This is a genomic window from Alteromonas gracilis (assembly GCF_036870955.2).
Taxonomy (GTDB): domain Bacteria; phylum Pseudomonadota; class Gammaproteobacteria; order Enterobacterales; family Alteromonadaceae; genus Alteromonas; species Alteromonas gracilis_A.
Map to the genome: position 1 here is coordinate 4094673 of NZ_CP145482.2, position 230686 is coordinate 4325358.

188 protein-coding genes and 29 pseudogenes (2 of these 217 only partly in view) are annotated in these 230686 nt (G+C 45.5%); 93 read left to right on the forward strand and 124 right to left on the reverse strand.

The window, feature by feature from the left end:
• A pseudogene (gene hemE / locus V6N89_RS19705) lies at positions 1-1023 on the reverse strand (uroporphyrinogen decarboxylase); it reaches 71 nt to the left of the window's first position.
• Positions 1024-1291: 268 nt separating this feature from the next.
• A complete protein-coding gene (gene nudC, locus V6N89_RS19710) occupies positions 1292-2125 on the reverse strand; it encodes an NAD(+) diphosphatase (RefSeq protein ID WP_338519087.1) in 834 nt (277 codons plus the stop codon).
• 255 nt (positions 2126-2380) lie between these two features.
• On the opposite strand from nudC, the gene rsd reads away from it, so the two are divergent.
• The 6 genes and pseudogenes from rsd to V6N89_RS21880 all read left to right on the forward strand — a co-directional run bounded on the left by rsd (position 2381) and on the right by V6N89_RS21880 (position 5542).
• Positions 2381-2833, forward strand: coding sequence for a sigma D regulator (gene rsd / locus V6N89_RS19715; RefSeq protein ID WP_338519088.1), 453 nt, complete (start codon positions 2381-2383; stop codon positions 2831-2833).
• A 54-nt stretch (positions 2834-2887) separates the two neighbouring features.
• A complete protein-coding gene (locus V6N89_RS19720; RefSeq protein WP_338519089.1) occupies positions 2888-3361 on the forward strand; it encodes a transcriptional repressor in 474 nt (157 codons plus the stop codon).
• A complete protein-coding gene (locus V6N89_RS19725; protein WP_338519090.1) occupies positions 3351-3815 on the forward strand; it encodes a chemotaxis protein CheX in 465 nt (154 codons plus the stop codon). Before V6N89_RS19720 ends, V6N89_RS19725 begins: the two co-directional genes overlap by 11 nt.
• Positions 3775-4243, forward strand: a pseudogene (locus V6N89_RS19730) (secondary thiamine-phosphate synthase enzyme YjbQ). The gene V6N89_RS19725 and the pseudogene V6N89_RS19730 overlap by 41 nt, the downstream one beginning before the upstream one ends.
• A 100-nt stretch (positions 4244-4343) precedes the next feature.
• Positions 4344-5039 carry a thrombospondin type 3 repeat-containing protein gene (locus V6N89_RS21875; RefSeq protein ID WP_338519091.1) on the forward strand — a complete coding sequence of 232 codons (696 nt, stop codon included), beginning with the start codon at positions 4344-4346 and terminating at the stop codon, positions 5037-5039.
• Positions 5018-5542: an OmpA family protein gene (locus V6N89_RS21880; RefSeq protein WP_431189741.1), complete on the forward strand. Its 525-nt coding sequence runs from the start codon at positions 5018-5020 to the stop codon at positions 5540-5542. Before V6N89_RS21875 ends, V6N89_RS21880 begins: the two co-directional genes overlap by 22 nt.
• 101 nt (positions 5543-5643) lie before the next feature.
• On the opposite strand, the gene dnaB is transcribed toward V6N89_RS21880, so the two are convergent.
• The 6 genes from dnaB to V6N89_RS19765 all read right to left on the reverse strand — a co-directional run bounded on the left by dnaB (position 5644) and on the right by V6N89_RS19765 (position 10039).
• On the reverse strand, positions 5644-7029 hold the full coding sequence (dnaB, locus tag V6N89_RS19740) for a replicative DNA helicase (RefSeq protein WP_338519093.1): 1386 nt from the start codon (positions 7027-7029) through the stop codon (positions 5644-5646).
• A 239-nt stretch (positions 7030-7268) separates the two neighbouring features.
• Positions 7269-7739, reverse strand: coding sequence for a hypothetical protein (locus V6N89_RS19745; protein ID WP_338519094.1), 471 nt, complete (start codon positions 7737-7739; stop codon positions 7269-7271).
• A 224-nt stretch (positions 7740-7963) separates the two neighbouring features.
• Positions 7964-8950, reverse strand: a complete 987-nt coding sequence (locus V6N89_RS19750) for a DUF4097 family beta strand repeat-containing protein (protein WP_338519095.1) — start codon at positions 8948-8950, stop codon at positions 7964-7966.
• 13 nt (positions 8951-8963) lie between these two features.
• The gene (locus V6N89_RS19755; protein ID WP_346993140.1) at positions 8964-9107 is read right to left on the reverse strand and encodes a hypothetical protein; all 144 of its coding nucleotides are present in this window, start codon (positions 9105-9107) and stop codon (positions 8964-8966) included.
• Positions 9100-9471 (reverse strand): hypothetical protein, encoded by a 372-nt coding sequence (locus tag V6N89_RS19760; RefSeq protein ID WP_346993141.1) that lies wholly within the window; start codon positions 9469-9471, stop codon positions 9100-9102. The genes V6N89_RS19755 and V6N89_RS19760 overlap by 8 nt, the downstream gene beginning before the upstream one ends.
• Complete coding sequence (locus tag V6N89_RS19765) at positions 9464-10039, reverse strand: RNA polymerase sigma factor (RefSeq protein ID WP_338519098.1); 576 nt, start codon at positions 10037-10039, stop codon at positions 9464-9466. The genes V6N89_RS19760 and V6N89_RS19765 overlap by 8 nt, the downstream gene beginning before the upstream one ends.
• Before the next feature lie 124 nt (positions 10040-10163).
• Here V6N89_RS19765 and V6N89_RS19770 point away from each other — a divergent pair, with 124 nt between their 5' ends.
• On the forward strand, positions 10164-10802 hold the full coding sequence (locus V6N89_RS19770; protein ID WP_338519099.1) for an MOSC domain-containing protein: 639 nt from the start codon (positions 10164-10166) through the stop codon (positions 10800-10802).
• Positions 10803-10808: 6 nt separating this feature from the next.
• Here the strand turns inward: V6N89_RS19770 and V6N89_RS19775 are convergent, their stop codons facing one another.
• The 7 genes and pseudogenes from V6N89_RS19775 to rpsF all read right to left on the reverse strand — a co-directional run bounded on the left by V6N89_RS19775 (position 10809) and on the right by rpsF (position 18126).
• Positions 10809-11189 carry a hypothetical protein gene (locus V6N89_RS19775; protein WP_346993142.1) on the reverse strand — a complete coding sequence of 127 codons (381 nt, stop codon included), beginning with the start codon at positions 11187-11189 and terminating at the stop codon, positions 10809-10811.
• Between the two features lie 75 nt (positions 11190-11264).
• Positions 11265-12397, reverse strand: a pseudogene (locus V6N89_RS19780) (MBL fold metallo-hydrolase).
• An 87-nt stretch (positions 12398-12484) separates the two neighbouring features.
• The gene (locus V6N89_RS19785) at positions 12485-13570 is read right to left on the reverse strand and encodes an efflux RND transporter periplasmic adaptor subunit (protein WP_338519100.1); all 1086 of its coding nucleotides are present in this window, start codon (positions 13568-13570) and stop codon (positions 12485-12487) included.
• 13 nt (positions 13571-13583) lie between these two features.
• A pseudogene (locus tag V6N89_RS21885) lies at positions 13584-16710 on the reverse strand (efflux RND transporter permease subunit).
• Between the two features lie 296 nt (positions 16711-17006).
• Positions 17007-17459: a 50S ribosomal protein L9 gene (gene rplI, locus V6N89_RS19810; RefSeq protein ID WP_202262762.1), complete on the reverse strand. Its 453-nt coding sequence runs from the start codon at positions 17457-17459 to the stop codon at positions 17007-17009.
• 26 nt (positions 17460-17485) lie between these two features.
• Positions 17486-17713: a 30S ribosomal protein S18 gene (rpsR, locus tag V6N89_RS19815; RefSeq protein WP_012519954.1), complete on the reverse strand. Its 228-nt coding sequence runs from the start codon at positions 17711-17713 to the stop codon at positions 17486-17488.
• Between the two features lie 11 nt (positions 17714-17724).
• On the reverse strand, positions 17725-18126 hold the full coding sequence (gene rpsF, locus V6N89_RS19820; RefSeq protein WP_014951120.1) for a 30S ribosomal protein S6: 402 nt from the start codon (positions 18124-18126) through the stop codon (positions 17725-17727).
• A 246-nt stretch (positions 18127-18372) separates the two neighbouring features.
• Here rpsF and V6N89_RS19825 point away from each other — a divergent pair, with 246 nt between their 5' ends.
• The 4 genes from V6N89_RS19825 (at position 18373) to V6N89_RS21890 (ending at position 20983) form a co-directional block, all read left to right on the forward strand.
• Positions 18373-18660 (forward strand): YebG family protein, encoded by a 288-nt coding sequence (locus V6N89_RS19825; RefSeq protein ID WP_014951121.1) that lies wholly within the window; start codon positions 18373-18375, stop codon positions 18658-18660.
• A 265-nt stretch (positions 18661-18925) separates the two neighbouring features.
• On the forward strand, positions 18926-19672 hold the full coding sequence (locus V6N89_RS19830; protein WP_338519104.1) for an ABC transporter ATP-binding protein: 747 nt from the start codon (positions 18926-18928) through the stop codon (positions 19670-19672).
• On the forward strand, positions 19666-20712 hold the full coding sequence (locus tag V6N89_RS19835; RefSeq protein WP_431189742.1) for an ABC transporter permease: 1047 nt from the start codon (positions 19666-19668) through the stop codon (positions 20710-20712). The genes V6N89_RS19830 and V6N89_RS19835 overlap by 7 nt, the downstream gene beginning before the upstream one ends.
• Positions 20705-20983 carry a hypothetical protein gene (locus V6N89_RS21890; RefSeq protein WP_431189743.1) on the forward strand — a complete coding sequence of 93 codons (279 nt, stop codon included), beginning with the start codon at positions 20705-20707 and terminating at the stop codon, positions 20981-20983. Before V6N89_RS19835 ends, V6N89_RS21890 begins: the two co-directional genes overlap by 8 nt.
• Positions 20984-21029: 46 nt before the next feature.
• On the opposite strand, the gene V6N89_RS19840 is transcribed toward V6N89_RS21890, so the two are convergent.
• The 10 genes and pseudogenes from V6N89_RS19840 to V6N89_RS19880 form a co-directional block, all read right to left on the reverse strand.
• Entirely contained in the window at positions 21030-22613 is a 1584-nt protein-coding gene (locus V6N89_RS19840) for a methyl-accepting chemotaxis protein (protein WP_338519105.1), read from the reverse strand.
• A gap of 154 nt (positions 22614-22767) precedes the next feature.
• Complete coding sequence (locus tag V6N89_RS19845) at positions 22768-24273, reverse strand: sensor histidine kinase (protein ID WP_338519106.1); 1506 nt, start codon at positions 24271-24273, stop codon at positions 22768-22770.
• Positions 24274-24319: 46 nt separating this feature from the next.
• Positions 24320-25399, reverse strand: coding sequence for a methyl-accepting chemotaxis protein (locus V6N89_RS19850; RefSeq protein WP_338519107.1), 1080 nt, complete (start codon positions 25397-25399; stop codon positions 24320-24322).
• A gap of 258 nt (positions 25400-25657) precedes the next feature.
• Positions 25658-26062, reverse strand: a complete 405-nt coding sequence (locus V6N89_RS19855) for a hypothetical protein (protein ID WP_431189744.1) — start codon at positions 26060-26062, stop codon at positions 25658-25660.
• A 3-nt stretch (positions 26063-26065) separates the two neighbouring features.
• The gene (locus tag V6N89_RS19860) at positions 26066-27322 is read right to left on the reverse strand and encodes a sulfite oxidase (protein WP_431189814.1); all 1257 of its coding nucleotides are present in this window, start codon (positions 27320-27322) and stop codon (positions 26066-26068) included.
• 53 nt (positions 27323-27375) lie between these two features.
• Positions 27376-28117: pseudogene (locus tag V6N89_RS19865) on the reverse strand (YeiH family protein).
• A complete protein-coding gene (locus tag V6N89_RS21895) occupies positions 28090-28383 on the reverse strand; it encodes a putative sulfate exporter family transporter (RefSeq protein WP_431189745.1) in 294 nt (97 codons plus the stop codon). Before V6N89_RS21895 ends, V6N89_RS19865 begins: the two are co-directional and overlap by 28 nt.
• A gap of 5 nt (positions 28384-28388) precedes the next feature.
• Complete coding sequence (locus V6N89_RS19870; RefSeq protein WP_346993145.1) at positions 28389-29396, reverse strand: TauD/TfdA family dioxygenase; 1008 nt, start codon at positions 29394-29396, stop codon at positions 28389-28391.
• Between the two features lie 9 nt (positions 29397-29405).
• Positions 29406-30359, reverse strand: a complete 954-nt coding sequence (locus tag V6N89_RS19875; RefSeq protein ID WP_338519110.1) for an aldo/keto reductase — start codon at positions 30357-30359, stop codon at positions 29406-29408.
• A gap of 329 nt (positions 30360-30688) precedes the next feature.
• Complete coding sequence (locus V6N89_RS19880; protein ID WP_338519111.1) at positions 30689-31438, reverse strand: GntR family transcriptional regulator; 750 nt, start codon at positions 31436-31438, stop codon at positions 30689-30691.
• A gap of 100 nt (positions 31439-31538) precedes the next feature.
• Between V6N89_RS19880 and V6N89_RS19885 the strand changes: the two genes are divergently transcribed.
• The 4 genes from V6N89_RS19885 to V6N89_RS19900 all read left to right on the forward strand — a co-directional run bounded on the left by V6N89_RS19885 (position 31539) and on the right by V6N89_RS19900 (position 38993).
• Entirely contained in the window at positions 31539-32291 is a 753-nt protein-coding gene (locus V6N89_RS19885) for a sulfite exporter TauE/SafE family protein (protein WP_338519112.1), read from the forward strand.
• Between the two features lie 102 nt (positions 32292-32393).
• The gene (locus V6N89_RS19890; RefSeq protein WP_338519113.1) at positions 32394-34463 is read left to right on the forward strand and encodes an alpha-xylosidase; all 2070 of its coding nucleotides are present in this window, start codon (positions 32394-32396) and stop codon (positions 34461-34463) included.
• A 156-nt stretch (positions 34464-34619) separates the two neighbouring features.
• On the forward strand, positions 34620-36212 hold the full coding sequence (locus V6N89_RS19895; RefSeq protein ID WP_431189746.1) for a solute:sodium symporter family transporter: 1593 nt from the start codon (positions 34620-34622) through the stop codon (positions 36210-36212).
• Between the two features lie 360 nt (positions 36213-36572).
• Positions 36573-38993, forward strand: coding sequence for a TonB-dependent receptor (locus tag V6N89_RS19900; protein WP_338519114.1), 2421 nt, complete (start codon positions 36573-36575; stop codon positions 38991-38993).
• Between the two features lie 50 nt (positions 38994-39043).
• On the opposite strand, the gene V6N89_RS19905 is transcribed toward V6N89_RS19900, so the two are convergent.
• Entirely contained in the window at positions 39044-39985 is a 942-nt protein-coding gene (locus V6N89_RS19905) for a cation diffusion facilitator family transporter (RefSeq protein ID WP_338519115.1), read from the reverse strand.
• Positions 39986-40371: 386 nt separating this feature from the next.
• Between V6N89_RS19905 and V6N89_RS19910 the strand changes: the two are divergent.
• The 5 genes and pseudogenes from V6N89_RS19910 (at position 40372) to V6N89_RS19930 (ending at position 48507) form a co-directional block, all read left to right on the forward strand.
• Positions 40372-43052 (forward strand): annotated as a pseudogene (locus V6N89_RS19910) (family 16 glycosylhydrolase).
• A 67-nt stretch (positions 43053-43119) separates the two neighbouring features.
• The gene (locus tag V6N89_RS19915) at positions 43120-46065 is read left to right on the forward strand and encodes a TonB-dependent receptor (RefSeq protein ID WP_346993146.1); all 2946 of its coding nucleotides are present in this window, start codon (positions 43120-43122) and stop codon (positions 46063-46065) included.
• Positions 46066-46221: 156 nt separating this feature from the next.
• Positions 46222-47721: an Lnb N-terminal periplasmic domain-containing protein gene (locus V6N89_RS19920; protein ID WP_346993147.1), complete on the forward strand. Its 1500-nt coding sequence runs from the start codon at positions 46222-46224 to the stop codon at positions 47719-47721.
• The gene (locus V6N89_RS19925) at positions 47684-48040 is read left to right on the forward strand and encodes a hypothetical protein (RefSeq protein ID WP_346993148.1); all 357 of its coding nucleotides are present in this window, start codon (positions 47684-47686) and stop codon (positions 48038-48040) included. Before V6N89_RS19920 ends, V6N89_RS19925 begins: the two co-directional genes overlap by 38 nt.
• 35 nt (positions 48041-48075) lie before the next feature.
• Positions 48076-48507 carry a DUF3015 family protein gene (locus tag V6N89_RS19930; RefSeq protein ID WP_338519118.1) on the forward strand — a complete coding sequence of 144 codons (432 nt, stop codon included), beginning with the start codon at positions 48076-48078 and terminating at the stop codon, positions 48505-48507.
• A gap of 85 nt (positions 48508-48592) precedes the next feature.
• Here the strand turns inward: V6N89_RS19930 and V6N89_RS19935 are convergent.
• Together V6N89_RS19935 and V6N89_RS19940 are read right to left on the reverse strand one after the other, a co-directional pair.
• A pseudogene (locus tag V6N89_RS19935) lies at positions 48593-51171 on the reverse strand (glycoside hydrolase family 3 protein).
• Between the two features lie 2 nt (positions 51172-51173).
• Positions 51174-52437, reverse strand: a pseudogene (locus V6N89_RS19940) (sugar MFS transporter).
• 207 nt (positions 52438-52644) lie between these two features.
• Between V6N89_RS19940 and V6N89_RS19945 the strand changes: the two are divergent.
• From V6N89_RS19945 to V6N89_RS19955, 3 genes and pseudogenes are all read left to right on the forward strand, one after another.
• Positions 52645-54003 (forward strand): GH1 family beta-glucosidase, encoded by a 1359-nt coding sequence (locus V6N89_RS19945; RefSeq protein ID WP_338519119.1) that lies wholly within the window; start codon positions 52645-52647, stop codon positions 54001-54003.
• Positions 54004-54021: 18 nt separating this feature from the next.
• A pseudogene (locus V6N89_RS19950) lies at positions 54022-55024 on the forward strand (LacI family DNA-binding transcriptional regulator).
• 1 nt (position 55025) lies between these two features.
• Positions 55026-56590: pseudogene (locus tag V6N89_RS19955) on the forward strand (sugar porter family MFS transporter).
• On the opposite strand, the gene V6N89_RS19960 reads toward V6N89_RS19955, so the two are convergent.
• From V6N89_RS19960 to V6N89_RS19985, 6 genes and pseudogenes are all read right to left on the reverse strand, one after another.
• Positions 56580-58211 (reverse strand): ATP-binding cassette domain-containing protein, encoded by a 1632-nt coding sequence (locus V6N89_RS19960; RefSeq protein WP_338519120.1) that lies wholly within the window; start codon positions 58209-58211, stop codon positions 56580-56582. The pseudogene V6N89_RS19955 and the gene V6N89_RS19960 sit on opposite strands and share 11 nt — an antisense overlap.
• Positions 58201-59940 carry an ATP-binding cassette domain-containing protein gene (locus tag V6N89_RS19965; protein ID WP_346993149.1) on the reverse strand — a complete coding sequence of 580 codons (1740 nt, stop codon included), beginning with the start codon at positions 59938-59940 and terminating at the stop codon, positions 58201-58203. Before V6N89_RS19965 ends, V6N89_RS19960 begins: the two co-directional genes overlap by 11 nt.
• A 144-nt stretch (positions 59941-60084) precedes the next feature.
• Positions 60085-60198: a cytochrome bd-I oxidase subunit CydX gene (cydX, locus tag V6N89_RS19970; RefSeq protein ID WP_032097673.1), complete on the reverse strand. Its 114-nt coding sequence runs from the start codon at positions 60196-60198 to the stop codon at positions 60085-60087.
• A gap of 10 nt (positions 60199-60208) precedes the next feature.
• Positions 60209-61347: pseudogene (gene cydB, locus V6N89_RS19975) on the reverse strand (cytochrome d ubiquinol oxidase subunit II).
• Positions 61344-62940, reverse strand: a pseudogene (locus tag V6N89_RS19980) (cytochrome ubiquinol oxidase subunit I). Before V6N89_RS19980 ends, cydB begins: the two co-directional pseudogenes overlap by 4 nt.
• A gap of 300 nt (positions 62941-63240) precedes the next feature.
• Positions 63241-63894: a Tll0287-like domain-containing protein gene (locus tag V6N89_RS19985; protein WP_338519123.1), complete on the reverse strand. Its 654-nt coding sequence runs from the start codon at positions 63892-63894 to the stop codon at positions 63241-63243.
• A 193-nt stretch (positions 63895-64087) separates the two neighbouring features.
• Here V6N89_RS19985 and V6N89_RS19990 point away from each other — a divergent pair, with 193 nt between their 5' ends.
• The 3 genes from V6N89_RS19990 to V6N89_RS20000 all read left to right on the forward strand — a co-directional run bounded on the left by V6N89_RS19990 (position 64088) and on the right by V6N89_RS20000 (position 68111).
• Complete coding sequence (locus tag V6N89_RS19990) at positions 64088-65434, forward strand: sigma-54 interaction domain-containing protein (protein ID WP_346993822.1); 1347 nt, start codon at positions 64088-64090, stop codon at positions 65432-65434.
• 88 nt (positions 65435-65522) lie between these two features.
• Positions 65523-65954 carry a hypothetical protein gene (locus V6N89_RS19995; RefSeq protein WP_338519124.1) on the forward strand — a complete coding sequence of 144 codons (432 nt, stop codon included), beginning with the start codon at positions 65523-65525 and terminating at the stop codon, positions 65952-65954.
• A gap of 48 nt (positions 65955-66002) precedes the next feature.
• Positions 66003-68111 (forward strand): TonB-dependent receptor, encoded by a 2109-nt coding sequence (locus tag V6N89_RS20000; RefSeq protein WP_346993150.1) that lies wholly within the window; start codon positions 66003-66005, stop codon positions 68109-68111.
• A gap of 20 nt (positions 68112-68131) precedes the next feature.
• Here V6N89_RS20000 and V6N89_RS20005 read toward each other — a convergent pair whose 3' ends face one another.
• Positions 68132-68902, reverse strand: a complete 771-nt coding sequence (locus V6N89_RS20005; protein WP_346993151.1) for a sulfite exporter TauE/SafE family protein — start codon at positions 68900-68902, stop codon at positions 68132-68134.
• A 160-nt stretch (positions 68903-69062) separates the two neighbouring features.
• Between V6N89_RS20005 and V6N89_RS20010 the strand changes: the two genes are divergently transcribed.
• The 7 genes from V6N89_RS20010 to V6N89_RS20040 all read left to right on the forward strand — a co-directional run bounded on the left by V6N89_RS20010 (position 69063) and on the right by V6N89_RS20040 (position 74410).
• Complete coding sequence (locus V6N89_RS20010; RefSeq protein WP_338519127.1) at positions 69063-69509, forward strand: hypothetical protein; 447 nt, start codon at positions 69063-69065, stop codon at positions 69507-69509.
• Between the two features lie 119 nt (positions 69510-69628).
• A complete protein-coding gene (locus V6N89_RS20015) occupies positions 69629-69817 on the forward strand; it encodes a hypothetical protein (protein ID WP_338519128.1) in 189 nt (62 codons plus the stop codon).
• A gap of 251 nt (positions 69818-70068) precedes the next feature.
• On the forward strand, positions 70069-70476 hold the full coding sequence (locus V6N89_RS20020) for a YybH family protein (RefSeq protein ID WP_338519129.1): 408 nt from the start codon (positions 70069-70071) through the stop codon (positions 70474-70476).
• A gap of 126 nt (positions 70477-70602) precedes the next feature.
• Positions 70603-71313 carry a hydrolase gene (locus V6N89_RS20025; RefSeq protein WP_338519130.1) on the forward strand — a complete coding sequence of 237 codons (711 nt, stop codon included), beginning with the start codon at positions 70603-70605 and terminating at the stop codon, positions 71311-71313.
• A 69-nt stretch (positions 71314-71382) separates the two neighbouring features.
• Entirely contained in the window at positions 71383-71736 is a 354-nt protein-coding gene (locus V6N89_RS20030) for a c-type cytochrome (protein WP_338519131.1), read from the forward strand.
• A 31-nt stretch (positions 71737-71767) separates the two neighbouring features.
• Positions 71768-73546: an amidohydrolase gene (locus V6N89_RS20035; RefSeq protein WP_346993152.1), complete on the forward strand. Its 1779-nt coding sequence runs from the start codon at positions 71768-71770 to the stop codon at positions 73544-73546.
• A 12-nt stretch (positions 73547-73558) separates the two neighbouring features.
• A complete protein-coding gene (locus V6N89_RS20040) occupies positions 73559-74410 on the forward strand; it encodes a pirin family protein (protein ID WP_346993153.1) in 852 nt (283 codons plus the stop codon).
• Between the two features lie 72 nt (positions 74411-74482).
• Here the strand turns inward: V6N89_RS20040 and V6N89_RS20045 are convergent, their stop codons facing one another.
• From V6N89_RS20045 to V6N89_RS20055, 3 genes are read right to left on the reverse strand one after another with little or no spacing between them, the layout of a single operon-like run.
• The gene (locus V6N89_RS20045) at positions 74483-74866 is read right to left on the reverse strand and encodes a hypothetical protein (RefSeq protein WP_346993154.1); all 384 of its coding nucleotides are present in this window, start codon (positions 74864-74866) and stop codon (positions 74483-74485) included.
• Positions 74857-75870 (reverse strand): 5-methyltetrahydrofolate--homocysteine methyltransferase, encoded by a 1014-nt coding sequence (locus V6N89_RS20050; RefSeq protein ID WP_346993155.1) that lies wholly within the window; start codon positions 75868-75870, stop codon positions 74857-74859. Before V6N89_RS20050 ends, V6N89_RS20045 begins: the two co-directional genes overlap by 10 nt.
• A gap of 38 nt (positions 75871-75908) precedes the next feature.
• Positions 75909-78386 carry a TonB-dependent receptor gene (locus V6N89_RS20055; protein ID WP_338519136.1) on the reverse strand — a complete coding sequence of 826 codons (2478 nt, stop codon included), beginning with the start codon at positions 78384-78386 and terminating at the stop codon, positions 75909-75911.
• A gap of 175 nt (positions 78387-78561) precedes the next feature.
• Between V6N89_RS20055 and V6N89_RS20060 the strand changes: the two genes are divergently transcribed.
• From V6N89_RS20060 to V6N89_RS20075, 4 genes are all read left to right on the forward strand, one after another.
• Positions 78562-79068, forward strand: coding sequence for a ZrgA family zinc uptake protein (locus V6N89_RS20060; protein ID WP_346993156.1), 507 nt, complete (start codon positions 78562-78564; stop codon positions 79066-79068).
• A gap of 49 nt (positions 79069-79117) precedes the next feature.
• On the forward strand, positions 79118-79546 hold the full coding sequence (locus tag V6N89_RS20065; RefSeq protein ID WP_338519138.1) for a MerC domain-containing protein: 429 nt from the start codon (positions 79118-79120) through the stop codon (positions 79544-79546).
• A 47-nt stretch (positions 79547-79593) separates the two neighbouring features.
• Positions 79594-80520 (forward strand): GTP cyclohydrolase FolE2, encoded by a 927-nt coding sequence (gene folE2, locus V6N89_RS20070; RefSeq protein ID WP_338519139.1) that lies wholly within the window; start codon positions 79594-79596, stop codon positions 80518-80520.
• Positions 80521-80581: 61 nt separating this feature from the next.
• Complete coding sequence (locus V6N89_RS20075) at positions 80582-81376, forward strand: HAD family acid phosphatase (RefSeq protein WP_346993157.1); 795 nt, start codon at positions 80582-80584, stop codon at positions 81374-81376.
• 30 nt (positions 81377-81406) lie between these two features.
• Here the strand turns inward: V6N89_RS20075 and V6N89_RS20080 are convergent, their stop codons facing one another.
• The 20 genes and pseudogenes from V6N89_RS20080 to V6N89_RS20180 form a co-directional block, all read right to left on the reverse strand.
• The gene (locus V6N89_RS20080) at positions 81407-82141 is read right to left on the reverse strand and encodes a DUF3299 domain-containing protein (RefSeq protein WP_338519142.1); all 735 of its coding nucleotides are present in this window, start codon (positions 82139-82141) and stop codon (positions 81407-81409) included.
• 48 nt (positions 82142-82189) lie between these two features.
• Positions 82190-82642 (reverse strand): hypothetical protein, encoded by a 453-nt coding sequence (locus V6N89_RS20085; protein WP_338519143.1) that lies wholly within the window; start codon positions 82640-82642, stop codon positions 82190-82192.
• Between the two features lie 7 nt (positions 82643-82649).
• Positions 82650-83195: a DUF3299 domain-containing protein gene (locus V6N89_RS20090; protein WP_338520176.1), complete on the reverse strand. Its 546-nt coding sequence runs from the start codon at positions 83193-83195 to the stop codon at positions 82650-82652.
• A 252-nt stretch (positions 83196-83447) separates the two neighbouring features.
• A complete protein-coding gene (locus tag V6N89_RS20095) occupies positions 83448-84428 on the reverse strand; it encodes an AgmX/PglI C-terminal domain-containing protein (protein WP_338519144.1) in 981 nt (326 codons plus the stop codon).
• A pseudogene (locus tag V6N89_RS20100) lies at positions 84425-84953 on the reverse strand (ExbD/TolR family protein). Before V6N89_RS20100 ends, V6N89_RS20095 begins: the two are co-directional and overlap by 4 nt.
• Positions 84950-85537, reverse strand: coding sequence for an ExbD/TolR family protein (locus V6N89_RS20110; protein ID WP_338520177.1), 588 nt, complete (start codon positions 85535-85537; stop codon positions 84950-84952). The pseudogene V6N89_RS20100 and the gene V6N89_RS20110 overlap by 4 nt, the downstream one beginning before the upstream one ends.
• A 6-nt stretch (positions 85538-85543) precedes the next feature.
• On the reverse strand, positions 85544-86209 hold the full coding sequence (locus tag V6N89_RS20115; RefSeq protein ID WP_338519147.1) for a MotA/TolQ/ExbB proton channel family protein: 666 nt from the start codon (positions 86207-86209) through the stop codon (positions 85544-85546).
• Between the two features lie 117 nt (positions 86210-86326).
• Positions 86327-86671 carry a hypothetical protein gene (locus V6N89_RS20120; protein ID WP_338519148.1) on the reverse strand — a complete coding sequence of 115 codons (345 nt, stop codon included), beginning with the start codon at positions 86669-86671 and terminating at the stop codon, positions 86327-86329.
• Positions 86664-87485 (reverse strand): tetratricopeptide repeat protein, encoded by an 822-nt coding sequence (locus V6N89_RS20125; protein ID WP_338519149.1) that lies wholly within the window; start codon positions 87483-87485, stop codon positions 86664-86666. The genes V6N89_RS20120 and V6N89_RS20125 overlap by 8 nt, the downstream gene beginning before the upstream one ends.
• On the reverse strand, positions 87469-88506 hold the full coding sequence (locus V6N89_RS20130) for a hypothetical protein (protein WP_338519150.1): 1038 nt from the start codon (positions 88504-88506) through the stop codon (positions 87469-87471). The genes V6N89_RS20125 and V6N89_RS20130 overlap by 17 nt, the downstream gene beginning before the upstream one ends.
• An 83-nt stretch (positions 88507-88589) precedes the next feature.
• A complete protein-coding gene (locus V6N89_RS20135) occupies positions 88590-90425 on the reverse strand; it encodes a tetratricopeptide repeat protein (RefSeq protein ID WP_338519151.1) in 1836 nt (611 codons plus the stop codon).
• Positions 90418-91182, reverse strand: coding sequence for a hypothetical protein (locus tag V6N89_RS20140; RefSeq protein ID WP_346993160.1), 765 nt, complete (start codon positions 91180-91182; stop codon positions 90418-90420). Before V6N89_RS20140 ends, V6N89_RS20135 begins: the two co-directional genes overlap by 8 nt.
• Entirely contained in the window at positions 91157-92638 is a 1482-nt protein-coding gene (locus tag V6N89_RS20145; protein WP_346993161.1) for a hypothetical protein, read from the reverse strand. The genes V6N89_RS20140 and V6N89_RS20145 overlap by 26 nt, the downstream gene beginning before the upstream one ends.
• A 120-nt stretch (positions 92639-92758) precedes the next feature.
• Positions 92759-93367: a hypothetical protein gene (locus tag V6N89_RS20150; protein ID WP_338519155.1), complete on the reverse strand. Its 609-nt coding sequence runs from the start codon at positions 93365-93367 to the stop codon at positions 92759-92761.
• Between the two features lie 13 nt (positions 93368-93380).
• The gene (locus tag V6N89_RS20155) at positions 93381-94541 is read right to left on the reverse strand and encodes a DUF3570 domain-containing protein (RefSeq protein WP_346993162.1); all 1161 of its coding nucleotides are present in this window, start codon (positions 94539-94541) and stop codon (positions 93381-93383) included.
• Positions 94528-94782, reverse strand: coding sequence for a DUF4266 domain-containing protein (locus tag V6N89_RS20160; protein ID WP_338519157.1), 255 nt, complete (start codon positions 94780-94782; stop codon positions 94528-94530). Before V6N89_RS20160 ends, V6N89_RS20155 begins: the two co-directional genes overlap by 14 nt.
• 2 nt (positions 94783-94784) lie before the next feature.
• The gene (locus tag V6N89_RS20165) at positions 94785-95309 is read right to left on the reverse strand and encodes a TlpA family protein disulfide reductase (protein ID WP_338519158.1); all 525 of its coding nucleotides are present in this window, start codon (positions 95307-95309) and stop codon (positions 94785-94787) included.
• Positions 95310-95319: 10 nt separating this feature from the next.
• The gene (locus V6N89_RS20170) at positions 95320-95949 is read right to left on the reverse strand and encodes an outer membrane beta-barrel domain-containing protein (protein WP_338519159.1); all 630 of its coding nucleotides are present in this window, start codon (positions 95947-95949) and stop codon (positions 95320-95322) included.
• The gene (locus V6N89_RS20175) at positions 95919-96671 is read right to left on the reverse strand and encodes an SH3 domain-containing protein (protein WP_338519160.1); all 753 of its coding nucleotides are present in this window, start codon (positions 96669-96671) and stop codon (positions 95919-95921) included. Before V6N89_RS20175 ends, V6N89_RS20170 begins: the two co-directional genes overlap by 31 nt.
• Before the next feature lie 4 nt (positions 96672-96675).
• Entirely contained in the window at positions 96676-99420 is a 2745-nt protein-coding gene (locus V6N89_RS20180; protein WP_346993163.1) for a hypothetical protein, read from the reverse strand.
• A 750-nt stretch (positions 99421-100170) separates the two neighbouring features.
• On the opposite strand from V6N89_RS20180, the gene V6N89_RS20185 reads away from it, so the two are divergent.
• The 3 genes and pseudogenes from V6N89_RS20185 to V6N89_RS20195 all read left to right on the forward strand — a co-directional run bounded on the left by V6N89_RS20185 (position 100171) and on the right by V6N89_RS20195 (position 105348).
• The gene (locus tag V6N89_RS20185; RefSeq protein WP_346993164.1) at positions 100171-101232 is read left to right on the forward strand and encodes a hypothetical protein; all 1062 of its coding nucleotides are present in this window, start codon (positions 100171-100173) and stop codon (positions 101230-101232) included.
• 2 nt (positions 101233-101234) lie between these two features.
• Entirely contained in the window at positions 101235-103715 is a 2481-nt protein-coding gene (locus V6N89_RS20190; RefSeq protein ID WP_346993165.1) for a LamG domain-containing protein, read from the forward strand.
• 10 nt (positions 103716-103725) lie between these two features.
• Positions 103726-105348: pseudogene (locus tag V6N89_RS20195) on the forward strand (hypothetical protein).
• Positions 105349-105485: 137 nt separating this feature from the next.
• Here the strand turns inward: V6N89_RS20195 and V6N89_RS20200 are convergent.
• The 5 genes and pseudogenes from V6N89_RS20200 to V6N89_RS20220 all read right to left on the reverse strand — a co-directional run bounded on the left by V6N89_RS20200 (position 105486) and on the right by V6N89_RS20220 (position 111806).
• On the reverse strand, positions 105486-106508 hold the full coding sequence (locus V6N89_RS20200; protein WP_346993166.1) for an FAD:protein FMN transferase: 1023 nt from the start codon (positions 106506-106508) through the stop codon (positions 105486-105488).
• 103 nt (positions 106509-106611) lie between these two features.
• Positions 106612-106824, reverse strand: coding sequence for a YgaP family membrane protein (locus V6N89_RS20205; RefSeq protein ID WP_338519166.1), 213 nt, complete (start codon positions 106822-106824; stop codon positions 106612-106614).
• An 80-nt stretch (positions 106825-106904) separates the two neighbouring features.
• Positions 106905-108338: a hypothetical protein gene (locus tag V6N89_RS20210; protein WP_346993167.1), complete on the reverse strand. Its 1434-nt coding sequence runs from the start codon at positions 108336-108338 to the stop codon at positions 106905-106907.
• A gap of 18 nt (positions 108339-108356) precedes the next feature.
• Positions 108357-109219: pseudogene (locus V6N89_RS20215) on the reverse strand (outer membrane lipoprotein-sorting protein).
• 1 nt (position 109220) lies between these two features.
• A complete protein-coding gene (locus tag V6N89_RS20220; protein ID WP_346993168.1) occupies positions 109221-111806 on the reverse strand; it encodes an efflux RND transporter permease subunit in 2586 nt (861 codons plus the stop codon).
• 868 nt (positions 111807-112674) lie between these two features.
• On the opposite strand from V6N89_RS20220, the gene V6N89_RS20225 reads away from it, so the two are divergent.
• From V6N89_RS20225 to V6N89_RS20240, 4 genes are all read left to right on the forward strand, one after another.
• Positions 112675-114012 carry an MFS transporter gene (locus tag V6N89_RS20225; protein WP_346993169.1) on the forward strand — a complete coding sequence of 446 codons (1338 nt, stop codon included), beginning with the start codon at positions 112675-112677 and terminating at the stop codon, positions 114010-114012.
• Positions 114013-114308: 296 nt separating this feature from the next.
• A complete protein-coding gene (locus V6N89_RS20230; protein ID WP_338519175.1) occupies positions 114309-114899 on the forward strand; it encodes a siderophore-interacting protein in 591 nt (196 codons plus the stop codon).
• Positions 114892-115089: an SIP domain-containing protein gene (locus V6N89_RS20235; RefSeq protein ID WP_338519176.1), complete on the forward strand. Its 198-nt coding sequence runs from the start codon at positions 114892-114894 to the stop codon at positions 115087-115089. Before V6N89_RS20230 ends, V6N89_RS20235 begins: the two co-directional genes overlap by 8 nt.
• Positions 115090-115286: 197 nt before the next feature.
• A complete protein-coding gene (locus tag V6N89_RS20240; protein WP_338519177.1) occupies positions 115287-115478 on the forward strand; it encodes a CsbD family protein in 192 nt (63 codons plus the stop codon).
• Between the two features lie 40 nt (positions 115479-115518).
• Here V6N89_RS20240 and V6N89_RS20245 read toward each other — a convergent pair whose 3' ends face one another.
• Complete coding sequence (locus V6N89_RS20245; RefSeq protein WP_338519178.1) at positions 115519-116196, reverse strand: hypothetical protein; 678 nt, start codon at positions 116194-116196, stop codon at positions 115519-115521.
• Positions 116197-116322: 126 nt separating this feature from the next.
• Positions 116323-116738 (reverse strand): annotated as a pseudogene (arfB, locus tag V6N89_RS20250) (alternative ribosome rescue aminoacyl-tRNA hydrolase ArfB).
• 232 nt (positions 116739-116970) lie between these two features.
• Between arfB and V6N89_RS20255 the strand changes: the two are divergent.
• Complete coding sequence (locus tag V6N89_RS20255) at positions 116971-117900, forward strand: alpha/beta fold hydrolase (RefSeq protein WP_338519180.1); 930 nt, start codon at positions 116971-116973, stop codon at positions 117898-117900.
• A gap of 63 nt (positions 117901-117963) precedes the next feature.
• Here the strand turns inward: V6N89_RS20255 and V6N89_RS20260 are convergent, their stop codons facing one another.
• From V6N89_RS20260 to V6N89_RS20280, 5 genes are all read right to left on the reverse strand, one after another.
• Positions 117964-118398 carry a hypothetical protein gene (locus V6N89_RS20260; protein ID WP_346993170.1) on the reverse strand — a complete coding sequence of 145 codons (435 nt, stop codon included), beginning with the start codon at positions 118396-118398 and terminating at the stop codon, positions 117964-117966.
• Between the two features lie 108 nt (positions 118399-118506).
• A complete protein-coding gene (locus V6N89_RS20265; RefSeq protein ID WP_346993171.1) occupies positions 118507-118956 on the reverse strand; it encodes a hypothetical protein in 450 nt (149 codons plus the stop codon).
• 219 nt (positions 118957-119175) lie between these two features.
• Positions 119176-119502 carry a hypothetical protein gene (locus V6N89_RS20270; protein ID WP_346993172.1) on the reverse strand — a complete coding sequence of 109 codons (327 nt, stop codon included), beginning with the start codon at positions 119500-119502 and terminating at the stop codon, positions 119176-119178.
• On the reverse strand, positions 119502-119675 hold the full coding sequence (locus V6N89_RS20275) for a hypothetical protein (protein ID WP_338519184.1): 174 nt from the start codon (positions 119673-119675) through the stop codon (positions 119502-119504). The genes V6N89_RS20270 and V6N89_RS20275 overlap by 1 nt, the downstream gene beginning before the upstream one ends.
• Before the next feature lie 41 nt (positions 119676-119716).
• Positions 119717-120040 (reverse strand): hypothetical protein, encoded by a 324-nt coding sequence (locus V6N89_RS20280; RefSeq protein WP_338519185.1) that lies wholly within the window; start codon positions 120038-120040, stop codon positions 119717-119719.
• A 245-nt stretch (positions 120041-120285) separates the two neighbouring features.
• Between V6N89_RS20280 and V6N89_RS20285 the strand changes: the two genes are divergently transcribed.
• Positions 120286-120813, forward strand: coding sequence for a cytochrome b (locus V6N89_RS20285; protein WP_338519186.1), 528 nt, complete (start codon positions 120286-120288; stop codon positions 120811-120813).
• 19 nt (positions 120814-120832) lie between these two features.
• Positions 120833-121399, forward strand: a complete 567-nt coding sequence (locus V6N89_RS20290) for a YceI family protein (protein WP_338520178.1) — start codon at positions 120833-120835, stop codon at positions 121397-121399.
• 51 nt (positions 121400-121450) lie between these two features.
• Here V6N89_RS20290 and V6N89_RS20295 read toward each other — a convergent pair.
• Together V6N89_RS20295 and V6N89_RS20300 are read right to left on the reverse strand one after the other, a co-directional pair.
• A pseudogene (locus V6N89_RS20295) lies at positions 121451-122744 on the reverse strand (NAD(P)/FAD-dependent oxidoreductase).
• A 197-nt stretch (positions 122745-122941) separates the two neighbouring features.
• Complete coding sequence (locus V6N89_RS20300) at positions 122942-125023, reverse strand: TonB-dependent receptor (RefSeq protein ID WP_346993173.1); 2082 nt, start codon at positions 125021-125023, stop codon at positions 122942-122944.
• Between the two features lie 201 nt (positions 125024-125224).
• Between V6N89_RS20300 and V6N89_RS20305 the strand changes: the two genes are divergently transcribed.
• On the forward strand, positions 125225-125668 hold the full coding sequence (locus tag V6N89_RS20305) for a DUF2721 domain-containing protein (protein ID WP_338519187.1): 444 nt from the start codon (positions 125225-125227) through the stop codon (positions 125666-125668).
• 81 nt (positions 125669-125749) lie between these two features.
• Here V6N89_RS20305 and V6N89_RS20310 read toward each other — a convergent pair whose 3' ends face one another.
• Complete coding sequence (locus V6N89_RS20310) at positions 125750-126775, reverse strand: 5'-methylthioadenosine/S-adenosylhomocysteine nucleosidase (RefSeq protein ID WP_338519188.1); 1026 nt, start codon at positions 126773-126775, stop codon at positions 125750-125752.
• Between the two features lie 401 nt (positions 126776-127176).
• On the opposite strand from V6N89_RS20310, the gene V6N89_RS20315 reads away from it, so the two are divergent.
• Positions 127177-128061, forward strand: a complete 885-nt coding sequence (locus tag V6N89_RS20315; protein WP_338519189.1) for a LysR family transcriptional regulator — start codon at positions 127177-127179, stop codon at positions 128059-128061.
• Positions 128062-128111: 50 nt separating this feature from the next.
• Here V6N89_RS20315 and V6N89_RS20320 read toward each other — a convergent pair whose 3' ends face one another.
• The 13 genes and pseudogenes from V6N89_RS20320 to V6N89_RS20380 all read right to left on the reverse strand — a co-directional run bounded on the left by V6N89_RS20320 (position 128112) and on the right by V6N89_RS20380 (position 140984).
• On the reverse strand, positions 128112-129011 hold the full coding sequence (locus V6N89_RS20320; protein ID WP_431189815.1) for an OmpP1/FadL family transporter: 900 nt from the start codon (positions 129009-129011) through the stop codon (positions 128112-128114).
• Positions 129012-129037: 26 nt separating this feature from the next.
• Entirely contained in the window at positions 129038-129421 is a 384-nt protein-coding gene (locus V6N89_RS20325) for an outer membrane protein transport protein (protein ID WP_346993174.1), read from the reverse strand.
• 214 nt (positions 129422-129635) lie between these two features.
• Positions 129636-130709 carry a GGDEF domain-containing protein gene (locus tag V6N89_RS20330; protein WP_338519191.1) on the reverse strand — a complete coding sequence of 358 codons (1074 nt, stop codon included), beginning with the start codon at positions 130707-130709 and terminating at the stop codon, positions 129636-129638.
• Between the two features lie 102 nt (positions 130710-130811).
• Positions 130812-131009 carry a response regulator gene (locus V6N89_RS20335; RefSeq protein WP_338519192.1) on the reverse strand — a complete coding sequence of 66 codons (198 nt, stop codon included), beginning with the start codon at positions 131007-131009 and terminating at the stop codon, positions 130812-130814.
• Positions 130996-132717: an ATP-binding response regulator gene (locus V6N89_RS20340; RefSeq protein ID WP_346993175.1), complete on the reverse strand. Its 1722-nt coding sequence runs from the start codon at positions 132715-132717 to the stop codon at positions 130996-130998. The genes V6N89_RS20335 and V6N89_RS20340 overlap by 14 nt, the downstream gene beginning before the upstream one ends.
• Before the next feature lie 18 nt (positions 132718-132735).
• On the reverse strand, positions 132736-133329 hold the full coding sequence (locus tag V6N89_RS20345; protein WP_346993176.1) for an ABC transporter substrate binding protein: 594 nt from the start codon (positions 133327-133329) through the stop codon (positions 132736-132738).
• Between the two features lie 38 nt (positions 133330-133367).
• A complete protein-coding gene (locus V6N89_RS20350; protein ID WP_346993177.1) occupies positions 133368-133712 on the reverse strand; it encodes a hypothetical protein in 345 nt (114 codons plus the stop codon).
• A 135-nt stretch (positions 133713-133847) separates the two neighbouring features.
• Entirely contained in the window at positions 133848-135137 is a 1290-nt protein-coding gene (locus V6N89_RS20355) for a sensor histidine kinase (RefSeq protein ID WP_338519198.1), read from the reverse strand.
• Entirely contained in the window at positions 135124-136521 is a 1398-nt protein-coding gene (locus tag V6N89_RS20360) for a sigma-54-dependent transcriptional regulator (protein WP_338519199.1), read from the reverse strand. Before V6N89_RS20360 ends, V6N89_RS20355 begins: the two co-directional genes overlap by 14 nt.
• Before the next feature lie 82 nt (positions 136522-136603).
• Positions 136604-137488, reverse strand: a complete 885-nt coding sequence (locus V6N89_RS20365; protein WP_346993178.1) for an FtsX-like permease family protein — start codon at positions 137486-137488, stop codon at positions 136604-136606.
• Positions 137463-139076 (reverse strand): FtsX-like permease family protein, encoded by a 1614-nt coding sequence (locus tag V6N89_RS20370; protein WP_338519200.1) that lies wholly within the window; start codon positions 139074-139076, stop codon positions 137463-137465. The genes V6N89_RS20365 and V6N89_RS20370 overlap by 26 nt, the downstream gene beginning before the upstream one ends.
• Positions 139073-139790, reverse strand: a pseudogene (locus tag V6N89_RS20375) (ABC transporter ATP-binding protein). The gene V6N89_RS20370 and the pseudogene V6N89_RS20375 overlap by 4 nt, the downstream one beginning before the upstream one ends.
• Before the next feature lie 3 nt (positions 139791-139793).
• A complete protein-coding gene (locus V6N89_RS20380) occupies positions 139794-140984 on the reverse strand; it encodes an efflux RND transporter periplasmic adaptor subunit (protein ID WP_346993179.1) in 1191 nt (396 codons plus the stop codon).
• Between the two features lie 305 nt (positions 140985-141289).
• Between V6N89_RS20380 and V6N89_RS20385 the strand changes: the two genes are divergently transcribed.
• Positions 141290-142075: a transporter substrate-binding domain-containing protein gene (locus tag V6N89_RS20385; protein WP_338519202.1), complete on the forward strand. Its 786-nt coding sequence runs from the start codon at positions 141290-141292 to the stop codon at positions 142073-142075.
• Here V6N89_RS20385 and V6N89_RS20390 read toward each other — a convergent pair.
• Positions 142059-142391 (reverse strand): hypothetical protein, encoded by a 333-nt coding sequence (locus V6N89_RS20390; protein WP_346993180.1) that lies wholly within the window; start codon positions 142389-142391, stop codon positions 142059-142061. The genes V6N89_RS20385 and V6N89_RS20390 overlap by 17 nt on opposite strands.
• Positions 142392-142432: 41 nt before the next feature.
• Positions 142433-144463 carry a serine hydrolase gene (locus tag V6N89_RS20395; RefSeq protein ID WP_338519204.1) on the reverse strand — a complete coding sequence of 677 codons (2031 nt, stop codon included), beginning with the start codon at positions 144461-144463 and terminating at the stop codon, positions 142433-142435.
• 106 nt (positions 144464-144569) lie between these two features.
• Between V6N89_RS20395 and V6N89_RS20400 the strand changes: the two genes are divergently transcribed.
• Together V6N89_RS20400 and V6N89_RS20405 are read left to right on the forward strand one after the other, a co-directional pair.
• On the forward strand, positions 144570-145880 hold the full coding sequence (locus V6N89_RS20400) for a winged helix-turn-helix domain-containing protein (RefSeq protein WP_346993181.1): 1311 nt from the start codon (positions 144570-144572) through the stop codon (positions 145878-145880).
• 97 nt (positions 145881-145977) lie between these two features.
• Positions 145978-146409 (forward strand): hypothetical protein, encoded by a 432-nt coding sequence (locus tag V6N89_RS20405; RefSeq protein ID WP_338519206.1) that lies wholly within the window; start codon positions 145978-145980, stop codon positions 146407-146409.
• Positions 146410-146453: 44 nt separating this feature from the next.
• On the opposite strand, the gene V6N89_RS20410 is transcribed toward V6N89_RS20405, so the two are convergent.
• A complete protein-coding gene (locus V6N89_RS20410) occupies positions 146454-146618 on the reverse strand; it encodes a hypothetical protein (RefSeq protein WP_346993182.1) in 165 nt (54 codons plus the stop codon).
• Positions 146619-146631: 13 nt separating this feature from the next.
• Between V6N89_RS20410 and V6N89_RS20415 the strand changes: the two genes are divergently transcribed.
• On the forward strand, positions 146632-147090 hold the full coding sequence (locus V6N89_RS20415) for a GGDEF domain-containing protein (protein WP_338520181.1): 459 nt from the start codon (positions 146632-146634) through the stop codon (positions 147088-147090).
• A gap of 105 nt (positions 147091-147195) precedes the next feature.
• On the opposite strand, the gene V6N89_RS20420 is transcribed toward V6N89_RS20415, so the two are convergent.
• The 5 genes and pseudogenes from V6N89_RS20420 to glmU all read right to left on the reverse strand — a co-directional run bounded on the left by V6N89_RS20420 (position 147196) and on the right by glmU (position 153442).
• The gene (locus V6N89_RS20420; protein WP_338519208.1) at positions 147196-147972 is read right to left on the reverse strand and encodes a hypothetical protein; all 777 of its coding nucleotides are present in this window, start codon (positions 147970-147972) and stop codon (positions 147196-147198) included.
• 191 nt (positions 147973-148163) lie between these two features.
• Positions 148164-149998 (reverse strand): annotated as a pseudogene (gene glmS, locus V6N89_RS20425) (glutamine--fructose-6-phosphate transaminase (isomerizing)).
• Positions 149999-150000: 2 nt separating this feature from the next.
• A pseudogene (locus tag V6N89_RS20430) lies at positions 150001-150784 on the reverse strand (DeoR/GlpR family DNA-binding transcription regulator).
• A gap of 156 nt (positions 150785-150940) precedes the next feature.
• Positions 150941-151966 carry a Gfo/Idh/MocA family oxidoreductase gene (locus V6N89_RS20435; protein ID WP_338519209.1) on the reverse strand — a complete coding sequence of 342 codons (1026 nt, stop codon included), beginning with the start codon at positions 151964-151966 and terminating at the stop codon, positions 150941-150943.
• Between the two features lie 114 nt (positions 151967-152080).
• Positions 152081-153442 carry a bifunctional UDP-N-acetylglucosamine diphosphorylase/glucosamine-1-phosphate N-acetyltransferase GlmU gene (gene glmU, locus V6N89_RS20440; RefSeq protein WP_338519210.1) on the reverse strand — a complete coding sequence of 454 codons (1362 nt, stop codon included), beginning with the start codon at positions 153440-153442 and terminating at the stop codon, positions 152081-152083.
• A gap of 232 nt (positions 153443-153674) precedes the next feature.
• On the opposite strand from glmU, the gene V6N89_RS20445 reads away from it, so the two are divergent.
• Positions 153675-155096: a sensor domain-containing diguanylate cyclase gene (locus tag V6N89_RS20445; RefSeq protein ID WP_338519211.1), complete on the forward strand. Its 1422-nt coding sequence runs from the start codon at positions 153675-153677 to the stop codon at positions 155094-155096.
• Here V6N89_RS20445 and V6N89_RS20450 read toward each other — a convergent pair.
• The 3 genes and pseudogenes from V6N89_RS20450 to V6N89_RS20460 form a co-directional block, all read right to left on the reverse strand.
• Positions 155086-155975: pseudogene (locus V6N89_RS20450) on the reverse strand (DMT family transporter). The gene V6N89_RS20445 and the pseudogene V6N89_RS20450 overlap by 11 nt on opposite strands.
• Entirely contained in the window at positions 155966-156451 is a 486-nt protein-coding gene (locus tag V6N89_RS20455; RefSeq protein ID WP_338519213.1) for a methylated-DNA--[protein]-cysteine S-methyltransferase, read from the reverse strand. The pseudogene V6N89_RS20450 and the gene V6N89_RS20455 overlap by 10 nt, the downstream one beginning before the upstream one ends.
• Before the next feature lie 18 nt (positions 156452-156469).
• The gene (locus V6N89_RS20460) at positions 156470-157918 is read right to left on the reverse strand and encodes an AlkA N-terminal domain-containing protein (RefSeq protein WP_338519214.1); all 1449 of its coding nucleotides are present in this window, start codon (positions 157916-157918) and stop codon (positions 156470-156472) included.
• Between the two features lie 213 nt (positions 157919-158131).
• Between V6N89_RS20460 and V6N89_RS20465 the strand changes: the two genes are divergently transcribed.
• The gene (locus V6N89_RS20465) at positions 158132-159283 is read left to right on the forward strand and encodes a serine hydrolase domain-containing protein (protein ID WP_346993183.1); all 1152 of its coding nucleotides are present in this window, start codon (positions 158132-158134) and stop codon (positions 159281-159283) included.
• A gap of 251 nt (positions 159284-159534) precedes the next feature.
• Here V6N89_RS20465 and speA read toward each other — a convergent pair whose 3' ends face one another.
• The 5 genes and pseudogenes from speA to V6N89_RS20490 form a co-directional block, all read right to left on the reverse strand.
• On the reverse strand, positions 159535-161448 hold the full coding sequence (speA, locus tag V6N89_RS20470; protein ID WP_338519216.1) for a biosynthetic arginine decarboxylase: 1914 nt from the start codon (positions 161446-161448) through the stop codon (positions 159535-159537).
• Positions 161449-161565: 117 nt separating this feature from the next.
• Entirely contained in the window at positions 161566-162012 is a 447-nt protein-coding gene (locus tag V6N89_RS20475) for an arginine decarboxylase (protein ID WP_346993184.1), read from the reverse strand.
• Between the two features lie 235 nt (positions 162013-162247).
• A pseudogene (locus tag V6N89_RS20480) lies at positions 162248-163637 on the reverse strand (NAD(P)(+) transhydrogenase (Re/Si-specific) subunit beta).
• Between the two features lie 11 nt (positions 163638-163648).
• Complete coding sequence (locus tag V6N89_RS20485; protein ID WP_014951245.1) at positions 163649-163930, reverse strand: NAD(P) transhydrogenase subunit alpha; 282 nt, start codon at positions 163928-163930, stop codon at positions 163649-163651.
• Between the two features lie 2 nt (positions 163931-163932).
• Positions 163933-165092: pseudogene (locus V6N89_RS20490) on the reverse strand (NAD(P) transhydrogenase subunit alpha).
• A 553-nt stretch (positions 165093-165645) separates the two neighbouring features.
• Between V6N89_RS20490 and V6N89_RS20495 the strand changes: the two are divergent.
• The 4 genes from V6N89_RS20495 (at position 165646) to V6N89_RS20510 (ending at position 171662) form a co-directional block, all read left to right on the forward strand.
• Positions 165646-168552, forward strand: a complete 2907-nt coding sequence (locus V6N89_RS20495) for a TonB-dependent receptor (RefSeq protein WP_338519220.1) — start codon at positions 165646-165648, stop codon at positions 168550-168552.
• An 84-nt stretch (positions 168553-168636) separates the two neighbouring features.
• Positions 168637-170205, forward strand: a complete 1569-nt coding sequence (locus V6N89_RS20500; protein WP_346993185.1) for a tryptophan halogenase family protein — start codon at positions 168637-168639, stop codon at positions 170203-170205.
• Positions 170206-170232: 27 nt separating this feature from the next.
• On the forward strand, positions 170233-170979 hold the full coding sequence (locus V6N89_RS20505) for a SapC family protein (RefSeq protein WP_338519222.1): 747 nt from the start codon (positions 170233-170235) through the stop codon (positions 170977-170979).
• Positions 170958-171662: a DUF6445 family protein gene (locus tag V6N89_RS20510; protein ID WP_346993186.1), complete on the forward strand. Its 705-nt coding sequence runs from the start codon at positions 170958-170960 to the stop codon at positions 171660-171662. Before V6N89_RS20505 ends, V6N89_RS20510 begins: the two co-directional genes overlap by 22 nt.
• Positions 171663-171693: 31 nt before the next feature.
• Here V6N89_RS20510 and V6N89_RS20515 read toward each other — a convergent pair whose 3' ends face one another.
• From V6N89_RS20515 to V6N89_RS20525, 3 genes are read right to left on the reverse strand one after another with little or no spacing between them, the layout of a single operon-like run.
• Positions 171694-173187 (reverse strand): DUF2271 domain-containing protein, encoded by a 1494-nt coding sequence (locus tag V6N89_RS20515; protein WP_431189747.1) that lies wholly within the window; start codon positions 173185-173187, stop codon positions 171694-171696.
• Complete coding sequence (locus tag V6N89_RS20520) at positions 173187-174104, reverse strand: calcium-binding protein (protein ID WP_338519230.1); 918 nt, start codon at positions 174102-174104, stop codon at positions 173187-173189. The genes V6N89_RS20515 and V6N89_RS20520 overlap by 1 nt, the downstream gene beginning before the upstream one ends.
• 27 nt (positions 174105-174131) lie before the next feature.
• Positions 174132-174926 (reverse strand): DUF4198 domain-containing protein, encoded by a 795-nt coding sequence (locus tag V6N89_RS20525; protein ID WP_346993188.1) that lies wholly within the window; start codon positions 174924-174926, stop codon positions 174132-174134.
• Between the two features lie 174 nt (positions 174927-175100).
• Between V6N89_RS20525 and V6N89_RS20530 the strand changes: the two genes are divergently transcribed.
• From V6N89_RS20530 to V6N89_RS20540, 3 genes are all read left to right on the forward strand, one after another.
• Positions 175101-176324, forward strand: coding sequence for a TonB-dependent receptor plug domain-containing protein (locus tag V6N89_RS20530; protein ID WP_346993189.1), 1224 nt, complete (start codon positions 175101-175103; stop codon positions 176322-176324).
• Positions 176269-177429, forward strand: a complete 1161-nt coding sequence (locus V6N89_RS20535) for a TonB-dependent receptor domain-containing protein (protein WP_346993190.1) — start codon at positions 176269-176271, stop codon at positions 177427-177429. The genes V6N89_RS20530 and V6N89_RS20535 overlap by 56 nt, the downstream gene beginning before the upstream one ends.
• A gap of 145 nt (positions 177430-177574) precedes the next feature.
• Positions 177575-177748: a DUF6435 family protein gene (locus tag V6N89_RS20540; protein WP_159625672.1), complete on the forward strand. Its 174-nt coding sequence runs from the start codon at positions 177575-177577 to the stop codon at positions 177746-177748.
• 3 nt (positions 177749-177751) lie between these two features.
• Here the strand turns inward: V6N89_RS20540 and V6N89_RS21900 are convergent.
• Positions 177752-180801, reverse strand: a pseudogene (locus V6N89_RS21900) (TonB-dependent receptor).
• A 411-nt stretch (positions 180802-181212) separates the two neighbouring features.
• Between V6N89_RS21900 and V6N89_RS20555 the strand changes: the two are divergent.
• From V6N89_RS20555 to V6N89_RS20575, 5 genes are all read left to right on the forward strand, one after another.
• Entirely contained in the window at positions 181213-181785 is a 573-nt protein-coding gene (locus V6N89_RS20555; RefSeq protein WP_431189748.1) for a sigma-70 family RNA polymerase sigma factor, read from the forward strand.
• A 10-nt stretch (positions 181786-181795) separates the two neighbouring features.
• Entirely contained in the window at positions 181796-182527 is a 732-nt protein-coding gene (locus tag V6N89_RS20560; RefSeq protein ID WP_338519244.1) for a FecR family protein, read from the forward strand.
• An 8-nt stretch (positions 182528-182535) separates the two neighbouring features.
• Positions 182536-182901 (forward strand): hypothetical protein, encoded by a 366-nt coding sequence (locus V6N89_RS20565; RefSeq protein WP_338519246.1) that lies wholly within the window; start codon positions 182536-182538, stop codon positions 182899-182901.
• A 100-nt stretch (positions 182902-183001) separates the two neighbouring features.
• Entirely contained in the window at positions 183002-183757 is a 756-nt protein-coding gene (locus tag V6N89_RS20570) for a hypothetical protein (RefSeq protein WP_338519247.1), read from the forward strand.
• A gap of 182 nt (positions 183758-183939) precedes the next feature.
• The gene (locus V6N89_RS20575; RefSeq protein ID WP_338519249.1) at positions 183940-185064 is read left to right on the forward strand and encodes a diguanylate cyclase domain-containing protein; all 1125 of its coding nucleotides are present in this window, start codon (positions 183940-183942) and stop codon (positions 185062-185064) included.
• Positions 185065-185077: 13 nt separating this feature from the next.
• Here V6N89_RS20575 and ppiC read toward each other — a convergent pair whose 3' ends face one another.
• Positions 185078-185359 carry a peptidylprolyl isomerase PpiC gene (gene ppiC, locus V6N89_RS20580; RefSeq protein ID WP_338519250.1) on the reverse strand — a complete coding sequence of 94 codons (282 nt, stop codon included), beginning with the start codon at positions 185357-185359 and terminating at the stop codon, positions 185078-185080.
• Between the two features lie 83 nt (positions 185360-185442).
• Complete coding sequence (locus V6N89_RS20585) at positions 185443-185781, reverse strand: ArsR/SmtB family transcription factor (RefSeq protein WP_338519252.1); 339 nt, start codon at positions 185779-185781, stop codon at positions 185443-185445.
• A gap of 171 nt (positions 185782-185952) precedes the next feature.
• On the opposite strand from V6N89_RS20585, the gene V6N89_RS20590 reads away from it, so the two are divergent.
• Positions 185953-186309 carry a hypothetical protein gene (locus V6N89_RS20590; protein WP_338519254.1) on the forward strand — a complete coding sequence of 119 codons (357 nt, stop codon included), beginning with the start codon at positions 185953-185955 and terminating at the stop codon, positions 186307-186309.
• A 126-nt stretch (positions 186310-186435) separates the two neighbouring features.
• Here the strand turns inward: V6N89_RS20590 and V6N89_RS20595 are convergent, their stop codons facing one another.
• A complete protein-coding gene (locus tag V6N89_RS20595) occupies positions 186436-187647 on the reverse strand; it encodes a serine hydrolase domain-containing protein (RefSeq protein WP_346993193.1) in 1212 nt (403 codons plus the stop codon).
• A 307-nt stretch (positions 187648-187954) separates the two neighbouring features.
• On the opposite strand from V6N89_RS20595, the gene V6N89_RS20600 reads away from it, so the two are divergent.
• Entirely contained in the window at positions 187955-190186 is a 2232-nt protein-coding gene (locus V6N89_RS20600) for a transcriptional regulator (protein WP_346993194.1), read from the forward strand.
• 265 nt (positions 190187-190451) lie between these two features.
• On the opposite strand, the gene V6N89_RS20605 is transcribed toward V6N89_RS20600, so the two are convergent.
• The 4 genes from V6N89_RS20605 to V6N89_RS20620 form a co-directional block, all read right to left on the reverse strand.
• The gene (locus V6N89_RS20605) at positions 190452-192170 is read right to left on the reverse strand and encodes an amidohydrolase (protein WP_338519259.1); all 1719 of its coding nucleotides are present in this window, start codon (positions 192168-192170) and stop codon (positions 190452-190454) included.
• A 436-nt stretch (positions 192171-192606) separates the two neighbouring features.
• Complete coding sequence (gene groL / locus V6N89_RS20610; protein ID WP_338519261.1) at positions 192607-194247, reverse strand: chaperonin GroEL; 1641 nt, start codon at positions 194245-194247, stop codon at positions 192607-192609.
• A 40-nt stretch (positions 194248-194287) separates the two neighbouring features.
• Positions 194288-194578: a co-chaperone GroES gene (locus V6N89_RS20615; protein WP_012520088.1), complete on the reverse strand. Its 291-nt coding sequence runs from the start codon at positions 194576-194578 to the stop codon at positions 194288-194290.
• 276 nt (positions 194579-194854) lie between these two features.
• Positions 194855-195391 carry an FxsA family protein gene (locus tag V6N89_RS20620; protein WP_338519264.1) on the reverse strand — a complete coding sequence of 179 codons (537 nt, stop codon included), beginning with the start codon at positions 195389-195391 and terminating at the stop codon, positions 194855-194857.
• Positions 195392-195619: 228 nt separating this feature from the next.
• On the opposite strand from V6N89_RS20620, the gene cutA reads away from it, so the two are divergent.
• From cutA to V6N89_RS20660, 8 genes and pseudogenes are all read left to right on the forward strand, one after another.
• Positions 195620-195928 (forward strand): divalent-cation tolerance protein CutA, encoded by a 309-nt coding sequence (gene cutA / locus V6N89_RS20625; protein ID WP_338519266.1) that lies wholly within the window; start codon positions 195620-195622, stop codon positions 195926-195928.
• A 95-nt stretch (positions 195929-196023) separates the two neighbouring features.
• Positions 196024-197887, forward strand: a pseudogene (locus tag V6N89_RS20630) (protein-disulfide reductase DsbD).
• Positions 197859-198749, forward strand: a complete 891-nt coding sequence (locus tag V6N89_RS20635; protein WP_431189749.1) for a M23 family metallopeptidase — start codon at positions 197859-197861, stop codon at positions 198747-198749. The pseudogene V6N89_RS20630 and the gene V6N89_RS20635 overlap by 29 nt, the downstream one beginning before the upstream one ends.
• 292 nt (positions 198750-199041) lie before the next feature.
• The gene (gene aroQ, locus V6N89_RS20640; protein WP_338519268.1) at positions 199042-199482 is read left to right on the forward strand and encodes a type II 3-dehydroquinate dehydratase; all 441 of its coding nucleotides are present in this window, start codon (positions 199042-199044) and stop codon (positions 199480-199482) included.
• Between the two features lie 14 nt (positions 199483-199496).
• Positions 199497-199961, forward strand: a complete 465-nt coding sequence (accB, locus tag V6N89_RS20645; protein ID WP_338519270.1) for an acetyl-CoA carboxylase biotin carboxyl carrier protein — start codon at positions 199497-199499, stop codon at positions 199959-199961.
• 14 nt (positions 199962-199975) lie between these two features.
• Positions 199976-201321: pseudogene (gene accC / locus V6N89_RS20650) on the forward strand (acetyl-CoA carboxylase biotin carboxylase subunit).
• Positions 201322-201721: 400 nt separating this feature from the next.
• On the forward strand, positions 201722-202345 hold the full coding sequence (locus V6N89_RS20655) for a hypothetical protein (protein ID WP_338519272.1): 624 nt from the start codon (positions 201722-201724) through the stop codon (positions 202343-202345).
• A gap of 10 nt (positions 202346-202355) precedes the next feature.
• Positions 202356-202670, forward strand: coding sequence for a hypothetical protein (locus V6N89_RS20660; protein ID WP_338519274.1), 315 nt, complete (start codon positions 202356-202358; stop codon positions 202668-202670).
• 23 nt (positions 202671-202693) lie between these two features.
• On the opposite strand, the gene V6N89_RS20665 is transcribed toward V6N89_RS20660, so the two are convergent.
• Positions 202694-203350 carry a substrate-binding periplasmic protein gene (locus V6N89_RS20665; RefSeq protein ID WP_346993195.1) on the reverse strand — a complete coding sequence of 219 codons (657 nt, stop codon included), beginning with the start codon at positions 203348-203350 and terminating at the stop codon, positions 202694-202696.
• A 634-nt stretch (positions 203351-203984) separates the two neighbouring features.
• Here V6N89_RS20665 and V6N89_RS20670 point away from each other — a divergent pair.
• Positions 203985-204431 carry a hypothetical protein gene (locus V6N89_RS20670; RefSeq protein WP_338519277.1) on the forward strand — a complete coding sequence of 149 codons (447 nt, stop codon included), beginning with the start codon at positions 203985-203987 and terminating at the stop codon, positions 204429-204431.
• 8 nt (positions 204432-204439) lie between these two features.
• Here the strand turns inward: V6N89_RS20670 and V6N89_RS20675 are convergent, their stop codons facing one another.
• The 4 genes from V6N89_RS20675 to V6N89_RS20690 all read right to left on the reverse strand — a co-directional run bounded on the left by V6N89_RS20675 (position 204440) and on the right by V6N89_RS20690 (position 208310).
• Positions 204440-204703, reverse strand: a complete 264-nt coding sequence (locus tag V6N89_RS20675; protein ID WP_338519279.1) for a TIGR03643 family protein — start codon at positions 204701-204703, stop codon at positions 204440-204442.
• Between the two features lie 79 nt (positions 204704-204782).
• On the reverse strand, positions 204783-206924 hold the full coding sequence (locus V6N89_RS20680) for an exonuclease domain-containing protein (RefSeq protein WP_338519281.1): 2142 nt from the start codon (positions 206922-206924) through the stop codon (positions 204783-204785).
• A 98-nt stretch (positions 206925-207022) separates the two neighbouring features.
• Positions 207023-207952, reverse strand: coding sequence for an IS1595 family transposase (locus V6N89_RS20685; protein ID WP_338518947.1), 930 nt, complete (start codon positions 207950-207952; stop codon positions 207023-207025).
• A 205-nt stretch (positions 207953-208157) separates the two neighbouring features.
• A complete protein-coding gene (locus tag V6N89_RS20690) occupies positions 208158-208310 on the reverse strand; it encodes a hypothetical protein (RefSeq protein ID WP_338519283.1) in 153 nt (50 codons plus the stop codon).
• 141 nt (positions 208311-208451) lie between these two features.
• Between V6N89_RS20690 and V6N89_RS20695 the strand changes: the two genes are divergently transcribed.
• The 3 genes from V6N89_RS20695 (at position 208452) to V6N89_RS20705 (ending at position 209874) form a co-directional block, all read left to right on the forward strand.
• Positions 208452-208643, forward strand: coding sequence for a CPXCG motif-containing cysteine-rich protein (locus V6N89_RS20695; RefSeq protein ID WP_338519285.1), 192 nt, complete (start codon positions 208452-208454; stop codon positions 208641-208643).
• The gene (locus tag V6N89_RS20700) at positions 208636-209265 is read left to right on the forward strand and encodes a flavin reductase family protein (protein WP_338519287.1); all 630 of its coding nucleotides are present in this window, start codon (positions 208636-208638) and stop codon (positions 209263-209265) included. Before V6N89_RS20695 ends, V6N89_RS20700 begins: the two co-directional genes overlap by 8 nt.
• A 315-nt stretch (positions 209266-209580) precedes the next feature.
• Entirely contained in the window at positions 209581-209874 is a 294-nt protein-coding gene (locus V6N89_RS20705; protein WP_338519289.1) for a high-potential iron-sulfur protein, read from the forward strand.
• Positions 209875-209958: 84 nt separating this feature from the next.
• Here the strand turns inward: V6N89_RS20705 and V6N89_RS20710 are convergent.
• Positions 209959-211579: pseudogene (locus tag V6N89_RS20710) on the reverse strand (amidase).
• Positions 211580-211689: 110 nt separating this feature from the next.
• Positions 211690-212463, reverse strand: a complete 774-nt coding sequence (locus V6N89_RS20720) for a substrate-binding periplasmic protein (protein ID WP_338519296.1) — start codon at positions 212461-212463, stop codon at positions 211690-211692.
• A 167-nt stretch (positions 212464-212630) separates the two neighbouring features.
• Here V6N89_RS20720 and prmA point away from each other — a divergent pair, with 167 nt between their 5' ends.
• The 6 genes and pseudogenes from prmA (at position 212631) to purD (ending at position 219131) form a co-directional block, all read left to right on the forward strand.
• On the forward strand, positions 212631-213509 hold the full coding sequence (gene prmA, locus V6N89_RS20725; protein WP_346993198.1) for a 50S ribosomal protein L11 methyltransferase: 879 nt from the start codon (positions 212631-212633) through the stop codon (positions 213507-213509).
• Positions 213510-213795: 286 nt separating this feature from the next.
• Positions 213796-214796: pseudogene (gene dusB / locus V6N89_RS20730) on the forward strand (tRNA dihydrouridine synthase DusB).
• A gap of 30 nt (positions 214797-214826) precedes the next feature.
• The gene (fis, locus tag V6N89_RS20735) at positions 214827-215120 is read left to right on the forward strand and encodes a DNA-binding transcriptional regulator Fis (RefSeq protein WP_012520109.1); all 294 of its coding nucleotides are present in this window, start codon (positions 214827-214829) and stop codon (positions 215118-215120) included.
• An 82-nt stretch (positions 215121-215202) separates the two neighbouring features.
• Positions 215203-216801 carry a bifunctional phosphoribosylaminoimidazolecarboxamide formyltransferase/IMP cyclohydrolase gene (purH, locus tag V6N89_RS20740; protein ID WP_338519300.1) on the forward strand — a complete coding sequence of 533 codons (1599 nt, stop codon included), beginning with the start codon at positions 215203-215205 and terminating at the stop codon, positions 216799-216801.
• 211 nt (positions 216802-217012) lie between these two features.
• Positions 217013-217822 (forward strand): class I SAM-dependent methyltransferase, encoded by an 810-nt coding sequence (locus V6N89_RS20745; RefSeq protein WP_346993199.1) that lies wholly within the window; start codon positions 217013-217015, stop codon positions 217820-217822.
• Between the two features lie 19 nt (positions 217823-217841).
• Entirely contained in the window at positions 217842-219131 is a 1290-nt protein-coding gene (gene purD / locus V6N89_RS20750; RefSeq protein WP_338519302.1) for a phosphoribosylamine--glycine ligase, read from the forward strand.
• Between the two features lie 162 nt (positions 219132-219293).
• Here the strand turns inward: purD and V6N89_RS20755 are convergent.
• From V6N89_RS20755 to V6N89_RS20770, 4 genes and pseudogenes are all read right to left on the reverse strand, one after another.
• Positions 219294-220038: pseudogene (locus V6N89_RS20755) on the reverse strand (CBM9 family sugar-binding protein).
• A 51-nt stretch (positions 220039-220089) separates the two neighbouring features.
• On the reverse strand, positions 220090-220536 hold the full coding sequence (locus V6N89_RS20760; RefSeq protein WP_346993200.1) for a gluconokinase: 447 nt from the start codon (positions 220534-220536) through the stop codon (positions 220090-220092).
• Positions 220529-222865 (reverse strand): GH36-type glycosyl hydrolase domain-containing protein, encoded by a 2337-nt coding sequence (locus tag V6N89_RS20765; protein WP_338519306.1) that lies wholly within the window; start codon positions 222863-222865, stop codon positions 220529-220531. The genes V6N89_RS20760 and V6N89_RS20765 overlap by 8 nt, the downstream gene beginning before the upstream one ends.
• Positions 222855-224216 (reverse strand): MFS transporter, encoded by a 1362-nt coding sequence (locus tag V6N89_RS20770; RefSeq protein WP_338519308.1) that lies wholly within the window; start codon positions 224214-224216, stop codon positions 222855-222857. Before V6N89_RS20770 ends, V6N89_RS20765 begins: the two co-directional genes overlap by 11 nt.
• Before the next feature lie 189 nt (positions 224217-224405).
• On the opposite strand from V6N89_RS20770, the gene V6N89_RS20775 reads away from it, so the two are divergent.
• From V6N89_RS20775 to ompR, 6 genes are all read left to right on the forward strand, one after another.
• On the forward strand, positions 224406-225422 hold the full coding sequence (locus V6N89_RS20775) for a LacI family DNA-binding transcriptional regulator (RefSeq protein WP_346993201.1): 1017 nt from the start codon (positions 224406-224408) through the stop codon (positions 225420-225422).
• Positions 225409-226533, forward strand: coding sequence for a glycoside hydrolase family 5 protein (locus tag V6N89_RS20780; protein ID WP_338519311.1), 1125 nt, complete (start codon positions 225409-225411; stop codon positions 226531-226533). The genes V6N89_RS20775 and V6N89_RS20780 overlap by 14 nt, the downstream gene beginning before the upstream one ends.
• Positions 226534-226636: 103 nt before the next feature.
• Positions 226637-227596, forward strand: coding sequence for an ion transporter (locus V6N89_RS20785; protein ID WP_338519313.1), 960 nt, complete (start codon positions 226637-226639; stop codon positions 227594-227596).
• 159 nt (positions 227597-227755) lie between these two features.
• The gene (locus V6N89_RS20790) at positions 227756-228661 is read left to right on the forward strand and encodes a phosphoribulokinase (RefSeq protein ID WP_338519315.1); all 906 of its coding nucleotides are present in this window, start codon (positions 227756-227758) and stop codon (positions 228659-228661) included.
• A 165-nt stretch (positions 228662-228826) separates the two neighbouring features.
• On the forward strand, positions 228827-229924 hold the full coding sequence (locus V6N89_RS20795; RefSeq protein ID WP_346993202.1) for a DUF2855 family protein: 1098 nt from the start codon (positions 228827-228829) through the stop codon (positions 229922-229924).
• Positions 229925-230078: 154 nt separating this feature from the next.
• Positions 230079-230686, forward strand: the 5' portion of a protein-coding gene (gene ompR, locus V6N89_RS20800) for an osmolarity response regulator transcription factor OmpR (protein WP_338519320.1). Its footprint extends 115 nt past the window's final position; the window shows 608 of its 723 coding nt (coding positions 1-608); its start codon is at positions 230079-230081; its stop codon lies off the right edge, out of view.

The following is a 230686-nucleotide window of genomic DNA, read 5'->3' on the forward strand; positions in this document are numbered from 1 at the left end:
ATCTAGGTGGATACCGTGCCCTAAATTAAAGACATGACCTGTTCCCTCACCATAGTAAGCGAGTATCGAACCCACTTCGTCTTCAATACGCTGTGCTGGCGCATAAAGCATTGACGGATCCATGTTGCCTTGTAACGCCACTTTGTCGCCGATGCGTGCGCGAGCCTCTTTGATATCGATCGTCCAATCAAGTCCTACCGCATCACACCCTGTCGCCGCAATCGACTCTAACCACATACCACCATTTTTAGTAAACAGTGTAACTGGGACCTTACGACCATCATTTTCACGAGTAAGGCCGCTAACGATACGCTCCATGTACTGCAGTGAAAATTCTTTGTAGTCTCGCGGTGACAACACACCGCCCCAGGTGTCGAATACCATAACAGATTGAGCACCAGCAGCGATTTGTGCATTTAAATATTCAGTCACTGAATCAGCAAGTTTCGCAAGTAGTGCGTGTAACGTAGCAGGCTCAGCAAATGCCATTTTCTTGATCTTTGTGAACGCTTTGCTAGACCCGCCTTCAACCATGTACGTCGCCAGTGTCCATGGGCTACCTGAGAATCCGATAAGCGGCACTTCACCTTTGAGTTCTCGACGAATAGTGCGAACCGCATTCATCACGTATTGAAGCTCGCCTTCAGGGTCAGGTAAACCAATTTTATCTACGTCAGCTTTGCAAGTTATTGGTTTTTTGAAGCGAGGACCTTCATAGGTCTCAAAATACAAACCCAGTCCCATCGCATCAGGGATAGTCAGGATATCTGAAAAAAGAATAGCTGCATCAAGAGGAAAACGACGCAATGGCTGCAGCGTAACTTCACACGCTAACTCTGCGTTCTTGCAAAGTGACATGAAGTCGCCAGCCTCAGCGCGAGTCGCTTTGTACTCAGGTAAGTAACGCCCCGCTTGGCGCATCATCCATACGGGTGTCATGTCCACTGGTTGTTTAAGTAACGCACGTAAATAGCGATCATTTTTCAACGCAGGTTTATCAACACTAGGAACATTTTGCGACATATAACTCACCTAAGTAACTGTAGATAGAATAGATAAAAAGCCACACTGGCTTAAGCGCCGGAGTATACCAGTATTCTTAACCACGTGGGTTAAAACCTCGCACAAAAAATTGATTTGCGACATACTGTCGACAAACAAAGACGAAGTTGACTTGAAATTGTAACTTGCGTTAGTAGTGAGTGTTTGCTATTACTATACACGTTAACAAAAAAGAAGCCCCTCAGGGGACCGTGCTAAACTTATTGAAACCCTGCTTCGGCAGGGTTTTTTATTTGTCGCTGATTAGCGACACCGTTTTTGCAATGAGTTGTCCTGCAATGGATACGCGAGGCGGAATATTGGGTAATTCATCGATGTTGAACCATTGTGCATCGTCAATCTCGTTCTCTTGACAGCGAATTTCACCACCCGCGTACTCCGCAATAAAGCCAACCATAAGCGAATGCGGGAAAGGCCAAGGTTGACTATTAAAGTACTGTAAGTTTTTTACCTTAACCCCAACTTCTTCGAATATTTCCCTGTGTACTGCCTCTTCAAGGCTTTCACCACTCTCAACAAACCCCGCAAGGGTAGAATACATATCGGCTTCTTTGTGACGTACGCCTTTCGCCAACAATATTTGTTCGTTGTTGTGAATCGAAACAATGACACAAGGAGAAACACGCGGATAACTTCGGTGTTGGCAACGATGGCAGTGGACTGCCATTTCCCAATCAACACGCTCGGTTTTGGCACCGCACTGTCCGCAATACTGATGGGTGCGTAAAAAGTGCGTATATTGCCACGCGCGTCCAATCACCGAAAAAGCAATGTCTTGCGCGCTAAATAGAAGTTGTCGAAGCGATATTCTTTCCCAACCCGGCTCATCAATATGTTCGCTTCCTAAATCAACAACAAATACTGGATACGAGAGATGTGCACTTTCGTTTAGTGGTGGTAGTTGATGGATATTGTCTGCGTAGGAAGATAAAAAGGGCAACTCTTCAAGATGACCTATAGGTAATGTTTGTGACGCTTCCTGGACCACCAATTTGCCACGACTAAATACTACCCACATTGCACGCTGTGCTTTTAGCATCACCTCTTCTTGCCTAATCATCATATTGCTACCTCGCGTTTTTTCGAAGACACAATAGCACAAAATAGTGAAGCGCTAACAAAACCTGCATCACTCACTACCATTTACACGTCGTAGATTTAGGCAAAATATTAAAGCGCGTATCTAACTAACAAGATAGAGTCGCCAATTTGAGACACCTTGTTACAACTAACCGAGCGAATTTAAGCCCAAAATTTGTGTCGCAAGTGCACAGTGTTATACTGAAAACTGATATCGCCAAGCAGGTGGCACATTATTATGTTGCAGCAATTAGAGAGCGCTAAGTCTAAGTGGGGCGGAAAAAGCCAAACTATTGATAAATGGTTGCAAGAAAGGCAAGCATTATTAGTAACTTATTGCGGTTTAGCAGGAATCAATAAGCAAAGTGAATGCTTGCCAGATGCCGATGAGATCGCTGACTTTTGTGGTGCGCTTTTAGATTATTTGTCAGCAGGCCATTTTGAAGTCTTCGAGATATTAACGGAAAACAACGGCGACCCTCAGGGTCAGGCGTTAAAAGAAGACCTTTACCCTAAGTTGACAAAAACCACTGACGCGGCACTCGCATTTAATGATAGATTTGGAGAAGCCATTACATCTGAGCAAGCTGCTGGATTTGACAGTGCTTTAGCTGAATTAGGAGAAACGCTAGAAGAACGTTTCGCATTAGAAGACGAGCTTATCGCACACGTTCACACGCACGACGCGTGATCCAGATAACGCGCTTTACTATAACAATGAAAGTCGAGTAAACGGTTTCAATTAATGAACAACACCACACTTATCAACAAAGCGCGTGCATATTGCGAACAACGCGGTGCACGCTTTACACCACTACGAGAAAAAGTGTTTGAGATTCTCGTTTTGAAACACGGTCCTATGGGGGCCTACGAATTGCTCGACACGCTAAAAGAAACTGAGTCGAGCGCAAAGCCCGCCACCGTTTATCGCGCTTTGGATTTCTTACTCGATTTTGGCTTTATACATCGCCTCGAGTCCACAAATGCCTTTGTTGCTTGCTACCACTTTGGTTGCAACCACCCTGTACAATTTCTTATTTGCGATAGTTGTGGTGATGTAGCGGAAATTCAATCTGAAGGCCTGCAGGAAACATTAGAGAACCAAGCGAAACAGCACGGTTTTCACGTATCAAAACAAACAATAGAGGCGCACGGCCTATGTGCCGACTGCCAAGAAACGGAAGGCTCACCTCTTAAGGAGAACACGCATGAATGCTGATTTTGTGAACCCGTTTATTAGTGGTTTACTCAATGTAATGGAAACAATGGCACAAACTAAGCTTACGCCTGGAAAGCCTAAACGTAAGCAAAGCGACGTCGCTAAAGGTGATGTTTCTGGTCTAATTGGCATGGTTGGACCCAACGTGCGCGGTTCAATGTCTATCACCTTTGATGAATCACTGGCGCTGACAATAATGGAGCGCATGGTAGGTGAAAGACCAGAAAAACTAGATGCCGAAGTAGGCGATATGGTGGGTGAAGTCACTAACATGATATGCGGTAACGCAAAGCGTGACCTAGCAGAACGTGGTTACGAATTTGGTATGGCAACACCTATTGTCGTTTCAGGTAAACAGCACACCATTAGCCATCAGGTTGACGGTGCAAAAATAATACTGCCGTTTATGTGTGATGAAGGGCTGGCGCATTTGGAAATCTGCTTTGACAAATAGTGTCTGGCAGTCTGAAAAAATTACACTGCGCAGCTACCCTCGAGGCTTTCATATCATTACTGATGAAGTTGTAGCGGCTATGCCAAGCATAAGAGCCGTCGAGGTTGGCCTACTTCATCTGTGGCTTCAGCACACTAGTGCGAGCCTTACTATTAATGAAAATGCCGATCCTACCGTGCGTCAGGATATGGAAGCGTTTTTCAACTACAGTGTAAGTGAAGATCTTTCCTTTTATAAACACATATATGAAGGGAAAGATGATATGCCAGCACACGTGAAATCAAGTATACTAGGGTGCCAGCTAACGATCCCTGTTCAACAAGGTCAAGCTTGCGCTAGGCACTTGGCAGGGTATTATATTAGGTGAACACCGCGACCACGGTGGTCAAAGAAAGATTGTAGCCACATTACAAGGGATAGCACCTTAGCCCACATTATAAATGGCACAATTTGTGCTGGTATTCTAAAAAGCACAAAATACAACATTATCAAAATCGATAATCACTCAACGTTAAACAGGATGTGACTATGAAACAACAATTCAAAATGGCAGCGCTATCCCTAGCTGTACTTGCCTCAACTAATGCATTTGCTCAAGAATCTTCAGAACCAGCGTACCAAAGCTGGGGTGGTATATCAGGCATGCATTACAATACTGATGCATCTCGTCCTCTTTCATTAACTGAAGGCGGCACAATCGATAACGGTCAAGGTATTTCATTTGAATACGGCTTCCGTTTCACACAGAGCTGGGCAGCGCGTGTAGAATTTACATCGCTTGACCTTGATTACTCTAACGCGGGTGATGAAAGTGGTGAGATGGTAGGTGTTGACGCCATGTACTTCTTACCAGAAGACGTATGGTATCTATTCGGTGGTGTTAAGCGTCAATCAGTAGGCGTTTCAACAACATTGGGTAACATCGGTATTGGTAAACACTGGGATATCCATGAAAACGTGAAGCTTATTACAGAAGTAGCGGCTTATCATGATTTCGGTGAAGACTATAATGACTACAGCTTCAAAGTTGGTGTTGCGATTCCATTTGGTGAGCGTACTACGTATGCACCAAAGGACAGTGACAACGACGGTGTAATGGACAGCAAAGATCAGTGTCCAATGACTGCGCCTGGCGTTCGTGTAGACGCTACAGGTTGTGCAGTTGATAACGACAACGACGGTGTGCTTAACAGCGTTGATAAATGTCCGAACACACCTGCTTAGGCACTAAAGTAGATGCAACAGGTTGCGCAATCAAAGATGCTGACAACGATGGCGTTATGGATAGCAAAGACATGTGTCCAGATACTCCAGCTGGCGTAAAAGTAGACGCAAAAGGCTGTACGTTGTTCGATGAGGAAACGGTAGAAATTACACTTCGTGTTCTTTTCGATAACGAAAGTGCGGTTGTAAAAATGCCAAAAGACCCTGAAATATCTGAGTTTGCGGCATTCATGAAAGAATACCCGTCGACAAGCGCTATCATTGAAGGTCACACTTCAGCGCCAGGTTCTGCGTCTTACAACATGGACCTATCTGAGCGTCGTGCAGCAAACTTCAAAGAAGTGATGGTTGATATGTATGGCATCGATTCATCGCGTCTAGAAACAGTAGGTTATGGCGAATCACAATTGCTTGATACTGCTAACAATGCTGAAGCACATCGCATTAACCGTCGAATCTCTGTAACGGTTAAAGGCACAGTAAAAGTTGCTGAAGAAAAATAATTTAGTTCACTAAATAGCTAAAAGGCGCCGCTCTTACCGAGACGGCGCCTTTTTTTATCTGTTAACCACAAAGCTGCAACAGTCCTTTTGGCGCAGTTTCATTAGTACTCGTCGGCGATGGCAGGACCCGCATAATTATCAAAGCGAGAGAATTGCCCTTGGAACGTCAATCGGCACGTACCGATAGGACCATTACGCTGCTTACCAATGATAATTTCTGCTATACCTTTATACTCGCTGTTCTCGTGGTACACCTCATCTCGATAAATGAACATAATAAGGTCGGCATCCTGCTCAATCGAGCCCGATTCACGAAGGTCAGAGTTAACGGGGCGTTTATCAGCACGCTGTTCCAATGTTCGGTTTAGCTGAGACAAGGCCACAACAGGCACTTCAAGTTCTTTTGCCAACGCTTTTAATGAACGCGATATCTCTGCAATTTCCAGCGTACGGTTATCACTTAATGAAGGTACACGCATTAGCTGGAGATAATCCACCATGATTAAGCTAATACCGCCTCGCTCACGGGCTAGTTTTCTCGCCCGAGAACGAACGTCCATTGGAGTCAGGCCTGATGAGTCATCAACAAATAGACAGTCTTTATCTTTCAGCATTGCCATCGTATTGGAAATACGCGCCCAATCTTCGTCATCGAGTTGTGCCGTACGAATCTTGGTTTGATCTACGCGACTTAACGACGCTAGCATACGCATCATGATTTGCTCTGACGGCATCTCAAGACTAAAAACCAACACAGGTTTATCTTCTGCCATCATCGCGTTTTCAACCAAGTTCATTGCAAAGGTCGTTTTTCCCATTGAGGGACGCGCTGCAACGATAATCAAATCAGATGGCTGCAAACCGCTGGTCATTTTATCAAGGTCGGTAAAACCTGACGTCACGCCCGTCACTTCTTTATTGGTCTTAACCAACTCTTCAAGGCGATCGATAGTTTTACTAAGAATAGACTCTACGCCACGCGGACCTTCATTCTCACCCGTGCGTCGTTCTGCTATTTCAAACACCTTGCTTTCTGCAAGGTCTAGAATATCAGCACTGTCTCTACCTTCTGGGTTATAACCGACCTCAGCGATTTCATGCGCAACACCAATAAGCTCACGGGTAATGGCACGTTCGCTAATGATTTGTGCGTAAGAAACAACGTTTGCTGAGCTAGGTGTATTCTTAGCTAACTCGCCTAGGTAGGCGAACCCCCCTGCATCATCTAACTCATCATGCTTTTCTAGCTCCTCAGATACAGTTATGAGGTCAATAGGATCGCTGCGGTTAAGTAGCCGAGTGATGGCGCGAAATATGATTTGATGAGAACGATTGTAAAAGTCGTTGTCCGTTACAAGCTCTGCTACTTTATCCCAGCTATCTGGGTCAATAAGCATGCTTCCTAAAACAGACTGTTCAGCCTCAATACTGTGAGGTGGAACCTTCAATTTTTCTACATTCTTATCGCCTTGAGGAGCAGATGCCACAGAACAACCCTTTACCAATTTTCAAAAGTCAGTTGGATATTATGCGCTTTAAACGCCTATTGCTCAACACGAGAACCATGAGAATTGAACTAAACCTACCAAATCAAACATAGGTCTGCTGCTTTTAGCCTTTCATATTGTACAGTGAATGGCATACCAAAAAGGTCTGCAATGGACCTAAGCATCGATACGGTGGTATCATTGAGTACGAACCTTATGCAATATTGCGGATTACCGTATTAAAGCGTTTTTTCTATTTTGAACAGACTACCGTCTACTGTGGTATAGGCTAGCGAGTGATCTTGAAATAAAAGCGTAGCGCCAATGCCATCGGCAGAGTTAACACACGCAAGTTTAATTTGAGTAATACTGCCAGTTGAAAAGCCAAGCTCTTGAGGTGATACGTGATACGACGTTTTCAGCGCATCAGGGGATACTTGCTTTGACGTATAGGTAGGCATTTCACAAAGCGCCTGGCCAAGTTTTGCATACTCACTTGAGTAGGTCATTGAACTTCCCAGTATAGGCTGCGTCTTGGTATCGATGTCATTGGTAGCATCTACCGAATAGCCCTCTGTCACAACCCACGTACCTTCGTAAAACGCGGGTTCGTGCACTGCACACCCGAGTGTGAGAAACGATACACTTAACGCGCCTATCACAAGGCTGTGAAAACGCCAAAACCGCCTTATGTGGCTTACTATATTCAAAATACTCTCCAAACTCGTTTCATACCTTCTCCAACATTCAGCGAAACGTGAGATATAGAGCGGTATAAGGAAGAAAACGTTTCATCATCACGACCAAGCGAACTATTCTTGCGACTAAAAACGCAAGAAGCTGCATAAGAGCAGCTTCTTTTTGCTTGATTAGTAAATGTGGTTAAAAATTAAGTTTTCAACCCAAATCAACGATTACGTTGCCTATAGCTTATTCACTTTTGGTCTATCACGATGCGACCATGCACAGTTGAGATATCAACATTTGCTGCACCACCGTTATTGATAAAGCGAAGCCAGCTACTTGGACCGTACTTAGGCTCTTTGGCCTTTTCATCGCTAATTTTGTTGATGATATCGCCACCTGCATGGGCCTCAATATCAAACTGTGCTGAAACATTGTTTTGAAGCACAAGTTCAATGGTGCCACCGACCGAGTTGGCTTTAACACTGCCGTTGTCATTAATATGCAAGTTGGCGAACGTGCGGCCATTAACTGTGTTGATTTGCAGTGTATCAACTTCTTGCAAGTTCAGTTCAATACGCCCATTCACTGTCTCTACTTGCACGTCTGGGCTGTTTGACGTCACTTCAACTTTGCCATTTACTGTTGCAACAGACACTTCTTCTTTGCCTGAATGCTTGGCTTCGATATCTCCATTTACCGCCTCTGCCTCAAGTCGACCTCGAACATTCATCATTGAGATGTCACCGTTTACGGACTCAACCTCGACTCTGTCACCAATATCGCTAAGCGACACATCACCGTTTACTACTTCAATATCAACTGAACGCTTTATGCCCTCAGCTTTTACATCAGCATTTACCGCTTCATAGTGCAAATCGCTATCGGCAGGAATGTAAATGGTTAAGTCATCACCGTCTTTACTCTTTTTGTACCAGCTCTTATTATTTCGCTCGACTTCCACATGGATAACCACAACATCACCACGTTTTTCGAACACAAACTCTTCGGTATCGTCACCTAATTCGCCCGTTACTCGCACTTGAGACTTATCCCACACGCGAATATCAGCTTTACCGTTCACGTGTTCGATATCCACTTTTGGCGACGATGACGTATCGAGAGTCTTATCTACTTTTTCGCCCGCATTAGCTGAAAAAGCGAATGCCAGTAATACCGTTGCGCCAACGGCTTTTGCCACTTTTTGAGACAGTTCCATCATATTGTTGCTCATCATTTTCTTACCCTTATTAAATTTGCTGCCACTTTGGCGCGTGCACTCGCTCAATTAAGGCAATTTGCTGTTGATATACGTGATGTAGCATTTTTATTAGCGCCGAGTTGTCAGGATCTTCCTTTAACGCGGTTTTAATTGCATCTGCTGCATCATCCAATTCTTTTAACTGCTGCTGCCAATCTTCGGTCAATGCTAGGTGTGCTCTGGTAGCTAGCCAGTAAACTACTCACTTGTTGCTGCTGCTGTGAACTCATCGCATCAACTAGTGCATAATTGTCGTTCTTCGATTCATCAGGCTTAAAAGCAAAAGGCGCTGATAACCACAATACCGTGACCAAGCACACACTAGCTGCTATTGCTAACCACTGATTAGAGCTAACACCTTGACCTTGTGTTTCTTCGTTACTTTCCCTTTGCGCTTCTATTCCCAACTCAATGCCGCGAAATAAGTCTCTCTCAGGCTGTTTTTCTTTGCTTAGTTCAGCGATATGTTTCGAGAGTTGCTCGTCAAAATTACTCATTGTCATACCCCATAAAATCTTTCAAAAGCTGCTTAGCGCGAAAAAACTGCGCTTTGCTAGAACCCACAGCCATGTTAAGCATGCTTGCAATGTCTTCGTGGCGGTACCCTTCTAATGCATGAAGAACAAACACCATGCGCGCACGTTCTGGTAACCTGACAATAAGCGCTTCTAGATCAATGTCAGTGCTCTGCGATTCGGCAGCCATCTCATGAATGCCACTACTTTCTAGATTGAACATGCGCTGCACCCACCCTTTTTGCTTACGCATGTAAGAGATAGTGATATTGGCCGTTACGCTGTGCAGCCATGTCGAGAATTGGCTTTGCCCGTCAAAGTTTTCAAGCTTGCGCCAAAGCTGAATAAACACTTCTTGAGAAGCATCTTCAGCCATTCCCTTGTCACCTGTCAGTCGATAGCACAGAGCGTAGACCCTTGAAATATGTTTGTCGTAAAGCTGGCGAAACGCATGTTTATTGCCTTGTTTTGCCGACATAATCAAACTGTCTTCGTCTTTGCTACCGAACACCACATTGGCGTGTACAACACGTTGTTGTGTGTGTTCCATCTTCATCTCTTATTCGTTGTCAGAATGAGTGCCTTTTTCATCACAGCACTTGTTAGTGTTATAAGGTTAGTCGTACCCTATAGTAGAAAGGTTTAAATGCACAAAAAATTTTTTTGGAGACACCATGCCGTCATCGTTTAAAGTAAGCGGGCTATTCGCCGGAAAGCCACAGCCATTGGGTCCAAGAGGGGCACCAAGCAGTATTGTCAAAAGTCCTGTTTCTTTCCTAACTGTCAATATCGATGGTACTGATGAAGACCAACAGGCCAATACGCGGCTGCACGGTGGACCAGAGAAGGTGCTGCATCAGTTCAGTCCAGCTCACTACTTCACACTTGCAAAGCACTTTCCTGATGGGAACTTCACTGTTGGTAGCATAGGCGAAAACCTAAGCGTGGAAGGAATGGACGATACCACTGTATATCTGGGAGATGTTTGGCAATTTGGTGATGTTGAACTTCAAATTAGCGCGCCAAGAGCTCCTTGCAGTAAAATTTCACAGCGCTACGGCATTCCTAATTTAGATCGTTTCGTCGGTGAGCGAGGAATGACTGGCTGGTATTATCGCGTAAAAAAAACAGGGGTTATCTCCCTTAATGATACGGTCACATTAGTGCATAGAGAGCCCGACACCATCAACGTGCATACACTTATGCAATGCGCGCACACCAAGACAGATAAGCAACTTGCCGCCAAACTAGCTTCGCTTCCTACGTTAGACGATGAATGGCGTCTAAAGTGCGAGAAAATAGCAAATAAATAGTGCTGTCTAGCCAATTTTGAGGCCCCCCGCGTCGTCTTTGATGAGCGGGGAAAACTGCTTATTAACCGCTCGTAATAGTGGTGCTAGTTGCGATGGTGAATTGACATAAACAGATAGGGCACAATACTGCTCAAAACATGATAGGTAGTATCCAACGTCTTCCTGGCGATATTTTTCAAACACCGATTTCACCGTACCTTTGAACACATATTGCTCTGAGGCACTTGAAACAGGGTATTCAATAGTGGCAGTACAGCGATTTACACACACGTTAAATGGCGCAGGCTGGATGACGGGCGCTTGCTTTATGAAATAACTGCAAGCACCGAAATACCCTAAGAGGCTAAACGCGAAAAAAAAGAACACTTCCTTGCGGGTTGTAAGCATATTCAATCCCTGAATGTATAGCTATGTAGTATTAGACTGCTGAAATATTAGTCTAATCTAAAGTGTTCTACAAGACTAAAAGCTCACCGAATCACCCTCATTGAGCACATACCAGGGTATGTCTGTCTTAAGCTGTTCTTTCATATGAAGCAGTCTAAATAGAGCAGAATGGGATGTCTTGTCGCCCATTTTCCAGCTGGCATTGCCGTAACCCCAAGGGATAACGACTTTGCAATTTAGCTCTTGTGCGGCAATAACCGCATCTTCAGGCGTAGTGTGCACTTTGCGATACCAACGTGGTGACTCCTCACTGAAATAGGAGGCGATAGGTAAGAGACAAATATCAATGGGTCCAAATCGCTTGTTTATGTCCTTAAAATGAGGCGAATATCCCGTGTCGCTAAGCAAAAAACAATATTTTACCGCTGTTTTCTAACACCCAGCCTCCCCATAGTGTTGCGTTATTGTCTTCGTGAATAAAGGGAACCCAAATGCGATTGCTAAAATGATGAGCAGGCACAAAATGCGCAGTTGTATTGTCAACGGCTTGCGATGAATACCACGCCATCTCCTTTATGTTAAAGCCACCTTTAGGGAATTGATCAGCAAAACCTAGCGGAACCAAATAAGCAGGTTCATTACCAAGTGCTTCGATATCAGCCTTGTTAAAATGATCGTAGTGAATATGGGAATAAAGCACTGCATCAGTTTGCGCAATGCTTTCAGGATTTATTGGCGCAGCAGGGTTGCGGTTAAACCCTTCAGCAAGCCTGAACGCCCAGTTTACTGGCCAATCAAACTGCTTAAACACCGGGTCGATCAGGAACTGTTCACCACTGCCCGTTGACACTAGAAAGGTAGCATGACCTAGCCACGTTATGTTAAAGCCAGCATCAAGCCTTACCGATGGATTCTCACTAGGTAAAAAGGCAATTCTCCATCTCCTTTTCGCAAGTAATTTCCTCAGAAGCTGGGTAGCAATTTTCTTCGCACGTTACCGGGTAGTCGCGAAAATCATCATAAATGTTGGTGTACCTATCCTCGTAACCTTCTACATCTGCGTAGTTAACAACAGAATCTTCATCAACGATTTTCTCTACATGATTCTGACTTGCACAACCCAGAAGGGTGCTTAAGAGTGCTGATAAGGCAAGGCCTCTTGTAAAAGTTGTACGACGTACACGTTGCTTTACTGCCGCTAATTGCATTATTTACTTTACCTGATGAATACCACTTATTAGCGAGCACTTTACCCAATTTGTGGGGCCGCTGCCCCACATAAGAGTAAGAAAATATTAATTTTTAGCGGTTAGCGTAGCGTCAGCTTCTTCGAAGCGTACTTTTTGCCCCTCGCGCAAGCGCTCAGCGCCGCGCACAACCACGTGTTGTTTGGGGTCAACTTCTCCGAATACTTCTATTCGCTCTCCAAGCCCAACGCCTGTGCGCACTTTCACTTGCTGGGCCTCATTGTTTTCGTTGAGCTGATAAATGAATGTACCTGACTTTCTTAGAACCAAGGCATCACGTGGGATAGTTACCCCGTCGTGAGCTTCGCTACTTGGTATAGCGACTCTTACCGCACTGCCGATTGGAAAGTCACCAGGTTTTATCGCGATACGCAGCTCCATCATTCTAGAGTTGGCATTACCGACGGGAACGATGGCGCGAATAGCCTCCTCAACTTGATGCGTTTTGCTTTGTACGTTTACCATCATGCCATTTTCCACATAAGGTAATACAGTAAGCGGAGCGCGTACCTGTACTTCGACATTGTCAGGATTCACAACGCGCAGAAGCGTCTGTCCTACGCCAGTGTATTCCCCTGGAGACTGCAGACGCTCAACAACCAGCGCTGTAAAAGGAGCACGCACTTGGCTTTGTTCCACTTGATACTGAGTAAACGCGAGGTCTAACTTCGCTTGCGCAAGTTCTTGCTTGGCATTTTCAAGATCAGCTTCTACCGCGTCTAGCTCACCTTGCGACATATTATTATTCGCCTTCAAGTTCTTAAAGCGCACAAGACGTTTCTCAAACAAGCGTACCTGCGACTGCCATTGCGCAATATTAGACTTATTTTGATTAAGGGTAATATTAAGACGGGTATCATCTAGCACCACAAGTGGCTCGCCAGCGTTGACGATATCTCCCACTTCCGCCATCCAAGTGATACGACCATCAACTTCAGACGCTAAGTTAGCATCCGTTTGACTTAAGATAGTACCTGGCACCCAGGTAAGTTGAGATATCGCTTGTTCTCGTGCTTCGTCAACCTGCACCAACACGGGCGGCACACTGCTGTCTTGCGCCCAAACCGCAGATGAAAAAGACATCGACACCAACGTCGACATGCTCAAAACCAGACTACGAGTAAATACTTTCATGAGACTAAAATCCTTATAAATGGTCACTGTGTTTGTTGAGTTTCACTGTGCTGGGCGATACTCCACCCACAGTGTCCTTAGAAGATATGTCGACAGTTTTGCTGGCTGTCATTCGCAACAATGTTGGAAGTAGTAACAAGGTAAACACGGTGCTTACCGACATCCCGCCCACTATTACTGCGGCAAGGCCGCGATAAATAACGCTGCCAGCGCCCGGCATAAGAAGCAGCGGTAACATGCCAAAAATGGACGTAAGCGTACTCATAAAAATAGGACGTAAACGAAGCTCTATCGCTTGTTCTACGGCCGCATCTCGCGATAGACCCTGCTGTTCGCCTAGACGTGTTTGATGCACGAGTAAAATAGCGTTATTAACCACTAACCCAAGCAAAATGATAAAGCCAATCATGGTTAGCAAGTCCATGGGCTGGAACATAAAGGTATTCATGATACGAATCGCAATAACCCCTCCCACGGTGGCTAGAGGAATTGAAAGTACTACCAGTACACTGTCTTTAAGCGATTTGAACAAGCCCGCCATCAACAAGAGCAATAAAACCATCGCGAATAAGAAGTTATCAGCCATCGATGAAATAGCCCCTTTTAGACTATCCGCACTTCCTCCATAATTAATGGCTCCGTCTGTGGGCATCATGGCCATGATCGCTGGCTCTACCTCGGTTTTGATCACATTCATCGCGTCTTCAAGGCTCATACCTTCTGGTGGATTGACATTCACCGTTAAAGTACGGCGCCCCTCAATACGCTGAATTCGGCTAGGCCCTACTGTGCGTTCTATATCAACCAATTCACCAAGCTGTACGACCTCACCCATAGGCGTCATGATAGGTGTTCCGCCTAAATCTTCTGGCGTATTCCACGGCTCAGAGCGAAAGATGATATTCATGCGTTTCACACCATCGAAATACTCACCCACGTACATACCGTCACCCATAGCACGTACTAGGTTACCCATGCTGCCCCGGTTCAAGCCCACTTCCATCATGCGACTATCGTTAGGGTAAAAACGCAATTCCGGTTCCGATTGTTCCAATGGCGGATTTGAACGTGCATTGGCATTTGGGAAAACTTCACGCAATTTGTCGAGGCCAGCTTGCGCTGCAATACCCAGCATATCTTGGTCTGTACCCTGCAAGTGAATAGCAATAGAACGCCCATTTCCAAATCCACCAAACAGATTGCCTTGTTGCGCAAATGCTTGAGTATCAGGCAGGTCTTTTAAAATCTCATCACGTACAATAGTTTCCAGCTCTTTGACTTTCGATTGGTCTTTTGCACGAACTCCCAAGGTGCCACCATTGGGCCACGTAATAATGTAGTAATTCTTAAGAGCAGGTTGCTTCTCACCATCCATGTATGGCTTTAAACGCTCGACTACAACGGGAATGACTTCTTCAGAGATAAAGTTCTCACTGGCCCCGGCAGGTAAACTCAGGAAAGCGTCAACCGCATCGCGTTTCACTGGAGGCAGATAATCCATCGACGGCATAAGCAGAAAGCTTCCCGTGATAGGCACGCCCATTAGCACCGCAACAAGCGTAACTCGTTTAAGCGGTGTAGAGGATACATGCATGATAGTGCGTGTTATTTTACCCCACAGCCTTTTGAGGCTATCCTCAGGCATTTCACCCTTTAGATAACGTGCTGCCACCACAGGTAAAACCGTAACAGCAACAATAAGTGACATGCATACTGCTATGGCAATAGTGAGTGCAAGATCTGCAAACAACTGCCCCTCTACGTCTTCTAGAAACATAACAGGAATGAATATGGCTACTGTGGTTGCAGTTGACGCCATCAGTGCACCAAACACCTCTTTTGTTCCCTTGTGAGCACTTTCCTCGTCACTGCCCGCATTTTTTCGGGTACGTACTATGTTTTCTAACACAACAATGGCGGCGTCTAGCACCATACCCACAGCAAAGGCTAGCCCCGCCAAAGAGATAATATTCAGTGAGCGGCTAGGTTAGCTGAAGCACGACAAAGGTACTTAATAGAGAAATAGGTATAGCTAGTGCGACAATTAAGGTCGCGCGTAGCTGTCGCATAAATAGCCACAGCACACCAATAGCGAGCAACACCCCAATAAACAAATTACTAGTAACCAACTGTACGGCGCGAAAGATAAATACTGACGCATCAAAACTTTGCACCATAACCAACTGCTGGGGTGCTAAATCGTTGCTGTTAATCTCAGCGACTTTGTCTTTAACTGCTTCCAACGTGGCTAACACGTTCGCATCGTTTTGTCTGTCGACGCGAATAGAAATGGCTGGGTTTCCGTTTTGAACACTGGCATTAGCGCCATCGGCACGGGTGATGTTAATGTCGGCGATATCATTCAACGTGATAGGGCTACCATCGCGCCACTCTAAAATCATTTCTCCCATTTGAGTAGGTTGATAGCGCCCTTCAAAGCGAAGCGTATAACGCCGACGACCCACGTCTACAAAGCCGCCAGAAATATCATTGGCGCGACCTAACTCATTAGCCACTGCACTTAAGTTAATTCCCAGTTGTGCTGCTTTGAAAGGGTCAAAAACAATTTGGAATTCTTCAACGCCACCAACGCCACTCTCCATTCTAGCTCTTGCGACACCTGGAATGGACTCTAACTGCGGCTTAATTACATCAGTAAAATAAGTAACATAGGTATTAATTTCATTAGGGTTACCGGGCAAGCGTTGTAAGAAGAAATAGGTAAGCGCGGGCGCATCGCCACCACTACCTGCAAGCATTATGTTGGGCGATAGGGCATCCCGTGGAAGGGGGGAACACGGTTCATGCGACTTATCACTTCAATAAGCGTTTTTTGCATGTCCGTACCTAAACCAAACTCAAGGTTTATCCATGCATTACCTTGGTTAGCCCATGCGCTCATCGACTCAAGCCCAGGTATACCCTGTAATACCTCTTCTTGAGGTTCAATAATCTCAGACTCTATTTCTTGCGGCGACGCCGCTCGCCACGATGTCTGAATATTAATATACGGCTAAGTCAATATCTGGGAACAATTGAACCGGAAGATTGAACAGACTGTATAGCCCAAGAAAGATCAGCAGTGTAATGCCAATACCTACCCCAGTTGCGTTTTTTATTGCTGCACGAGTGATGTCCATAACGTGGTACTTATGCTTTTTATTGTTCGATTTACTATAGGTCGCACGCATGACAGAAAAAGTTTAAAGCTGTAACAGGAAGATTTTTAGCGACCATTAACATTAAATTTAAGTGCTCCGCAAAAACCGTTATTTATCGCAGATAAGTGAACCTGAAATTTTGTTAATTTATCGTAAACGTAACTTATTCGTTACAAAAAAGGAGATGAAGCGGTTAGACGTGAAAGACGTTTTGGTATTATTAGCAGGCACAAAAAAGCCGCTCAAAAGAGCGGCTTTTTCAAATACGTCAGCGATTACGCTTCAGCAATGATGATCACTTTGATTGAAGTGATAACGTCAGAGTGAAGTTGTAAGTCGATGTCATACTCACCAGTCTCACGAAGAGTACCAGTAGGTAGTTTAACTTCTGCTTTTTGTACTTCAACGCCAGCTGCAGTGATTGCATCAGCGATGTCACGAGTACCAACAGAACCAAACAGTTTACCTTCGTCACCAGCTGGTGCTGCGATTGTAACTTCAGCAAGCTCAGCAATTTTCTCACCGCGTGCGTTAGCAGCAGCTAGTTGCTCAGCAATTTTCGCTTCAAGTTCAGCACGACGTGCTTCGAACTTTTCAACGTTGTCTTTAGTTGCAGGAACCGCTTTACCCTGTGGGAAAAGGAAGTTACGAGCGTAACCAGACTTTACAGTCACTTGGTCGCCCAGGCCGCCAAGGTTGGCGATTTTATCTAGTAGGATGATATTCATCTTAGCTAACCCTTATTTTCGCCAAATTACTTGTGTGAATCAGTGTACGGAAGCAACGCAAGGAAACGTGCGCGCTTGATCGCAGAAGACAGCTGACGCTGATATTTTGCGCTTGTACCAGTAATACGGCTAGGGACAATTTTACCGCTCTCAGTGATGTAGTTCTTAAGAGTAGCGATATCTTTGTAATCGATTTCAGTCACACCTTCTGCAGTGAAACGGCAGAACTTACGACGTCTGAAAAAACGAGCCATGGGTGATCTCCTTAAGCGTTGTCTTCAGTGGTTTCAGTTTTCTTTTCCGCGCGGTCTTGGCGAGGAGCAGAATCGTCACGACGCTCACGACGAGGCTCTTCTTTCATCATTGGAGAAGGCTCAGTCACAGCAGTCTTAGTGCGCATAACCATGTTACGTAGGATCACGTCGTTGAAACGGAAAGCATTTTCCAATTCATCAACAGCTTCTGCAGACGCTTCAGCATTGATTAGTACGTAGTGGGCTTTGTGCAGCTTTTCAATTGGGTAAGCCAGTTGACGACGGCCCCAATCTTCTAAACGATGAATCTGACCACCGTCTTGCTTTAGGATTGTGGTATAACGCTCGATCATACCAGGTACTTGTTCACTCTGATCAGGGTGAACCATAAATACGATTTCGTAATGACGCATTATAGCTCCTTACGGTTGTAGCCTCGACAGTACAGCCGACTGTATGGAGACAAGGAACGAATTGGGATGGCTGTAAGGGCGCGCATTATACGCAGCAGTTGCAAATTGCACAAGCATTAATCACCTTTAAAACGGCTTGTTACCCTTCTCTCACTAATCGAAATCAAACATTTAATTAAAATACTGTTTATTTATACAGTAAATTACTGTACAGTTTTTGTGTCTTTAATAAACAGGGGACCTACCATGGCCATTACCACACAGTATGTTGTTACGCACAAAGGGGTAGAAAAATTGGTAACTACCGACAAAAAAGAAGCCGATCAGTACGACAAAATGCTCGACGCAGCAGACAACCTTGCCGACTACATTCATGCGAAAGGCATCAAACTAGACGATAGCGTAGTAGAAGAACTAACAATTATGTTGTCTAAAAACAAAGATAAAATTAGCAAAATCTTCAAAGGCGCAACAGCAGAAAGCGTGTTAGAAGACGAAAGTGCGGAAGTGGTAAAACTTCAAGCAAACGGCTAATAAAAGCATGTTACTCGATAATAAGTCGGCAAATTGCGAGCAACAACAGCATTGACGCTATATTTGCGAAAGTGTTATTTGATAACATTACCGCGTTTGTTTGTACTGAGACATAAATAGTTAGTGTTCAAATACGAACAAGCGCTTATCTTACGCAAGCAGTCTTGCTGGCAATGGTATTAGCGATGCGATTAAATCGTGCGCTAAACTGGTTGAGCAGTAAGCTAGAGTGTAAGCGGTGTAATTAGTTACAGGTAGCAATAACGTGAGCGAAAGTGCGTCGTCAGACAGCCCATTACAACTTGCAATAGATGTGAGCGAATTAACGTTCTCATACAGCAAAACACAAAGCCCAGTGCTCGCCATTAAGAAATGGCAAGTACATAAAAGTGACCATGTGTTTTTGTCTGGTCCATCGGGTAGCGGCAAAAGTACACTACTTAATTTGCTCAGTGGCACCCTTGAACCTAGCACCGGTTCTATAGCGTTACTTGAAGAGCCCTTTTCCACACTATCACAACGCCAGCGCGATCGATTTAGATCTCGACATATCGGTGTAGTGTTTCAGCAATTCAACCTTATTCCCTACCTCACTGTAGAGCAAAACATCAAGGCGGCGGCTTATTTTGCCAAAGCTGATAAAGAAAGTGCTCAATCGCTTGGCCAACGTATTGTGCACTTGTTAGAAAAGCTCCAGCTTCCTACTTCAATTGCCCATGCAAAGGCAGACACACTTAGTATTGGACAGCAACAACGCGTAGCTATTGCTCGAGCACTAATTAACTCTCCACAGATACTAATTGTTGATGAGCCAACATCCGCACTCGATGTTGCAGCAAGAGATAGCTTTATGTCTCTACTAAAAGCAGTAGCAAAAGAAAGTACATTGATTTTTGTTAGCCACGACCCAGCAATGGCTGCGTATTTCGATAAGCATATTGATATATACACACTGCTTGATAAATCGTGTTCATCTCCTCAAAAAGAGTCACAGGGGGAAATGTCATGTTAGGCACTATTGCAATCGAAAGCTTGAAGCGCCGCAAACATACTGCACTGTTAACCTTGCTAAGTATCACTATCAGTATTTGCCTTTTGTTATCCGTAGACATCATTCGAACTCAGGTAAAAAGTAGCTTTACTCGAACGGTTTCCGGCGTTGACCTAATCGTTGGCGCGCCAAGCGGAGAACTAAATTTATTGCTTTCATCTGTGTTTAATATAGGTACACCAACTAAAGGAATAGCATGGGAGAGTGTTGCATCGCTCGCATCTAATAGGCAGGTGTCATGGACAATCCCTCTTTCGCTAGGTGATACCCACCGAGGTTTTCGCGTTGTGGGCACGAATAACGACTTCTTCGAGCACTTCAAGTATGGCGATATGCAGTCACTGCAATTTGCGCACGGAGCGAGTTTTGACCAGTCGCTCTCTACCGTTATAGGTGCAGATATTGCTGAAGATTTAGGCTATGCCGTTGGCGACAGCATTATTGTTTCACACGGGTTAGGTAATGTGTCTTTTAACAATCATGACGCTCACCCATTTGTGGTATCAGGTATTCTGGCAAAAACTGGCACTCCTGTAGACAAGGCGGTCTATGTCACGTTAGAAGGCCTTGAAGAAGCACACAGCACAGGAAGCTCTCATGGCAGTGTTCGTCGTCCAAGCGAGCATGAAGAACATGAGCATGAGCATGAGCATGAGCATGAGCATGAGCATGAAGAGCATAGCGATGTGGAAAACCACTACAACAGCCAAGCGTTTGAGCCTGAACAAGTATCTGTTGTTATGGTGGGCCTAAAGCACCGCGTGACTGCGCTTCAACTGCAATATCAAATAAATCAAAGTAAGGGCACGCCTTTAATGGCTATATTGCCAGGTATGGCACTTGCACAGCTATGGCAAATAATGGGCAATATCGAAGCTATGCTTTTAGGCTTGTCAGCATTAATTGTAGTGAGTGCACTTATCGGTCTTTCCACAATGCTTTTAGCATCGATGCGCGAGCGCTATCAAGAAATTGCTGTACTAAGAACGATAGGTGCTTAGCCCGTCTACACTGCTTTTATTAATTCAGCTTGAAGCTATGCTGATCACGCTTTCAAGTATTGCATTGAGTTTTGGCCTTGTAGCGGGATTGATTACGGCGCTTAAACCTTGGCTAAGTAGTGAGTACGGGTTGTTTATCAGTGGTGCGCTGTTCGGCCAAAGCAGTATCGTTATTGTCTCGTTGGTTCTGGCAAGCACGTACATAGTTTCGCTATTTCCCGCGATAGCTGCATATAAACGAGGCCTTCACGCAGGGCTTAATAGCAACTAATAAAAAAGGGCGAGTAGTCTCGCCCTTTCTATAGCCTATGTCTAAGCTACTCACCCACTCGCTTGTTTGTACTAAAGCGAACAATGAGCTCGTGAACCTCGCCCACGGTGCTTTTCAAATCATCACTCGCTTTTAACGACGCTTCAGAAGAACGCTGCGTTTCAGAGGCACCGTCTGCCACCTCAACCAACTGTTGATTGATATGTTCCGCCACCGTGCTTTGCTCTTCTACAGCAGACGACATCTCTACCGTTGCATCGGCAATGCCATTTACCGCGTTGTTAATTTCAAGCAGCGCACCACGTGTTTCTTCAACGATATTGCTGCCGTGCTCGGCTGAGGCCAGCCCCTCCGTTGACACACGTACCGCTCTGTCCGAACGCTCCGCAAGCTCGCTAATAATATTGTGAATTTTGTCTGTTGATTCACGGGTTTTGGACGCCAATGTGCGCACCTCATCAGCAACAACAGCAAAGCCACGTCCTTGCTCACCTGCACGCGCTGCTTCAATCGCCGCGTTTAGCGCCAATAGGTTTGTTTGTTCAGCTATGGTAGAAATAATATTGGCTGCTTCGCCGATATCACTGGTTGATTGCGCAAGTTCAGTAACCGTCTCTGATATCGATTCCACCGCCTTTCTCAACGACACAATAGCCTGCATTGCCTCTTCTGCTTTTTGATTGCCCGTAGTGACATTTTCCGCAGCTGAGCGAGCACTCTTTGCATTCGCTTCCACCCGCTCTGCGACTTCCTGAATTGCTTGACTCATTTGCGTAACAGCCGATGCTATTTGTTGCGTCGCCTGATTCTGCTGAACCACCGCTGCGCTTGTGTTTTCTGCTTGCTGATGTGTTGTGTTAGAAATGGATTCGAGGCCAGCCGATGCATCTTTAATTCGGGTCAACGCCGTGCGTGTTCTAGCAAGCTCACAGCCAAGCGCTAGCTTAGCTCTTGCAACATGCTTGGCATCGGCAAAATAGGTCTGAGCGACTACATCATTGCTATACGTTTCGGGGCTAAGGGCTAACACCCCACTCCACTCGCTACGCGATTTAATGTCTTGCGCTACAGCAGATACTACAAGTGCGCCTAACGCAATAAGTGCAGGCATTACACCGCTTGTTGCACCTAGAGCAAGCACGAGCAATATCCCTATAAGTAGCATTGGCCACACGCGGCTTACCGCCTGCATAGTTTGTGTTGTCAAAGAGATAGGTGACTTGCCACTTTGCATACGCTCATACACCGCAGTAGCTCGCGCTATTTCATCGGGAAGGGCTGGCACTCGTACTGACTCATAACCCGATATGTTACTCCCTTCATATACCGGGGTAACAAACGCCGACACCCAGTAATGGTCGCCATTTTTACGACGATTTTTGACTAACCCCAACCAACAGTTTCCCGACTCTAGTGTTTGCCACATCTCTTTAAATACTGCGGGCGGCATATCGGGGTGACGAATTAAATTGTGATTTTTGCCAATCAACTCTTCACGACTAAACCCACTTGCTTCAACAAACTCTTGATTACAATGCTTAATGACGCCCCGTCTATCCGTTGACGATATTAGCCTGTGATGTTTGGGAAACTTATATTCTTTTTGAGTAATTGGCTGGTTGTTTCTCATATGATGCTTTCTCCGTTCAGCAATGCCATATCCCGTCAGAAAACTGAACTATGTGCCTATCTAAGACTAGAACAAAAACTAGCCACGTCTAGTCAGAAAAAAAATTTGAGAAATACTACTTTTATTCAGAGATTTATAGCAAGCACTTTATACTTTAGACTAATGGAAGTTGAAGTGTTACTTCGGTACCGACCCCTTCTTCACTTTTAATGTCAATAAAGCCGCCATGCTCTTCCACAATAGTCATCGAAATTGACATACCAAGGCCAGTTCCATCACCAGGAGGTTTGGTTGTAAAAAATGGAGTAAACACTTTTTCAAGTACTACTTGGGACATACCAACACCTTCATCTTGCACAATAAGCAACGCTTTATCGCCTTTGCGTTCAACCCTAAGGTAGATGTGCTTACCCTCTTCAGTTGCATATATGGCATTGGTTAAGAAATTAACCAGAACTTGCTGAATTTGCCCAGCATTACCCATAAAAGACACATCGCCTTGTTCAGCGACTAAAGACACATGATTTTTGTATCGGTGAAGGTTACTTGTAAGCTTCATTGCAGAGTTTATGGCGTCAATAGCACTGAGTTTTACATGCTTGCCCGAACCGGGGTAAGAGAAGCTTCTCAGTGCTTTTACAATATCGATAATGCGTTCAATACCTTCAAGAGATTCGTCAAACATCTCGGCTATCTCAATGGCGCTTTCGTTTAATGAGTATCCCTTTGTACACGCATTGAATTTTTCGCTTATCTCGCCACCAGCTTCATCACAAAGTTTTCCAATCTCATCGAGTGCATGTTGATAATCACTAAAGATTTCTTTTGCTACCACCGTGTTACTTCTCACATAGCCGATGGGGTTATTGATTTCGTGAGCAATACCAGCTGCCAGTTGTCCGAGCATCGCCATTTTGTCTGCGCTAATGAGACGTTCTTCAAGCGAGTCTCTGTCTTTTTTCACCGAGCTAAGTTCATCTTGTTGAATAGAAAGCTTGCTTTTCTTGTGTTGATAGCGGGAATTAAAATTAATGTAGTGCTTTGTAGTGTCCAGCACGTACAACATTTCTTCATCAAGGTGGTCATCGTAGGTCAATAAAGCAAACCAAGCGTATTCGTCTTCGTTTACCTCATGCATAAAGTGAAGCACTCTCGCTTCCTGGTGCGTATCAGGCCTATCTACAACGTTAATGCACCAGTGCTCGTAGTTTTCCTCTAAATGAATAGGCAACTCATTTAGCAGTAACTTTGCAAGTTCAGGGTTACTCTGCCATTCACCGTCTTCCAGTAAAACTGTATCGTCATCGCCTGCTGTAAGTGCACCGTTCTTAACGATATACGCTTTACCACAGCATGCTCCAATAAACTCTACGGCAGACGCCAGTGCAGAAAAAATAAACCCTTTTCCACTTTGTGATTTAGTGAGCTGTGCCGCGGTGCGGTTGAGGTATAAAAGCTCTCGCTCGCGTTTTTTTGCATCGTTTAGTGATTTGCGCAGCGATTGGTTTGCAAGATAAGCATCTTGTGAGTAGGTATCTAGGAGAGATTCAGCGTTTTTGCGAGCTATTTTTTGGCGTTTTAGCTGTCGTTCTAACGACTTAACACGGGCCTCGAGTGAATCAATCTTCTCTTGTTCTGAAAAAGAATTCGAATCACTCACTCAAAGCCCACCTGCAATGATTTACGTAAACTGTGTCTATGCAGACCTAGCTTGCAAGCCTATCCAGTAGACCTAACACACGCTCACTTGCCTGTTCCATTTCAATCAGCTTAGCATCGGCCTGTGCGCTATCACCATTTAACTTGGCTTGCATAGCCGCCACACCACTTTTGTGAACTGCTGCATGAGGACCATCAAGCTCTCTAAAAGAGGTAGTTTGACCAATTGGCTTGCTCACGTTCTCGCTGTACCAACGGCCTAAACGGCAGCTTGTGTGATCGCCAAACTCCGATGGGGCTTTTTGGCTATACCCACACAACACAGCATATACCTCAGCTTTCCAAACAACATGATCTAACTTAACGGTCTGAATAAACGTACTAAAGGCACCATCGTTAATGGTATTTTTCATACTATCACAATGCTTAACCATGCTTTCATAGCTACCGTTAAGCTCATTAATACCTGCTTCAAGTTGCTCGTTGTTGCCGCGAAGCTCATTTACGCCAGAAACGGCTTTTGACGTTGATTGAATGATGCCATTAACCAACTCAGATACTTCTGTTGCCGACTTGTTAGTTTCAGTAGCAAGGGCACGAACTTCATCAGCAACAACGCTGAACCCGCGGCCAGCATCACCTGCGCGCGCAGCTTCGATCGCTGCGTTTAGCGCAAGTAGGTTTGTTTGGTCAGAAATACTGGTTATCGTGGTAACGAACTTATTAATGTTGTCGGCGGTTGTAGACAACCCTGAGATACGTTCGCTCATACTGCCCATTTGGACATTAAGCCCGCTCATATCGCTTACAATTTTTTTCAACGTAGCCGCAGACGTGCTGAAAATATCATTGATATCAGCCACTGATTGATTTTCGGCATCAATACGTTCGAACGTTGAAAGCACGGTTTCTCTGATACCTGCCATTTGCGAAAGCGCGTCTACTGCGCATTTCATAATTACAGAGTCGCTCTGGGTATTACTTTGCGACGCAGCCTCTACCGACGACATCAGCTCTGCATTTTCAGCCTCCAATGCCGCTACTTTGTCCATAGCCTCTTGAACACGCGCTTCTAGCTGTCGAACCTGCGCTTCTTTTTCATCATATTTACTGCGAGAAACAAACATAAATATTTACCAGTATTGTTGTCGTTATCATTTCTACATTTCAGATTAACAGACTTACCTGCATGTTAACTATTAGTCTGAAGTAGCGTTCTTCAAGCGAGTTGGTCTTTGTGAGCTTTATTAGTAACAAAAAATCCACATAAAAAGCCAGTAATAATTGGTATCGGCAGATGACAGAAAAACTGATGAATATTTTGTATTTAGCATTTCACCATTGACGTTGTTTGCTTCAATCAATGGCTTTTCTCTCAGAGTCTCTCACTTATCGGGCATCAGATGAGGCGCAAGAGGCTGACGCCTTGATGTCGTTCTCGGTCCATACCACTTAGAAAGATAGTCGAGAATTGGCGCTTCTGCATCCCCCAACGGCCACAGTTTTTGGGTTTCTTGCATCCAGCGAATAGTGTCTAGCCATCGTTCGCGGCTCATTGCATTTTGTGTAATGAGCGCGGGAGAATGACATGCACTGCAATGTGCCACCACTAGGTTCTTTCCTGTGGCTTCGAAAAGCCCTGACTGCGGGTCGATAGCGGGGGAAGACGCACTGTCAGCGCCATCAGCTTGCGCCACTGCGTTTTTTGCGACCGCAACAGGCATGCACAACAATACTAATAACACACATACAGTAATGAAGGACATAAATACACTAAACGGCGCTTTCACAACTCACACCACTTTCAGCGCAATTCTATGACACGCATTGTTTAAGTAACCTTTAGGATTCCAACCAGGCAGCACCATAGGCTGCGACTTGCCTTGTTTATCCACTGCCCTTGCCCACACTTCGTAGTAGCCATTTTGGGGAAAATTAAGTGCCGTTCTAAAATGCTGCCACGCGTGTTTGTTTACAGGTTGCGTTAGCGTTGTTTCTTGCCATGTTTGCCCAAAGTCTATGGATACCAACACTTTGTCAACTGCACTTTCGCCGCACCAAGCATGGCCACGAACGCTAAGCTCTTCTGACCGTTTATGCGTACCACCGGATTGCGGATAAGTAATAAGCGACTTGATAGGCATCGCCTCGATAATACACATATCTTCATCAGCGACTTTAGCACCGGGCGCAACGGGTTCACACGGCACTCGGTACGCTTTGCCAAGCATTTTAGCGCCATCGTGAACTTGGTTTCTGACCACGATTTTTTTCAGCCATTTTCCTGACGTTGACGCGGGCCAGCCACCGAAAACCAGACGCAAAGGATAACCATTCATCAATGGCAGCGGCTCGCCATTCATTTCCCACGCTATCAGCGATTCATCTTCTAATGCCTTGCTTATCGGCACACCACGCGAAATAGCTGCTTTGCCAGGGGTACGGCTCAAATGCTGATCATCACCATAGTAACCAATATAAACAGCATCATCTTTTATCCCCACCGCAGCCAATACGTCCTTCAAACGCACGCCTGTCCATCTCGGACAGCCCACGGCGCCTGTTGTCCATTGATTGCCTGTTGCAGCCGGTGAAAACTCAGCACGACCATTACCGCCACACTCTAACGTCAGCTGATAAGTGTAATGGGTAAATTGGGCCTTGAGCTCATCAAGACTAAAAGTACGCGACTGCTTTGCAGACTCGCCTTCAATAGTAAGTGTCCATGTTTTGGCATTAGGCGCTTTGGGCACAATGCCATTGTTTCGAACAAAAAAGTGTTTAGCGGGAGTGACCTCATCATCAAGCAAATGCGCTGGCGTCTCTGCATTGACGGGGCGGTCGTTGAGCACTATTAAGCCTTCTTTCCCTTCAATCTTAAACGGTGCGTCACTTTGTGCAAACGCGGCAGGAATAAGCCCAGCTGGCATAAACTGCCCGTACACAACTTCAGCCCCAAGCAATACTGATAGTGTCTTAAGGCCTGATAAAAATCCCCTGCGCGTCAACGAATCTGACGTTCTGTCAAACACGTGTTTGTCAGCATCTATCGGATTTTTTGCATAAAGCGCATGAAGGCCGCGTTTTTTCACAAGTCACACCTCTACATTAAAAACAGATAACCCAGTATGAGTAAGGCTATCCAGAGCGTTTCTGCAACAATCATGACAATCGGCAGCACACCAACTTCAACAAGCTTGCCCAAGTTTGATTTCATGCCAATGGCGGTGATGGATACGACTAAAAAGAAACGAGAGATTTGTGTGCCAGTTTCAATAACAAATGCGGGAAGTGATACAAAGCTATTAAGCAGCATTAACACGATAAAGCCTACTAAAAACAGTGGCATGCTAGGAATATCGCCTTCCCCTGCTTGCCCATTAGATTTATAGAAGCGCTTTATCACCAGCATCATAATGAGGACCATAAGCATTAACATAGCCACACGCACAAGTTTGGTTAGCGTGGCCATATCTCCGGCATTCTCAGAGACCGAATACCCCGCTCCCACCACTTGAGCGACGTCGTGAATGGTTCCCCCTAAAAATATGCTTAGCCTCGGTCTCGTTCATTCCAAGCTGCGACGATAAAATAGGGTAAACGATCATCGCAATAGTCGACATTGCCGTAACGCCAATCACAGTTAGCAGGGTGTCGCGCTCGTGATTTTTACCCTTGGGAAGAATAGTGGAAATAGCAAGCGCTGCCGACGCACCACATATCGCGACAGACCCGCCTGTTAGGGCACCAAAACGTTTTTGTAAACCCAGTGTTTTGGCGAGAAATACGCCCAAGATAATAGTTGTGAAAATGGCACCTAAGCAAGCATTAAGGCAGTTTGCCACCCCAAAATCGCGAGGTCGCCAAGTGCTATTCTCAAACCCAACAGCACTACACCTGCGCGAAGCAGCGTACTGGCAGTAAACTCTATACCACAGGCGCAAGGCGTGTCGTTTTGATACAAAAACGACACAGCCATACCTAGGAGCAAAGCAAACAACATGGCAGGCGCATTGTAATGCTCGCTTAAAAACAGCGCAGCCATGCCAGTGATGGTTGCGATACCTAAGCCCGGCCAGATGTTTTTACATTTTACTGCTAGGTCATTCATTATTGTTATCGCTCAGACGCCACGAGTGCCACTAATACAACACGCTTTCTGTCGCCAGAATAAGGGCGACGACCGTGCATTGCGCGGTAGTTATCGACAATGGCAACGTCACCGTCTTGCCACTCTAGGTCAAACGTAAAGTCTTGGGCAAGCTCACTTACGCGCTCAAGGCCCTCTTTAGGAATAGCGGAACCATCGCCGAAAGTAATGGCTGAAGAAGGGTTTTCTCTAACGCCTTTCCACCCCATGTACGCAGCGATCAGCTGGTTATAGAAAACCTCTGAACCATCATCTAGATCAATTACCGCAGGCAAGACCGGTGTTACCGCCTTTAAACTTCCGTCATCAAGCCATTCCCAGCTGTAGCCTAGCTCTTTTAATTTTGCCTCTGCTTCTTCTAGCGTTTCCACACTAAGCGTGCTCTTCCAGCTTCGACCCTGCCCAGAATTGGCGTCATTAGCGGCAGGCATGGTCGTTGTGTACTTGAGGCCTTTTTCTTTAAAATCGTTAGCAAGCGCTGGGTTTTCTGCTTTAAGCGCTTCAAACAGCTTATCAGAGCGGCATAATGGTGTAGCTCCGCCTTCATCGGCAGCGGATTGGCAGAAGAAAAACAGCTTACTTGGAGAGATAGGCGTTTGCGCCATTTCATGATGCAAAAATATTTCTACGTCCTTAGGCGCTTCGTTGGCGGTAAATACTCGCTCAGTAAAGTTAATGCGAACCGCGTTAGACAACGACTCTTGATACGTGAAATTGGGGTACTTAAACCCTGCTGAAAAAACGTCAAAGGCCTCTGCTGAGTCAATGGGGAAGCCTCGAAACAACAATGCACCTGCTTTGGCAAGTTTAGCTTCTAGCTCTGCTTGGTTAGCTTTCACAAACGCAACGGTCTCTGCCACTGTTTTGCACTGTGTATTGTTTACGACAATTTGTGGAAATACATCACCGTTGTAATGATGCTGTGTAGCAACACTTGCATACTCAACACTTGAGGTCTCATTGACGTTTTTCATGGTTTACTCCTAGTCGTAAATAGGGTGGAAGCGATTGAAGGCAGCTTCACAGAAGTGGCCCGGATCGTTAAATCGGCGGTTAACGTTAAGCGCAGAAATAGCTTGCATTTCTTCATCAGAAAGCGTGAAATCAAACAGTGCTAGGTTCTCTTTCATGCGCTCAACTTTAGAAGTTTTTGGAATAATGGCATTACCACGTTGAATGCCCCAGCGCAGCACCACTTGAGCGGGTGTTTTGCCATGAACATTTGCCGCGGCTTTAACCACACCTTGCTCTAGTACTGATTCAGTTTGATCTGCCATTTCAAGCTCTAAGTAAGACAAAGCACCAAGTGGTGAGAAAGCTGTAACGGCAAGACCATAGTCTTTCGCAAGGCGAATTAACCTTTCTTGGGTCAAGTATGGATGCGACTCAATCTGGAGCATGGCAGGTTTAATGCGTGCATAGCTCATCAAGTCATGAATAAGTCCGGTGTTGTAGTTACATACGCCTATTTGCTTTACCTTACCGCCGTCAACTAACGTCTCCATCGCTCCCCATGTTTTATACAGAGGAACTGGCGCTAGCTCCATTTTCGGCTCTGCTGCATCAGGGTCAGCAAACCACTCTGGGGGATAACGACTTTCAATAGGGACAAATTTTTGCGCAATTGGAAAGTGAATGAGATACAGGTCGAGATAGTCTAACTGTAAATCAGATAGGGTTTTATTCAGTGCCAGTTCTACATGTTCTGGCGCATGAAATGTATTCCACAGCTTCGACGTAACCCACAACTCTTCACGAGTACACAAGCCGTCTTCGATGGCGCGCTTAATGCCCTCACCGACTTCTTTTTCATTGCCGTAGTCAGATGCGCAATCTAAATGACGGTAACCTGCCTTAATCGCTTCATAAGCCGTATCAGCGCATATCGTTTTATCGACCTTCCAAAAGCCAAAGCCTACCTCTGGTATCTTTTCCATCGCGTTATCTACCTTTTAATCAATTGTTGAGACTAAATCTATTAAGTACTACACTTTAGTCTTGTATAAGACATAAGTTATTATAGAGACCAATGGATGTCAACAAAGTGTTAACAAACTTATAGAAATACGAAGATGAGGGCGTTTTAGAGTAAACACGAGCCAACGCTTCTAATATAGAAAGAGAGAGGTAGTCGCCGAGTAGAGGAAAAGGGCAAGCTAATACGGGGCTACAAACGCCTGTAGGCCTCAGGCGCAGAGTTCGCGTGTCTAGTTCGAGCGTCTAGTTCAGGTATTGAGGCCAGTTATTAGACTCAGAATCAAGCAAGCTAGTCTAGCTCGACTTGATAATGATAGTGATCAGTTCGGCATTTACTCTCGCGATACTCGATAAGCTTGCCGTCAATTGATTCCGTCACGCGAGTCACAAGGAGTAAAGGCGCACCTTTTTCGACGTTCAGCCCTTTTGCATCGCTCTTTGACGCCAACACAGCTTTAATGCTGTCGCGGGTCTTGAACACTGTTTGGTTGTAGTCTGTCTGATAGAAGTGATAAAGGGTATGAGGAATATCCTCTCTTTTATCAATATCGATGAATAACTTAGATGGCAGATAAATAGTCTCAAGCATACAGAATTCATTGTCTAAAATACGTCTGCGTTTTAGCTTGATGACTTTGTCTTTGGCCGATATCGACAGTGCTTGTTGCACTGTCTCAGAAGGCTCTATTTGCTCTTTACTGATAAGTTCTGCTTTAGGTAAATCGGCACCCTTACCGTCGGCTTGTAAAGGGAAAAAACGAAACAGCGCATCTTGAGCAGTGTGCTCTGATACAAACGTCCCGACGCCTTGGCGCCTGGTGACTATTTTTGTGTCAGTTAATAAAGTAAGCGCTTTTCTTACGGTACCTTGGCTTACTTTAAATTCATCAGCAAGTTTGAATTCACTTGGTAGCATTTCACCTGGCTGCCAACGACGCTCCACAATCAATTGCTTGATATACTCGGCAACTTGTTGGTAAAGAGGCTGAAAGGCAAGGCTTGGACCGCCAAGCTTGTGATCAAATTGAGATGAAGACATTAAACCGTAACCTGATGCTTATTATTCTGTTGTTATATCATACACAAGAGTTATAGCGCATTTTTGACTTAAATCACATACATGATAGGAATTACACTTAATGCCGCTTGAGACACTCGTGACAATGTTTGCACTTCTTGGCTTAGCCACCATTCTGCAAACCCTTAGCGGCTTTGGTTTTGGGCTAATGGTGGTGTCGAGTTTCACCTTATTTTCAATTATGCCGCTTACCGCCACAACATTTTTGGTAAGTTTTTTAAGCTTATTTAATTCTGTTTCACTTGTGGTAAAGAATACGACTCAGGTAAACAAGCGTGCTTTCACCATAATGTTGATAAGTGGCATACCTTTCATGGGCGTTGGCTACGCCTTACTTGAATATCTTTCATCAAACATGACAAACTGGCTCAACCTACTGCTTGGAATAGCTATATTAAGCTGTTGTTTGCTGCTGATTATCAAGCGAAAAAAGGCGCCACCCTCTGGACGAGACTCTGGTTTTGCCATTGCTGGCACGATTGGTGGGTTGCTCGGCGGTCTATTTTCCACATTCGGGCCACCTGTGGTCTTCCAATGCTATCGACAGCACTGGCCTATCAACGAAATACGGTTCACACTGCTGGCCGTTTTCAGCGTGACTGCACTTATTCGTTTGTGCATTGTTCCGTTTGGCACCTTGCCCACACAAGACGTACTTTTTGCCACTTTGTGTGCTATTCCGGTCATACTTATTTTCACCCGAATAGGTAGGCTGCTCGCTGCGAAAGTTGAGCCCCAAATTGTGCGCGCCCTTGCGCTAGCTATGCTCGCCACTAGTGGCTTAACGCTTATCACAAAGAACCTGCCCATATAAATATGATGATGCTTCTTTTTATAAAATGATAAATGCTGATTGACACCAAAGTTACATTTCATTAACTTATATCTTATATAAGACATGTAGAGTAATGTACTAATGAGCAATGCCTTTGATGTGAAAGAGCCTGACTGGAACGGTATAGAACCCGCGGATATTACCCAACTTCCTTACCTAGAAAACGGTGATGTACTCATAGTACCAACGCAGTTTGGACAACTGCGCTTCTCTATTAGCCAATTTGGTCTGCGTATTCAAAATACCACAGACAATCAAAGCGTGTACGGCATGTTAACAGGCACGCCTCAAAACCTCGCGCTCGTCTTTTCCGGTGATCAAACACATAGCACCCTCATTGGAGGCGACTATCGACTAGAGCTGTTTTCTTCACCGCTGCATTTTAAGTTATTCAAAGACGATGTACTCGTGCAGCAAACGGCTACCGACGGCCATTTTGTGCGACAGCACCGCTTACCCCCTTTCGCCAAAACAGCTGACGGCTGGATAGTCAGCCTTGAGCTTAGCTACGACGAAGCAATTTACGGGTTGGGGGAGAAATGGAGCAAACTGGATAAGCGCGGACAGCTTGTGCGCTCATACAACCATGATGCTCTTGGCGTAAACGCCGAAAAATCATATAAGAACACGCCTTACGCATGGAGCCCTCAAGGCTGGAACTTGTTTGTACACACACCTGCCCCTGTCACTCACGGTATTGGATATGCACCATGGTCGCAACGTGCCTATGTGTGTGTGGTTGAAGATGCCTTACTTGATATGTTTCTCTACCATGAAGCAACGCCGTCAAAAAGCATTAACACCTACAGTCAGTTAACAGGCTTTGCTCCAACACCGCCGACGTGGAGCCTGGGCGTAATATTGTCAAAGGCCTACTATAAAGATGCGCAAGAGCTGTTAGCCGTGGCGCGAGAAGTACGCGAAAAAGAAATGCCGTGCGATGTAATAACGTTAGACGGTAGAGCATGGCAAGATACCGATACGCGCTTTGCGTTTGAGTGGGACCCGAAACGCTATGCCGACCCGAAACCCATTATCGACGAATTAAAAGCCCTCGGCTTTAAGATATGCGTTTGGGAATACCCCATGATCTCTGTGAAAAACCCGCTGTTTAAAGAAGCCGCTGAGAAAGGTTGGCTAATTAAAGATAAGCGTACGGGAGAGGCTTATCGCTACGAGTGGGATTTAAGCCCTTTTGGCGAAGTGCTCACACCACTTCCTGACTCAGGTATTCTCGACTTTACACACCCAGATGCATACGCATTTTGGCGCGAGTCGCATAAACCATTGTTTGACCTTGGCATTGATATGATAAAGGCAGACTTTGGTGAGCAGCTAGAAGACGACAACATGCTTTCCTATAGCGAAGATTCGGGCGACAGACTACACAATGTATACAGCATGCTTTACAACCGCTGTGTCTACGAAGCGGCCGAGAAATACTGTAAAACAGGCCCGTTCTTGTTTAGCCGCTCGGCATGGACAGGCAGTCAACGCTTTCCGTCTCAATGGGGCGGTGACCCACAAGCAGACTGGCATGGCCTTTCAGCAAGCATCCGAGGCAGTTTATCTTGGGGCATGTCAGGAGGCCCATTCTTTGCGACCGATATCGGCGGTTTTTACAAAGATACTCGAGACGCAGAACTTTATGTGCGCTGGACGCAGGCATCAGTTTTTAGTGCACACATGCGTCTTCATGGCATTGGCCCTCGCGAACCTTGGTCCTATGGTGAAGCAGCGTCTGACGCAGTTTTCGAGGCGTTGAAACTTCGTTATCGCTTAGTTCCTTATCTTAAGAAAACCGCTGAGCAAGCATCAATATCAGGGCTGCCCGTGCAACGCGCAATGGCGCTAGCGTTTCCAGATGAGCCATTGTCGCACGGGTTTGAGCAACAATTTATGTGTGGTGATGATGTACTTGTTGTGCCATGTGTTGTGCCCGGTGGTAAGGTGAAGTATTACTTGCCTAAAGGTGAATGGGTGCGCCTTGGCACTGATGAAGTCTTGAACGGCGGCCAGTACAAAGAAGAAATTTTAGCCCTTAATGAAATGGCCGTGTTTGTGCCCAAAGGCAAACAGCTTGCCCTAGGCCCAGAGGTACAGCATACCGACACGGATATGTCGGATATCACATTATGGCCTGCACAATAATAGACTAGGAGTAGTACATGGACATCACCCTTACCCTTTTGTCGTGCACGGCATTTATGGCACTTGTCGCCGTTATTTCTTACATGAAAACAAAGGGCGAGGTAAATACTCAAGATGGGTATTTCCTTGCGGGGCGAGGGTTAACAGGCACATTTATTGCTTGGTTCGATGATCCTTACCAACTTATCAGCAGAGCAACTCATTGGTCTGAACGGTTCTGCGTTCGGCTATAACTTAAGTGCAATGGCATGGGAAGTAACGGCAGGTATTTCGACCATTATCATGGCCCTTATATTTTTGCCCCGCTATTTGGCGGGAGCTTTCTCTACGCTGCCTGAATTTTTGCGAGACCGCTTCGACGACAGCGTAAGGCGCATGACGGTTGTACTGTTTATGGTTGGGTACTCGCTCGTGACCATTCCTTCTGTACTCTACTCTGGCTCTATCGCGGTACTTCGTTTATTTGATGTTCCGGGGCTATTTAATATTAGCTACGAGGCAAGCCTTGTATTCACCATCGTAGTGGTTGGCACTATTGGTGCTTTATACGCCATTTTTGGAGGTTTAAAAGCCGTCGCAGTATCAGACACTATTAACGGTATTGGGTTGTTAATAGTTGGGTTACTTGTTCCCATTTTGGGCTTAATTGCTTTAGGCGATGGAAGTTTCAGTGATGGCCTAACCACAATATCAACTACGCAAACCGAAAAGCTCAACGCCATAGGTAGTAGTGATGACCCTGTGCCCTTTGGCACTATCTTCACTGGCATGATCTTAGCAAACCTCTTTTACTGGGGAACCAACCAATACGTGATTCAACGTACGTTAGGCGCGAAAAACTTAGTAGAGGGGCAAAAAGGCGTACTCTTCTCTGGATACTTCAAAGTGCTTGTGCCGTTTATGATGATGCTTCCAGGGGTTATTGCGTATCACCTTTATCAAAACGAAAACTTGCAAACGATCGATTTGGCCTACCCCCACCTAGTGAAAGACGTATTGCCACAATACCTCTCAGGTTTTTTCCTTGCCGTTTTATTAGGAGCTGTGTTTAGTTCTTTCAATTCGCTACTTAATAGCGCCGCTACGCTGTTCTGTTTAGATGTTTACAAACCCTTGAAGAAAGACAAAGTCAGTGACGAAAAGCTCATTCGTGTCGCCAAAATTACTAGCCTGGTCATTGCCGTACTGTCTTTTATAACCGCACCACTTCTGATGTTTGCACCAGAGGGATTATGGCAAATCATCCGTATTTTCACAGGCTTCTATAACATTCCAGTTATAACCATTGTATTGGTTGGCTTATTTACCAAACGCGTCCCTGCACTAGCGGCAAAAGTCGCCATCATATTCCACGTCATTGCCTACGGACTGTTAAAGTTTGTTTGGGATGTCGACATCAACTTCATTCACATCTACGCCATATTATTTGCCATAGAGCTTACTATTATGCTCGTTATTGGTCGGCTATATCCAATGGATAAAGCATGGCGCTTTACGCCCAAAGCCGAAGTCAATATGACACCTTGGCGGTATGCCATACCCTGCGCCATTGTGCTGGTGGGTCTTATTGCCACGCTATATTTAATGTTCTCTCCTATTGGCTTTGTTGGTGGGCTGAGCGATGCATTTGTTCCCATTTTGTTAACACTTTGGGCTACCTGCTTCGCTGCTGTAGGCTTAAGTCTTAAATGGTGGTCAGTTAAATACGAACGTAGCCTAAAGCGACTAGCGACTGTAGCTTCACACTAGCGCAGAGGCGCACAGCCAATGACGGAGCGCGTTCAAACACGGCGTCATTGTCTTGCGTATTTACGCTCGTACTGACTAAGAAAATTTGCCCACACATCCGCCGTATAGAAAAAACACAAAAAATTTAACATAGCGTTTGCAAATGGCTTAACAATTGTTTAACTTAATCACTCTTATATAAGACATTAGACGCAAGATAACTCTTATACATAAGACCGTTTATTTAAAAATGAAAATTGCGTAGCGCTGTACCCTACGCCGCGACAATAAAAACCAAGCCCTTGATCTGAATTGCATGAACATTTCGCTTAGCAATTTCAGTTAAAAGGGGCGATAAGCGAAATACCCCTGGAGAACAACATGAAAACAAGAAGGTCGATTGTAAGCCGAGCCGTTACGCTCGCAATGACATCTGGATTACTCGTCAGTGCACACGGTTTTGCGCAAGAAGCTGAGCAAACCGAAACGCAGGACGATGAAAAATCTTTTGAACAAATTGTCGTTACCTCGCAAAAACGCGTACAAAGCATTAGCGATGTCCCTGTTGCGGTATCGGTTTTACGCGGCGACCAGATTGATGCGGCCTTCGCAAACAATGTTGAGAATTTACAAGCACTGGTTCCTTCAGTGAGCTTTAGAAAAGGGACAACCACGCGAAACTCTGCGCTTACCGTGCGTGGTATCGGTACTATCTCCTTTAGTATCGCCGCTGAGCCAAGCGTAGCCACTGTCGTCGACGGCGTTGTATTAGGGCGTTCAGGGCAGGCCTTTGCTGATCTATACGATGTAGACCGAATTGAAGTGCTGCGTGGTCCTCAAGGTACACTATTTGGTAAAAATGCCTCTGCGGGTGTTGTTAATATCACAACAAAAGACCCGTCTCAAGAACTTACTGGCAGCTTGTCTACAGAGTTCTATCAAGACAATGAATATCGTTTGAAAGGCACCGTTAGTGGTGGTTTAACCGACGAGTTGTCGGCTAGCCTGACGGTATTCCAAGGCAAGTTCGACGGTTACATCGATAACGTTTATAACAACGAAAAAGTCAACGGCTACGATCGCGAAGGCGCACGGGCAGTTGTACTTTATGAACCAACAGACGATTTGACCGTGAAGTTTATCGGTGAATTCTACAGTGCAGATGATGATTGCTGTGCTGATTTAGAAGGCCTACCAAGCGGAAGAAACCCAGATTCGCAAGCCGCGCCAAACAGTAACGGCATTGTTGATGGCGTTGCCGACATCGACCTAGATCAGCGCCGTATCGATCACGATTTTGAGTCGCGCACAATTGACGATCATTCAGCCTTCTCTGTCCAAGTTGATAAAACAGTGGGCGACTATACTTACACATCAATTACTGCACAGCGCTCATGGGAAAACACTGAATTTCGTGAAGGTGATTTCACCTCTATTGCAGGTGACAGCAACGAACCTGTATTCGGCGTTCCGTTTCAGCTTCACGATGTCGGCCCGCAAGAGTGGAGTCAGTTTTCTCAAGAATTCCGGGTCGCGTCAAACCTAGATGGCCCGTTTAACTTCTTAGCAGGCTTATTCTATTGGAACATGGATTCTGAACGTAACTTTACTCGTGATGCCAGCTGTCAAAACAACAACGGTCAGCTAAACCAAGCATTAACGTTTTATGCTGAGAATAATTTGTCAGGAGACGCTTTATCAACCGCACTTGGCGACTTAGATGCTTATGCAGCTTCACTTGGCGTGACGTGTAATGCAAACGACATAGTATCTGCCACGGCGTTTATGAGCACCGAGTTTAATAACTGGGCGCTTTACGGTGATGGAACCTATGAGCTAAGTGACGATATGCGCCTTATCTTTGGTTTGCGCTACACAGATGATGAAGTGTCATACACTCACCGTCGTGTAAATAACGACGAGTTTGGTCGCCGTGGTGTAGGTGTGCGCCCTGCTACCGAGAATACTGATACCGAAGGTAGTGTTGACGAAACCAACCTGTCTGGTCGTATTGGTATTCAGTATGATATTGCACAAGGCCAGATGATTTACGGTATGTATTCGCAAGGATACAAAGGGCCAGGCTTTAACGTTTACTACAACTTCAACCCAGCAAATGATGGCCGACCTATTGGTTCGGAAGAATCAGATGCGTTCGAAATTGGTTATAAATATGCCAGCCGCGATGTACTTTTCAATGTGGCCTTATTTAGTACTGACATTGAAGGGTTCCAAGCGAACAACTTTGACTGCTCTGACGGTGCATGTATTACCCGCTTAACCAATGCGGGTAACGTAACAACCCAAGGTGTTGAAGTTGACTTCATGTGGAATGCCACGGAAAACTTAACGCTAATTGGTGGTGCTGCTTACACCAAAGCAGAGATTGACGAGTTCAATTGCCCGGTTGAGGTTGACCCAGCGAACTGTACTGACCGTTCAGGACTAGACGTTCCATTCTCACCTGACCTGAAATACTCGTTATCAGCCGAGTATTTCATGGAAACGTCTCACGGCTTTGATGTTTACTACAATGCATCATACGTTTATACCGATGAGCAATATTCTGATTTGCCAGGCAACACGGGTAATTTCAACCCTGCTTCATTGCTGCCAGATTACAACATGTTAAACGCTAGCGTGGGCTTGTCATTTAAGGATGATGCCTTCCGCGTGTCATTGATAGCTAAAAATCTGCTGGATGATAGCTACGCAACGACATATAGCGGAGATAACTTCCGTTATCAGATACCTCGTGATGCAGACCGTTATTTCGGCGTTGCGTTTAGAGCACAGTTCTAATCATTGTTTGTACTACGTGTGTTATTAGGGGCGGTTATCCGCCCCTTTTTTTATAATTCATCATGCACAAGAGTGTGTGAATGAGTATGAAGGTGATCACGCTGGTCTCGACAAGCTTCACCGGGCAATTCAAACTCAATCGTCGTGTGAGTTAAATTAAAGGGCGCCAGACAAGACCTTACTTTGCTTTTCAAGTCTCTAAGCTCACTGCTATTTACGCTATAGTCAAGAACAGCGTGAGCAGTAAATACGTGCTGCTCTCCATCTAACGACCAGAAATGTACATGATGAATCTCGTCAATGTGTTCAATGGATAATAACGCATGTCTAATATCATCTTGCATTTGCAAATCGGGGACGCTTTGCAAAAACAATCCCATCGTTTGAATCACATATTTCACGACATTGCTGAGAATAAATAGTGTGAACGCTATAGATAACAGCGGGTCCAAAATAGGCCAGTCCACGAAATGAAGGACAATCGCGACGATCAATACTGCAACCCACCCCATCGCATCTTCAATCAGGTGCCAATTTAGCACTTTTTCATTCATTGAATGACCGCCGTGCAATTTGTACGCTGCAAAACCGTTAACAACAATACCTAGTAGCGCAAGTCCAATCATCCCCTCGATCATAGGCATTTCGGGATTAATCAGACGAGGCAGGGCTTCACTGAGCACCCAAATCGAGCCGATGATAAGAATAACGCCGTTGAGCATCGCGCCCATAAGACTTAAACGCTTAAAACCGTATGAATATTTTTGTGTAGCTTTTTTCTTACCTAGCTTGCTCAAATACCACGCCAACCCGATAGACAGTGAGTCACCTAGGTCATGTACAGCATCTGCCATAATAGCAACGCTATTGGTTAACCAACCACCGACAAACTCGACAATCGTGAATAGAAAGTTTAGCCAAAATGCCCAGCCAATTCGTGTGCTGTCGCTATTATCAGTTACGTGTTGATGTGAATGATGATGGGTATGCATAACACTCTCTCCCTTAATAAAAAGCATACACCCATACAGTGGAAATAGGCTAACAGTTAGCACTGTTATATCGAGTTAACACGCACACTGTTATTTGTAAATAGCGCGTGAATTATGCACCACCAAAATTTATACTTAAGAACAACAACACCTTCAAACCCATATTTAACAAGCGCTCAACGCGAATAAACTAATTTTTTCGGCCCGTTCAAATGTTAAAAATTTGAGAACAGTATTGATCTTTACGTGTGGCTGACTTAATGTAATGTAAGCGCTTTCAAAAGGCGATTTTTATTTTTTTCAAATTGTAAGCGCTTACAAAACACTTTTTACGTGGCATCGCCGCAACATTACAACCTAATTTTTTTGGATCAGGGCTGAAAATAATGACTATAAAAGCATCTCAACTTACGCGGATAGCAGCCGCGTTATCAGTCACAACCCTATTTGGCTGCGGTGGTGGCTCAACGACGTCTACCGATGTTAATGTCGTCAATCCTGCAGAACCCGTGTCTGATTGGCAGTTGGTTTGGAGCGATGAATTCGACGGAACCAGCATTGATGATGACAACTGGACACATGAAGTTGATTGCAACGGTGGTGGTAACAATGAAGCACAGTGTTACACCGACAGCGCAGACAACTCGTTTGTTTCAGACGGCAGCTTGAAAATTGTCGCATTACCTGCCGAAGAAGGCGCACAAAAGCCTTATACTTCAGCGCGCTTAAACACACGCTATAAAGCCGATTTCAAATACGGCCGTATTGAAATGCGCGCAAAAATGCCATCAGGCCAAGGAAGCTGGCCAGCATTTTGGATGATGCCAACTGATGAAGTCTACGGTGGCTGGCCTCGTTCTGGCGAAATTGACATTGTAGAAGCGGTCAACCTTAAAGCCGCCGATATTGACGGCAATCCTGAAAATCATATCTACGGCACCCTACACTATGGCCAAGAGTGGCCAAATAACGATAGCTCGGGCCAAGCGTACTCGCTTCCAAGTGGCGCAAATCCTGCCGACAATTTCCATACTTACGCCATCGAATGGCAAGAAGGCGAAATTCGTTGGTACATGGATGGATACCTTTATGCCACACAACGACGCTCAGAAGTTCGCTTCAATGCTAACGGTGACGCCACAGGGCTTTCTCACCGCGGTTGGTATGCTGAGTATTTTGAGCAAGGTACAGGTGAGCTAACTACGTTTTGGGATAACGCACCGTTTGACCAAGAATTCTACCTAATTCTTAACTTTGCCGTTGGCGGTGCATGGCCAGAAGCGGTAAATGAAACAGGTATTGATGCCGAGGCATTTGCCAATGGGCAAACGTTCGAAGTTGACTATGTACGCGTTTATGAGTGTGCGTCAGACCCAGACACTGGTAAAGGTTGTGAAACTGTTCGACCTGGTTATGACTCACTAGAAGATGCACTTGTTGAAGGCGCAGCCCCAATTCCGTCTCCACCTTCAACGGGAATAGCGCAAGACCTAACAATCTTCGATGGCACACCTAACCCAAACTGGCCAGCATGGGATTGTTGTGGTGGCACTACACCTGTTCTTGTAGACGACGCAGACGAAGGCCAAGTTTATGAGTTCTCTATTGGTGAGGCGCCAACAGTAATGGGCTTCATTAGTCGTGGGCAGTTTATTACCGACCCGGAAGGTGAAGCATCACCATTTGACGCTTCGCCTATGGAAGAAACAGGCAGCGTTAAGTTTGATTTAAAAGTGGTATCGCTTCCTAACAACGCAACCACAACCTGGTTGTTTAAGATTGAAAGTAGCGAAGGATCAACAGCTGCCGAGCTTCCACTTATGAGTGGGTATGTTGGCCCTGCAGACACTGCTTAGGTGCAACACCAGAACAAGGCGTTTGGGAATCATATGAGTTTCCGTTAAGTACACTGGCAGCGGCTGGTCTTGATACTAGCGCTATAGATGTCGTCATGGTGTTCCCAGCGTGGGATACAGGAAATGGCGCAACTTATCGCATGACAAACGTTGAGATCTCTCAAGAAGGCGGTGCGAGCTACCCTGAGCTAGTTATCTTTGAAGATGGTCAAAACCCAGACTGGCCTATGTGGGATTGCTGTGGCGGATCGACGCCAACGGAAGAGATGGACGATGAGGAGCACGGTCTTACTGCAGAGTTCAGAATTGGTGCAGACCCAACTGTAATGGGCTTTATCACACGTCCTGCAGCGGGTGGTGGCGACACACCATTTGATGCAACAGCACTGACTGATGGTGGTCTTCTGCAATTCGAAATGCGCGTTGTAAACGCACCAAGTAATCCAGACTCTTCTTGGTTATTTAAAATCGAATCAAACGACGCTGCTACAGCCGTTGAACTTCCACTATCAGACAGTGTAGAAGGTCAAGCGCCTGTAGAAGGAGAGTGGCAAACCTATACATTTACGCTTTCTGACCTTCAAGCTCGTGGACTTGATGTAAGTGCTATCGACGTCATCATGGTCTTCCCGACATGGGGCACAGGCGAAGGCGCGGTGTATCGTTTAGATAACGTGAAGTTTTTCCACCCTGACAGCGGTGAAATGCCTGCTGGCGGTATCACTATATTTGCCGACACAGCTGCAGACCAATGGTCTATATGGGACTGCTGTGGTGGCTCTACGCCAACAGAAGAAGTTGACGATGCAGAGCACGGCACGGTAGCCGAATTCCGCATCGGCGGCGCGCCGACTGTTATGGGCTTTTTAGCTGACGAAGGGACTTCTTATGACGCCTCAGCATTGCTATCAAATGGTGTTGTTCGCTTTGAGATGAAGGTCAGCGCGATGCCAAATGACGCATCAGCACCATGGCTCTTTAAAATCGAATCGATTGGCGCTTCTACTGCGGTCGAATTGCCTATGTCGGCAAGTGTAGAGGGTGCAGAGCCCGTCGCAGGTGAATGGCAAACATACACATTCCCACTGCAAACACTGTATGACGCAGGTTTAGACATTAGTGCCATCAACGTCATCATGATGTTCCCAGCATGGGGACAAGGCGAAGGCGCAGTCTATCGCGTGGACAACCTAGAAATCACAGCACAATAACAAAGCAACTGCCGTCGGCATAACGCGCGGCGGCAGTATTGATTTGATAAGAATTAGTAGGGCAATTATGAAACGCACAACCTTTAAAAAGACCCAGCTTGCCACATCAATGGCTTTGTTGATGGGCTCATCCTTAGCATTTCCTACTTTCGCGCAAGAGGCAGAAACTGCCGAACCGACCGAAGGTGAAGTTGAAATTATTCAGGTCAGTGGTATCCGCGGCAGCATGATCCGTTCGATGGATTTAAAGCGCAGTTCAAGCGGTGTAGTTGACGCCATTTCGGCGGAAGAACTTGGTAAATTTCCAGACACAAACTTGGCCGAAGCGCTTCAGCGTATTACTGGTGTAACCATTAGCCGTAACAACGGTGAAGGTAGCCAAATCACCGTACGTGGTTTCGGCCCAGAGTTTAACTTGGTTACGCTAAATGGCCGTCAAATGCCGGGCACAGGTTTTACGCGCTCTTTTGATTTGGCAAACCTATCTTCAGAGGGTGTCAATACTTTAGAACTTCAAAAAACAGCACGCGCGGAGAACCCAAGTGGTGGTCTTGGTGCGACGGTTAACATCATTACGATGAAACCGCTGTCGCAACCTGGTCAGAACGCCACAATCTCAGTGAAAGGTATTTACGATACGTCAAATGAAGAAGGTGACGATGTAACACCAGAAATTGCAGGTGTTTACAGCAATACGTTTGCCGACGACATGTTTGGCTTTGGTTTGTCATTTTCTCACCAAGAGCGTGACTTTCAACAGCAGTCTGCCAACATTCAAGGCTGGCAGTTACAAGAAAATAGCGCACTTCCAGAATTAGGCGCGGCCAACGTTATCGACAACCGTACTAACATTACCGATGCTGCATTCTTTCCTAAAGATATGAATTACGGTATCAGCGATGTTCAACGTGAGCGTCAAAATGCGCAAGCGACATTCCAGTTCCGCCCCGTTGACAACTTCACGGCAACCGTAGACTATACGGCATCGCGTGCAACAACTGGCACTAATTCAGTAGGCTGGGGTATTTGGAATAACTTTGGTGCTAACATCAATGCTTATGAGCTTGATGAAAACGGTACTGCCGTTTATGCCGATATTAGTGGCGATGATGGTTCGTTTACTGCTAGCCGCAACACCACACGTGTTGATGCGCGTTCACTGGGTGTAAATCTTGATTGGATGGTAAACGACGACTGGCATTTCACGCTTGATTACCACGACTCATATAACAAAACTGACAACGGCTATGATGAAGGCTTAGGTAGCGCAGGTCAGGTGATTTTAGGCTCCAATCAGCTAGAATCGAAAGTATATGATTTCCGCTCGGGTGAAATTCCTCAAGTCTTCGTAAACTGGAACAACGGCACTAATGAAATTTTACCTAGTGAGATTGATTCAAACTTCAGTCAATTTATCTACTCACCAGGCCGTTCTGATATTGAACAACTACAGCTAGATGGTACTTGGTACAACTCTGCCTTTGACATTCCGCTAGTAAAAGTAGATTTTGGCGTTGCGCGCACAGAACAGGCGCTAAGCGGCTTTACTGCTTGGAGTGGTTTACGAGGCGGCCCTGGTTTTAATCCGTCATTTACGCAAATATTCCCTGACAGCATGTTTATTCGCAACGACACGTCGGGCTTCTTAGACGCGTTTGACGGTGGTGGCGCAAGCATGAACCCCGGCTACTTCTATACGTTCAACTTTGATGAAGCCATTGCTCGTCAGCTTGCATTTATCACTGCCGATGTCGTAGGCGAAGGTAACGCATATTCTATTGATCCATACTTTATGGGTGCTCCATCTGTTAGCAATGTTGAGGAAGTTACTGACTCGATTTACATTCAAACAGAATGGGATTTTGAATTAGGCGATTATTATGTCCAAATTAACGCAGGTGTGCGTTATGAGGAAACGGAAGTACCGAGCTCTGCAGAAGTTCGTGTACCGGTTCAAGTAAATTGGGTTGCCGCCTCTGAGTGGATCACTCAATTCGAAGACGATCTACAGCTACAAGACTTTACCTATGAATACGACGTCGTGTTACCTATGTTCGACGTAAAAGTTGACGTGACTGACGACATCGTTGCCCGCTTCTCTTGGGGTAAATCGATTACGCGTGCACCAATCGGCTTGCTTCAAGGTGGTTTGTCATTTAGCGGAAGCCCTAAAATTGGTGCGAGAACCGCGTCTGCAGGTAATACAAGCTTACTTCCTTTTGAGTCAAGCAACATAGACTTGTCTTTAGAGTGGTACTACGACGAAGCCAGCTACGCGGCCATTGGTTTGTTCAGAAAATCTGTGGACAACTACATTACAACAACAGGTCAAGACAGACAGTTTGATGGACTTCGCGACATCTATCAGGGCCCTCGTTGGAATGAAGCAGTAAGCGCGTTAGAAGCGGCTGGTGTACAAGCGACAGACAGCGCAATTTATGACTATTTTGTTGAGAATGGTTATGCGGACGAGAATGGTGTAGTTACGCCGAATAGCGATGACCCGCTAATTACATGGCGTACCACGCAGCCTGGAAACTCAAGCGATTCGAAAACGGTAGAAGGTATTGAGTTAGCTATTCAGCACACCTTCGGCCAAACAGGCTTCGGTTTTGGCGCAAACGCAACCTTAGTTGACGGTGACGTTGAGTATGACCCATACAATTTAGGTGAGCAGGACCCACTGGTTGGTATCAGTGACTCAGCTAACTTCCAGGTGTTCTACGAGAAGGAAGGACTGTCAGTAAAAGTGACCTACGCATGGCGTTCAGACTACGTAATTGGTATTGGCCAAGCACAAGGTTCATCTGACAACCCTGCGACTCAATTCGACGATTATGGTCAAATTGACGCCAGCATTAACTACGACGTTAACGACAACCTAACAGTCTTCCTTGAAGGCATTAATATTAACGATGAAACGGAGCGTGGCTTCGGACGTTTTGAGGAGCAATTCCTATTCGCTCGTCAATACGGTCCTCGTTATACATTAGGTGCTAGATACACTTTCTAAAACGTGTGAACTTGTGTGAGTTTTAGGCCGCTTTTACAGCGGCCTTTTTTTATTTACGCAGAACTCTCTCTGTATTATTCTAATAACCTTGATGTATTTCGTGTTTTTATTGGACAAAAATCACGGAAATTATAATTACGGACGTCCCCCTAGTTCATGGATAGAACAAAACTCATTCTCGCAGCTTGCCTATTTATTTTTTCTCACTTGGTTTGTGCAAGCGAAATACATATAGCTATCGAAGATGCAGCACAGTCTCATCAATGGCGAACATTACTGCACTACGAACGTTCTTTGTTTTTAGACGACAAATCCGCAATTAGTTCTTCAGACTTCTTTTTTTCAGATACTGGCAGCGTCGATCCGTTATCTGAATTAAACGCAAATTTAACCGCTTTTATTGATACCCCCGAATTGCAGTGTCAATTTCCTGCTCGCGCGCAATTTATTAAAAGAAAGGTTGCGGAGCTTCCTGAAGTTAAGTGCCCAGATTTTGAGGATTTCGTAGCAACAATTGGAGCTAAAAGTGTCAGCCTCATTTATGCGTCAGGTTATCTAGGCAACCCAGCCAGTATGTATGGTCATGTCTTTTTGAAATTTAACGGTACACGAAAAAGTGAGCTACTGGACAACACATACAATTATGGTGCGCGCTACCCTAAAAACGAACACCCCATTCGTTACATTATGAATGGTATCTTCGGTGGTTACGATGGTTACTTTGCTAACCAAAAGTTTCACCATCAGACGTTAACCTACAATGAATCTGAATTGCGCGATCTATGGGAATACTCGCTAGATTTTACACAAGACGATATAACATTTTTGTTGGGACACCTCTGGGAATTAGAACAAGTTCCCATGACATATTATTTCTTTAAACAAAACTGTGCCTATCAGATTGCCTATTTGCTTTCTATGTTGACAGGTACATCTTACATCCCAGAGTCTAAGCTATGGGTTATGCCATTCGATATTGTTACTCAAATAGAACGCGTTGACCCAACGCTGATAGATAAAGTATTTTTCCACCCTTCTAGACAAGAGACCCTATACTCTCGATTTTCGCAGTTATCATCGCATGAGAGATCTGTATTTGAAGACCTGCTTAAAGGCGTTTTAAAACCATCAGAAATCGTTACTCTGCTCAGCGAACACGAAGCAAAGCGAGTTATTGAGGCCGCCTTCGATTATTTTGCTTATATAGAACAGCACGACAGTTTGACATCGACAATGCAGTCGCTGCGAAAAGCACTCGTAAACATAAGGTTTTCATTGCCAGTAGGGCAAAGTCGCTTTGAAAAGCCCGCACCTAAAGCCCCCCATGAAGCTCAAGATACAAGCCTTTTGCAAATATCTACTTATTTCAATAACTCACTCAATAGCGGGCTAACTTTTCGCTTTCGCGCGAATTACTACGATTTTCTTACTCTTAATGCAGCTCGAATTCCTTTTTCTGAACTCAGCACAGTTGACATGAGCGTGCGGCTAGACGAAGACGCCAACCTACACCTTGCTGACTTAACCTTCCTACGTATATTCAACCTAAACGCAGCGCGAACCGAACTTACCCCACGATACAGGATATGCTTGGAAGCTTGCGACTGGGTATCGCGAAATGGACCTAAACCGCGAAACAGCTGCGTTTTACTTTGATGGGTTAATTGGGAAAAGTACACAACTCTTTCAAGATTTTGCCTTGTATGGCGGCCTTTCTGGCACGCTGACAAGTAAAGACAACCTTGGTGGCTACCTTGGGTTAGGTGCTGAGATTGGTGGTGTGACTTCGGTCACACCAGAATATGCTATGTCCTTTAGCGTGGGACATCAGAGGTATGCGAACGCTTTTGATAGAAGCCGAACCTATGCAACATGGGAGCAACGCTTCACGAATGATCAGACATTCGATATCAGAGCGTTATTACGCTATGACAATGCATTTGAGCTTTCAATTGCATTGTCACACTACTTTTAAAGTGAAAATAATAAATCTAAAAATGGAGTTAAAAAATGAAAAAAATTGCATCTATTGCATTAGCTGTAGCAGCATTCTCTTCAAGCGCGTTTGCACAAGATAAGGTTGAACCTGTTAACCCTTGGAAACACTGTGGTATTGGCGCAGCCATCTTTGATGACAACGGCACTGCTGCTGCATTGTCTAACGTCATTTGGGACTTAGGTACCACAGCTATTTCATCAAAAGTGTCTTCTGAAGACTCTTGTACTGGCAAGCGCACTAAAGTTGCAATGTTTATTCAAGACAACTTTGACGCAGTACTAGAGCAAACTGCTATGGGCGAAGGCGAACACGTTAATGCAATGCTAGATATCCTAGAAGTTGCAAACGAAAACAAGGCGGCAGTTGTAGCTGCGGTTCGCGGCTCAGTAAATGCTGAAACACAACCAGAAGCGTATTACAACGCAGTTATCGCTGCTATCTAATACGTTCTTATCGTAAACAAAAATGCCGCCTTGCTTTTTAGACTTGGCGGCATTTTTTTAACTTCGTATTAAAGGTAAAAGTTATCTACTGACAAGATATATCCGCATCCTTTGCCATATCAGGCGTAAATTGGATATCAGCTACACTTAAGCTTGCTTTACCACCACTGCCAAGCTCAAACGGCACGACGAGCCCGGTGAAATCAATACCTTGGTTCACGAAACATTGTAGATCAACACTGAGCGTTGACCATGTATCTTTAGGTAGCGCACGTAACTGTTCGCTAATATCAATATTAGTAGAACAACTACCCGCGGCATCCCCTTCACCTTCACAGTTCATCGAAAGATTCACTGGTGCAGAGATTTCAGAGTGACGATTTACGCTGAAGGTAAGCGTCGCATTGTTGAGCAATTGTGCACTTAAGTCTTCGCGGAAGAAGCTCTTACTCGCAAAACGCATTGCACCATATTCACTGCCATCAAAGGTCACTTTGCGCGCATCTTCTTGCACTTCTTTGTCTATGGTGCGATAGCTTACTGAACCTACTACATGAGTGCTGGCATTCACTGACAAAGCCTCATCGCCTGAATACAGCCACAACACCCAAGGTGCCTGCACTGAGCCGTTCAAGATTTGCATCGGCGCTTCATTTTCGCTGCTTACTTCTACTTTCGTATCTAGCGAATCACCCAACACATCTTCATCACTAAACGTAAGACCGAACCCGTAGGGCAATAGCGGGGCGTAGTCTTCATCACCTACATTTACAATCTGCTGTGGGGTGGCAGGCCACGAGAACGGTAATTTACCTTTAAAGTCATGCTGCCCAAACAATACATCGGCCACAGCTGCACCTTCTGAACCCGGCAGCCACGCAGCTACAAAGGCATCAGATGCATTCAATTCGGCATTAACCCACATAGGTCGACCGCTGATAAACACCGAAACCACTGGAATATCCTGCGCCTTCAACTTATTAAGCAGTGCTAGGTCGCGCTTGTTACCATATTGATAAATAAGGGTTTCTCTGTCGCCGTGGCCTTCGGCGTAGGGCTCCTCACCAAAGACAACAATGGCAACATCAGGTTTTGTATCAAACTCGCCGTCTACCGATAAGATGGCTTCACCACCCGCTTCTTCAGCATGCTGTTGTATGCCATCAAAAATTGACGTACCGCCTGGGAAATCATCATTGGTATTGTTGGTGCCCTGCCACGTAATGGACCAACCGCCTGATTGCTTTCCTATATTGTCAGCTGCATCACCTAAGCAACTAGTATGCGTTTTGCACCATCAAGTGGTAGCGTTTTCGACGTATTTTTTAGCAAGACAAGTGATTCTCTGACCGCCTGCTTAGCTACCTCTCTGTGGCTGTCTTTGCCAATAAGAGAACGGTCGCCAGATAGCGGCCTGTTTGCCGGACTTGGCTTTTCAAACAACCCAGCTCTTACTTTCACGCGCAAAATACGACGTACGGCATCATCGATACGCGACATCGCAATCGTGCCATCTCTAACTTGTGCTAGCGTGTTTTCGTACAATGCCTTCCAGTCGTTAGGCACCATAAAAATATCCAAACCTGCGTTAATAGCCTGTGCACAATCTGCGTTATTGCAACCCGCTACTTGACCGTGACCGTTCCAATCACCAACAACAAAACCATCAAAGCCCATTTGCTCTTTTAACACGTCTGTTAGCAGATACTTATGACCGTGAAGTTTTTCGCCGTGCCAGCTGTTAAACGACGCCATTACCGATTGAGCACCTGCGGTTAACCCACCCACATAGCCTTGAGCGTGAATATCAAACAACTCTTGTTCGGTTGCGATGTTGTCACCTTGGTCATCACCCGCAACCGTGCCACCATCACCAACAAAGTGTTTTACCGTACTTATAACACGTTGGTCGCTTAAGAAGTCCTTGTCAGCTGCACCTTGAAGACCTTTTACCACAGACGCCGCATAGGCACGCACAATGGCAGGATCTTCTGAATAGCTTTCATACGTTCGCCCCCAACGGTCATCTCGGACTACCGCTACTGTTGGCGCAAACACCCAGTCTATTCCCGTTGCCATCACTTCTTTTGCCGTTATATGCGCAATTTGCTCAACTAGCGCAGGGTTATTTGCAGCACCTAACCCGATGTTGTGGGGAAACAGCGTGGCACCAATCACATTATTGTGACCGTGTACCGCATCTGTTCCCCACATGGTGGGAATTGTCGACCCATCAACGCTGTCATCGACTGACGCTTGATAGAGTGCCTCGGCCAACGCTACCCAGTCGTCAGGCGTAGCGTGTTTGTCGTTGTTTGGAAATGCGCCCCCGCCATTTAGGTAAGAGCCAAAACCATATTTACGCATATCTTCAACGGTAATGTTGCGAATTTCTGGCTGTATCATTTGCGCAATTTTTTGCTCTAGTGTCATTTCAGCCATTATCTCTGACACTTTCTTTTCAACCGCTGAGCTAGCTTTTACTTCAATATCGAGCGCTGGCCAAATTTCAGCGGCCTTAGAAGTGGAAGTACCATTCACCGTATCTTGGTTCGCAGTTGAAGCAGCGGTAGTTTCAGGCGACGAGCAAGCGCTAAGTAGCGTACCCGTCAGGACGCCCAGTAAGGCTGACTTAACAATGTTGGCAACTTTGGTTTTTCGCATTGTTATTCCTTAGTTGATAGTGTTTGTGATACACGGCTGCCCACTAAACCGTAGTAAGCAATGTACAAATAACATGAAGCCGGAAGTAAGAAGGAAAGCGTCACGCCAATACTGTCGGCCAGCATGCCCTGAAGCAAAGGTACGATAGCGCCACCAACTATTGCTAAACACAAGATACCCGACCCCTGAGGCGTATCTTTTCCTAGCTGCTGCAGCGCAAGGCTGAAAATAGTGGGGAACATAATAGAGTTAAACAGGCCTACAGCTAAAACGCTGTAAAGGGCGATATCACCAGTACTAGAAATTGAAAGGATAACCAACGCAATGGCCATTATGGCGTTGAAAGCCAGGACAACGCCACCCGATACTTTCTGCATAACCAATGCGCCAATAAAGCGTCCGACCATAGCGCCGCCCCAATAATAAGCGAGAAGCTTAGACGCTTTTGCTTCAGTAAGGCCTGCTACGCTAGGGCTGGCTAGATAATTGACGAGCATGCTGCCAATAGCCACTTCAGCCCCCACGTACATAAAAATACCCACGGCGCCAAGTACTAGATGCTTATGCTGCCAAGCACCCCCTTTAAAAATACCGGTATTGGCGCTGGTATGGTTAAGCGTAGGTAGCTTGAGGAACAAAAATACCACTGCAAGCAGCAGTAGTGCTGCTGCAAGGATCAAATACGGCACCTGAACATCAGATGCCGAGGCCGTCGCTGCACTATGTTCGCCTGCAGCGCCATACATAAGATACGAGCCAAAGAAGGGCGCAACAGTCGTACCAAGTGAATTAAATGCTTGTGTCATCGTTAATCGCGAAGACGCCGTCTTAGGGTCGCCTAGCGCAGTAACATATGGGTTTGCAGAGACCTGTAAAATGGTTATCCCTGATGCAAGCACAAATAACGCAAGTAAGAAGATGCCGTACATTTGGCTTGCTGCTGCCGGGAAAAACAGCACGCAACCTAAACAGGCAATGCCTAACCCCAGCACAATGCCCTTTTGGTACCCTATACGCGACACCACCATACCCGCTCGGTAATGACACTATGAAATAGGCACTGAAAAAGCAAAACTGAATAAGCATTGCTTGTGTAAACGTTAAGTTAAAAGCGCCTTTCAGGTAGGGGATCAAGATATCGTTTAGACAAGTAATAAACCCCCACATGAAAAAAAGTGTGGTAAGAGAAATTAAAGCAAATCGGTATCCACCGTTGGCTTCAGCTTGGTAAGCATTTGACGTATTCGGTTGCGCTGGCGTTTCCACGAGTAACCTCTATTGCTATTTTTTTAATTAATGATAAATTTACATTTGAAAGCGCTTACATCATAATGCGAATAACTTTGTAAGCGCTTACATTTATCAAATAATTACACGAAGCGTTGCCGAATTCAATGTAAATATCATGTTATTTCGATAAACGTGAATGCGTTGCGAATTTAAAATGTTTGTTAATTGCAGGACAGAAGAACAATGCCAAAAATAACCCTCCCCGCTAACTCCTTGATGTTATCCAAGGATTTTGTATTCGGAGTAGCGACATCAAGCTTTCAAATCGAAGGCGACAGAAAAGGCCGACAGGACTGCATTTGGGATACATTTTGTTCACAACCTAACGCCATTGAAGATAGTAGCAACGGTGATATCGCGTGTGAGCACGTAGAATATTGGCAACAAGACATCGAACTTATCGATTCATTGGGTGTGGATGCGTACCGCCTCTCCATATCTTGGCCTCGCGTTATGAACGAAGATGGCAGCGTCAATGAATTAGGCATGCGCTTTTATGTGAACCTTGTAGACGAACTACTAAAGCGCAACATGAAAGTATTTGTCACGCTGTACCACTGGGATTTGCCGCAGTACCTTGAAGATCAAGGAGGCTGGCTCAACCGCGAAACGGCCTTTGCATTTCAAACCTACGCCGCAGCGGTAGCAAATGCACTCGGTGAAAAAGTATACGCCTACGCCACGCTTAACGAGCCATTCTGCTCAGCTTATTTAGGTTATGAAACCGGCGTACATGCGCCTGGCAAAACTGGTGTTGGCAACGGCAGAAAAGCGGCACATCATTTATTGCTAGCACATGGTTTAGCATTGAAGGTATTACGTCAACAGTGCCCTAACAGCTTGCATGGTATCGTTCTAAACTTCAGTACTTGCCATGCACAAAGCGAATCCGCGCAAGACAAACAGGCTGCAAAGTGGGCCGATGAATATCACAATCAGTGGTATCTGAAACCACTCATGCATGCAGAGTATCCCGAGATTATTGAAAAGCTGAGTGCAGATGAGCGACCCGACGTTATAGATGGTGACATGGACATCATCTCTCAGCCCATAGATTACCTGGGTATTAACTACTACACCCGCACTGTATACGAAGCCGACAACCAACAATGGTTTAAAGTTGTACCACCCGTTGATAAGCCTCTCACGGCAATGGGTTGGGAGATAACCCCCGACGCATTTACCGAAATTTTAGTAGATTTACACACGCAATATACCTTGCCGCCTATCTACATCACCGAGAATGGCGCTGCTATGAACGATGAACTTGTTGATGGACAAGTAAAAGACGATGACCGCATTGATTATTTCCGCACTCACTTAAACGCCGTTAATACCGCTATTGAAAAGGGTGTAAACATAAAAGGCTATTTTGCGTGGAGCCTAATGGATAATTTTGAGTGGGCTTTAGGTTATTCGAAGCGCTTTGGCATAGTGCATGTCGACTACAACACGCAAAAAAGAACGGTTAAGCAAAGCGGTCATGCCTATGCAGAACTGGTTAAGAGCAGAATTAATGGGTACATTAGCGGTATAAAGTAAGGAACAGTACCGAGAAGTATGGCAACAATATACGAAGTATCAGAAGCGGCGGGCGTATCACTTGCGACAGTCTCACGCGTTATGAATGGAAATGCTAAAGTCAGCGATCGCACGCGCAAGAAAGTCGAGGACGCAATGCTATCGCTGGGTTATCAACCTAACGCTATTGCACAATCGCTTGCCTCTAATCGCACCAACAGCGTAGGGTTGCTTGTATCTGAACTGCACGGTTCTTATTTTGGTGACCTGATGAGTACCGTCGAACAAGTACTCAAGCAAAATGGCAAGCATGTCATTATTACCGCTGGCCATACCGACGAAAAGCGCGAACATGACGCCATAGAGTTTCTCAAAAGCCATGCGGTGCGACGCGCTTATTTTGCATGCTGAAGCCGTTTCAGACGAATACCTACAAAAGCTAGTCAGTGAAAAGTTGCCCGTCGTTATTATTAACCGCAGGGTCGATAAACTCGACGAAAACTGTTTTGTTGTCGACAACGAGCAAGGCGGTTACCTTGCGACGCAAGCGGCTATTGAGCAAGGACATAAACACATAGGCTACATTAGTGGCCCGCTTTTTAAGAAAGACGCCAATGACCGCTTACTTGGTCACAAGCGAGCACTTTCTGAAGCTGGACTAACATTTTATGAAAGCGCATTGTTTGAAGGCGACTTTCACGAATCATCAGGTCAAGAAGGGATGCATCACATGTTAGCGCAATTCAAGGAAATGACAGCCTTGGTATGTGCTAACGATGAAATGGCTTCTGGCGCAATGACTGCGGCAAGAGAAGCCGGGTTTGATATTCCAACACAGCTGTCTATTGTTGGATTCGATAACGTGCTGTTTTCCCGCTACCTTTATCCTAAGCTAACAACAATTAATAACCCCATTCACGCGATGGGCGAAATGGCTGCGCATTGGGTACTTCAGCATGTTTACAACATAAAGAGTAGTTTACCTATAGAGCATTTATTTGTGCCTGAACTCGTGAATAGGGACACATTAGGCAAACTATAAAATGAATAAAGCGCTATCGCCGTCGTTGTATTACACCCTCATTGTCTCGTTAGGGGGCTTTATTTTTGGCTTTGATGCCAGTGTAATTTCAGGCGCGATAGGGTTTATTGATGCGCAATTTTCATTAAGTGAATGGGAACAAGGCTTTGTAGTCAGTTCTCCTACACTGGGCGCACTGCTTGCAATGTCAGTAGCTTAAGCGCAGTGAGTGATGCCATTGGCCGTCGCAAAGCACTCATCATTGTCGCTGCACTTTATTTGGTGTCATCAATATGTTCGGCACTGGCACCTAATTACCTTACGTTAGTCATAGCAAGATTTATCGGGGGCATTGCCTTTTGCTCGCTAATTATTGCTCCCGTTTATATTTCAGAAATCAGTTCACCTGAAAATCGTGGCAAGATGGTGTCGGTTAACCAACTCAATATCGTGTTTGGCTTTGCCCTTTCATATTTCACCAATTATTACTTTCTACAATTAAGTACAAGTGAACTTGATTGGGTATCGGCACTCAGTATTGATTCGCAGACTTGGCGCTACATGCTGGGGCTTGAGGCCATTCCTGCGATTCTATGGCTATGTCTGCTTTTTACTGTCCCTCGTAGCCCGCGCTGGCTGGTAATGAAAGGGTTAAAAAGTGAGGCAGAAAACACAATTAAAAGCCTTTTTTCACCACCTCAAGCTAACGCACAGCTTAGTGATATAACTGCTTCTCTCGAGCAAAAAGCGTGGTCACTAAAGGAGCGTCTGGGCTTTGTTACCGCAAAAAACATGCGCTATCCCCTTCTCGTTGGTGTCATATTAGCCATTGCTCAACAAATAACGGGGATTAATGTTATCTTTTTCTATGCCCCCACCATTTTTGAGCAAAGCGGCGTAGGTACTGATGCCGCTTTTATGCAGGCTGTATGGATAGGTTTGGTCAATGTTGCCTTTACCGTCATTGCAATGCTTACCATCGACAGATGGGGCAGAAAGCCCTTACTCATTATTGGATTGACTGGTGTCATAGTTAGCATGTCGATATGCGCTTATGGCTTCAAGCAGGCAACCTATCAACTAGACGCTAACGATATTGCCATTGTCAGTACCCAAGACAGCACGCTAGCAGACGCCCTTGATGAGATGAAAAATACCGTGTTCTATTCCGACGTGAAATTTAAGAACACACTCAAAGAAGCGTTAACTGAAACGCAGTATAGCGCGCATCAAAGCTCGCTATTAAATGCCGCTATTTCAATGAATGCGCCGCTTGTACTGTTTGGTATTATGGCATTTGTTGCGTCATTTGCTATGTCACTTGGCCCCGTTATGTGGGCCATGCTAGCCGAGATTTTCCCCAACCAAGCGCGAGCGCTCGCTATCTCACTGGTAGGGGTAATTAACTCTTTAACTAGCTTTTCTGTACAGCTAATTTTCCCTTGGGAGTTAGCAACATTAGGCGCAGCGACCACATTCGCTATTTATGGTGGTTTCGCCATTGTTAGCCTTATTTGTGTAATTACTCTCTTCCCCGAAACCAAAGGTCGCTCATTAGAGCAAATTGCAGATACTTTTAAATCTTAGCAAGGACAGCAAGTTTTTCTTGCGGGTCGGTATGCAGGGTAATAGTTTGCTCTGCATTCAAATGTCTGGGCAAGACATGTGATGCCACCACAACTAACGCATTTTGTGCGGCCCGCGTGATAACAAGACTCACGGCCCGTTGAGTCTCAATATCTAGCCCCTCAAACGGCTCGTCGAGAAGTAATACCGCCGGTTTTGCAAGAACGGCCCTCGCTAGCGCTAAGCGTTTACGCTCACCACCCGATAAGGGCTGACCTGCTTTGCCTACCCATGTGCTAAGCGATAGTGATTCAAGCGCAAGATCATCAAGTAACTTGCGCATAGCAGATTTATCAAAGCCCTGTCCCGCAACATCCAAATTCATCTGTACACTGGCGGCAAGTACTACAGGGTCTTGTTCGACGTAGAGCCAATTTTGAGGAATACCTTGAGCTAACCCATTACTATCTACGACTCGCTTTCCATGTGTGGGAAGCAAGCCTGCCATGCCTTGTAACATCGATGACTTCCCGCAGCCGGAGGGGCCTTTTAATACTACCACTCCCTTGTTCGGCAATGTGCACGATATCGGTGAGATATGACGATGCTTTACACGTAAAGACTGTAAACACAATGACTTTTCTAACGACTGTGCTGGCAGCGTTTGGATTGGCGTAGCGCTTAGACTTGACAGCTCGTGCTTGCTTTGGTGGTATTGCGCATACTTCGAAATGGCAGAAAATGAAGGGGAAACCCAATCAGGACCCGCCAGCAGAACCATGGGTACTACAATGCCAGCAGGCACAAATAACAATACCTGACCCAATATTGCCTGAAGCGCAGAGCCATTGGCAGTTGCACTCAGCCCCACTCCACCAAGCAGCAAGCTTATCGAAATATAGACAAAGCCTTGAAACCACCAGCTCGCATTTAGCGCCTGCTTTTTTTGATACAAGGTTGTTTGCCATGTGCGCTTGGCAGAAGGGCTATCGTGAACAAAGCGACCTTGTTGTTTGTTAGAATACAGATGCCATATTGCACTTGAATGAAAAAAACTGGCGCTGTCTTTTCTGAAGCGCGCGGCGTGTTGTGTGTTGGCATTAGCCACTCGCAATGCACCCAACGCTTGTAGGGTCACAATAACTAACCAAACTGTAAAAGCGATCAGAAGATAAAATGCACCGGGCAATCCCAACGCAGTGGAAATAACGCAAAGCGCGGTAAACACTAACGTGACACTAGTTAAAGGCGCTACCCAAGCTATCCACTTACTTGCAACAGCCTCGGTGTGTCTAGCTAGCGCTTCTGTCATGGTAGCATTGTCGTCTAGCTGCTGATTGTGCAACTGCCTAAAAACGTCAAGCCTAGTAGATGCTATGCGTGATAGTAAGTCGTAATGCCCTACCCACATGCTGGCATAACCGGAGGCAATACGAAGTAAGGCCAGCGCGCGAATGACAACGGCAGGAATCACATAATTAAAACCAATAGGGGCTACGGCACTTATTGCGATAAACCAACTTGATATCACTAAAATACTTAACCCAGTAATTCCATGGACGATGGCAAGGAAGAGCGCTGCGAGCGCGGAGTATTTTGTTGGATGCTGCTGTAATTGATGACTTGGCTCATTATTCATCATTAGCACTTTCCTCGCTAGCGACATACTTATCCCCTACCGAAGTAAAGGACTCTGATAACGTATGATTTTCAACCGTCCAGAAACCGTTGAACCAATTAGCTGGTAAGACTTTATGCGACGCCCATATAAGTGTTTTTCCCTGGCCTAAATGGTAAATGAGTTTGGCAAGGCGGTGATGCTGTTCATCGGGTAAGTGTGCAGTGGGCTCATCCAACAGCCATATATCGTGATCGCGGAGCAGCAGTCTTGCGAGTGCCAGCCTTTGTGCTTCTCCTCCGGATAATGGCGGATGTTCTGTCATCGCAGTGTCTAAGCCATTAGGTAAGCGGTAAAGCCAATCGATGAGCTCAACTGCACGTAACACGCTTTCCAAACGGCTATCTTCAAACTCATTATCAAGACATAAGTTCTCCCTAACCGTACCGGGTAAAATAACAGGGTGCTGAGTGAGCCAAGCTGGCTTAGCGTCAACACTGTGACTGGTCAGGCGCTGCCCTGCTAGCGCCTCTAGAAGTACCGTTTTTCCGCTGCCAGATCGCCCACTCAAAAGTATGCATGCTCCGGGAGCAACGGTCAGTGTCGGCGCATAAACAAGGGCGTCGCCACGTAATGGTTTTTCATCATTTCGCTGGTGTTTGAAATCGTACACATAAAACTCTTGAACACTAAAACCGGTAAAAGCGGCATGTTTATCACCTGTATATGTGCTGGCTGCTGTCTGTTTTTTAGATGCCGCGGCGAATATGGGCTCTAGTTCAGCGCAAGCCGCTTCCGCCTGTGCCTTTTGGTGGTAAATTTGTCCAAGCTTTTTCATCTCGCTAAGCAAAAGTGGCACAACCAAAAGCACCCATAGCCCCTCTTGCAAGCTAATAGGAGGCCCTATTTGTAGTTCTCCTAACAGCGTAAAACCAATAAACACCGCGACAAGAGCGACAGAAAGCGTAGCAAAAAAATCAAGCACACTGTTGGAAAGGAAGGCGACGCTCACCACTTTCATGGTGCGACTATTTAGGTTGTCGCTGGCTTGTGACAACAACGCAATTTGCCTCTCATGGGCGCGAAAACTCGTTAGCATGGACAGTGCACTCAACCGATCGGTGAACAAACTGCCTAAACGCTCTAGCGCAATAAAGTGTTTTTGGTGTAGTGCAGCCGCGCCTTTGCCCACAATAACCATAAATAAGGGCACCACAGGTAGCGTCACTACCAACCCTAACCCTATTACAGGGTTCACAAAAAAAATGCCGCTAAGAGCAATAAGCGGCACAACCACTGCTACACTCTGCTGCACTCTGTATTCCATCGCCCAATCAGCAAATGCTTCAAGCTGGTTTTGCCACAACGATTGCCAATAGTATGTTGAATGTTGGCGGACTACCGCATGCTGCCCAGTGGCCATTACCGACAAAAAAAGATGCTCTAGTTTCATGAGAAGAGACATCTTTCTTTGCATAAAGATGGCGTTGTACAACCCCTGAAACAGCCACGCTAAAACAAGCGACAGTGCCAATCCAGTCAAATCACGCTGATGGGCCTCAGCACTATCAACGACCCAACAGTGAGCAATACTGGCGAAGAAATAAAAGCCAATAAGCAAAGAAAAAAGAGACAAGCACTTAATCATTAATAGTGTAAAAAGCGACGAACGCAAACCAAGCTGATGCGCAGCGTCTAGCGCTTTACACCATGATTTAAGCACTTGCCTGTTGGGAAGCTTTTCTTTGCTCACTGATCACCCATATCACTGCCTACGGTTGCCATTATATTTCATCGCAGTCTTACATCGTATAGCTACGTGCAGAACCTATTAAAAGAGAAGTAGCGAGAGGGTTCAAATCACCAACCTGATGTAAATCCCTCTCGCTCACACGGGTTAGTCCGCGTCCTCTGGTCTATCCATGTTCTCTGTGGACTCCAACCACATTGCATTGATGATGCCAAAAGAGCACGCTAGCAACACACCTAAAATCCAAGCGAAATACCACATGACTCTCTCCTCAATAAATAGTGTGAGACTGATCTAAATCTTCATTTTTAATTCGGCCACGCATGACATAGAAGCTGTATGCGGTATAACTCAGCACGATTGGTACAAAGATACAGGCCACAATAAACATAACATTTAACGTAAGGTGACTTGATGTGGCATCCCATACCGTTAAACTTGCCTGAGGCATAGTGATACTTGGCATCAAGAATGGAAACATCGAGAAACCTGCAGTTAAAATAACGCCTGCAATAAACAGCGCACTTGAGACAAACGCCATTCCAGCATTGCCTTTATTAGAAAAGAAGGCGCACGCCAAGCCACTCACAACACCAAGTACAGGCGCAATCATCATCAATGGATATTTAGAATAGTTGTTCATCCATGCACCAGCTTCAACCGCGACTTCCTTTTTAAGCGGGTTAGAGGTTGCCAGCGTGTCAACGGTTGAGGTAATAACGAAACCATCTAGACCGTAAGCCACCCAAATACCGCCAATAACAAACAGTACAACACCCACTAAACTTAGCACCACCGATACGGCGCGAGCGCGAACTTCAATAAAGCCATCGGTTTTCATTTGCAGCCAGGTCGCACCATGGTTGAGCAAAATAGCGACCGAGAGTAACCCGGTTAACAGCGCAAAAGGTGTAAGCAGGCCAAAGAACGAGCCCGTGTAGGTTGATTTAAGCGTAGTGTCTAACTCAAAAGGTACACCTAGTAGCAGGTTTCCAAACGCAACACCAAAGATGAGTGACGGGATAATTCCGCTGTAGCGAAAAGCGCCCAGTCCCAAGCTTTACGCCATTGAGGGTTTGGCAATTTGCTACGATAGTCAAAACCAATAGGGCGCATCCAAAGCGCAATTAACGTTAGCGCCAATGCCAAGTAAAAGCCCGAGAATGCTGTGGCGTAAATCATCGGCCACGCAGCAAAAATAGCGCCACCAGCAGTAATGAACCACACTTGATTTCCATCCCAGTGAGGCCCCACCGTATTAATCATCACACGGCGTTCTTTGTCGTTTTTGCCAATTAATGTCAGTAAAGCACCAACGCCCAGATCAAAGCCATCTGTAACGGCAAAACCGATAAGTAATACACCTACCAAACACCACCAAATTACGCGTAGCAGTTCATAATCAATCATGCGTTTGCTCCTTGTCCGTCTTTACCAAGATACTCATTATCAATAAGGTCAAGTTCGCTTTCAGTAGGGTTGGCTGCGGGAGGAACCGGACCTTTTTTGGCAAACTTTTTCATTAAGTAGAAGCCAATAATGAACATCACGGTGTAGAACGCTGAATAAGCTACCAGAGTAATCACGACGTCACTGACGGCTAAGTTAGAAACCGAAGCATGCACTGGCAGGACTTCTGCGATAGACCAAGGCTGGCGACCATATTCTGCGACAAACCAACCTAGCCTCGCTGGCTACCCAAGGCAAAGGTAAGCTAAATAGTGATGCTTTTAGCAACCAACGTGGCTTGGTTATTCTGTGCTTAGTGCTGTAATAAAACGCACACAAGAATAACGCCAGCATGATGAAACCTGATGCCACCATAAGACGGAAGCTCCAAAACAGCGGCGCTACTGGTGGAATGCTATAGTCTACAGCTTGCTTAAGTGCCGCATCTGTAGGATTTGCTACATCAGTAGTGAAAGGCTCAAGCAACATGGCGTAGCCCAGGCTATCTTTGTGGGCCTCAAATGTGGCTCGCTCTGCTGCAGATGCTGTACCGTTGCGCACATCATCGAGTACTTCATATGCTTTGATGCCTTCAAGTATGCGCGCTTTGTTTTCTTCTTTAAGCGCCTTAATACCCTTCACTTCTTCTGTTAATGAACGGGTTGCAATGATCCCCATTGCCCACGGGATTTGAAGTGCATATTCGGTTTTTTCTTCTTCGTCATTTGGAATGCCAAAAACAGTAAATGGTGCTGGCGCGGGGTGCGTATCGTATTCAGCCTCAACCGCTGCCAATTTTACTTTTTGCACATCACCTAATTCGTAACCGCTCTCATCACCCAACACAATAACTGATAACGTTGCCGCTAACCCAAAGCTTGCCGCAATAGCAAACGAACGACGCGCAAAGGCGATATGCTTATGGTTTAAGAGGTAGTAACTTGAAATTGCCAGCACAAAGATAGCGCCAGTGACATACCCTGCCGATACCGTATGTACAAATTTGACTTGGGCAACTGGGTTAAAAATGACCTCAGCAAAGCTTGTCATTTCCATACGCATGGCTTCAAAGTTAAACTCAGCGCCTACTGGGTATTGCATCCACCCGTTTGCAATTAAGATCCATAGCGCAGAAAAGTTTGAACCAATAGCCACAAGCCAAGTGGTAGCTAAGTGCTTTTCCTTCGACATTTTGTCCCAGCCGAAGAAAAACAGACCAACAAACGTAGATTCTAGGAAGAACGCCATGAGGCCTTCTATGGCAAGCGGTGCACCAAAAATATCACCAACGTAATGAGAATAGTATGACCAGTTCATACCAAACTGGAATTCCATGGTTAAGCCCGTAGCAACACCAATGGCAAAGTTAATACCAAACAGTTTTCCCCAAAATTGGGTCATCTGCTTGTAGACTTCCTTACCAGTCATTACATAAACCGATTCCATAATGGCCAGCAAGAAACTTAACCCCAACGTGAGGGGGACAAATATAAAGTGGAACATTGCGGTTAACGCAAATTGCCACCGCGATAGTTCTATTAACGTATCGCTCATGGGTGCTCTCCCTTGTATCTTAAAGGCGGCGTAAGCGCCTGACAGTAAACAATAATATTCAAACCAACGGTAAACCCTGGCTAATACCAAACGCTTTCAGCATTGTTCATGCCAAGCGCATTGGGTGTGCAGAAAACACAAGGAATACCAGCAAACAGCAGAGATTTCTTACTGTGCGAGCACAATTATTTCATGGCGAAAAGTTGTTCACTTTGATCCAACGCAAGAGAATGGCCCAACAGCTTTGCCATTTTTGACACCGCAAAGACAAAAATGGCAAAAATAGGGGGCGTAATAGGATCACTGAGGGGAATAGGTAAGCGTAAATGCGCCTCGCAACTCACCTAGTGTAAAACCCGTAGCTTGGTCATGGGGGTAGTGTTTATCTATGCGGGCTTTAACCGATGGCGCAACAGTTTCACCGTGACAGGCCATACAAACTTGCTGTGTTGGTATAGCCCTCATGTAGCGAAATTCGCCCGTTATTTCATTGTATTGCGTCGCTTCCAGTGGCGCCATAGCGGGTACTTTCTCATTCTGTTGCAGCTGCTCGTTGAGTACTTGGGCAAACACTTCAAGCTGCTCACGCTCCCAGTCGTCGGGTGTGTTATTGGGGTTTCGGACTTTCAAGGCCGTGCGTCTAACCGTCCAACCGTTGTTACTCAAATCAAGTGCAATAGGCTCTGCGGCAATATGGCATTCATCAACTCCCGCTTCCAATCCACCACTTTTAATTGCCTGCTGCAAGCGATTTTTAAGTGCACCTCCTAACGATTTAGTATTCTTTCTCGCCTCTTCTATCAGCGTATTTTCTATTAACGTACTATCACTAGGTTTATCCATAATTTGCTGGGCGTGCAAATGTTCACCTAACAAACATGATGGCAGGGTCAATGAAGCCAAAAGCATAAACCTATTAAAGTGTTTTCGATTTGCCTTGTATGTAAAAGCCATATTGGTTCCTTACTCATTTAAATGCGCGACACTTTTTTCTATATGCGTTTCTGCGCACGCGCTTAAGTTGCGATTTTCAGTATTCTTTTTACTTTCTAAAACACGGTGTAACACTTTCTATGCCACTGTGATAATTTAATAAAGATTTTCTTATATATAGGAAAGCAGGATGAATATTTCCATCGTGCAAGCCATGATTGACGCAATCGATAAACCCGCCATTTTTATCAATCAGAGCTATATTATTGAAGCTGTCAATAAACCCTATCGCGACACTTACCCTGTGGATATAAAGCTCGGATATAGCACCTGCTACAGCGTTTCCCATCGCAATACAAAGCCTTGTGATCAATGCGGCGAGCAATGCCCCATAAAGGTCTGCCAAGATACTAAACGCCCCGCAAGCGTGGTGCATGTTCACGCTACGAATGAGGGGCAAAGCTATTGCGATATTCTCATGCGTCCTATCTATGACAGCACAGGTAGCTTACTGGGCTATCTTGAAGTATTAGACAAGCTATCATTTGCATCAAATCGTCCGGCATCAGGAAAGATGGTCGGTGAGTCAGATGCGTTTAAAATTATGCTTAACAAAATAAACCGTGCAGCCAGTGCAGATATTGCCGTGTTGCTTCACGGTGAGACTGGCACAGGAAAGGAACTCGTATCCCGGGCACTTCACGACACAAGCGCTCGGGCTGAAAAACCCTTTGTGGTTATTGAGTGCACAGGCTTAACAGACAGCCTATTTGAAAGCGAGTTATTCGGCTATGAAAAAGGGGCATTTACTGGCGCAACAACCAACAAAAAGGGGTTGGTGGAGGCAGCAGAAGGCGGCACCTTGTTTTTCGACGAGATAGGTGATGTACCGCTAACTATGCAAGTAAAGCTATTGCGTTTATTCGAAACCAAAACTTATCGTCCAGTCGGTAGCGTTAACGTAAAACAAGCTAACTTTCGTTTGGTATGCGCCACCCACAAGAATATTAAGGACATGGTGCAACAAGGTACGTTTAGACAAGACCTCTACTACCGCATCGCCGGCTTTCCTATTACGCTACCGGCATTGCGCGAACGACAAGGCGATATTGAACTTCTTGCCAATCATATTCTGGCGGCACTTTCACAACGTCACCCGCCCTATGCTAGTCGTTTGTCCACGAAGCGGTTCGACAAGGCAGCACTCGCAAAGCTAAAAACATACTCATTCCCGGGAAATATCAGAGAACTCAAAAACGTTATCGAGCAGGCGAGTTTACTGGCAGACGACAGTGTAATCTACGAAAAAGATTTGCCAGATTTACTGTTTGAGAAACAGGACATGTCAGATAGCGACGTAAACCAACAAATGCCCGTTCATTCACCACTGCTGACCCTTGAAGAGCAAGAGTCACAGTATATCAGCGATGCCTATTACCAATACCAAGGCGATATCGCAGGGCTTGCAAGCGCCTTGGATGTAAGTGCTCGTACGCTCTATCGGAAATTACATAAGGCTGGTGTAAAGGTTAAAGCCCCGTCGTTGAGGGGGCCTTTGTAAAAGGCTTCGCATTACCTAATTTTTTCGCTGGCATTTTACTTCAGGCTAACGCTATTATGAAAAAGCGCTAATTTTTTTACGGGTACCAATGCTAACTCGATATACCATCACCACCCTACTTTGCCTTACTCTGCTTATGCAAAATGCATTGGCATTGGGCCTTGCCGCGTTTTCTATGCAGCAAGCACAGGCTTTTACCTATGACGATATCGAGCTGATATGTACTGGCAAAACCATGCGCTACATTTCGATAAGCGCCACTGAGCTTGAGGGTAAGTTTGTTTTTATCAGTCCTGAACGACTCAAAAATAGCCCTGAACTACTAAAAGCCCCAACACAAAGCGTAGATTGTACCAACGGCACTTTAGCCGACCTACCTCAATCAGACGATATCTACACGTCAGACCTGGCAAACATTGAAGGCATTCGCTATCAAGCACTGGTTGCGCGTATCGCTCAGCAGCCATACACCGCTTTTGCTTATGCTGCACCGCTTAGCCGTGCGCCACCACGCTCATAACATACCTCCAATACACACAAATACTTATCAACACTAATTGGATTTGTTATGAAAAAATCAGTTGTCGCGCTGGCGCTTGCTAGCGCACTTTCTTCGCCTGTGGGGATTGCACAAACCCTACAACACGACAATAAAAACAGTACAGAAGTTATTACCGTTATTGGTTCACCTATTACCTTGAGTACTAGCGAGACTATTGCCCCGTTAACCAACAACCAGGCCGATTTTGGCGATCAACTTGTTACGCTTCCAGGGTTGAGTATTGCCCGCAATGGATCGGTAACAGCGTTAATTCAATATCGCGGTATGTTTGGCCCCCGCGTGGGCGTGACAATAGACGGCGTAAGTATCAACGGCGCGGGGCCCAATGCGATGGACTCGCCGCTGTCCCATGTATTACCGGAGCCTGGCATGACAGCCACCTTGTATCGCGGCATTGCCCCTGTAAGCGCAGGTATAGAAACCATTGGGGGTCAGCTTCATATCCAGTCTGACGCGCACAACCTGTTTAATTACGCCAATTTACCCAATGGCAATGAATTTCAAGGTAGCGTCAGCGCAAGCTTAGTGTCGCCGGGGAGTGGGCAGCAATATCAAGGCAGTGGATTATTTAATACCGACAATGCCTTTGTAAGCGCTGCATTTATCCATCAGCAGCGCGATGAGCGAGAGTCCGGAGATGGTATGTTGATCCCCAATGCTCACTACCAACGCAACGGGGTAAAGCTGCGTGCAGGTTACGAGTGGGGTAAACACCAAGTTGATATTAGCTATCAGAACCTCAACACCAATGAGAGCGGTACTCCAGCGCTGGCAATGGATATCGCCTTTATTGACGCTGCGTGGTATCGGTTTGGCTATCGCTACAACCAGTCAGATGCGTCTTATTTTACGTTAAGTGTATTCGGTAATGACAATCAACACATTATGGATAACTTTTCACAACGACCGCTGATGATGCCAGCGATGGCGCGCCAAAACGATACAGATTCGGTGGCCCAAGGTATAGATGCCACGTATGTTATGCCGTGGCAAGATGGCGAATTAACCCTTGGCACAAACCTACTGCACAATAGAAATAACTCCATCATTACCAACCCTAATAATGCCGCGTTCTTTGTAAACAATTTCATCAATACCGAGCGTGATACCGCAAGTATTTTTGCTCAATGGAATAAAGATACTGCACGTTACCTTACCACCCTTGGTACACGATTTACGCAGATAGATATGGACGCTGATCCTGTCAATTCAAACATGGTGATGATGAACAGTGCTATCGCTACATTAGTCGATAACTTTAACCAGTCATCACGAGATGAAACGTACAACATGCTAGATATTGCGGCGACGTTTCAATACCGCGTGAGTCGCAATACACACATCGTTATCGGTGCGTCTCAGAAAAATCGTGCCCCAACCTATTTTGAGCGTTATACCTGGCTACCATTGGGCATTACTGGTGGTATGGCAGATGGCTTTAATTACATTGGCAATCTTGATTTGGACAATGAAACCGCGCGCCAAATTGAATTGGGCATCGATGTGCACACGAATAAATGGACATTCTCACCGCGCTTTTTCTATCAAGATGTTGAAAACTATATTACTGGTATGCCAAGTACGAATATGGCGGCCAATATGGTATCGACCATGATGACAGGCATGGCACCTTTTCAATGGACTAACACGGATGCCGTTATTAAAGGGATAGATGTTGAACTGCACGGGCAGCTTACCGAAAGCGTGAGCGTGAATGCCATTGCAAGCGTTCAGCATGGTAACCGAGACGATATTGACGACGCGCTATTTCGCATTGCACCTGAACAGCTCATTACCACAGTGTCTTGGCAAACGTCGCTTGGCAACGCGCCATTATCTATGCAGCTAATATCAGAGCTCTCAGGTCGCCAAAGCCATGTATCTGCGCTGCAAAACGAACAAATTACGGCGGGTTTTGGTCTTATTCACATTAATGCGTCATGGCAAATTCTGCCAGAGCTCGTTGTAACTACACGAATCAACAATGCCTTTGATAAGTTTTATGCACCGCATACTGCAGGCATAAACCGAATTATGGGAAGCGAACTCCCTCAGGGCGAGAGAGTGCCGGGTGCGGGTCGAGAATGGCAGCTATCGATGCGTTATCAATTTTAACCGTCTTTGTGGCCTGTCTGTTACAGCAAGCTCGTTATTGCTTGAAAAATAAGACGGCAGGCCAATAACGTAACCACAACTTTAAACGCCAATATAAATTTGTCAGCGGGCACGCGCTTGAGTACTTTAAGCCCAATAAACGTACCCATCGCGCCGCTGGCAATCATGGCGATAATAATGCCGCCCCACTGCACAAACGAAAAACCCACAAACGTGAACACAAAGGCCTTTAACCCGTGTTGAAATGTCATGCAGCTGGCGAAAGTGCCCGTGATCTGCATTTTGCTATAGTTATTTCTATGCACAAATGCCGCCACAAGAGGGCCTGTCGCACCGACAAACATAGAAACAAGTGTTGTTATAAGGCTAGCTAACGCTCTACCTGCAGCAGACATTTCTTGTGCCTTAGGCTTGCTACCCCACACCAAAAACAAAATAAAGCCAGCAATCGCAAACTGAATAAACACCAGAGGCAATTGCACAACAATAAATGACGCCATCACAGCACCTATCAATGCGCCAATAGAGAAAAACTTCAGCATTTGCCAGTCAATAAACTTTAAAGTCATTAACGCTCTGTTTCCGTTAGAACCAAGCTGTACTAGTCCGTGCACCGGAATAAGTGCGCTGACAGGCATGGTCCCGGCCATAACGGCAAGTAGCAACACGCCGCCACCAATGCCTAGCGTCGCAGTCATCAGCGAAGTAAAAAAAGAAGTGAGAATAAGCAAGCAGCTTGATAAAGGGGTAAGTGCCCCTTCGGCGGTTATTAACGTAACCAGATAATTCATTTAACACCCTTTAAACAATTGTTACAGGCAAATGCGATTTACATTATAAAAACTAATGCTAAATTACAATTTTACTCAATTGTGCAATCCCAATTTATGATTAAAATGCGCACAACTTTTGATTATTATTTGTTTAACACTACTTGTTTTAGGAATTGTCATGCTTAAATTTGTTGCGCCACTACTTACTCTTGCTTTTATCGCTTCTACTGCTAACGCTCTAGAGTTCGAACTAAGCGATAACTCTCAATTTACAAAGGCTTGCGTAGCGGCTGTAGAATCTAACAGCTCGCTAGAAGACGTACTTCGCGACAACAACATCCGTACACTAAGTAAAGACGAAGTACTTTGTAACGACACGCCTATTGCAGAATTCGCTCGCACATACAAAAAGCAAGAATCTAGCAATACAAATATTAATGCAATTTTCGAAAATACAAATGCATCTAGCGAAAGCAAACTTTGCATTGCGGCTGCAACGTCTAACGAAGAATTTAACAAAACTAAGCGTCGTTTTCTTGCAAAAGTAAACCCTAAGCAAGTGGTATGTAACGGCATGGCTTTAGCTAAATTTGCAAAGCAATACAACAAGTCGTTCAACGGCTAATCAAGTAATAAACAATCAATATTAAAGGACGCCATCGAGCGTCCTTTTTTTGTCTTTATAAGTGATCATATCGCGGCTTAAGTGCGTTTAAAAATTGTACACTTTTGCGGTGACTTATTATGACCCCATCCACCAAGTTAGACAGCAACTTAAATAATGCGCTAAACACGCTTATTGACAAGCAAAGTACCAAGATTGCAAAAAGCATTGCGCACCAAGTCTTTTATAACCGTGGCTTTACCGACAAAGACATCACTTTGTGTGTTAAACAGCGAACGCTAGAAAGGCTTTTTGTTCTCGAGGCCTGAAACGAATAAAGTAGCGCTGAATGCCTTGACTTCGTGGTGTCAACGTTGAATACTCAAAGTATTGTATTATTCACTAGCTAACGTGATGCGCTTCAATTTGTTAAACGCCATATCAACGCTGAACATTATTATTCTCGCTATTATTCACCAATGGCGGGAAAGCTAGTGCGTAACTAAAAATTCCACAAAACCCGCCAACAAGGCGGGTTTTTTAATGGCTCGTTTTGGCGGATAACAAAGAGACGACAGCCATGAATACATCGATAAGTCAGGTATTGCAAACGCTCCATCACGCCGTCAATCAAGGTGACTATGATGCATTATCTAACTGCTACTCAAGCAGTGCTAAAGTAGTCACCACTCCTATGAGCGGTGCGGCAACAAACTCAACAAGTCAACACAACTGTGTAGTCGCACTACAACAATTTCAGCAGAAGTTTATGCCAGAGCATTTAGTAACTACAGGCGATGAAATTGTTATTGAAGCAGGTGACGTGGCACTGGTTATTGCCAAGCTATATTTGGTACCAAAAGCCACACCCAATGCATTACCTTGTGAGGGAAAAAAAGCGCTATATGTCATGCAAAAACAGTGCAGCGGCGAGTGGCGCTGCATTATAGATAACTTTTTTGGTACTGATTTGCTTGATTTCGCCTAACTCTATAATTCTATTTTATAGAATGTAATGTGTATTTTTTACGCATTTTAAATTAATTAAAACGAACATAATATTTATCTCGAGGTTTACGAAGTACCCAACACTTTTTACCAAGAGGAAAATACAATGTTCAATTTTAAAAAATCTGTGGCAACACTTGTGACTGGCTTAACCCTTATTGCTCCTTCTGTTCAAGCGGGGGAGCCAGCTAAGAGCTTACTTACGCCCGACAACCACACTGTTATTTTGATTGATCATCAGCCACAAATGGCTTTTGCAACTCGCTCTCATTCAATTGAAGACGTACGTAACAATGTGACTGGTCTGGCAAAATCAGCAAAGGCGTTCAACGTACCTACGATTTTGACGACGGTAGCTGAAAAGTCATTTAGCGGCCCATTGTTTCCAGAGCTAAAAGCCGTATTCCCAGAGCAACGTCCTATTGATCGTACCACGATGAATACATGGGAAGACAAACGTGTTACAGACAAAGTAAAACAATTTAAGAAAAATAAAATTGTTATTGCAGCACTTTGGACCGAAGTATGTGGCGTAGGCCCAGTACTATCGGCAATTGAAGAAGGTTACGACGTGTACTTTGTTACAGATGCATCAGGTGGTGTATCAAAAGAAGCCCATGACATGGCGGTTCAACGCATGATTCAAGCAGGCGCACAACCTATCACATGGTTGCAGTATTTACTTGAACTACAGCGTGACTGGGCTCGCACTGATACCTACGTTGACGTAACAAACATCGCCAAAGAGCATGCTGGCGGATACGGCTTAGGTCTTATCTACGCAGCAGAAATGTTCAACGCGAAAGAAGGTCAGTAGGCCTTATCAAACAGGTGGGCGGCTTTCGCTCACCTGATACGTACAATTAACTCATCCAAGGGGCTCGCCATGAAAACCTTATCGACTTTATCTTTAGCCACGCTGTTTGTACTTTCACCATTTTTATTTTCAAACGCTTACGCCAACTCAACCGCCACTGCTTACGATAAAGGCTACGCGCTTGCTCAATACTGTATGGGCTGTCATGGTGAAACGGGTATTTCACCAATAGAAAGCAACCCGAATTTAGCAGGTCAAAACAAAAAATATTTAGTTTATGCCTTAAAGGCCTATAGAGACGGCACGCGTAAAGGTGGAATGGCCAGCATTATGCGCCCAAATGTATCTGGGTTAAGTGATGACGACATCGACGCATTGGCCACCTACTTTTCATCCCAAAGTGGCAAAACTGCTACGCCCTAGCAACAGCCCCGATACTTAAGGACCCTTTAATATGAATACTTTTACTAATCGTTTTGCGGGTATAGCAAGTATCGCCAGCGTTGCCTTGGCATTGATAAGTACAGGCATAATGGCAGCGCCCGAACTCGTCGTAATTAATGCGAATATTACCGCAGCAGACGGAGAACAATACCGTGCACTTAGCGTTGAGAATGGCGTATTTAGCGAGTTCTCAAACCGTGCAGACGCACTATTATCGCAGGCAGATAACAACACTACTGTTATTGATGCTAAAGGAAAGCGCCTCATAGCAGGAATAAACGACTCTCACCTTCACGTAACACGAGGTGGGCGTTTTTACAATCTAGAAACCCGCTGGGAAGGCGTCACATCACTTAAGGCAGGACTAGCGATGCTAAAAGCGCAGGCTGAACGCACGCCTAAAGGCCAGTGGGTTCGCGTAGTCGGCGGTTTTAGCCCGTACCAATTTGAAGAAAAACGTTTGCCAACACCACAGGAGCTAACGGCGATTGCACCAGATACGCCCATATTCGTGCTACACCTATATTCCGGTGGCGTACTAAATCAAAAGGCATTGGAAGTACTTAACATTAACAAAGATACCAAAGCGCCTGAAGGCAGTGTGATAGAGCGTGATGCAGCAGGTAACCCTACCTATGTTTTACTTGCTCAGCCCAACCCGATGATTCTTTACAAGACCATTGCCGCACTACCTCAAATGACAACTGGCCAGCAGCTTAATTCAAGCCGCCAGTTTTATCGTAAGCTGTTAAGCCTTGGCGTAACCAGTGTGATTGATGCGGGAGGGGGTGGCCACACCTTTCCGGATGATTACATTGCCAGCGAGACATTAGCGAAACAAGGTGAATTGCCTCTTCGGGTATCTAACTATCTGTTTCCGCAGGTTCCAGCTAAAGAAATGCTTAACTTTATGCAGTGGATGCATGCGTTTGAAGCTGATGAAAACCATCATTCACACCTCGAAAATGGCTATGTGATAGAGGGAGGCGGGGAACTTTTGACTTATAGAGCATCAGATTACGAAAACTTTCGTGCACCAAGACCCGAACTTCCTGATGATGCAGAACATGCCCTTGAAGAAGTCATTCGCCTGCACCTGCTAGAGGGCTGGCCGTTTCGTTTGCACGCGACTTACGATGAGTCGATTACTCGTATTTTGAATGTACTTGAACATATTCATAACACGCAGCGCGTTGATGGCGTGCGCTGGATTATTGATCATGCCGAAACCGTGTCTGACGCAAACTTAGCGCGGATTAAAAAGCTGGGGGGCGCTATAGCGGTTCAAGGTCGCATGGCCTTTGCTGGTGAAGATTTTGTTTCGCGCTATGGCAAAGCTCAAGCCGCTCGTACGCCTCCCGTTCAAGCGATAATAGACGCCGGAATTATCGTAGGGCTTGGCACTGACGGTACAAGGGTATCTAGCTTTAACCCTTGGGCGACCTACTATTGGGCGGTTACCGGAAAAACCATAGGGGGTTTTGCATTAGGCAGTACACCTTTAGAAAGGCAAACCGCGCTTCAACTTTTTACATCGGGTAGTGCCGCACTTTCAGGAGAAGAAGCGCTTAAAGGGCAACTCAAGCCAGGCTTTTATGCTGACTTTGCTATTCTTAATCACGACATTTTACGTGTAGATGAAGACGCACTATTAAATACGCAATCGCAGTTAACGGTAGTAGGCGGCAAAATTGTATTTGCTGATAGGCAAGACTACCCTGAACATTACATTGCTCCTTTGAGAGCCGAACCAAGCTGGTCTCCAGTTAACTTCGACACACAACGTTAAGCGAGAAATAATATGGCAAAACAACTTTCATCTCACAAGAAAGATTTGGGTGGCTTTTCGGTAAGCCGAATAATCCCGCACGTTGAGGCAAGAAGTATAGGCCCATTTGTATTTGTTGATCACATGGGTCCAGCGCACTTTCCCGCTGGTTCTGGCATCAACGTTAGGCCTCACCCACACATTGGACTTGCTACCATTAGTTATCTGATGGAAGGCAGTATGCTGCACCGTGACAGCTTGGGTACTATTCAAGAAATTCAGCCGGGCGATGTAAACTGGATGACGGCGGGCAAAGGCATTGTGCACTCTGAACGTGAAACCATTGAAACCCGTGGAAGCGACCACGTATTAAACGGGCTTCAGTGCTGGATAGCACTCCCCGAAGAAAAGGCGGATATGGAGCCCAGCTTTATTCACATTAATAAAGCGCAGCTACCCTATATTCACAGAGAAAAGGTGCTTATGCGTTTGATAGCTGGTGAGGCTTATGGCTATACCTCGCCAGTAAAAACCTATTCGTCTATGTTCTATTTGGACGTTATCACCGAGGCAGGTGCTGCTATTGAGCGCCCTTGTGGCGACTCACAAACAGCCTGTTATGTCATTTCGGGGCGCGTCAAAATAGGCGAAAGCACATTTGAAGCGGGTTCATTTGTACTGCTTGATGATGAAAGTGAGATTGTAACGATAGAGAACAGTCGCTACTTTTTGTTAGGCGGCCAAAAGTTAGCAAAACAACCCATTTTAAAATGGAATTTCTTGGCCTATTCAAAAGAAAAGATTGCAGAGGCTGAGCAGCGCTGGGCAAATGGACAGTTTCCAACGATACCAGGGGACGACCGCGAGTTTATACCTTTACCATAAGATGCAAGCGCCATAGGATGCAACCACTAGCGCAATGTTAAAAGAGCAGGCTATGCCTGCTCTTTTATTAGGTTAGTCGTGATCGTGTGCCTCAGCAATACCTAACCACACTGCACCACTTGGAACGAAGTCTAATGATAGCAGTGGCGTTGCCGATTCATCTTCAAGGTCAACAGCCCAAATGGCCTGCGCAACCGGGTCAACCACAAACAACATATCCTCTACTTGAGATGCTGTCATGCTGAATGATTGGTCGTCGGTTAGGCTTTCAGCATTTGCACTTGCCACATCAATTTTGTGAGCAAACTCCCAGTGGGTATCACCCTCTTCTTCGTGTGCTTCAAGCAACGTCACATAGCCTTTATCATCAAGGATAGCGAAATACTCACCTTCGTGAGTAAAACCATACGACACCGCATGTGCGTCAGCTTCCGGCATCCAATCAATCACTTCCATCGAGCTGGTGACCGCGAAACATTGGCAAGAATGGCACTGCCGCCGCCGTGTTGTGATGCAACACCAATAAACGCGTCAGCGTGCTCGTGTCCGTATAGGTTTCCAATACGAAGACCGTTTAGACTATCAATATTTTCGACAAACGTGCTGGTAAATACTTCATCGTTCTCGTTTAAAACAAGTACGCCATTGCTGCACCCAAACGCGACAGCAAGTTCGTTTTGTGCCGCGCCATGCAAGTCAGCACATTCCCCATCAAAGCGTTGTTCTTCCTCATATTCACCATCGTGGTAGTGAAAAACGGCAACACTGTCTGGCAAAATTGGGTTAGACGATGTGCTTACAGCGTCATCGCGACGTACCGAACTTATCAACATGTCACCACGCGGCTCAGCAACGCCATGCATATTCACTGTGAAATCAAGCGAAGGAACGTCGTCAGTTTCACTAGCAATTTGCATATCTGTAACCACTTTCACACCTGCTGGCATGCTGGTTTCGGCGTCACCGTCATAAAATACGGCTAGCTGTCCATCATGTGCAACAACGTGAGTTGGCTTGCTGCCTTCAAGCGTAAAGTCAGACATCTCAGGCGCTTCTTCGTAGTCATGTAGATGGTCTACGTGATCTTCTCGCCACAGTCCACCGTCTAGGAATTCAGTAAGTCCATTGCTGCGTGAGTTAATCACAGCAAAACGATACCCTGCTGACGCACTTAAGCTACTGCCCTCAAAAGTTGAGGTGAACGTATCAAGTACACTGTTATCGTCTAAATCAACGACAGTCAGCGTGTTAGAAGCTGCATCAGCAACCACTAAACGACCTTCGCTTTCAATTTCAAAATCATCATGGTCGTGGTCGCCATCATCATGGTCATGGTCGTCGTGATCATGATCATCAGGTACTTCAATGGGAGGAAGTTCTACAATATTGGTTTCTGCATCGCCGCAACCTGCCAAAATAAGTGCGCTTGCGATAGCCGTAAGCATCAAACTGTTTTTCATGTGTTATGTCCTTTTAGAATTCTGTTTTTTAATCTTTTTTAGAAAAACCCGCGTACACCTAGCGCAAAGTTTCTTCCCGGGCGCGGTGCAATATTTTTCAAGAAAGAGGTATGAACTCGGGCTTCTTCATCAGTCAAATTTTCACCGCTCAGGTATACGGATAAATCGATGTCACCAAGAGGAATATTGTAGGTGATAGAGGCATCAACTAGCGTGTAACCATCTGTTGCCGTCTCAAAAGAAGAAATATTGTCTTGCTTGGCAAAATGCGTGATGTCTAGGTCAGCACGCAAACGGTCCAATGAATATTGAAGGTGTGTACCTACACGCATTGGTGATGTACGCGGTAGATCTCCGCCATCTTTTAAGCGCGCTTTTACATAGTCGGCGAACATGTCCACTTTAAGTGCATCCGTTGCTTGCCACGCAACTTGCAATTCGAAACCATGAAGAATGGCGTCAGCTGAGCGGAACAGATACACAGGCAGTTCATCGCTGTGATCATGCTCATCTCCATGTTCATCTTCATGAGCGTGTTCATCATCGTGAGCGTGCTCTTCCTCGTGGGCGTGTTCGTCGCCATGGTCATGGTCATGGCCGCTTTCAGCAAAAAGCCCTGTACCTTCTTGATAGTAGTAGTTGTCTACTTGGTTGTAGAAAATATTGAACACAAATCCAACGTCGCCCTGTGTTTTTCTAAACGTTAAATCAACGTTATTAGCCGTTTCTAGGTCAATTGGCGTTTGCGCAAGAATAAATTCATCGTCACTGGTTAAATCGAATAGTGCACCAACTTCATAAGTTCGCGTTCCGATGTGAGGACCAAAAGAGAGTAATTCAGAAGCAGAAGGAGCACGCTGTGAGCGAGACAATGAAATACCAACATTGTATTCGTCGTTAATCGTATAAACCGCCCCCGCTGAGAGAGAGACAGGTGTAAACTCTTGTGCCACATCGAACTGACGAATAAATTCGCTAGAACCATGATCGTGTTCATCGTCATGGTCATGTTCGTCGCCGTGATCGTGATCATCATCGTGGTCATGCTCGTCGCCGTGGTCGTGATCATGTTCATCGTCATGCTCGTGTGCATCTATATCAGGTAATAGCACACTCGCGGCATCCAGCGTAACGCGTTCAACACGCCCACCCAGCTGAACGAGCCAGTTGCCAAAATGGCGTTCTTCCATTAGTGCCAGAGCAAACATTTCCATTTCTGAAGGCGGTGTAAAGGCTTCTTCACCCTCGGCAAAAACATCGCTGCCTTTATAGTGCACGCTTAAACCACCACGCCAGCCCGCTAATGGTCTATGCAGAAATTCAACACGCACTTCTTCAGTTTCGTTGCTAAACTGAGTACCTGCGAAACTTCCCTCAATTTCTACGTGGTCGTAGTCGGTATAGCCCGCTCTAAAATGAATGCTTTGAAGCAAGCTATCTTGGAAGTTGTATTCACCCAATAGTTGATAACGAGTTTGCTCCAAGTCGGCAAAGACAGATTCTACGCCACCATGACTATGGCCTGGAATTCCATACTCACGATTGAACTGCTCAACAGCTACGCCAACGTACCCTTGGTCAAATAGATAACTTGTCCCTAAAGTGAACCCATGCGATTCCTCTGCACTGTTTTCCACCACATTCGGGCCATCTGGATCGTCGATATCTGGCGCAGATGGCGTTTCATAATCATCAGAATCACGATAGAAACCATCTGCATAAAATGCCACATTGTCCATACCAGTTGTAACGTTGAATGTAGCTAGACTCTGGTCATTAACAGTCTGGGTCTCAAGTAGAAACTCACCACGGGTATCATTAGATGTAGGTACACGTTTATCAACAACATTAACTACACCACCTATAGCACCACTACCAAAAAATAGTGTTGCAGGGCCTCTAAGCACTTCTATTTGTTGTGCTGTCGATGCTTCGCCTGCAACAGCATGGTCGGGACCAACGCGAGATACATCACTCACATCTAAGCCATTTTGCGTAATTAGCACGCGAGGACCACTTAACCCACGAATAATCGGAGTACTGGCAACATTACCATGAAAATTGGTTTGTACGCCTGGTAATTTCTCTAACGTATCGCCCAATGTTGCAGCTTGTTGGCGCCTAAGGTTGTCGCCTGAAAGCACGCTAACTGGCGTCGCAGATTCCATAACAGACAAGTGCATCGGTGTGACATAAATATCGATAACTTCGATAGCACTTCTCGCTAAAACGTAGACTCCGCTTTCTGATTGATTAGCCGCAACAGTAGCGTCCTTATGAAGATGCGCAAAGCCGGGAGAGAAAATATGGAGGTCGTAGTTTCCTTCTTTAATGTCCGAAAAAACAAACTGACCTTTTTCATTTGTCTTAGCCGTACGTTTTAACGACTCAATTTCAACAACCGCGCCTGAAATAGGCTGACCTGACGCATTCGTCACAGAGCCTGAAAGCGTTTGAGCCAAGATTGACGTAGGCATCAACAGCGAGAGTCCTAATGCCACCCGAGTGAGTTTCATTCTTTTTAACCCCTGATTTTTAATTTTAAAATGTGATAATGTAACAATATTGCGCCAATGATATGTTATAGTGTATCAATTTATCAAGGGATAATAATGATTGTCATTCCACACCCCCTAAAAAATGGGCTACTCAAAGTAGTAAGCGGTCTCTCGTTATTCGCAGCCGTTTCCGTTGCCGCTGCTCCTCATACGCATGGAGAGGGTACGCTTCAGGTATTGCAAGCTGAGCAGCGATTGGCAGTTAGTTTTACAACTTCCTGCCGCGGATGTGCTGGGGTTTGAACATAAACCGGAGACGAACGCTGAACGACGCCAATTTGAAAAGGCCGAAAGCACGCTTTCACATTTCAAAGATGTTTTCAGCATCGATGCAAGTTGTTCTGTTGTTGACACCACAATGGAATCGCCATGGCAAGAAGCCTTAGAACTTGAAAAGAATCATCATGACGCAGATGAGCATGATGAACACGAAGAACATGGAGAGGAAGATAAGCACGCAACGCACTCAGATTTCCGTGTTGCTTACTTGCTTACGTGTGAGTCACCTATTTCCAAGGTTGAAATAACTGGTTTTGAATTGTGGCCAAGTGTATCCATGCTAAGAGCAACCTGGATAACACAAATCAATCAACAGGCTTTTATCATCAAGGCCTCTGAACCGTCATTTGAGATTAAATAACCCCTTGCCTACAGGACTATTTATGACTTCAATTACACAAAGAAATGCAATGACAAAGACACAAGCATTTTCAGATAAGTTCGCGATGATCTTGTCTTCCCTATGCGTTGTGCACTGCCTGCTAACACCTTTACTTCTCATCGCTATTCCTTCTCTAGCGGGCGTAGCAATGCTGACCGATGAAACCTTTCATCATCTCTTGCTATATTTTGTTGTCCCCGTCGGCTTTGTGGCCTTGCTTATAGGCTTTACGCATCATCGTACGTTATGGGTAGTCTGTTTTGGCTTAACAGGGTTATTGGTATTGAGCGCTCCCTTAGTACTTGAAATGCTAGGGCTGGGCCATGAGGTTCTCGGTGAAAACGGCGAAACTGTGGTTACTGTGATAGGTTCGTTGTTTGTTGTCGCTGCACATATTGCCAACCTTCGTCTAAGCAAGAGAATCACCCCACAAGAGGCCTCATTTACCTCAGTCTAGCCCTATGACTGTATTTTTAATCTATTCTTTGTAGTAAGGACATTGTCTTGTCGAATCACGCTTTTTCACCTTCCTTGCCCGATATCGCTCGCGAGTCTTCAAACACCATTAGACCTCGTATTGACGAAGTCGGTATGCAAGGTATTGCGCTTCCATTGACCATTCTCGATAGCAAAGGCACCGTTATTGCCAGTACAGCAAAGGCGAATGTAACGGTGAGTCTTGACGACCTTCATGCTAAGGGTATTCATATGTCGCGATTGTACAATTTACTGCAAGAACACCTTAGTAATAAGATACTTGGCAACATACAACTGAGTGAGTTAATGGATACATTGGTATCTTCTCAGGCAGGACTAAGTATTTCTGCGACACTCTCTTTGCAATTTACACTTACCGTATCAAGACCAGCTCTTATCAGTAAAACTGCGGGCTATCAGCATTATGATGCAGCACTTACATTAAAGAACGACGAGGGAAAAATTCGAACACAGCTACGCATTAGTATTCCCTATTCAAGTACTTGTCCTTGCTCGGCATCGCTATCGAGGCAAGCGCTGGCAGAAGCATTCCAGGCGCAGTTTGAAAATAAACCACTTGAAACAAGCATGATCAGCGAATGGCTTGCGTCTAAACAGGCGAGCATTGCCACAGCGCATGCGCAGCGCTCTTTTGCACATATTACGCTAAACTTGATAGAGAGCAGGGTACCAGACTTTGTTGACATTATTGACCTAGCTGAAAATACGTTAGCGACACCGCTACAAACAGCGGTAAAACGGGAAGATGAACAGGAATTCGCTAGACGAAATGCGCAAAACTTAATGTTTGTAGAAGATGCGGTAAGACGACTACATGATGCGCTGTCTACGTATTTTCACGCCACCTATTTTCATGTAAAAGTAGAGCATCAAGAAAGTCTACACGCGCATGATGCTGTTGCGGAGATAAGCGGTGCGATTAATTCACGCTAGTGCGCTTAATACAGCAGTCATATAGCAGTGACAACTCATCAATTCAGTTAAGGAAACTACATTGACGTTAACATCTTCACATTCAAATTTAGTGCGCGCTGTGGTGGCAGCTGGCGTTGCAGCGACAATGGCAGCATGTACAAGCACAACTTCGACTTCACTGCAGGGCCCTAAAGAAAGCCCTTCTCTTTCCACCGCTGTGGTTTATCAAACAGAAAGTAAAGAGTACCCATTGTTAAGTCGATTTGTATACGCACAAGCTATTGACACACTCCCAGTCCAATTTAATGCCACAGACGTAGTGGTTATGGATGTAGATGAAACGGTACTCGACAACAGTCAGTATCAGCGTGAACGAGAGTCACAAGGTTTGGGTTATTCGCCGTCAAGTTGGGAAGCGTGGGTAAAGCGCAAAGAAGCCACGCTTGTGCCTGGTGTGGCTGAGTTTTTAAAAGAAGTCATTGCACGAGATGGCAAAGTCGCACTCATCACCAATAGAGACAAACGTCTAGACCGCTACACATGGGAAAACCTATTGGCGCAGTCGCTACCGTTAACGCCTCAAAATACCTGTGTAATGGGAAGAGTTCAGCGAGATAAGGACGCAGTTGGGCAAACCGATATTGTGAACGACAAAGACTTACGTAGACAGCAACTTACCAATGGTGAGGCAGTTTGCAGCATCGAGGATGCTAACCGTGGGTGGCAGAAACAACATGCGATCATCATGCAAATAGGGGACAACATTGAAGACTTTGCTGGTGTTACCCAAGAGTCTGCGGACGTTACTACACTGTCAACTGAGACAGGGACATCACTGTTCATCTTACCCAACCCAATGTACGGTTCTTGGTAGGCGTTCGAAAGACGTTTTAGTCAACGCGCTCTAGCGCACAGGCTTGGTAAAGGTGCTTTCTTTATGGAATGCACCTTCTTGTGCACTACCGACATATTCTGCAATTTCAATTACATCCATTATGTAAGCGGATGTACCTTGAACATCTTCATACATACCAACATGCAATACTCCTGAAAACGAATAGGCTTTTTGAATATCAATATTTCCTATACCTACTGAATCGTGGCTAAGCCCAGCTTCGCCATCACTATCAGGTTTTAGCGATATGTACACAATTTGGTTAGGGGGCGGGGGAGGATAATGAATACATGCTCCAAAATAAGGAACCACAAAGAACGCGGTTATTCTGCGCTGTGCATTCGCTTCTACAGGAACAATAAAGCCGTTGAGTGTTACTGGTTTTTGATCGAGTGCGGCAACGGTATTGGTTGAAACAAGCGCGCGTTGGTAGTCATCATCGAACGTGCGCTGAATAGAATTGAAAATTTGTTCGTGAAGTGGCGTAGATGTATCGTCGTTTTGTCCCTGGGCTGTGTTCCCTAAAAGGCCTCTTTCAGTCTCAGGCAACAATGCATCCCAATTGACATCTGGGTATGCTTTTCTATCAACGGTATCAGCTGCCTTGCTGTAGAGCACATTGTCATTACTGGTAAAAAGCGCAGACAAACTTGGAAACTTACCCCATAAATTTTCTGATAACTTGCCCGTTAGCCCTAACCCTACCGCTACTCCCAGCGCAAGAAAAAAGACGATAGATATCATCCAAAGCGCACTACGAGACGTGTTCATGCTCACTGGAGTGAATAATGCCTAGCTAACAACAACTTTTATTTTGCGTGTATAAGTAACAGGGACATTACTTTTTAACGCGTATACCTTCAATACCACTTCATGTGTGCCAGGTTCTAACGCTACAAAACTAATATCTTGCTTGCCCATCGCCTTATTAATTTTAAAGCGTTCATCAGAAAGCAGTGAAAGACCACTACTTGTTGTTACATCCACATTCACTTTTTCGTAGTTAGGTGGCACAGTAAAACGAAGCGGAACTGCCGCTTGCTCGTTTTTTGCCATCTCGCGTTTACGGTCTATTCTAAGGCCGATAATTGCCTCGCGCTTTGGCGTCATGTGCTGCTGCATCAAGGGATGTTGAAAACCAAACCCCATACCTTCCATCCCCGCATGTAGCTCACATGCGCTGCTGCTAAAAGCAAATAGTGTAAAAGCAACCGCTAGTGCTTTTCTCAGTGTTGATAAAAACATATTTTTATCACTCCTCATATAACATAACGTTATCTAACAATAACGAATATGCTGACGTGCCCAATGCACTTTCATGATTTTCTATTTTAATGGTACCTTCAAACCAGAAGGGATCATATAAATTCTCTACTTCAACACCTTCCTCAAATTCAACAAACAGAATTTGATTGGGTGGTGGTGGAGGCATATGTAAACACGCACCAAAATACGGAACTACAAAAAATGTCGTGGCTAACTGTTCAGCATTTTGCTCAAGCGGCACGATAAAACCGGGAATGCGAATAGCCTTGCCGTCGAACGCATCAATAACGCGTGTAGATACCAATGCCGATTGGTAACGTTGTGCTTGTTCGTCTTCTAACATCTGAGACGCAAAACTATCGAGAGAATCTTCCGCTGAACCATCTGCAATATCATTGAGAAATTCCGGCCTGTTCATCAATGCGCTTAAATCATCTTCCGGCATCAAAGCAACCCAATCGATTTCTTCGTACGATGATGTTGCCGACTCTTCTGCCACAGAAAACGTCGTACATGTCACATTGACCAGCATAATTGATAGCGCTAGCCAGCTCACCTGTTTCATTTTAGCCAACGTGTTAATCGCTGTTTTCATCACTAAATTTTAACTGTAAAACTTCATTACCTTATAACATATCACAGAGATTGCAGCCGAATTAGGCTTTTGTCGATACTTGCATACATTTAATCCCACTTTGAATAAAGAGAGTACGCAGCTAAGAACAAAAAACCTCACCACAAGAGGTAAGGTTTTTTATGAAAGAGGAGTCAGGGTAACGCTCAATTAATAGGGCAAGAAGTTAAACGCATACTCCAGCTTGGTTTGTTTAACATTGGCAGCACCGAAGTTAATCATTCTGATACGAGACAGTAACTTTTTCTCAAGCGCTTCGTTATCAAGCTCACTGCTTACTAGCGTGACTTCAGACAAACTTCCATCAGGCTCAATAGTAAGGGCAACCGTTACTTTTCCTTCAAGCGCTGGGTCTTGGCGTAAAGCACGACGATAAAGGGAGTAAACGGCCCCCTTATTGGCGTCCAACGTTTTGCGAATCAGCTCAACATCACGATCGCCTACTACCTGCGACTCTTGTTCAATGCGTTTCGTTGCTAGCGACGCAGCCCCCTCTTCTGGCGCGATGAACTCGGTGGTTTTACGCCCAGCAAGCTCACCACGGGAACCAATGTTCTGGCTGATTTCGGCATTTTGTAAACCACCACTTGTAGACGTCGCCACCTGCTGTCCGACCCGCTTGCGCCTTGTTTGCTCTTTTTTGCCAGCACCCTCTATAGTCTCAGTGTTCGCCATGTTGTTGAGACTTATATCATTGCGCATACTGGCGATGTCATCAGCAAAGGCAAGTAACCCCGTTTGCTTTGCATTTTCACGAGCTTGCTCCACTTTCTCCTCTTGCGTCACTTTCGGTGCTTGAGGTGCAGGTTTGGGCTTAACCTGCTCTACCTTTGGTTTTAGCTCTGGTTTAGGTTCAGGCGGCGTTTCAACAATAGGCGGCTTTTCTTTTACAACGGGCTCTGGCTTAATTTCCGGAGGAGGTTCAGGCGTAACGGGTTTAAGAATACGTGCTAGCTGAGGTGGCAACGCTGCTTTTTCTTCACGGGTTTGCTCTGGTAGCTGAACCCACCGAACAACAAGTGTAAGAATCAGTGTTAGGCCAAGACAAATATAGGTAATACGCGAAAACGTTTTATTTTCACCGTCGCTCGCAGCCCACGGCAACTGGGTTTGATAATAATGGCCACTCATACTTCGCCCTCACCCTCAAGGTGTTGCTCAACAGCCAGCGACACATCGGTATAACCCGCTTCTGCGCAGGTATACATAATTTTTTTCAACAAGGCATAGGGTACGGCTCTATCACCCATAATGGTAATGGCCTTGGCTGCCAACTCGCCCTCTACGGAGTCTGTAGCCCCCGCCAATTCTCCTTGCTTTTTATTGTGATAGGCAAGCTCTTGTTCCAAACCATCAATAATATCCCGACTACCTTCAAGGACAGTTTCGACATTAGCTACCTTTTGACCTTGTAAGACAATGTCATTGCTATTAACGAGTATAAGGAGCGTTTCTCGCGCTTGGTGTTTGAGATGTTGCCTCGGGCAAAGTAACAGATTTGTGATTATCCAGAACTTGTACATCAGATGCGTTTAGCATCAAGAAAAATACAAGGATCGTAAAAATATCCATCAGCGACACCAAACTCAACTTCGTTTGTTTTGAATGTCGCTTGTGATTTCTCGCCATACGTTTTGCGCGAACCGACTGTTTCATGGTCTCTCCTTGAGTGTCTCATCACTCTGATTTTGTTGAGCTTGAGACCAATCTATTTGCGCCATATGAGCAGGGACATCAGCAAACGAAACGTCGGGAAAAAGTGCAGCATCTACCTCTGAAGCTGCAACAACATCTTTGTATGAGCGGGTTCGCTCAAGCAGCGTTATCAATGTTTGATAGTCAACAGAGTCAGATACCATCAAGACAATGTCGTCCTTAGTAACACCTTTTGCTAACAAAGTTTGCTTAAGCTGTTTAAGAGTTTGCTGCAGTCCATCCCAGTCTTGCACAACATCGCCAGTCTCAATATTTTCAAGAGCAGGCAGTTGAGTAACCAGATAGCCCGTTGGAAAGTAAACTGCACTGCCCTGAGGGGTTACCACCAGCTCAAGCACCTGTTGCTCTATGCTTTCGCCTTCGGCCAGTGCGCCTAGCCCAGGCAACTTCAGTTCAACCACGGTAATGCGTGAAAATACCATCATCATTAGCAGAACCGGTACAAGCACAATCATGAGGTTTAAAAACGACGTGATATCAAGCTCTGCGTCCGCCTTAGGCAAGCGCTTACGTCTATTAAGCATCACACATTACTCATCAGATTGACGACTTAACGGCGTCACTGATTTCTTTGCCATAAGGGCATTGAGGCATTTCACGCCCGCCATTTCCATGCTATCGACAATTTCGGTCGTTTTAGTCTGCAGTATCGAGTGGAGACCTAATAACGGGATTGCCGCAATCAAACCAAACGCGGTTGTATTCATTGCCACCGATATACTTTGAGACAGTAAACTTGCTTTTTCTGAGGGGTCAGCATTGGCTACAGCAGAAAACGCAGCAATTAGACCAATAATGGTTCCAAGCAGACCGAGTAGCGTAGATATATTTGCCAACGTCCCCAAATAAGGCGTTCGCTTTTCAAGACGAGGGATAGTTTCCATCAAGCCCTCTTCCATTGCGTATTCAATGTCTTCACGACGTGGGCTAACTTGCAGCCTCGCAATACCTGCACCTATGACGCGGCTAATTGGCGCATTGCCTTGTTCTCCAAGACGACGTACTTGGTCGTACTTTTGTTGACTTAGCAGAGGCTCAAGCTCTGCAAACGCATGTCTATTAGTCCGTTTTGCTGATGACAGAAAAAAGTATCGCTCAATTGCGATGGCTATTCCCATCGCCAGTACAATTGCGATGGGGAACATAAAAGGGCCACCTTCTTGAAAGAAACGTACAATGATGTCGAAGACCTGCATGATTTTTCCTCTTAAACAATGGACAGCGAAAAACGCTTCGCTTCATAGTAATAGTTGTACCCGATTATTGCTGTCAGTAGGTTATCCAGCCCGTCACATTGTTGGTATAAAATATACCTAATCTCTTTCTATTACAGGACTATCTTGGTTTGTAAGTGCTTGCACACCAAATTGTTGAGACAGTTGCATTTGACGGAGAAACTGTGTTCTATCAAGAGGTTTCAGCGACACGGTTTGTGGCTTCCACGATAAGGTGCCTTCAATATTGCGATGAGTGGGTAATTGCCAAGGTACAATACTTAATACCCTTGGTTGCTCTTTGTCACCGCGAATTGTGGCTTCGAGCCGAAGAGGTTCGTCTGTTGATGGCGCGGATTGAATTTGTTGCGAGTGCGCAGGACTTGCGCACATGAACATCATGCTGCCAACGGCAATGACGCTAAAAAGAAGATGTTTACTCATTAGGTCTTCCTGTTGCTGTCGCTGTTGCAGATACTTGACGATTAACGTCTGCCATCCATCGCTCTATTTGCTTAACCAAACTTTCATCTACGTGGTGCGCAGGTTGCGACTCTGGATAGCTCACCAATGCGTGGTAGTCGCTATAGTGATTCAGGGCTGAAATTTTATCGCCTAGGTATAAATCAAGCAGAATACCCAAATTGTAATGTCCATTGGCATAACCCGGCCATGCGCTAAGCGCATCTATATAGCATTGTTTGGCTTGTTGGAAATCGCCTTGTTCACGAGCAATAGTGCCCAGTCGATTTAGCGCAAAGTAATTGGCGCTATTGACGGCGATAGCCTGTGTATAGTGCGTCGCGGCGAGGTTAATATCTTGTTTAGCTCTTGCGATGTCGCCTAACAATACCCACACCGCTGAGGGGGCATTGTTTGCCTTACTCAATAACTGGGCGAGATCCAAAGCTTGGTCAAAATCTTGCGCATTATAATGGCGAAGCGCTTTTTCAAAATGCTGTTTGGCGGCTTGATTAAAGACACGCTTTGTCGCCGCATACTGGTTCGTGGCACCGCGAAGTGTGGCGGCAAGTATCGCCTCTGCCGATAATTCGTTGTTTGTTTCAGGCGTTGCATCATCAGTATGGCCCGAAGTACTTGTGCCTGACGCACTTTTGCCTGACGCAGTAAGCGCGTTGCTTTCAGGCGCAGCATTATCACGTGGCGTATTTAGACACCCACTTAACATCAAACACAAAATCACAACGTGCGCCGCAGCGAACCTTGTAGTTAAAGACGTACTAGTAATTATCAACACTTAGCGCCTCCACTTTTTCAATTTTGCGATAGCGATTTGGCATGAGTTCAGCTAGCTGAGAAAAGCTAGATTTTACCCACTGATCGTATGTGCCATCCCAGCTGCGCTTAACGTTCACTTCGAACACTTGCATCGCCTGCTCTTCAAATGGGTAAGCTTGCTCTTCTAGCAATAAATCGTATTGCTCTAGCTCTAAAGCATTAAGGCCATCAGGACGCTGTGAGTCCATTAGGTCGTTAGCGAGTTGACGATAGAGTGCACCAAGTTGATGGTTGGCTTTGGTGGCATACTCTCTAACGCTATATGACAATACTTTGTTATGAGCCTGTACCGCCTTAGATAACGCTTCGCGCTTTTTGCTTAAACTCGTTTTAAGCGGTTGGGTAAGCTTTCGTTTATTGAAGGCATATTTTGCATCGTCAGCAAATACCATTGCCGACATTGCAGCTAGCGTTTGCGAACGTGATGTTGCCTTGTCACCAGCAGTATCATGCCCTTTTATTAACTTGTTTAACCAGAAGCGACGTTTCGCATCTTCACCGCTTTGCAGGTAGAACTCGCTCATAATAAATCGCGCTTCCATAACGGTATCGAAGGGCTCAGGATAGGCATGTGCATAAGTACGATACGCAGGCAGTGAAGCGGAGCGGTTGCCTGCCAACTCGAAGTACTCAGCTGCTTGAAGTAAGGCCTCACGTCCTTGGTCGGTAAGTTTTTCGCGCTGATATTGACCGTAAAGCACATTGGCAGCGGTTTCCCATTGCTGCGTTTTTTCATAAACAAATAGCCGCTTGTTTTCTATAGTTGGCGTTAGTTCATGTTCAGGGAAGCGACGCTCAAAGTCTTCTAACAGAGCTTGAGCCTCATCAAATCGTTCGAGTGACATCAAGTAGCTCGCAGCATCGTATTGCGCATTCACGCGGATATCCACATTGGGGGTACGTTGCATTAGTCTGTTTAAATGAGATACCGCTTGCGATAAATCACTTTGTGCAGCTGCTAACTCAGCTTGCTTAAACATACTAATAGCAAGGTTTTTCGTCAGTGTTTGTGTTAGCTGTCCTTGCCTTGAAGCCTCAAGACCAAAAGACTTCTTTTCTATGCTTAGGCTAAAAGTGCGACGTATGCCACCTCAGCATCGTCGTAGTGCGCAAGGCCAAACTGACTGTGCGCGTTAACTAGCAACGCTGATAAACGCATATCGTCCGATACAATAGCGGTGACACTCTCAGGAGGAGTTAACAGCCAGTTGCTGTAACCAAGCGCTTGTTCATACTGCGTCTCATCAAACGTTTCTTGCATTAATGTTTGTACAACAGGCACTACACGACTATCACTAGCGAAACGAGCGATAAAACGCTGCTGGCTTTGGCGTTGTTTTGCTTTTATATCTTCTACTTGTGCTCCTGCACTTTCACTGAGCAGCGCGGTATATGCCAACAGCGCGCTATATGCACCATCACTTGCTCGCTCGTGCTCAGTATGGTTATAAGCAAAATGCTCATAATGCGTAATGGCCTTTTCAAATTGTGCTGACTCAAAATAACTCTCTGCAAGATTAAACTGTATTTGTGCAGCCAGTTCATCACTAGGGAACATCTCTATAAACGCAAGGTAGTACTCTTGCGCCTTCTCGTACGCATGGGCCGCCTCAGTCTCAAGTGCGTCGACATCAAGTTCGCGCAGTGCCGCTGGCAACGCATTTTGCTTGTCTGGGTTAGAAAGCTGTTGTGCAAAGCTGTGCTGAGTTTGCGCTAACTCGCGCAAATATTGATGAAGATAAGGGCGTGCATTTTGTTGTACGTACTCTGGCAGTGAATAGTAAAGCCCAGGCGCTGCTCCGAAGGTGCTGACAAAGCCCGCTTTGGCGTTTAGCACTTCACTGGGAAAATCTCCCAAGATAAATGCGTCTATGTGTTTGACATAAAAAGACACCGCTTCGCTATGCGAAGGAAAATGACTGGCAAAGGCATGATATGCTTCAGCCGCATCAAGATAACGATCGTTGTCCAAATGCTGCTGTGCAAGCTCGTTGTATACCAAATAGCTATGGGGCGCATTGCCTTGCGTTTGGTAAAACTCGACAATAGCTTGCCCATTTCCCTTATAGGAAAAGAGCCTCCCCATAATCCTTAGGCTGTCTTGCACCAGCTTTTGTTGTCCCTTTGACAGTTGATTTATCTTTGGTAGTGCTGCCGATGAAGTCGACGTTATGGGAGCTGGGTTGAAGCTGGCCGCCAGCATGCTATCAAACGACATCAACGCTTTATCATAGGCTTCTAGCTTGTAGTGCGCCCAACCTTGCATATAGGCCGCCATGGTGTAAAAGCTATTGCCCTGGTCGTGAGAAAGCACCTCTTCATAGGCACGGGCCGCTTTTGCATATTGCTCCTGACTATAAAACGCTTCGCCCTGTCGAAACCACGCCTCAGGTGCATGCACCGACTGAGGGTATTGCGCCAACAGCGTATTGAGAACAGCAACACTTTTTTCGTTATCACCCTGTAACTCATAGGCACGCGACAATTGATAAAGTATTGCTTCTTTTGAAGCCTCATTCGAGTACTTAGCCAAAACACGTTGATACGCGCTGATCGCTTCTTGATAAGCCGTCTCAGGCGCACTCGAATTAAGTGCAACTTGTCTCTCTTCAGCTAGCAACATCTCTACGTCGGCAAGACGAAGGTCGAGTTGCTGCGCGAGCGACTCATTTGAAAACTGGCCAACCAAGTCAGCATAACCATTGCGAATTTCATCCAGCGCTGCGGGCTCAAGCCGCGTTTTATCAACCACTACCCGTTTAATACCTAGTGACGTTACCAGGGCGTTTTGCGGTGTTTCGACACTGTCATTTTGCATTTCAAAAGGCGCAAAGGCGCAGCCTGTAACGATAGTGCTAGCCAGCGCCATGTATGCTACACGTCGAAAAGATTTATTCACTTTTACTCTCCTCGCTATCGCGAGCCACGGGTGCATGCATGTTGCCATCTCTTAGCTGAAGCATCGCCAGCTGACTTAATGCATACTGCTCTGCAAGGTAGGCTTTACGTGCTTGGATAAGCGCTAAGGCCTTATCTGTTAATGTCACTTCTAGCTGAACGATTAACTGGGATGTGTTTTCTAAGTGCATGTCGATGCGTGCTTGCAGTGCACTAACGCTATCGCGTTGTTCATAGGTTAGTTTTGGCGTGCTAAGCAGAGTATTAAAACCATTTTGTGCACTTTGAGCGTTTGCGAGTAGTTTTTCAGTCTCAATCAGTGCTTGCTTGCTTTTCCATTTTTCGCTTAGGTACTGCTGCGAAAGCTGCCACGCCAAGACTCCTTTTACTCTGGCCAAGCGTTCGCCATAAGATGGACGCATAGTGCGCTGTTGCGAAAGCAGCTTAAGACGCTGCTCAGCATTCGTGACGCGAGCCAGCCATGCAAGCTGCTCTTCGCTAGCGAAAGTAGCAAGCCCTGCCATCCACGACTCTTTGGTTCCTTCGCCGACAGGAATATCGACTAGCTGCTCGGCGTTTGATACTCGCTGTTGTAGGGTGGCAAATTGCGCTGACAAGCGGCGCAGTAGATTTTCTGATTGGGTTGACTGATAGTTTGCCACACGAGACTGATGAGCTTGTTCTCTCTCATCAAGCAACACGTTATACGTATCAATGAGCGCCCGTTGTTCACTAAGTTGACCTTGTATTTGATACAAGGATGATAAGTTCTCTAAATTGTGCTGCTGAGCGTTGCCCGTGTCTTGACTGGTGATAAGGTCGAATAAAAGGTCTTTTTGGGATGCTTAGCCATAGCGACTGCCATGGTGTTTTATCATCAGCTGCATCACCATTTATCACCTCGCGGCTTTCACTTTCTTGTTGCTCGACACGCAAGTATCCTGAACCTAGTGCCACGCTTTGCCAATAGCGTTCCTGCTCTACTTGTTGTGACAACACATCGAGTTCAGCTATTACCACCGACAGTTTATCAATAAGGCGTTGAAGGGTGTCATAGGCTTGTACCTCCCCTCCAAGCTCTGCATAACCATAAGCTAGGGCATGTGTAGCTTGGAGCGTAAAAAGATTGTTGTCTTGGTCGGATAGAAACGTCCAGACTCCCATCGCCAGCGGCCAATCGCCAGATTGAGCCAACCCCCAGCCATAATGTAATAGCGCTTCGTCGCGAACCAATGATTGAGAGCGGGTGCCTCGTGAAGGAACTTGGTTGTTGCCGTTTTCCAACGTAGTATCTATGGCATACGCATCCGTATCGATACTGTCAAACACGGTAAGTGCCTCATCTTGCCGAGCCAACATTAACAGCGTTTGCCCCCTTGAAAGCAATACCTCGTTTAGCAGCGCTTTAGTTTCACGTTGGGTTTCACTCTCATCAATATCGTCTTGCCACCAGTTAAACCAAGAAAGCCAGCCACTGTCATTTGGCTTATTCTCCAGCTTTTGCATTAGTGCATTTTGTAATGCTAAGAAGTGTTGATTCGCGTCATCGTAATCGCCACGAGCAAACGCATTTACCGCTTGGTTATACCCCAAGTATTGTCGCGATATATGATGTTGAGGTAGCACGGCGAGAAAGCGTTCAATACCGACAGTCTGTGTCTTAGCTTCTGATTGTGATTGAAAAGACGTTGAGGCCTTTAACGCCATAGACGCTTGCGCTGCTTGATAATTTAGCTCGTACCACTGCGCTGGAGTCAAAATCTCATCTAAGTCACGCTCTGACGACTCCAGGCTTGTTACAAACGTGTTGTAGGCTTCAAGCCCGCGTTGTAAACCGCGCACTACACTGTTTTCATCTAAAGACTTTGAAAGTGACTGTGAAAAGTGCAGTCTCGCAAGCCAGTACCATGCTACATGGCGCTGCTCATTGGATAACGACTGAGAGTGAGACGATAAATTTCGCTGAGCCATTCGCGGCATACCATAACCAAGCCCCACACCACCTTCGAGTAACCTCAATGCCTCATTGTATGACTTACCTGTGTTGCTATGCCCAATCTGCTGTTTTGCTAGTGCCATTTTGCTCAGCGTAGTCAATGCATCATCAACATAAAGCGAATACACCACCTCGCCAAATTGTAACGCGTGCTGTTTTTGCTCACTGGCTGACATATCTAGTGCCTGCACGCTCTCATCAGCACTAGCGTCAGCCATACTTGTTAATCCTAGCGCCAAGGCACACATTACCGGGCCTATCAATGCGTTTAGCCGAATGCATGATAGTTTGTTCAGCCATGTTGATGTGAAAAACAATTTTGTCATGATGCGCGCGACCTATATCACCGTCGCCGTAAATTCAGGTTGGTGTTTAGCGGTAGAGTCGGTAATTCGTAGCTCCACCGCCTGCGCATCTTCGTCTTTATCGAACGTCAGCGTTACGGCGCGTTTATAAGGGCGTTTTTCAGGGCCTATACCGATGAAAAACGCAGTAAGCTCATGTGCGCCTTGGTTGATATTGCCCATATATAAGCGCTGAACACCGCCGCGTTTCAACGCATTGACTTGACGCTCTGTATACAAATAGTAGGTCGCGGTTTCATCGTCAATGACAAGCTCTACGGCATCCAATTGAAAGTACACACCTACATCTAAAGACAAATACACCGCGACTTGCGTACTTGATGGAAACAACAAATCTTCCTCAAGGATAAATAAATCACGGTTGAGGTTAATCAGCGCTTTCTTTAAGTCTTCTATTTGTGCGTTAAGCGATGTGTTTTCTGATGAAGTATCACCCGCTTCGTGGCTTTGAGCCTTAGCGGCAAATGAAGCAACGTTAAGGAAAATAGCAATAACAAGCGCAACAATCATTGCGCAATGTCCTGCACCTATACGCGTTAGAAAAGAGGGTTTTGAGGACTTAGTTTTGGCTTTCTGGAACATTATCGCTTTCTCCCTAATACCAAATTGACACATATGCACGCACTACGTTGGCAGAGAAGCCGAACAATGCCTCTTCACCCACTTCGCCGTCGACTGTGGCATCGCGGAAGTTATCGTAATCGAACTGCATGTAGTCGTATTCAAGGTTGAAGGTGCTTTTTTCTAAATAATTATCAGAAGAGAAAGCCCACTCGTATGTCACACCGACACCCGCAGCAACGCCGGAATATGTCGATAGTTCTTTGTCTCTCGCCATGAAAGTGAATTCATCAGCACGATTAAAGATATCTTGGTAAAAATCGGCTTGATCTTGCTGGTAAAAGCGTACGTGAGCGTCAACAATCCACGCTTTTCCAAAGGTATGGATGTAACCTAACTTAAGGTTAGTTGCACTTACGCCCCAGGTGTCAGAGTAATAGCGCATATCGCCATAAACACTGGCTCTATACGGCAGGTAATAATTCCCGTTAAGCGAAAATGCATTACTAACACGGGTGTTGGGATACACTTCGGTGATAAATGAAAACCCTCGCGCGCTGTCTGGATCTAGATAACGAATAGCGCGATAAGGGTTGTTCAGGTAGCCCTCATCCGAGATATTTTCAGCATTAAAACCAATGATGAGATTCTTGGTGAGCACTTGCGTTAACCCAAACCCGAACTTTTGGCGTGTGGCCTCTTCTAGAAAGCTTTCATCTCCGCGACGGCGAATCTCGTCTTCTCCGCGAGAGTAGCTCAGTGCAAGCGTGGTTAAGTCGCCGAAAAAATCTTGGCTGAAACTCAAATGAAAAGAGTTGGCTTCAAAGTCATTTTCACTGGAGTTGGTGTAGCTGACATTCATCAGTGTTTTGTTGTGAAGAAAGTCAGCGCCCACAGTGGTTTCAGTGCGCTCTTCGCGATATTCACTTGCTTGAGCACGCACGTCAATTGACGCCCCAGAGATAGTATCAACATAGTAATTTGCAGACAGAGATACCTTGTTACCCACTTTTTTGCGCAGTAACACTGAAGGACCGTCAATGGTTACCCCATCGCCAGAATAGCTGTGATACATGGCATCAGAACGGTCCTGAGGTAAAACCGCAGCGAATGCACTTGTAGACACTACGATGACACTAAGAAAAAGTTGCGCGAGCGCATGAAGGGCGTACACCTTGTATTTAGTTGCAGCCACAACCGCCTCCTGCACCACCATCAGCACCTCGCGCACCTTCACGGGCTTCAAACACGTGCTTGATGTACGCGGTAGCAATGGGGTTCCTATTCATACTCATGATAGGGTCAGCCAAGTTGCTTCGCTCATAGGGTTTAACCCAAGGTTCGATGTCAGCGAGGGTATCGAGTGTGCTAACGCAACCTGAACTTATGAAAGTGCTTAATAGAACAAGTGCTCCAATACGTGATGACTTTTTCATTCTTACTCTCGCAACAGTGACTTAATGGCTTTTTCGTAGTGTTTTTCATCGCCAGACTTGTACCCCTTGTGGATGAGGCGAGTGTTACCGTTGCGGTCAACCATAACGGTCGTTGGCATTGCTGATACGTCGTACAGCTCACTCACCGTGCCATCAGGGTCGTAAAGGACGGGAAAGGACACGTTGATATCTTTAAGCAACACATTCGCTTTACTCGAGTCGTCATCGACATTGACGCCAAGTACAGTCACACCTAGGTCGGCGTACTCTTGATAAAGGGTTTCAAAGGCAGGTAACTCTTCGCGGCAAGGGCCGCACCATGACGCCCAAAAATTAACGATAACGATGTTGCCTATCTCTTCGCTTAAACGATGATTCGCGCCATCCTTTCCCTTGAGCGTAAAGTCGATGGCAGGGGCATTAATAGCGGGCTGTTCAGCACGCGTGGCCGTGGTCACGGCTAAACCCAGTAAAATAGTGACGAAGGCGATAAGGCAAGAAATAAAATCAAAGTGTTTTACTTTCATAATCGATTACTCAAAAGAAATAGGTCGCGCCAAGGGTGTACTGAATGTTGTGGGTGTCTTTTTCTTCACCAATGATTTCACTGTTGAAAATTCGATCACGGACATCTATTCGAAGAGCAAAGTAGTCGGTAATTAATACCCGATACCCCGCGCCCAAACTCAATGTAAACTGGCTTTCACCGCCGAAGTCTGTGCTTCCGCCCCCCACAGTGACAAAGAAGTCCGTGTTAAAAACGGTGTTCTGAGTAACAAATAGCTCGCCGTTAAAGTTGTAACCAACCGACAGGTCGTAATAGGTATACTCACGCTCATCATCAGTTAAAAACGGAGCGCCACCAGAGAGGATTTCAAAGCTCGTCTCACCCGCGTCCGCTTGCGCATAAGTGGCTTCGGCGAAAATATTTTCAGTGATGTGGTAGCCAAAACTCACTCCAACAATGGAAGAACTTGAGAAGTCTTCAATACTCACCTGGCCCGCAAACACACCAATTTCGAAGTTTTCGCTGTCAATATCTGCTTCGCGTATATCGCGACGTTCAAGGTTTGGCTCGATGATAGGACCTTGCTGTGCAAAAACACTGCCTGATACCAATAAAGCGGTTAAGCTTGTTAAAAGAAGACGGATAGACCTAGCGTCCATAAATTTAACTCCTCAAATTCGTCACGCTCAGTTAGCGCCGTTAAGCGTTTGTATTCAGCGCGAACTACAAAGTTCTTCTGTAGGTAATAGCGCGCACCCACTCCTACTTCGAGGAGGTCGTTTGTTCTTGACTCTGCACCGCTTTGCACAAGCGTGGCGCTGGGTTCGGTGCGAATTTGCCCAGCTCCCAATGTGAAATAAGGCGACAATCGCCATTCTGGAAAGGTGTAGTGCTGCATACGCACCAACCACATTCTGTTGTCTGAAAAATCGCCCAAAGCCTGTGTTGCACTTATTTCTGCTGCGATATTGTCGGTCAATATCCATGCTGCGCTTACCGACATGGTAGTAACACCGTCTAGCTGCCCAGCATGTACACCAAACTCCCAAGTACGGTGCTGATAACCGTCAAAATTACTTTGCGCAATCAACACTTCGGCATTGTCGAGGTGCAGCGTTGCGGCTAATGCCGTTTTGGCAATCCAGCCTTCTATTCCCTCTGAGGTGCGCACCTTGTACCAGCCAGTGTGAGATTTAAGCACGGTGATAGTTTCGCCTTTCTCAATGGCATGAAAGATGGGAAAAGCACTCGCCGGGCCGGAATGCATATCCGCATAAGGCTCAACGACTTTCACCACCAACTCATCAGCCTTTACGTGGCCACTTCGCCCACATAAGCAAATACAAGACAAGGCTATTAACACCGCGGAAAACCATTTCATAGATTCAGTCCTGCGGTGTATCAAACGGATTGTTGTAATATTGAGCGCCAAGATCTAGCCACTCTGCCATTAGCTTTAACTCTGCATTGTTCAGCCAGTTTGCATGTGACCCGGTTTCAAACAGCGAGAAAAACCGCTCGCTCGCCAATGCACTTGACGCGCGAGCAGAGGGCGCAACAGACACGGTTACCATCACAGGGATTGGGTTACCTTCGGGGTCGAGGATTAATTCGCCATCCTCATCTCGTTCGAAAATAGGGTTGCCGTTACCATCAAGCGCTTCAACTAATCTATCGAGCAGCACTCCATCAACAAGCTCAACTTCAGCATCATTAAATAGCAGTTCGCGGTAGCCTGTCAGTTGGTCTGGGTTATCTAGCGACGGTTGGTTTGTTAAATCGAGTTGGGCCACTGGCACCTGTGTCAAACCATCAGCATCAACCGGGCTGTGGCAGCTAACACACGTGGTGTCGCTTATTAACATGCCGGTTTCATCAAATATGCGGCGATCAGCCTCAAACAACGGCTGAATGTGGTCCGGATAGTTAATCGTAATGCGACATAAGCTAGTCCAAGTTTGCGCACAGCTTTGTGAGATAGGGATTGCTGAGCGCATGTCGCCATAGGCGTAGACAAAAGCGTCTGATAGCGTTGTGTCTGCGGGGTTACTCCAGATGTCTTCATAGCGAATATCGGGTGAAGGGAAAGTGCGGCCTAACACACGATTCTTTGTTTGTGCCATAGTTTCACCCATATCAGCAAACAAAGCGGGGTTGGCACCTGGGTGTGCGACACCCGTCGATGGTGCGCCTAAATTTATAGAGGGATATTCAGCATCAAGTCGACCGTGAGGCAAGGTGCTATCTTGGTTGTGACAGCCATTGCAGGTTTTGACTTCTCCAGGCACCAACTGCACCCAGTTGTCATGACGCGGCCAAACTCGCTTGCCTTTGACATCGAGAAATTCGAACGACAGCGGAATATTGGCGGGCAAATCTAATAGCACTGAACCGTCAGGTTCAACCGTTGAATAGCCAATAATGTCGCGCATCAGTAAATTGCGCGATGGGCCAAAGTCGCTGCGTTCTACTTCAACGATATTTTCGTCGGGAATAGACACACTTTTCACCACGCGAACAAAGCGCACAGGACGCTCATCGGCAGCGGTCAAGCTGGGGTTAGCCATTACATCAATGCCCGCTGGCGTAACATCTTCTCCGGCAAAATCGTAAACACTGCGAATATGGATGCGACCAAGACCTTCGCTGGCCAGTACATCGTCAAAGTCTTCCCCTGGTGTGTAGTCAGCCGGAAACGATCGTTGCTCCATCGACACAAGTTCTGTGTAGGCTATTCCTTCTTGCGGTGTGGCAATAACCTGCTGTGTATTGGTTTGCGGGTCATACATCCACAAGCCGTATAACAGCGGCGCAGCTTCAATATCTTCATTAGCAAGTAGGGCGTCGCTGCACGGCAAAATGGTGCGTGTTTCACCTTCAACTATCTCTTGTTCAGGATCATAGACACGGCATTGGCTCCAAGCGAACAACTGACGATTACTGCCATCAAATAGTGGATATAGCGCCCCCACATATCCACCCGCAGAAATTGGCGCTTGGGTATCGATGTTGTCAAACAGGGCCGCAATCTGTCCAGGCCCTGATAAACTATCGCTAGCCGCCGTTGGCGTATCATTGTCTATGTAGTTTTGTACGTCTAAGCGATAATAATTTCCACCTAATGTATCGCGCGTATATTCGCGAACTGCCGCTAATACTTGCCCATCAGGTGTAACCCGACTTTGTACAAAATGCACGTTGTCGCCATTTAAGTCATGACTGTGACGACCATATACAATTTCTAACTCACTGCCGTCCGGATTCATTTGATAAAGATGCATTCCTTTATCACCTGCCGCCTGATCCCATCGTGTAAATAGGATTTTGCCGTTTGGCATCACTAACGGGTCGATATCGTGGCTTTGATTAAACGATATTTGCGTAATACCACTGCCGTTAGCATCCATAACATGAAGTACTGACGCTTCTACGTCTAACCCCTCTTCCAAAGCAGAGTACTGCGCCTTACCCTCATCGATTAAGATAGCTTGATTGGTTCGCTGTCTGGTGGAACTAAATACAATCCGCCCATCAGGTAAATAGACTGGGCTAGTGTCCTCACCAGCTTGAGCCACGATATCAGAGGCTATAACCCGACGAAGCTCGTCTGTAGTAATGTCGTATTCCCAAATGTTCCACGTAGGCTGCTCGTCTTCATCGGCGTCTGCAATTTCTGGCGCACGCATGGCAAATAGTAGCTTGCTGCCGTCGTACGACACCTCAATATCTTTTACATCGTACTGAGGTGGCTGTGTCTCCTCTTCGGCGTTATCTTCATAGGTGCTATCGACAAAAGCGCGATCGGTAATATTGATTTCTTCACTACTAACGGCGGCACGCCTTTTAATAAAAAGTGCAGCACCAGGCACAAATTCAGCAGGTGTTCTTAAGTCACTTTCGATAGGCATCCCCTCTTCATCCACGGGCAGTGTGCGCTTGACAAAAGCCACGGGGATATCGACAACAACGGGGTCTGGCTCATCATTGCTTTGCGATAAAACAGACTCACCGCAAGCAGAAAGTGCAGCGACACCGACAATCAGCATTGCCTTTCGCACAGCATTTTGTGTCCATGCTTCTTTCAGCATAGATACCGGCAAAGATTCTGGATGCGTAGTATTAACTGCCACTGTCGCCATACCTCTTAAGTACAAAATGACGTTGGTTAATGGGGTTTTGCCACAGTGAATAGTCTTGCGGTGAAGGATCACTTACCTACGACTTAAAACTGTAAATGCCTTATCAGCATTTCACCGAGGCATAAATGTCACAAGTTGCAAGTTCATAAAAGGGGATGCAAATTCATACCTGAAGCTAATAGCAGAGGGCGTGGTTAATTTGATTTTTACGAAAACCCATTCGCATGAAGGCGTCTTGATATGCGGGAACTCAATAAAAAACGAAAAAGCAGCCTTCCGGCAGGAATAACGTTGACTGTATGGCAAAAATTAAACGTAGCCCTACAGATACTCTAATTAGTAATCATAGACTTAGCGTAAGAACTCATTGTCTATTTGGTATATCTCAACGCATCAAAATAAAGGCTTTCAACCCACCCAAACTGCACACTTAGTTATAATTTTTAAGACCTATAGACTTTTGTGAGTATTTAATTGGCTGTGACTGATTGGTTTCATTTGCGACACTGCGAATTAAAGGATCACAGACCGTGCGAAACTATTTCTGCCTTTTTTCCCGACTACCTATCCCTGCGTATTCGGCTAACACTATTTCACGGTACGCTGTTCAAAAAACCTTGATAGGACTGAGCTGTGCACTTGTGCTATCTACTGGTGCCCAAGCGGGTCCCCGAGAACAAGCGGCCCGCATGCACGAGCGTTTAGTCGGTGTACCTAGCCTCAGAAAGTGTACTTAGCACCATGCAAAGCTACATAGAGGATGGCAACACTGAAAGTGCGGCATTTCTGGCTATGGAGAACCCTGCGTTCTACAACGTCACTATCAAAACGTGGGTGGCCCCTTGGACAAACGAAGCCTTTGACAAGTTCGAACCACTTAACGATTACACCGCGACTGTTATCGGCATAGTTAGAGATGACGTTGATTTTCGTGAGGTATTAAGCGGCGACATTTTATATGTAGGGGCGCCGTCATTGGGTCTACCACCTTACAGCAATAGTAATAACGATCACTACTTGGCCATGGAAGATACCGTTACTGATTTGCATGCAAACCTAGTCAGAACCACGCAGTCAGCAACAACGGGACTTCCTGCAGATGCTACAGCAGGTGTTATGACCACGCGCGCAGCAGCAAAAGCCTTTTTCAAAGACGGAACTAATCGCGCCATGTTTCGTTTTACTCTAATGAACCATATGTGCACCGATTTAGAAGGTGTTGCTGATATTACCCGCGCACCAGATCGCATTCGACAAGACGTTAGCCGAAGTCCGGGCGGTGACAGTAGGCTATTCCACAACAACTGCGTAAGTTGTCACTCTGGTATGGACCCATTGGCGCAAGCGTTTGCTTATTACAACTATCAATACGATGTAGACAACGACCCAGACGGCGAGCGCGGCGCACTGCAGTATAACGCACAAGGTCAAACTGACTCTGTGACAGGCTCTCGCGTTCAAGAAAAATATCGCATCAACGGTAACAACTTTATTCACGGTTTTGTGACATTAGATGATAGCTGGGACAACTACTGGCGAAACGGACCCAACTTTAATCTTGGCTGGTCAAACGCCCTTTCGGGTTCTGGGAACGGTGCTAAATCAATGGGACAAGAACTGGCAAATAGCCAACAGTTTGCTAAATGCCAGGTCACAAAAGTATTCGAGGAAGTGTGTCTGCGCAAACCTCAAGACAGTGAAGATCGCACGCAGATTAGCGCGATGCAAACTCAATTTGCAGCCTCTGGCTATCAAATGAAGTCTGTGTTCGCCAATGCTGCGAACTATTGCAAAGGAGAATAAATATGGCGCACTTTCTCTTCAACCCTAACCGTTTTCGCGCTGTTGCCATTGGAACACTTGCAGCGCTGTTAAGCGCATGTGGTGGCAGTGATGTTGAGGTACAACCCACGCCTCTACCGCCACCAACTGAACAGCCTGTGGTTAACTATGCAGGACCTGCTGCAAGCACAGATGATGTAGCGAATTTCAAACGTGCACTATGGGATAACATTGCCACGGCCGACCGCTGCGGCGCGTGTCATACTCAAGGCGCACAGTCGCCAACCTTTGCCCGCAATGATGATATTAATCTCGCCTATGCCGACACGGGTTCCTTGGTAGATTTAGCACAGCCTAGTGACTCTCGCTTGGTCACTAAGGTTGGTGGCGGTCATAACTGCTGGCTCACCAGCGACAGCGCTTGCGCTGACATTATGACGACATGGATTAGCGATTGGGCCAACGACTCTGATGCGCAAAACCAAGCCACCGAAATAGAGCTGCAAGCCCCTGTTGCTCGAGCACCGGGCTCGACCAAAAACTTTCCAGAAAGCCCTGCGCTTTTTGAAAGTACAGTGTATCCCATACTGCAAACGCATTGCGCTAGCTGTCACACCAATAGTGCCACTATTCCTATTTCACCTTACTTTTCATCCAGCGATATTAATGAAGCCTATGAAGCCGCGAAGGACCGAATGAACCTTGACGTACCGGACGATTCACGTTTTGTGGTGCGTTTGCGCGATGAGTTTCACAATTGCTGGAGTGATTGCCAGCAAGATGGCAGTGCCGTTAGCATGGCGATTGCACAGATGTCAGATAATATTGAACTCACTGAGCTTGATGGAAACCTTGTTAACTCTGATGCTCTATCGTTATTTGACGGAACCCTAGCCAGTGGTGGCGGACGATTCGAGCAATATGTAATTGCAAAATGGGAATTTAAAACCAGTAGCGGGAACACGGCATTTGACACGTCAGGCGTAGATCCGGCACTCGATTTGACACTCTCGGGCAGCTACAACTGGGTAGGCGGTTACGGCGTGCAGTTTGCTAATGGAAAAGCACAAGGCAGCACCACCAACAGCCGAAAACTGTATGATCTCATTCTAGGTAGTGGCGAATTTGCGATTGAAGCTTGGGTAGCACCAGCGAATGTTACTCAAGAAGGCCCAGCGCGTATTGTGAGCTACTCTGGCGGGCGCGACCGCCGTAACTTCACGCTCGGCCAAACCCTATACAATTACGATGTGCTGCTACGCAATGAAAACACCGATGTAAATGGCGAACCCGCCTTATCAACTGCCGATGCCGACGAAGATTTACAAGCGGCCTTACAACATGTTGTGGTAAATATTGACGCCAATAATCGTCGTAGAATTTACGTTAACGGCGAGTTTACTGACGATATAGATGATGTTGAGGGTGGCAACTTCCTTGACTGGGATGACAGCTTTGCCTTTGTACTGGGCAGCGAAGTATCAGGCGACTCTCCATGGGCAGGCACACTGCGTATGGTTGCGGTTCACAACCGTACATTAACCGATGATGAAATTACCAAAAACTTCGATGCGGGCGTTGGCCAGCAATACTTCTTGCTGTTTGGCATTAGTGACCTTATCAACGTACCACAAAGCTATATTGTTTTTGAGGTAAGCCAATTTGATAGCTACAGCTACCTTTTTGCTCAGCCATTCTTTATTTCTCTTGATAGCTATGCGCAGATTCCAGACATAGCCATAGAAGGTATTCGCATAGGCATAAACGGCAGAGAGTCTTTCGCGGGACAAGTGTTTTCAACGCTTAGTACTTCGATTAACGCAGCGTCGTATTCGGCACAGTCAGGCCAACCGTTGTCACGACAAGGTACCATTATTCCTTTAGAGAAAGGGCCCGAGCTAGACGAGTTCTTTTTGACCTTTGAAGTACTCGGCGATAATACTGATGTACGTGTTGAGGCAACACCACCTGCCCCTGCAGAAACGGCAGACCTCGAGGCACAACCCGATATTGGCACCAAGCACTTCGCTGAGATAAACGCGAGCATGTCAGCAATGACGACCGTGCCGATGAGTACACCGTCAGTTAATCAGACCTTTAGCCAGTTGAAACAACAACTACCGTCTGTCACCGACATCACCAGCTTTTTAGCGGCAAATCAGATGGCCGTTACTCAGCTTGCTATTAAATACTGCGATACTTTGGTTGAAAGTGACAGCTTACGCCAAGCCTATTTTCCGCAATTTGACTTCTCGCAACCGGCAGACACAGCGTTTAACGGCGCGGCTCGCGATGGCGTCATCAAACCTATTATTACGACAATGCTAGGCACTGATATTGGTACTCAAGCCGATGCCGCTCTAGTGCGTAGTGAAGTCGAGCAGCTTATCGACCGTTTAACGCAATGCTCAAGTACTAGTAGCTGCGACGCGCAATATACGCGCACCGTGACTAAAGCAAGTTGTGCCGCCGTGCTTGGCAGCGCCACTATGCTGATACAGTAGGACAACAATTATGGCAAAACTTACATCACACTTTTTTAAGAAACGCCCTAAGCAAGCAGCAAGTGCAGATGCTCCTTTGTATCACCTTGATCACAGCCGCCCAATGAGTCGCCGCGAGTTTATCGCACAAGGTTTTTGTACGGGGGCAGCCACGGTTATGGGGGGCTCAGTAATGAGCCTATTTGCCAACCCTAAAATGGCACACGCCACGCTATCAGCCGATTTAGAAGCCTTAAAAGCAACCTGTGGTATTGCATCCCAAGGTGCGGGGAAAATACCCTTTATCGTTTTTGATCTTGCAGGCGGTGCGAATATAGCAGGCTCGAATGTACTGATAGGTGGTCGCGGCGGACAACTCGACTTTTTGAGCACCGCTGGCTACTCTCGCCAAGGCCTGCCGGGTGATATGGTGCCGTCCATTGCTAATCCTGACACTGGTCTATCTGACTTTGTGAATAACGAATTAGGCCTAGCGTTTCACAGCGACAGTGCTTTTTTACAGGGCATTCTCGATAAAGTCAGCGTAACTAATCGCGCCAACATTAATGGCGCTGTCATTCCCGCACGCTCAGAAAATGATACGGGTAACAACCCGCACAACCCCATGTACGGTATTAATCGCGCAGGCGCGGATGGGTCACTGCTTACCTTGATAGGTAGCCGCAACAGCGACTCAGGCGGTAATTCAATGGCGCTAAGCAGCCATGATTGACGCTGCCGTCAGACCCACCAAAATTGACAGACCGTCTGATGTAACTGGGCTTGTAGACACCGGCGATTTAGTTGGCTTATTAAGTCAGCAAGACTCGGTGGCGGTGATGGAGTCGATTCAGCGTATTAGCGATATGAAGCTAAATAACGTCAACACACAAATTACTGCTGACGAAGTCGTCAAAGACATGGTGCGCTGTGGATATGTGAAAAGCGCAGACATTACCGACCGATTTGGCGACCCTTCAACACTAGACCCTGCACTCGACCCCGTTATTGTGGGCAGCGACGGCATATTCGGTGAAGAAGAATTCAGCGGTGACGGTGAGTTTAGAAAAACCGCTTCTGTTATGAAGTTGGTAATTAATGGCTTTGCTTAGGTGCTGGCACAATTACAATGGGCGGATATGATTATCACGACGGTAGCCGCGCCACCGGTGAAGTGCGCGACCGCCGAGCAGGACGCTGCATGGGTGCATGCTTAGAATACGCAGCACGAGTGGGCATGCCGCTTATGATGTATGTCTGCAGTGATGGTTCGGTATTCAGTAACGGTATGGTGGATGACTCAGAAAACGGCCGTGGCAAAGGAGTGTGGACGGGTGACAACTCATCAACGTCCGCCTCATTTTTCTTGGTGTACAACCCCGGCGGCGCACCGCAGCTCATAGGCGCAACGCCAGATATGCAGGCGCAGCATCAGCAGCTTGGCTTTATGCGCAGCGACGGTTCAGTAGAAACAGCGTCAACACCAGCAGCAAACAATGTTAATTTGCTGGTTGAAACCATTATTCTGAATTATTTAGCTCTGCATGGAGAGCAAGGACAGTTCGCGTCGACGTTTCCTAATCACGGGTTGGGTAACAGTGCGTTAATGGACAGCCTAACTGCCTTTGAACCTATCGTCAGTGGCACTATTTGATAGTGCGCTTTTTAATTGGGCTTATATACCATTAATAATGGTGAATGAAGGTTAAAGGGTAAAGGATAAAGGGGCTGATAAGCGCAGCGCCCCTTTTCTAGCTAACGTTTTCGTTTTGCTGTGCGAACACGTTAACTCTACTGCGTTAATCCCGCCGAGTAGTGGAGCTTTCGTTCATTATCCAAAATGATAGCTTCATAGTCAGGTAAGGTATTAATTAGATTAATGCCGTCGACCACGCCCAACACAAATACAGTAGTAGAAAGAGCATCGTTAATCGTACTTGATGGCCCAATGATCGACACTGACTGCACTTCATACACTGACTTGCCTGTTTTAGGTGACAGAATATGATGGTATCGGTTGCCATCTTCTTCGAAATAACGCTCATAATCGCCGGATGTCGAAATGGCGATACTCTCAAGGGGTAACCTTACTGCTTGCTTGTCGTCGTTACGCGGGTCGCGAATGCCCACTACCCAAGGCCTACCGCGTCGGTCTCCCAGAAGACGGGTATCGCCTCCTGCAGTGACCAGCGCATGTTCAATCCCCATCGCAATCAGTGCTTCTATCGATTTATCAACAGCGTAGCCTTTTCCTATACCACCAAGGTCAATTTTAACGTCGGGATGGTTAAAGAAAACGGTGTTTTCTTCATTATCTAGCGCAATATGGCGATAATTTACGGCGTTCAGCTGCTTATCAATACGGTCTTGATCGGGTTTTGCGTGGTTGCGATAGTCGTACATAAAGCCAACGCTAGCGAAGGTAATATCAAAGGCACCATGGCTCATCGCGCTAAAGGTGTTGGCTTTTTCGATAAGTTCAAACAAAGCGGTATCGACTTTTACAGGGTGCTGGGCTGCCTCGCGATTAAGCATGGCAAGCTGACTCGTTTCAATGTAAGGGCTCATAAGTTGGTTAACCGCCTCCATTTGAGTGAAGACGGTTTCAATAGCAGCGTCACCTTGGGCTTTGTTATCAGCCCACACTTGCACCTCGATATTGGTACCCATAATGCTAGCATTGCCCCAAAACCAATCTGCTAATAGTGTGTTGGGTGAACATACTCCCCAAAATGCCAATAGTACTAGCCACTTTTTCATACTGTCAGTTCGCATAGCTTTGAAAAAAATTGCATGTAACGATAGCACTACCATAGCACACCCCTTTTAAATGGCGGGTGTTGACATTTATATCTGGGTATTTTTTATATCCGGGCCTTTTTACTGAACATTTTTAAAGGGCCTTGAGTGAGCCCTGCTACCGATTTGCCAATTCGCGCTCGCTTTTAAGCCCTAAGACCTTTTTAAAGAAAAGCGTGGCTGGGCAAAATCCTGTAAAGCTTTGCTGGAATAAATTGGCACCGATAAACACGGTAAACCACAGGAAATTAGGGTGCACAAAGTGGGTAAGCGCCACCGACAGTAACACCATAAAACCTGCAAATGCAGTTAGAGCTTTTTCTTGAGACATGATAATTCCTCTTCACTTTACTTATGTGATGACTGTCAGAAACACCAAACGATTGACCTGACAGTCTTTTCAAACTGACGTTAATAAAAATAGCGATACGCAACATACGCATTGCTGGCGTCTTCAAACTGCCCCCAAAAAGTGGATGGATTGTCACCGACAAACAGGTTAATTCCACTTCGAATTTGCCATTTATCGGTAGGCGAATAAGTGACGGTTGCCTTTAGGTAAGCATCATTGTCGCTGGGGGAATAAAAAATAAAGCCGTTTACGTTAAGTGTTTGACGAAGGGCCATCCATGTCAGGCGCGCCGTAGCCCAATGACGATATTTTTCTTGTAGGGTTTCCAATGTGCCCATGGTGCGATCTAGCCTTGCGGCATCATGGGTATACTCGGTATACCACTGCACACCCGCGTTAACGTTGGCCACAAGCTCTTGGCTGTAACCTAAAAGAAAACGGCTTTGATCATTAGGTATAAACGGGTTGCTGCCAGCGGTGTCTTCTGTGCTGTTGTAAAATACGTATTCGGCGTTGGCAATTCCGCTTCCAATGGAAGCAACTGCACTCAAGCCATACGCGTTCATTTTGCTATAGCGAGGGCGACCGCTTATATCAAACGCGGTAGGTTGTTTGCTGTAACCCACATAGCCATATGCCGCAAACTCTATGCTTGATACAGTTTTATAAACGCGCAGTGCTATTTCTCGATTGGTAGGGCGATTTTCATCAACAACACTAAAGGCTGGGGCAATGTTTTGCTGAGTCTGTGGGCTGTAGAATGAGAACACCTCGTCGGTTATACCGATATCAGGCTCAAACTGCGGCATATAAACAACGTCCACGTTGGCCAGTTCAAAATAGCCCGATAGCTTTAATGCTGTACTGGGCGCTTTCAGATATTCGTCATCGCGACCTGAAAAAAACGATTGGTAGTCTTTAGGGAAGAGATCGTTTAGAAAAACATAATCGCCTGTGCCCCACGTGAGTACCTGTCGGCCAACTTTCATATCAAAGGCATTAGCCCATGAAGTATTGCCTCCCACACTCTGTGGTAATAACTCACGTAAGCTACCCTGCCACGCCAGTTCTCTCACTTGGCTTTGCCAGTGCTTTTTAACCCCGTCGTAAAAAACATCCACTTTTGATGAAAATGACGACGCACTTAGTGCATAGTCTGCACGCAGCTGTAACCGTGCATCACGCAATGTGCCTTGCGTATTAAGGGCCGTGTCACGCTGCATTCTGTTACCAATGGCGATTTCGCCAAAGCCGCTTATATTAAGCGCGTTTGACTCAGTTTCTGTCCAATCACTCTCATCCCAAACATCGTTTTCCCAACCGTCGCTTTGCCATTCGCTTTGTTCTTCTGGAGGCAGAGCACCTTGAGCAGCACTTTGGTCCGCATTTTGTGGCGTGTTTTGAGTTTGTTGTGAAAACGCCATTTGGCTATGCATTATCGGTAGCAATACTAGCAAAAGAAAAGGCATTTTCTTGGCATGTTTAATTGGCATCGTCAAACAACTCACATACTAGTTGATGTATGCCTGAGGCGGCACACGCAAACTGCGCTCGCTAAAGATGCTATCGGGTAAGTCAACGTCGTACTGCACACCTTTAAACTCCATTAGGGTATACCCCCTGAAGCTAAATCTGACACCTTACTGCGCACCACTGTAGGGTAGCCTTGAATAGTTTCCACGCTTACCGCTTCAACACGACGATAATTGTTATCACCTTTATAAAAATTAATGGTGGTTGGTAAGAAAGTACGCTTGTCGATTTCAACGATATAGTGGGTGAACTCAACGCTTTGAGGCTTCTTAGGGGTGGCCTTAAGCACATAATGCGTATCAGTTCGAGAAACCAAGGTAAAATCATCCTGCGCGATTGCGCGCCCCGACACATCTTCATAGAAAAAATGAGAGCCTACGAAAGACGTACGCTTATCACCTGCGGCAATACGCTTCACTAAATCAAGCGCAGGAAGATATAGCCAGCGGTCGTCATCAGTATTAAGGTCAGCATGCTTTTCAACACGAAAAACCGTGCCTTGTACCTCTGTAGGACGGCTAAAAAACACCAGCATACGTTGGTCACCCGTATCTGCGCCTTCTTCAGTGGTTACGTCTTTACGCAAAATAGTAAACTGACGCATTTGTTTACGGCCTTGTTCGTCCACAATGAGCATGCGCGCCATAGACTTACCGTCTTTGCCAGAGTAGTACGCCACCTGCTCGGCTTTTTTGACAAGTGCATCGACATCGAGTGCCATGTCTGTATTAGCTTGCAGCTCTGATGGCTGTGCAGCGAGCGCAGTGGCTGATACAAGCAGTGCTATCCCCCATACCGTGAATAACTTTATATTCTTAGAAAGAACAGTTGTAACGCGCATTTTAGGCCTCCTTGAAAACCCAACGTTTGAACATGATCATGGCCGCGGGTAACACCAACAAGGTGACCAGCGCCGAAATAAACATAATACTGGCGAGAAAAATGCCCACCGTGATGTAAGGCACCAGTGGCGCCAGTAGTAGTGGTGTAAACCCAAGCGCAATAACCAACGCATTTCGGGTAATCGCACTAGCGGGCTCGTCGAACATAGCGTTTAAGGTGGCGTTTACATTGCCCGTTTCTTTGTATATTTCTTTTGCCCTTGCCAAAAAGTGAATAGCGAAGTCTACCGATAGCCCCAGTGTCAGCGCAGACAGCACGGCAATTGGCATATCGTAGTCTTTGCCTACAATGCCGATTGCGCCATAAATAAACGTGATGGTGATGGTCAATGGCAACATGGCAAGTACGCCAAATACCAGTGAGCGGAACAGTAGTACCATCATCAAGAACACAATAATGAATGCGCTTAGCAAGCTTTCGAGCATGCCTGCCACCATATTTTCTTGCCATACCACGTTAAGATAGGCTTTGCCTGCCCACTGATAGCGCAAGCCTTCTGGCAACGGATTCTGCGCAAAGTAATTTTCCACCAGTTTGATTACTTGGGTCATATCTTGGTTGTCACCACTGGTTAGTTGCAGCCATACCAGCGTTTTCTGATAGTCAGGCGTTACAAAATGCCATAAGTCTTGCGGGCGGTGTGAAGACTGGTATTGCAAAAGTGTTTGTGCAATTGCCGCTTGTGTTGTGGGTAGTACGTAGTCTTTGTCTTGCCCCGAACGAAGCTCTCGGTTGACCACTTTAACAATGTCGCTAAGCGATTGAGATTTACCGACCAACGCTTGATCACTAAGGTAGGCCTGTAAGTTAGCTAGCAGTGCTACGTTCTCAGGTTGTTGGAATACTTTGCTTTCTCGCTTAATCGTTTCTACGCGTTTAGACAGCGCTTCCAATGCCGTTATTGCGCTATCGTCAGTTATTTCAAAAAGCGCATCATCTATACGTAATGAAAGCTGGCTAAGTCGATTATCTTCAGTTTCTTGTCGCAGCAGTGTCAGCGTTTCTTGTTTCCATTGATTAAGCGAACCCGGTAATTGCGACGTTGCTAAAATACGCTCTACGCCCTCTGCCTCGCGACTACTCTCAATCACGATATAAGCATTATAAGTACCCGCAAACGCTTGATTCAGCGCCCGGTCTGCCACACGAATTTCATGATCAGATTTAAACCAACGCACGGGATTATCGTTTATTTGAATTTGCGTAATGCCCCACACCGACACAGCCGACACCATCGCAAACGTTATTATCAGCACACTTTTATAGTTAAGTGCGACATAACGAACACGGTCTATGCCGCGCTGTAGCAAAGTGTCACTTTTACCTTTATGAAGTGATTGCTGAAGTTTTTGTAGTGATGCACCTGACATGCGCGAGATGTATGCTGGTATAAACGTGAGGGTAATCACAAACGCTAATAAAATACCAAAGCCAATGTAAGCACCAAATATCTGCACTGGCGGAATGGGCGTTAGCATGAGAGAGAAGAAACCCGCCGACGATGTCAGTGACGTGAACAGCATGGGTTTAAATAGATGCTCAACAACGGTAGTAATGACCTCATTTGCCTTTTGACCGGGCTTATAGCGGTCTGAAAATTCTGAAAGAATGTGTACAGAATCTACGACAGCTATGGGCATAAGAAAAATCGCAATCATGGATGACATGATATGCACCGTAAACCCCATACCAATAAGCGCGCCCATGGTTATGATTACGGTTGCCATCGCCACTACCATAGGGGCACTAATCAAGGTGAGATTGCGGAAAAACACAAACAAAAGAACAAAAATCATCAAGCCCGCCGCAGGCGCTGCAATGCCCATCTGAACGAACATTTCAACGCCAAATTGGTCTTCGGCTACCGGAAGACCCGTAATGTGCCACTGCAACGCACTACTTGAGTCTCGACTATCTGCATTACTGTTACTCGTATCACTGTTTTCTAAGAACAGTCGAATATCTTGTGCAATGCGATAACTTTCGTTTTTGTCTTTTATTGGTACATAAATAGCCGCCGCGTTGCCTGACGACGAGGCCAGCGTGCCCTCTAGCATAGGCAGTCGCGAAATTGCAGAGGCAATGTCTTTTGCCTCGACATCTGATTCGGGAGGTGCTGACATCATCCAAGAAAAAACCAACTCGCCCTGATCACCTTGCGATATGTTATCTACCGTGGAAAACGACATCACATCCCGTTCTACAACACCGTCTATAGATAAAATATGCTGCGTAAGATTATCGATAGCTACTAGGCTTTGTTGTGTGAAGATGTCCCCTGTTGGGGCAATCACGCCAACAACAATGGCATCAAACATGGCGAAGGTTTGTTTTGTCTCATTGTGAAAAGTACGCGCAGGATGAGAGCGTTCGAGCATGTTCTCTGGGTCGGTATCAATCGCGATAAGACGCATTTGGAATGCACAAAATAGCACTATCGCAAGCAATGCGGCATATACCCATTTTCCTTTATGCGTAGATATCCACAATAACTTTTCGACGATGCGAGTACTTAGTGCTGTCATAAAAACTCCAAAGAACCAACTTAACTTAAGACAAGACAAATCAAATAAGATTAACCTTATATATAAATAATCTTATATTAATGTGCTAAGATCAAGCTACTTTTTAAACAGTACCGAGCCAGCACATTTTGTTGTTTGTAAAACGCGACACACACATTGAAAAAACTACATATCTTTTTTCAATGTGTGTGTATCAGCTTTTTATACGACGTAAAAGAAAACAAAAAAACACATAAAAATCATAAACATATAAACATTTTTTCAGAAATTAACTTCTGGCACAGATAAAGCATAGTTAAGACTAACGGATAAAGACAGAATGCAATGTGTAGCTAGGAAGGCTTTAGTAACGGAGAGACCAGATTGCATGGGTGATTGATATTGATGTTGACGACATTGAATGTAAATGGACTCGGTCAACAAGGAAACTGGAGTGTTTTAATATCGATGCTAAGGACAAGGTGTTTTGTATTCGTTAAGCGCTGGTCGATGATGAGGCTAGGTTAAAGACAACCTAGTAAAACTCGCAGGATGCAAAGAACTTGTTTCATAAGGAATGCAGACAAGTCCTAGAGTGCCTACATCGAAAGCACCGACAGTGATGTCTTGTACAGCAAGGGATTGTTGACCCAATTTGGATTCGTTGGATGACTTTGTGTGTTGCTTCAGCGAGACCATTGTGAGGACACTAATAATGTCGTCGACATTGTTAGTGAGTTGTCACCCGACGACTACCCTCTCCCCTCAAAGGCCCATCCCGGCCTTTATACACCTCTGATTTTGGCCCGCCTTTGGCGGGCATTTTTTTAGTATCACTATGATATACTGACTGTTGTCCAACTTGCCTAGCGTTTAAGGGCTTTACTACGTGTTACTGGCTTCCACTACACCCATTGTTTTTCGCATTTTGTTCTGTGCGCTACTTGCTACCTCTGTTGGTCAAAGCGTAATGCTTACGACGTTGCCGTCTATGGGTAGAGAAGCCGCTCTGACGGAATTCCACATTGCGACCATCATGTCGAGTTCTGCTTTCATATTCGCTCTAGGGACTAACGTATGGAGTAAAGTTGCCAAGCGGGCAGGTTTTAAACGTATTCTAATGGTAGGCTTAACGGGGTATAGCTTAGGGACGTTTGCGTTCGCAAGCGCTTGGATGGCAGGCTTTTCAGGCATTATAAGCGGCACTAATCTGTTTTTAGCGCTGTTATTAAGTAGGAGTTTGCAATCTACTATAATGTCAGCCACACCGCCTTCAGCAGTGGGGTATGCCGTTGCCATCAGTTCGGTACAAGGTCGGGTTAGTGCAATTAGCAAGGTAACCTCAGCAAGCAACGTAGGTCAAATCATTGGGCTTAAGATACGCAGGGTTGCTTGTAGGGTTTGGCTTACTTGCCCCCTTTACAGCATCGTACTACTCACATTATTGGCACTTGTGTTGGTTTACTTGAAGCTACCTGCACTCCCAACAGTTTCACAGCACACGACTACTACATCAACGAATTTACCGGAAACCGCTCACTCGCGGGTACCTTACGTCTTTGTTGCTGCCTGTATTTGCATATTTTGCGCTATGGCAATGATGCAACAATCCCTAGGCTTTTTCTTTATCGACTTTTACCAACTCAGTCCTGTCGATGCAGCACGACAAGTTGGCTTTGCTATGATGTGCAGTGCAGCAGCCTCACTTTCTGTGCAGTTTGCCGTAGTGCAGAAAGCCAGGATCAGCAAAGAAGCAATGATATCAATAGCGCTTCCGCTGCTTACTCTCGCGTATTTAGTCTTGTTCTTGCATAGCACCATGTGGATGATGTTTCTTGCAATGACGATTATGGGCATTGGCATGGGCATGGCATATCCAGCTTTAGCCGCTGCGGCGACAACCTATTGCTCTGATGCTCAACAGTCTTCAATCACCAAGCCTAATAACAGCGACTACCGCTATGGGCTATATTGTCGGCCCACCGCTAGCAGCCTTTGCATACCAGCAGCAGATTGCTTTTCCTTTTGCCATTGCATCACTACTTATTGCCGTTACCACGTGCATTATCTTTATGACATTGCGCTTCGTAAACAAGCAATCAAACACCGATCACCCCGTCACTTGATAACAAACAGCGCATTACAAAGCACTGCTTTAATACCAAGCCACTCTCAACGCTTAACATGCCACGCTGTTAGGTATTTATTTTTTTACCTAATAATTTGAACAAACGCGGAACCTTTTCAGTTTTCCGCTATCTTACTTAATACATAAAGTCGTTGAGTGTGCGTCTTTGTGGTGTGTAAATGTGTTTTCCAAGTTATGTTGTGTTTTTTTGAAGGGGCTTCTAGCCCCTTTTTCTTTTCTAAACGCTACCTTACCTATATCTATCCATACACGCGAATGTATTAAATATGAAAAGAGCCAATGCTTGCTCACGTCACTATTCTGATATCACACCACACAAATAGAAATAATTATCATTTACATGTATAATGTGTAGTTTTACACTGGAGTGGTATATGGCTAACACATCACCTTACAATGTCGTCGTGAAAAGTACTTCACGTGTTTCACCTAACATGCAAAGGGTTCGCCTAGCTGGAGACTCACTTCACGCTTTCCCAAAAGTATCGCCAGGCGCCTACATCAAGCTACTCTTTGACACTAGTGGCAATCCAGTTGAGTCGCTATCAATGATGCCTAAAGAAGACGTGGTAATGCGAACTTACACAGTAAGTTCGTTTGATGATGGCAACTATGAGCTTGAGTTAGATATGGTACTACACAGTGATAATGGAATTACTGGTCCAGCATCGTCATGGGCCGCTACGACAAAGCCTGGTGATACCGTACTTATTGCAGGACCAGGCTCAAGCAAAGCGCTTGCACCCAATTATGACTGGGTACTATTCGCCGGAGATATGACAGCTTTACCCAGTATTAAGAATCATCTCACGTCTCTACCTAAAGAGACGCTTGGGTATGCTGTCATTGCTATTGAGCACGAACAAGATAAGCAAGTGATGGATAAACCAGACGGTGTAACCATCATATGGACAGTCTCCAGCGAATTATTGAAAACAATAAATGAATGTCACTGGCATGCTTAAGACACCTGCGGTATGGGTTGCCTGTGAGTTTTCTGAAATGCGTGCCATAAGGACGTGGCTTAAAGACATCAAAGCAGTACCACACAAACAGGTTTACATCAGCAGCTATTGGAAAAAAGGGCGAAGCGAAGACCAGCATAAGATAGAAAAAAGGCTGGATAGCGATGCTTTTGAGAAGACACTGCGATAATCAACTCACACGTGTAGGGTTTGCAATAGCTTGTAAATACTGCATTTAAATTGCCTGTATAAAACAAGCTAGTAAGCCATAAACCATTCTTATTCAATATGTTATGTAATGGAACAGCTATTGCTTTTTTTTAGATGACTGGTTAACGATTTTTCGCCAGTTGTTTTAACCAAATGCTTGGATAAGGAGAGCAAGTTATGAACAGTGATCGTATTGAAGGTAATTGGAAAGAAATGAAAGGTAAGGTACAGCAAAAGTGGGGCAAATTTACCGATGACGACTTAGATGTCATTGACGGCCGACGTGAAGAATTAGTAGGTAAGATTCAACAGGCTTACGGCAAAAGCCGAGATGAAGCAGAAAAAGAAGTAGATAAATACTTCAACTAATTAAAGTTACTAGGGCCGCCTCGTGTGATATGCGGCCCAACTATTTGTCTGAGGCTGTCATACTTTTTTCCCACCATGGTAGGGAAAAGTCGATATTGTCTTGGTCATACGTGTTCGCATATTTCATGCGAACCGAAGACCAAAAAGCGGCTTTGAATACGGGATCGTAAATAACGAATTCGCCTTTTTCACGATATTGCTCAAAAAGCTTCTGATAAGCCCCAACTGGCGTGAGTGGGTTATCCTGCTGAAAGACTACGTCACCACCGTAGGCCTCATACAGGGCCTTTGATACTTTCCAGCTTTTTGCCATTCCCTGAGCCATTGCGAGGCGGTAACGTTCTAGTTCGTCTTCTTCAAAGTTGCCGTTGTCGTCTAAATCAACGGTCCACAGTTTAATCACCGAATAAGCTGACTGTATCTCACTGTCGTTTGGCTCTATTTCGTTTTTGTTTGCGAAGTCAGCCAACACTGATTCTGTAATTTTGATACCAAGCGCTCGCTGTGCCAACAAGGTTCGCACTTCTTTTTCAGACTTGTCCGTGAGAATTGATTGAAAGCGATCAACATCAGCACCTGTAGGCTGAAGCTCGCTATTAGAGATAGACTTGTTGAACAAACGAGCGATAATCTCGTTTGCTGCTTGAGGTGTGTTGATGCCAAGCGATACTACGATGGCCGCAAAGAGCACCATAGGGATAACGTCTGAACGAGTCACTTTGTATGCTTTCCTAAGTTCCGATGTTGAGCACAAGCACAAGACATATTCATTGAGTGCCTTAAGAATTTTCCGTTGTCTTGATAAATGACATCTTAATAGCCTCATACTTTAGGCTATTTGTTGTTAAAATTCCACTTTCTTACGTAGTGATTTTTTCACACTTTGTTGTTTTTTTACTTCGCCTCTGCGCACTTTCACAGACCGACTTACTTTTGTTGCCCTTCTTGGTTTTTTTCCACTGTCGCCGCTTTAATCCACGCGACCAGTCTGTTAATTGCATCTTCTCTATTTTGCTCTTGTGTCCTGAAGTTTTGCGCTTTAAGAACAAACACACCATCGTTCGTCACGCGACTATCTTTCAATTCAAGCAAAGTATTTTTGAGCCTATCTGGTAATGAAGAGGCGTAAATGTCAAAACGCAAATGGATAGCACTGCTCACCTTATTAACATTCTGGCCGCCACTACCTTGTGCTCGTATTGCCTGCATATCAATTTCGTTTTCATCGATAGTAATCGATGAAGTTATTTCCAATACCATTACTCGCTACTCATTTTGAGACACATCTCGTAAGCTATTAATATTCAAAAAGCACCTAGCCCAACCCACGCCGCTACCTGTTAGTGTAACAGGTTATCTTGAGTAACCTAAAGCGGGCTAGCTCTAGATACCTTGTGCATGCTTTATTTATTTTGATCGATAACCAAGAGTTTGTTGACCTTATTCAAGGGAATAGATAGGTTAAAAATTACACGTTGGTTAGGGAAGTCCCATGGTTATACTCTTTATTGTACTTGTCGCGCTATTGGTCGCTGGCCTCTTTTTTACGAGCAAAATTGACAAAGGCATTGAGCAGAGCTTTTCACCGAGCGGCAAACTCACAACCGTCAGCGGCGGTATAATTCACTGGCACGTCAAAGGAAAAGGACCCAATGTAATCCTTATTCACGGATTGCTAGGTAACAGCAAGAACTTTGATGAGCTCGCAGACATACTTTCTGACGACTTCACCGTATATAGCATAGACAGACCTGGTAGCGGATTCTCTAGTCGCTACGGTCATACCTCAGCCACGTTTGAACAGCAAAGCAAAATGATTATTGAGTGGATGGATAAGGAAAATATCGATAAAGCAGCACTTGTAGGTCATTCTATGGGTGGAGGAATTTCATTGCGTTTAGCCCTTGATGCACCTTCTCGCATTTCATCCGTTTCTTTGCTCTGCCCCCTTACCACACCGCTTAAGGGCGGCGCTGGGCCGCTAACCATGCTGTATATTCCAAACGATCCTATAAGAAAAACTGTGTCTTCAGCGTTTGCTAGCCCACTACGGGTCAAGTTTGGACAAAAACAAGTGAACCAGATATTTCATCCCGAAGCTGTACCCAATGACTTTGCAGTTAATGGAGGTGGAATACTGGCGCTGCACTCAAGAAGCTTTTACGAAGGTAGTAGAGATACCGTATCTGCCCAAGGCAGTTTGCACCGTCAGAGAACGCGATACAATGAAATTACCTGTCCCGTTGGCGTTTTATATGGACAGGACGATGTCATTTTGGACCCAGACCAGCACACTAGAGCGGTAATAGAAAAACTTCCCAACGCTAAAGCGCATACATTAAAGGGGGCAGGTCACATGATCCCCATAACCCAACCTGGGGAATGTGCCGAGTTTATAAAGAGTATTGTATCACTCGCTTAATTAGAGCGTGTTGACCTTTCCGTACACTTTACTGCAAAAACGTACGGCAAAGGTCAACACGCTCTAGTGAATAGCAACACATGGAGTGGCATCAGAGGCAGCCATGTTTTGGCCCAAATTCTCGATAGACCCCATACCGCCGGCTTTATTCTGTTTCATGAGACGTAATTGGTCAGTAACTTGCTCAATTCCGCTCCTACGCGTGCACAATAACAAAGGGGATGTTTCAAGGTCACCATTGTACTTATTGAACCACACCTGCATTTGATCACTGTCCCCTTCTGACACAGTAATGAGTAAATGATACATTCGAATAAAGGCAAGCTGGATTCGGTACTCTTGCGTGCCACTTTCAAAACCTAACAAAGTAGTTTGCGCGAGAGAAGAAGGAGAAATTCCAAGAATATCAGATGCTTGTTTGATATTTAGACCAAGCTCTTGATAAGCCCATGTAAATGCCTTAGTGACTACACTGGTTGGAAATAGCGTTCTGTTCATAATTCTATCTCTATGTTTTGCACTATTGTTTGTCCATATTGATAGTTTGAATGCTATTTACGTACCATTCATGCTCTGCATAACACTAAGGCCAGTTGTCGCTGTAACTTAATTCGGGTTTGTAGGGGATTTGAGATAATGAATTGCAAGTGCTCTTTTATCGACCAAATAACCTTCACTTTCTAGCCAGTGTACGGCCTGGTCATTAGTTTCAACAAAAACGTGGGCAATCCCGAGACTATTGTATATTTTTTCTAATTGCATTTTAGTGGATGAACGCACAGTAGAGTTACCCAACACCACCGCAATATGACTTAAGCCCAGTTTCATAACACTCTTCACTAAAGACTTAAGTGCGTCGGCAGCGTCTGGAACGAATAGTGATTCGCCTGTCACGAAAACAATATCTCCCCATCGATTTCCAGCTAGGCCCTCTCTTTCTGATAAGTAATCTTCAGCAAATTTAACTACGCACTCAAGATTCCAAGGTCCTTGTGCCTGAACTGCCATTATCGCTCCACAACGGCTTACCACATACTCACCATGAGCGTACTTCATAATTTCGCCTCTACTTAATTCCTTATTGCATTCACCAAGCTTTTTCAGGCCTGGTTAATATAACAAAAAACATCGAAGTCGGCGTAAAACCGCACTTTGAATGCAGATAATGTCACTGCACTCAAAGTATGGTCCACTTCAAAAAAATAGCCAACTAGGCAGCGAGGATAGTAATTAGCTCAGCAAACGTTGGACGCCCCTGTATATCAAGGGGAAGTTTCAGCTCACGTGCAATATCACTAACACTGATGACCCCCTTACTTCGTGAGAATCTCTGTCCATCACCAAACAATGTTGTTGGCCATAATCTTTTAATGTTTCGACAACATCTCCCACTGTTGAGCGTGCAAGTTCCGTAAAATCAAACGACATTAAAGACGTTTTCGGTCTTAAAAAGTCATTTACCGTCAACTCATCACGTAAAAGGTTTAACTCGGTCATTCGCTTAATCAACTGCTGCTCACCGACATCGTGGCTAGTCACTATACCCATGAACCGATTCTGACTATTAACCACCAGCATCATTCTCACATGGGACTGCCGCATTATTGCTTCCACTTTAGTTGTTTAAGCGTCCGCCCATCTAAAACATGAGGCAGATGCTTTTTAAAGTCGGTAAATACCGTCATCGCTGATGAATCAATAGTTATGGTGTTTTCAACCACAGGCCAGGCCAACGTATCTATGGTTTCAGTTTTATATAGATTTAAGGCATGCATACCTAATTCTCCTAATCAAAAATTGTAAGACGATGATTTGATTAAGTATGCAAAGGTGGCGCTCGAATAGGGCTAGATGAAAATGCGTAATAACGCACGCTACGTAACGACGCAATATCGTTACCGCTATTTAAAAAAGCGGTGAAAGAACGAAACGAAATAAAAGCAGCATTATCGATATCATCGTAGTGTGACTCATCCGCCTCGAAATCCCATTGTGCGGTGAAAAACGATATCGAGCTTGCCGACTTCACTTTACTGCTATGTTTGGCCGCGCGGAGCTCTTCTCCAAGTTCTGAGAATGTGACGAGTGATGACAGTAACAGAGGCACAATTAAGGCCAATACAACTAACGGTACACGCACAACTGAGCGCCTTATTGCGTTTAAAAACACGCAGTGTTTTTGATACACATTAAACTATAGGAGCTTTTCTCACGTTTAACACCCTAACTTAACCGAATTAACGTGTCGTTAAACGCCAAAGTCTGTTTACAGACCCTGCCCAGAACATTCTGGAAAATAGGATGGTTGCTCGGAAAATTTGCAATGTTTAATTCACCGTTTAAGACATACACTAGTGAACACTGAATAAAGAAATGAGTTACACAATGAAAACCAAGTGGTCTTTCACCATTATCATCGTGCATTGGGTAAGTGCCATTGTTGTCATTGGCATGTTTTCATCAGGTTTGTGGATGGTTGACCTCACCTATTACAGTGATTGGTACAAAACCGCACCACATTGGCACAAAAGCGTTGGCCTTTTACTGTTGTTTGTTACTGTTTTTCGCTTGCTTACTCGCCTTATGTCGGCCCGGCCACCTTCATATGGGAGTAAAGCCGAGAAGATGTTAAGCAAAGTAGGTCACGGCTTAATTTACGTACTTTTACTGGCGTTGTTTGCATCGGGCTATTTAATTTCGACCGCTGACGGGCGCGGTATAGAGATATTCAATTGGTTCTCTGTCCCCTCGCTGGGCGAATTTTTTGATAATCAAGAGGACTTAGCGGGTGAAGTGCATTTTTACTTGGCGTGGTCTCTCATTGGTCTAGCTGTGCTTCATGCAGGCGCAGCATTAAAACACCACTTTTTTAACAAAGACGACACGATGAAGCAGATGTTACGGCTTCGATAGAAACAATTGAGGAGAAATGATGAAGAAGTTAACACTTGCCTTAGCGGCAGCACTGTCTTTAAGCACCGTACAAGCGGCTGATTACGTTATTGATAGCAAAGGCGCGCACGCGTCTATCAATTTCAAAATTCAGCATTTGGGCTATTCATGGCTAACAGGTCGATTTAATGACTTTGAAGGCACGTTTACTTATGATGACAAAATGCCAAGCAATGCCAAAATCATGGTAACGATTGATACTGACAGTATCGATTCAAACCATGCAGAGAGAGATAAGCACCTAAAAAGTGACGATTTTCTAAACGTCAGTGACTTCCCTGAAGCCAAGTTTGTTAGTACAAAGATAACCGACAAGGGTAACGGCATGATGGATGTTATGGGTAATTTCACCTTACACGGCGTGACTAAGCCTATTACCATTGAAGCCAAAAAGATTGGTGAAGGTAAAGATCCGTGGGGTGGCTACCGTGCAGGTTTCGAAGGCACCACGACAATTGCACTAAAAGACTACGGCATTGATTATGACTTAGGTCCTGCGTCACAAACCGTAGAACTTGAGCTACATGTTGAAGGCGTTAAGCAATAATTATTGCAAAGCAAAATATAAAGCCCCTTTTGTGAAGGGGCTTTTTTATTTCTAGTGAAGCTTTAATTTAGGGCTAATAGCATGGCTGAGCTTTTTCACCAACAGCTTTAGCGCCCCCTTGGTTTTTCCATGCACTGCAAATTGATGCATGTTGTACAACGATACATACACCAGCTTTGCAAGACGCCCTTCAATAAACATACTGCTGTTTGATAGCGACCCCATCAAGCTGCCCACTGTACTGTATTTGCTAAGATGCACCAGTGAACCATAGTCTTGATAAACAAAAGCTTTTGGCTCTTTATTACTGAACAGCGCTTTAATATTGTAACTGACAATATCCGCCATTTGATGCGCTGACTGTGCTCTAGGCGGCACCCATTTTCCATTTTCTTGCTGGAAGCCACAGCAATCACCCAGCACCCATATGTTTTTATGCGATGAACTTCTCAAGGTTTTATCGACAAGAATTTGATTGGCGCGATTCGTTTCAAAAAGCCCCATACGGGTGATGAAATCAGGGGCCTTCACACCCGCAGCCCACACCATAAGGTCGGCATCGATACGACTGCCATCTTTAGTGATCAAACCTCGCTCGTCAGCCTCAGCCACCATGGTTTGCTCTTTGATGTCGACGCCAAGTTTATAGAGGGCTTTGCGTGCAGAGTTAGCTATACGCTCAGGTAATGCTGGCAAAATACGCTCACCGGCTTCCACAATCGTAATTTTTAACCGTGATGCCGACATATCCGGCATACCGTACGCTTTTGACAAGTTAGCAACATGGTGAAGCTGCGCAGCAAGCTCGGTACCCGTTGCGCCAGCGCCAACAATGGCTACATCAATGCGTGCATCTTTATCTTCTTGCTGATTTATTCGAATAAGCTGATTTAGAAGCGCGCGATGGAATCGTTCCGCTTGTAGCAAAGAATCCAAAAAGTAGCAGTTTTCGGCTACACCTGGCGTACCAAAGTCGTTACTAACGCTGCCTATGGCTAGCACCAATTGATCATAATGAATGTGACGTTCAGGCAACACTTGTGCCCCCTCTTCATCAAAAAGAGGTTTTAACGTGATGGTTTGTGAGTCGGCATCGAGTGCGCACATTTCACCAAGCTGAAAGCGATAATGATGCGCCGCAGCGTGAATTGCGTAATCCACACCGTCTGAATGCTTATCAATGACACCGCATGGCCACTTCGTGCAATAGCGGCTTCCAGATATGGGTTCGACTTCGGTCGACAAGGGTTATTTCGGCTTGTTTTTTTCTCCCGAGGGTGCGGCTTAAACGACTGGCTAGCTCTAGACCACCAGCACCGCCACCAACTATAACTATTTTCTGCATGGGTTTTACCTATTTACAATCATTCCACGTATAACCACTGCTTGTGACACTTAAAACGTGCAAAAGCTATACGTGGTATGACTGCAACCCATGCGCTAGAGTAGTTAGTTCATTAATACAGTAAGGTCTAATACCTTAAGATTACGCCTGTCTATGAACTAGCACAAGCGCTTACCATCAAGGCCTAAAAGTAAGTGCTATAAGTCAAACGTTGCGCTGACCATAAAATTGCGCGGCCTTCCTGGAAAATATCGTGGCCCAGTAAAGCTTGTAAAATCAGCACGGTCGGCATATTCGGTATCAAGCAAATTGTTAACACGTGCAGCTATAACCACGCCATCAGTTAGTGCAAAGCTTACTCTTGCATGCAATAGTTCGTGGCCTTCATACTCGTTCGCGTTTTCTGCATCGGTAAAATAACTGTCAATGTGCTGCCACTCTAGCTGAGCACGCACAGCACTGCTGAAGTCATAATTCAGTCTGGTATTCATCTGTAGTTTAGGTGCGGTATCAATATCATTACCTTGGATATCCGTTTCGCCTTGCAGCTGGCTATGTTCATAAGTGTGTCGCGCATAGCTACCTGCTATATCTACAGACCATTTATCGGTTATAGCTTGGCTTAGCGTGAGCTCAACACCGCGGTGCCAAGTTTCGCCATTGCTAATATTGAAAAAATCGCTATTGCGGTAGATGACGTTATCTTTTCTAAGACTGTAAACTGCCAATGAGTAGCGCCCATTGTTCGTTAGTCCATTGATACCAACCTCGTAGTTTGTGGCAGTTACGGCATCAAGGTCAGCCACTTGTTGCGCCCGTTGCAAGCGATAAAGCTCTGTCGCTTGTGGCGCGCGATACCCCCTCGATACACCTAGATAAAGCTGCGTGGTATCGTCTAATTGGTAGCTTGCAGACAGTTTAGGGCTGAAGTTGTCAAAATCGTTTTTGCCACTTTCTGGTCTCGAGTAGCGGCATCCGCCAAAACCACATTCTGTGCCGTCTTCTCTTACACGACCAACATTCATGTTGTTGATATAATCGTATTGCATACTTTCAAATCGACCACCAACAGACACATCCCAATTTCCTTTTTGCCAGTTCAACGCAAAAAATGGTGCCAGAAGTGTAGCCTCAACGTCGTAGTCGTAATGCCTGCCCACGGGTACGGTTTCGACCAAAAAAGCTGACCCGACTGTTGGCGCGTTTTGTGATTGCATGAGTTCACCTTCGGTGTACTCAGCATCCACGCCTACATCAATGTTAAATGTGGAACTCACGATATAATTAAACTGAGAGAGAACACCCACGCCTTTTTGTGCATTTTCTTCCAACGGTTTTCCAGGCAAGAAGTGCATCAAAAAATCCATGCTTTGGTCACGCAAGTAAGGCGTAACTGACAGTTGGTGCCCGCCTTCAAAGCCCATTTCAACCTTGCTCCAAAGCCTCATGCTTCTCGCTTTTCGAAAGGCCTCAGGATTAGGGTTAGACTGGGCAATATCCTCGTCTTTGTAACTCTCAAATCCGGTAATATAACCCGCTGTATCTTGGTCCAAATTAGTATAAGTAAGGCCAGTGGTTACTGTTGTGTTTTCTAGGTTAAGACGATGGCGCAAGTTCACCTTTTCTTGATCAACGCCTTCACCATCGCGATAACCATTGTCTCGCGTCATGCTAGCGTTTATACCAATTCCGCTGTTAGTGAAATCTTTACCACTGCGAAGTTTAATCCTGTTAAAGCCAAACGAACCGTAGTCATAGCTTAGAAGCCCTTGGCCTGTTGTTGTATCTGGCGTGATAACATTAATGACCCCATGTATAGCATTAGAGCCATAAAGCGGTGAAGCAGGGCCTTTCAACACATCAATTCGCTCTGCCATTTCACCATGTGCTTCGAACAGTTCGTTTATGTTGCAAAAGCCCGCCGCGCGAAGTGCAATACCATCTTCTGCAGCCAAAATTCCGCCGCATGCGCCCGCGCCTGTAAGTACGGGGGAGCGCAATGCCGGTAAGTATTCCTGCCCATTGCCTCGTTGCACACCCGCGCCCGCTACATAATTTAAGGCTTCTTGAATATGCTGAAGCGAAAGCAAAGATAATGTTTCATCTGTTATCGAAGACACTAAATAACCCTGTGCACCAGCCTTTGCCGTGATGCGGCTAGACGTTGTCTCAATCCGCTCTATTTTTGCTGTTTGTTCATCTGCAGCATTTACCATAGCAGAATGCAGTGCTACTGCGGTTGCTAGTAGCGACAACGGGGATAACGGCTTTAAGGTCATTTTTTATCCTCAGATTTTAAAAACTGGCGTAGTATAGAGTATTGTACCGTGTAAGCCCCTGAACATACGTTAAAAACCGATAATTTAAAGACCAGCACCGCACTTCCGTAAATCACGCTTACCCGTGGCATAGTGTTTGCTGCGACAGAAAACCCAAAAAAATAATGATGACGTAAACAAAACTTCACTTGGAGGATACCGTTGGATACGCTTATACCCAGCCTCTCTCAACTTATCGAATTTGCTGTTGCCCCTGTATTTCTTCTCACTGGGATTGCAGGCTTTTTGAATGTAATGTCTTCGCGCTTGGGCCGTATATCAGATAGGGTTCGGGTTGCTGAACAACAAATACATACACTTTCAGACCCAATCATTGTTGACCGCTCAAAAGCTGAAATCAAAGTATTGTGGCGCAGGGTTCAGGTCATCAACTGGGCAATAGGCTTGTGTGTGGCGGCAGGACTTATGGTGTGCACCGTTATCATGGCCTTGTTTTCAGGTTCACTTTGGGTGGTAGATTTGAAAACACCCGTCATTGTTTTGTTTGTGCTAGCGATGATGTTTCTTATCAGTGCGCTCGTGGTGTTTCTTATAGAAGTAAAATTGGCAACCAATACCATCAAACTGGTTCGTACCATTCGTTGAGCACCATTGCCTTTTAACCAAAACGTAAAATGCGAAAAGGCATTATCCCCGCTCGCATTTTACGGTGCTTGGCGTTATATGTTAGCGCTCGTCATCCGCAATGGTGTCTAATACTGAAAATAGAACATTGGCGCCAATGCGAGACACCTCTTTGTCGTACTTGTTCTCAACGTTCACGCCTTCTTGACCTCCTGCCAAGTCACTTATCGCACGAACAATTACCCAATCGACATTATTTACCGTGCAGACCTGGCCAATGGCGGCAGACTCCATCTCAGTTACTTCGGCATTAAATACTTCCCTAGTCCATTTACGATACTCGCGGTTATCCATAAACACAGAGCCTGTAATGCCGTTTCCACCCACAAACAGTTTTGCATCTCGCTCATCTAACACTCGCTGTTGAGGCATTGTCTTTATCGCTTTTTTAGCTGCCGCTAATAGTCGAGTGGTGGCACTAAAGTAGGCCGTATCTTTTGGTTTATCCATACCTTCCTTAACAATTAGCACTTCATCTGGGTGAATAAATTGGAAAGGCTTATAGTGCGGTAGATGGGGGTCCACAGCGCGGCGCGCTTCCTGTTCTTCCATGAACTTCGCGTAGTATTCAGGCAAAATATACTTGCCCGGATTATTTGGGTCTTCGTTGGTGTATACACTCTCATCGTGATAGTACCAGCGTGCAGGGACAATCACGTCCCCCGGCTGCCACTTAGGATTTACAGCCCCAGCTATACCCATGTACACCACTTGTTTTACCGGAAAGTAGTCAAGCGCCATCTGCATTGTCATTGCTGCATTCGCGATACTCATTCCCGTCGCGAATACCAAAATCGGCTCATCGTGATAAGTACCTAAGCGGTAGGTCACGCCCTTAATCGTTGTAGTGGTATGAATAAACGCATCGGGATCACTCTCTATTCTGTTAAGAATCCCTTCCATTTCAGGCGCGTAAGCAACAGTAATGGCGGTAAAGGCAGGTTCTTCAAAGCTGGCAGGGCCAAATTGAGGGCTTTGCTCTTCTAAGACGTCTTTTTGAATAATTACGCAGCCACTAAGCCATAGCGAACTCAATATCATCAAAAATATTACGCGACACTGTTTCATTTTTAACACGCTCTGTTTGGTTTTTTCATTAATCTATCACTTTGATTCGACTTTAAAAGAAGAAAAATGCGGTTTTACTTTTTTAAAACAAAAGGAACACAAATTAGCTACAAATTCACAAAAAGCACATTAATTGTGCATGAATATTCATTAAAAACACATAAAACAAAAAACGAAGATCGGGTAAAGACAAAATAAAAAGCGGTCAATCGCGATAAAATGCGGTGGTTATAGCTACTTCAACGCAAAATTTTAATAGAATAAAAGACTGTCAGCTTTTTGCTACATGCAAGAGTGCGTCCGCTTATTCAAATTGTTACAGTTATGAGTGTCGGCTCACGTTAGAATAAAAATGGAAGCGACAGTGAAAAAAAGGCCATTGAAAGGATGAAGAAGGCGCCATGAATTCAAAATTAATACGCTCACTACAGGTGTTCGTTACTGTAACTGATAGCGGGAGCATGAGTGTTGCAGCACGCGAACTCGAAATGACAGTGTCCGCAATAAGCCAACAGCTCAGAAAATTAGAAGAAGACATTGGACTCAGTCTGTTTAATAGAAACACGCGTAACATGAGCCTAACTGAAGCAGGTCGAATTTATTACGATAACTGTAAAAAAATGCTCGACAATGCGTTGCTTGCACAGCAGCAAATAGAAAGTTTGCAAGACAACCCAACAGGTAAAATAAATATTGTCGCGCCAGAGGGATTTGGGGGTGGTTTGCTAAGTGGACCTTTAAATATGCTTTGCAAAACGTTTCCACAGCTTTCCGTTTCACTCACGCTGACCGACGAGCTTAAAGATATCATTACCCATGGAGCAGATTTGGTATTGTGCTTCGAGCCCGTTTCAGACACCAATTTCAGCAGCCTGCCCTTAGCAACATGGCAGCGCAAGCTCTGTGTCTCAGCTTCACACCCGCTTGCCAACACACCATTAAACTCGCCTGAACAATTAAAGTCACATACCTACATTAGCCACCGCAATATCGATGCTTACACAATGCGACATGATGAAGAGGTAGACTTTGATCTGAATGCGTCGCGAATCGACGTCAATTCAATGCAAACCTTGATTCAATTAACTCGCGATGGTGTGGGTTTCGCCGTGTTACCAGAGCCTGAAGTTAGGCACTTGCTTAGCACAGGAGAAATGAAAACGCTCTTAGACGACTGGTCACTACCCGATTACACTGTGTATGCCGTTACGCCTAAGCGTGACCGGATCCCGAAAAAAATTAGTGCTGCAATAGACTGCTTACAAAACCTCTTTGCGCAAATATAAAAAAATGGCAGCCAACGGCTGCCATTTTTCTTAGTTAGCTTATGCTTTTATTAGAAACGCGTGTTTAACTGAACACTTAGAATGTGAGCAGTAGCAGACTGAGAACCAACAAACGTTGAAGTAAACGAGCCATCAGCATTAAGTGCTCGGGTTTTATCAATGTCAGCTTTGCGACCATCAATAAACACGTAAGCAGCATCAATCGATGTATTGTCACTCATTGTGTAAGTTAAGCCACCAGACACCCAATGACGGTCAGTGTCAGGAATACTTAGCGAACGGTTTTCTACGGTTACTACACCATCATCATAGGCATAACCTGCACGAAGCGTAATTTCATCATTCATGATGTAAGTAACACCGAATGCTGCACGCATTGAGTCATCAAAGTTTTCTTGTTTGATAAGAAAATCGGTGCCATCTGCTAGGTTAGCTTCAAGTTTCTCAAAGGTGCTCCAATCAGTGAATACAACGCTCGCCTGCACTGACCACTGTTGGTTAATTTTTTGATTAACAGCAAGCTCTGTCGTTGCCGCTAAGTTTAGATCTAAACTTCCCGGCTGATTTAAACTAGCGGTTAAGCTTGAACTTACTGCACCACTCAGCTCAAGCTTAGTTTCTGCGCGATGAGAAAATGCAATGTTTGTCATGTCAGTTGGTTGCCAGAAAATACCCGCGTTCCAACCGTAGCCCCAATCATCTCCTTCAAGCTTAAAAATAGACGTTGTAGACGGTACCGTAGTTTGAAGTGCACCACTTAAGATAGGCGACAAACTAGGTGATACCGCAGAGCTAATTTCAGCATCGGCAAAGGTTGCGCTTAACCCAAAACCTACCATTAGTGTTTCATTAACTTTGTATGAAACTGCTGGATTAAACGAGACAGTTTTTACCTCTGCTGTATCAGCAAAGTGAAGCGCATTGAAATCGTCGCCATAATCTGAGCGCAGACCATACGTTGTGAAAACACCAAAACCTAAGCAGACACTTTCTCGTTCACTGGGCGAGTGTAAAAGAAGCCAGGGACAAAAGCAGTATCCGCTATATCCGCTTCACTGGCGTCTGCCATTCCCACAGTTTGACCGCCTAATTGATAGTCAACTGAACCACTGATATCCACATTAGGATCGATAAAGCTAACAGAAGCACTAAACTCAGCTTCTTCGAATACGCCAATGGCGGCCGGATTTGTAGCAAGGATAGAGGCGTTTTCAGGCGTTGCGGCTTGACCTGCCATAGCACGACCGAGGCCATTTGCACTGTGTTCGTTAACTTGGAAACCCGCAGCCAGCGCTGAAGAAGAGGCTAAAGTAGCAAGCGCTAAACAAACTGAGGCACGTAAAGAAAACTGTTGCTTCATAAGATACTCATAATAATAGGGGAAAATTGCAGCGGGGCATTCTACGGATGTGAGTACTTTTGTTCAATGCAAGTAAACGCTATTTACGCACTTTTATCTCATTTTTTACAATTATACGAACACGTTCGACGCATTTATAAACAAGTTTGATAAAATTGAGTTAACGCAAGATCATCAACTTGTTAACAGCCGCCGCAACGATCTTTGCTGTGGCCTATAAATTAGCAAGCTCCTGAAGCTCGAAGCAGGCTTTTCCTTTTTCTTTTGCTTCATAGAGTGCTTGGTCAGCCTTATCAATTAGGGTATCTAATTTGACGTCTTTGACGTCCATTGCCAGCACTGCGCCAATTGAACAGCTCATAATACTGTGTTTAGCGTCTTTGGCGTGGGGCAGTTTAGCCTCCTTCCATTGCGCTAATAGCGCGTTACACAAGGATACCACTCGCTGCTTATCTACTTCACTGACAACTACAATAAACTCTTCACCACCATAGCGCCCTAGGATATCAGTCTCGCGTTTGAAAACGGTACGCATCATGTCTGCTTGTAGCTTAATTGCTTCATCGCCTTCTTGGTGACCAAAGCTGTCGTTGTATTTTTTGAAGTCGTCTAAGTCCAACATAAAGACCGCCATTGAGACTTTATGGCGCTTACTTACTGATAGAAGCTTTACGCTTAATTCTCGCAATGCTCGACGATTTAGGAGATCAGATAAGGGGTCAAACTTACTCAACTTAAGTAATCTGTTGTTACTTTGCTCAAGTAAGCTGACGCTACGGTCTAGCCGATACTTAGCATATGCACATATGAAGAGAGAGCCGCAAACAAATGCAATAGAAATACCGACCCTGTCACCATAGACGGGTGCCACCCACATCAAAGACAAAAAGCCCATAATGTTGAGTGTGGCGGCAAAGAAGGCAAGTTTAAAAGGTATTCCCAATGCAAACACGCAAAAAAACGCGTACAAGATAGTGCCTTCATAGGGAAACACAAACTGAAAGTCTCGCCAGCATGCCCAAATAAGCCAATAGTTACTGTAGGTCAAAGACAGAAGCAGAAAGGTGAATAGGTAGTGTTTGCAACTGGCAAATTGTCGCCAAAAAGACGCAACCACCATTATAAGAATAATAGGTAGCTGAAGCAGTAATCGGTCGAAAATATAAAGCTTGTGCATGACATCAGGTAGCAATATGAAGTCAGCCACCATAAAGCCGAGTACAAGACATGCACCAATAATAAGTGCTACGCGTAGGCGAATTACCTCACTGGCTTTATTTAGCTTCACGTACTTCACCCATAACTAATGCTAGTTTCTATATCGACGAATATTGTCTTTCCCTTAGCTTAGTATAACGTGCACGTTTCGCTTTTGCGTCCACAGAAAACGTCAATGGGCCCACAAAACCTGCAAACTTGCTTTTAGGGCTTCAAGCGTTACTGGTTTGGTCACGATGTTATCCATACCAGCTTCTTTAAACAACTTATGGCGCTCTTTGAATGCTTCCGCTGTTAGTCCAATAATGGGTACCATGGCATTATCACCGCTAATTTTACGAATTCGGCGAGTGGCCTCAATACCATCCATGACTAAGCATATGGACATCCATAAAGACAACGTCGATGCCGCCCTCTTCCACTCGAGTAGCCGCTTTTAAGCCGTTGTCTACGTGCTCTACCTCGCAATTTAGCTGCTCTAGCAGTGCTTGCGCTACCACAGCGTTGATGGCATTGTCTTCCGCCAACAACACGCGAAGCCCATCGGGGATATGCTTTAAGCCACTAACATTATTCTCAGACCCCGAGGGCAAGGCTTCAGGAACAGTACGCGTTTGCACAACTGCTGTAACAGTGAAGCATGAGCCTTCACCGACAGTGCTAACAACCTTAATATCCCCACCCAATAACTGTGCAAGCTGTTTTGCAATAGACAAACCAAGACCCGTTCCACCGTATTTGCGCGTGATGGAAGAATCAGACTGGGTAAACTTATCAAATATATGATTTAGACGTTCAGGCTCTATGCCAATACCCGTATCTTTTACTGAGATAACGAGATTATTTTCTGCGGTGGCAGCTGTTGATGGCTTTTTCAGTTTTGCCGTTACCGTGACGCTACCTTTGTGCGAGAACTTAATGGCATTGCTCACTAAGTTGATCACAATTTGACGCAGCTTAGTGATATCACTCGTCACCAAGACTGACGACAGCTGCTTACTTTTGTAACTCAGCGAGGTATTGTTTGCGCTAGCATTGGTGCCCAATAGTGTAATTAGATCTGACAACATGCTGTCTAAATCAAACTCAGTAACGTCAACTTCAGACATACCTGACTCAATTTTTGATAAATCGAGTACGTCATTAATGACATTGGCAAGGATAGTAGCTGACGCTCGCAAGTCAGTGGCGTATCGGTGCTGTTTGTCAGACAACGGTGTATCGAGCAGCAATGTGGCTAAGCCCTGAATGCCGTTTAGCGGTGTTCTAATCTCATGACTCATTACGGCTAAGAAGTCAGTCTTCGCTTTATTGGCTTGCTGAGCTTGAGCAACATACTGTTCAATCTTCCCAGACATAAGCTCAACATCACGCGCTAACTCTCCTAATTCATCGTCTTGTTCTAAGGCAATGTCTACCGCTTTATGTTCTTTGGCAATGCGACTTGCAGCCGACTTTATCTTTTCGATGGGGGACAAGACCAATACTTGAGTGACGCGCCCCATAATCAAACTTACCGTGGCAACTGCAAATAAGATGACCAGCGCAGTCATCCAGGCTATTTTTGACAACGAGCTTTGTAATGCATTCGCTGGCTGTATTACGGTCACTTTCCATTGCCAAGGTTCGAACTTTGCACAAGCAAACAATACACGCTGATTATTCGAATATGACTCGCCAAACGCCACTAATAAGCCAGCTATTGTCGACTTTTGTGCATCGTCGGTATCGGGCACAGCACTTTCACTGAGCGTGCTGAAAACAATATCACCCGTGCCTTGATTACTAACAGAAAAATGCCTTCCCGTTGTCTGATTAAGCAGCTTTAACTCTTCAAACACTTCGTTCTGATAAGCGTTGGTAAAAACAGGTTCATTCTCTAAGCCGGTGTCAATCAAAAGTTCCCTGCGCTCTTCGATCATTTTAAGCACAGACAGGGTGAGCGTTTGGGTTAACAGTTTATATTCACGCTCTTTGACCGACTCGTAAGCTGTGAGGTATGCCCAATAGCCAGTCAGTGCCATCCCAAGCAATAGAATAGGGATGTAAATAACAAGAAGCTTTGACTTAATACGCATGAGTACTTTTTGATGGCCTTATTGGTAGATATGATTCTTAGACAACTTCAAATAGTTCGAAGGAATTGGCAGCTGTAACTTAATGGCAGTTGAAACGTTGACTGCCACGGTGTAAGCGTCCATTTTAGTCACAGGAATATCTCTTGCCGACTTTCTTTCTAGAATTAACTTTGCTTTTTGTGCCGCGGATTTACCGATACTTTCAGGCTCAGATACTACACCAATTAAGGCGCCTTCCTTCACGGCCTCAATATTTTCTGCAAAAAGTGGAAGCAATTGGTTTTCTTCAAACAGTTTTTCAACTAAGCCGTCCAATTCCACAAGGGGCCCCGATGAGAGCCAGTAACCATCTAGCGTCCCTTCATATTCATGTAACGACGTGGCAATGTCCGATGCCATTTCTAGCAATCCGTCACGCCCCTCAATAAAAGGTGTACTTACCGCAACCAGATTAATATTTTCGTAGTCATCTTCCAATGCCATCAGGTGATTCACCGCATTGGTCGAAGAAGGGTAAGTTGAATGCACCAATGCAATGGTAAGGGGCTCTGGAACGTTTGATGCTCTTAGAATGCCGTCTAGCATATCCAGTTTCACTTTTGCATCGAGCACATGAGATTCACCGGTAATATTTCGAGGGCTAACTTCACCTAATGCCTAAGCACAATGCCTTCCTCAACAGGTGCAGATACCACCATAAATAGCTTAGGCGTCTCAAGAAACGCGTCGGACTTATACAGTGCACGCGTTGCTAACGTCGCCACAGAAACAATTAAATCAGGCGGTGATAATGTTTCAAGAGAGGTAAGAATGTCTGCGGCAGTTTGCTCTGATGCTTGTGCATTATAGACAGAAAACTCTATCTGCTGATTAGGTAGTAACCGACGTAGCTCTTCTGTAAACGCTAGACGAGACTCTGTAACAATATTGACAGGCAAGGTTTCAATTACCGCTATATTCAGCGTCTCTTTTGCCAGTAGCAGGGAACTGAACAAAAAAAGAACAAGGCACTACACATCCTCACCATTGCTTACCTAATCACTTAAACATCATCAATCAAACTTGCATGACATCATATGTTGATTCGTTTTGATTTCATAGGAAGTTGGTGGCAAATATTCGGCGATTGCTCATAACTGTGCGCGGTGCAGTGGCCAAATAAGTTCTACTTCAGCGCCACGGTCCATTTTGTTTGATAACTTAAGTTTTCCACCGTGCTTGCTGATAACAGATTCTACAAAAGTAAGCCCTATGCCTGCACCGTGGAGCTTCGTTGTGAAAAGTGGGGTAACGGCATTCTCAATATTGGAAAAACCTTCGCCATTGTCAGAGACGATTAAATGTTGTTGGGTGCCTTTCATATAGCATTGAATTTCTATTTCAGCGGGGCCAGATTCCACCGATTCTATGGCATTTTTAACCAGATTAATCAGCACCTGGGCTAATAGTTGTGGGTCACCGCTACAGCTATTTTGCCCGACAAAGCGTAGCGTATCTTTCTCTCTCAACAAAGATTTCAGTTGCTCAATCAGCCCATCTAATGCAAATCGCTCCATACGAGGTTCGGGAATTTTGGCCACCTCAGCAAATCGCTCAACAAAGTTTAAAAGCCCATCCGATCGGGTTTTGACCCTTGTCAGCACCTTTCTAACTTGCTCGATATCCCATTGCGGCATCGATAGCAGCGTCTGTGCCATTGACGACATTGGCGTTAACGTATTGCGCAACTCATGACTAAGTACCCTAACAAGGTTCTTTTGCACCGCCTGCTCACTTTGCTTTAATTCATTTGCAATGTTGACTGCCGTGAATAAATAAGCAGTTTGCTGCATGTAGTTAAGTGCGCTCGACTGACAACGCCAATTTTTCGCAAGTGCCGGATGATAAATTTGCTCTTTGCTAACGGTAAAACCTAGTTGGGTAGCCTGCATACCTTGCAACAGGCTTATCTCGTTTATGGCATAGGCTTCGCGATTTGCGTATATAAGCGAAAAATCGTCATCAAAAGCGATAACTGCAAGAGGAGTATCTTCAAATAGTTGAGTAAACAATATAGAAAGTAATTGGTTAGACGCATTGTTCGCATGGCTTTTCGAATGTAAATGCTCTATCTCAACGACTAACTCATCGATAAGGGAAGAATGACCTCGCTCTGCTAATCCAACGCCAGACTCCCCCATGTTGATACTCTGTACATACGCTGTCATGCGCATCAATGAACTACGCCAGAACTGCCACACTTTCCACGCCCCCCAGCATAGTGGGTAGGACAAGAAAAAAAGTAAGGTTAAAACAGCAAGGAAAGACCAGTCTAGCAGCATCCCAATAGCTGCCGCCAAGCCAAGCAGAACAATAACCAGACAGCAAAGAGTAAGTTTTATTTTCGACTCGGTTGAATAACGGCCATTATTCAATTTCAAAGTCCTCTTTCTTTAGCTGATACTTTTCTAATCTGCGGTAAAGTGCGTTTCGAGAAATACCTAATGCTGCAGCGGCTTTACTGACATGACCTTGATACTTTTTAAGTGCCTGCGTGATCATTTCAAACTCTACATCATCTAACGCTCTGAGCGTATTAGGAGATGTTTCTGAAGATGGCGCGTTGCCCTCTGGCAACATGATATGCGAAGGCAAAATGGTGTTTTCTCGACACAATATCACTGCCCTTTCGATGACGTGACCTAGCTCTCTCACGTTGCCGGGCCACCAATAATTTACTAGCAACTTTTCCACGTCTTCACTCAGTACCAGATTTTCCTTTTGATACTTTGCGGCAAATGTATCAACAAAATGACGGGAAAGGGGTGAAATGTCGTCTTGTCGCTCGCGAAGAGGAGGGAGTGACAGAATAAAGGTGTTCAGACGAAACATAAGATCACGACGAAACGCCCCGGTTTCTACCATGTCGTTTAAATCTGCGTTAGTTGCGCTAATAATTCTGACATCGGCACTTTGCGTGGCACTTGAACCCACTGCCTCAAACTCATTATTTTCTAGCACGCGTAAAAGTTTAGGTTGAACGCCATGGGGAAGCGCTCCAATTTCATCAAAAAATAGCGTGCCATGCTGAGCAAGTTCAAAGCGACCTGTTCGCGCCTCTTTAGCGTCTGTAAACGCTCCTTTCACATGCCCAAAAAGCTCGCTTTCAAAAAGGTTTTCTGGAATAGCCCCCATATTTACCGACACAAATGGCGCATTGCGTCGACCCGACAAGTAATGAAGGCGCTCGGCCAATAGCGATTTGCCTGTGCCATTTTCGCCTAAGATAAGAACGCTTGCCTGCGTGTCAGCCACTTGCTCTATCATGGCTTCAAGCGCTTGCATACTCGGTGAATGGGCTACCCATGCACTAGACTTGGTACGATTAATTGTAGTTTTACGAGACGTTTTACCCGTAGACGCGAGTTTATTGGAAGAAGATGCACTCGCATAAATATGCTTATCCACCAGGTCGACAAGCTTTTGATTATCCCAAGGTTTTTCAATAAAGTCGGCTGCGCCTAACTGCATACCTTTTACCGCAAGCTCAATGTTTCCCCATGCCGTCATTAACACGGTAGGGATGTGTTGCTGCGTTAACAACGTAAGAATTTCCAACCCTTCCCCACCACTTGTGGTGTCTCTGCTGAAATTCATATCGAGCAACACAAGGCTTGGCCTTTGTTGCGCAACAACGCGCGCTAAAGCACTAGGATCAGGTGCTTCTAACACTTGATATCCCTGATTGGTCAGTAACATAGACAGCGCTAGACGAATATCCTCATCATCGTCAACGACAACCACGAGCCCTTTTGTAACTGGCATATTACTCCTTTAAAACTGGGCCCCGCGCTATCTCTATGCTGGGGCCTCTCGAGGTTTATAAATGCAAATACAACGGTGGTATTTACAACTCTCTTAGCGCTCGAATGGGGTCTTTACGAATGACGCGCCAGCCAGGAATAGCGACAGACACCAACATCGCCAACGCCAGAACAACGTTAATTGTTGCTGCAGCAGTCCAATCAAGTGATGGTGCACTTTCAAACAAACCCAGCATGTAATCGTAGGCAACAACACCTGCAATTGCACCAAGACTTAAACCAACCACCAGCATCCATAGTGATTCTTTCATTAAGAGCTTCAGTAACCTAAACTGCTTAGCGCCCGTGGCCATTCTAACCGCAAGTTCATAACTTCTCTGAGCAGCGGTCATCTGGCTTAAACCCGAGACACCGATAACAGCAAGCATAAGTGTAAGCACAGCTAACCCGGCGATCACCACCATATTCAACCGAGTGGCTTGCGTGACGGCTTCCCAACGCTCGTCCATGGACTCTACACTAACCTCACCCAGTCTTGGATCTAAGCCGTTTAATACGCCAGCCACTTGCTCAACGTCAAGGGTTTCACCGTTAGGCATAATAACCACAGCAGATAGCGTGTTAAAGCTTAATCTTGTAGGGCTACTATAGTAAATCTCGGGTGCCCCCACATTTTGACTGCTTGAAGGCATAGGAACAGTATCTTGAACTATGCCCACTACTGTGAAGATATCATCGTCATCTTCCCCTAATTTAACCTCACTACCAACAATTGACATCCATTCAGTATCGTTGGAATGCTCCATTGCAAATGATTGCGACACAAGTACATTGGGCAAACCCATGTCCTCTTTAGTTAAGTCTCGTCCGACAATCACTGGAATTCCAAAAGCATCAAGCATTCCTTCATCCCACATCATGGGACGAATCATCACAGATTCACTAGGTTTCAGAATCAGGAAAAACACTTATCGACACGTTATTTGTAAGCGGAAGTGCGTTGATATCAAAAATATCACCTCCAAGTGTTGATAGACGCTCCACCATCTCACTTCTCAACTGCTGCCATTCACTTCCCTGATAAGTTTCGTACTCTTCAAGAGATGCCTGCCATGTTTCGTCTGTCACTGGCATACTGACTTCATATGCGTTAAGCATATTGTAACCAAGACTCCTATATGCATTGTTATAGCTATCCTTCACCGAAACACTCGCTGTTGTAAGTAAAACGCATGCCAACGACAACTGTACAACCATTAGCAGTTTACTTACCGTTTGCTTTTGCTGTGCAGGTGTTCCTTTACCACTAGAGTTCAGGCTTTCAGTGAGCGCCGTTTTATCCACGTAGAGTAATGCTACAGCCGCGAATACAATATTAATAAGTATGATAAAAGCCAGCGCTATAAATACACTTCCCATATTCACCGAAATTTGGTCGAGTAAAGGTAGGTTATCGCCTGCAAGTATTGGTAAGGCTTCAATTAACCAGCCTGCAGAAATAAGGCCAAGCAAGCTCGCCATAAGAAACATCGGAAGATTTTCAACGAAAATAAGTGCCCTAAGTTTGCTGAGCGATGCACCCATGCATATTTGAATGGCAAACTCTTTGTTTCGACTTTGATAGTGGGCGATAAACATATTGAGCAAATTCAAACACGCCATTACAAGCAAGCTGATCATCGCAATAATCAAAACAAAAACCAGCTGTTCACTATCGCCGATAAACGCATCACGATAGGTAGATGTATGAGCAGTTACCTGTTTGCTTTTGAAAAATTCTCTAGCGCCATCAACGGTAATTGCCTCATCAACATAGTCTGAAAACCATTGAACGATTTCGTCAGCCTTAGGCAGGGCACTCTCGGGTCCTCGCACAACTGTGAGTGGACCAAGATTCAAGTTGAGAGAATCTGGAGAAGCCAAACTATTTTCTAGTGACCGAAATCGCCATACTTGGTTACTTGCAACATCGCCTCTTAAACTAGGTGAATTAATACTCTTAAAATTATCGTAAACACCTAATACGGGATATTCATTTCCTTCAAGCCTTAGTCGTGTATTAGATAAATCGGTAACGCTTGCAAAAGACGATTGCCACAAACCTTTCGATATCCATACGCCTTCTTCTGCGTTATCAGCTTTGCTGCTAGCACCACTCAATAATGTAAGCCCAAGTACCTCGGGGGTTCCCATAGAGGCATTAATCATTGTTACTTCGAGCTCGCTATTTACAATGCTTACGTTCGTATTTCGCGGCGAAAAATAGGCCCAATCTAACTGTTCTCCAAAGTACTCTTGCATTGATGCAATCCTTCGCAGATCGCTAAGAAACGGAACATCAAAGCCCTTTTGAAATGCTAGCTGTAAATCCACGTTATGGAGATTATTTTCATCCACATCAGGCAAAGGCTTAAACAGCAGTGTATTAGCAACCGCTACTACGGTAAGTACTGCAGCCAGCGTTAACCCTAAGGTAGAAATAAGTGGCAGACTTAAGCGAGGAAGGGTAAAAATCCGCGCTATGCCTTGTTTAAATGCGTTGATATAGAGTTTCATGCAACCCCCTGCTCACGCTCGAATTGCACCTGCTTTTCACCCACTATTTTGCCGTCAAGCAACTGTATTTGTCGGTTAACTAGGCCGCTATATCGGCTATCGTGAGTCACCATAACAATGGTCGAGCCTTGCTGATTAAGCTCCATCAATAACTTCATCACCGCATCACCGTTTTTGGTATCAAGGTTACCGGTAGGTTCATCAACTAACATTAAGTCAGGCTTTCCTACCAGCGCTCTAGCAATTGCCACGCGCTGCTGCTGTCCACCCGACAATTGATTAGGCTTGTAGTTGATTCTGTGCTGCATGCCCACTTTATCTAGCGCATCCACAACAGCAGCCTTTATAACATCAGGCTTTTCGCCTCTGTGCTCTAGAGGAAGCGCGACATTCTCAAATACTGTCATGCTGTCAATTAGGTTAAATGACTGAAACACATACCCAATATGCTGGTTTCGCACCTGCGTTCTTTGGTCTACCGTCAAACCTTGCGTATTAATGCCACTGATCTGGAAATTACCGTCTGTTGCACTGTCAAGCAGCCCCATGATGGTAAGTAGTGTGGATTTTCCGCAACCAGACGGGCTTAGTGATAGCAACAAATTCGCCGCTATAAATGTTAAGTGAAACGCCTTGTAAGGCATGCGTTTCAATTTCTGAACCTACGTACTTTTTATGAATGTTTTCCATGCTAACTACAGCTTGATTACTCATTGCTTATCCCTCTTGTCTGATTGTCATTGTGTCGTGTGTTGTCCACGCGTCTTGCATTTGTGAGACAAAGCGCTCTTCTGCGGCTATGCCCGATTGTATGATGAGCTTGCCTTTTGTAAGGTCGCCCAATTGAATTCGTCGTTTTTCTGCTTGGTTTTGGTCATTGGTTACAACAAACCTGTCTAGCTGTGACAGCGGCCTTAGTCCGGCGAGCTGGGTCACATAAAGCGCATCGTGTTGCGTTTTTATAAAAATTTGTCCGGTGACTGGGGCTAGGGGTCTTGCATCAGAGGGAAGTGCGCTGGTCAGTCGCACTTCTGCGATAACCACACCGTTGTTAACTACCGATTCAATAAGGTTGACCTCACCGGAAATTTGCCCTTTACGCGTGGTTAATTCGACGGGAGCACCAACGGTGATTTGGTCAGCTTGATGCTGTGGTACGCGCAACCTAGCCAATAACTTATCAACTGACCCCACTCTGCCTAACACGCTACCCTGTGGCAGAGTTTGACCTATCTCTACGTCCAAACTTTGAAGCGTTCCATGGATACCAGCTTTTACCTGCATGTCGTCCAGCTGGTGTTGTAACAAGGCTACTTGCTGATTTAGTTGCTCAAGTTCAATTTGGCGTTGCTTAAGCTGAAATGCCTGCACTTTGAGGAAGTGTTCGTACTTTTGCTTTTCAAATTCTAACTTTTTCGCTTCTTGCTTTACCGCTAATTCTGCACGCTGAATTTCAAGCTTAGCTGATACACCACGTTCGGATAGCTGTGTATTTACACTCAAGTCAAGCTGGGCACGCTCTAAGGCGGCCTCAATGTCGGCCATTCGGCTTCTGTAATCTAATCGCTCGTTTTGTTGTTCTAATTCAAACGATTCAAGCTGAACTTTTCTCGCGTTATAATCACCTAACGCTGATTGATAGGACTGGTTTAACTCTGGGTTAGTAAGTGACAAGATAACCGTATCTGGCTGAACTTGAGTGCCTGGCCGAAGGTAAATCTCTGCAACTTTCCCTGCCGCTTGCGAGGTTAGCAAGCGCTCTTGCTCTGAAAACAGTTCGCCAAATGCTTGGCTAAACAAATCTACATTCCCTTGCTCTACTTTCAAAATATCAACATCGTTAGCAGAAACGACAAGCGCATTTTCATCATCGAGAAAAAAGTAACGCAAGCGATGGCAGTTATGCATAAGCCTATTGCATACCAGCGTTTAAACGACTTTTTCTGTGCTATTTCAATTTTCATATTGCTCTTCCCTTTTCATTTACAGCAGACAATGAAAAAGGCATGCCAATATAAAAAAGGGATATATTTCATAAACTTAAATCTATCGAGCAAGGTACGCAATCTACGCTGAGTTCGATATCGAACAATACTGTTCGCTAATGCTCTCTTTTGTTTTAGCAGCACTCCCTTTTCGCGGTTAAGTTGCGCTTTATCAACTATACTTAGCGTCAAGGTAGTTAAAGACGATCGTTAAGAGACAAGATGTTTATGTCCACATACGTTTTTATAATACAGCGCATGACAGGGCTTTCACGCTTACTTAAGCTCACTGTATGTTTGCATGCTGTGTGGGTTGCTGCATTGTTAAACGTACTAGGGGCGCAATGTGCGTATGCAGAAGCCTCATTAGTGCCGCCTACAATAACCTACTATTACTCCAACCAGCCTCCTTTTGAATTTATAGACGAAGAAGGGCAAGCTTCAGGCATCGCTATTACTCGTGCTCTTGCGCTTTTTCAGCAGTCAAACTACAAGATTGCATTTGCTTTTGACTCAATAAATAGAGGCGTGGATAACCTACACGCTGGGCGCTACGACATCAGCACGGCGGTAAGCCCAACAAAAGCACTGCAACGTCAATTTTTAGTCAGCGAAGAAGCTCTTTACAGCATTAACTTAAGCGCAATTCGAAAACAAGCAACGCCGCCCATAACGCAGATTGAGCAAATGCGTTCCGTGGCATATGCGGCCATAACAGACAACACATTTTCGTATATCGAGCGCTTTTTGCAGACACAACATCCACTTTCAAAACGCTACAATGTGGCGACTTTTTCTCAAGGAATGCGCCTCGTTGAACTAGACAAACTTCCTTACTTCCTTACCTATCTTAACGAGCGCTCAGACGCTTTTGATGAAACACTTACCGTAGACTTACTGATGGAGCTGCCTGTGCACATCATCATTTCTAAGCGCCATCCTAATGCCAACGAGCTTATGTCTATCATTGATGATCAAATGTCGCTACGAGAACCACCTAAAGGTGCTTTTTAAGAAACGGTACAATGTGCGCAATAGCGCGGTCATGGATATCGCGGCGAGTCACTTTTTCGCTGTCGTGGCAAAGGTGTTCAAGAGTTGTCTTACCAAAGTCTGTGCATGTCGACAAAAAACTGTAATGGCCAGCGTGCTCAATGCTTTTAACCTCACTTTGTTGCAATAGTGCGTTGGCGTAAATAGCATTGGGTTCACTTGGCGCAATGGTATCTTGTGTTCCTGTAATAAACAGCGTTGGCGTCTCAATAGCAGTCATTGATTCAGGCTCGAAAGCGTGAAGTATTGCGGGAGCGATTACCACGCCCGCTTTCACGTTTGCTAATAAAAAACGTTTTTTTTGGCGCTGTTGGCTTGCTAAAACCTGTTCATTTTTTTTATCTTTTCAAACGCATCAAGCACCGTTAGGAATTCTGGCTGAGGCTGACAAGAGAAGTCGTTAGTGGCCTTTTGACAATACGCATCAAACTGCTCCTTGTTAGTAATGCCTCCTAGTGCCGAAAGTGCAGTATAGCCCCCTAAACTGAAACCGATGACAGCCACTCGCTCGTGATCAATCAACTTACTCCAATTCTGACTATTAGCCAGTTTAGCCTGTACCGATACTAAGTCGTGGGCACGCTCCCACCACAACAAGAAACCTTCTGGGTATTTGATATCTTCAATAGCTGTATTGCCATGATGGTTGACCGCAGCGACTACATACCCTTGTTTTACCAAGGCTTCAGCAAGCCACAACATTTGAAGGGCAGAACCTCCGGTGCCATGAGACATCATGACAAGCGGATACTTACCCGATAGTGGCGTGCCATTTTTTACGACGTGCCCTGCATTAAAGACGGGCGCTTGAGACGAACCAAGTGTAACTTGCTCTACGCAGCCCTCGCCGGACGGATAAAATAGGTGCGTAGTCATAGGGCGGGCAAGTTGGTTTCGCCACGCGTGCCTTGTCTCATCTTTAAACGGCAATACCTGCATACCCACATTGGCACTTTCGGGCTTATTGCAACGTTTCGCTTTTGGCGTTCGTACACATGCTTTATCAAGCCTTTGTTTCAAACCTTCATGATAAGGAAAGCTCCTCACCAGCCATTGAAACAAGTCAATAGCTTTGTCGGCATGTGCAGACCAATTTAGTTGCATAGCAAGGTCGTTGACTAATAAAGCCTGTTCCGGCTGCACTAAGGACACCGTTGATAACCTGTCAAAGGTCTCGTCCCACCGCTGTTCTAGTAGCGCTTTATTGAGTAGAAGTGACGGAGAAGGAAACGGTGATTTTGTTTCATTATGGGAGCCCGTTTCCAAAACCGCACCCTGCTCCAAAAACGCTTCAAGCACGCTTTCAACTAACAGCCGTTTGTGCTCAAAACCCATTGATGTATTGTTAAGTAAAGCAATGCTTATATTGTTATCCACAACATAATAAATAAAGCTGCTGTATCCTTGAAGTTGTCCGTTGTAGTAATGAACACGCAGTGTTTCACCTGTAGCAAGACGCTTGTCATCTATGTTCCATCCATACGGCGTCTCATCGTCAAACATTTCAGCCCTACTTTGGGTAGATAGAGAGTTGCCTTGGTGCAAGGTATCGACAAAGCGATGCAGATCATCGGATGTGGAAACAATACCAGCACCAGCGTTAAATACTTGCATATTGAGTGAGGTGTTAGCTTTCCAACCACCGTGTGCCCCCCATAAATACTCGTTAACGATTTTGTCTTTTCCATCAGACCACAGTCCCGAATGCGTCATGCCTAAAGGCGCGAATACCACTTTTTCTAAGCTTTCACTTAAGCTTACATTCGTCACCGACTTGATTACTTCACCCAATAACAAATAGCCCAAATTGGAGTACAAATACGTTGATCCGGGCTCATGCAGCAACGTCATCTTTGCAATGTCATTAAGCAGCGTTTCGTGTGGTATAGGTTGTTTGTATTTACCTTGAGGCCATTCAGGTAGTGCAAAATGATTGGCTAGTCCTGAACGGTTTGACAATAGATGGTGCAACGTAACACTGTCAGCCCACGGCGCATCAAAATGAGGCAAATGCTTAGCTAGGGTATCCTTTGTCGACAACGCCCCTACTTCTTGGAGTTTGAGAATTAGGCTGGCCACGATAGGCTTGCTCAATGACGCTACAGGAAACACAGCATCCCGCTTTATTGCTTGAATAGAATAACCGTTTGCGCGCACATCTGCGCTTACACGGCACACCACCTTACCGTTTTGAGACAGTGACAGGTTCCCAGCAAATACCCCATTTTCAATAAAGGGTTTAACGGCATTATGAATACTAGCGCAGCGAAAACTCGTATCAGTACCAGCAAAAGCAATAGAAATTGGCAGCAATAGCAGTACCAAAAGATACATTATGGGATGTTTCATGTTGTCCTTACATCGTAAAATTGAATTCGTTAATGCATGCTAGTATTGTTAGTCGAAACAAGTCCTTAAGAAATTCTATTATTTTTCTAACAGCAGCTGATAAGCCATGGAAAACGACAATAATACAGCCCAAGCCTACCAGCTCGGTCCCTTAAAAATAAAGGTGAAAGAGAATGTGGTAAGCAGTGAACAAGGTGATATTGTTTTACTGCCTAAAGTAATGGCCTTGCTGGTTTATCTTTGCAAAAACGCACAACAAGTCGTAACGTTTGATGAGCTTAATCAAGCTATCTGGCCCAAAGAAATCGTCGGCGACAATGCTATTTACAACCTAGTAGGGCAACTGCGAAAAGCCCTTGGGGATAAAGCGAGCAAGCCAACGTATATCCAAACCGTATCTAAAGTTGGTTATCGTCTGTTGGTTCCTGCTACACCATTATTTTCAGATATTGAAGAACCTACAGGCAATAACGAGGCAAGTTCGTTTGCACCAAAGAGTCCTGTGCATCGAAACAAACCAAAGAAAAAGAGGGGCATGTTAGGGTTTCTCTTTTTCATAATCGCGATAAGTACCACTACCGCTATTGTGAGTAGTAAAAAGCGTTACCAAGCGCCCAATGAAGATGCCGCAACACAGATAAAACTAGCACGTTATCAGCTTTATAGAGACGACAGTGACGGCATTGATCAGGCAATTGAAAGGCTGCAATTGCTTATTGCTGCAAACCCCAAGTGGGTTATTCCCAAAATAGAATTAGCCTATAGTTATTTAAGAAAGGCCGCACTTGCTCCTGATGACAGTGAGTTCTGGAGTAACAAAGCCTTTGCTATTGCGTCTGAGAGCAAGCTTGGCGACGCGGGCAAGCGCTTAATCGAGGTTATCAATGCAAAACACCAATTACACCATATCGACGATTCTTTATTTGAGGCTACTGATGTACTAACTAGTGCACGCTTGGCTTACAGCGATATACTTTTTGCAGAAGGAAAGATTAAAAATGCGCTCGAGCAAGCCTCACTCGCTAAAACACAATGTGTAGATTGCCCTTATGTTTATCGTAAGATCGCCACAATTAAAATGGTGCTTGGACAAGTGCAAGAAGGCTTTCGCAGCTTTTCCCAATATCGCCAACTTATTAACAATAAAAGTAACCATCCGGCTAATAATGCAGGCTACATAAAATTAACCAAGCAGAGCTTGGCGGCAATGGCCAACTGGCACTTTGAAACTCCACTTCCAACGAAGCTACTTGGACACCAACGCAATGCATTAGCCTTATTTTATTTGAGTTTGGGAGTGGTTGAACTCGCCGAGGAAACAGTTGAACCAATGCTTGACCAGCGTCCTAACTTTTATGACTTATACACCCATGCAGCCATAGCTAAGCGCAAATGGAGATATAAACACAAGCTATGATCTTCTGTTACAGCGCCAACGCGATTACCCAGACAATGAAAGATTTAAGCTATCTGTTGTTTACGCTCTTTGGCAATTAGGGAAGTATGAAGACGCAATGTCGTTGACGCATCAATTTGCGTTGGTACCTTCTTCATCCCCACTTCCTGACCATTTGTCGTTTGAAAAATGGAGTGTATATGCCGCATTGTTGAATCAAACAGGGAAGAAAAAAGACGCTAATGCCATTTTTGACAAACTCGAACAGCAGCTTTTAGCTAGCTATTCCGCAGGCAGTCAAGAAGCTGATATTCGTTTAGCATCGCTATATGCGCTACAAGGCAAAGCCAATGAAGCACTGTCTGAACTGGAAACGGCAATTGCTCAAGGGTGGGTGAGCGACTTCAATCAAAATTGGTGGTATTTACAAGATTCCCCTTATTTTGCTCCGCTTGCAGACAATAAAACGTTTCAACGTATTGTTGCTAACTATCACCAAAGCGTTAACGAGGTGTTCGAGACTGCGAAACAATTAGCATCACAGCGATAAGCTAATTGGGCGTTTTTGGGTGCCCGAACACGTCTATTTCCAACCTAGCTGGGCTTGTGAACGTGATACCCCTGAAAGTAGTCAATTCCTATCTCAGCAAGCTTATTTAGCGTTAATTCATCTTCACAAATATTATTGACGAAAACTCCATCTATTTTTAGGTAGTCTACCTTCAAGTCTTTTAGGTATGCGTTTGAGCTGATTGACAAGCAAATCTCTTTCATCAAGCGTAAGAAAAGTAAAGCATCTGTAATAATGACTGACATAGACCACTTCAAGCATGTTAATGATACGTATGGCCACCAGGCGGGTGATGTGACAATCAAACACTTTGCTGACATCATCAACAGCGAGGTTAGGGAGTATGACGTTGTGTGCAGGTATGGCGGTGAAGAATTCCTGATTTTCTTGCCGGAGGCAAAAGGTGATGAGGCAAAAAAGATTGCTGACCGAACACGAACTAAGCTAAGCAACTCGCCTATCGTGTATGAGAAGCAAGAATTTTCAATTACATCGAGCTTTGGCATCGTTTGCGGAATACCAGAAGCCAGATTAGAAGATGTGATTAAGTCGGCAGATATAGCATTGTATCAAGCAAAAAAATGTGGAAGAAATAGAACGGAAGTATTCGTGCAATCGAGTGAAAAAATGCAATTGAACGATGCCACTACGCATTCGTAGAACCAAACCAATATCGGTATTTCAAAATGAATAGATCATTTATGTTATTCGCTCTTGCGACACTTTTATTACTTGTTCTCATGCCAATACATGGAAGGGAGGGGGCTAATCGAGCTTAAGTATGTTTTTACTTTGAACAAACGCTTTGTATGCGCCAAATTTCTGCGCGAAATCCACTACAGTTTGCCCACTAGGGCTTTGATCATAAAGCTTCCGGTAGTCTCCTGCGACAAAGACTGATCGAAGAAAATTCACGTTCAAGCCTTCGAAAACATAACTTCCCTCAAGTTTTTTTAGGCTTGCATAAAGCGGGAATTCCTCACTGAACCCTTTCGCTTGAACTTGAACTTTAATCTTCTCTTTAAAGCTAATGTCCAAATACGGCATAACCAAGGAGGTTATTCCAACCCAATGGAAATAGCTGTCTCGAATAATCGGTAATGTATAGCCAATTTTGGTGGGATCTAAACTGCTAGCCGCCACTGGCTCTAAATCATACCTAATTTGTATATCTTGAAACGGCATGTGAGTTAACTCAATTTGGGTACTACCATTTTTTGTTGACGCAACAGTCGAAGGTAAAACTTGTAGATTCTTTACGCCCAAATGAGCTGAAGTTGCATTTGCCCAGGATAATGGGAGGGTTAAATACGAGGTTGTTTTGTCTCCTACGTTGTAGTCTACAACGATAGAATATGTCGAGTTCGATGATTTCACGAAAGTGTAGTGAATTTCCAACTCAGATGATTGCGCGCTAAATGTAAAAAAGGCGATGAGAGAAAGTAGGTGTTTAAAGTACTTTTTAAAGGCTTTTGTGAAGAAAACAATGCATACCAATTTAGATGTAATTTGGCATACTTTTCTAGGCATTTTGTAACTCATTACGTATCCATCGTTTATGAATTGCTACTACAAAACAATAAATTATCTGCGGTATCAGTGAATGCATCGCCTCTGCTCGTCATTCTCCTTGACGAGAAAAAGGCAATGGGATTAGTGAACAAATGTGACGTTGTGGTTTCTATAAACTTGAAAGTTACTTAACCACAATCGTCACTGTATTCGTTTTAAATCTACTCAACCGTTACTGATTTAGCCAAGTTACGGGGCTGGTCTACATCGGTGCCTTTAATAAGCGCAACATAGTACGACAATAGCTGTAGTGGCAATGTGTAAATAATTGGCGCAATAGGCTCTTCACAGTGCGGTACGTCGATAACGCGCATGGTTTCATCACCTTCAAAGGCTGCATCTTTATCAGCAAACACATACATGATGCCACCACGAGCACGCACTTCTTCCACGTTAGACTTAAGCTTTTCCAATAGCTCGTTGTTTGGTGCTACAACAATTACCTAAGCATTTCATCGTCAATAAGCGCCAATGGACCGTGCTTAAGTTCACCTGATGCATAGGCCTCAGCATGAATATAAGAGATTTCCTTAAGCTTAAGCGCGCCTTCCATTGCAATTGGATATTGGTCGCCTCGGCCTAAAAACAAACTGTGGTGTTTGTCAGCAAATTCTTCTGCAAGGTCTTCAATGCCCCCTGTAATGGCTAGCGTTTCTTCAAGCTTCGCTGGCAGACTATGTAGCGCAGAGATAATGGCACGTCGGTCTGTTTCAGACATACCATTTTCCTCACCCAAAGCCAGTGTCAGCATCAAAAATGCGGTTAACTGAGTCGTGAATGCTTTGGTTGATGCCACGCCAATTTCGGCTCCTGCGCGCGTCATAAAGGCGAGATCAGATTCACGTACCAACGATGAACCAGGTACGTTGCAAATTGTCAGGCTCGACATGTAGCCCAATTCTTTTGCTAGACGAAGGGCTGCCAAAGTATCAGCTGTTTCGCCCGACTGAGAAATTGTTATAAGCAAGCTGTTCGGGTGCACCACTGATTTGCGATAACGGAACTCTGACGCAATTTCTACATTGCACGACACGTTAGCGTATTGCTCTAGCCAATAGCGCGCTGTCATGCCCGCATGGTAGCTCGTTCCACAGGCAATAATTTGTACGTGTTTCACTTTACTAAAGATATCTGCCGCGCCGTCGCCAAAGATCCCTGACACCAGCCCATTCTCGTCAACACGATTTTGCAGCGCATTACGCACAACTGTTGGCTGTTCGTGAATCTCTTTGAGCATATAGTGGCGATAGCCTGCTTTGTCACCCGCGTCATGCTCTACATTTGACTCGATAATTTCACGCTCAACTGACGCACCGTCTTTGTCAAAAATGCTCACTTCACGACGAGTGATTTCGGCTACATCACCTTCTTCTAAAAAGATAAAGCGGCGAGTTACAGGTAAAAGCGCCATTTGGTCAGATGCGATAAAGTTTTCACCCAAACCTAAACCGATAACAAGTGGACTGCCTGAACGCGCAACTACAACGCGACTTGGATCTTCTTTATCCATAATCACCGTACCGTAGGCACCATGGAAGGTTTTTACGGCGCTTTGAACCGCATTAAGCAAAGATTTGTAGGTTTTTAATTCTTCGTGAACGGTATGGGCAATGGTCTCGGTATCTGTGTCGCTGGTAAAGGTATAGCCTTTTTCAGCAAGCTGCGCTTTGAGCGTGACATAGTTCTCGATAATACCGTTGTGCACAACGGCTACGCGCTCTGTTGAGAAATGTGGGTGCGCATTGGCTTCGGTTACACCACCGTGGGTTGCCCAGCGCGTGTGTGCAATGCCTGTACCGCCAAGCGCTTCTTCCTGCGCCACAGCGTCAGCAAGCTCTTGAACTTTACCCGTGCGACGAATGCGTTTTAACGTGCCGTCTTGCTGCAAAAGCGCTACGCCAGCCGAGTCATAGCCGCGATACTCAAGGCGTTTAAGTCCTTCTAATAGAATTTCTACCACATTACGTTCGGCAACAGCGCCTACAATTCCACACATAGTTATTCTCCATTGAGCGCAGCAACGATAACCGCGACGCCCTGATTTTCAATACGTTGTTTGTCTTGTTCACTAATACCGTCATCAGTGATCAAAACCGAAATAGTGTTCCAACCTAGCTCTAGGTTTGGCATTTTATGCGTTAGTTTTTTTGAGCTCGCCATTACAACCACTTTACTGGCCGCTGCTGCCATAGCTCGCGTCACCCCAGTTAGCTCATTAAATGTTGTTGTACCACGGTCCACATCAATACCCGCAGCACCAATAAAGGCCAAATCAAAGCTATAGGCACTGACAAGTTGCTCGGCCATGGCGCCTTGAAAAGATTGAGACTGCGCATCCCAAGTGCCACTCGGTCATTAACACCGTAGGCTCTTTCTCACACTGTGTAAGGTAGTTAGCGGTGGCAAGCGCATTCGTCATGACGACCAAGCCACTAATGTTTGATAAAAATGGCAGCAGCGTCGATGTTGTTGATCCACAGTCGATAACAAGTTTACTGCCAGGTTTAACTAGGGATGCCGCACATTCACCAATTGGAGACAGCGAGACTGATGAAGGGAATGGCAAGATTTCAGATGTCGACGTTGCGGGTACAGCGGGCACCGCACCGCCAAATTGGCGAATAATGAGACCCTGCGCATCGAGCGCAGCAAGGTCTTTTCTAATCGTAACTTCTGATGTAGAAAAGCGTGACGCTAGCGCCTCAACCTGGGTGTGCCCATTGTCATTGATCCATGAAACAATGGCTTGGCGTCTATCATCTACTGATTTACTGCTTTTCAAATATCTCGCCCCGCAGGTGAATACGATATAGCCATTATTACTGATGATGCTTGTAGTAGCTAACGCATTTTTTACCCATAACTTTCAAAACGAAAGTTATTATTTATATTTTGAAAGCATACTATGTTATCGCGTAAGCCAATTCAAGGTTTTTGTTTATTTTAACATCAACTTCTGTTGTTGCTCGCTCGCCGAAATAGCCAATTCGATGACGTGAATAACCTCAACAACACTCTCAGCATCTGCAGGTAAATCGGCGTCTTCATTAATAGCCAGCGCAAGCTGAGCAAAGAACGTTAGATACTGCCCACGCTCTGTTTTAACAACGTCTTGTGAGGTTTCGTTAGCCAACATGCCATGTTCTTTTTCTTTCGTTATCGCCCACTGAGCGTCATCAAGTGGAAGCGCTGCTCTTAACTGATCTTCTTGCGGGTCTAAATGAAACTTCCGATAGCTGGCTTTTGTTCCTTGCACATCAAAGCGAAGAGTGGGCCCACCTTGGAAGGCCGAACTGCCAAGCTTAACTACCTTGTCGGCATAATGCAGTGTGACGTCGAAACAATCATCGGATTGGCCGCCTTCTCTTAGCGTGAGTATGTCGGCTGACACCGCCTCTGGCGCCCCAAAAAGTTGGAGTGCTTGGTCAATTAGGTGTGGGCCTAAATCCCAAAAAATCCCGCTACCTGGTCCTGCATTTTCGCGCCAGCGGTTTCGCGGCATTGGACGAAAACGATCAAAGCGGCTTTCAAGCCGTTTTACATCGCCTAAAGCACCTGCATTTATCAGCTTTTTGATAGTCAGAAAATCACCGTCGAAACGCCTGTTATGATAAACACAAAGCTTCTTTTCTTTTTGATTTGCAAGCTGCACCAAAGACTGTGCATCACTCTCATTCAAGGTAAAGGGTTTTTCAACTAGTGCGTGGCATCCGCTTTCTAGCGCAAGCTTGGCCTGGTGAGCGTGTAAATGGTTAGGCGTTGTGATCACAACCAAGTCATACAAGCCTGTACTAAGCGCTTCTTCAAGAGAGGAATAGACTTTCGCTTCTGGAAGTTCAGCGCGCACCGTTTCGTTTTTTGAAGACACAACCCCATCAAGACTGAAATCTGGTAGGAACGAAAGAAAAGGTAAGTGGAATGTCTTGGCAGAAAAGCCGAAACCCACAAGTAGCGTTGAAATCATATACACCTCTAGTAAAGCCACCACAGCTTTTAGAAAAGTCATTAAGCTAAAAAAAAGCGAGGCTACGAAAAATTTCAAAGCCCCGCTTTCATTATTTTATTGCTACCGCCCGAACTACGACTTTTTAGTTGGTCTTGGCCAATTTGCAATGTTGCGCTGCTTGCCGCGAGCTACAGCAAGGGCATTATCTTCCACCGCCGAAGTAATGACTGAACCAGCGCCTACCGTTGCGCCATCACCTACCGATACTGGCGCAACTAACGAAGAGTTAGAGCCTATGAAAGCATTCTCGCCAATCACGGTTTTCGACTTATTAACGCCATCGTAATTGCACGTAATGGTACCAGCGCCAATATTGGCATTTGCCCCCACTTGTGCATCACCCAAGTAAGTTAAATGGTTTGCTTTCGCCCCTTCTCCCAACACGGCTTTCTTCATTTCAACAAAATTGCCCACTTTGGCATTTTTGTGCATCACCGCGCCTGGGCGCAACCTTGCATAGGGACCAACAACACAAGCTTCACCAACTTGTGCATCTTCAATAATAGAATTTGCTTCAATGACCGCATTATCCGCGATGGTGCAGTTGCGTAAAATGCAATTAGCCCCAATGGTCACGTTGTTGCCAATTGTGACATCCCCTTCAACAATCACGTTAACGTCGATAACAATGTCGTTGCCTGTTTCAAGCGTACCTCGCAAATCAAAACGCGACGGATCTAAAAGTGTGACACCGTTTGTCATCAGCGCATTTGCCTGTCGCTGCTGAAGGGCTCGCTCGAGATTTGCAAGCTGAAGGCGGTTATTAACTCCTTCAACTTCTACCGCAGATTCAGGTTGCGCAGATTGGATGCGTTTACCTTCTGACGCAGCCATGGCAATTACGTCAGTTAAATAGTACTCGCCCTGCGCATTATCATTGCTTAAATCTCCCAACCACCGTTTTAGGTCGGCGCCTGACATCATCATCATTCCAGTGTTTATTTCTTTGATGTCGCGCTGAGCGTCAGTGGCATCTTTATGCTCAACTATCGCGGTAATATTGTCGTTCTCGCGCACAATGCGTCCCATACCGGTAGGATCGTCTAACTCTACTGTCAACAAGGCTAGGTCGCATTGCGCTTTGACCGCTTTAAGAGCACTTAGCGTTTGCTCTTGAATAAGCGGCGCATCTCCTACCAGTACCAGTACATCTTCTTGGTCATTGATATGAGGAACCGCTTGTTGGACAGCATGGCCTGTTCCCAATTGTTCGGCTTGTAAACACCAATTCAGGTTGTCCGCAGCAATTGACGCTTTCAGTTGGTCGCCACCGTGACCATAAACCAAATGGATATTCTCAGCCCCTAACGACTGCACGGTATTAATGATTCTTTGTACCATAGGTACGCCCCCCACTTTGTGGAGCACCTTTGGCAACGATGACTTCATGCGGGTACCCTTACCCGCAGCAAGAATGACGACTGAAAAAGCCATAAGTTTCCTTTAGATCGCAAAGCTATAAAATAAGTATAAGTAATTTGTAGTGTAACTAAGGACTGATAAGAAGTCAGCGACTCATTGTCTGCAAATAAAAATGGTTGTGCAGATTCTGCTCCTTGTTATTTAGTCTAAATTTACAGCACACGCTCTAGCGGTTACCACATGCAGCAGTTATACTTAAGCCATTGGCTTAGGACTCGGTCACGCAAGGGAGCATGCGCAGTCTGTGAATACATTTAGAACATTACATCGAAGTATACTGGTGCTGTTTGCGGTGGTGGTTATTGCCATCGTCACTCTAGTTCACTTTAGTATTTCAAAAATTGTTGCCGAGCAAAGCCGCGCACAGCAACAATCTCTGTCACCCGCCATATCGCTTATCGTAGAGCAGCTACTTAAACCACTGCATATTTCTGAGGCATTGGGTCACTCTACTGAATTGGTCGATCTTATGATTGGCGACGAAATTGACGAAGAAGCCGTATTTAAGACATTGGATCGTCTTGAAAATGAGTTTGGCCTTTCCTTTTTTATTGCTAGTGAAAACGATCGTAAGCAATACAATTCTGACGGCTCTATTATTGACTTAGTTGAAGGCGAAGTAAGTTGGTACTTCAAATATCGAGACCACCCAGCTGATGCTGTGGCGGATATTGGTAAATGGGAAGACACACACTTCTACATCGATATAAAAATCCACGACCAAACCGGGCGCTTTTTGGGCTTCTTTGGTGTGGGTAAAAGCCTAAGAAGCTTTATAGAAGTGTTTGATACTTACAAACAAGAATACGGCTATGACTTCCTGTTTGTCGACGGGCAGGGCGACATTATGCTGTCATCAGACCCTAACCTCATTGCGTCTTATTCAGAGTTTACCAACCTATCCGAACTGCCATGGTATGCAAGCTTGCCGTTGGCCATTCAAAGTGAGCAGGCCTTAAACAACAAACTTGTCACCATTGACCAGAAAGACTTCCTTATTGCAGAGGTAAAACTTAATCAATTTGGCTGGACAGTTTTCTTGTTAAGCCCGCTCGAAGATAGACAGGCTGAAATTTCACAAGCGTTTATTTTCAGTGTTGTGACCCTGCTCGTTATTGTGTTCTCACTCTTTTTGCTTATCTACAATTTGCTGTATTACTTTAGAAAAGACATGCAGCCAGATTTAGTTGTGCGTCACACTACGCGTCTTCCCGAGAAGGACAATTTGCAGCTCATATACAAAAGCTTACTTGCAGAACACAAGTCACTTAGCCTTATGCTTATCAGTGTGGATGACTTTTCTAATATTGTTGACGCGCATGGCAGAAACACAGGTGACGATATCTTAGACAAGATTGTGGCGTATCTTGCCGAGCGGTTGCGTGAACAAGATATTCTCGGGCGCTGGAGTAGTGAAGAGTTTGTAGTATTGCTGCCTAACACTGGCCCCCACGTAGCATTTGATACTGCGCAGAATATTCGTCACGGTATTGCAACACTGCCGCCACTGCCCGAATTTCCTGACCTACAAGTGACCGCTTCCATCGGCATATCTTACACCGCGTCAAACCGAGCGATGCACGAAGTAACCGCACACGCTGAAGACGCCTTGTACCAAGCAAAGCGCGACGGAAGCAACTTAGTGAGAATGCAGCTTATTGAGTAGCGGCGCTAATTTTAGGCCGCTTACGTTTCAGCACACCTGTTGTTAACGCTACACCAAATAAAATCATTAAACCGCCAATAATGGTTTGCGCAGAAAGGTGTTCTTGTAAAAAAAGTACACCCCAAATAATGCCAAAAAGCGGTACAAGATAAGCGACGGTTATGGCTTTAGCTGGGCCTACATTGGCAATGAGTTTAAAATACAGAATGTAAGCAATGCCCGTTCCCGCTATTGCTAGCGCCACGGCATTCATCCATGCGTTAGTGCTTGGCATGGTTGCAGGTAGCGTTGCCAGTGCAAAGGGCGCCAACATAATGCTTGCCATAGCTTGGCTTCCTGTGGCAACAACGAGCGGTTTAACGCCTTGTAGCCATTTTTTCATCATACTTGCAGCTATACCATAGCCAAGCGTGGCAAGCAGCGCAGTAAGTATGGGAAGAAAGCTAATTTCACCTTCGCCAAGCTTTTGTTGACTAATCACGGCAACACCGACAAAGCCGATAAACAGCCCTATAACAGCCGATTTGGTCAGTTTATCCCCAAGCCATAGCCACGCCACAATAGCGCCAAACATGGGTGCTGTAGCATTAAGAATGGCGTTAACTCCCGCCTCTAAATGCAGGCTACTATAGTTAAACAACACAAAGGGCACAGCTGTGTTGGCAAGGCCTACTAACCCTATTGCAAGCCAGTGTCTTCTAATGTCGTTAACTGAGCCGCTTAGCAATAACAAAGGCAGCAACACAGCCGTTGCCAACAGGGTTCGAATGGCGACCAGAACATAAATGCCAAATTCGGGTGCAGCCACGCGCATGAAGATAAACGAGCCCCCCAAATACCCGCTAATACCAATAAAGCAATTAGATCTTTTATTGCCATAATACGCCTTGGGCTCCTTCTAAATTTAGTAAGAATTGCTTTATTGGTAATCCACCAGCATACCCCGTTAATGTTTTATTACTGCCGATAATACGGTGGCAGGGCACAACGATTGCAATAGGATTCCTGCCATTGGCCATGCCTACCGCACGCACCGCTTTAGGGTTGCCAATAGCATTTGCAATGTCTAAATAGCTAGCAGTTTCGCCGTAAGGAATCTGAAGTAATGCCTGCCATACTTTATGCTGAAACTGAGTGCCCTTCGCTGCAAGCGGCAAGTCGAATTCCATCAGCGTTTTATTAAAGTAGGCTGTAAGTTGCCTAGCCGCTTCCTCGGTTATCGGGTTTTTATTTTCTGCAGGTTGCCCTGTAACCGTTTCGCGCTCTTCGACAAAGTTCACTGAGGTAACACCTTGTTGGCTGGCAGATATCAATAAGTGCCCCTGCGGCGTTTCGATGTATTGTATGTATTCCATTTATTGTTACCTTTAGCGTTAAGACTGCTCGATAAGATCGCTGAGTTGCCACAGCTGCAAGGTTAAGTAGCTTCTCCAAGGTGCAGCTTGCTCCGGGAAAATCGGTAGACGTTCAGCGGTTTTTCGCACAATTAAATCTCCCCCAAGGTATATATCAGGATTGCGCTCACCGCGCATTTGCAGGTAGTCAAGGGTCCACGGCCCTATTCCCTTGATAGCCAAAATCTCATCATGGGAAGGCGTTGAATGCTGGCAGAAAAGTTGGGCGAACTGTTTAATAGCCGCTTTTCTTGCCGCAGGCATTCGCAAAAAAGCTAAGTCACTGTTTGCTACGACATCGGGCAGTGGAAAGTTAAATTGCGCATTCTCCTTACCTTTGCCTATCTCACTATTGCTTTGCTCATTAAGAGAAGCCGATACCGGGTTTCCCAAGTGATGGACGAGAAGTGTCACCTGACCTATGGCGGCTTTCACGCTAACCTGCTGTCCAACAATGGCTCGACAACCGCTTTCAAACACACTCCAAGCACTTGGCAATCGCAAACCTTGCGTTAATTGTTTTTGAAGTAACCCTGCTTTTTGTAGGCTATCAGAAATCAAAGCGGGGTCAGCATGCAAATCTAACATCGCTTTTATGTTTTCGATAACTCGGTGTAACACCCGCAGATTTGTTAACCGTAGCGTCACCGCAAAACCACGGCGTTCAGCATCGTGCTTTGCACTAAAATGTCCGCTTTCTCCTTCCCATTCAAACCATCGCGAGTAGGTGTCATCAGTCACCTTTTCCATACCATCGATAGCTCGCGTAAGCAGGAATTGTCGAACGTACTCCCAGTTATAAGGTGGACGATAGGATAAAAACAATTGGACATCTTTTTGTACTACCACATTTTGCTTGCGTAGCTTTGAAGGCGTGGTATTACAGTATTGTTCAACGGCGCGCTGCAACTGCCGCAAAGATTGATAACCAACGGTGAAAGCAATATCTGTCATAGACAAATGAGACTGCTGAATAAGCTGCTTTGCAAACAGTGCGCGATTCATGCTTTGAAACTGCTTAGGCGACATGCCTAACTCTTCCACAAGAAGCTTGTTTAGGTAACGTTCACTAATACCAAGTCGAGCCGCAATAACCGAAATAGACTCCACAGGTATTGCCGACAGCAGAGATATGGCTCTATTTACGGTTGCATTCACACCTAACCAGGCAGCTGACTGAGGAGCGCTATCAGGTCGGCATCTCAGGCAAGGGCGATATCCGTCAGCCATTGCCGCTGTAGCATGCTGATAGTAAGACACATTTTCTTCTTTTGGCAGCTTGGCCGGGCAAATGGGTCGACAAAAAATACCCGTCGTTTTGACCGCAACGAAAAATGTTCCATCAAAACGTGGATCGCGGCTAAGGCGTGCCTTTGTATACATAGCATTTTCTATGCTGTGAGCGTGCGAAGCAGGTTGAGCTGACATTGTTGTAGCGCCTTGTAAAACACATTATGTGTAGTCTATCGCGCATCGCTTCGTGACGCGCGACAAAATCGGAACTCACTATATTATTTGTTTATTTAATCACAGACTTTGTCATCTATTTGATCATTGGGCACGCTATCCGCATAATGTTGGCATAAGAATAACGACCGCCACAGCGTAACTCAGCGCCGTGCGGCCTAATGAGCTTTCTGTATGCTGAATTCATTGCGCAAATTGACGTCGCGCATGTCCCTAACATGGCTACTACTTGTACTCATTGCCCAGGCGTTTCCTGTCAGCGCAGATTGGCTCGATGACTACGCTAAGTATGTGCAAAGTGAGGCGAATAAATACAACGTCCCTGGCTATGCCTTTGTGTTTTATGAGCAAGGTAGAGCACCTCGGGTATACGTGCACGGCAAAACGATAAAGAGAAAAGGCGAGAAAATCACTGAAGACACTGTGTTTCGTTTAGCCTCTGTGTCTAAAACCTTTACCGCGTTACTTTCAGCCAAACTAGTAGAACAAAACCGACTGTCGTGGAACACCCCTATTAGCACGCTTCTACCTGATATCCCGTTTAAGGGTGACGGTATGCAAGCGCTGCAATTACAACATATTGTTGGTCAGTCTAGTGGGTTTATGCCAAACGCCTATGACAATCTTATTGAAGCTGATTATTCTCTTGAACGCGTGCTTAAATCTCTAGGCGAACTTGAGCCCTTGTGTAAGCCAGGTGATTGCTACACTTACCAGAACGCGCTATTTGGTGCACTTGAATATTATTTCAGCAACCATAACACGTCGTACTCTGCGCAAATGCAAAATCAACTTTTTGCACCATTGGGGATGAAAACCGCAAGTGTAGGTAAAGGCGGGCTTCTAGCCTCCTCATCATGGGCACACCCACATATCGCTATTGCACGAAATAAATGGCGAGAGGGCAATGTCGAGAGTAACTACTATCGTTTCTCTCCCGCTGCGGGCGTAAATGCAAGCATTAACGACATGACCATTTATTTGCAGGCTTTGTTAGGGGAGTTTCCCACTATTATTTCGCCAGAAATGGTTGAATATGTTACTGCCGAACGCGTGAAAACAAAGCGAGAAACCTACCGGCGTGGCTGGCGAGGCATGATTGATGATGCCCATTATGGGTTGGGCTGGCGTATTTATGATATTGACGGCATTAAGCTGAATTATCATGGCGGCTGGGTTAAAGGCTATCGTGCTGATGTAGCCTTTTCACCAGAGCACAAAGTGGGTTATGTCATGCTGATGAATGCAGAGTCTAATATGATCAACACCACCACGGCTCAACTGTGGAAGCGCTATTTCAACCAGCAAGCCAAAAAGGCCCTTTAGTCCGCCGTCGGCAAACCCGGACCACTATCTATGATGCGGATCCTCGACCTGATGACATTGACGTCGCTAGAAAGTGGCGAAAATCATGTCGTATAAACAGGAATAGCGAAGACTATGCCAACAAGAGAATAAAAATTAAGATATTGATTTTATGAGATAAAATGCAATTGGCGCGGGGAGATTTGAAAATAAGAGAGAGTTTGCTGTCCGCTATCATAAATGGCATTTACGATAACGGACAGACGCGGTAACTAGTTTTGTTTTAAGTAGGTATAGCCGTTTAAGCAACCTTCGTAGAAGTCAGTCCAACGTACACCTTCTCGCGGATTAAGCTTACCGTCCCATACCTGCTTGTCGATAAGACGTTTAACGTCTGACGCCATAGCACGCGGGTTGTATTGCATAACGTTGAGTACGTCTTCAACCGATGAGCCTTTCACAACCTCTTCAATATAGAAGTCTTCTGGGTCGTCATCATAGCTATAAATATGCACTTCATTTAAGCGACCAAACAAATTATGCATATCGCCCATAACGTCTTGATATGCGCCCGTCAGGAACAAACCAACATAGTAGGGTTCGTCTTTTTTCAACGGGTGCATTGGCAGTACATCGGTAATTTCGCGCCCAATAGTAAACTGATCTATTTTACCATCGCTGTCACAAGTAATATCTACCAATGAACAATTAACTGATGGCTCTTCGTTCATTCGAGTAAGCGGCACTACAGGCAATAATTGGTCGATCGCCCACGTATCAGCCGCTGACTGGAAAATGGAAAAGTTACACAAATACTGCGACGACAAACTGTAATCTAGTTCTTGCAGTTCTTCTGGCACATACTCTTCGTTGCGATACCACTTCTGCAAGCGCTCCATAATTTGCCAGTACAGTGTCTCAATCTTTCCTAGCTCTTCAAGCGGCAAAACGCGAAGCTTGAACGCATCAAGCGCTTGCTCTTTGTATTGCGATGCATCGTTGTATATTTCGTGCATGTTGGTTTGTTCGTCAAATGTGTCTGCGAGCTCGCGCATATTTTTCAAGAAAATATGCTCGCCTTCTTTTGCCGAGGTATCCATTTGCGCAGCGTTTGACTTAATCTCACCCACTATTTCAGTGATAACACAGCTATGGTGAGCGGTTATTGCACGGCCACTCTCACTGACTAAATGAGGATGAGGCACACCTTCTAAATCGCACATTTCTTTCATGCCATACACAACGTCTGCTACGTATTCTTGCATGCTGTAGTTGCGCGAAGACTCATTGGTCGAGTTGCTACCGTCGTAGTCAATGCCAAGACCACCACCTACATCAACATAGTCTAATTCAAATCCCATCTTGTGCAGATCCGCATAAATACGCGCACCTTCAGTAATGGCTTCTTTAACAGCACGAATATCCGTTAATTGACTACCAATATGGAAGTGCAAAAGCTTCAAGCAATGTGCCATGCCTTGCTCTTCAAGATAACGCGCGGCATTAATAATTTCAGTAATGGTCAAACCGAACTTTGCACGCTCTCCGCCGGAACTTTCCCACTTACCACGGCCTTTCACCGTCATCTTTGAGCGCACACCAATAATTGGGTCAATATCAAGCTCTTTGGCTATCTTTACGAGCAGCAATAGTTCAGTAAATTTTTCAACAACCACAACCACTTTGCGGCCTAGCTTGCGACCTAAAAGCGCAAGGCGCATTACTTCATCGTCTTTGTAACCGTTCAAAATGGTTAAAGACTCTTCATTGGTGTTCATTGCCAATACGGTTAAAAGCTCAGCTTTTGACCCGGCTTCTAAACCGTAATTGTAGGCCTTGCCTGCATCGACAATCTCTTCTACAACTTCGCGCATCTGGTTTACTTTAACCGGATAAACACCTTGATACTCGCCTGCATACTCGGCTTCTTCAATGGTGCTTCTAAATGCCTTGTTGAGGCCTGCCACTTGCGAACGCAAGATATCATGAAAACGCACTACAACAGGAAATTGCACGCCTTCTTTGCGAATGTCTTCAATTACCGAATTAAAGTCGATTTGGATGCTAGGATCCTCTGGCACTGGGGTAATATGAACGTTGCCATTTTCACCAACTTTGAAATAGCCGCCACCCCATTGAGACACGCCATAGACGCGCTCTGCTTCTTCGATGCTCCAATCTGACAATGTATTCACCTATATGTAATGAGCTAAGCGCTAAGCCTAGCGTAGTAAGTGCAAAATTAAGACGCGTATTATAGACAACACAACATTTGTTGCGATGTAAAATATCGATTGTCGCGACTAATTTTGTTTATCGACCTCATCGCGTTCTGTGTTCCTCGACACCCACGATTTAATGTAGTCAACAACAATAAGCTCTGCCTTTGTTTCACACAGTGCTATAAACGTTGAAAAATGTTTTGTTCGGTCTAGCGTGAACGCAATATCAGTAAAGAAATTCTCAACAATATGATCGGTCTCACTGTTGTCATCTTCCAGCCACAGCTCGCTTAATTGATTTCGTCTATCAAGCTTAATCGTTGACTTCATTTTGATGTTCGAGTCCGACCGTGGATCTTGCCACACACGCATATCCACAATGAGATGAAACGGTTTGCCACTGCGTTTCTCCAAACAGTCAGACAACTCGCCCAAATACCGAATATTGGTCGCCATATCCCATTCTCCGCGAAGGGTGACTAATATACAGTTCTTAAGCTGTTCGATGTGATACGGAGCCATGGGCATTTGTGTTTACTTCTTTTAACGAATATCCAAATTCAATGTAACGCCATCAAATAGTCGACGCTAAATGAAAGCCTACATTGAGGGTAGTAGTCGCACCATACGACGACAACACCTGACGTCAGAATTAATATAAGCGCGCTTTTGCCATCTAAGTACGACTTATTTGCTAGAAACAAAAAAGGAAGCACAACGGCTTCCTTTTCCAGTATTTTACTACAGATTCTAAGCCATTTGCTTAGTCATCGCCAAATTCCCGAATAATGCTGTTAATCGTATCCTTCGCATCTCCCAACACCATGCGGGTGTTATCTTTAAAGAACAGAGGGTTATCAACACCAGCAAAACCTGCATTGGCAGAACGCTTAAGCACAAACACGGTTTTCGCGCGATACGCTTCTATCACCGGCATGCCGTAAATAGGGCTTCCCTTCATTTCTTTTGCCGCAGGGTTAACCACATCGTTTGCACCTATCACAATCACCACATCATAGTTTTCCATGCGCGGATTCACATCGTCCATTTCATAAAGCTGGTCGTAAGGCACATCAGCCTCAGCGAGCAGCACGTTCATATGACCGGGCATACGACCCGCTACAGCATGAATTGCATAATCAACCGTACAGCCATTTTCTTCTAACAAAGACTGCATTTCTCGCACGGCATGCTGTGCCTGTGCTACCGCCATACCGTAGCCTGGGACCACAAGCACCGCTTGTGCCGCTTCGAGTACATAAAAGGCGTCTTGCGCCGACAACACTTTTATTTCGCCTTCAATTTTCTCATAAGCTTCAACAGGCTTAGCAAAACCAGATAACAGCACGTTCATTAACGAACGGTTCATGGCCTTACACATGATATTGGTAAGGATGAGGCCTGACGCGCCAACTAAAAGACTAGGTCACGATCAAAATAGTGTTTTCGGTGGCAAGGCCAGCCGCAGACGCAGCGACGCCCGAGTAACTATTAAGCAATGCAATAACCATAAGCATATCTGCACCACCAATGGAAATAGTAGCCCACAGCCCAAAGCTAAGCGATAGCGCAATGGCACAATAAATCCAAAGAGTATTGCTCGGGTCGGTGGTAAACAAGTACCCCACAACACCCATACCGATAAGATGCAGTACGCTAAGCTCTCTTAAGCCAGTAAACACGACGGCCTTAGAACTCATTTTTCCTGACAATTTACCCCATGCGACCACAGAACCAGAGAAAGTAATGCCACCCACTAAGATAGTGAAAAACAGCGTAATGAACGTAAATGCGCTTTGAGTTTTCAGCGCCACTACACTCATTCCAGCCAATGTGGCCCACCCCAACAGAAGCGACGCCGCGCCGCCAAAACCGTTGAACAACGAAACCATTTCAGGCATTGCCGTCATTTCTACGGTTTTAGCCTTCCACGCGCCAAATGCGCCGCCAAGCACAAAACCTAATAGTATGTAGTGATAGCTGATGATTTGTTGATCGAGTAGGGTAACTACAACAGCGATCAGCATACCCACAGCCGACACAAAGTTGCCTTTTTTAGCGGTATCTGGGTGACTTAATAATTTTAAACCTATGATAAATAGTGCCGCAGCAGCTACATACGCAAGGTTGATAATGGTTGCGATATCGTTCACTTGCGTACTCCTTATTTATCTTTTTTCTTAAACATACCGAGCATGCGGTCTGTTACTAAATAGCCACCCACCACGTTAATGCTTGCCAAAGCCACCGCAGCGGTACCTAAAATAGTAGTAAGTAAGTTGTTGTCGCTGCCCGAGGCTACCAACGCGCCCACCAGCGTAATCCCTGATATCGCATTTGAACCAGACATAAGCGGGGTGTGTAACGTTGCAGGGACTTTTCTAATAAGCTCAAAGCCTAAAAAAGCAGCCAGTAATACAATGAAAAGTAAGTAAATGATTTCCATGATTAAGCCCCTTTGTATGCATTAATGAGCATGTCATTGGTAACCTTGCCATCATGTGTTATCACACAGCTAAGCAAGAATGTCGTCTTCTAAATTCAGTTCAAACGATTTGCTCTCATCGTTAAAAAACTCATCAACAAGGTTATAAATGTTATTGGCGTACATGTCGGTCGCGGCTTTTGCCACATATTGGCTCCAGTACCCATTGCCAATCACCTTTACACCATTTATTTCTACCGTTTCACCTGGCTTTGAACCTTCTACGTTACCGCCAGATGTGGCGGCCATGTCTACCACAACGCTTCCTGGCTTCATCAATGCTAAGGTTTCCTTGGAAATTAGTACCGGAGGCTTGCGGCCAAAGAGCTGAGCGGTAGTAATAACAATGTCAGAGTCTGCAATGGCGTCACGCTGCGCATCTTGCTGCTTAGCTTTTTGCTCGTCGGTCAACTCTTTGGCATAGCCGTCTTTGGTTTGGCTAGGTTTCGCCGATATCAATCTTTAGGAACTTGCCTCCTAAGGACTCTACTTGTTCTGCCACCACAGGACGAGTGTCGTACGCCAACACATTGGCACCTAAGCGTTTCGCTGTGGCTATTGCTTGAAGGCCCGCAACGCCCGCGCCGATAATAAACACCTTAGCGGGTTTTATCGTGCCAGAGGGCGTCATCATCATGGGCAATATAGAAGGCAGTAGGTTTGCCGCCTGCATCACCATGACATAGCCTGCGAGGCTTGCTTGTGAGCTTAGCGCATCCATTTTTTGGGCTCTTGACGAGCGGGGAATCATTTCAACAGAAATGGCGGTTAGCTCTTTTCGAGCGATGTTCTCAACCAGCGGTTGCTGAAAGAAAGGGTCAAGATGGCCTACCACAATGGCCCCTTTTTTCATCAACGCCAGTTGGGCGTCGGTAGGCTTGTTTACCGCGACTACCATATCTGCTGATGATAAAGACTCATTCACATCATCAATAACAGTCACCCCAACTTCTTCATATTGTTTATCTGAATAGCCAGAGGACTGACCAGCTCCGGCTTCTAGCAGCAGTGTCGCCCCTTTTTTAATCAGCCTTTGCGCACTACTTGGCGTAGCGGCGCAGCGCTTTTCCACATTGTTTAGTGGATCTGGCGCCTTTGATTCATTGAGTATTATGATTTTCACACGCTTCTCCTCACAGTTGGCATTTTCGAGAATGACACTCTTCATGCGGTCTACAGCCATTTAATTCGCTTATACCTACCATTCCCTGTCGAAATTAAAAGCAGATTCACTAATAATTTCATTTATAGTTCGACATCAAAAATACTTCAATTCGTTTATTTTTCGCCCTATAACGAAGCAAAATTACGCGATAACCCTATACACCACCAGTATCATTTACTTAAAAGTCATAGCTAATATTTATATAAAAACATCATAATACCCATCAATACGATGCATCATTTTCTATCCATTAGATGAATACAGAGAAAAACGAACAAAAAATAACCACACGTAAAGGCATAGAGAAGCAAAAAAGAAGAAGCGGTGGTGTTGGAATCGACTTAACCAAATGCTTTAAAAAAGCCGATGTTTAAAAATTTGTTAAAAAAATATGGGGGATTTTACAAACAGGTTCGTCTTGAAGAGTTAACAGCGAAATGCTGTAAGAAAAGGTTTTATGGGGTGCACACCATAAAGCGCATTAAAACTAACTTTTAGGACACACACCATCATGTATAGGAAAACCAAGCTTGCATGCTCAGTGGCAGCAGTTTTAGCGTCAGCTATTTCTGCCAATAGTGCATTTGCCCAAGACGCGCAACCCAACAAAGACGTAGAAGTGATTGAGGTAAGTGGTATTCGTTCATCGGTAGCAAAATCGATGGATGTTAAACGCAGTTCCGCAGGTGTTGTAGATGCGATAAGTGCTGAAGACATTGGTGCTTTTCCCGATACCAACTTAGCTGAATCACTTCAACGTATAACAGGCGTTTCCATTGACCGTTCTGGCGGTGAAGGGCAGCTTATCACCGTTCGTGGTTTTGGCCCGCAGTTCAATACGGTGCTTGTCAACGGCCGTCAAATGGCATCAGAGAATGATTCGCGCGCGTTTAGCTTCGACACGATTGCCTCTGAGCTTGTCAGTAGTCTTGACGTACATAAAACGTCTACGGCCACTATGCAATCAGGTGGTGTGGGTTCAACGATCAATATTAATACAGCACGTCCTTTCGCACTGAACGGCTTCAAAATGGCTGGTTCAGTAAAAGGTGTTTATGACGAAAACAGTGAAGAAACCACGCCACAGTTTTCAGGGCTAATTAGCAACACCTTTAACGATGATACCTTTGGTGTTTTGCTAGCCGTATCGCACCAAGAACGTAAAACACGTCTTAACCAGGCGCAAATGGACGGTTGGCTTGAAAACGTTGGTGTACCAAACCCTGTGACCGAATCGGGCCAAGCATGGACAGGCAATGTGTTCTCGCCACGCAACTACGATCATAAAGTGACTTTTGAAGAGCGAACGCGTACCAACGCCAATCTAGTGCTTCAATACGCACCTAACGATAAACTTGTGGTTACTGCTGATGCGCTTTATTCCGACTTTGATGTGGAATCAGAAGCCACCTCTTACGGACACTGGTTTACTGCGCCAAACATTCAAGGTGTAGGCGATGACGGTAGTCTGTTTGACGAAAACGGCAACCGCCGCAGCCCAACGGTTGATGCAAACGGTACAGTTATAGATTTGTACCAAGAAGTGGGTTTGGCAACAGACATGCACGCCAAAACCTTCGACCGTTTAACCGAAACCTATGCAGTGGGGCTTAACTTCGACTATCAGTATTCTGATAACCTGAACTTGTCATTCGATCTTAGCCACTCAGAAGCAGAGCGTGAAGCCAACAATGGAGGCGGCGATCAATTATCACTTATTGGTTACGCAAACCGTGTACGTTTTCAGGTCGACGACAATATATTGCCATTGGCAAGCATGTTTGCTTCACCTAACGCTGGCATATACAGCGGACAACAAGAGCTAGACGGCGCTATCATTTCAGGCCCAGACGGTTTCCCCATGTATAACCCAGCACTTTCTCCGGCTGGCGTAAGCAATCACCTTGATGAAGCCAACAGCCGCGCCCACGTAATGCTGCGTCGTGGATGGGCAGTAGAAGATGAAGTTAGCCAGCTACGTTTTGACGGCGAATATGTCACAGACGGTAGCGGTCTGACAGAGATTCGCTTTGGCGCGCAGTACAGCACAGAGACCAAATCGCTAACGCGCTGGGACAACGAAGGCGTCGGTATTCACTGTACTTACTGTGGTTATCCTGACTTACCTGAAATTCCAGCAGGCAGCCAATACATTTTTAACGCTGGTAGCGACTTCCTGTCTGACGTGAGTGGCAGCGGACGTATGCCAACTTCTTGGTTAGCCCACGATGGTGAAGCGAACTTTGCGTTTCTAGAGTCTTATTACCAAGACGTAAATGGCGAAGCCATTAGTTTTGATGCGGTGCGTCGCAACAACAGCTTTGAGGTAGAAGAGGACATTATCTCTACTTACCTCGAGTTCGACTTTGAAGGCGAAGTGGCAGACATGTTCTTAAGTGCAACAGCAGGTGTGCGCTACGAAATGACAGACGTTACCGTAAACGGCACTCAAGCCCCCATTACTGGCCTGACTATTTTGGATCAAACCGAAATGCTGGCTGGTTTCGGTGACGCGCAAAGCATCGCGACTGAATCAGACTATGACGTACTGCTGCCTAACTTCAGTGTGCGTTTAGAAATTACTGATGACTTAATCGCACGCTTTGCCGCGAGTTCAACCATTACTCGACCAACGCTTAATAGCATGTCGCCAGTAACGGTTATTACCACCACGCGTCAGGGCGGTGATTTAACCTCAACCAGCGGTAACCCAGCACTTGAACCGTTTAAGTCAGATAACCTCGACTTATCGCTTGAATACTATTACGACGAAGCAAGCTATGCCTCAATTGGCTACTTCAGAAAGCTGGTTTCGAACTTCATCGTGAACAGTCAAGAAGACAAAACGTTTGAGCTTACCGATGGCAGCTTGCTGACTGACCCGTCAACGGGCAGCAATACGGGCGCGCCAGATGCCAGTGATGCCGTAGCGGTATTTACAAACACGTTACCAAACAACGGTGAAGACGCCACGGTAGACGGTTTTGAGATTGCGCTTCAGCACACGTTCGACAGCGGCTTTGGTGTACTTGCCAACGGTACGATTGTTGACAGTGATGCCGAACTAGATCCGTTCGATATTAACCAAGTATTTGCGCTAACTGGGTTGAGTGATTCTTACAACTTAGTGGCTTTTTATGAAACTGACGACTATCAAATTCGCCTTGCCTACAACTGGCGTGACGAATTTGTTCAGTCGTTAACACAAGGGCAGGGTGACGGCCCAACCATTGTTGAGTCTTATCAACAACTTGACATTAGCGGTAGCTACAGCGTGACAGACAATGTAGAAATTTTCTTTGAAGGTATTAACCTTACTGAAGAATTTGTACACAAACGCGGTCGCTTCGCTAATCACTTGTTGTTGGTTGAAGACAGCGGCAGACGTTGGGCTCTCGGTGTGCGCGGAAACTTTTAATTTCGCGTAATTAGGGCCAGCGTTTGTTGGCTCTATATTCGTGGCTACCACTTGGTAGCCACAGTTTTTAATTAGGAAAGCAATATGACAGCAACAACACCTATCACGCACATTGTAGTAGTTGGAGGTGGCAGCGCTGGGTGGCTGACCGCAGGTCGTATTGCGGCGCAGCATCACTGCGCCACACGCAAGAACATTAAAGTTACCTTGGTTGAAAGCCCCAACGTACCCATCATTGGCGTAGGTGAAGGCACATGGCCAACCATGCGCTCAACACTTATTGCGCTGGGCATAAGTGAAACCACCTTTATCAAAGAATGCGATGCCACCTTTAAACAAGGGGCCAAATTTGCGAAGTGGACGACCGGAGAAGAAGACGACTTCTACTATCATCCATTGATGCTGCCGCAAGGTTTTTCACAAGGGAATTTGGGGCCTTACTGGCAAACGGTAGCGCCCGATTTAAATGAGTCATTCTCACAAGCCGTATGCGTTCAAGAAGCCATATGCGAAGCAGGCTGTGCACCTAAGAGTATTCGCCACGCAGAATTCGCAGGCACGGCAAACTATGCCTACCATTTGGACGCGGGAAAGTTCACTTCCTTTTTAACCAAACATTGCACTGAAAACCTAGGCGTTAACCATGTTTTAGCCGATGTGAGCCAAGTGCAAAGCGCAGATAATGGCGACATTAAGGCACTTCATACGCAGCAAGGTGTCGTTATTAATGGCGATTTGTTTGTAGACTGCACGGGCTTTAAATCGCTCTTGTTGGGCGAACACTACAAAGTGCCCTTTATCCCTTGCGACGATGTGTTATTTATCGACCAAGCGCTAGCGGTACATGTACCTTACGAGAACGCGCAAAGCCCTATTGCGTCACACACCATTTCCACTGCAAAAGACGCTGGTTGGGTGTGGGATATTGGGTTACAGTCCCGTCGTGGTGTAGGCCACGTATATTCAAGCCGTCATCAGAGTAAAGACGACGCCTATGCACGACTAGACGCCTACGTACGCCAAACCAGTGCGTTAGATGGGATTGATGGTTTGAATGTAAAGGACATTACTATTCAAAGTGGTCACAGACAGCGCTTTTGGCAAAACAACTGTGTTGCCGTTGGCTTGGCAGCAGGCTTTTTAGAGCCCCTTGAAGCATCAGCGCTGGTATTAGTGGAACTGTCCGCGTCAATGATTGCCGAGCAACTGCTAGCAAACCGCGCGGTTATGGATATTGTGGCTAAACGCTTTAACGATACTTTTTCGTATCGCTGGGCACGCATTATCGACTTTTTAAAGCTGCACTATATGTTAAGCAAGCGCGATGACAGCGCGTTTTGGCGAGACAACCGTGATAGCCAGACTATCCCTGACTCACTCAAAGAGCTATTGGCACTGTGGCAATACCACCCGCCAAGCGATAAAGATTTCACCAGTAACAATGAAGTATTCCCAGCAGCAAGCTATCAGTATGTACTCTACGGCATGGGCTTTACCTCTGAGCTTGGTGCACATCAGCAGTGGGTGAATGCCGACTTTGCTTACCAACAGCTATTGCAAAATAGAAAAGCACGCGCCATGGCCGTAGAAAAGCTGCCACAACATCGCGAGCTAATTAATAAAATTCACCAGTTCGGCTTACAAGCCGTTTAATCGACTAACCAGAAAAAGGACCCGCGTATGACAAACATGGTTGCTATTAATAATAAAGAGCATGCAGGCCTTAAAGTCACTAACGACGCTTTGAACCTTAGCGCTAATCAGCACCTAGTGCCCGTCGTAGTGTCTGAGCTAAACAAACTTGTGGTGCACTATCCTGTTGTGATCACCAAATCAGATGACTCGGGTCAATTTGGCTTTTCGGCGTTACTTGGGTTTGAAGAAAACGAGAATTTATTTTGGCAACAAGGCCAGTGGGATGGGGTTTATGTTCCTGCACAGTTTGAGCGCCTGCCTTTTTATGTGGGCACAGAGCCGTCAAATACAAACGCACAGGCTAACCGCGTGCTGTGCATCGATATGGACAATTCATCGGTCAATGAACAAGACGGTAGCTCACTTTTTGATAACATGGGTGAACCAACGTCTTACCTTGTAGAAAAACAGCAAATATTGGCACAGCTGCTTGATGGCGAAACGCAAAATCAACGTTTTATCGCCGCGCTAGTGCAACACAATCTTATTACGCCATTTACTCTCGACATTACGTTTGAAAACGAAAGCAAAACCTCAATTACCGGGCTGTACACCATAGACGAAGACAAGCTTGCGGCACTAAGCTCACACGCCATTGCCGATTTACATGCGCAAAATATGTTGCAAAGTATATATACGCTGGTAGCGTCAAATGCACAGATTTACGCGCTTATTGATAAAAAGAATAAAGCGAACAAAAACGCAGACGCATGGTTTCAAACTACCAACTAATTAACGTGGGCGAACACGCCACGCCGGTCATTGTTATAGATGACTTTTTGCCTGATGCGCAAAGCATGGTCGACGTTATCGCGAAGCATCATCGCTTTGAGAAAAAAACAGATGACTTTTACCCTGGTGTAAGAAGTCATGCGCCCGATGCGTATGTCGCTCACCTGCATCGCACGTTGCCCGCACTGTTCGCTGGAATAAACGGGGCTTTGGTCGATACCTCTCAGCCTCAGCTGGCAATGGCGCAGCTTTCTATTGCCAACCAACATCCAAGCCAGCTATCTCCCATTCAGTGTATTCCTCATATTGATACTCAACGCGATAATGAATGGGCGTTAGTTCACTATTTGTTTTGTGCTCCTTTAGGGGGCACAGCCTTCTATCGACACAAAGAAACGGGGCTAGAACGGGTTAATGCCAACCAATATCATCACTATTTTTCTACACTAAAGCGCCAAGCCACCTCTGTGGGCTTGCCTGCTAAAGCGTACATCAATGGTGATACCGCGATGTTTAAACAAATCGCCTGTGTAGAGGCGCAGTTTAATCGTGCGCTACTCTACCCCGCGAACTTGCTGCATAGCGGCTGTTTACCTAATGACATAGACCAAACGGCTTCACATGGTCGTCATCTCGATATCAAACATACGAGGCTCACTGCCAATGCCAGCATTCTTTTTTAACTAGCATTCTGTTGCTGTGTAGTCAGAATGCTTATTGAGAAACGCCTTTAGCTGACAACTTAATAGAAGCAATCTCGTTGTCACCCTTCACTTCTATTGGCTGCATTAACCCATCAATAGCGAAGGAGATTTTTTCATAGCTTCTACCACCATGCTCTCTGGCTACTTCCACATGCAAAACTAGCGGTTTGTCGATGGCTGTATTGCCGTAATCATCCAGCCCATCCCATACGATGTGAAGCGGCGTGTTTTTCTTCGTTGCACCGGAAAAGCCATCAATCAAGCTTTCGTAGTTGCCATCTGCTTCTTTTCGACCAATCTCTTTTCTTCCAATTCTCCGCCACCACGTGCGCAGTTCGCTTAGCCAACGTTCACTGGTACCTCGAAGCGCTAAGCTTTTGACTAGTCGATTTTTGTCATCGCTTATCCACACACTCACGTATGGCCCGCGATAATCCGCAATGTCAAACACAGGTAGCGCGACATCTATTATTATTCCATTACTCGCAGCACCCGTTTTATCACTTACGGCTGTGCGAGAGGCAAAGGTATCGCTTGTAAATACCCGTCCATTTGCATCGACTAGCTTTAGGGCAAGCGAGGGCTGCGAATTCACTAGATCTAGCGACTGCTGCGCCGTTTTCGTTGCGCCAAAATGTAGCAGCAATGCAGCATCAAACGCGTTACTAGCAAGTGCCGTCACTTCAAAACGCGCGCTTGGCCAGCCATCGCTATGGCTTATCACGCCTTTTTCTTGCGATGCAACATGCGTATCTGAATAGGCAGACCTTTGCCACGGCTTCAAGTGTGCCAACGTTGCGTTAGATAAACCCATCGCATGCCCATCAACCTGACTTTGCCACTTCGCATTGTTTGCAGAGAAATGCGTTTGCAGCGCATCCACACTTATATGAAATTCAGAAACCCCAGCCGACGAGAGAAAATCAGCAATGCGCTCTACCACAAGTGCTGATGCAAAGGTGGTTAAATCCCACTGAATAGGCGCTGAAAACGCGATAGTATTGTTTTTGTGAAACGCTACTTCGGCAATTCTGGCCACGCGTGCAAGGCGCCTGACTTCGCGACGCGAGAGCGACTTACCCGTCTTATCGTTGTCTGTAATTAAACTTGTGCTTGAAACGCCGCTTTTACCCTGGCTGTAGTCACGCCAATAATCATACAATGCGCCATTACGACAGCTTATATTTCCTTCGGTTTTTTGGAACCATTTTTCGCACCGCTCAATGGCGTTATAAAGCCATGTTGGCAATGGCGTAGAATCGCCTTGGTTTAACGCGTAAAGCGCACCATGAATGTTGTTTCTGTCTAATGAAAGATAAGTATCTCTTATCAGCACTTCAATGTTAGTTCGCTGAACTTCATTTAGCGTGCTATTGCCATCAAACGTGATAACAGGGGCAGACTGGCCGTTGGGCGCGGGAAATGTATATGACTCGGCAAAAGCCGAAACACTAGCAGCCAACGCCGCTAGTGCTGTTATTAATAATAAACTACGCAAGGCCATTATTCGCTAACTTGTGCCGTAGCGGTCGTATTTTGCTCACGCTCTCGCGGCTTAGGAGCAGGATCTGCAAGCGTTAGAAAGCCATCGCCATTTGTGTCATAGCGATTAAATGCTGCAAAGCCCGATACCATATACTCGGCAAAGGTCATCTTCTTGTTTTCGTCAGTATCTAACACACCAAAGCGTACATAGGTTTGCTTAATTTGCCCGTCGTACGTTTTCTTAATTTGAGCATCAAGCCTATCTTCAAACTCTAGTACATACTCTTGCTCGGTAAGCATCCCGTCACTGTTTTCGTCTGTACGCTGAAACTGTGCTTCGCGAACAGCATTAAACTCGTCTTTAGTCACAACATCATCGCCATTTTGATCATAAAGCGTCACAAAGCCTTCAATATTGTGGCTTGTTGGCATACGTAACATAGGGCGCTGCTTAAGTGTAGGCGCGCTATCGGCATCACTTTGCGAGGTGCGACGTGGGACTGGCTCAGGGTCACCTTTCGCAACAACGCCATCTTTGTCGGTATCCATACGGGCAAAGCTGAGCTCGCCCACGGCTTCAACTTCGTCTAAGGTAATGTGATCATCGTCATTTTTGTCTACCGCATGAAAACGGATATGCGTTTGCTTCACCGAGGCTTTTCTGTCTTTAGCCAAGCGCGTTTCCATTTTGCCTTCCCACTCGTACACATACTCGCTCTCATCAAGCACGCCATCACCATTCTTGTCAGAGGCAGCAAATCGCGCACGGCGTGCATCAACAAATTCCTCTAAAGGCAGAGACTGATCTTTGTTTAAGTCGTAGGTAAGAATAATGCCGCTCGCGCTGTGCGGGGCCGCCGTAACGGTGCCTCCTAAAGCCACTGCGCCTGCCGCGATAAGGAGTGCAGTTTTCACTGCTGTGGTTACTTGTTTCATTGTTGTTGTCTCCGGTCTGCGTTGTGATTAAAAGGCTTCGAAAGAAAGTGTGGTGGTATAGCTATACGTAGGCACATCAGCGCCTTTTGGCGCATCGGTACGCAAGCGAACCTGCATCAAATAAACGCCTTGTTTTTCAGGGGTAAACGACGCTTCTCCGGCGTTGTTCGTAGTGACTTTTTCCACATCCGACTCTTCGGCAAACTGGTCTTTGCCTTCATAAAATGCCACTTCGTGATTCGCAACTGGTTCGCCGTTGTAAAGCACGTTAAAGTCGAAACTCTCGCCGCTAAAAAGGCTGTTAGGGTGCATAACGGGGACTATCTCAAGCCCTTCGTTGCGCGGTTTGAGGGCAGTCTCAGTCGGGCCTTTTTTGGTGACATAGGTACTAGCGAAGGTAACGGACTGAAAGTGTTCAGTAAGCTCTGCACCTTCTGGCAATGGTTCATCGTTACCGCGCACTGAACCTCGTTCACCATCTTTCATGTAAACACGAAACACTGCGCCCATTCGCTTACCGGTAGAAAAGTGATACGTACCCTCTTCTTCTAGGGTGTGCTCAAGCACATTGCGCGTAGACAAGTTAACCACCTCATCCACATTCTGTTTTTTACCACTTGGCGTTATCACTTCAAATGACGCGTTGGAAACGGCCGCTTCTGGCACGAAAAACTGTTCTGCGAACGAAGCGTCTAGCGTTATTTTGCCGCCGCGAACAGGTTCAAACTGAAGTGGCTTTAGGTAAGCAACGTGAGCCAATGCACTGCCACTAAGACAGCTGGCAAGCAACAAGTTAAGGCTGATAAGCGAGTGTTTTTTCATGGTGTTTTTTTGTTCTGGTAGTGAAAAAGTGAAAATATACTATTGCAAATGATAATTGTTATCAATAGTATTTAGATCAAATTTTGACACCGGAATGTGTCGGGTCTCGTTTTGACAGGCACGAGAAAACAACACGAAACATTTCATTCACACTCTAGATTATTTGGGAAAGACATGACTTTTAGACTCTCTTTAGTTTCTATTGCATTAGGCTGTGCGCTATCACTACCCGCTGCTGCACAACAAACTGAACTGGCGGTGACCAAAGCAGAAAGCGAAGAGACGCTTACCACCACAGTTGAGGCTGTACTTGATGCTGACGCCCTGTCAAAGCGTTCTATTACTAATATAGAAGACACCGCGCGCTATATTCCGGGTGTTCAAGTAAGCGATACTGGCAACCGTTTTGGTAACGATGGCTTCAATATTCGCGGTTTAGAAGGCGACGCCGTCGCTATCACCATTGACGGTGTAAACCAGGGTGAAACACTCAACCCAGGCTCATTTGCCGCCTATGGCATGTTTGGTTCGAGTCGAGGCGAAGTAGAAATTGAACACGTAAAAGCCGTAACCATCACCAAAGGGCCCAGCGCTGTAGCACAAGGCTCAGGCTCGCTTGCTGGCTCAGTGACTTATGTTACTAACGATGCTGCTGACTTTTTACCAGACGCTGGCGATGATACAACGTACAAGCTGAAAACTGGCTTTGACGCACGCTCGGACGAATGGTTAGTACATGGCACTTTAGCAAATAGAACGGGCAAACTAGACTCGCTCATTCAATACACCATGCGAGACAGCAATGAAGTACAAGCCCACGACAACGGTGCGGATATTGACGGGCCGGGCCGCGGTCAAGCCGACCCGATGGACAGTCAAGTTGACGCATTACTCTTAAAGTTCGCTTACAACCTTTCAGATACCCAACAAGTGGGCGTGGTGTACGAAAACACCGAGCGCGAAACTGATGGTATCCCACTATCACGTCAAAGCAGCGTGTACTTCGACTTCACGTCTCAAGACGAGAATAACCGTGAGCGCATTGGTGCATTTTATACCGATACCAACCTGAATACGCTACTAGCAGACAGCGTTGATATTCGCGTTAATTACCAAGAACTTTACACTTCAGGCGTGACTAACTTTTTATTCGTAAGTGGTGGCGCTGACCCCATTTTGCGCTCTGAAGACCGCAACTTTACCCAAGAGCAGTTGAGCTTCAACATCGATTTTGCCAAGTCGATTAACGGCGACGTGAACCACGAAGTTATTTATGGCGTGAGCTATCAGCGCGTTGATGCGATTGCAGAAATGTTTGACCGCCGCTTTGCAGGCACAACGGTTGACAGCCGGTATTTTAGATGGCTACCCCATTCGCGACCAAAGCTTTGTGCCTGAGTCAGAAAAAACAGTGTTTACCGCTTATCTTGCTGACACGGTTACCTTAAGCGATGTACTCACCGTGAACGCAGGTCTTAGATACGATACGACAGAATACACGCCAACCATTGACGATACGTTTTCGGACCCGACAGGCCTAAGTATTCAAGACGCTGACTTTAGTGCTGTTGTAGGTGAACTAGGTGCGACCTACACCTTTGCGCCAGGTCATTCACTTAATGCGCGAATTTCGCAAGGCTACCAAGCCCCTACTCTTCAAGACCTATACTTTGGCACCAACTCAGGTGACGAAGCAGTAGACATAGTGACGGGCGATACATTTATTGACCTTGACCGTATTGCCAACGGTGAACTAGATGCCCAAGAGTCAATGAACTATGAGCTAACCTACATAGGTAATTTTGAAAAAGGTAACGTGAGTGTGTCTGTATTTAGAACCGACTACACCAACATGATTCAAGATGAAACCTTCTCAAACCCATATGATGCGGTACTTACGCAGCAAGTTTGTAGCCGCTTCGGCTGCACTATAGAAGTAAGCAGTGAAGATACGTTCACCCAGCCACAAAACACGGGCGAAATTACCGTTGATGGCATTGAAGTATCTGCGTCTTATGACTTCACATCTAATTGGCGCGGGCAATTTGCGTACACTGCGTTAAACGGTGAATACGACACGGCGTCGAGCTTTAATGATATTGACGATGACTTAGAAACGATCGCACCTGACACCGCAACCATGGCTTTATCATATGTGTCTGATAACCGTGACTGGGGGGCTGAGCTGGTTGCCATTACCAGTAAGGGCGTTGATGAAACCGCGCAAAAGAGCTTTGCATCACTTAATAACGGCGATGGCCCGGCATACTACCCAAGTGGCTACATGGTGTTCGATTTAATGGCATTTTATGACATGACCGAAAACCTGCGCTTTACCACGGCTATCTATAACTTAACCGACAAAGAGTACTATCGCTGGGAAGTCATGAATAACGTGCGCACAGGTACGGGTGGCTTTTTCTCTGGCGTTAGCGACAACGGCTATCAGCGTTTCTCAGAACCTGGTAGAAGTATAAGCGCCTACGTTACGTATCAGTTTTAATTGATACACGGCGTATTAAAAAAGCGAAGCTTGCCTTATTCAGGTGGCTTCGCTTTTTGCGTTTTTGCTAAAAATAGGTGGGGATGTGATCGAAAGTCTCTCTTAGTGCGTTAATTGGGTAATATTTTATTAGTGAGTACCTGTGATGTTTGGCCTTTTTAAATCAAACCCTACCAAAAAACTGCGCAAGCAATACGATGCTTTACTGGAAAAAGCGATGCACGCTCAGCGCAACGGCGATATAAAAACCTATTCAATGCTTACTGCCCAATCGGAAGAGCTTTGGAAAGAAATTGAGCGTTTAGAAAACCCTAAATAGACGTCAGTAGGTAAGGTTAATACCCAGGGCATAACGAGCGCTAAGCATCTTGCACTAACAATAAATGATTACTAAAACGACCGCGTTTGTGCACGGTTTCGTTGGTGAGGTTGATGCCTTCAAAGAAAACTGACAGGTGCGGATTCAGTTGGTATGACGCACTGATATCCCACTGCTCATAAGGGCTGACAAACGTAGGTTCTGTGCTTTGCGTTTGATTTAACGACTGCAGAAAGCCATCGCGATGATTCCAAGCAAGTCGCCACTGTAATGGCCCTTTTTCATAGAATAGCACCATATTTTTCGCCCCGGAGAGCCCGGTAAGTGCAAACGTAGACCGCACGTTAGCGGTGTCTAATTCGGCATTACTGTCTACAAAGCTAGCATTGGCTTGTATTCCCCATCCTGACTCACCAAACAAATGCTGTACCGCCACCTCAAGACCCTCCACCGTGGCCGAACGGCCATTGTAAGGAGAAATCACCGAAAAAAGTGCCAATTCGTCTTGTTCGTCAACATCATTGGGGTTAGTGCCTGTACTGGGGTCGGTTACGCCATTAAACGACTGTGTGCTGCTTTCACTGACAATAAAATTATCAACGGTTTTCCTGAAATACCCAACCGACAAATAACTGTTGTCTTGATAATAGTGTTCTATGGCCACATCGAGATTAGCGGCTTCGAATGGCTCTAGCTGGGCGTTACCAATGCGTGCGCGTAAGTCACCGCCTTGACGAGTAGTGGTGTAAGTGACGCCCGGAGACATCTGCTCAAGTGTGGGCCGTGTTAAGCTGTGGCTGTAGCCTGCTCGCAGTACCCACTGTTCAAGCCAGCTGGCTTTCACACTAAGACTAGGCAGCAAATTACTGTAGTTTGACGACTCGCTGATACCGACAGACGCGCCAAACTCTTGCCCTAATTCAGTTTGATCTAAAATGACCAGTGCTGTCAGTTGCTCATCAACCCCTGTTACTTTCACGTCGGTATATTCAGCGCGAAGGCCCGCATGTATATCGATAAACCAAGGGGCAAAATCTTTCTCTAGGGCAGTTTGCACATACGCAGCGTATACGGTTTCTTTTACGGCAAATGAGCTGCCTCGCGTTTCAGGTGCCAAACTCACTCCACCCGCTTGCTCTAAAAATTGAAACAGCGTATCGCCATCATGCCGCAACCACTGATTAGGAATGTGGTCGTGCCCACTTATTGAACCTAAAAAGTCGTCGCCAGCATCAAAAACACGTTGGAAACTATCAGGAATATCTGGTGAATCAAAATAACCACAAAACGTACAGTGCCTGGCGTCGGCCTCATTGTCTCGGCGTTCGTTCGCTTTCTCTCGTTGCGTAACCGCAGCGCCCATATCTAGCTTGCTATACCAGGTGTTGTCACCTAAAACGCTAACATTAATTTTTGCTTGCCCAATATCGTCCTCAATACTCCAACCACGCCGCAACATAACGTGCGCTCGCCCATTGGCAGGGTCGAGATAATGACCTACACCCACAGGCTCGCCCACTGCATTAACCTGGCTTGGATTAGCGTCTTCAAAACCAAAAATGGCAGGTAGCAGCGTATTTCGCGTGTGGTCGAATGAAGAACGGTTCAAATAGCCAAGTAGAGACAGCGCATTGCCTTCGCCATTATTGTCATCAACCGACGCTGATGAAAACGAGACATCCGCATCTAAAATAACGTTGTCAGTCACTATCCAGTTGGCATCAATGCCATAGCTGTGAAGCGAAGACGAACGATTAAATGTTCTTGCATGAAAATCGGTGGCATGGCCGCTGGTTTGTGAAAACGCTACTGCAGTGCCGTTATTATCCAGCGTAACGTTTTCAAGGTTGCTCGAGGTAAACCAGTGGCCCATTGATGTTGCAAATGTTTCCACATCAAAGGTCGACCCCAAATAATCTGCAGACAGTTCAAATGCATTACTCGGTCGATATTGCAATACAACGGTGCCATGCGGTGCGCGTACGCTCATCAAACCGCACCCGTTGGTCGTAATTGCGTGGTACATAGAGTGTATTTGACGGCCGAGATAGCTCACCATCAGGTATGTTAGTATTTACCAACCATCCATCTATTTGCGCTTCATCAAGCCGAGCTTCTCGACGATATTGATTAAACGACGCTAAAAAACCTAGGGTATTATTGAAATAGGTGTTACTAAACAGCGCTGTGGTTGAAGGCGTATAAGCTTGTGAGTTGGTGTCATACTGCATTTTCACGCTGCCAGCAGCGCGCATGCCTTTAAATGAAAGTGGTTTGGCCGTTTGAATATCAATGGTTGAACCAATGCCACCAGACTGCATCGCTGCATGGTTTTGCTTATATACGGTGACACTACTGACAATCTCTGATGCCAGTGTATCGAAGCTGAATTCACGGCCAAGCTTGTCGCTTGCCATGGGCCTGCCGTTGAGCAACACCCGGTTAAACTCAGGGCCAAAGCCACGAACCGTAACAAGTTGCCCCTCGCCTTCTGCTCGGTCAATGGCTACACCAGAAACACGCTGCAAAGCTTCTGCTAAGTTCTGATCGGGAAACTTGCCCATATCCACCGACTGAATGGTGTCTATGATCACATTGGCATTTCTTTTTATGCCTACTGATTGCGCCACGCGGGCTCGCAGCCCTCTTACCTCGATAAATTCAATGCGATAATTGCCATCTTCATCAGGCACAGTTACCAAGCTGTCGTTCTGCGCGGTTAGCCCGTTGAAAAAGCGCGACAATATATCATTGTTGTCCTTATTACCCTGCAGTGACACTATCTTTATCCGCGTATCATCAATGATTTGTGCTTGCAGTTCAGTATTCTCCAAAAGCAGCTTAATTGCTTGCTCAGAGGTATAGTTACCACTTACTTCATTTGCTAGCGTATGACGCACTTTGTTATAGGGGAACACCACCGTAAGTCCGGCTTGATTGGCGAACTCAATTAAGGCTTCGTCGGCACTTTTTGCACTAATAGAAAACGTGATTGTCGGCAAATTGGTCGCGTTCAAACTTGACGTTTGAGTGCCGTTTTCTGGTTCCGGCATTTGCTCAAAGCGGGGACGTTCGTCGATTATCGTATTATGAGATACCACAGATTGACCAAACGCTTCATGACACATACTGCTTGATACCACCCATAGCGCTAGCGAAAGGGCTCGCGGCTTAAAAGGCAGCATGGCTCGCGTTGAAGAATGGCGTTTTCCCAAAAACATGGTATCTATTATTGTCGTTATCGTTGTTTTAAATGATGGCAACCTGACCACTTATGGTGCGGCGAGATGCAGGGTACATGCATTACATGTCGTGCTTTTTTGTTTTAAACCAGCGGCGCATTATATACAACCTATTAACAAATTTAATTTTTCATTGATGTTTTTCGCACCTGTGTGAAAAATACTGGGGGAAAATGGCGCGGCAGTCGTCTATACAAATAACAACGATAAAAAAATTACAATATGCCCATAGAAACAGCCATACATAATGCCTATATGTCGGCGCGAGGGTCGATGGCAAAAATGCTATCGCGACTCGTGCCGCCAAAAGAAGTAGACGATATCCTGCAGGATACTTACGTGCGTTTGTGTCAGGCGAAGTCGACTGAGCATATTAAAGAACCTAAGTCGTTTCTGTTTAAGACAGCCAAAAACTTGGCCTACGATCATTTAAAGCGCGCAGATACGCGTATGGTTGACGACAGTACGGAAGCGGCTGCGGCGCTAGAAAGCGCCATTAGCGGTGTGGATGATGAGACCTATCACAACAATGCTACACAGCAAGAGTTTAAGTTATTTTGTGATGCAGTGCGCGCACTACCGAAACAGTGTAGACGCGCATTTGTACTGAAGAAAGTGTATGGCTACTCTCTTAAAGAGATTGCCCAAGAGTTAAGCATAAGTGAAAAAACCGTGGAAAAGCATATCGCTGAAGGGATTAAACGTTGCACCTTATTTATGAGGCGGCACACGGGCGAGCAAACGCGGCACAACAATTTAACCAACAATGGGCAACAGCACAGCGAGCGGGTATAGAGAGACGCACATGACAAAGATATCAAACAATGCATCAACAGAGTCACGCAGTAATGTGGTGCCTTTGATAAGCGACGACCAAGTGCTTGATGATGCAAGTGTATGGTTAGTTAAACTTGAAAGTGGTCTGGATGACGAGCAAACCGCCGCCCTTAAACGCTGGCTGAGCACGCCATTACACCGCGATACGTTTCTTGAAATGGCGGCATTGTGGGACAAGATGTCTGTGCTAGATGAGCTGGCTGATATTGTACCTCACGCGCCTGAATCTCAAGAGAATAACGCAACAAAACCAACACCTCGCTGGCAGCGCCCTTTCGCCGTGGCAGCATCTATCTTAATGGTCGGCGTCCTTAGCTACCAAGGCTTTAACGCAATGCACCCATCTGAACCATCAGCAGAGGTTACTCAGGTTGCGCGCTATTCATTACAAGCTTCTACTAAGCCTGGCGAACATAAAAGCATTAATCTTGAGGACGGCAGCACACTTTGGCTTAATACGAATTCACAGGTCAACATCGCCTTTACCGATTCGTCGCGAATCATTGAACTGGTAAGTGGCGAATTACATATCGAAGTTGCCAAAGACAAATCACGACCGCTAAATGTGCTGGCAGCAGGAAGGGCTATTCAAGCCGTAGGCACCGCATTTAACGTGCAGTATCATCGCGGCGACTTAGAGCTTGTAGTCACTGAAGGCGTTGTAGAAGTAGCAAACTATACCTTAAACAAGGGCACCTAAGCAACAGTTTGCTAAACCCACTTATTCAGCCTCAAGCTAACCCGCTAACCTTGGTACAGGGCCAAAAATCGTTACTTTCATTACCGAATAGCACGGTTGAGTCTATTTCGCAGGAAGACATAAGCAGTGATTTAAGCTGGCGTGAAGGTAAAATCGTTTTTCGCGGCGAGGCATTAATTGATGTCATTGAAGAGGTTAGCCGTTACACCGACAAAACCCTTGTGTTAGGCGATACATCACTTGCCAATATGCAGGTAGCGGGGCTATTTAACACCAATGATGTGGATGCGCTCATAGCAACACTGGCTGACAATTTGCAAATATCAACAGATTACACAGATTCCACCATCGTGCTGCGCCCTCGTGCATTGTGACTTACAGCAGAATAAACAAAGCTTCGCTCGCCCTTTTAGCTTCAAGCACATACAATAGCTCCTTAGTGAGAAGACAAGTAAGTACAAAGGCCTCCTTCATATGCAACTTGGTAATACGTTGAACAAGACAAAACGCAATCGTGTATTTTTGACCGTTATTGCCAGCCTAGCTTTTTTCTTTTCAGCGTCTTCGCAGGCCATCGAAGCAGGTCGATACTATTACTTTATTTCGGATAGATGTGTAGCTAAGGGCCCGCAAACACCTCAAGAGCGCGGTGCTGCAACCCCCGACATTATGTTATTTGAAGTGGTGCCAGCGGGCATTAGTGATTACTACGTTAATATGAATACCAAAGCGCTAGTTCACTATACAGAAACAGGGCAAGACCTGTTGTCCAGTCTTGAGTCTGAGCAGGCCTACACGGCGGGCAAAGCAGCGGCCGAAAAAGGTGACAGTTACGCTAAGGACGGAAGCGTAATTCATCATGATTTTATGCTGCAGCGAGAAGCCATTAGCCTTAAAACGCTTATTGAGACCCTCAATGGTTTTTCACAGCTTCAATCAGACAAAGGTTATTTCTTCAAAAAAATTGTTGGCCTTAGCGACACCAACATGATGTTTAAAGCAGTCACTCGCGTGCGCTTAACTGACAACGGCATTGACGACAGAATGCTGCTAAGCGACTACTCCAGTAGCTATTATCCATTAGATGATCAGGGTAATGCAGCTGAAACGCCATTTATATCCGTTGACCATAACCAAGCAATGCGCACTGATATACACGAACAGAATAGCCCCTACGCTATCTATACTAAGCGCTACGTGTGTGGTGAGAGGTGGGAACCGGGAAACTAGTTAACATAAACAGTGTGATTTTAATGTTGTTAATTGATTTCCCCTTCGACACATCAGAGGGTGGCTTCTACACTTACCCTATGGTTATTTGAAGGTGAGATGCTCTGAAAAAAAGTCATTTTGTTCCCAAACGCATCTATTCACTGCGTTTAACATTATTCGTATTGCTCTCTATCGCATTGATGGCGCTGATTTTTACAGCTGCCAGTACCGTGTATTTTTTCAATAAGCAGCACACGTTAAGTACCGAGTTTCACTCACTTAAACTTCTGGCGCAAGATATTGCATATCACGATGAAGTACTTACCATGTCTACCTTTGTCGCCGCCCTAGACGGCGATAAGCGGTGGCGTGAAAGGTATATCAAGTATGAAGCATTGTTAGATAAGTCTCTTGAAAAGGCGTCGACCACTGATCCAAGAATAGCGCGTTTTTTTGCAGACACCGCTGATGCCAACGAACAATTGATAGCCATTGAAACCAAAGCATTTGAGCTTGTATCGCAAAATAGAAGGGCGGAAGCTGTCAAATTGCTAAAAGATGAAGAATACCAAAGTTATAAGGTGGCGTTCAGCACCGGACTGACCAATGCAATTAATGAGGTGCTCAACAATACGCAATATGATATCGATAAGAGTCAGGAGGAACGCGGCTTTTACCTTATTTTATCCATGGTCACATCATTTATTATTGTACTTGTGTTGTGGTACTTCCTTATTCGCTACGTGCGACTCACAGAGAAAGCGATAGAGGGAATTGCAAGGAAAGATGAACTGTCAGGGCTACTAAATCGCCGTGAGTTTAATCGTATTTTGACGTACGAACTCAACCGTGCTCATCGCGAAGGAAGTCTATTGATGTTAATCATTTTGGACCTGGACGAGTTTAAACAGTTTAACGACAAATATGGCCACCCTGAAGGTGACAGTGTTATTAAAACTCTGGGAGATTTATTATCTCGCCTTAGCAGAAGAGCCAATGAGTATGCTTTTCGTACAGGTGGCGAAGAGTTTGCATTTGTCGCGACTTGCCATGATCGCAACGAAGGGCTGGTTTTCTGTCACTCCTTATGCGAAGAAGTGATTCAGCTGAACATTGAGCACGCCAATAACCCGCCATATGGCGTTGTAACAGCATCTTGTGGTATTGCATTTGCCGAACAAAGTGAAACACCATTGTCGATTAATGAATTGTACTCTCGTGCAGATCAGGCGCTATATCAAGCTAAACACGCGGGCAAAAACCAGTGCGCCGTCTATGAAGACAAAAACAATGTTGAAACTGATCAGCAGCACCGCGTAGGTTGATGCTGCACACCTTCTACTTGCTTCGGTACAACGTCTTAATAAGATGAAAACCAAATCGCGTTTTTACAGGGCCGTGTACTTTTAATACTTCTTTCTTGAACACCACATCGTCGAACGCTTTAACCATTTGGCCACGACGAAACTCACCCAAGTCACCGCCACGCTTTCCCGAAGGACACGTCGAGTGACGCTTAGCCAGTGTCGCAAAGTCTTTCCCTTTTTTTAGTTGCTCTAAAATAGACAGGGCTTCTTTTTCAGTTTTAACCAAGATGTGAACAGCAGATGCAGTGGCCATAGGAATGCTCTCAAAAAACAGTAAGCTGATTATACAGCAACACCCCTATGCCGTTAAGAATTCTGTCCTGCGTAATAAAGCAGTTAGTGCTTCTCCTTCACATGCTCTAATGCATTTTTCATCAAATCGTACACATGATTATCGGCCAGACTATAAATGATGTGCTTTCCTTCTCGCCTGGTTTTTACCAAATTCTCACTTTTCAGTACCTTTAAGCGTTGAGACACCGTTGACATTTGTGACTGTGTCGCGAGTTCAGATACGCAGGCTTCGCCCTGATATAAAATAGAAAGTAGCTTGAGACGTTCCGCATCGGCAAGTGCCTTAAAAAGCAACGCCGCGCGTTCAAACGTCGCGTCACTTTCCTCTAATACCTCACGCTGAACGTCGTGTGTGTGATACTCAGTATTGTTTTCTGACATCGTGTTTCTCTATCAATTTTTCAGTAGTTTATCAGACAACCATGCCAAGTAGCTCAATGCTTGTTGTACGCAAACAAAGAATGCGCTTCACAACTTGCAAATGCCGACATTATATACAATACTACATTTCAATAATTGATGAAATGTAGTATTGAAACGAGGACACGATCGATGAGCGAATGCAAAGTACACGAAAACCACCCTCACCAACATGGTCCAGACTGTGGTCATACGGCAATAAAACATGGCGATCATGTTGATTATCTTCACGACGGGCACCTGCATCATATGCATGGAGACCATGTAGATGAACATACATTAGAAGTAACCAGTACAAACCCGGATACCTGCACGGGTGGTCATCAGTGTTCAGGCCATGAAGATGGGCACATTCACGGCCCAGGTTGCGGTCATGAAGCCGTGCCGCATGGCGACCATATCGATTACATTGTTGATGGGCACTTGCATCACCAGCACAACGGGCACTGTGATAACCACGGCCCGGTAGAAATACTCACTAAAGGGTGAGCCATTAACTTGTAAAAAAGAGTCTATAGTTGAAGAGTATATAAAAAGGCGCTAGCTCAGTAGGTTGCGCCTTTTTTATTTGTTTTCTCAGCGCTCTCACGCAACATTAAGCAACCCAAGCACGCATTAACTTTGCTTAGCCTTTGACACAATAGGCAAAATGCGTTCAGCGACTAGTTGCTGAGTAATATCATCGCGCTCGTGTGCAGTTACTACGACCGTAAGGTCAAAATCGGGGATAAGCAGAATATACATGCCGCCACCGCCTTGCGCTGAAAACGCATAGTGCTTTTTACCGTTGTGCGCCATATCCGTTCCCCACCAAAAAAAGCCGTAGCCTTGGTTAGACACCCTTTCACCGCCACCATAAATGTCGTCATCGCCCGTCATAATCTGCCTTGTTGTGGCTAAGGCAAGGTAATCTGACGAGATGAGCTGTTTACCCTTCCACTTTCCATTGGCGCTAACCAGAAGTCCAAGTTTCATCATATCTCGCGCGGTAACACTGACCTTCCACCCCGATTCAGGCAGTCCACTCGGTGCAGTTCGCCAGTGGTAGTTTGTAATGCCCATCTTCCCAAACAGTTCGTTATCGATAAATTCCTGCGCCGTGCCAGGCACCACGGCTTCGATAACTTGCATAATAAACTGAGGGCCAGTGCCATATTTAAACGTACCGGCCTTCTCTGTGACTGGCGCACTGTCTTCGAGTATTGCTTGAATTTCTCCTTGGCCTTTTATGCGTGCGGTATCACTTAGCAAAGCTTCCCAACCTTCTTCTGAAAGCCGCACGCCTGTGGTCATCGTCAGCGCTTGGCGCAGCGTAATCTCGTCGGCGCCTTTAACCAAATTCGTGCGATCCACATCGCTCAAAAAGTGTAATACTGGCTTATCTAAATCAGCCAGTGATAGATAACCCAATTGAATAGCGCGCCCCAGCGCCAAAGAGGTATAGCTTTTCGTTGCTGAAGACTGCGGATGAGATAAATTCGCCCGTCCACGTTTATAGTAAGACTCAAACAAAAGCTTGCCATTTTGTGCAATTAACATGCTGTCGTACTTCCCGTGCTGTCCCTGTGCAACTTCTCTAGCAAGGCTAACTAGTGCCTCTTTATCAATACCCGCGCTGCTCAACGAGGACACGGGTATGTCATCGCCTAAATCTATTGGTGACGCGCTAATGTATGGCGTCGCAAGTTCAGGTATATCCATAAATCGCTTTTCAATTTCAGGCATGCGCCAATGTACAATTTTTGCTTCTTCTTGTGATGCCATGGGCGGTTTATGAGGCAAGTCTGCCGCCAACGCAGTAGAAAGACTTGCTCCCCCAACACACATACAAACGCTAATGCGCTACTTTTAATCATTGTCATCTTGCTGTCCTTTCTTCTAAATGAGCCTTACCTACGTGGTATCGTTCAGCGATAAGGGGCACAGCGCACTTTATTTTTTGTGTGTCGCCGCGCTTGGGTAACCAACATGGCAAACACGATGTGTCGATACATGAAAAAGTGCTGATTTTTCGCTGATTTGTGTGTGTTCATCGAACATCTTATTCTTATCAACAGCTTATGGTGATACGGTATTATCAGCAGAAACATATGGTTAAGTGCCATGTGACAAATATTTACTACTTAGAGTGCGTATGTCTGAACGATATTGGATTGGTGGCTTTTTTGTTGATGTATCGAGAAACCAAATAACTCATAACAAACAAGCTCAAACACTGCCCCCAAAAGCGCTGGCCGTTTTAACTTATCTTGCTGAACATCAGGGCCAGGTAGTGAGTCAAGACGACCTATTAAGCCATGTGTGGCGAGGCACCGTAGTGTCGCCCAATACGCTTCAGCGTTGTATAGCGCAATTGAGAAAAGCATTTGGTGACGACGGCAAAGCACAGGGGTTTATTAAAACCCATGCAAAGAAAGGATATAGCCTAGAAACAGATATCCGTTGGGAAGACGCGCTATCTGATGCAGCATCTTATCCTGCTTCTGAAATAGCGGCACCTACAGTAGCAGCACCAGAAGCGTTAACACCAGAAAATACGACTCCCGAAACAACGACGCTTAGCGCAGCGAAGACACGCAAACGCACATTTTTATGGCGTTCGATTATTGCCTTTAGCTTCATCATAGTCGTGGTCGCTGCAGTTATGCTGTTCCCAGCTTCATCGTCAAAAAGCGTACTTCAGATTACTGACATTCGACTACTCACCTCTACAGACAACAGAGAACTTGCCAGTACATATTCGCCCGACGGCCAATATATTGTTTTTCAGCGCTTCCCCGAAGTCATGTGCCAAAGTCATTTGTGGGCTAAGCATATTGACAGCCAGCGTGAATACCAACTTACCCAAACACTTGGCTCTTATGGCAGCTTATCGTTCTCGCAAGACGGTAAAACGCTGACATTCATAAAAGAAAATAATTGCACAGCACCCGTGGAGCAGAAAACGTGTTTTCACCTTCAGTCATTGGATTTTGCGAGCGCAATAGCCGCGCCTCAAACGCCTAGTACCCTAATGGAATGTAAAAACACACAGATAAGAAGCCCTATCTGGACAAGTGACGACACCATTGCCTTGATGCAGCGCACGCAAGGACGGTGGCAACTCATTAGTTATACCGTAAGCCAAGACAAGAGTACGCCACTTTACGACATAGAAAACGGCAACATTGTGTCGTTTGATTTTGCGCCACTCGATAAGATCATTGCTATTACCTCTGTGCACGACGACGGCTTACTGTATATTGAAAAGCTAGACATGAACGGTGAACTCGTTTCTAGCCACCCTATTGACTTTGAAGGTGTAATTCCGCAATACAGCTATATTTACCCTAACTTTTCGCCCATTCAAGAACACCTGATTTTTAGTACTGGCAAGCAACTATTTACCGTTGATTTTGATGGCAGCATTCAGCGTATTTCTCTTCCTTTAACCGATGCGATGGGCACACCGCTGTTTCATCCGTTTGAAAAGAAAATGCTTGCTATAAAAGGGCACTACGACAGCGACATCGTGTCGGTAGACTTACATCAGTTTTCAGAGCCTCTTTTGACGCAAGACAATGGCAATAAAAATGAAAATGCCAATAACGCTGATAAAAGCATTGCTTATCACACCATTGTCCGCACCATGCTTGAGGAAAACCGTGCGCAGTATCAACCCCATGGATCACTTATCGCTTTTTCGTCAGAAGGTGACGGCACGTCACAAGTGTGGACCATGGATACTGCACAACATCCCACGAGTTTGTCGGGTGAATCAACCCAGTTTAGCCGCTTCCCCACCAACATCTATGTTCACGATATACTGTGGGCACAAGATGGTAATAGCGTATTAATAAATGCGTCTTCCCAACTAACTCAGCGGTATTTAGATGGAACAGAAGATAACTATACGCTGGGCTACCCCGTGCGAAGTCTTTTTCACTGGGATAGCGAGCAACGCACGGTTGTTGGCAATATTTTGCATCAAGGTGTACTTAAGTTCGTCAGTATTGATCTAGGTACAGGCGAATTCTCAACACTGCTAAATAGAGAGGTGACATGGTCAGCAAAAACCGACAGCAAAACGCTGGTATTCACCGATCACCTCGGGCGCTTTTGGAAGGCAGGCAACATAGAAAATGAGATTATTTCAAAGCTTGAGCACCAAGGAAGTGACAAGCATTTTGTTGTGAAAGGCGAGACAATATACGGTGTTAATGACGCCTTTCAGCTTTGGCGCTACAGCCTAACCGATGACACCTTCAATATTCTTGGCCAGTTACCTGATACGGTGGATTACATCACCGATATCAACGACCACGCCATTTTGCTTACACTACGGGTTGCAGCAAGAAAGAACGTGGTAGAACTGTCGTATGAGTAGATCACTCGTAAATCAACAATAAGTCAGCAACGCATCAAGCTAATCTCTCGTTTAAGTGTACGATTAAGGTCTGGTTATCGCATAAATGGAGCCAAGGAAAAACTCGGGCAGCTCACATTGTCTTCCTACAAACAAGAAATTGGCTGCGCGCTACTCACAGCCGATGGTAGGACCATTAATTTCTCGTCGGAACACAAGACCGAATAAGACTCATGAAGGCCTACGTCAGGAAGGAGTTGAAAGAGTGCTTACCAACCCACTATGATTATCGTTCAAATAATAGCTGACCTGATTTAATGGTTTTCATCACTTGAATATGTTGAATGTCATCGGGCTCCACGGTTAGCGGATTTTTATCTAACACGACTAAGTCAGCAATTTTACCCTTCTCGATCGTGCCTTTGGTCTCTTCTTCAAAGTGCTGATACGCACTCCAAATGGTAATAGCTTGTAAAGCCTCGTAAGGTGTTAAACGTTCTGCTTCACCAATAATTTTGCCGCTTCGTGACGTCCGATTGACGGCTGTCCACACCACCCGCATCAGATTGGGCAACGCAACAGGCGCATCTGTGTGTATGGTAACTTTTAATCCCTTATTCAGAGCCGTTCTGACCGGGCTAATTTTCATGCCCAACTCTTCTCCAATTAATTGTGAGTGCCAATCACCCCAGTAATACGTATGGAGAGGAAACAAACTGGCAATCACGCCTAATTCTTTAAAAGCGTCTAATTGGTCATCCCTCACATACTGACCATGAATTAATACATCGCGTCGTTCAGCAGAGCTAAACTCTTCCACTAAGGGGCGCAGCGTTCTAATCATTTGGTCCATAGCCGCGTCACCGTTTGCGTGGCTGAGCGTTTGCCAACCCTTTTCAAAGGCTGTGCGGTAAATCCGACTCAAGTCAATGTCACTGGGAATAGCGGGATAGCCAGCATAGTCCTCTTCTGCACCTAAAGGGGAGATTAAATAAGGTTTTGTTCTCCATGCTGTTCTGCCTTGAGGAGAACCGTCCAGCGTGACCTTCATGCCGCCAATACGATAGTTGTTGATATACGTCTTACTGTTCCATTTGCTCGACATGTATTTGTCTGCATGCGCATAGTCAATATACGACACAACATCTAACTTTATTGCTCCTTGCTCTGCTAAAGACACCAACAGTTCATGGTTTTCCATTGCACGCCCTTCTTGCGCCGTAGTGTAACCATAAGACAATGCCATTTCCTGACCCGCATCAAAAAAGCGCATAAGTGCCTCAGGCGAAGTTGGACTCAAGGCCTGCATCATATAGGGAATAGCCGCCAGCTCTTCCAACACGCCGTTGGGCTCAGTGCCACCCGGCTCACGTCGAATCAATCCGCCTTCAGGATCGGGAGTGTTTTTGTCAATCCCTAACTTTTCTAGCCCAACTGAATTCACAATCGCAAAGTGACCTGAGATGTGCAGCACCATAACGGGGTGCTCTGTGGACACTTTATCAAGGTCATGCTTGGTTAAAAAACGCTTCTCTTCAATCACACTGTCGTCAAAACCTGTTCCCACTATCCAGCCAGAATAGGCTCTGTTTTCTGGGGTATTCCAATCTTGAAGTGTGTCGATGGCGTCATTAACACTATTCACATTCGCATCGGGAGACGGAAGCAATAATGCATAAATGGCTTGCGATGCAAAATTTGAAAAGTGGGCGTGACCGTCAATAAAGCCGGGCACCAGCGTTTGCCCATTTAAATCAATTTTTTCTGAGGCGACGCCAGCTTGATTGAACGCATCTTCTGTTGAGCCAACAAATACAATCGTTTCGCCTTCAATAACGACGGCTTCCGCATATTCAGGTTTGTCACCCGCCATCGTCAAGATGGGTCCACCGTGGTAAACAACTTTTTTGCTCGATTCTGTTTGTTGCTCAGGTGCAGTGTCAGGCGCTTGACCGCACCCTGAAATTAGTCCGATCAGTAAAACAATAACGCTCAATCTTTTCATGCTGGCTCTATTCCTTAAATTAATACCCACAAGCTGTGATACGTGATGTGCGCTTCCTTAAGTAAAATAGACTAAAATACGAACAACTTCGCAACAATGAAATACTAAATTTATCTTATGGCTCTCTTTATTTGTTTGTGGTTTCTCTTTTGGAGATAAGCTCATAACTCAAAGTGGTAGCGAATATGAAAAATTAATGCCATGAACTGCGCTTTACAGCGCTTTTTAAATACGGCTCTAAAGGCATTTTTGAGGAGGATTGGCAAAGTGCTGGAGTGGGAATTGGATTTGTCTTACTGCTGGGAAACCTCATTTCTTGCAACTAAACGTGACCAGTTTATCAATTTAAAAAGTTAACAATAAAAAAGCCCCGATAAGCTGTGCTTACCGGGGCTCCAAAGAACTAAGATGCTTTAGGCGATGCAGGGAAAATTCCTTACATCATGCCGCCCATTCCACCCATGCCGCCCATGTCAGGCATTGCAGGCGCTGCTTCTTCTTTAGGTAGCTCAGCTACCATTGCTTCAGTCGTGATCATGAGTGAAGCAATTGAAGATGCGAACTGAAGTGCAGAGCGCGTTACTTTTGTTGGGTCAAGAATACCCATCTCTAGCATGTCGCCGTAAGTGTCGTTACCTGCGTTGTAACCGTAGTTACCTTCGCCGCCTTTAACCGCGTTGATAACAACTGACGCTTCAGCACCTGCGTTAGACGCGATTTGACGTAGAGGCGCTTCCATTGCACGTAGTGCAAGCTTAATACCTACTGTTTGGTCTTCGTTATCGCCAGTTAGGTCAGCAAGTTTAGCTGCTGCACGAACTAGTGCTACACCACCACCAGGTACCACACCTTCTTCAACCGCAGCACGCGTTGCGTGTAGTGCATCTTCTACGCGGTCTTTCTTCTCTTTCATTTCAACTTCAGTTGCTGCACCCACTTTAATTACTGCAACACCGCCTGAAAGTTTAGCAAGACGCTCTTGAAGCTTTTCTTTGTCGTAGTCAGATGAAGACTCTTCAATTTGACCTTTGATTTGAGCACAACGGCCTTCAATCGCTTCTTGATCGCCGTTACCGTCAACAACTGTTGTGTTGTCTTTGTTGATAACAACGCGCTTAGCAGTACCAAGGTCTTCAAGCTGAACTTTTTCAAGGTCTAGACCAATCTCTTCAGAGATAACTGTACCGCCAGTTAGGATAGCGATGTCTTGAAGCATTGCTTTACGACGGTCACCAAAACCAGGTGCTTTAACCGCTGCAACTTTAACAATACCGCGCATGTTGTTTACTACTAGTGTAGCAAGCGCTTCGCCTTCAACATCTTCAGCGATGATCATTAGCGGCTTACCCGCTTTCGCTACGCCCTCAAGAGTAGGAAGTAGTTCGCGGATGTTAGAGATTTTCTTGTCAACCAATAGGATGAACGGGTTGTCTAGTTCAACAGTGCCGTTTTCTTGGTTGTTGATGAAGTATGGAGATAGGTAACCACGGTCGAACTGCATACCTTCAACAACGTCTAATTCGTTTTGAAGTGCCTGACCTTCTTCTACAGTGATAACACCTTCTTTACCTACTTTTTCCATTGCTTGAGCAATGATGTCGCCAACTTCTGAATCAGAGTTTGCAGAGATTGTACCTACTTGAGCGATAGACTTGCTGTCTGCACAATCAGTAGAAAGTGACTTAAGACCTTCAACTGCAGCTGCAACTGCTTTGTCGATACCGCGCTTAAGGTCCATTGGGTTCATACCCGCTGCAACGCTCTTAAGGCCTTCAGTTACGATAGCTTGCGCTAGAACAGTTGCAGTAGTTGTACCGTCACCTGCTTCGTCGTTCGCTTTAGACGCAACTTCTTTTACCATCTGCGCGCCCATGTTCTCGAACTTGTCTTCAAGCTCGATTTCTTTCGCTACAGACACACCATCTTTAGTGATAGTCGGTGCACCGAAAGACTTGTCTAGAACAACGTTACGGCCTTTAGGACCTAGTGTTACTTTTACTGCGTTAGCTAGTGTGTTTACGCCTTTAAGCATTTTACTGCGAGCGTCATCACCAAAACGTACTTCTTTAGCTGCCATGATTAAATTCCTCTAAAATTCGTTTTAACGTTAGTTGTAATTACTCAACAATCGCTAGAATGTCGCTTTCGCTTAGGATAAGTACTTCTTCACCATCCAGCTTTTCTGTTTTAACGCCGTAACCGTCGTTGAAAATAACGGTGTCGCCAACTTTAACGTCAAGCGCTTTAACTTCGCCGTTCTCAAGAATGCGACCGTTACCTACTGCGATTACTTCGCCGCGTGTAGATTTTTCTGCTGCAGAACCAGTCAGAACGATACCGCCTGCAGATTTGCTTTCTTGCTCTGCGCGCTTAAGGATTACGCGGTCGTGTAAAGGACGAATTGCCATTTTCAAGTCTCCTGAAAATTCCACTATTCAAGTTTATGTGATTACCAACATTCAGACTGCCTGAATGCTGTGTGCCTGGGTTGCTCATTGCTGAGCAGTTAAAATCGTTTATGCACGGATAGATGGGGTAGTACCCAGACAACTTCAAGGGTTTTTAAGCAAAAAAATGTAAAAAATTTGGTTTTTTTGCTAAATACTTAATTTTATGAGGGGAGTAGTCACGTTTGACTGCCATAGACAGCCTCTTTGACAAAGATGCAAAGACGATGAAAGCGACTACTTGAGTCGCTTATCGGGGTCATTCGTTGTGTGGTCAGTATATTCGCCTTCAAATACGTCGCCATTGTCATTTTGCGCATTCGATTGATTAAACGGAGATTGACCAAACGGGTTTTGTTGATGAGGATTAAAGCCCTGCCCGCCAAACCCACTAGCGCCTCCCATGCCTCCAGCAACAACGCGCATTTTCATATGCTTACTGACCTGCGATGCAAGCAGATGACGGGAGCCCGGCAAGGCAAACATAAAGCCGAAAATATCAGTGATAAAACCCGGTGTAACCAATAACACACCCGCGACCACCAGCATGAGACCTTCAACAAGTTCTCTGCCCGGTACTTCGTTGCGCTGCATTTTTGCCTGCGCGGTTTGAAGTGTGCTAATGCCCTCGCGCTTTACGAAATAGGCGCCAATGAACGCGGTCAAAATCACTAACCCAATCGTATTCCAGCCACCTATCATGCTGCCAACGTTAACTAACAAGGCAATTTCTAAAATAGGCAGTACGGCAAACAGTATAAATAAAACCCGCAAAATGGTTCCTCTTTCATGATCTCATACTCTGTTATAGGGTCTTTGAGCGCAATAACAAGAAAAGGTGCCGTTGAATCGGTCAATGGGTCAGTGCTGGCGACCGATAACCCTAACGATATTGCACGAATGTGAAAGAATGCATAGACCGTAAAGGTCTTTATAGGTAACGCCACCGTATAGTGAAGCAACAGCGTTAGAATATATTTGTACATTGAGGATGAACAGCACATGACTATTAAACTCGTGCTTTGTACTGCGCCCGATATTGATGTAGCCAAAAAAATTGCACATGCACTAGTGCTAGAAAAACTGGCTGCCTGCGTAAACATTATCCCATTAATACATTCTGTTTATGAGTGGCAAGGTAAGATTGAAACGGATAGTGAATGCCAGCTACTTATCAAAACGAATACTCAGAAGGTATTGCAAGCATACGAAAAGATGAGCACTCTACATCCTTACGACGTACCAGAGTGGCTAGAGCTGAATGCTGAAGCGAGCCATGCTTATGGTCACTGGTTACAGCAAACGCTGTAGTAACCAAGGGGCTATATTTAGAGTAATACCCAGTAACGGCATCTTAGAAGCAATACCTAAGAAGCAATACGGACAGTAACTAACAGTAGTACGCTATGACAACAACATCATTTATTAATTTAGCAAAACAAGAGAACTCATTTACGCGCCTGTTTTCTCGAACTTGGGTATTTTTTTGCCTGTTAGTCGCATTACAAAGCATAGCGTTTCAAGCGAATGCACAGCTAGCGGATAGTTTCGAAGACCCGTTCGCCAACGAGCCGCAGTTCTTGGATGTTGATCAAGCGTTCGCGTTCGACTTTAACCAAACAGGCGATAAATTATCGATAACCTTTGCTATCGCTGATGGTTACTATCTGTATAAAAAGCAGTTTAAGTACGTCACTAAACAGGCTGACATTGGTGAACCCACCTATCCAGAAGGCATCATCATTCAAGATGAGTTTTTTGGCGAATCAGAAGTGTTTTACAACACCGTTACCATCAGTATTCCCATTGAAAAGGCTGAGAAAGACAGCGTGGTTAAGGTACGTTACCAAGGCTGTGCCGATGCAGGCTTATGTTATCCTCCAACGGTAAAAGTAGTTTATTTAAGTGCCCTTGCTAGCGATAGTGAGACAGCGACTGATAAAGAAAAAAAACAAGGCACAGACACACAAACAACCTCAAGTGAGCAGTTTTCGCTTGCCGACAAGCTAATTAATAAAGACAACTTACCATTAACGTTAGCCCTGTTTTTTGCACTGGGTATTGGCCTTGCCTTTACGCCTTGCGTATTTCCAATGTACCCCATTGTATCTGGTATCGTGATTGGACAAGGCAAACCTAAAACAACCTCACACGCTTTTTGGCTAACCTTTGTTTACGTGCAAGGTATGGCAATTACTTATTCGCTTTTGGGTTTAGTCGTTGCCGTAGCCGGTGCTCAATTTCAAGCGGCATTGCAACACCCTATCGTATTAGGAGTGTTTATTGCACTGTTTGTGGTGTTAGCAGTGGCGCTGTTTGGCGGGTTTGAAATTCAGTTGCCCGCTAAATACCAAGAAAAACTTACTCACATGAGCAACAACCAAACGCCTGGTAGCTTTGTTGGTGTGTTTATAATGGGCGTACTTTCAGGGCTTATTGCGTCGCCCTGCACCACCGCCCCGCTAACTGGAATACTGCTATTTATTGCACAAACCGGTGACATGACCTTGGGCTTTATTTCTTTATATCTATTGTCGGTCGGTATGGGTGTGCCACTTATTCTGTTTGGTATGACTAAGCGGAAAGCTCCTTCCCAAAGCTGGCAACTGGATGAATGTAGTCAAAGTGACGTTCGGCTTTATGATGTTGGCTGTCGCGATTGTGTTTATTGAACGCCTGTGGAACAGCCCTTATTCAGACTTTTTGTGGGCAGCGCTCGCCTTCGGATTGTTTGGCTACTACTGGACAATTAATCGCGCTACATCGAACAGTACCATGAAGCTATTCCGCGCGGTCATCGTCGCTATGGGCGTTATGGGTAGTGTAGGTATGGCGTATCAAGCGGGCGAAAATAGCGGTCTATGGGGTGAGAAAAAAGGCCACCCCGAATTTGTTATTGCCAAAGACTTAAGTGATTTGCGAAGCAAAATTGCCGACGCTAATGCGCAAGGTAAAACCGTTATGGTCGATTTGTACGCCGACTGGTGCGTAGCGTGTAAAGAGTTTGAAAAATACACCTTCCCACAACCTAACGTGGTTGAAGCACTGAGCAATACCGTGTGGATGCAGATGGACTTGACCGACAATACGCCTGAGCGCCAAGAAGTATTTGATGAATATACTATTTTAGGGTTGCCCACCATTTTATTCTTCAACACTGCGGGTAACGAGATTGGCAATGCACGTGTCACGGGTTTCATGGATGCCGATGATTTTAGCGCGCATGTTGATGCCACTGTGAATGCCACCACTGATGCTGCCGTTGATTAAAGCGCCAGTCGATAAATCACCCCATACAAACCGAGGCTTTATAGAGTCTCGGTTTATCACATTTTGCGCCCTAGGCGTTGCGCTTGTAGCATTTATTATTGGCGCACTCTCGCCAGTAAATGCCAACAATCAAAATGAAGGCTGTTTTGATCAGCGCCGTTTTTGCTTTGAAGTTGTGCCATCTCAAGGGCAGCCACTGCCTTTTCAAGTGCAGGTTAAAAGACATATAGCACTGCCTGTTGCATTAACTCTCTATTCGGATGTCCTTTATCGTGCGACTTCATCAGCGCAGAAACCCGCGCCAATAGCACACGCTAATGCCTATTTAGATTCTGATGACACGGTTGTACTTGGGCTTGTAGATAATCCACGCACGTTTTGGCGCAGCATGCGAGCAAAATGGACCGTGGGTGTATTAAATGCAAAACACAATGATGACATTGTCTACGCCCCACCCTTACAGCCTGCTGATCAGTATCGCATTGTACAAGGGTTTAACGGTAGCTTTAGCCATCAGGGAAGGTCGCGTTATGCCCTTGATTTTGCTGCGCCTGTGGGTACGCCCATATTAGCGGCTCGTAGCGGCGTAGTGATAGACATCAAAGACGATGGCAAAAAGGGCGGCGCATCAAGTCGCTTTGCCAAATATGCAAACTTTGTGGTCATCTTGCACGACGATGGCACCACAGGCGAATACTATCACCTTAAATACAAAGGCGTAGCGGTAACGCGAGGGCAAAAAGTACAACAAGGTCAACTTATTGGATATCACAAGCAATACCGGCTTTTCGTCACTTCCTCACTTACATTTTGGTATTTACTACGCGCAATACCACGGCGGGTATCAAAGTGTGCCCTTTAAACTTGCTGGTCAATAAGCCTGTATCAGTAGCAGCGCGACATCATTAACTGCGTGCAAAAGCGGCCAAGATATGCGCACTGCACACTGTTTACATGCTAGTAACACACGCAAACTTTGCACCGAAAACACCTGATTAGACCAGTATTTTGCTGCGAAATCTTTTGCTATCTCTATAATCATCAGTTAACACAATAAACGAGCAAATAAATTGGCTTTTTTTCGTGCAACTGTCATAAAAGTTTGTTGAAATGGCAATAACCGTGACATTTTCCCGAAGATAGCAGCAAACTAGATGAATATTTTGTTATTAAATGGCCCTAATCTAAACATGTTAGGCCAACGTGAACCCGAAAAGTATGGCACGCAAACCCTTCAAGACATTGTAGATGACTTGACGGCACAGGCGGCGTCGAGCGATGTAACCCTTTCGCATTTTCAATCAAATGCTGAATACGAGTTAATCGACCGTATACATGCGGCTATGGGCAACGTAGATGCCATTATCATCAACCCTGCTGCTTTCACGCACACCAGCGTTGCGCTTCGCGACGCATTGCTAAGTGTCAATATCCCGTTTATTGAAGTGCACTTGTCGAACGTTCACGCCCGTGAACCGTTTCGTCATCATTCTTATTTTTCTGATGTTGCAGCTGGCGTCATTGTTGGCCTTGGTGCCATGGGCTATTCGCTCGCGCTGACCGCAGCAATCAATTTACCGAAATCGCAAAAATAACGCAGAGACAGAACATGGATATTAGAAAGATTAAAAAACTTATCGAGCTAGTGGAAGAATCAGGCATTGCCGAGCTTGAAATCACTGAGGGCGAAGAATCTGTACGCATCCACCGTGGCCCAACTGGTGTTCAAGCACCAGTAAACTACAGTTTTGCAGCGCCTGCTGCACCGCAAGCAGCACCAGCTGCGGCGCCAGCGCCTGCAGCAGAAGCTCCAAAAGCGGCTGAACCAGCACAACCAGACGGTCACGTAGTTAAGTCTCCAATGGTAGGTACGTTCTACCGTGCATCTTCACCAACAGCTAAGCCTTTTGCAGAAGTTGGTCAGCAAGTAAAAGTAGGCGACACGCTTTGTATTATTGAAGCGATGAAAATGATGAACCAAATTGAAGCTGACAAGGCTGGTGTTGTTAAAGCAATTTTAGTGGACAACCAAGACCCTGTAGAATTTGACCAGCCAATGTTTATCATTGAATAAGCGAGTACTTCACTATGCTAGATAAAGTACTAATTGCTAACCGTGGTGAGATTGCCCTACGTATCTTGAGAGCCTGTAAAGAATTAGGCATCAAGACCGTTGCGGTTCACTCTACTGCGGATAAAAACTTAAAGCACGTGTTGCTTGCCGACGAGTCGATTTGTATCGGTAAAGCGTCTGCAACCGAAAGCTACTTAAATATTCCGCGCATTATTGCCGCTGCTGAAGTGACTAACTCTATCGCTATCCACCCAGGATATGGTTTCTTGGCTGAGAATGCAGATTTTGCTGAAGCCGTAGAAAAAAGTGGTTTTATTTTCATTGGTCCAAAGGCTGAAACCATCAACCTAATGGGTGATAAGGTTTCTGCAATCAACGCGATGAAAAAAGCGGGTGTACCTTGTGTTCCTGGTTCAGATGGTCCATTGACTGATGACGAAGAGCGCAATAAAGCCATTGCCAAGCGCATCGGCTACCCTATCATCGTTAAAGCCGCTGGCGGCGGTGGTGGCCGTGGTATGCGCGTGGTCCGCAGTGAAGAAGAGCTCATCAAGTCCATTGAAACTACGCAAGCTGAAGCTGGCGCAGCGTTCGGTAACTCAACAGTTTACATGGAAAAATTCCTTGAAAATCCTCGCCACGTAGAAATACAAGTATTGGCCGACGGTCAAGGCAACGCCATCCACCTTGGCGAGCGTGACTGCTCAATGCAGCGTCGCCACCAGAAAGTGGTAGAAGAAGCGCCTGCGCCAGGTATTTCAGAGCAAATGCGCACCAAGATAGGCGATCGCTGCCGTAAAGCCTGTGTTGAAATTGGCTACCGCGGTGCGGGCACGTTTGAATTCTTGTATGAAAACGGCGAATTCTACTTCATCGAAATGAATACGCGTATTCAGGTTGAGCACCCTGTATCTGAAATGATTACTGGCGTTGACTTAATCAAAGAGCAGCTTCGCATTGCAGCAGGTCAACCATTATCAATTGACCAGTCGCAAATTCAAATTCGTGGCCATGCCATTGAATGTCGAATCAATGCGGAAGACCCTAACACCTTTATTCCTAGCCCTGGACCGATTGATATGTTCCATGCGCCAGGTGGTTTGGGTATTCGTTGGGAGTCACATATTTATGCTGGTTACCACGTGCCGCCTTACTACGACTCGATGATTGGTAAGCTTATCACGTACGGCGAAAGCCGTGATGAAGCCATTGCACGTATGCGTCATGCGCTTGAAGAGATTGTTGTTGGTGGAATTAAAACGAATATTCCCCTTCAACGCGCCATCATGGCTGACGAGAACTTCTTTGTTTAAGTGGTACCAATATCCACTACCTAGAGAAGAAGCTAGGTTTAGCTTAATCCCCCTTTGGGCTACACGCTGTTTTTTGTGTAGCCCAATTTTCTCGCTATTCGCTATTCGATATTCGCTATTCGCTATTCGCTATTCGCTATTCGCTATTCGCTATTCGCTATTCGCTATTCGCTATTCGCTATTCGCTATTCAGCAAATTCTAAAAATACGATTACAACAATCAATTTTTAGCGATTTTTTTATTTAAATACCCGCCCTATACTTATCACAAGTCTTAAGACATCTCCCTGTTTTGAAATGTGTGTTCCCGAACTATGTAAGAGTAACTAGTTCAACCTTCATTGGAGTCCACCTCCACTTATTGCTTAAGCACCCTTGCTTGCTTTTTTTTACTTTAATGTCACGATCAAGCAAGATATATCTTTATTGACAGAATAAGGAAATAGTGTGCGCGGTTTAGCCGTTTTGTTTTGTGTCGTGTTAATCGTCATGGCTTTTTTAACAAATAATGCATTAGCATCCTCCCCCAGCTTCGCGCATAAGCTAGATGTACAGGTGCGCTATGACAATCGCTCAAACCGACCAAGCCGAGAGCAATATCGTTTGCGTTACTATCCCTCCTTTTCATTTTCAGAGACATGGTCACTGAACAGTTTTGTTGTGACTGGAGATGATTTCTCATCAAGCCACAATACATTTGGTGGTGACACGGTCGATCATTTGTATGCTCGTCGCCTTTATCTTCGTCACCAAGATAATAGCGGCAAAACAGAGTTCGGTATTATTCCAACCTACAAAGGCCGCGTTTCGTCCACGGGACTTTCAAAGGATGGCTGGATAGCTGGCATTCGCCATGTTCGTTCGCTCAAGAACAACAGCGCACTAGAAGTAGTTTTAGGACAACTGGGAGACCCACAGGCCAGTGAGGCATTCAATATCGGTGATGAAGACGAGTACATTGAAATAGAGTACTCAGCTCGAATGGGAGAGCGTCATAGCTACGAAGTGAGTGTGGAAAGAATTCTTCAAGGCAGTTTTCTACGCACAGAGTACCGAGTATCGCCTAAATGACACTGACACAGTGTTTTTTGAGCTCGTTCAACGCACCGATCAAGCCGCTGCCAAAGTGGTGTTAGGCTCTAGTGGCGAATTTTCAGCGTCGATAGGAGAGACGCATTACCCTATCGAGTATTTTGCCTATTACAGCTATATCGATACGATATTTGGACCAAGAGCAGAAGTTATCGAAGACTTTTTGGGCACAGGCCACGGCGGCTCTTTAGAATTCAGTGGCGTTGCTTCAGAAAAACATGACTTGGAATGGTTTGTAAGAGTTGATGTAGTGGACAGCATCAGTCGCTTACTTGCAGGTGTTAAGGTCTCGTTTGGCGATTAACGTGTAGCGCTTGATTAAAGGACCTAAAACGCCCCCAAAATTTCGTCATAACGCCCAGACGCCTTTAATGTACGCATGGCCTGATTCACTCGCTCAACCCATTGCTTTTGCACTGATGCCTTTGAAAACATAATGTGTGAGCTGGCTTCTTCGTCAGACATTAGATAAAAAACAGGAACAATCTTATCTTGTGCGCCCTGTTTAGTAATTTCAGTTTGTAAATCACGCTCAGAGCCAAGGAAAGCATCAACACGGTTAAAAAGCATTAGTTCAACCAACCTAGGCGGGGTATCTACCACCACTAGCTGTCGACGAAATGCTTCTGACTCAAGCATTCTGTCGTATTCGTATGAGTAAGATACGCCCCGTTGCACGCCTAATCGAACTGGCTTTTCCGACAACTGCGTAAGGCCCTTGTCTGGATCAAATCGCGACTCTTGGCCTTTACGAGCAAATAAAAGGTTGTGACCAAGTCTGAATGTTTCACTGGAAAAATGCGCAAATTCCTGCCTCTTGGCAGTATCTGACGCTGACAAGGCAACGTCTAAATCACCATTGGAAAGCATATGAACAATACGCTTCCACGGGTAAACCTGAAATTGAATCTGAAGCCCGGCCTCGGCAAATATCGCCTTAGCAAGCGCAATGTCTAAGCCTCCTACCGTGCCTTGCTCATCCACCGTGACAAAGACCGGACGAGGTGTAACACCTATTACCAGTGTTCTTTCAGCGTTATCAGTATCAGTAGCAGTAACCTCAGTAGCAGCGGTTTCAGCAAGTCGGGGGAAGTATTTGTGACATCGTTAGCACGTGGTGCAGCGTTTAGCATGACAGGCAGAGAAAAAAGAAACAGACATAAGAGCATACTCATGCTCCGGGGCAATTGAGTTTTGCTTATTTTCGAGCGGAACTTCTTACTCTTATTAACTTCCATCACCGCACTAAATCACATTATGTTTCATACAATATAAGCGATCCCCCCATCGCACCGCAACTAGACGAAGGGTGAAGGCCAGGCCAGCGCGACAAATAAAACGTAGTAGCGTCGAGGAAACCAGCAAGTAAAGGCTTACAGCGTCGTAAATATGCTAGGTAAAAAAAAGGCCCATCAAACGATGGGCCAAACAGCAAGAACGCGTACACACTTTAACAGTGCACAGTAGTTACGGTTGTGAGAGGTGCTAAGTTCAACACGACTAGGTTACGTATTTTTAATCTCATCGGGTTTCATAAACTTGCTCTGCTTTTATACTTTAGTCGTATAAGCCTAAGCAAATGTCTTAGTGAAATCTTTCGAAACGATGGGGTTGTGTCGTGTCTAATCGTTATTCTCAACTTAAAGAAAAACTGCCTGTTTCTAGTCTGTCAGACGAAGTGTTGCTGGCCTTCCGTATGCTTTACGATGACCCACTCGACATCGTGGATCTTGCGCAGGACATCTCAGAGCTAGCACTCTATCCAGAACGACTAGAAGAGAGCTACAGAAAAGAATGGGAAACCTATGTCCTCAAGGCAATGGCGGAAGAATTGAAAACTCGCACTAACATAGGCTCAGCGGAGTTTATTGAGCTTGTAATGAAGCAGGTAGAAGACATTCGAACACAAAATGATACGTACCAGAATTTGCTACGCCAAGTTCATCATGCAAAGAGTATCAACAAATCCGAAAATACCTTTGTGTTCCCCAGCCCGCTTCGCCAACAGTTAATGTCGTTCTTGTTACCCATTACAACCATTGGGCCTTCTGACGGTAAGAAATAACGACGGACTTATTTATTCGCGCCTTTAGGCTTGTATTGAGATGGACAATAACCCCTGTCCACACCTTCCGGACGTAAGCTTGCGTGCTTGGTTTTTCTGCCACTCACCCTCTCACGCCAGTTTTTAAACGTCTTCTGCTTAAGGTGACGACGCATAAGTTTAATTACTTCTTTTTCAGGCATGCCGTATAACCGTTCGATTGCTTCAAACGGCGTTCTGTCTTCCCATGCCATTTCGATAATTCGAGATGTCTGCTCTTCAGATAAATTCATAGCCACATTTATTAGATTACTATTTACAATCTAATACGCGTTAAATTAGTTTTCGTTCATGCGATATGTGTGTATCACATTAGGTGAGCGCTTGCGCTATTTCATCGTCTTTTTCAAACACCAATTTTAGCAGCGCTGCTGCCGCTTTTGCGTCACTTAACGCACGGTGATGCCGTTCCATTTTAATCTCAAAATGCTTGGTTAAATTAGCAAGAGAATAGGAAGCTAGTCCTGAGTATGTTCGCCGCATTTCACGTACTGTACACATTTTAGGTCGACGAAACTCTCGCTCTAAACGAGCAAACTCTTGCTTGATAAAGCCATAATCAAAATTCACATTATGCGCGACAAACACCGCGTCTTCGGTAAACGTAGCAACCGCATCTGCTATCTCAGCGAACACTGGTGCGTCTTGAACCATTTCATCAGAAATACCCGTAAGTTTGGTGATATTTGATGGAATACGTCGCTGAGGGTTTACCAGTGTTTGGAAGCGGTCGACTTCTTCTCCTGCCACCAGTTTTACCATACCTATTTCAGTTATACGGTGAAAGCTGTTGTTACCCCCTGTCGTTTCAATATCAACAACGACATACGGTTGCTGTGGGTCTCGGACCCACTTGACCGTCGTAACAGCAACATCAAATCCCGCCTGTTGTAGCCGTTGAATAGACACTAATTGATTTCGTCTCAATTGGTCACCAGGCGCTTTGATTTCTTCAAAACGCAGTACGTTGTCAAACACCATGATATCTGGAAAGCCATCGCGCAGATGCTCAAAGTCTTTACTCATCATTCGCAACATCGAATGAATGGCCTTTAGCGAACCATGTTCAATTAGCGCTTCTATTGGTGCCAACAAATTGCTCGACCACACAAACAAACTGTTCACTTTCCCATAATGTATTGTCGCCATTTTATGAAGATGAAAACGCAGCTTTTCTTTACTGCCAAGCCTCTCAAGTAATGCCTCTATACTGTCTTCAAACTTTGCATAGAAGTTGTTTTGCTTAAGCGACAGTGGGCGCCTGTCAAATTCGGTAACTAATGCGTCTTCCTCGTAAAGTTGTGTCCAAAACGTCAAACCAAACAAACTGCGCCACAATCGATTCTCGGTACGCCACCCTTGCACGCCTTTTCTCGCGTAATGCGCAAGCACGCCTCGCTCCACTTGCTGATTTTGGCTCACATCAATGTCTAATGTACGGCTAGCACTACGCAGCATGTCTGTCACCGTACTGGTGCGCTTTTTATGATATTTTCGCGCGTAGAAGTCTTCAGCAAATGCCAATAGTGTATCTGAAGCAGGGTTATCAATGATGTCTTCAAGTGACGCCTTAACCGCTTCAAGCTCTCCGTCCTTGTAACTTTCTCTTAGCCATTTCTCTTTTGCTTTATCACTTTGAGCCTGACTCAGTAACTTAAGCCCCACGGTTCTTTCTGTTTCAAGTAGCTTAAGCCCAAGGGCATAAAGTAAGTGATCGCGGTAAAAACAAGCTGAAGCACCCTGCGTTTCTGGCAAGGCCGATGTTGCTAGGGACAGCAAACCATGTTCATCAAGATAAGGTAGACGCTGTGCATTATCAGCATAAAACCATGCTGCCTGTGTATCTTCCTTGGTTTCAAATCGCGCCACATCATTGACGGAATCCGAAAGCGTTCTCATGACGCCCAAATCGCGCATGGAAAACTGATTTAGACGACTTTTTGTATTGCCAAAGTATAAAAACAACAAAAAACGAAGAGCGTCGTCAAACAAGCACACTAAGTAATCATCACTAGCAAAACTTAACGGCCACCCCTTGAGCGCCACTTCGTGGCTCAATAACGACACCAATTTGGGTTTGGCAAGTGCTGAAAGCCCACTTTGACTTCTATATTCACCAAGTAATGAAATAAGCGCATCTTTCGTTAACACGCCAGCAATATCATTCATCGAGGCGTTGGATAAATCGCCAAACCAGCCATCGTTAATAAGCCAGTCAATCTGTTGCTGTGGAGCGTTTATTTCTGCGTAGTTAAATTGCCGACGATCGATGACCGCATACTTCCTGTTGGCAGCTCTTACAACAATACATTGCTTATCTTCATCGAGCGCTTTAAACCGCTCGATAAAACGCGTTGCATCATCACTCAATAACGCGGCACTTGCCCCTTCAAAGAAGTGCAAAAACTCAAAAAAATGTGTCAGGTAATAACGCGGGGGAAGATCTTTTCGCATGATGAATAATCTTATAGTAAAGCAATGGATAGTGTATATTTATGGCGCTGTTCCATTTCTGTGTTGATACCATTTTGCTGACGTCAGCAAAATGGTCTTCATAAAGCATATTCCACCCAACTATCATCATCTTTAGCCTGTTCCATTTGCCGGAACCACGCGATGTAATTATCCAGATAGGCAGTGCCAACACCGTTAAATTGCCTTAGCCACTGCTTCCAACGCATCATCCAGTTATTAAGCGTCTGTATATGATAGATCCCTTCAACAACCCGCTGATTATCCAAGGCTATTAGCCGTTTATGATCAAGTTCAAAGGGAAGATTTTTAACGATAGTCTGATAGGATAAATTACCATCAGTACACAAAACACTGTCAGGGGTTAGTACAGGCGCTAAAGAGCGCTCTAGTTCTTCTCGGGTGTTTCTGTTTAATACACAGTGGGTAACTGATCCATTGCGGTCTAGCGCCAGCATGATAGGAACTTTGGGGATCTCTTTACCCTTCGAACCTCGCTTTCTGGACGGCCTATCAAGCTTCCTTCGCCCTTTGAACGATTCATTAATAAAGGTCTCATCAGCTTCAATAATACCGTGCAGCTCAGAGGGCTTGTTACGCCTTGGCTGAGAGAGAAGTTGGTGACGCCACCGCCAAGCAGTTTTAATGTTTACGCCCAGCTCTTTTGCTGCCTCCCTGAGCTTCATGGTAAGCCACATTCCCTCAGAGTATTGATGCCATTTATCCCGAATTCTCATACCGGACAACGGTGTGCCACTGAGTGAATTGAAAGTTCGGTGACATGACTTGCAATAGTAGCGTTGTTGTCCACGAGACGTTGTGCCGTATTTGGTGAAGTGCTGACCTCCACAGTGAGCACATTCAGAAACACTTTCCTCATGTACCGCAATGGCTTTACCGACATGATCTGCTGAGATCCTGTCATCAACACACTTTCTCAGACGCTTTAACTGCACAAAGCTAAGTGTTCCCAAAGAGGCTTGTAAGGTGTTAAATTGAGCGTTGTTCAAGGCCGACTCCATCCTCCTGATATTGTTGGAAGTATAGCTCACCAACACAGAAATGGAACAGCGCCATATTTATACAGCTACAGTGGTCAACTACAGCTTTATACGCTGCTTCGACACCCAATGAAAAAACGTGGCTAACTGCGGGTCTTCTTTTAGCAATGAGAGTGAATTCAATTCCTTCGCCAGTGTCATTTCATCATAAAATTTATGAATGCCACTGTGACACTGCCTGCATATCATTACGCCCTGTTGTCGATCTTCCTTGGTGTAGTGCTTTTTGAAAAAGCTGCGCCTGTGCATTTTCTTGGGTATGAGATGATGAAAGGTGAGCCGTGTTTGACGCCGACAACACGGGCATACCCCAGCTCTGCTTGCCACAAAAGAGTGCCTCGTTAGACTATTACCTACTGTTTCTTTTTACCGATTTTGTAGCTTAGATGATCACCCGTACTCACACTTACGTAAAAGCCAATACCTAGAATAAATTGTGGAAACAGTTATGAGCTTAACGCGCGCAATGGGATTTTCTTGCCCTTACTGCATGGCGCCCAATGAAGTAGAGATCGACGAGATGTATGATGTAGGTCAAGTTCAAGTTTTGGACTGTCAGGTTTGCTGCCAACCTATTGAGCTTAACGTTTATCAGCAAGGCGATGAACTCGAACTGGAGGCGATACGAGAAAATGACTAACACCTTATCTCGCTTTGATATCGATAGTATGGAGCAGCGCTATCGCGCGAATCTTATCAACAGCTTATCTGGCTTCAAACCTGCGGTATTGCTAGGCACGACTGACGGCCAAACCCACAACCTGGCTATTATCAGTTCAGTAGTTCATATTGGTGCCAATCCGCCGCTGCTAGGAATGATAATGCGGCCTCATACCGTTCAGCGCGACTCGCTGGGCAATATCAAAAAAAGTGGCTTTTACACGCTCAATCACGTGCACACTGACTGGGTAGATAAAGCGCACCAAACGTCTGCACGCTACGAGCCAAATGAAAGCGAATTTGATGCCGTCGGCTTAACGCCGCTGTTAAGTGATGACTTTCCAGCCCCTTATGTAAAAGAAAGCGGTGTAAGAATGGGGTTGAAAGTGGCCCAGCATTTTACGCTTATTAACAATACGGAGATGATTATAGGTGAGATACAAGAACTACACGTCGATGAAAAACATATTGCTGAAGATGGCTATTTAGACATTGAGGCGTCAATGAGTGCATGTATATCCGGGTTAGATAGTTACCATTCTACAACTCGGTTGGCGCAATTTGCTTACGCTAAACCCAATACTGATACCCGTAAAAAGTGAACTTAACAGTAGGCCTCTAATCTACATTCACAGAGCGCGGTGTTGTATGTTCTTTTGAGCCCACGGAGAGAAATGATTAACAGCCGCGTTCAGGCAAAGTTCAGCCAAAACTGACTATAAAGGCTTGAAACTGCGTCATCTGCATGACATTTATTTAATTCAGATCAAACGAGTTAGGCATTTTTTATTCGATCTTTTTTCAAAACGCGATAGTATCTATGTATGAAAAAAAACCTGCCTCTTTTGGCAGGTTTTTGCGTTTAAGGCGCTGAATAAAAAAGAATCATTATCGTTTCTGTCTCTAAGGAGAGTACTATGAAATCTGTAAATCGCCGCGACTTTTTGAAACTGTCTGGCTCTACAGTAATTGGCCTTACATTGGGTGGCGTTGCACTACGCGCTCAAGCTCAAGAACAACTCAGTGCAGATGATGCAACTGCAAAAGCACTTAACTACACACCAGCCTCTACCGTTGAGGGTGCGAAGTGCGCTAATTGCATGTATGTTCAGGGTAAAGATGGTGAGCAGTACAGACCTTGTAATATATTCCCAGGCAAGCTTGTTAATGCTGACGGCTGGTGTAGCGCTTGGGTTAAGAAACCAGGCTAACGCAAACAGCCTTTGAGCATACTACAATGAGTTATTAAGAAAGCCCCGGCCATGACGGCCGGGGCTTTTTTGTATGCGCTTGCGTTACCGCTCGTAACCCTTGGTAACTGGCGCAAGATCTGGGCGGTCAAATCGGGTTGGCAATAAGCCGGGTTTCAAGTAGAACCCATGTTTCGCTTCGAACACACTGCCGATGCTTAATACTTTTTCATCCTGCCATTTTGCCCCTATAAAACTGAGACCAACAGGCAAGTCTTTCACAGCCCCCGCAGGCACCGTGAGATGAGGATAGCCTGCAATAGCCGCAAGATAGCCAATACCAATAAAGCCACCTGGCGAGTGGTCGCCATATACGCCATCAATTAAAAATGATGGGCTATTAGAGGGTGCTACTAGTATGTCTACTTTGTGTTTTGCCATTAATGCATCAATACCATTTTTGCCCGCTGCATCTTGTATTAGCAATACCGCGTTTTTATAATCTTCACTATCTGTGGCATTTGAAGTCAGTGACTTTTCGAAGATGCTTTGGTCAAACAAAGCCAATTCGCGTTCACTGCGTTTGTTAAATTCAATGAGTTCCGACAGGTCACGTGCTGGTATCTGCGCAGGTGATGATGCTAAGTATTCATTAATTGACGCATGAAACTCGCTCAGCAACACATTATACGAATCTGCCCAGAAGCTGTCTGGCTGGTCAAAGTCACTAATATCCACCAAGGTTGCGCCAGCGTTTTGCAATTGCGTTAGCGCTTTTTCATATACCGCCAAAACGTGCGGGTTATCACCTTGTCGATAACGCACAACCCCCACGGTCACGCCTTTTAAATCTGTCGCAATCATTGACGATGAAGGCAGTGTAGGTATGTGTGCATCTGCCCCAACCGTTGCACTGTCTTGTGGATCGCTACCCGCCATTACCGAAGCCATTAGCCATGCATCTTGAACATTTGCTGTCATGGGACCAGCGGTATCTTGGCTAAACGAAATAGGTACAATATGTGTGCGCGACAGCAAACCAACGCTAGGCTTAAAACCAACAATACCATTAATAGAAGACGGGCAAATTACTGAGCCGTTGGTTTCAGTACCCACCGCTAGAGAGGCTAGTCGAAGCGCCATTGCTGCCCCTGACCCCGAAGAAGAGCCACACGCGCTGCGTGATAAAATGTGTGGATTCCGTGTTAAGCCACCCACAGCACTCCATCCACTGATAGACGACTCAGAACGGAAGTTGGCCCATTCAGAGAGATTGGTTTTACCTAACACAATGGCACCAGCTGCTTTTAACTTACTCACAATCGGCGCGTCGCGCTTAGTGTCGTTGTTAAGTAGTGCAAGCGACCCCGCCGTGGTAGGTAACTCAGAGGACTCAATGTTGTCTTTTAGTAGTACAGGAAGACTAAGCCAACACACCTACGTCTTCACCTGCTGCTATACGCTTATCCAACATTTTGGCCTGCGCCAGCGCATCACTGTTTAACGATAAAACGCTGTTAGCCTTAGTATCGAGGCGTTCAATACGAGCCAAATACCCCGCAACAAGTGCTTCAGAAGAAAGCTCGCCAGCCTGAATAGCCTGAACCTGAACATGGGCAGGTTTGTCTAACCAAGCGTTTATATCCGTTTTTGCCGCTTGATTTGACGCGCATGCGCTGCACATCAAAATCACTGCGGCGACAAGTACATACCATCGCTTTAGCATCATTATTTTCCTTTTTAAGCATTAGCCAATCGTACTTTTTATACGTTGTCGCAGAAATAGTTCACTGTCTACTTAAATAAGTCGAATAACATGCGTTGAGCATCGAATTGCTAGGGATGGACGACAGGCAGTTGCAACTTGCCGAAAAGGTTTTCTAAGCCGTATTTATCAAGCAGCGCTTGATATCTGCCATCGTCTATAAAGGTGCGAAGCGTTCGATTAAACGCCTCGCGTAACGTTTTATCAGGAATTGCAGCACGATAGGGTGTAATGGGAAACAACTCGTGAAAAACCGTATCGTCGTTCGCGTACCTTTCATTGCTCCCTTTAAGAAAATTAAAGATGTTCCTGTCCAATACAATCACGTCTACACTGCCAAGCATCAGCATGTTGACTTGCCTGTCTTGACGCGCCATTTCCATGTAGGTGGGTAGTGATGACAGTGCGCCGCCAAACTCTTCTCCTAACACAGCGCTAGCCGTCTGGAATGCAATTACGCTTTTGTCGGCAAGATCTTCAAAGCTGTTCACCGTTAAGGCTCTGTCGGCGCGTGAAACGGCAACGTTTTGGTAAATGATATAGGCGTCAGTCAGTAGCGCAGCATCGACTTTATGTGAGCTATTAATCGTCAGCGCAACATCGACATTGTCGTATTTTAATAACCTTGCTGTCCTGCCAAAAGGTACATAGATAGGAGAAATTTCATGCCCTATGTCAGCGAAAATGGCACGAACTAGATCCATCTCGAACCCGGAATGATCAGCAGATATGACGTAGGGCGGCTTATCCCACCCCACAACTATTTCAAGCTCCTCGGCAGCAATATCGTGCGATGAATAACTAATAGAAAATAAAAGACAAAGGAATAGCGGAAAAATACGCATGAGGATAAATGCTTTCTCAACGAGATAATGAGGACAGATGATAATATTTTACCCTATTGCGTCACCAGTGGACAAAAGGTTAGTTTTTGTCTTTATTTTCACTCCTCATTTAGTTTGTAGGCGCTGAGATGTACAATAACAGTCAAACTATTTGGTAAATGAACAGTATGGCTTGGCTACAATTACGAATTAATACTACGTCTGAGACTGCAGAAGCAATTGGCGATATGCTAACGGCAAACGGATCGCAGGCGGTGACCTACGTCGACGCAAAAGATACTCCAATGTATGAGCCTAAGCCTGGTGAAGTCATGTTGTGGCCCGACACGCAAGTGGTTGGCCTATTTGAAGCTGACGCTGACATGAAAGGCATTCTGACACGTTTGAGTAAGGCCAAAGTACTAGGTAAAGATTTTAAGTACAAATTAGAGCCTTTGGAAGATAAAGACTGGGAACGTGAATGGATGGATAACTTTCATCCTATGCAGTTTGGCGAGCGTCTTTGGATTTGTCCTAGCTGGCGCGATGTACCAGATCCTACAGCGGTAAACGTTATGTTAGACCCGGGGCTTGCTTTCGGTACTGGCACACACCCAACCACAGCGTTGTGCCTTCGTTGGTTAGATGGCATCGATATGACAGGCAAAACCGTTGTCGATTTTGGCTGCGGCTCGGGCATTTTGGCACTTGCAGCCCTCAAGTTGGGTGCCAAACGCGTTATTGGGATTGATATAGACCCACAAGCACTGCAAGCCACCGAGGAAAACGCTAGACGAAACGGTGTAGAAGACCGTTTAGATGTTTACCTACCTCAAAACCAACCTACACTTGAAGCCGATGTTGTAATGGCAAATATCCTCTCGGGACCACTTTTAGAGCTTCAAGATATCATTACTAGCTACTGCAAATCAGACGGTCTTATGGTGTTGTCTGGTATTTTAGCCGAGCAAGTCGACAATATTGAGAAGGCATACTCACGAGATATTCACCTTGAGCCAAGTGCAATTGATGGTGAATGGGCAAGAGTGTCGGGTTCAAAAATCTAAAATAAAAGCCAATAGCGCTTAGGATTTTGTTAATTTTTTTCACATTACAGCCCTTTTAAACTAAGGGCTGTGAGACTTTAGAATAAAATTCAATCAACAAAAGTGCGTTAGCCCTTTAATGTGACAGTTTTTTTTCACTGTCAAGACCACTAAGTGAAATTTTGTGTGATTTTTAGCCTTTTCAAGCATTGTGAAAACGCGTACACTTAGCGCCCCGTTTTAGCCGGGTGTATAATTTCTGTGCAGTTTTAGTTGACGAGCTATACGACAATCTATGCAACAAACAATACAAATTGGACCTTACGAGTTAGAAAACAATTTGATGTTAGCGCCTATGGCAGGCGTGACCGATCGTCCGTTTCGTCAACTGTGTAAGCGCTTAGGTGCTGGCCTTGTGGTGTCGGAAATGCTTTCAAGCAATCCAAAGGTATGGAGCACCGCCAAATCACAAGCGCGAATGAACCACGAGGGCGAAGAAGGTATTCGCTCTGTACAGATAGCAGGGGCTGACCCTGAACTAATGGCGCAAGCGGCGCAATTTAATGTTGATAACGGCGCACAAATTATCGATATCAACATGGGTTGCCCTGCCAAGAAGGTAAATAAGAAGCTAGCAGGGTCTGCGCTGCTTCAATTTCCCGACACGGTAGAAGCCATTGTAAAAGCCGTCGTCAACGCTGTTGATGTGCCCGTTACGTTGAAAATCAGAACCGGCTGGAACCCAGAAAACCGCAATGGGGTAGAAATTGCCCGCATTGCAGAGCAAAACGGCATACGTTCGCTTGCTGTTCACGGTAGGACTCGAGCATGTATGTACAAAGGGGAAGCTGAATACGACACCATTCGCCAAATAAAGGCGGCAATTTCAATTCCTGTTATTGCTAATGGTGATATTACTTCTCCTGAGAAAGCACAAGAGGTGCTTCGATACACCTAAGTGCAGATGGTGTGATGATAGGCCGCGGCGCGCAAGGTAGACCTTGGATTTTTAATCAAATTCAACACTATCTTGAAACGGGCGAGAACCTAGCACCACCACCGTTGTCACAACAGTATGAGATTTTGCATGAGCATGTAACGAATGTGCAGAACTTCTACGGTGACATATCCGGTGTAAGAATAGCCCGTAAGCACGTGGGCTGGTATCTCTCGGAGCATGATACGGATCGTCAGTTTCGTAAAACGTTTAACGCTATCGATGATGCAAGTGAGCAACTCGAAGCACTTAATGTATATTTTCAAGCGCTGCAGACACGAGAAACCCGACAGATTTCTCCCGCAGCATAGTGATGACTAACTTAAGAGCAACACAGTATTATGTTCGATCAAAACGTGACTTCACCTTTTACTACTACAGTAACTACGCCTTCACAAACGCAAGCTCAAAAGCCACTGCGTGACTCAGTAAAGCAAGCAGTTAACAAGTACCTTAAGCAATTGGACAACGCTAACATCGACAACCTCTACGAAATGGTATTGGCTGAAGTAGAAGCGCCGCTGCTAGAAGAAGTCATGACTTACACACGCGGCAACCAAACCCGCGCGGCCATCATGATGGGCATCAACCGTGGCACACTTCGCAAGAAGCTTAAGCAATACGGCATGAACTAAGATTCCAAGGGCTTTGCCCTCCAAAGAGCACCACACGGTGCTCTTTTTGTTTCAACACTACAACTTTAGAAACTTATAATTTATGCAAACTCCAAAACCTATAAAACGTGCTCTCCTAAGTGTCTCTGACAAAACTGGTATCCTCGAATTCGCTCAAGCGCTGCATAACGCGGGAGTAGAACTTCTGTCAACGGGCGGTACCGCCAAACTTTTAGCCGAAGCAGGTCTTCCTGTAACAGAGGTGTCTGATCACACAGGTCACCCTGAAATTATGGCTGGACGTGTTAAAACCCTTCATCCTAAAATTCACGGCGGTATTCTTGCTCGCCGCGGTGTGGATGAGGCTGTAATGGAAGAAAATGGTATTGCACCTATAGACCTAGTAGTTGTAAACCTCTATCCGTTTGCTGCAACCGTGGCAAATGAAGACTGCACGCTTGAAGACGCCATTGAAAATATCGATATTGGCGGCCCGACTATGGTCCGCGCTGCGGCAAAGAACCACAAAGACGTTACCATCGTCGTAAATGCTTCTGATTACGGCCGTGTACTTGCCGAAATGAACGACAATGATGGTTCACTTGCCTACAACACGCGTTTCGATCTTGCGATCAAAGCCTTTGAACACACTGCTGAATACGATGGCATGATTGCTAACTATTTTGGCGCGCGTTTGGACACCGTTGAAAGCGAAGCAGGAACAGACCACGTACACAGTGAGTTCCCACGTACGTACAATATGCAGCTTACTAAGAAGCAAGATCTTCGCTACGGTGAAAATAGCCACCAAGAGGCAGCCTTCTATGTTGAAAACAACATCCAAGAAGCGTCTGTTGCCACAGCAACACAGCTACAAGGTAAAGAGCTGTCGTTTAACAACATCGCCGACACCGACGCCGCCCTTGAATGCGTTAAAGAATTCGACCAGCCTGCTTGTGTCATTGTTAAGCATGCTAACCCTTGTGGTGTGGCTATTGGCGACGACATTCTTAGTGCTTACGACCGTGCGTTTAAAACTGACCCAACGTCAGCATTTGGCGGCATTATCGCGTTTAACCGCGAGCTTGATGCGAAAACAGCACAAGCGATTGTTGACCGTCAATTCGTCGAAGTGATTATTGCACCAACAGTGAGCGATGAAGCAAAAGACGTGGTTAGCGCGAAGAAAAACGTACGTCTTCTAGCGTGTGGCGACTGGGCTGGCCAACTAACTGAAGGCTATGACTTTAAGCGTGTTAACGGTGGCTTGCTAATACAAGAGCGTGACTTCGGCATGGTTGAAATGGAGGACCTAGAAGTAGTAACTAAGCGCAAGCCAAGTGAAGAAGAACTTCGCGACCTCATGTTCTGCTGGAAAGTAGCGAAATACGTGAAGTCTAACGCGATTGTTTACTGCAAAGACGGTATGACCGTGGGTGTTGGCGCAGGTCAAATGAGTCGCGTTTATTCTGCGAAAATTGCAGGTATTAAAGCGGCTGATGAAAACTTAGAAGTGGCGGGCTCTGTAATGGCATCTGATGCATTCTTTCCATTCCGCGACGGCATCGATGCTGCAGCTGAGGCGGGTATCAAAGCCGTAATTCAGCCAGGTGGCTCTATGCGTGACCAAGAAGTGATTGATGCAGCAGACGAACATGGTATTGCTATGGTGTTCACAGGCATGCGCCACTTCCGTCACTAAAACCTTTCATCACTTGATGATGATTACACTCGAGGTTGGGGATTAACTCGTTCCCAACCTCGGGCTATCTTAAGCGATAAAGCTACGAATTATTCTGTTGGGATGTCGGATGACTGTCATGGTTAACTGGTAGGCTTGATCTGTCTTACAGTACATTGTAGTAATACTGTTATCACAATTGACAATACCCTCGACAGAAAAGGAAATAAGAATGAAGAAGTTAGCCCAATTAGTGTTAGCCGCAACGCTTGGTATGTCAGCTGGCTATGCCACCGCTGATGCCATTTCAGATGCTGCAATGAGCGACGTGCGTACCGCTAAAGCCAAGGCTCGCGACGAGTACCGCAACCCGCAGCAAACACTGCGTTTCTTTGGCCTTCAGCCGAATATGACAGTAGTTGAAGTATCACCAGGTGGCGGTTGGTATACCGACATTCTTTATCCAGTGGTAAAGGACAACGGCCAATATGTTGCCGCTCACTTCTACGTAGACGAAAACTCTAACGATTACTACAAGAAAGCCCTTGCTGCGTTTAAACAAAAAACAGAAGCAGGTGAAAAGTACCAAGGCGCTACCGTTACCGCATTCGATCCGATGAAAGCACTCGATATCACAGAAGCTGGCAGCGCGGATATGGTGCTAACCTTCCGTAACGTGCATAACTGGTATATGCGTCACGGCGATGAAGGTATCGACAACGCGTTTGGCGCATTCTTTACCGCACTTAAGTCAGGCGGTGTACTGGGTGTAGTAGAGCACGAACTGCCTGAAAGTGCCGATGACGAAGCGATGAAAAAGAGTGGCTATATGAAGCGCTCTTACGTGATTGCAGCAGCAGAAAAAGCCGGCTTTAAGCTGGCAGAAAGCAGTGACGTAAATGCAAACCCGATGGATAATGCAAACCACCCTAAAGGTGTGTGGACATTGCCACCGCGTTTAGCACTAGACGACCAAGATCGTGAAAAGTATCTTGCCATTGGCGAGAGCAATAGAATGACACTTAAATTTGTAAAACCATAAACATAAAACGGAACAGTTAATGAACGTACTTGTAATTGGCGGCGGTGGCCGCGAGCATGCGCTAGCATACAAAGCTGCGCAGTCTTCTGATGTTTCAACTGTCTTTGTTGCCCCGGGTAATGCTGGTACCGCAACAGAGCCAAAGCTCGAGAACGTGGCTATTGATGTAAATGACATTGCAGGCCTGGTTTCTTTTGCGAAAGGCAATGACGTTGAGCTGACTATTGTAGGTCCAGAAGCGCCGCTGGTTGCAGGTGTTGTTGATGCGTTCAATAACGAAGGACTAATGATTTTTGGGCCTACTCAAGCTGCTGCGCAGCTTGAAGGCTCAAAAGCGTTTACTAAAGATTTCTTGGCTCGCCACAACATTCCAACGGCTGAGTACCAAAACTTCACTGACATTGACCCAGCCATTGCTTATGTACGTGAAAAAGGCGCACCTATCGTAGTTAAAGCCGACGGTCTAGCGGCAGGTAAAGGTGTTATTGTAGCAATGACACTTCAAGAAGCCGAAGACGCCATTCGCGACATGCTAGCGGGTAATGCGTTTGGTGAGGCAGGCAGTCGCGTTGTTATCGAAGAATTCTTAGACGGTGAAGAAGCCTCTTTCATCGTTATGGTAGACGGTAAAAACGTACTTCCTTTTGCCACCAGCCAAGATCACAAACGCGCAGCAGACGGCGATCAGGGCCCCAATACGGGCGGCATGGGCGCGTACTCCCCAGCTCCGGTAGTCACGCCAGAGATTCACAACCGTATTATGGATGAAGTGATCATGCCAACGGTTAACGGAATGGCGTCTGAAGGTAACGACTACGTAGGTTTCTTATATGCCGGACTTATGATCATGGCAGACGGTACGCCGAAAGTTATTGAGTATAACTGTCGTTTTGGTGACCCAGAAACACAGCCTATCATGCTTCGTCTTCAGTCTGATTTGGTTCCACTTTGCCAAGCTGCTTGCAAAGGTGAACTTGCAGGCAAAACTATTGCGTTTGACGACCGTGCAGCCGTTGGCGTTGTACTTGCCGCTGGAGGCTATCCAGGCAGCTATGACAAAGGCGATGAGATTACTGGTTTTGAAGCCGCTGCGAAGCTAGACGGTAAAGTATTCCACGCAGGTACCGCACTAAAAGACGGTAAGGTAGTCACTGCTGGCGGACGCGTATTGTGTGCGACCGCATTGGGCAATAACGTTACCGAGGCCCAGCAAAAAGCCTACGAGCTACTGAAAACTATTCAGTTTAAAGACGTCTATTTCCGCAACGACATTGCCTATCGCGCAATTGCTCGTGAAGCTGAGGCCTGAAGCCTGAAGCCTGAAGCAAAGTAATATAAAGTAACGTAACGCTTTATAACGTTTGCATTGCTAATACAAAAAACGCGGCCTTATGCCGCGTTTTTCATTGTTCGGTCAATTGAGAGCTTGTCACACCTTGTATTCAAGCAACTTAACGCGTACCGCTTCTATTTACTTACCCACCAGCGTCAGCTCACCAAACACCGAAGCATCCTTGTAGCCTAGGTTCTTATCGCCATTGACCGAGCGCAATGTCCTGCGAGCCCACAAAGTGCTCTCTGTCGCCACCGTCTGCATCACAATAAGCCAACATAAAGCCCATCTTCATACCCGCTTTCAATACTACTGGCGTGTTGACTTCACCGTACTTAAAGTCATCACCGAAGACACGAATGGCGGTTTCCCAGATGATATGATGTGGCTTTTCAGCACTGCGTTTCCATGCACTTTTTACATGCTCATTAAACAAGCGCGGTTTCGACTCTTCACCTTTTGCAGGCCCAATATCCACCACCTGATTATCAAGCGCGACGTGGTAAGCAAACGCGTTATAGGTGTTGAGATGATCGCCACCAGAGCGGTCAGCATCAATGAAAATTTCTAAACAGTCATCATCCCAATAGCGTTCTAGCGGGTCTGCATAGGTATCAGATAAATGGTCATCTTGAATATCGGCTAAAAGGTATAGCGCGTCATTGTTCCACAACAGCTTAAAGCGCCCTGAAAAATCTTTTTTAGTAGGTTTGTCACCTATCATGACGTGCGTTAGTGGCTGCCATTCAGCCTTATCCCACAATGCATTATCTATTCGACCATCAATATGAGGGGCCATATCGGTGTGCATGACATCTTTGGCGAGGGCAGTAAGGCTTACTACTGTCACCCCTACCGCTGCAAAAATATTACGTATTCTCATTTATACCCTTTAGGCATGCTGCAAGCAGTGCTTCGATAGTTGCATGACCATCTAAAACGAATGTATTGGGTTCATTGTACACCGACTCTTGCGCTGCAAGTTGAGAGTCGAGTAACTCAGGGGAAAAAAGTGCGATTGCCTTTTCTGCAACCGTTCGCGCACTACTGACTTTTCAACCTCGAGCACAAACGCAATAGCGCTCTCATTCACGCTTAACAACTGCTGTCGATGCGTTCTTTTAAGGCCAGAAATCGCTAGCACAATGTTATCGCCTGCACGATGTTTTGCGTGTAAATCAGCGATGATACGTGCCATCCAAGGCGTGCGCTCTTTGTCTGTTAGCGGCACGCCACGGCGCATCATATCTATAGCCGATGCATCGTGGTAACTATCGGCATCTAAAAACACATAGCCCAATTCACTGGCAAGCTTCTCACCCAACGTTGACTTACCACTGCCGCTTATTCCCATAACAAAGATGGGTGAGCCACTAGGCATGGTAGAACACCTCGATTGTCGATGATGTTTTGCTTAACGGTACTGAAAGGTCATGGCGCTCACCGTCAACAGACCAATAAGGTGCAATAGATGTTGGAATCTGTTTGTAATGCAGCTTGTATTGATGCCCTCTAAACCTTCGACTCACGTGCAGCGAGCTTAAACAGCTGGGAATATTAGGTTTCAAGAAAAGTCCCTCTTTGCCTCCTTGTAATCCTAACATGCCGTTGATTACACAATGGTAATACCACGCCACGGTCCCTGTGTTAAACAAATGGCTGGAGCGCCCTGCTTGTTCCGGAAACTGAAAATAAGCACCGCGATAGTAGTTGGGAATGTATACCGGAAGCTGCCCCGTCACATTCGCACTTTCAATTCGCGGGATCATTTTTTTGAGTACGTCAAAAGCCGCATCGCCTTTATTGACGGTATACAAACCCGCGACATAAAAAGCGGCTGCATGATTGTATATCGCACCGTTTTCCGCCACACCCGGCGACTTTTGGGTTAGCCGACCAATATCAGGTTGAAAGCCCGTGTAGGAAGGCGCCAACATCATGGGGCCAAACGGCGTCATAAGATGCTCATCAACGGCCTTTAACAAGGTGTGTGTACGCGATGGTGTAAGAGGTAGTGATAGCATTGCCCAGGCTTGAGGGTTTAGGTACATACTTCCCTCCTTATCCGTTGCTATGCCAAAAGTTCTTCCTTCATCAGTAATGCCTCTGGCGTACCATTGCTCACACCAAAAGTGCTTTTCAATAGCGTCATTAAGCGCAGACGCACGCTGCTTCCATTTTTCGTGTTCAGCTGTGGCTCCTACACTTTCACACAGCCCTGCCCACATAAAAAAAGCACCGCATGTAGCAATGCTGAGCCAGCCAGATACTCCTACCCCATTAACACCTACACCATTCATTGGGTCGCACCAGTCGCCTTCTTTGATAAGGCTAAGGCCTCGACTGTCTAAATTGCGATATAGGCTTTCCATTGCAAGTGACATGTGCGCAAAGACAGAGTCATTTTCTGTACTGTCTTTATAGCCTGCATAGGCATCTAGCAGCGCAACATCACCAGTTTCGTCAAGATAGGTTTTCAAAAACCACATTAACCAAACATTGTGATCAGAATGTGGAACTTGGTTGATGTATTTAAGCTCGGCATCTTTATGCAGCAAAATACCGTCGGGCATATCACCATTTCTATGCTGCTGAGACAGCGCGGTTAGAAAATGCTCTCGCGCTTTTGCACTGTTTAAGTAAATAAGCCCCATGCTATCTTGCAGGTAATTACGCGTTTGCGGGTCTGTGGTAAGGCGGTTCATTTGACCGTGATAGTGCAATTGACGAGGCAACCACGTGTTAACCATACTATCAAATTCACTATCGCCAGTGTTTATCTCAACGGCCGCACTAACTGTATGGTTTGACGCGAGCTTTTCGCTTTGTGTTAGTGTTATTGCTTCAAGGTCGTGAACAGACTGCACAGCCCCAAACGCCCAACGCAGCGCTTTGCATTCATCTGGTTTCAAAGCCGTTTTATGCTGCATTACCGCTGTGGGTACTTCGTAATTTGACACATCATTGCCAAGTTTATTAGCGAGCACGCCATCAGGTGCTTGAAGGTACCCTTCGCCTATGAACTTACTGTGATTGCAGCTGTAGGCATAAGGCTTTTCACTGCTTTTTAGATAGGTAATGTCTTTAAAGTTAGCAATACGCTTATAATCCGCGCTCATCTGATAGGGCGAAATACACGTTGCAACAACACACTGCAGACTCTCATCATAACGAGCAGATTGGTTCATCCATGACATGTAACCTACCGTGAACATAGGGTAAATGTCGATTTCTTGCATTTCCTCGCCGATATTGGTTACCGTTAAGTTCCACAGCTCTTGTGTCCCCTCACCCAGCGTAAGTGTAAGGTCAAATGCCAAGCCGTCTTTTTCAATATGCCACAACAAAGCATGGCTTTGATGTGTAAAGGTGAACTTATCGTAAGTGGCTCTTATCGGTTCATAGGGCAGTGAAAACACACTATTGTTTTTAAGCTTTATATAAAAGAAACGCCCTGGATGGTCGGTATAGTAGTGATGTTCGGGCTGCATGAACGTGGTAGCTTCAATGTTAGGGCCTCTACTGTACTTTGCTGGTTCAGGCTGCATGTGCTGAGCAACGGCATACCCCCGACAGTTCATTTGAATCATCATGTCTTGGTTGTATAAGAAGCCACATGCCTTTGGCAGTGCCGTCGGGCTCGATAGCGTGACGGCGCGTGTTGTTGAACAAATAGCTATAGGTGTGTCACTACGGTTTTTATGATTCATTAGCAGCGTCCGGCTTTCTTTGTACCAGGGCCTGTTGAATATGCGTAAGCTGTGCCTCAGACAGTGAATAAAAACGAATACAAATAGCGGCTATCAACGCGAAGGCGCCAGGAATTAACGTCATAAGCATCAGTATGCCTGCCTGCGAATCAGGGCTTTGCGTCATATTAGGCACATAACCCATACTGCCTAACACACCGCCTATAATCGCTCCGGCAAATGCCCCTCCGAGTTTCTGAGAAAACGCAGCGGCAGAGAAGATCATTGCCGTGGAACGACGATGATGTTTATATTCAGAATAGTCTGCTGTATCGGCGTACATTGAAAATACCAAGGGCGATTTAGGCCCCAAGCAAAGCCCTATAAGGCCTTGGATAATAAAGTGCACGGCGATGTGTTCGCTACTCACAAAAAACTGAACGAAAGATAGCAGCGTAACAAGGCTCATCAACACAATAAGAAGACGCCGTTTATCAAGCCATTTAGTCAGTAATGGTGTAATAGCCGCACCGATAGCCAATGACACCATATATAGCGTCATATAGCTGCTAATAAGATCTTCTCTGCCAATAAAATACTTCAGGAAATACGTGCCAGAGCTGGCGCGAATAGAAATGGTTAGCATGATAATAAGCGCCAGTGAAAACAGCACTAACCAAGGTTTGTTCTGAGTAAGGTCTTTAAGGTCAGTCAGTGGCGAATGCTTCTGCACAGACGCTGGTTGAACGCGCTCTTTACACAGGGCAAAGCACATCGCATACATCCCCATAGCCAATAAGCCATACACCACTAAAGTTAACTGCCAGCCGAGTATGTCATTGCCCTGTCCCAGTGTTTCAACAAGTGACGGAGTGAAGTACGCGACAACTGTGCCCCCTGAAAACGCACCAATAAAGCGAAAGCTGCTAAGCAAGGTTCTTTGCTGACTATCAGGAGTAATAACGCCAAGCAATGCGCCATAGGGCACATTGATAAAAGTGTACGCCAACATTAGCAATATGTAGGTAGCGTAGGCCCATATCACTTTTCCACTTTCATCTAAATCTGGCACGGTAAAGGTGAGTACCCCAGCAAAAAACAACGGCAACGCGCCCCAAATCAGATAAGGTCTAAACTTTCCCCATCGCGTCTGTGTTCTGTCGGCCAATGCTCCCATAGCAGGGTCGGTAAATGCATCAATAAGCCTCGCCGCTAGCATCATTGTACCGACTGTTGCCGCAGGAATTTCAAATACGTCGGTGTAGAAATAGAACAAGAAAACATCGAACAACCGCCAGTAAAAGTTACTTGCGGTATCACACAAAGCATATGCCACCTTCTCTTTAATGGTAAGCGCAGAATTATCAGACATTGTAAAACTCAAATTGGAAGCGGTTCCAAAATAATTACACAGATCCCAAATTGGGATCAAACAATTTATTAACATTCCATATGAAATCTATAAGTAAAGGGCAAAAGACAGGTTTACATTAAACAGATCATTCAATAGAGTAGTTGGCCATAATGCTAAATTTTATTTTTTGGAACCGATACCAAAAACATGACCACCATTTATGAAGTCGCCAAATTAGCGGGCTGCGCACCGTCAACTGTATCAAGAGTACTTAACGATCATCCCAACGTGTCACGTGCTACTAAAGCCAAAGTTCACGTTGCCATGGACAAGTTGAACTATCGGCCTAATACCGTGGCGCAATCGCTGGCGTCTCAGCATACCCAGTGTATTGGCGTCATGGTTAACGAATTAGGCAGTAGCTTTTTTGGTGCACTAACCAGCGCTATCGAATCGACCATGCGCCAACATGGCAAACACACCATTGTAACTGCAGGTCATTGTGATGCTGACACGGAAAAGAAAGGGATTGAGTTTCTCATCGACAGAAAGTGCGACGCAATTGTTGTTCATGCCGAAGCGGTAAGCGATAGCTACCTCATCGAACTCATCAAGCGCGATGTACCATTACTCATCATCAACCGCGTTATTAAACACTACGAGCACCATTGTATCTCTTTGGACAACACCACAGGCGGTGTTATCGCAACACAATCTGTTATCGATAAGGGTCATAGGGCCATCGCCTACGTTAGCGGCCCGCTGAACAAACACGATGCACTGGAGCGATGGGAAGGGCACCGAAAAGCACTCGCCGATGCCGATATCGATTACAACCCCTTAAATGTAGTAGAAACCTTGTTTACTAAGCAGGGTGGAGAAGCCGCATTTGAAACCTTGCTTAAGAGAAAAGCTCAGTTCAGTGCCATTGTGTGCGGCAACGATGAAATTGCCTGTGGCGTTATGTCAGCGGCGCGACGCGCAGGTATGAGTATTCCGCAGCAGCTCTCTATTGTTGGCTTTGACAATTCCCCCATTGCCACATGCACATATCCGACATTATCCACCGTCGACTACCCCATTACACAAATGGGACAACATGCCGCAGAGCACATTTTACAAACGGTCTATGCCGAGCAAGGCATTGCCAATGAACGACATTTTGAACCTCAACTTGTAGCGAGAGATTCACTGGTGGTGTATCAGCCAGATGGCGCTTGTTAATGACAATACGATAAGGTTAATGATGATGAAATACGTGGTTTTTGCGTTAGTTTTTATATGCCATTACGGCTATGCGTCGTTGCCCGAACAATGGTGGGATGCCCCCTATCCTGCACAGTTTGATGCAAAGCAACTAAAGCCCCAAAGCAAGATAACCGTCAGTGGCAACACGTTTGTAGATGAGAATTCAGACGTTTTTGCGTTTCGCGGTGTCAGTATTGCTGACCCCGACAAACTGAAACAGCAAGGAAAATGGTCTAAAGCCCTGTTTGGAGAAGTTGCCAATTGGGGAGCGAACTCTATCCGTATTCCTATTCATCCTGGCGTGTTTGCCATGCGAGGCGCTGATTTTTACATTAGTGCCATCGACGATGCCGTGTTATGGGCCAACGAATTAGGTTTGTATTTAATTATTGATTGGCACTCTATTGGTAACCTGCAAGCAGATTTATACCAACACCCCATGTATGACACGTCACGCGAGCAGACATTGAATTTTTGGAAGCAAATAGCGTTTCGCTATCAGCATGTTCCTACCGTTGCTGTATACGAGCTATTTAATGAACCCACCAATGACTACATTGGTAATGGTGCGAATAGCCTTGGTTACATGACCTGGAGTAAATGGCAGTCAATGATGACCGAGCTTATCGATTTAATAAGACAATACGACAACAACAAGGTGTTATTGGTGGCTGGCTTTAACTGGGCTTACGACTTAACGTCTGTACGTCACATGCCCATACAGCGTGAGAACATTGCCTATGCGGTGCACCCCTATCCACAAAAAGCTAAACCCACCGTTAAGAGTAAAGAAAACTTCTTTATGCTTTGGGACAAAGGCTGGGGGTTTGTCGCTAAAAAAGCACCTATGATTGCCACTGAAATTGGTTGGTCAAATGAAAACGCCCCCGGCGCTCATGTACCTACCATTAACAACGACGGCTCATATGGCCCCCAAATCATCGAATATTTAGAAGAACATGGTATTTCATGGACAGCATGGGTATTTGACCCCCAGTGGGCACCACAGATGATTAAAGACTGGGACTACACGCCAACAGAGCAGGGGCATTTCTTCAAAAAAGAAATGCTAAAGCACAAAAAGTAGGTTGTAGGTAAGCTGGCAAAGCTGAAATATCGAAAGCAGTATTTTTTGTGAATACTGCTTTTCTTGCTAATGTAGTGACATAGACAAAAATAATAGCGTGACAATGTCATTTCAAACCACCTGCCATAACATTCTTACTGCGTCTAGCGAGGCGCGTGAACACAAAACCATTAGTAAAGTGTTCGATGTGCTGCTTATATTGCTTGTTGTCATAAACGTCGCAGCAATGATGTTAGAAACCGTCCCGCAGGTGGCGAATGTGTGGTCTTACGAACTGCACCTTATCGAAATTGTATCCGTTATCTTGTTTACCGTTGAATATGCCCTACGCGTATACAGCAGCGCAGAAGCGCCTATCCATCACGACAAAACCCGTGATGGATTAAGTGCAGGGCAAAAGCGCTGGCGGTACATGAAAAGTCCGATGGCGATTATTGACTTAATGGCCATACTGCCATTTTATTTAAGTGTATTTATTGCATTCGATTTACGTATTTTACGCGTCTTTCGGGTACTGCGAATCCTTAAAATCGGGCGCTATTCGCGCTCAATGCAAACCCTTGTCACTGTCATTAGAAATGAATCGCACAGTTTGTTGGCCGCTATCAGCGTGCTGCTGTTGTTCACTGTCATTGCGGCTACCTGTATTTACTACATAGAACATCATGCACAACCAGAGGTGTTTAGCAGCATTCCAGCGTCTCTTTGGTGGGCATTGGTGACGCTCACCACGGTGGGCTACGGCGATGCGGTGCCCATTACTCCGTTAGGTAAAATTTTTGGTGGGTTCATTACCATTATGGGTATTTGTTTTTACGCGTTACCAGCCGGGATCCTTTCTTCCAGCTATACCTCACAAATGCAGCTGAGACGGGACCGTTTTGAAGATACCGTGCGCACGGCGCTAGATGATGGACGACTAAGCGAACATGATATCGGGCACATTGAACATGTCAGGGCACTGCTTGACCTTGATGAAGAAGAAGCGCGACTTATTGTACGCCTGCTTCAACATCATCATAGTGTCGCGAAAACACCAACCAACGAAACACCTGAAAAATAGCGCTGTAGTAACGTTAACTTTTTGTATACGTTAGCGCTGTTTAGCCGCATGAATACGCTCATTTGCCGACGTTCATGCTGCGTTGCAAAAACATGTCCCCTTGATTCTTAACGCACATCAGCTTATAACTAGTAACTGTCATTTCTCAAAAGAACTCCTATGTCTGTCAAACACCCTATTATTGCTATAACAGGTTCTTCTGGTGCGGGTACAACTACCACGACCAACGCCATTAGACACATTTTTAGAAATTTAAGTGTGAATGCCGCTATTGTTGGTGGTGACAGTTTTCACCGTTTTACCCGTCCAGAAATGGAAGTGGAAATTAGAAAAGCCCAAGAACAGGGTCGACATATCAGTTATTTTGGCCCGAAAGCGAATGACTTCGAACTATTAGAAACCTTGTTTAGAGAATATGGCAGTTCGGGAGCAGGGCAGTTTAGACAGTACTTGCATACTTTCGATGAGGCAGTGCCGTTTAATCAAATGCCGGGAACGTTCACACCCTGGCAAGATTTACCACAAAACACTGATTTACTGTTTTATGAAGGCTTACACGGCGGCGTAAAAACCGAAGAGAACGATGTTGCCAAACACGTTGACTTGTTGGTTGGCATGGTACCAATTGTAAACCTTGAGTGGATCCAAAAAATTGTTCGCGACACCACAGACCGCGGGCATTCTCGCGAGGCTGTAATGAGCAGTATCGTGCGCGGCTTAGATGACTATTTCCACTATATCACGCCACAGTTTTCGCGTACGCACGTTAATTTTCAGCGCGTTCCCACCGTCGACACATCTAACCCCTTTAGCGCCCGAGAAATTCCCACACAGGACGAAAGTTTTGTTGTCGTGCGTTTTAGGCGAGAAATGAAAAACGTCGACTACCCTTACTTGCTTAAGATGATTGATGGCGCCTTTATGTCCCGTATAAATACCCTCGTAGTACCCGGTGGAAAAATGGGCTTAGCAATGGAACTGATCTTAACGCCACTGCTTGAAGATATTCTCAATAAAAAGCGCCGTGCTGGCCATCAAATGGACTGGTTGAGTTCACAAGAGTAAACCGCACTCAGGACGCCAACTGGCCATGTGGTTTCTCTGACAGAAAGCGCGGCATGTAACGTTCACTCTATACAAATCGTGTATAACAATATATTTACAAGTGTAAGTCGTAATTCTCCTGCAGTTAGTTCACTCTAAATATGACTAACCAGCATGGGACACACTATGACTTCTATAACTAGCCAACAAATTTGGGTTAACCAGCAGTCGCTCAACGACACTAAAACGGTAGACGTTGATATTGATACTAGTACGTTATTGCCCGATGAAGTTGTCCTTGAAACCGATAGCTTTGGCTTTTCCGCTAACAATATCACTTATGCCGCACTCGGTTTTAAAATGGGCTATTGGGGCTTTTTCCCTACACAAGAAGCGGGTTTTGGCATTGTTCCAGTCTGGGGTTTTGCTACCGTTAAAGCCTCAAACCACCCCGACGTTCACGTAGGTGAGAAAGTGTTTGGTTACCTGCCTATGGCAAGCCACTGGGTAATTAAGGCTGGCAAAGTGGCATCTCATGGTTTTTCGGATATTCATGAAAAACGCAAAAGCATCAGCCCTGTATATGATCAATATCTTCGCTGCGCCAATGACCCAGGTTACGACCCTGAAAGAGAAGCATGGCAGCTTAACTTCCGTCCACTTTACATGACTTCATTTGTACTAGACGATTTTGTCGACGATGTCTCACAGGGCGAATCACTGCTGCTGTCTAGCGCTTCAAGTAAAACTGCGCTGGGCACCGCACAGTTGTTAAAAGATCAAAAAAGTGCCCGTGGCGCCAGTTACAACGTAGTGGGCCTTACCTCTTCAAGCAATGTGGATATGGTGAAAGCCACCGGCTGCTACGATGAAGTAATTAGCTACGACGGCTTGGCACAGTTAGACGCAAGCGAGTCCTACTGGTTACTTGATTTTGCAGCCAATGGTACGCTTATTAATGGGCTGACTGAGGTACTTGGCGATAACCTTAGTAAAGTAACCTTAATTGGCGCGACCGATTGGAAGGCACAAGAAAAGCCAAACCCTAAACTCCTCAATGCGGAAATATTTTTTGCGCCCGCGCGGGTGAAACTGCGCCAAGGGGAATGGGGTCACGAGGCATTTTTAGGAAAGTACGCCAAAGCATGGCAAGGGTTTGCGCACAAAATCAGTGACACCTTTTATGAGCAGTCGAGTTCCGGTACTGACGCTATGATAAAACTCTACCTAAATACACTAAGCGGTAGAGCCGACACAAAAGCCCTCAATGTGGTGACATTCTAGGCACAAAATACACAAGCAGTTTGCAATATAACTGCTTGTTTTCTTTACTTAGACACTATTTGTAACAATCACACCTATGCTTTTACGTTTTGGTGCTTTTGTATTTCGCGCCTTGTGGTTATAGTGAAAGAAAAATAGTTATAAAGGTATGAGTATGGGTCAGGAAACCTCAAAAATTCTTGTTGTCGATGACGATATGCGTCTTCGTAGCTTGTTAGAGCGTTATTTACTCGAACAGGGCTATCAAGTGCGCAGTGCTGCCAATGCAGAGCAAATGGACAGACTGCTGGAGCGCGAGAATTTTCATTTGATGGTGCTTGATCTTATGCTGCCGGGTGAAGACGGCTTGTCTATTTGCCGCCGTTTGCGCCAACAAGAAAATGACATGCCAATTATCATGCTTACCGCTAAAGGTGATGAGGTCGACCGCATTATTGGCCTTGAAATGGGCGCTGATGACTACCTACCGAAACCCTTTAACCCTCGCGAGTTGTTAGCACGCGCTAAAGCGGTATTGCGTCGCCGCAGCACAGAAGCGCCGGGAGCGCCGTCAAAAGACGTTCAAATTATTGAATTTGGCGAATATAAATTAAATCTAGCCACCCGCGAGATGACCGCTGGTGACAAACCACTTACCCTTACAAGTGGCGAATTTGCGGTACTTAAGTCACTGGTTACCCATCCTCGCGAGCCGCTTTCCCGTGACAAGCTAATGAATTTAGCGCGCGGTCGTGACTACAGCGCATTAGAACGCAGCATTGA

Coding starts and splice junctions, on each gene's coding strand:
- nudC (WP_338519087.1), bottom strand. CDS start 2,125: ATGATGATTAGGCAAGAAGAGGTGATGCTAAAAGCACAGCGTGCAATG.
- rsd (WP_338519088.1), top strand. CDS start 2,381: ATGTTGCAGCAATTAGAGAGCGCTAAGTCTAAGTGGGGCGGAAAAAGC.
- V6N89_RS19720 (WP_338519089.1), top strand. CDS start 2,888: ATGAACAACACCACACTTATCAACAAAGCGCGTGCATATTGCGAACAA.
- V6N89_RS19725 (WP_338519090.1), top strand. CDS start 3,351: ATGAATGCTGATTTTGTGAACCCGTTTATTAGTGGTTTACTCAATGTA.
- V6N89_RS21875 (WP_338519091.1), top strand. CDS start 4,344: ATGAAACAACAATTCAAAATGGCAGCGCTATCCCTAGCTGTACTTGCC.
- V6N89_RS21880 (WP_431189741.1), top strand. CDS start 5,018: ATGTCCGAACACACCTGCTTAGGCACTAAAGTAGATGCAACAGGTTGC.
- V6N89_RS19750 (WP_338519095.1), bottom strand. CDS start 8,950: ATGATGAGCAACAATATGATGGAACTGTCTCAAAAAGTGGCAAAAGCC.
- V6N89_RS19760 (WP_346993141.1), bottom strand. CDS start 9,471: ATGAGTAATTTTGACGAGCAACTCTCGAAACATATCGCTGAACTAAGC.
- V6N89_RS19765 (WP_338519098.1), bottom strand. CDS start 10,039: ATGGAACACACACAACAACGTGTTGTACACGCCAATGTGGTGTTCGGT.
- V6N89_RS19770 (WP_338519099.1), top strand. CDS start 10,164: ATGCCGTCATCGTTTAAAGTAAGCGGGCTATTCGCCGGAAAGCCACAG.
- V6N89_RS19775 (WP_346993142.1), bottom strand. CDS start 11,189: ATGCTTACAACCCGCAAGGAAGTGTTCTTTTTTTTCGCGTTTAGCCTC.
- V6N89_RS19785 (WP_338519100.1), bottom strand. CDS start 13,570: ATGAAAGTATTTACTCGTAGTCTGGTTTTGAGCATGTCGACGTTGGTG.
- rplI (WP_202262762.1), bottom strand. CDS start 17,459: ATGAATATCATCCTACTAGATAAAATCGCCAACCTTGGCGGCCTGGGC.
- rpsR (WP_012519954.1), bottom strand. CDS start 17,713: ATGGCTCGTTTTTTCAGACGTCGTAAGTTCTGCCGTTTCACTGCAGAA.
- rpsF (WP_014951120.1), bottom strand. CDS start 18,126: ATGCGTCATTACGAAATCGTATTTATGGTTCACCCTGATCAGAGTGAA.
- V6N89_RS19825 (WP_014951121.1), top strand. CDS start 18,373: ATGGCCATTACCACACAGTATGTTGTTACGCACAAAGGGGTAGAAAAA.
- V6N89_RS19835 (WP_431189742.1), top strand. CDS start 19,666: ATGTTAGGCACTATTGCAATCGAAAGCTTGAAGCGCCGCAAACATACT.
- V6N89_RS19840 (WP_338519105.1), bottom strand. CDS start 22,613: ATGAGAAACAACCAGCCAATTACTCAAAAAGAATATAAGTTTCCCAAA.
- V6N89_RS19850 (WP_338519107.1), bottom strand. CDS start 25,399: ATGTTTGTTTCTCGCAGTAAATATGATGAAAAAGAAGCGCAGGTTCGA.
- V6N89_RS21895 (WP_431189745.1), bottom strand. CDS start 28,383: ATGAATGACCTAGCAGTAAAATGTAAAAACATCTGGCCGGGCTTAGGT.
- V6N89_RS19870 (WP_346993145.1), bottom strand. CDS start 29,396: ATGAAAAACGTCAATGAGACCTCAAGTGTTGAGTATGCAAGTGTTGCT.
- V6N89_RS19875 (WP_338519110.1), bottom strand. CDS start 30,359: ATGGAAAAGATACCAGAGGTAGGCTTTGGCTTTTGGAAGGTCGATAAA.
- V6N89_RS19880 (WP_338519111.1), bottom strand. CDS start 31,438: ATGTCTTCATCTCAATTTGATCACAAGCTTGGCGGTCCAAGCCTTGCC.
- V6N89_RS19885 (WP_338519112.1), top strand. CDS start 31,539: ATGCCGCTTGAGACACTCGTGACAATGTTTGCACTTCTTGGCTTAGCC.
- V6N89_RS19890 (WP_338519113.1), top strand. CDS start 32,394: ATGAGCAATGCCTTTGATGTGAAAGAGCCTGACTGGAACGGTATAGAA.
- V6N89_RS19900 (WP_338519114.1), top strand. CDS start 36,573: ATGAAAACAAGAAGGTCGATTGTAAGCCGAGCCGTTACGCTCGCAATG.
- V6N89_RS19905 (WP_338519115.1), bottom strand. CDS start 39,985: ATGCATACCCATCATCATTCACATCAACACGTAACTGATAATAGCGAC.
- V6N89_RS19915 (WP_346993146.1), top strand. CDS start 43,120: ATGAAACGCACAACCTTTAAAAAGACCCAGCTTGCCACATCAATGGCT.
- V6N89_RS19920 (WP_346993147.1), top strand. CDS start 46,222: ATGGATAGAACAAAACTCATTCTCGCAGCTTGCCTATTTATTTTTTCT.
- V6N89_RS19925 (WP_346993148.1), top strand. CDS start 47,684: ATGGACCTAAACCGCGAAACAGCTGCGTTTTACTTTGATGGGTTAATT.
- V6N89_RS19930 (WP_338519118.1), top strand. CDS start 48,076: ATGAAAAAAATTGCATCTATTGCATTAGCTGTAGCAGCATTCTCTTCA.
- V6N89_RS19945 (WP_338519119.1), top strand. CDS start 52,645: ATGCCAAAAATAACCCTCCCCGCTAACTCCTTGATGTTATCCAAGGAT.
- V6N89_RS19960 (WP_338519120.1), bottom strand. CDS start 58,211: ATGATGAATAATGAGCCAAGTCATCAATTACAGCAGCATCCAACAAAA.
- cydX (WP_032097673.1), bottom strand. CDS start 60,198: ATGTGGTATTTCGCTTGGATTTTAGGTGTGTTGCTAGCGTGCTCTTTT.
- V6N89_RS19985 (WP_338519123.1), bottom strand. CDS start 63,894: ATGGCTTTTACATACAAGGCAAATCGAAAACACTTTAATAGGTTTATG.
- V6N89_RS19990 (WP_346993822.1), top strand. CDS start 64,088: ATGATTGACGCAATCGATAAACCCGCCATTTTTATCAATCAGAGCTAT.
- V6N89_RS19995 (WP_338519124.1), top strand. CDS start 65,523: ATGCTAACTCGATATACCATCACCACCCTACTTTGCCTTACTCTGCTT.
- V6N89_RS20000 (WP_346993150.1), top strand. CDS start 66,003: ATGAAAAAATCAGTTGTCGCGCTGGCGCTTGCTAGCGCACTTTCTTCG.
- V6N89_RS20005 (WP_346993151.1), bottom strand. CDS start 68,902: ATGAATTATCTGGTTACGTTAATAACCGCCGAAGGGGCACTTACCCCT.
- V6N89_RS20010 (WP_338519127.1), top strand. CDS start 69,063: ATGCTTAAATTTGTTGCGCCACTACTTACTCTTGCTTTTATCGCTTCT.
- V6N89_RS20015 (WP_338519128.1), top strand. CDS start 69,629: ATGACCCCATCCACCAAGTTAGACAGCAACTTAAATAATGCGCTAAAC.
- V6N89_RS20020 (WP_338519129.1), top strand. CDS start 70,069: ATGAATACATCGATAAGTCAGGTATTGCAAACGCTCCATCACGCCGTC.
- V6N89_RS20025 (WP_338519130.1), top strand. CDS start 70,603: ATGTTCAATTTTAAAAAATCTGTGGCAACACTTGTGACTGGCTTAACC.
- V6N89_RS20030 (WP_338519131.1), top strand. CDS start 71,383: ATGAAAACCTTATCGACTTTATCTTTAGCCACGCTGTTTGTACTTTCA.
- V6N89_RS20035 (WP_346993152.1), top strand. CDS start 71,768: ATGAATACTTTTACTAATCGTTTTGCGGGTATAGCAAGTATCGCCAGC.
- V6N89_RS20040 (WP_346993153.1), top strand. CDS start 73,559: ATGGCAAAACAACTTTCATCTCACAAGAAAGATTTGGGTGGCTTTTCG.
- V6N89_RS20045 (WP_346993154.1), bottom strand. CDS start 74,866: ATGGAAGTGATTGATTGGATGCCGGAAGCTGACGCACATGCGGTGTCG.
- V6N89_RS20050 (WP_346993155.1), bottom strand. CDS start 75,870: ATGAAAAACAGTTTGATGCTTACGGCTATCGCAAGCGCACTTATTTTG.
- V6N89_RS20055 (WP_338519136.1), bottom strand. CDS start 78,386: ATGAAACTCACTCGGGTGGCATTAGGACTCTCGCTGTTGATGCCTACG.
- V6N89_RS20065 (WP_338519138.1), top strand. CDS start 79,118: ATGACAAAGACACAAGCATTTTCAGATAAGTTCGCGATGATCTTGTCT.
- V6N89_RS20080 (WP_338519142.1), bottom strand. CDS start 82,141: ATGATATCTATCGTCTTTTTTCTTGCGCTGGGAGTAGCGGTAGGGTTA.
- V6N89_RS20085 (WP_338519143.1), bottom strand. CDS start 82,642: ATGTTTTTATCAACACTGAGAAAAGCACTAGCGGTTGCTTTTACACTA.
- V6N89_RS20090 (WP_338520176.1), bottom strand. CDS start 83,195: ATGCTGGTCAATGTGACATGTACGACGTTTTCTGTGGCAGAAGAGTCG.
- V6N89_RS20095 (WP_338519144.1), bottom strand. CDS start 84,428: ATGAGTGGCCATTATTATCAAACCCAGTTGCCGTGGGCTGCGAGCGAC.
- V6N89_RS20110 (WP_338520177.1), bottom strand. CDS start 85,537: ATGCTTAATAGACGTAAGCGCTTGCCTAAGGCGGACGCAGAGCTTGAT.
- V6N89_RS20115 (WP_338519147.1), bottom strand. CDS start 86,209: ATGCAGGTCTTCGACATCATTGTACGTTTCTTTCAAGAAGGTGGCCCT.
- V6N89_RS20120 (WP_338519148.1), bottom strand. CDS start 86,671: ATGAGTAAACATCTTCTTTTTAGCGTCATTGCCGTTGGCAGCATGATG.
- V6N89_RS20130 (WP_338519150.1), bottom strand. CDS start 88,506: ATGTTTAAGCAAGCTGAGTTAGCAGCTGCACAAAGTGATTTATCGCAA.
- V6N89_RS20145 (WP_346993161.1), bottom strand. CDS start 92,638: ATGGCTGACGCTAGTGCTGATGAGAGCGTGCAGGCACTAGATATGTCA.
- V6N89_RS20150 (WP_338519155.1), bottom strand. CDS start 93,367: ATGTTCCAGAAAGCCAAAACTAAGTCCTCAAAACCCTCTTTTCTAACG.
- V6N89_RS20160 (WP_338519157.1), bottom strand. CDS start 94,782: ATGAAAAAGTCATCACGTATTGGAGCACTTGTTCTATTAAGCACTTTC.
- V6N89_RS20165 (WP_338519158.1), bottom strand. CDS start 95,309: ATGAAAGTAAAACACTTTGATTTTATTTCTTGCCTTATCGCCTTCGTC.
- V6N89_RS20170 (WP_338519159.1), bottom strand. CDS start 95,949: ATGGACGCTAGGTCTATCCGTCTTCTTTTAACAAGCTTAACCGCTTTA.
- V6N89_RS20175 (WP_338519160.1), bottom strand. CDS start 96,671: ATGAAATGGTTTTCCGCGGTGTTAATAGCCTTGTCTTGTATTTGCTTA.
- V6N89_RS20185 (WP_346993164.1), top strand. CDS start 100,171: ATGCAAAGCTACATAGAGGATGGCAACACTGAAAGTGCGGCATTTCTG.
- V6N89_RS20190 (WP_346993165.1), top strand. CDS start 101,235: ATGGCGCACTTTCTCTTCAACCCTAACCGTTTTCGCGCTGTTGCCATT.
- V6N89_RS20200 (WP_346993166.1), bottom strand. CDS start 106,508: ATGGTAGTGCTATCGTTACATGCAATTTTTTTCAAAGCTATGCGAACT.
- V6N89_RS20205 (WP_338519166.1), bottom strand. CDS start 106,824: ATGTCTCAAGAAAAAGCTCTAACTGCATTTGCAGGTTTTATGGTGTTA.
- V6N89_RS20210 (WP_346993167.1), bottom strand. CDS start 108,338: ATGCCAATTAAACATGCCAAGAAAATGCCTTTTCTTTTGCTAGTATTG.
- V6N89_RS20220 (WP_346993168.1), bottom strand. CDS start 111,806: ATGACAGCACTAAGTACTCGCATCGTCGAAAAGTTATTGTGGATATCT.
- V6N89_RS20230 (WP_338519175.1), top strand. CDS start 114,309: ATGGCTAACACATCACCTTACAATGTCGTCGTGAAAAGTACTTCACGT.
- V6N89_RS20235 (WP_338519176.1), top strand. CDS start 114,892: ATGCTTAAGACACCTGCGGTATGGGTTGCCTGTGAGTTTTCTGAAATG.
- V6N89_RS20240 (WP_338519177.1), top strand. CDS start 115,287: ATGAACAGTGATCGTATTGAAGGTAATTGGAAAGAAATGAAAGGTAAG.
- V6N89_RS20255 (WP_338519180.1), top strand. CDS start 116,971: ATGGTTATACTCTTTATTGTACTTGTCGCGCTATTGGTCGCTGGCCTC.
- V6N89_RS20260 (WP_346993170.1), bottom strand. CDS start 118,398: ATGAACAGAACGCTATTTCCAACCAGTGTAGTCACTAAGGCATTTACA.
- V6N89_RS20265 (WP_346993171.1), bottom strand. CDS start 118,956: ATGAAGTACGCTCATGGTGAGTATGTGGTAAGCCGTTGTGGAGCGATA.
- V6N89_RS20270 (WP_346993172.1), bottom strand. CDS start 119,502: ATGCGGCAGTCCCATGTGAGAATGATGCTGGTGGTTAATAGTCAGAAT.
- V6N89_RS20275 (WP_338519184.1), bottom strand. CDS start 119,675: ATGCATGCCTTAAATCTATATAAAACTGAAACCATAGATACGTTGGCC.
- V6N89_RS20285 (WP_338519186.1), top strand. CDS start 120,286: ATGAAAACCAAGTGGTCTTTCACCATTATCATCGTGCATTGGGTAAGT.
- V6N89_RS20290 (WP_338520178.1), top strand. CDS start 120,833: ATGAAGAAGTTAACACTTGCCTTAGCGGCAGCACTGTCTTTAAGCACC.
- V6N89_RS20300 (WP_346993173.1), bottom strand. CDS start 125,023: ATGACCTTAAAGCCGTTATCCCCGTTGTCGCTACTAGCAACCGCAGTA.
- V6N89_RS20310 (WP_338519188.1), bottom strand. CDS start 126,775: ATGAAACAGTGTCGCGTAATATTTTTGATGATATTGAGTTCGCTATGG.
- V6N89_RS20315 (WP_338519189.1), top strand. CDS start 127,177: ATGAATTCAAAATTAATACGCTCACTACAGGTGTTCGTTACTGTAACT.
- V6N89_RS20325 (WP_346993174.1), bottom strand. CDS start 129,421: ATGAAGCAACAGTTTTCTTTACGTGCCTCAGTTTGTTTAGCGCTTGCT.
- V6N89_RS20335 (WP_338519192.1), bottom strand. CDS start 131,009: ATGGATGGTATTGAGGCCACTCGCCGAATTCGTAAAATTAGCGGTGAT.
- V6N89_RS20340 (WP_346993175.1), bottom strand. CDS start 132,717: ATGCGTATTAAGTCAAAGCTTCTTGTTATTTACATCCCTATTCTATTG.
- V6N89_RS20360 (WP_338519199.1), bottom strand. CDS start 136,521: ATGCCAGTTACAAAAGGGCTCGTGGTTGTCGTTGACGATGATGAGGAT.
- V6N89_RS20370 (WP_338519200.1), bottom strand. CDS start 139,076: ATGAAACTCTATATCAACGCATTTAAACAAGGCATAGCGCGGATTTTT.
- V6N89_RS20380 (WP_346993179.1), bottom strand. CDS start 140,984: ATGCATAACTGCCATCGCTTGCGTTACTTTTTTCTCGATGATGAAAAT.
- V6N89_RS20385 (WP_338519202.1), top strand. CDS start 141,290: ATGTCCACATACGTTTTTATAATACAGCGCATGACAGGGCTTTCACGC.
- V6N89_RS20395 (WP_338519204.1), bottom strand. CDS start 144,463: ATGAAACATCCCATAATGTATCTTTTGGTACTGCTATTGCTGCCAATT.
- V6N89_RS20400 (WP_346993181.1), top strand. CDS start 144,570: ATGGAAAACGACAATAATACAGCCCAAGCCTACCAGCTCGGTCCCTTA.
- V6N89_RS20405 (WP_338519206.1), top strand. CDS start 145,978: ATGTCGTTGACGCATCAATTTGCGTTGGTACCTTCTTCATCCCCACTT.
- V6N89_RS20420 (WP_338519208.1), bottom strand. CDS start 147,972: ATGAGTTACAAAATGCCTAGAAAAGTATGCCAAATTACATCTAAATTG.
- V6N89_RS20435 (WP_338519209.1), bottom strand. CDS start 151,966: ATGATTTCAACGCTACTTGTGGGTTTCGGCTTTTCTGCCAAGACATTC.
- glmU (WP_338519210.1), bottom strand. CDS start 153,442: ATGGCTTTTTCAGTCGTCATTCTTGCTGCGGGTAAGGGTACCCGCATG.
- V6N89_RS20455 (WP_338519213.1), bottom strand. CDS start 156,451: ATGGAATACATACAATACATCGAAACGCCGCAGGGGCACTTATTGATA.
- V6N89_RS20460 (WP_338519214.1), bottom strand. CDS start 157,918: ATGTCAGCTCAACCTGCTTCGCACGCTCACAGCATAGAAAATGCTATG.
- V6N89_RS20465 (WP_346993183.1), top strand. CDS start 158,132: ATGCTGAATTCATTGCGCAAATTGACGTCGCGCATGTCCCTAACATGG.
- V6N89_RS20475 (WP_346993184.1), bottom strand. CDS start 162,012: ATGCCCATGGCTCCGTATCACATCGAACAGCTTAAGAACTGTATATTA.
- V6N89_RS20485 (WP_014951245.1), bottom strand. CDS start 163,930: ATGGAAATCATTTACTTACTTTTCATTGTATTACTGGCTGCTTTTTTA.
- V6N89_RS20495 (WP_338519220.1), top strand. CDS start 165,646: ATGTATAGGAAAACCAAGCTTGCATGCTCAGTGGCAGCAGTTTTAGCG.
- V6N89_RS20500 (WP_346993185.1), top strand. CDS start 168,637: ATGACAGCAACAACACCTATCACGCACATTGTAGTAGTTGGAGGTGGC.
- V6N89_RS20505 (WP_338519222.1), top strand. CDS start 170,233: ATGACAAACATGGTTGCTATTAATAATAAAGAGCATGCAGGCCTTAAA.
- V6N89_RS20510 (WP_346993186.1), top strand. CDS start 170,958: ATGGTTTCAAACTACCAACTAATTAACGTGGGCGAACACGCCACGCCG.
- V6N89_RS20515 (WP_431189747.1), bottom strand. CDS start 173,187: ATGGCCTTGCGTAGTTTATTATTAATAACAGCACTAGCGGCGTTGGCT.
- V6N89_RS20520 (WP_338519230.1), bottom strand. CDS start 174,104: ATGAAACAAGTAACCACAGCAGTGAAAACTGCACTCCTTATCGCGGCA.
- V6N89_RS20525 (WP_346993188.1), bottom strand. CDS start 174,926: ATGAAAAAACACTCGCTTATCAGCCTTAACTTGTTGCTTGCCAGCTGT.
- V6N89_RS20530 (WP_346993189.1), top strand. CDS start 175,101: ATGACTTTTAGACTCTCTTTAGTTTCTATTGCATTAGGCTGTGCGCTA.
- V6N89_RS20540 (WP_159625672.1), top strand. CDS start 177,575: ATGTTTGGCCTTTTTAAATCAAACCCTACCAAAAAACTGCGCAAGCAA.
- V6N89_RS20555 (WP_431189748.1), top strand. CDS start 181,213: ATGCCCATAGAAACAGCCATACATAATGCCTATATGTCGGCGCGAGGG.
- V6N89_RS20560 (WP_338519244.1), top strand. CDS start 181,796: ATGACAAAGATATCAAACAATGCATCAACAGAGTCACGCAGTAATGTG.
- V6N89_RS20570 (WP_338519247.1), top strand. CDS start 183,002: ATGCAACTTGGTAATACGTTGAACAAGACAAAACGCAATCGTGTATTT.
- V6N89_RS20575 (WP_338519249.1), top strand. CDS start 183,940: ATGGCGCTGATTTTTACAGCTGCCAGTACCGTGTATTTTTTCAATAAG.
- ppiC (WP_338519250.1), bottom strand. CDS start 185,359: ATGGCCACTGCATCTGCTGTTCACATCTTGGTTAAAACTGAAAAAGAA.
- V6N89_RS20585 (WP_338519252.1), bottom strand. CDS start 185,781: ATGTCAGAAAACAATACTGAGTATCACACACACGACGTTCAGCGTGAG.
- V6N89_RS20590 (WP_338519254.1), top strand. CDS start 185,953: ATGAGCGAATGCAAAGTACACGAAAACCACCCTCACCAACATGGTCCA.
- V6N89_RS20595 (WP_346993193.1), bottom strand. CDS start 187,647: ATGTGTGTTGGGGGAGCAAGTCTTTCTACTGCGTTGGCGGCAGACTTG.
- V6N89_RS20600 (WP_346993194.1), top strand. CDS start 187,955: ATGTCTGAACGATATTGGATTGGTGGCTTTTTTGTTGATGTATCGAGA.
- V6N89_RS20605 (WP_338519259.1), bottom strand. CDS start 192,170: ATGAAAAGATTGAGCGTTATTGTTTTACTGATCGGACTAATTTCAGGG.
- groL (WP_338519261.1), bottom strand. CDS start 194,247: ATGGCAGCTAAAGAAGTACGTTTTGGTGATGACGCTCGCAGTAAAATG.
- V6N89_RS20615 (WP_012520088.1), bottom strand. CDS start 194,578: ATGGCAATTCGTCCTTTACACGACCGCGTAATCCTTAAGCGCGCAGAG.
- cutA (WP_338519266.1), top strand. CDS start 195,620: ATGACTATTAAACTCGTGCTTTGTACTGCGCCCGATATTGATGTAGCC.
- V6N89_RS20635 (WP_431189749.1), top strand. CDS start 197,859: ATGCCACCACTGATGCTGCCGTTGATTAAAGCGCCAGTCGATAAATCA.
- aroQ (WP_338519268.1), top strand. CDS start 199,042: ATGAATATTTTGTTATTAAATGGCCCTAATCTAAACATGTTAGGCCAA.
- accB (WP_338519270.1), top strand. CDS start 199,497: ATGGATATTAGAAAGATTAAAAAACTTATCGAGCTAGTGGAAGAATCA.
- V6N89_RS20675 (WP_338519279.1), bottom strand. CDS start 204,703: ATGAATTTATCTGAAGAGCAGACATCTCGAATTATCGAAATGGCATGG.
- V6N89_RS20680 (WP_338519281.1), bottom strand. CDS start 206,924: ATGCGAAAAGATCTTCCCCCGCGTTATTACCTGACACATTTTTTTGAG.
- V6N89_RS20690 (WP_338519283.1), bottom strand. CDS start 208,310: ATGCCCGTGTTGTCGGCGTCAAACACGGCTCACCTTTCATCATCTCAT.
- V6N89_RS20695 (WP_338519285.1), top strand. CDS start 208,452: ATGAGCTTAACGCGCGCAATGGGATTTTCTTGCCCTTACTGCATGGCG.
- V6N89_RS20700 (WP_338519287.1), top strand. CDS start 208,636: ATGACTAACACCTTATCTCGCTTTGATATCGATAGTATGGAGCAGCGC.
- V6N89_RS20705 (WP_338519289.1), top strand. CDS start 209,581: ATGAAATCTGTAAATCGCCGCGACTTTTTGAAACTGTCTGGCTCTACA.
- V6N89_RS20720 (WP_338519296.1), bottom strand. CDS start 212,463: ATGCGTATTTTTCCGCTATTCCTTTGTCTTTTATTTTCTATTAGTTAT.
- prmA (WP_346993198.1), top strand. CDS start 212,631: ATGGCTTGGCTACAATTACGAATTAATACTACGTCTGAGACTGCAGAA.
- fis (WP_012520109.1), top strand. CDS start 214,827: ATGTTCGATCAAAACGTGACTTCACCTTTTACTACTACAGTAACTACG.
- purH (WP_338519300.1), top strand. CDS start 215,203: ATGCAAACTCCAAAACCTATAAAACGTGCTCTCCTAAGTGTCTCTGAC.
- V6N89_RS20745 (WP_346993199.1), top strand. CDS start 217,013: ATGAAGAAGTTAGCCCAATTAGTGTTAGCCGCAACGCTTGGTATGTCA.
- purD (WP_338519302.1), top strand. CDS start 217,842: ATGAACGTACTTGTAATTGGCGGCGGTGGCCGCGAGCATGCGCTAGCA.
- V6N89_RS20760 (WP_346993200.1), bottom strand. CDS start 220,536: ATGCCTAGTGGCTCACCCATCTTTGTTATGGGAATAAGCGGCAGTGGT.
- V6N89_RS20765 (WP_338519306.1), bottom strand. CDS start 222,865: ATGAATCATAAAAACCGTAGTGACACACCTATAGCTATTTGTTCAACA.
- V6N89_RS20770 (WP_338519308.1), bottom strand. CDS start 224,216: ATGTCTGATAATTCTGCGCTTACCATTAAAGAGAAGGTGGCATATGCT.
- V6N89_RS20775 (WP_346993201.1), top strand. CDS start 224,406: ATGACCACCATTTATGAAGTCGCCAAATTAGCGGGCTGCGCACCGTCA.
- V6N89_RS20780 (WP_338519311.1), top strand. CDS start 225,409: ATGGCGCTTGTTAATGACAATACGATAAGGTTAATGATGATGAAATAC.
- V6N89_RS20785 (WP_338519313.1), top strand. CDS start 226,637: ATGTCATTTCAAACCACCTGCCATAACATTCTTACTGCGTCTAGCGAG.
- V6N89_RS20790 (WP_338519315.1), top strand. CDS start 227,756: ATGTCTGTCAAACACCCTATTATTGCTATAACAGGTTCTTCTGGTGCG.
- V6N89_RS20795 (WP_346993202.1), top strand. CDS start 228,827: ATGACTTCTATAACTAGCCAACAAATTTGGGTTAACCAGCAGTCGCTC.